General features: G+C 40.6%; 196 protein-coding genes, 18 tRNA genes and 8 pseudogenes (2 of these 222 running past the window's edge). 60 read left to right on the forward strand and 162 right to left on the reverse strand.

Annotated features, from left to right (window positions below):
* From HQQ94_RS15370 to HQQ94_RS15385, 4 genes are all read right to left on the reverse strand, one after another.
* Nucleotides 1-619 carry the 5' portion of a MoxR family ATPase gene (locus tag HQQ94_RS15370; RefSeq protein WP_173295240.1) on the reverse strand. Its footprint begins 359 nt before the window's first position, so 619 of the gene's 978 nt are visible here — the first part of the coding sequence; it begins with the start codon at nucleotides 617-619; its stop codon lies beyond the left edge, outside the window.
* A gap of 102 nt (nucleotides 620-721) precedes the next feature.
* On the reverse strand, nucleotides 722-2,266 hold the full coding sequence (locus tag HQQ94_RS15375) for an arylsulfatase (RefSeq protein ID WP_173295241.1): 1,545 nt from the start codon (nucleotides 2,264-2,266) through the stop codon (nucleotides 722-724).
* 498 nt (nucleotides 2,267-2,764) lie between these two features.
* Nucleotides 2,765-3,700, reverse strand: a complete 936-nt coding sequence (locus HQQ94_RS15380; protein ID WP_173295242.1) for a LysR family transcriptional regulator — start codon at nucleotides 3,698-3,700, stop codon at nucleotides 2,765-2,767.
* Nucleotides 3,701-3,810: 110 nt separating this feature from the next.
* A complete protein-coding gene (locus HQQ94_RS15385; protein ID WP_173295243.1) occupies nucleotides 3,811-4,758 on the reverse strand; it encodes an ABC transporter substrate-binding protein in 948 nt (315 codons plus the stop codon).
* Nucleotides 4,759-5,239: 481 nt separating this feature from the next.
* On the opposite strand from HQQ94_RS15385, the gene HQQ94_RS15390 reads away from it, so the two are divergent.
* The gene (locus HQQ94_RS15390) at nucleotides 5,240-6,499 is read left to right on the forward strand and encodes a valine--pyruvate transaminase (RefSeq protein ID WP_173295244.1); all 1,260 of its coding nucleotides are present in this window, start codon (nucleotides 5,240-5,242) and stop codon (nucleotides 6,497-6,499) included.
* A 187-nt stretch (nucleotides 6,500-6,686) separates the two neighbouring features.
* Here the strand turns inward: HQQ94_RS15390 and HQQ94_RS15395 are convergent, their stop codons facing one another.
* On the reverse strand, nucleotides 6,687-7,013 hold the full coding sequence (locus HQQ94_RS15395; RefSeq protein WP_173295245.1) for a hypothetical protein: 327 nt from the start codon (nucleotides 7,011-7,013) through the stop codon (nucleotides 6,687-6,689).
* A gap of 350 nt (nucleotides 7,014-7,363) precedes the next feature.
* Between HQQ94_RS15395 and HQQ94_RS15400 the strand changes: the two genes are divergently transcribed.
* On the forward strand, nucleotides 7,364-7,537 hold the full coding sequence (locus tag HQQ94_RS15400) for a hypothetical protein (protein WP_173295246.1): 174 nt from the start codon (nucleotides 7,364-7,366) through the stop codon (nucleotides 7,535-7,537).
* A 418-nt stretch (nucleotides 7,538-7,955) separates the two neighbouring features.
* A complete protein-coding gene (locus tag HQQ94_RS15405; protein WP_254304074.1) occupies nucleotides 7,956-8,396 on the forward strand; it encodes a phosphate ABC transporter substrate-binding protein in 441 nt (146 codons plus the stop codon).
* 209 nt (nucleotides 8,397-8,605) lie between these two features.
* Here the strand turns inward: HQQ94_RS15405 and HQQ94_RS15410 are convergent, their stop codons facing one another.
* On the reverse strand, nucleotides 8,606-9,382 hold the full coding sequence (locus tag HQQ94_RS15410; protein ID WP_173295247.1) for a TSUP family transporter: 777 nt from the start codon (nucleotides 9,380-9,382) through the stop codon (nucleotides 8,606-8,608).
* Nucleotides 9,383-9,513: 131 nt separating this feature from the next.
* On the opposite strand from HQQ94_RS15410, the gene HQQ94_RS15415 reads away from it, so the two are divergent.
* On the forward strand, nucleotides 9,514-10,401 hold the full coding sequence (locus HQQ94_RS15415) for a LysR substrate-binding domain-containing protein (RefSeq protein WP_173295248.1): 888 nt from the start codon (nucleotides 9,514-9,516) through the stop codon (nucleotides 10,399-10,401).
* A 147-nt stretch (nucleotides 10,402-10,548) separates the two neighbouring features.
* Here the strand turns inward: HQQ94_RS15415 and HQQ94_RS15420 are convergent, their stop codons facing one another.
* From HQQ94_RS15420 to HQQ94_RS15440, 5 genes and pseudogenes are all read right to left on the reverse strand, one after another.
* Nucleotides 10,549-10,935, reverse strand: a complete 387-nt coding sequence (locus HQQ94_RS15420) for a ribonuclease E inhibitor RraB (protein ID WP_173295249.1) — start codon at nucleotides 10,933-10,935, stop codon at nucleotides 10,549-10,551.
* A gap of 25 nt (nucleotides 10,936-10,960) precedes the next feature.
* Nucleotides 10,961-11,164, reverse strand: coding sequence for an RNA-binding S4 domain-containing protein (locus tag HQQ94_RS15425; protein ID WP_217274196.1), 204 nt, complete (start codon nucleotides 11,162-11,164; stop codon nucleotides 10,961-10,963).
* A gap of 86 nt (nucleotides 11,165-11,250) precedes the next feature.
* Nucleotides 11,251-11,788: pseudogene (locus HQQ94_RS15430) on the reverse strand (GNAT family N-acetyltransferase).
* Between the two features lie 38 nt (nucleotides 11,789-11,826).
* Complete coding sequence (locus tag HQQ94_RS15435) at nucleotides 11,827-12,105, reverse strand: peptidylprolyl isomerase (RefSeq protein ID WP_173295252.1); 279 nt, start codon at nucleotides 12,103-12,105, stop codon at nucleotides 11,827-11,829.
* A 149-nt stretch (nucleotides 12,106-12,254) separates the two neighbouring features.
* Complete coding sequence (locus HQQ94_RS15440; protein WP_173295254.1) at nucleotides 12,255-14,105, reverse strand: DUF885 family protein; 1,851 nt, start codon at nucleotides 14,103-14,105, stop codon at nucleotides 12,255-12,257.
* A 124-nt stretch (nucleotides 14,106-14,229) separates the two neighbouring features.
* Here HQQ94_RS15440 and HQQ94_RS15445 point away from each other — a divergent pair, with 124 nt between their 5' ends.
* The gene (locus HQQ94_RS15445; RefSeq protein ID WP_173295256.1) at nucleotides 14,230-14,736 is read left to right on the forward strand and encodes a diguanylate cyclase domain-containing protein; all 507 of its coding nucleotides are present in this window, start codon (nucleotides 14,230-14,232) and stop codon (nucleotides 14,734-14,736) included.
* A gap of 88 nt (nucleotides 14,737-14,824) precedes the next feature.
* Here HQQ94_RS15445 and HQQ94_RS15450 read toward each other — a convergent pair whose 3' ends face one another.
* The 9 genes from HQQ94_RS15450 to ltrA (HQQ94_RS15485) all read right to left on the reverse strand — a co-directional run bounded on the left by HQQ94_RS15450 (nucleotide 14,825) and on the right by ltrA (HQQ94_RS15485) (nucleotide 24,822).
* Entirely contained in the window at nucleotides 14,825-16,084 is a 1,260-nt protein-coding gene (locus HQQ94_RS15450; RefSeq protein ID WP_173295257.1) for a tetratricopeptide repeat protein, read from the reverse strand.
* A gap of 2 nt (nucleotides 16,085-16,086) precedes the next feature.
* Nucleotides 16,087-16,707 carry an energy transducer TonB gene (locus HQQ94_RS15455; protein WP_173295258.1) on the reverse strand — a complete coding sequence of 207 codons (621 nt, stop codon included), beginning with the start codon at nucleotides 16,705-16,707 and terminating at the stop codon, nucleotides 16,087-16,089.
* 1 nt (nucleotide 16,708) lies between these two features.
* Nucleotides 16,709-17,113 carry a biopolymer transporter ExbD gene (locus HQQ94_RS15460; RefSeq protein ID WP_173295259.1) on the reverse strand — a complete coding sequence of 135 codons (405 nt, stop codon included), beginning with the start codon at nucleotides 17,111-17,113 and terminating at the stop codon, nucleotides 16,709-16,711.
* Between the two features lie 13 nt (nucleotides 17,114-17,126).
* The gene (locus HQQ94_RS15465; protein ID WP_173295260.1) at nucleotides 17,127-17,651 is read right to left on the reverse strand and encodes a MotA/TolQ/ExbB proton channel family protein; all 525 of its coding nucleotides are present in this window, start codon (nucleotides 17,649-17,651) and stop codon (nucleotides 17,127-17,129) included.
* Nucleotides 17,651-19,006, reverse strand: a complete 1,356-nt coding sequence (locus HQQ94_RS15470) for a MotA/TolQ/ExbB proton channel family protein (RefSeq protein WP_173295261.1) — start codon at nucleotides 19,004-19,006, stop codon at nucleotides 17,651-17,653. Before HQQ94_RS15470 ends, HQQ94_RS15465 begins: the two co-directional genes overlap by 1 nt.
* The gene (locus tag HQQ94_RS15475) at nucleotides 19,006-19,788 is read right to left on the reverse strand and encodes a DUF3450 domain-containing protein (RefSeq protein WP_173295262.1); all 783 of its coding nucleotides are present in this window, start codon (nucleotides 19,786-19,788) and stop codon (nucleotides 19,006-19,008) included. The genes HQQ94_RS15470 and HQQ94_RS15475 overlap by 1 nt, the downstream gene beginning before the upstream one ends.
* A gap of 682 nt (nucleotides 19,789-20,470) precedes the next feature.
* Nucleotides 20,471-23,287, reverse strand: a complete 2,817-nt coding sequence (locus HQQ94_RS15480; protein ID WP_173295263.1) for a TonB-dependent receptor — start codon at nucleotides 23,285-23,287, stop codon at nucleotides 20,471-20,473.
* 262 nt (nucleotides 23,288-23,549) lie between these two features.
* Nucleotides 23,550-23,918 carry a group II intron maturase-specific domain-containing protein gene (locus tag HQQ94_RS22615; protein ID WP_254304075.1) on the reverse strand — a complete coding sequence of 123 codons (369 nt, stop codon included), beginning with the start codon at nucleotides 23,916-23,918 and terminating at the stop codon, nucleotides 23,550-23,552.
* A gap of 58 nt (nucleotides 23,919-23,976) precedes the next feature.
* Nucleotides 23,977-24,822, reverse strand: coding sequence for a group II intron reverse transcriptase/maturase (ltrA, locus tag HQQ94_RS15485; protein WP_254304076.1), 846 nt, complete (start codon nucleotides 24,820-24,822; stop codon nucleotides 23,977-23,979).
* Between the two features lie 592 nt (nucleotides 24,823-25,414).
* On the opposite strand from ltrA (HQQ94_RS15485), the gene HQQ94_RS15490 reads away from it, so the two are divergent.
* Nucleotides 25,415-25,612 carry a hypothetical protein gene (locus tag HQQ94_RS15490; protein ID WP_173295264.1) on the forward strand — a complete coding sequence of 66 codons (198 nt, stop codon included), beginning with the start codon at nucleotides 25,415-25,417 and terminating at the stop codon, nucleotides 25,610-25,612.
* 267 nt (nucleotides 25,613-25,879) lie between these two features.
* On the opposite strand, the gene HQQ94_RS15495 is transcribed toward HQQ94_RS15490, so the two are convergent.
* The 10 genes from HQQ94_RS15495 to trmJ form a co-directional block, all read right to left on the reverse strand.
* Nucleotides 25,880-28,750, reverse strand: coding sequence for a TonB-dependent receptor (locus HQQ94_RS15495; protein WP_173295265.1), 2,871 nt, complete (start codon nucleotides 28,748-28,750; stop codon nucleotides 25,880-25,882).
* A 497-nt stretch (nucleotides 28,751-29,247) separates the two neighbouring features.
* Nucleotides 29,248-29,586: an ISC system 2Fe-2S type ferredoxin gene (gene fdx / locus HQQ94_RS15500; protein WP_173295266.1), complete on the reverse strand. Its 339-nt coding sequence runs from the start codon at nucleotides 29,584-29,586 to the stop codon at nucleotides 29,248-29,250.
* 23 nt (nucleotides 29,587-29,609) lie between these two features.
* Entirely contained in the window at nucleotides 29,610-31,472 is a 1,863-nt protein-coding gene (hscA, locus tag HQQ94_RS15505; RefSeq protein ID WP_173295267.1) for a Fe-S protein assembly chaperone HscA, read from the reverse strand.
* 72 nt (nucleotides 31,473-31,544) lie between these two features.
* Nucleotides 31,545-32,069, reverse strand: a complete 525-nt coding sequence (hscB, locus tag HQQ94_RS15510; RefSeq protein WP_173295268.1) for a co-chaperone HscB — start codon at nucleotides 32,067-32,069, stop codon at nucleotides 31,545-31,547.
* Between the two features lie 19 nt (nucleotides 32,070-32,088).
* Nucleotides 32,089-32,412 carry an iron-sulfur cluster assembly protein IscA gene (gene iscA / locus HQQ94_RS15515; protein WP_173295269.1) on the reverse strand — a complete coding sequence of 108 codons (324 nt, stop codon included), beginning with the start codon at nucleotides 32,410-32,412 and terminating at the stop codon, nucleotides 32,089-32,091.
* A gap of 14 nt (nucleotides 32,413-32,426) precedes the next feature.
* Nucleotides 32,427-32,810, reverse strand: coding sequence for a Fe-S cluster assembly scaffold IscU (gene iscU / locus HQQ94_RS15520; protein ID WP_173295270.1), 384 nt, complete (start codon nucleotides 32,808-32,810; stop codon nucleotides 32,427-32,429).
* Between the two features lie 36 nt (nucleotides 32,811-32,846).
* Entirely contained in the window at nucleotides 32,847-34,061 is a 1,215-nt protein-coding gene (locus tag HQQ94_RS15525; RefSeq protein ID WP_173295271.1) for an IscS subfamily cysteine desulfurase, read from the reverse strand.
* Nucleotides 34,062-34,138: 77 nt separating this feature from the next.
* On the reverse strand, nucleotides 34,139-34,600 hold the full coding sequence (iscR, locus tag HQQ94_RS15530) for a Fe-S cluster assembly transcriptional regulator IscR (protein WP_173295272.1): 462 nt from the start codon (nucleotides 34,598-34,600) through the stop codon (nucleotides 34,139-34,141).
* A 116-nt stretch (nucleotides 34,601-34,716) separates the two neighbouring features.
* Nucleotides 34,717-35,538, reverse strand: a complete 822-nt coding sequence (gene cysE / locus HQQ94_RS15535; protein WP_173295273.1) for a serine O-acetyltransferase — start codon at nucleotides 35,536-35,538, stop codon at nucleotides 34,717-34,719.
* A gap of 13 nt (nucleotides 35,539-35,551) precedes the next feature.
* On the reverse strand, nucleotides 35,552-36,316 hold the full coding sequence (gene trmJ / locus HQQ94_RS15540; RefSeq protein ID WP_173295274.1) for a tRNA (cytosine(32)/uridine(32)-2'-O)-methyltransferase TrmJ: 765 nt from the start codon (nucleotides 36,314-36,316) through the stop codon (nucleotides 35,552-35,554).
* Between the two features lie 214 nt (nucleotides 36,317-36,530).
* On the opposite strand from trmJ, the gene suhB reads away from it, so the two are divergent.
* Nucleotides 36,531-37,334, forward strand: coding sequence for an inositol-1-monophosphatase (gene suhB, locus HQQ94_RS15545; RefSeq protein WP_173295275.1), 804 nt, complete (start codon nucleotides 36,531-36,533; stop codon nucleotides 37,332-37,334).
* A 163-nt stretch (nucleotides 37,335-37,497) separates the two neighbouring features.
* Nucleotides 37,498-37,794 (forward strand): PilZ domain-containing protein, encoded by a 297-nt coding sequence (locus HQQ94_RS15550; protein ID WP_173295276.1) that lies wholly within the window; start codon nucleotides 37,498-37,500, stop codon nucleotides 37,792-37,794.
* A gap of 65 nt (nucleotides 37,795-37,859) precedes the next feature.
* Here the strand turns inward: HQQ94_RS15550 and HQQ94_RS15555 are convergent, their stop codons facing one another.
* The 10 genes and pseudogenes from HQQ94_RS15555 to queA form a co-directional block, all read right to left on the reverse strand.
* Complete coding sequence (locus tag HQQ94_RS15555) at nucleotides 37,860-38,399, reverse strand: YaeQ family protein (RefSeq protein WP_173295277.1); 540 nt, start codon at nucleotides 38,397-38,399, stop codon at nucleotides 37,860-37,862.
* 177 nt (nucleotides 38,400-38,576) lie between these two features.
* Nucleotides 38,577-39,488, reverse strand: coding sequence for a bifunctional precorrin-2 dehydrogenase/sirohydrochlorin ferrochelatase (locus tag HQQ94_RS15560; RefSeq protein WP_173295278.1), 912 nt, complete (start codon nucleotides 39,486-39,488; stop codon nucleotides 38,577-38,579).
* Nucleotides 39,489-39,557: 69 nt separating this feature from the next.
* A pseudogene (locus HQQ94_RS15565) lies at nucleotides 39,558-39,868 on the reverse strand (putative signal transducing protein).
* A 594-nt stretch (nucleotides 39,869-40,462) separates the two neighbouring features.
* A complete protein-coding gene (locus tag HQQ94_RS15570) occupies nucleotides 40,463-40,768 on the reverse strand; it encodes a hypothetical protein (RefSeq protein ID WP_173295279.1) in 306 nt (101 codons plus the stop codon).
* Entirely contained in the window at nucleotides 40,758-41,969 is a 1,212-nt protein-coding gene (locus HQQ94_RS15575) for an HD domain-containing protein (RefSeq protein WP_173295280.1), read from the reverse strand. The genes HQQ94_RS15570 and HQQ94_RS15575 overlap by 11 nt, the downstream gene beginning before the upstream one ends.
* A gap of 485 nt (nucleotides 41,970-42,454) precedes the next feature.
* A complete protein-coding gene (gene secF, locus HQQ94_RS15580) occupies nucleotides 42,455-43,399 on the reverse strand; it encodes a protein translocase subunit SecF (RefSeq protein ID WP_173295281.1) in 945 nt (314 codons plus the stop codon).
* 12 nt (nucleotides 43,400-43,411) lie between these two features.
* The gene (gene secD / locus HQQ94_RS15585; RefSeq protein ID WP_173295282.1) at nucleotides 43,412-45,253 is read right to left on the reverse strand and encodes a protein translocase subunit SecD; all 1,842 of its coding nucleotides are present in this window, start codon (nucleotides 45,251-45,253) and stop codon (nucleotides 43,412-43,414) included.
* A gap of 17 nt (nucleotides 45,254-45,270) precedes the next feature.
* The gene (gene yajC, locus HQQ94_RS15590) at nucleotides 45,271-45,603 is read right to left on the reverse strand and encodes a preprotein translocase subunit YajC (RefSeq protein ID WP_173295283.1); all 333 of its coding nucleotides are present in this window, start codon (nucleotides 45,601-45,603) and stop codon (nucleotides 45,271-45,273) included.
* 38 nt (nucleotides 45,604-45,641) lie between these two features.
* Entirely contained in the window at nucleotides 45,642-46,766 is a 1,125-nt protein-coding gene (gene tgt / locus HQQ94_RS15595) for a tRNA guanosine(34) transglycosylase Tgt (protein WP_173295284.1), read from the reverse strand.
* 171 nt (nucleotides 46,767-46,937) lie between these two features.
* Nucleotides 46,938-47,975, reverse strand: coding sequence for a tRNA preQ1(34) S-adenosylmethionine ribosyltransferase-isomerase QueA (gene queA / locus HQQ94_RS15600; RefSeq protein WP_173295285.1), 1,038 nt, complete (start codon nucleotides 47,973-47,975; stop codon nucleotides 46,938-46,940).
* Between the two features lie 203 nt (nucleotides 47,976-48,178).
* Between queA and HQQ94_RS15605 the strand changes: the two genes are divergently transcribed.
* On the forward strand, nucleotides 48,179-48,793 hold the full coding sequence (locus HQQ94_RS15605) for an ACP phosphodiesterase (RefSeq protein WP_173296674.1): 615 nt from the start codon (nucleotides 48,179-48,181) through the stop codon (nucleotides 48,791-48,793).
* Nucleotides 48,794-48,889: 96 nt separating this feature from the next.
* Nucleotides 48,890-49,546, forward strand: coding sequence for an RluA family pseudouridine synthase (locus HQQ94_RS15610; RefSeq protein WP_173295286.1), 657 nt, complete (start codon nucleotides 48,890-48,892; stop codon nucleotides 49,544-49,546).
* A 230-nt stretch (nucleotides 49,547-49,776) separates the two neighbouring features.
* Here HQQ94_RS15610 and sstT read toward each other — a convergent pair whose 3' ends face one another.
* From sstT to HQQ94_RS15640, 6 genes are all read right to left on the reverse strand, one after another.
* Nucleotides 49,777-51,000 carry a serine/threonine transporter SstT gene (gene sstT, locus HQQ94_RS15615; RefSeq protein ID WP_173295287.1) on the reverse strand — a complete coding sequence of 408 codons (1,224 nt, stop codon included), beginning with the start codon at nucleotides 50,998-51,000 and terminating at the stop codon, nucleotides 49,777-49,779.
* Nucleotides 51,001-51,185: 185 nt separating this feature from the next.
* The gene (locus HQQ94_RS15620) at nucleotides 51,186-52,079 is read right to left on the reverse strand and encodes a chemotaxis protein (RefSeq protein ID WP_173295288.1); all 894 of its coding nucleotides are present in this window, start codon (nucleotides 52,077-52,079) and stop codon (nucleotides 51,186-51,188) included.
* 212 nt (nucleotides 52,080-52,291) lie between these two features.
* The gene (locus tag HQQ94_RS15625) at nucleotides 52,292-52,762 is read right to left on the reverse strand and encodes a dual specificity protein phosphatase family protein (RefSeq protein ID WP_173295289.1); all 471 of its coding nucleotides are present in this window, start codon (nucleotides 52,760-52,762) and stop codon (nucleotides 52,292-52,294) included.
* A gap of 157 nt (nucleotides 52,763-52,919) precedes the next feature.
* A complete protein-coding gene (locus HQQ94_RS15630; protein ID WP_173295290.1) occupies nucleotides 52,920-54,218 on the reverse strand; it encodes a DEAD/DEAH box helicase in 1,299 nt (432 codons plus the stop codon).
* A gap of 152 nt (nucleotides 54,219-54,370) precedes the next feature.
* Nucleotides 54,371-54,895: a methylated-DNA--[protein]-cysteine S-methyltransferase gene (locus HQQ94_RS15635; RefSeq protein WP_173296675.1), complete on the reverse strand. Its 525-nt coding sequence runs from the start codon at nucleotides 54,893-54,895 to the stop codon at nucleotides 54,371-54,373.
* Between the two features lie 53 nt (nucleotides 54,896-54,948).
* Nucleotides 54,949-56,460, reverse strand: coding sequence for a DNA-3-methyladenine glycosylase 2 family protein (locus HQQ94_RS15640; protein ID WP_173295291.1), 1,512 nt, complete (start codon nucleotides 56,458-56,460; stop codon nucleotides 54,949-54,951).
* A gap of 193 nt (nucleotides 56,461-56,653) precedes the next feature.
* On the opposite strand from HQQ94_RS15640, the gene HQQ94_RS15645 reads away from it, so the two are divergent.
* Entirely contained in the window at nucleotides 56,654-58,483 is a 1,830-nt protein-coding gene (locus HQQ94_RS15645; RefSeq protein WP_173295292.1) for an ABC transporter ATP-binding protein, read from the forward strand.
* A gap of 88 nt (nucleotides 58,484-58,571) precedes the next feature.
* Here the strand turns inward: HQQ94_RS15645 and HQQ94_RS15650 are convergent.
* The 10 genes from HQQ94_RS15650 to gltX all read right to left on the reverse strand — a co-directional run bounded on the left by HQQ94_RS15650 (nucleotide 58,572) and on the right by gltX (nucleotide 62,473).
* A tRNA-Ala gene (locus HQQ94_RS15650) sits at nucleotides 58,572-58,647 on the reverse strand.
* A 37-nt stretch (nucleotides 58,648-58,684) separates the two neighbouring features.
* Nucleotides 58,685-58,760 (reverse strand) — tRNA-Glu (locus HQQ94_RS15655).
* 251 nt (nucleotides 58,761-59,011) lie between these two features.
* Nucleotides 59,012-59,087 (reverse strand) — tRNA-Glu (locus HQQ94_RS15660).
* A gap of 251 nt (nucleotides 59,088-59,338) precedes the next feature.
* Nucleotides 59,339-59,414, reverse strand: a tRNA-Glu gene (locus HQQ94_RS15665).
* A 251-nt stretch (nucleotides 59,415-59,665) separates the two neighbouring features.
* Nucleotides 59,666-59,741 (reverse strand) — tRNA-Glu (locus HQQ94_RS15670).
* 251 nt (nucleotides 59,742-59,992) lie between these two features.
* Nucleotides 59,993-60,070, reverse strand: a tRNA-Glu gene (locus tag HQQ94_RS15675).
* A gap of 250 nt (nucleotides 60,071-60,320) precedes the next feature.
* Nucleotides 60,321-60,396: transfer RNA gene (locus HQQ94_RS15680), tRNA-Glu, on the reverse strand.
* Between the two features lie 251 nt (nucleotides 60,397-60,647).
* A tRNA-Glu gene (locus HQQ94_RS15685) sits at nucleotides 60,648-60,723 on the reverse strand.
* Nucleotides 60,724-60,883: 160 nt separating this feature from the next.
* A tRNA-Ala gene (locus HQQ94_RS15690) sits at nucleotides 60,884-60,959 on the reverse strand.
* 104 nt (nucleotides 60,960-61,063) lie between these two features.
* The gene (gene gltX / locus HQQ94_RS15695; RefSeq protein ID WP_173295293.1) at nucleotides 61,064-62,473 is read right to left on the reverse strand and encodes a glutamate--tRNA ligase; all 1,410 of its coding nucleotides are present in this window, start codon (nucleotides 62,471-62,473) and stop codon (nucleotides 61,064-61,066) included.
* Between the two features lie 369 nt (nucleotides 62,474-62,842).
* Between gltX and HQQ94_RS15700 the strand changes: the two genes are divergently transcribed.
* The 7 genes and pseudogenes from HQQ94_RS15700 to HQQ94_RS15730 all read left to right on the forward strand — a co-directional run.
* Nucleotides 62,843-62,918, forward strand: a tRNA-Val gene (locus HQQ94_RS15700).
* A gap of 52 nt (nucleotides 62,919-62,970) precedes the next feature.
* A tRNA-Val gene (locus HQQ94_RS15705) sits at nucleotides 62,971-63,046 on the forward strand.
* Between the two features lie 52 nt (nucleotides 63,047-63,098).
* A tRNA-Val gene (locus tag HQQ94_RS15710) sits at nucleotides 63,099-63,174 on the forward strand.
* Between the two features lie 52 nt (nucleotides 63,175-63,226).
* Nucleotides 63,227-63,302 (forward strand) — tRNA-Val (locus HQQ94_RS15715).
* 52 nt (nucleotides 63,303-63,354) lie between these two features.
* A tRNA-Val gene (locus HQQ94_RS15720) sits at nucleotides 63,355-63,430 on the forward strand.
* A 52-nt stretch (nucleotides 63,431-63,482) separates the two neighbouring features.
* Nucleotides 63,483-63,558 (forward strand) — tRNA-Val (locus tag HQQ94_RS15725).
* 369 nt (nucleotides 63,559-63,927) lie between these two features.
* A pseudogene (locus tag HQQ94_RS15730) lies at nucleotides 63,928-64,149 on the forward strand (LysR family transcriptional regulator substrate-binding protein); the annotation flags it as partial.
* An 11-nt stretch (nucleotides 64,150-64,160) separates the two neighbouring features.
* Here the strand turns inward: HQQ94_RS15730 and maiA are convergent.
* From maiA to phhA, 5 genes are all read right to left on the reverse strand, one after another.
* Nucleotides 64,161-64,814: a maleylacetoacetate isomerase gene (gene maiA, locus HQQ94_RS15735; RefSeq protein WP_173295294.1), complete on the reverse strand. Its 654-nt coding sequence runs from the start codon at nucleotides 64,812-64,814 to the stop codon at nucleotides 64,161-64,163.
* 119 nt (nucleotides 64,815-64,933) lie between these two features.
* On the reverse strand, nucleotides 64,934-65,920 hold the full coding sequence (locus HQQ94_RS15740) for a fumarylacetoacetate hydrolase family protein (protein WP_173295295.1): 987 nt from the start codon (nucleotides 65,918-65,920) through the stop codon (nucleotides 64,934-64,936).
* 304 nt (nucleotides 65,921-66,224) lie between these two features.
* Nucleotides 66,225-67,769, reverse strand: a complete 1,545-nt coding sequence (tyrR, locus tag HQQ94_RS15745) for a transcriptional regulator TyrR (protein WP_173295296.1) — start codon at nucleotides 67,767-67,769, stop codon at nucleotides 66,225-66,227.
* 370 nt (nucleotides 67,770-68,139) lie between these two features.
* Nucleotides 68,140-68,478, reverse strand: coding sequence for a 4a-hydroxytetrahydrobiopterin dehydratase (locus HQQ94_RS15750; RefSeq protein WP_173295297.1), 339 nt, complete (start codon nucleotides 68,476-68,478; stop codon nucleotides 68,140-68,142).
* Nucleotides 68,479-68,526: 48 nt separating this feature from the next.
* Nucleotides 68,527-69,324 (reverse strand): phenylalanine 4-monooxygenase, encoded by a 798-nt coding sequence (gene phhA, locus HQQ94_RS15755; RefSeq protein ID WP_173295298.1) that lies wholly within the window; start codon nucleotides 69,322-69,324, stop codon nucleotides 68,527-68,529.
* Between the two features lie 294 nt (nucleotides 69,325-69,618).
* Between phhA and galU (HQQ94_RS15760) the strand changes: the two genes are divergently transcribed.
* The 3 genes from galU (HQQ94_RS15760) (at nucleotide 69,619) to HQQ94_RS15770 (ending at nucleotide 72,284) form a co-directional block, all read left to right on the forward strand.
* Nucleotides 69,619-70,536, forward strand: a complete 918-nt coding sequence (gene galU, locus HQQ94_RS15760) for a UTP--glucose-1-phosphate uridylyltransferase GalU (RefSeq protein WP_173295299.1) — start codon at nucleotides 69,619-69,621, stop codon at nucleotides 70,534-70,536.
* Between the two features lie 2 nt (nucleotides 70,537-70,538).
* Nucleotides 70,539-71,555, forward strand: coding sequence for a UDP-glucose 4-epimerase GalE (gene galE / locus HQQ94_RS15765; RefSeq protein WP_173295300.1), 1,017 nt, complete (start codon nucleotides 70,539-70,541; stop codon nucleotides 71,553-71,555).
* Between the two features lie 330 nt (nucleotides 71,556-71,885).
* The gene (locus HQQ94_RS15770; protein ID WP_173295301.1) at nucleotides 71,886-72,284 is read left to right on the forward strand and encodes a polymer-forming cytoskeletal protein; all 399 of its coding nucleotides are present in this window, start codon (nucleotides 71,886-71,888) and stop codon (nucleotides 72,282-72,284) included.
* Between the two features lie 93 nt (nucleotides 72,285-72,377).
* Here the strand turns inward: HQQ94_RS15770 and HQQ94_RS15775 are convergent, their stop codons facing one another.
* From HQQ94_RS15775 to mak, 3 genes are all read right to left on the reverse strand, one after another.
* Nucleotides 72,378-73,070, reverse strand: coding sequence for a DUF2982 domain-containing protein (locus tag HQQ94_RS15775; protein WP_173295302.1), 693 nt, complete (start codon nucleotides 73,068-73,070; stop codon nucleotides 72,378-72,380).
* Between the two features lie 22 nt (nucleotides 73,071-73,092).
* Nucleotides 73,093-73,881: a YdcF family protein gene (locus HQQ94_RS15780; protein WP_254304077.1), complete on the reverse strand. Its 789-nt coding sequence runs from the start codon at nucleotides 73,879-73,881 to the stop codon at nucleotides 73,093-73,095.
* 67 nt (nucleotides 73,882-73,948) lie between these two features.
* Nucleotides 73,949-74,839 (reverse strand): fructokinase, encoded by an 891-nt coding sequence (gene mak, locus HQQ94_RS15785; RefSeq protein WP_173295303.1) that lies wholly within the window; start codon nucleotides 74,837-74,839, stop codon nucleotides 73,949-73,951.
* 337 nt (nucleotides 74,840-75,176) lie between these two features.
* Between mak and HQQ94_RS15790 the strand changes: the two genes are divergently transcribed.
* Nucleotides 75,177-76,643 carry a capsule assembly Wzi family protein gene (locus HQQ94_RS15790; protein ID WP_173295304.1) on the forward strand — a complete coding sequence of 489 codons (1,467 nt, stop codon included), beginning with the start codon at nucleotides 75,177-75,179 and terminating at the stop codon, nucleotides 76,641-76,643.
* A 107-nt stretch (nucleotides 76,644-76,750) separates the two neighbouring features.
* Here HQQ94_RS15790 and HQQ94_RS15795 read toward each other — a convergent pair whose 3' ends face one another.
* The 3 genes from HQQ94_RS15795 to HQQ94_RS15805 form a co-directional block, all read right to left on the reverse strand.
* Nucleotides 76,751-78,250, reverse strand: coding sequence for a sigma-54 dependent transcriptional regulator (locus tag HQQ94_RS15795; protein ID WP_173295305.1), 1,500 nt, complete (start codon nucleotides 78,248-78,250; stop codon nucleotides 76,751-76,753).
* Nucleotides 78,251-78,533: 283 nt separating this feature from the next.
* Nucleotides 78,534-82,001: a PAS domain S-box protein gene (locus HQQ94_RS15800; RefSeq protein ID WP_173295306.1), complete on the reverse strand. Its 3,468-nt coding sequence runs from the start codon at nucleotides 81,999-82,001 to the stop codon at nucleotides 78,534-78,536.
* A complete protein-coding gene (locus HQQ94_RS15805) occupies nucleotides 82,001-83,023 on the reverse strand; it encodes a phosphate/phosphite/phosphonate ABC transporter substrate-binding protein (RefSeq protein WP_254304078.1) in 1,023 nt (340 codons plus the stop codon). The genes HQQ94_RS15800 and HQQ94_RS15805 overlap by 1 nt, the downstream gene beginning before the upstream one ends.
* Before the next feature lie 234 nt (nucleotides 83,024-83,257).
* Here HQQ94_RS15805 and HQQ94_RS15810 point away from each other — a divergent pair, with 234 nt between their 5' ends.
* From HQQ94_RS15810 to HQQ94_RS15845, 8 genes are all read left to right on the forward strand, one after another.
* Entirely contained in the window at nucleotides 83,258-84,592 is a 1,335-nt protein-coding gene (locus HQQ94_RS15810; RefSeq protein ID WP_173295307.1) for a SpoIIE family protein phosphatase, read from the forward strand.
* Entirely contained in the window at nucleotides 84,589-84,981 is a 393-nt protein-coding gene (locus tag HQQ94_RS15815; RefSeq protein ID WP_173295308.1) for an ATP-binding protein, read from the forward strand. Before HQQ94_RS15810 ends, HQQ94_RS15815 begins: the two co-directional genes overlap by 4 nt.
* Before the next feature lie 339 nt (nucleotides 84,982-85,320).
* The gene (locus HQQ94_RS15820; RefSeq protein ID WP_173295309.1) at nucleotides 85,321-85,662 is read left to right on the forward strand and encodes an STAS domain-containing protein; all 342 of its coding nucleotides are present in this window, start codon (nucleotides 85,321-85,323) and stop codon (nucleotides 85,660-85,662) included.
* A 55-nt stretch (nucleotides 85,663-85,717) separates the two neighbouring features.
* Nucleotides 85,718-86,968, forward strand: a complete 1,251-nt coding sequence (locus HQQ94_RS15825; protein WP_173295310.1) for a polysaccharide biosynthesis/export family protein — start codon at nucleotides 85,718-85,720, stop codon at nucleotides 86,966-86,968.
* A 20-nt stretch (nucleotides 86,969-86,988) separates the two neighbouring features.
* Entirely contained in the window at nucleotides 86,989-88,398 is a 1,410-nt protein-coding gene (locus HQQ94_RS15830) for an exopolysaccharide biosynthesis protein (RefSeq protein WP_173295311.1), read from the forward strand.
* 16 nt (nucleotides 88,399-88,414) lie between these two features.
* On the forward strand, nucleotides 88,415-89,671 hold the full coding sequence (locus tag HQQ94_RS15835) for an O-antigen ligase domain-containing protein (RefSeq protein ID WP_173295312.1): 1,257 nt from the start codon (nucleotides 88,415-88,417) through the stop codon (nucleotides 89,669-89,671).
* A 241-nt stretch (nucleotides 89,672-89,912) separates the two neighbouring features.
* On the forward strand, nucleotides 89,913-91,268 hold the full coding sequence (locus HQQ94_RS15840; protein ID WP_173295313.1) for an oligosaccharide flippase family protein: 1,356 nt from the start codon (nucleotides 89,913-89,915) through the stop codon (nucleotides 91,266-91,268).
* The gene (locus HQQ94_RS15845) at nucleotides 91,258-92,301 is read left to right on the forward strand and encodes a glycosyltransferase family 2 protein (RefSeq protein ID WP_173295314.1); all 1,044 of its coding nucleotides are present in this window, start codon (nucleotides 91,258-91,260) and stop codon (nucleotides 92,299-92,301) included. Before HQQ94_RS15840 ends, HQQ94_RS15845 begins: the two co-directional genes overlap by 11 nt.
* Before the next feature lie 82 nt (nucleotides 92,302-92,383).
* On the opposite strand, the gene HQQ94_RS15850 is transcribed toward HQQ94_RS15845, so the two are convergent.
* Nucleotides 92,384-92,815, reverse strand: coding sequence for a globin domain-containing protein (locus HQQ94_RS15850; protein WP_173295315.1), 432 nt, complete (start codon nucleotides 92,813-92,815; stop codon nucleotides 92,384-92,386).
* 327 nt (nucleotides 92,816-93,142) lie between these two features.
* Here HQQ94_RS15850 and HQQ94_RS15855 point away from each other — a divergent pair, with 327 nt between their 5' ends.
* The 3 genes from HQQ94_RS15855 to HQQ94_RS15865 all read left to right on the forward strand — a co-directional run bounded on the left by HQQ94_RS15855 (nucleotide 93,143) and on the right by HQQ94_RS15865 (nucleotide 98,048).
* A complete protein-coding gene (locus HQQ94_RS15855; protein ID WP_173295316.1) occupies nucleotides 93,143-95,221 on the forward strand; it encodes a WecB/TagA/CpsF family glycosyltransferase in 2,079 nt (692 codons plus the stop codon).
* Between the two features lie 60 nt (nucleotides 95,222-95,281).
* Entirely contained in the window at nucleotides 95,282-96,706 is a 1,425-nt protein-coding gene (locus tag HQQ94_RS15860) for a sugar phosphate nucleotidyltransferase (RefSeq protein WP_173295317.1), read from the forward strand.
* 97 nt (nucleotides 96,707-96,803) lie between these two features.
* Nucleotides 96,804-98,048 (forward strand): CDP-glycerol glycerophosphotransferase family protein, encoded by a 1,245-nt coding sequence (locus HQQ94_RS15865; RefSeq protein WP_173295318.1) that lies wholly within the window; start codon nucleotides 96,804-96,806, stop codon nucleotides 98,046-98,048.
* Nucleotides 98,049-98,088: 40 nt separating this feature from the next.
* On the opposite strand, the gene HQQ94_RS15870 is transcribed toward HQQ94_RS15865, so the two are convergent.
* The 5 genes from HQQ94_RS15870 to cysD all read right to left on the reverse strand — a co-directional run bounded on the left by HQQ94_RS15870 (nucleotide 98,089) and on the right by cysD (nucleotide 104,274).
* Nucleotides 98,089-99,048, reverse strand: a complete 960-nt coding sequence (locus HQQ94_RS15870) for a DHH family phosphoesterase (protein ID WP_173295319.1) — start codon at nucleotides 99,046-99,048, stop codon at nucleotides 98,089-98,091.
* A gap of 64 nt (nucleotides 99,049-99,112) precedes the next feature.
* Nucleotides 99,113-99,757 (reverse strand): adenylyl-sulfate kinase, encoded by a 645-nt coding sequence (cysC, locus tag HQQ94_RS15875; protein WP_173295320.1) that lies wholly within the window; start codon nucleotides 99,755-99,757, stop codon nucleotides 99,113-99,115.
* A 59-nt stretch (nucleotides 99,758-99,816) separates the two neighbouring features.
* Entirely contained in the window at nucleotides 99,817-101,550 is a 1,734-nt protein-coding gene (locus tag HQQ94_RS15880) for an SLC13 family permease (protein ID WP_173295321.1), read from the reverse strand.
* 142 nt (nucleotides 101,551-101,692) lie between these two features.
* The gene (gene cysN, locus HQQ94_RS15885) at nucleotides 101,693-103,102 is read right to left on the reverse strand and encodes a sulfate adenylyltransferase subunit CysN (RefSeq protein WP_173295322.1); all 1,410 of its coding nucleotides are present in this window, start codon (nucleotides 103,100-103,102) and stop codon (nucleotides 101,693-101,695) included.
* 266 nt (nucleotides 103,103-103,368) lie between these two features.
* Nucleotides 103,369-104,274 (reverse strand): sulfate adenylyltransferase subunit CysD, encoded by a 906-nt coding sequence (gene cysD, locus HQQ94_RS15890; protein WP_173295323.1) that lies wholly within the window; start codon nucleotides 104,272-104,274, stop codon nucleotides 103,369-103,371.
* 443 nt (nucleotides 104,275-104,717) lie between these two features.
* Here cysD and HQQ94_RS15895 point away from each other — a divergent pair, with 443 nt between their 5' ends.
* Nucleotides 104,718-105,074 carry a nucleotidyltransferase domain-containing protein gene (locus HQQ94_RS15895; RefSeq protein WP_217274201.1) on the forward strand — a complete coding sequence of 119 codons (357 nt, stop codon included), beginning with the start codon at nucleotides 104,718-104,720 and terminating at the stop codon, nucleotides 105,072-105,074.
* 446 nt (nucleotides 105,075-105,520) lie between these two features.
* Entirely contained in the window at nucleotides 105,521-105,850 is a 330-nt protein-coding gene (locus HQQ94_RS15900) for a DUF86 domain-containing protein (protein ID WP_217274049.1), read from the forward strand.
* A gap of 139 nt (nucleotides 105,851-105,989) precedes the next feature.
* Here the strand turns inward: HQQ94_RS15900 and galU (HQQ94_RS15905) are convergent, their stop codons facing one another.
* From galU (HQQ94_RS15905) to HQQ94_RS23110, 19 genes and pseudogenes are all read right to left on the reverse strand, one after another.
* Nucleotides 105,990-106,877 carry a UTP--glucose-1-phosphate uridylyltransferase GalU gene (galU, locus tag HQQ94_RS15905; protein ID WP_173295324.1) on the reverse strand — a complete coding sequence of 296 codons (888 nt, stop codon included), beginning with the start codon at nucleotides 106,875-106,877 and terminating at the stop codon, nucleotides 105,990-105,992.
* A 78-nt stretch (nucleotides 106,878-106,955) separates the two neighbouring features.
* Nucleotides 106,956-108,125, reverse strand: coding sequence for a nucleotide sugar dehydrogenase (locus HQQ94_RS15910; protein ID WP_173295325.1), 1,170 nt, complete (start codon nucleotides 108,123-108,125; stop codon nucleotides 106,956-106,958).
* 329 nt (nucleotides 108,126-108,454) lie between these two features.
* The gene (locus tag HQQ94_RS15915; RefSeq protein WP_173295326.1) at nucleotides 108,455-109,597 is read right to left on the reverse strand and encodes a polysaccharide pyruvyl transferase family protein; all 1,143 of its coding nucleotides are present in this window, start codon (nucleotides 109,595-109,597) and stop codon (nucleotides 108,455-108,457) included.
* On the reverse strand, nucleotides 109,594-110,658 hold the full coding sequence (locus HQQ94_RS15920; protein ID WP_173295327.1) for a nitroreductase family protein: 1,065 nt from the start codon (nucleotides 110,656-110,658) through the stop codon (nucleotides 109,594-109,596). The genes HQQ94_RS15915 and HQQ94_RS15920 overlap by 4 nt, the downstream gene beginning before the upstream one ends.
* On the reverse strand, nucleotides 110,659-111,987 hold the full coding sequence (locus tag HQQ94_RS15925; RefSeq protein ID WP_173295328.1) for a flippase: 1,329 nt from the start codon (nucleotides 111,985-111,987) through the stop codon (nucleotides 110,659-110,661).
* A 350-nt stretch (nucleotides 111,988-112,337) separates the two neighbouring features.
* Nucleotides 112,338-113,747 (reverse strand): hypothetical protein, encoded by a 1,410-nt coding sequence (locus tag HQQ94_RS15930; RefSeq protein ID WP_173295329.1) that lies wholly within the window; start codon nucleotides 113,745-113,747, stop codon nucleotides 112,338-112,340.
* A 468-nt stretch (nucleotides 113,748-114,215) separates the two neighbouring features.
* A complete protein-coding gene (locus tag HQQ94_RS15935) occupies nucleotides 114,216-116,315 on the reverse strand; it encodes a type II secretion system protein GspD (RefSeq protein WP_173295330.1) in 2,100 nt (699 codons plus the stop codon).
* A 283-nt stretch (nucleotides 116,316-116,598) separates the two neighbouring features.
* The gene (locus HQQ94_RS15940; RefSeq protein ID WP_173295331.1) at nucleotides 116,599-117,321 is read right to left on the reverse strand and encodes a hypothetical protein; all 723 of its coding nucleotides are present in this window, start codon (nucleotides 117,319-117,321) and stop codon (nucleotides 116,599-116,601) included.
* Entirely contained in the window at nucleotides 117,321-117,887 is a 567-nt protein-coding gene (locus HQQ94_RS15945) for a hypothetical protein (protein WP_173295332.1), read from the reverse strand. The genes HQQ94_RS15940 and HQQ94_RS15945 overlap by 1 nt, the downstream gene beginning before the upstream one ends.
* Nucleotides 117,887-119,149 carry a hypothetical protein gene (locus HQQ94_RS15950; RefSeq protein ID WP_173295333.1) on the reverse strand — a complete coding sequence of 421 codons (1,263 nt, stop codon included), beginning with the start codon at nucleotides 119,147-119,149 and terminating at the stop codon, nucleotides 117,887-117,889. The genes HQQ94_RS15945 and HQQ94_RS15950 overlap by 1 nt, the downstream gene beginning before the upstream one ends.
* A gap of 317 nt (nucleotides 119,150-119,466) precedes the next feature.
* A complete protein-coding gene (locus HQQ94_RS15955; RefSeq protein WP_173295334.1) occupies nucleotides 119,467-120,330 on the reverse strand; it encodes a general secretion pathway protein GspK in 864 nt (287 codons plus the stop codon).
* Between the two features lie 41 nt (nucleotides 120,331-120,371).
* Nucleotides 120,372-121,061, reverse strand: a complete 690-nt coding sequence (locus HQQ94_RS15960; protein WP_173295335.1) for a prepilin-type N-terminal cleavage/methylation domain-containing protein — start codon at nucleotides 121,059-121,061, stop codon at nucleotides 120,372-120,374.
* Nucleotides 121,058-121,483, reverse strand: a complete 426-nt coding sequence (locus HQQ94_RS15965; protein ID WP_173295336.1) for a type II secretion system protein J — start codon at nucleotides 121,481-121,483, stop codon at nucleotides 121,058-121,060. Before HQQ94_RS15965 ends, HQQ94_RS15960 begins: the two co-directional genes overlap by 4 nt.
* Nucleotides 121,473-122,081 (reverse strand): type II secretion system protein, encoded by a 609-nt coding sequence (locus HQQ94_RS15970; RefSeq protein WP_173295337.1) that lies wholly within the window; start codon nucleotides 122,079-122,081, stop codon nucleotides 121,473-121,475. Before HQQ94_RS15970 ends, HQQ94_RS15965 begins: the two co-directional genes overlap by 11 nt.
* A complete protein-coding gene (locus HQQ94_RS15975) occupies nucleotides 122,082-123,278 on the reverse strand; it encodes a type II secretion system F family protein (protein ID WP_173295338.1) in 1,197 nt (398 codons plus the stop codon).
* A complete protein-coding gene (locus tag HQQ94_RS15980) occupies nucleotides 123,278-124,945 on the reverse strand; it encodes a GspE/PulE family protein (RefSeq protein ID WP_173295339.1) in 1,668 nt (555 codons plus the stop codon). The genes HQQ94_RS15975 and HQQ94_RS15980 overlap by 1 nt, the downstream gene beginning before the upstream one ends.
* Nucleotides 124,942-125,343 carry a type II secretion system major pseudopilin GspG gene (gene gspG / locus HQQ94_RS15985; protein WP_173295340.1) on the reverse strand — a complete coding sequence of 134 codons (402 nt, stop codon included), beginning with the start codon at nucleotides 125,341-125,343 and terminating at the stop codon, nucleotides 124,942-124,944. Before gspG ends, HQQ94_RS15980 begins: the two co-directional genes overlap by 4 nt.
* A 294-nt stretch (nucleotides 125,344-125,637) precedes the next feature.
* Complete coding sequence (locus HQQ94_RS15990; RefSeq protein WP_173295341.1) at nucleotides 125,638-126,492, reverse strand: glycosyltransferase; 855 nt, start codon at nucleotides 126,490-126,492, stop codon at nucleotides 125,638-125,640.
* A 355-nt stretch (nucleotides 126,493-126,847) separates the two neighbouring features.
* A pseudogene (locus HQQ94_RS23110) lies at nucleotides 126,848-127,061 on the reverse strand (IS66 family transposase); the annotation flags it as partial.
* A gap of 38 nt (nucleotides 127,062-127,099) precedes the next feature.
* On the opposite strand from HQQ94_RS23110, the pseudogene HQQ94_RS15995 reads away from it, so the two are divergent.
* Nucleotides 127,100-127,448, forward strand: a pseudogene (locus HQQ94_RS15995) (ISAs1 family transposase); the annotation flags it as partial.
* Nucleotides 127,449-127,676: 228 nt separating this feature from the next.
* Here HQQ94_RS15995 and HQQ94_RS16000 read toward each other — a convergent pair.
* From HQQ94_RS16000 to HQQ94_RS16125, 27 genes and pseudogenes are all read right to left on the reverse strand, one after another.
* A complete protein-coding gene (locus HQQ94_RS16000; RefSeq protein ID WP_254304079.1) occupies nucleotides 127,677-129,626 on the reverse strand; it encodes a nucleoside-diphosphate sugar epimerase/dehydratase in 1,950 nt (649 codons plus the stop codon).
* Nucleotides 129,627-130,263: 637 nt separating this feature from the next.
* The gene (locus HQQ94_RS16005) at nucleotides 130,264-131,445 is read right to left on the reverse strand and encodes a DegT/DnrJ/EryC1/StrS aminotransferase family protein (protein ID WP_173295342.1); all 1,182 of its coding nucleotides are present in this window, start codon (nucleotides 131,443-131,445) and stop codon (nucleotides 130,264-130,266) included.
* Nucleotides 131,446-131,467: 22 nt separating this feature from the next.
* The gene (locus HQQ94_RS16010) at nucleotides 131,468-132,097 is read right to left on the reverse strand and encodes an acetyltransferase (protein ID WP_173295343.1); all 630 of its coding nucleotides are present in this window, start codon (nucleotides 132,095-132,097) and stop codon (nucleotides 131,468-131,470) included.
* On the reverse strand, nucleotides 132,094-132,693 hold the full coding sequence (locus tag HQQ94_RS16015; RefSeq protein ID WP_173295344.1) for a sugar transferase: 600 nt from the start codon (nucleotides 132,691-132,693) through the stop codon (nucleotides 132,094-132,096). Before HQQ94_RS16015 ends, HQQ94_RS16010 begins: the two co-directional genes overlap by 4 nt.
* Nucleotides 132,686-133,912 (reverse strand): glycosyltransferase family 4 protein, encoded by a 1,227-nt coding sequence (locus HQQ94_RS16020; RefSeq protein WP_173295345.1) that lies wholly within the window; start codon nucleotides 133,910-133,912, stop codon nucleotides 132,686-132,688. The genes HQQ94_RS16015 and HQQ94_RS16020 overlap by 8 nt, the downstream gene beginning before the upstream one ends.
* Before the next feature lie 34 nt (nucleotides 133,913-133,946).
* Complete coding sequence (locus HQQ94_RS16025) at nucleotides 133,947-134,660, reverse strand: glycosyltransferase family A protein (protein ID WP_173295346.1); 714 nt, start codon at nucleotides 134,658-134,660, stop codon at nucleotides 133,947-133,949.
* A 174-nt stretch (nucleotides 134,661-134,834) separates the two neighbouring features.
* The gene (locus HQQ94_RS23115; RefSeq protein ID WP_375335721.1) at nucleotides 134,835-135,824 is read right to left on the reverse strand and encodes an EpsG family protein; all 990 of its coding nucleotides are present in this window, start codon (nucleotides 135,822-135,824) and stop codon (nucleotides 134,835-134,837) included.
* A 132-nt stretch (nucleotides 135,825-135,956) separates the two neighbouring features.
* A complete protein-coding gene (locus tag HQQ94_RS16035) occupies nucleotides 135,957-137,135 on the reverse strand; it encodes a glycosyltransferase family 2 protein (RefSeq protein ID WP_173295348.1) in 1,179 nt (392 codons plus the stop codon).
* A gap of 29 nt (nucleotides 137,136-137,164) precedes the next feature.
* Nucleotides 137,165-138,172 (reverse strand): polysaccharide biosynthesis protein, encoded by a 1,008-nt coding sequence (locus tag HQQ94_RS16040; protein ID WP_173295349.1) that lies wholly within the window; start codon nucleotides 138,170-138,172, stop codon nucleotides 137,165-137,167.
* A 7-nt stretch (nucleotides 138,173-138,179) separates the two neighbouring features.
* Nucleotides 138,180-138,341: pseudogene (locus tag HQQ94_RS23120) on the reverse strand (DapH/DapD/GlmU-related protein); the annotation flags it as partial.
* A gap of 340 nt (nucleotides 138,342-138,681) precedes the next feature.
* Nucleotides 138,682-140,016 carry a hypothetical protein gene (locus HQQ94_RS16050; protein WP_173295351.1) on the reverse strand — a complete coding sequence of 445 codons (1,335 nt, stop codon included), beginning with the start codon at nucleotides 140,014-140,016 and terminating at the stop codon, nucleotides 138,682-138,684.
* Nucleotides 140,006-141,154, reverse strand: a complete 1,149-nt coding sequence (locus tag HQQ94_RS16055; protein ID WP_173295352.1) for a DegT/DnrJ/EryC1/StrS aminotransferase family protein — start codon at nucleotides 141,152-141,154, stop codon at nucleotides 140,006-140,008. The genes HQQ94_RS16050 and HQQ94_RS16055 overlap by 11 nt, the downstream gene beginning before the upstream one ends.
* A gap of 7 nt (nucleotides 141,155-141,161) precedes the next feature.
* Nucleotides 141,162-142,247, reverse strand: a complete 1,086-nt coding sequence (locus HQQ94_RS16060) for a DegT/DnrJ/EryC1/StrS aminotransferase family protein (protein WP_173295353.1) — start codon at nucleotides 142,245-142,247, stop codon at nucleotides 141,162-141,164.
* Between the two features lies 1 nt (nucleotide 142,248).
* Nucleotides 142,249-143,058, reverse strand: a complete 810-nt coding sequence (locus tag HQQ94_RS16065; protein ID WP_173295354.1) for a GNAT family N-acetyltransferase — start codon at nucleotides 143,056-143,058, stop codon at nucleotides 142,249-142,251.
* Between the two features lie 88 nt (nucleotides 143,059-143,146).
* Complete coding sequence (locus tag HQQ94_RS16070; protein WP_173295355.1) at nucleotides 143,147-144,121, reverse strand: Wzz/FepE/Etk N-terminal domain-containing protein; 975 nt, start codon at nucleotides 144,119-144,121, stop codon at nucleotides 143,147-143,149.
* A 171-nt stretch (nucleotides 144,122-144,292) separates the two neighbouring features.
* Nucleotides 144,293-147,109, reverse strand: coding sequence for an SLBB domain-containing protein (locus HQQ94_RS16075; RefSeq protein WP_173295356.1), 2,817 nt, complete (start codon nucleotides 147,107-147,109; stop codon nucleotides 144,293-144,295).
* A gap of 217 nt (nucleotides 147,110-147,326) precedes the next feature.
* On the reverse strand, nucleotides 147,327-147,458 hold the full coding sequence (locus tag HQQ94_RS22885; protein WP_302051850.1) for a hypothetical protein: 132 nt from the start codon (nucleotides 147,456-147,458) through the stop codon (nucleotides 147,327-147,329).
* A gap of 614 nt (nucleotides 147,459-148,072) precedes the next feature.
* Complete coding sequence (gene rfaH, locus HQQ94_RS16080) at nucleotides 148,073-148,609, reverse strand: transcription/translation regulatory transformer protein RfaH (protein ID WP_173295357.1); 537 nt, start codon at nucleotides 148,607-148,609, stop codon at nucleotides 148,073-148,075.
* 726 nt (nucleotides 148,610-149,335) lie between these two features.
* Entirely contained in the window at nucleotides 149,336-151,195 is a 1,860-nt protein-coding gene (locus tag HQQ94_RS16085) for a SurA N-terminal domain-containing protein (RefSeq protein ID WP_173295358.1), read from the reverse strand.
* Between the two features lie 208 nt (nucleotides 151,196-151,403).
* Nucleotides 151,404-151,676, reverse strand: coding sequence for an HU family DNA-binding protein (locus HQQ94_RS16090; protein WP_173295359.1), 273 nt, complete (start codon nucleotides 151,674-151,676; stop codon nucleotides 151,404-151,406).
* A 260-nt stretch (nucleotides 151,677-151,936) separates the two neighbouring features.
* The gene (lon, locus tag HQQ94_RS16095; RefSeq protein ID WP_173295360.1) at nucleotides 151,937-154,294 is read right to left on the reverse strand and encodes an endopeptidase La; all 2,358 of its coding nucleotides are present in this window, start codon (nucleotides 154,292-154,294) and stop codon (nucleotides 151,937-151,939) included.
* Between the two features lie 146 nt (nucleotides 154,295-154,440).
* Entirely contained in the window at nucleotides 154,441-155,721 is a 1,281-nt protein-coding gene (clpX, locus tag HQQ94_RS16100) for an ATP-dependent protease ATP-binding subunit ClpX (protein ID WP_173295361.1), read from the reverse strand.
* Nucleotides 155,722-155,802: 81 nt separating this feature from the next.
* Nucleotides 155,803-156,414 carry an ATP-dependent Clp endopeptidase proteolytic subunit ClpP gene (clpP, locus tag HQQ94_RS16105; RefSeq protein WP_173295362.1) on the reverse strand — a complete coding sequence of 204 codons (612 nt, stop codon included), beginning with the start codon at nucleotides 156,412-156,414 and terminating at the stop codon, nucleotides 155,803-155,805.
* A 90-nt stretch (nucleotides 156,415-156,504) separates the two neighbouring features.
* Nucleotides 156,505-157,809 (reverse strand): trigger factor, encoded by a 1,305-nt coding sequence (tig, locus tag HQQ94_RS16110; RefSeq protein WP_173295363.1) that lies wholly within the window; start codon nucleotides 157,807-157,809, stop codon nucleotides 156,505-156,507.
* Nucleotides 157,810-158,063: 254 nt separating this feature from the next.
* Nucleotides 158,064-158,139 (reverse strand) — tRNA-His (locus HQQ94_RS16115).
* Nucleotides 158,140-158,147: 8 nt separating this feature from the next.
* Nucleotides 158,148-158,224: transfer RNA gene (locus HQQ94_RS16120), tRNA-Arg, on the reverse strand.
* 89 nt (nucleotides 158,225-158,313) lie between these two features.
* Nucleotides 158,314-158,390: transfer RNA gene (locus HQQ94_RS16125), tRNA-Pro, on the reverse strand.
* A gap of 352 nt (nucleotides 158,391-158,742) precedes the next feature.
* Between HQQ94_RS16125 and folD the strand changes: the two genes are divergently transcribed.
* The gene (gene folD / locus HQQ94_RS16130) at nucleotides 158,743-159,597 is read left to right on the forward strand and encodes a bifunctional methylenetetrahydrofolate dehydrogenase/methenyltetrahydrofolate cyclohydrolase FolD (protein WP_173295364.1); all 855 of its coding nucleotides are present in this window, start codon (nucleotides 158,743-158,745) and stop codon (nucleotides 159,595-159,597) included.
* Nucleotides 159,598-159,751: 154 nt separating this feature from the next.
* Here folD and cysS read toward each other — a convergent pair whose 3' ends face one another.
* Nucleotides 159,752-161,131, reverse strand: coding sequence for a cysteine--tRNA ligase (gene cysS / locus HQQ94_RS16135; RefSeq protein ID WP_173295365.1), 1,380 nt, complete (start codon nucleotides 161,129-161,131; stop codon nucleotides 159,752-159,754).
* A 180-nt stretch (nucleotides 161,132-161,311) separates the two neighbouring features.
* Between cysS and HQQ94_RS16140 the strand changes: the two genes are divergently transcribed.
* On the forward strand, nucleotides 161,312-161,812 hold the full coding sequence (locus HQQ94_RS16140) for a peptidylprolyl isomerase (protein WP_173295366.1): 501 nt from the start codon (nucleotides 161,312-161,314) through the stop codon (nucleotides 161,810-161,812).
* Nucleotides 161,813-161,821: 9 nt separating this feature from the next.
* Nucleotides 161,822-162,562, forward strand: coding sequence for a UDP-2,3-diacylglucosamine diphosphatase (locus tag HQQ94_RS16145; RefSeq protein WP_173295367.1), 741 nt, complete (start codon nucleotides 161,822-161,824; stop codon nucleotides 162,560-162,562).
* Here the strand turns inward: HQQ94_RS16145 and miaE are convergent.
* On the reverse strand, nucleotides 162,559-163,338 hold the full coding sequence (gene miaE, locus HQQ94_RS16150) for a tRNA isopentenyl-2-thiomethyl-A-37 hydroxylase MiaE (RefSeq protein WP_173295368.1): 780 nt from the start codon (nucleotides 163,336-163,338) through the stop codon (nucleotides 162,559-162,561). The genes HQQ94_RS16145 and miaE overlap by 4 nt on opposite strands.
* Nucleotides 163,339-163,802: 464 nt before the next feature.
* On the opposite strand from miaE, the gene HQQ94_RS16155 reads away from it, so the two are divergent.
* Nucleotides 163,803-164,402: a Yip1 family protein gene (locus HQQ94_RS16155; protein ID WP_173295369.1), complete on the forward strand. Its 600-nt coding sequence runs from the start codon at nucleotides 163,803-163,805 to the stop codon at nucleotides 164,400-164,402.
* 64 nt (nucleotides 164,403-164,466) lie between these two features.
* Here HQQ94_RS16155 and glnS read toward each other — a convergent pair whose 3' ends face one another.
* From glnS to HQQ94_RS16170, 3 genes are all read right to left on the reverse strand, one after another.
* Entirely contained in the window at nucleotides 164,467-166,137 is a 1,671-nt protein-coding gene (gene glnS / locus HQQ94_RS16160; protein ID WP_173295370.1) for a glutamine--tRNA ligase, read from the reverse strand.
* A gap of 165 nt (nucleotides 166,138-166,302) precedes the next feature.
* The gene (gene feoB / locus HQQ94_RS16165; protein ID WP_173295371.1) at nucleotides 166,303-168,597 is read right to left on the reverse strand and encodes a Fe(2+) transporter permease subunit FeoB; all 2,295 of its coding nucleotides are present in this window, start codon (nucleotides 168,595-168,597) and stop codon (nucleotides 166,303-166,305) included.
* Nucleotides 168,590-168,853: a FeoA family protein gene (locus HQQ94_RS16170; RefSeq protein ID WP_173295372.1), complete on the reverse strand. Its 264-nt coding sequence runs from the start codon at nucleotides 168,851-168,853 to the stop codon at nucleotides 168,590-168,592. Before HQQ94_RS16170 ends, feoB begins: the two co-directional genes overlap by 8 nt.
* Before the next feature lie 611 nt (nucleotides 168,854-169,464).
* On the opposite strand from HQQ94_RS16170, the gene HQQ94_RS16175 reads away from it, so the two are divergent.
* Both HQQ94_RS16175 and panP read left to right on the forward strand, forming a co-directional pair.
* Complete coding sequence (locus tag HQQ94_RS16175; RefSeq protein WP_173295373.1) at nucleotides 169,465-169,701, forward strand: glycerate kinase; 237 nt, start codon at nucleotides 169,465-169,467, stop codon at nucleotides 169,699-169,701.
* A gap of 180 nt (nucleotides 169,702-169,881) precedes the next feature.
* Entirely contained in the window at nucleotides 169,882-171,558 is a 1,677-nt protein-coding gene (gene panP / locus HQQ94_RS16180; RefSeq protein WP_173295374.1) for a pyridoxal-dependent aspartate 1-decarboxylase PanP, read from the forward strand.
* A gap of 57 nt (nucleotides 171,559-171,615) precedes the next feature.
* Here the strand turns inward: panP and HQQ94_RS16185 are convergent, their stop codons facing one another.
* The 3 genes from HQQ94_RS16185 to HQQ94_RS16195 form a co-directional block, all read right to left on the reverse strand.
* Complete coding sequence (locus HQQ94_RS16185; protein ID WP_173295375.1) at nucleotides 171,616-172,212, reverse strand: GNAT family N-acetyltransferase; 597 nt, start codon at nucleotides 172,210-172,212, stop codon at nucleotides 171,616-171,618.
* 44 nt (nucleotides 172,213-172,256) lie between these two features.
* Nucleotides 172,257-172,658, reverse strand: coding sequence for a thiol-disulfide oxidoreductase DCC family protein (locus tag HQQ94_RS16190; protein ID WP_173295376.1), 402 nt, complete (start codon nucleotides 172,656-172,658; stop codon nucleotides 172,257-172,259).
* A gap of 225 nt (nucleotides 172,659-172,883) precedes the next feature.
* On the reverse strand, nucleotides 172,884-174,146 hold the full coding sequence (locus tag HQQ94_RS16195; protein WP_173295377.1) for a transporter substrate-binding domain-containing protein: 1,263 nt from the start codon (nucleotides 174,144-174,146) through the stop codon (nucleotides 172,884-172,886).
* A gap of 199 nt (nucleotides 174,147-174,345) precedes the next feature.
* On the opposite strand from HQQ94_RS16195, the gene HQQ94_RS16200 reads away from it, so the two are divergent.
* The 5 genes from HQQ94_RS16200 to HQQ94_RS16220 all read left to right on the forward strand — a co-directional run bounded on the left by HQQ94_RS16200 (nucleotide 174,346) and on the right by HQQ94_RS16220 (nucleotide 178,415).
* On the forward strand, nucleotides 174,346-175,236 hold the full coding sequence (locus HQQ94_RS16200; RefSeq protein ID WP_173295378.1) for an AraC family transcriptional regulator: 891 nt from the start codon (nucleotides 174,346-174,348) through the stop codon (nucleotides 175,234-175,236).
* A 54-nt stretch (nucleotides 175,237-175,290) separates the two neighbouring features.
* Nucleotides 175,291-176,007 (forward strand): AzlC family ABC transporter permease, encoded by a 717-nt coding sequence (locus HQQ94_RS16205; protein WP_173295379.1) that lies wholly within the window; start codon nucleotides 175,291-175,293, stop codon nucleotides 176,005-176,007.
* A complete protein-coding gene (locus HQQ94_RS16210; protein ID WP_173295380.1) occupies nucleotides 176,004-176,306 on the forward strand; it encodes an AzlD domain-containing protein in 303 nt (100 codons plus the stop codon). Before HQQ94_RS16205 ends, HQQ94_RS16210 begins: the two co-directional genes overlap by 4 nt.
* Before the next feature lie 297 nt (nucleotides 176,307-176,603).
* On the forward strand, nucleotides 176,604-177,014 hold the full coding sequence (locus HQQ94_RS16215; protein WP_173295381.1) for a hypothetical protein: 411 nt from the start codon (nucleotides 176,604-176,606) through the stop codon (nucleotides 177,012-177,014).
* 183 nt (nucleotides 177,015-177,197) lie between these two features.
* Entirely contained in the window at nucleotides 177,198-178,415 is a 1,218-nt protein-coding gene (locus tag HQQ94_RS16220) for a hypothetical protein (RefSeq protein WP_173295382.1), read from the forward strand.
* Nucleotides 178,416-178,562: 147 nt separating this feature from the next.
* Here the strand turns inward: HQQ94_RS16220 and HQQ94_RS16225 are convergent, their stop codons facing one another.
* From HQQ94_RS16225 to HQQ94_RS16250, 6 genes are all read right to left on the reverse strand, one after another.
* Entirely contained in the window at nucleotides 178,563-179,567 is a 1,005-nt protein-coding gene (locus HQQ94_RS16225) for a patatin-like phospholipase family protein (protein ID WP_173295383.1), read from the reverse strand.
* 80 nt (nucleotides 179,568-179,647) lie between these two features.
* Nucleotides 179,648-182,305, reverse strand: a complete 2,658-nt coding sequence (locus HQQ94_RS16230; RefSeq protein ID WP_173295384.1) for a hypothetical protein — start codon at nucleotides 182,303-182,305, stop codon at nucleotides 179,648-179,650.
* A 339-nt stretch (nucleotides 182,306-182,644) separates the two neighbouring features.
* Nucleotides 182,645-183,325: a YafY family protein gene (locus HQQ94_RS16235; RefSeq protein WP_173296678.1), complete on the reverse strand. Its 681-nt coding sequence runs from the start codon at nucleotides 183,323-183,325 to the stop codon at nucleotides 182,645-182,647.
* Between the two features lie 108 nt (nucleotides 183,326-183,433).
* Nucleotides 183,434-183,883 (reverse strand): GyrI-like domain-containing protein, encoded by a 450-nt coding sequence (locus HQQ94_RS16240; RefSeq protein WP_173295385.1) that lies wholly within the window; start codon nucleotides 183,881-183,883, stop codon nucleotides 183,434-183,436.
* A 2-nt stretch (nucleotides 183,884-183,885) separates the two neighbouring features.
* Nucleotides 183,886-184,269 (reverse strand): VOC family protein, encoded by a 384-nt coding sequence (locus HQQ94_RS16245; RefSeq protein ID WP_173295387.1) that lies wholly within the window; start codon nucleotides 184,267-184,269, stop codon nucleotides 183,886-183,888.
* A gap of 619 nt (nucleotides 184,270-184,888) precedes the next feature.
* Nucleotides 184,889-185,458, reverse strand: coding sequence for an NAD(P)H-dependent oxidoreductase (locus tag HQQ94_RS16250; RefSeq protein WP_173295389.1), 570 nt, complete (start codon nucleotides 185,456-185,458; stop codon nucleotides 184,889-184,891).
* A 110-nt stretch (nucleotides 185,459-185,568) separates the two neighbouring features.
* On the opposite strand from HQQ94_RS16250, the gene HQQ94_RS16255 reads away from it, so the two are divergent.
* Nucleotides 185,569-185,901 (forward strand): helix-turn-helix domain-containing protein, encoded by a 333-nt coding sequence (locus HQQ94_RS16255; RefSeq protein ID WP_173295391.1) that lies wholly within the window; start codon nucleotides 185,569-185,571, stop codon nucleotides 185,899-185,901.
* 90 nt (nucleotides 185,902-185,991) lie between these two features.
* On the opposite strand, the gene HQQ94_RS16260 is transcribed toward HQQ94_RS16255, so the two are convergent.
* The 3 genes from HQQ94_RS16260 to HQQ94_RS16270 form a co-directional block, all read right to left on the reverse strand.
* Nucleotides 185,992-186,432 carry a GNAT family N-acetyltransferase gene (locus HQQ94_RS16260; protein WP_173295393.1) on the reverse strand — a complete coding sequence of 147 codons (441 nt, stop codon included), beginning with the start codon at nucleotides 186,430-186,432 and terminating at the stop codon, nucleotides 185,992-185,994.
* A 220-nt stretch (nucleotides 186,433-186,652) separates the two neighbouring features.
* On the reverse strand, nucleotides 186,653-190,828 hold the full coding sequence (locus HQQ94_RS16265) for a hypothetical protein (protein WP_173295395.1): 4,176 nt from the start codon (nucleotides 190,826-190,828) through the stop codon (nucleotides 186,653-186,655).
* A gap of 1 nt (nucleotide 190,829) precedes the next feature.
* Nucleotides 190,830-191,822 carry an OmpA family protein gene (locus HQQ94_RS16270; protein WP_173295397.1) on the reverse strand — a complete coding sequence of 331 codons (993 nt, stop codon included), beginning with the start codon at nucleotides 191,820-191,822 and terminating at the stop codon, nucleotides 190,830-190,832.
* Nucleotides 191,823-193,095: 1,273 nt separating this feature from the next.
* Here HQQ94_RS16270 and HQQ94_RS23125 point away from each other — a divergent pair.
* A pseudogene (locus HQQ94_RS23125) lies at nucleotides 193,096-193,335 on the forward strand (methyl-accepting chemotaxis protein); the annotation flags it as partial.
* 63 nt (nucleotides 193,336-193,398) lie between these two features.
* Nucleotides 193,399-193,788, forward strand: a complete 390-nt coding sequence (locus HQQ94_RS23130; protein WP_375335722.1) for a CZB domain-containing protein — start codon at nucleotides 193,399-193,401, stop codon at nucleotides 193,786-193,788.
* 567 nt (nucleotides 193,789-194,355) lie between these two features.
* Here HQQ94_RS23130 and HQQ94_RS16280 read toward each other — a convergent pair.
* The gene (locus tag HQQ94_RS16280; protein ID WP_173295399.1) at nucleotides 194,356-195,555 is read right to left on the reverse strand and encodes a GAF domain-containing sensor histidine kinase; all 1,200 of its coding nucleotides are present in this window, start codon (nucleotides 195,553-195,555) and stop codon (nucleotides 194,356-194,358) included.
* Between the two features lie 211 nt (nucleotides 195,556-195,766).
* Between HQQ94_RS16280 and HQQ94_RS16285 the strand changes: the two genes are divergently transcribed.
* Entirely contained in the window at nucleotides 195,767-196,525 is a 759-nt protein-coding gene (locus HQQ94_RS16285) for an ABC transporter substrate-binding protein (protein ID WP_173295400.1), read from the forward strand.
* 592 nt (nucleotides 196,526-197,117) lie between these two features.
* On the opposite strand, the gene HQQ94_RS16290 is transcribed toward HQQ94_RS16285, so the two are convergent.
* The gene (locus HQQ94_RS16290) at nucleotides 197,118-197,651 is read right to left on the reverse strand and encodes a hypothetical protein (RefSeq protein ID WP_173295401.1); all 534 of its coding nucleotides are present in this window, start codon (nucleotides 197,649-197,651) and stop codon (nucleotides 197,118-197,120) included.
* 741 nt (nucleotides 197,652-198,392) lie between these two features.
* A pseudogene (locus tag HQQ94_RS16295) lies at nucleotides 198,393-199,427 on the reverse strand (IS110 family transposase).
* A gap of 316 nt (nucleotides 199,428-199,743) precedes the next feature.
* Between HQQ94_RS16295 and HQQ94_RS16300 the strand changes: the two are divergent.
* Nucleotides 199,744-199,914 carry an acetyltransferase gene (locus HQQ94_RS16300; RefSeq protein WP_173295402.1) on the forward strand — a complete coding sequence of 57 codons (171 nt, stop codon included), beginning with the start codon at nucleotides 199,744-199,746 and terminating at the stop codon, nucleotides 199,912-199,914.
* A 42-nt stretch (nucleotides 199,915-199,956) separates the two neighbouring features.
* Here HQQ94_RS16300 and HQQ94_RS16305 read toward each other — a convergent pair whose 3' ends face one another.
* The 8 genes from HQQ94_RS16305 to HQQ94_RS16340 all read right to left on the reverse strand — a co-directional run bounded on the left by HQQ94_RS16305 (nucleotide 199,957) and on the right by HQQ94_RS16340 (nucleotide 209,786).
* Nucleotides 199,957-200,844 carry a hypothetical protein gene (locus tag HQQ94_RS16305; RefSeq protein ID WP_173295403.1) on the reverse strand — a complete coding sequence of 296 codons (888 nt, stop codon included), beginning with the start codon at nucleotides 200,842-200,844 and terminating at the stop codon, nucleotides 199,957-199,959.
* On the reverse strand, nucleotides 200,841-201,440 hold the full coding sequence (locus tag HQQ94_RS16310) for a hypothetical protein (RefSeq protein ID WP_173295404.1): 600 nt from the start codon (nucleotides 201,438-201,440) through the stop codon (nucleotides 200,841-200,843). Before HQQ94_RS16310 ends, HQQ94_RS16305 begins: the two co-directional genes overlap by 4 nt.
* Nucleotides 201,441-202,196: 756 nt before the next feature.
* Entirely contained in the window at nucleotides 202,197-203,282 is a 1,086-nt protein-coding gene (gene oleD / locus HQQ94_RS16315) for a 2-alkyl-3-oxoalkanoate reductase (RefSeq protein ID WP_173295405.1), read from the reverse strand.
* Nucleotides 203,283-203,288: 6 nt separating this feature from the next.
* Nucleotides 203,289-205,013 carry an olefin beta-lactone synthetase gene (oleC, locus tag HQQ94_RS16320; RefSeq protein ID WP_173295406.1) on the reverse strand — a complete coding sequence of 575 codons (1,725 nt, stop codon included), beginning with the start codon at nucleotides 205,011-205,013 and terminating at the stop codon, nucleotides 203,289-203,291.
* Between the two features lie 77 nt (nucleotides 205,014-205,090).
* The gene (locus tag HQQ94_RS16325) at nucleotides 205,091-205,984 is read right to left on the reverse strand and encodes an alpha/beta fold hydrolase (RefSeq protein WP_173295407.1); all 894 of its coding nucleotides are present in this window, start codon (nucleotides 205,982-205,984) and stop codon (nucleotides 205,091-205,093) included.
* Nucleotides 205,985-206,101: 117 nt separating this feature from the next.
* A complete protein-coding gene (locus HQQ94_RS16330) occupies nucleotides 206,102-207,151 on the reverse strand; it encodes a 3-oxoacyl-ACP synthase III (RefSeq protein WP_173295408.1) in 1,050 nt (349 codons plus the stop codon).
* Nucleotides 207,152-207,408: 257 nt separating this feature from the next.
* Nucleotides 207,409-208,629: a methyltransferase gene (locus tag HQQ94_RS16335; RefSeq protein WP_173295409.1), complete on the reverse strand. Its 1,221-nt coding sequence runs from the start codon at nucleotides 208,627-208,629 to the stop codon at nucleotides 207,409-207,411.
* Between the two features lie 5 nt (nucleotides 208,630-208,634).
* On the reverse strand, nucleotides 208,635-209,786 hold the full coding sequence (locus HQQ94_RS16340; protein ID WP_173295410.1) for a chemotaxis protein: 1,152 nt from the start codon (nucleotides 209,784-209,786) through the stop codon (nucleotides 208,635-208,637).
* A 390-nt stretch (nucleotides 209,787-210,176) separates the two neighbouring features.
* Between HQQ94_RS16340 and HQQ94_RS16345 the strand changes: the two genes are divergently transcribed.
* Nucleotides 210,177-210,437, forward strand: a complete 261-nt coding sequence (locus HQQ94_RS16345; protein WP_173295411.1) for a DUF1289 domain-containing protein — start codon at nucleotides 210,177-210,179, stop codon at nucleotides 210,435-210,437.
* A gap of 150 nt (nucleotides 210,438-210,587) precedes the next feature.
* On the opposite strand, the gene HQQ94_RS16350 is transcribed toward HQQ94_RS16345, so the two are convergent.
* The 3 genes from HQQ94_RS16350 to ltrA (HQQ94_RS22645) form a co-directional block, all read right to left on the reverse strand.
* A complete protein-coding gene (locus HQQ94_RS16350; protein WP_173295412.1) occupies nucleotides 210,588-210,950 on the reverse strand; it encodes a YajD family HNH nuclease in 363 nt (120 codons plus the stop codon).
* A gap of 142 nt (nucleotides 210,951-211,092) precedes the next feature.
* Nucleotides 211,093-211,548: a group II intron maturase-specific domain-containing protein gene (locus tag HQQ94_RS22640; RefSeq protein WP_309247252.1), complete on the reverse strand. Its 456-nt coding sequence runs from the start codon at nucleotides 211,546-211,548 to the stop codon at nucleotides 211,093-211,095.
* 50 nt (nucleotides 211,549-211,598) lie between these two features.
* Nucleotides 211,599-212,366, reverse strand: coding sequence for a group II intron reverse transcriptase/maturase (ltrA, locus tag HQQ94_RS22645; protein WP_254304081.1), 768 nt, complete (start codon nucleotides 212,364-212,366; stop codon nucleotides 211,599-211,601).
* A 592-nt stretch (nucleotides 212,367-212,958) separates the two neighbouring features.
* Between ltrA (HQQ94_RS22645) and HQQ94_RS16360 the strand changes: the two genes are divergently transcribed.
* A complete protein-coding gene (locus HQQ94_RS16360; protein ID WP_173295413.1) occupies nucleotides 212,959-213,135 on the forward strand; it encodes a hypothetical protein in 177 nt (58 codons plus the stop codon).
* A 30-nt stretch (nucleotides 213,136-213,165) separates the two neighbouring features.
* Here HQQ94_RS16360 and guaA read toward each other — a convergent pair whose 3' ends face one another.
* Entirely contained in the window at nucleotides 213,166-214,743 is a 1,578-nt protein-coding gene (gene guaA / locus HQQ94_RS16365; RefSeq protein ID WP_173295414.1) for a glutamine-hydrolyzing GMP synthase, read from the reverse strand.
* Nucleotides 214,744-214,871: 128 nt separating this feature from the next.
* Entirely contained in the window at nucleotides 214,872-216,344 is a 1,473-nt protein-coding gene (gene guaB, locus HQQ94_RS16370; protein ID WP_173295415.1) for an IMP dehydrogenase, read from the reverse strand.
* 121 nt (nucleotides 216,345-216,465) lie between these two features.
* Here guaB and xseA point away from each other — a divergent pair, with 121 nt between their 5' ends.
* The gene (xseA, locus tag HQQ94_RS16375) at nucleotides 216,466-217,794 is read left to right on the forward strand and encodes an exodeoxyribonuclease VII large subunit (protein ID WP_173296680.1); all 1,329 of its coding nucleotides are present in this window, start codon (nucleotides 216,466-216,468) and stop codon (nucleotides 217,792-217,794) included.
* 387 nt (nucleotides 217,795-218,181) lie between these two features.
* Here the strand turns inward: xseA and HQQ94_RS22650 are convergent, their stop codons facing one another.
* The 5 genes from HQQ94_RS22650 to HQQ94_RS16395 form a co-directional block, all read right to left on the reverse strand.
* Complete coding sequence (locus HQQ94_RS22650; protein ID WP_254304082.1) at nucleotides 218,182-218,466, reverse strand: 2TM domain-containing protein; 285 nt, start codon at nucleotides 218,464-218,466, stop codon at nucleotides 218,182-218,184.
* Between the two features lie 78 nt (nucleotides 218,467-218,544).
* A complete protein-coding gene (locus tag HQQ94_RS22655; RefSeq protein ID WP_309247253.1) occupies nucleotides 218,545-218,652 on the reverse strand; it encodes a helix-turn-helix transcriptional regulator in 108 nt (35 codons plus the stop codon).
* Between the two features lie 467 nt (nucleotides 218,653-219,119).
* A complete protein-coding gene (locus HQQ94_RS16385; RefSeq protein ID WP_173295416.1) occupies nucleotides 219,120-219,665 on the reverse strand; it encodes a hypothetical protein in 546 nt (181 codons plus the stop codon).
* Nucleotides 219,666-220,319: 654 nt separating this feature from the next.
* The gene (locus HQQ94_RS16390; RefSeq protein WP_173295417.1) at nucleotides 220,320-220,643 is read right to left on the reverse strand and encodes a hypothetical protein; all 324 of its coding nucleotides are present in this window, start codon (nucleotides 220,641-220,643) and stop codon (nucleotides 220,320-220,322) included.
* Nucleotides 220,633-221,034, reverse strand: coding sequence for a hypothetical protein (locus HQQ94_RS16395; protein ID WP_173295418.1), 402 nt, complete (start codon nucleotides 221,032-221,034; stop codon nucleotides 220,633-220,635). The genes HQQ94_RS16390 and HQQ94_RS16395 overlap by 11 nt, the downstream gene beginning before the upstream one ends.
* Before the next feature lie 583 nt (nucleotides 221,035-221,617).
* Here HQQ94_RS16395 and HQQ94_RS16400 point away from each other — a divergent pair.
* Nucleotides 221,618-222,094: an N-acetyltransferase gene (locus HQQ94_RS16400; RefSeq protein ID WP_173295419.1), complete on the forward strand. Its 477-nt coding sequence runs from the start codon at nucleotides 221,618-221,620 to the stop codon at nucleotides 222,092-222,094.
* Nucleotides 222,095-222,409: 315 nt separating this feature from the next.
* Entirely contained in the window at nucleotides 222,410-223,207 is a 798-nt protein-coding gene (locus HQQ94_RS16405; RefSeq protein WP_173295420.1) for a ribonuclease H family protein, read from the forward strand.
* On the opposite strand, the gene HQQ94_RS16410 is transcribed toward HQQ94_RS16405, so the two are convergent.
* Nucleotides 223,204-223,638 (reverse strand): GNAT family N-acetyltransferase, encoded by a 435-nt coding sequence (locus HQQ94_RS16410; protein ID WP_173295421.1) that lies wholly within the window; start codon nucleotides 223,636-223,638, stop codon nucleotides 223,204-223,206. The genes HQQ94_RS16405 and HQQ94_RS16410 overlap by 4 nt on opposite strands.
* A gap of 186 nt (nucleotides 223,639-223,824) precedes the next feature.
* Between HQQ94_RS16410 and HQQ94_RS16415 the strand changes: the two genes are divergently transcribed.
* Both HQQ94_RS16415 and HQQ94_RS16420 read left to right on the forward strand, forming a co-directional pair.
* Nucleotides 223,825-224,220 (forward strand): LETM1 domain-containing protein, encoded by a 396-nt coding sequence (locus HQQ94_RS16415; protein WP_173295422.1) that lies wholly within the window; start codon nucleotides 223,825-223,827, stop codon nucleotides 224,218-224,220.
* Nucleotides 224,221-224,369: 149 nt separating this feature from the next.
* Entirely contained in the window at nucleotides 224,370-225,728 is a 1,359-nt protein-coding gene (locus tag HQQ94_RS16420; protein ID WP_173295423.1) for a M17 family metallopeptidase, read from the forward strand.
* 199 nt (nucleotides 225,729-225,927) lie between these two features.
* Here HQQ94_RS16420 and HQQ94_RS16425 read toward each other — a convergent pair whose 3' ends face one another.
* From HQQ94_RS16425 to HQQ94_RS22665, 3 genes are all read right to left on the reverse strand, one after another.
* Nucleotides 225,928-227,523, reverse strand: a complete 1,596-nt coding sequence (locus HQQ94_RS16425; protein ID WP_173295424.1) for an ABC-F family ATPase — start codon at nucleotides 227,521-227,523, stop codon at nucleotides 225,928-225,930.
* A gap of 196 nt (nucleotides 227,524-227,719) precedes the next feature.
* Complete coding sequence (locus HQQ94_RS22660) at nucleotides 227,720-228,262, reverse strand: HAD-IC family P-type ATPase (protein ID WP_254304083.1); 543 nt, start codon at nucleotides 228,260-228,262, stop codon at nucleotides 227,720-227,722.
* Nucleotides 228,252-229,037: a hypothetical protein gene (locus HQQ94_RS22665; protein ID WP_254304084.1), complete on the reverse strand. Its 786-nt coding sequence runs from the start codon at nucleotides 229,035-229,037 to the stop codon at nucleotides 228,252-228,254. The genes HQQ94_RS22660 and HQQ94_RS22665 overlap by 11 nt, the downstream gene beginning before the upstream one ends.
* Here HQQ94_RS22665 and HQQ94_RS16435 point away from each other — a divergent pair.
* A complete protein-coding gene (locus HQQ94_RS16435; protein ID WP_173295425.1) occupies nucleotides 229,025-229,366 on the forward strand; it encodes a MerR family DNA-binding protein in 342 nt (113 codons plus the stop codon). The two genes, HQQ94_RS22665 and HQQ94_RS16435, sit on opposite strands and share 13 nt — an antisense overlap.
* Before the next feature lie 56 nt (nucleotides 229,367-229,422).
* Here HQQ94_RS16435 and HQQ94_RS16440 read toward each other — a convergent pair whose 3' ends face one another.
* Nucleotides 229,423-230,686, reverse strand: the 3' portion of a protein-coding gene (locus tag HQQ94_RS16440) for a prolyl oligopeptidase family serine peptidase (protein WP_173295426.1). The gene runs 767 nt beyond the window's last position; only the last 1,264 of its 2,031 coding nucleotides appear in the window; its start codon lies off the right edge, out of view — the gene reads right to left on this strand; the stop codon is at nucleotides 229,423-229,425.

The raw sequence follows: 230,686 nt of genomic DNA on the forward strand, positions 1-230,686 counted from the left end.
TATCTATGGATGTCAATGATAATGCTTTATTTTCTTCTTGCTTACGTACTAAACGGATAATTTCAAGCTCGGTGTCGTCATCTGGGTAATCCAGCGTCAGCTTAAACATAAAACGGTCCATTTGTGCTTCTGGTAGAGGATAAGTCCCTTCTTGTTCAACAGGGTTTTGTGTTGCCATGACCAAAAAGATATTTTCCATTGGATAACTGGTATTACCTACCGTGACTTGCCGTTCTTCCATAGACTCCAATAAAGCAGATTGCACTTTAGGAGGCGCTCGATTGATTTCATCCGCTAATAAAATATGGTTAAACACAGGTCCTGGATGAAAATCGATTTGTTGACTGTGATCTGTATTTGATAAAGCCTCATAACCGATCACATCTGAGGGTAAAAGGTCTGGCGTAAACTGTACACGTCCTTTAGATAACGACAGTAAATCCGCTAAGGCTTTCACCGAGCGAGTTTTAGCCGTGCCCGGTAACCCCTCAAGTAATACGTGGCCATCAGCAAGCAAGGCCAAAATCAATCCATCCATAATATGAGATTGACCTAATACCTGAGTACTGAGGGCTTGATTAAGGAGTGTTAATTGCTGATAAATATATTCATTTTCCATTGTAGACCTTAAATTTAACTGTTTGAGCCATGCTGTGGGAGGCCGTTATCCCTATCAAAACTAACACGCTTAAAAAAGGGCGCTGTGCGCCCTTAATCCAGTTTATTTACTTTGCGGAGTTTTTAGCTTTTCCATCACTTGATCTAAGCTAAAGCTGGCCGCTTTTTGACTAGGCGGATATTCTTTAAAGGTCTCTAAAAATGTCCCTACATAAACCTGTGCTGGCACCAGCATATAGGCATGGTCGATCATCCAATCCCAATAGGTATTAGAGGTGATATCTGCATTTTCATAAGGATCCATGCGTAAGTTATAGATTTTTGGCAAACGCAATGTGGTAAAAGGCTCAGCCCAAAGTTGCAAAGTTCCTGCCACTCTTTGCTCCATAAATACCAGCTTCCAGTTATTAAAGCGCAATGCAGCAAGATCGCCATCGTCCGTAAAGTAGAAAATCTCTTCACGACGGCCTTTCTTTTCTTTACCCGTTAAATAAGGCAGGAAGTTATAACCGTCAAGATGGTTTTTAAAACTTTTATCACCTGCTTTCATGCCTTTAAGCAGTTTGCTTTTAACTTCGCTATCCCCTGCAGCTGCGGCAAACGTTGGTAACCAATCCATGTGGTGCATGATCTCATTAGAAATCTCACCGGCTTTGATATGACTCGGCCACCTGACCATCGCAGGCACTCTGTACGCCCCTTCCCAGTTAGTATTTTTTTCTCCGCGAAATGGGGTTGTTCCCGCATCAGGCCAAGTATTCATATGTGGGCCATTATCGGTAGAATAGAAAACAATGGTATTGTCCTTAATACCCAGATCGTCGACTTTTTTCAGCAATTTACCTACATGATTATCATGTTCAATCATACCATCGGAATATTCACTGATCCCTGTTGTCCCTTGCAGCTCAGGTTTTACGTGAGTGCGAAAATGCATTCGAGTACCACTCCACCACACAAAAAAGGGTTTTTCGGCTTTAACACTGCGTTCCATAAAATCCATCGCAGCATCAGAGGTTTCATCGTCCACGGTTTCCATACGTTTTTTCGTTAATGGTCCAGTGTCTTCGATTTTTCCATCAGCATAAGAACGTATTACACCCCGAGGCCCAAATTTTTTGCGAAATTCTGGATCTTTAGGGTAATCAATATTTTCAGGTTCTTCTTCTGCGTTAAGGTGATACAAGTTACCAAAAAACTCATCGAAACCATGAGCCGTAGGTAAGAATTCATCCTTATCACCTAGGTGATTTTTACCAAACTGACCCGTCGCATAGCCCATCGGTTTTAACACTTCGGCGATAGTGATATCCGATGCCTGTAACCCCACATCGGCCCCCGGCATACCCACTTTACTCAAGCCAGTACGAAATACACTCTGGCCGGTGATAAAGGTTGAACGACCTGCTGTACAGGATTGTTCGCCGTAGTAATCAGTAAACATCATGCCTTCTTTGGCAATACTATCAATACTTGGCGTTTGGTACCCCATCAAGCCATGTGTGTAAGCACTAATGTTAGATTGACCTATATCATCGCCCCAAATCACCAGAATATTGGGTTTTTCTGCTGCATATAAGCTGGCTGACACCAAGCTGACTGCAATAGCAGAGAGAGGGATTAGTATTTTTTTTACTTGATATTTCATTTTGTTTTTGTCTCCATAACCACTTTAAAATAAGTCCTTCGCACCTGTAAATCTAGACTACTTATTTATACTCTGAGACTACAATCATAAAAAAATCCATTTTGTATTTAGGTCCCCTCAGTAAGCAGGCTTAACTAATGACAAAGAAAATGTATCGCCACATACATGACTTATTTATATTGATCATTAAGATCGCTCTATTCATCACCGAAAGGAATGATTTTTAACACACTACCAATACTTTTAAATACAAAAAGATGCAGCAGTATTAAATCTATACACCAAGGAGAAAGCAGTCACTGTCCCGCATTCGAGTGACTGACGTGAATTAACACATTCGTTAAGCTGCATATATAAGGTAGTTTGGGTTATATAACCATTTAGTGAGCTAACAAGAAAGGTATAGCGGATATACCAAATATGAACAGTCTCTATCAGAATGAGAGCTGATGGCATTTACCTGTAACGCTTTGATTGAAATATAGCTAAATTTCGATGCTATGACGGGAACTCGGTGTCACTTTGTGTTTCGATATACTGAATTGACTCTTTTATTACATCGGTTAGCCATATTAACAAAGGATCTCCCCTCCATTTATACCCCCACACCAAGCCTATTTTTTGGTCAAAAAAACCTAAGCTATTATCTATCTCAACATACTTAAATTGTTCGCCTAGTGTCGCGGCCAAATATTTTGAAGATGGCAAAAACATATCTGTTTTCATCAAGGCTTTAAGGATAATGTTTAAATGTGACGTCTTTAGCTGAATATTGGGTTCAATATTGTATTTTTTATATGCATCGGAAATAATGTACGATTTATCATTGAAACCAATAATTCGCAACAATGCCATTGAATAACGTGCTAAATCTTCTTTTGTAAAAGAACGATTATCACGAGGATGATCTTTTCGACAAATAAACACAAATGATTCAGTACCACACACGTGTTGAAGTAAATGTTTCGGTAACGCAAGTGGAAAATAGCTCAAGCCACATTGAATACTGCCATTTTCAATCTCTGCAGGAGTATTATCATGCCAGTCAACAAGCGTCACTGAAATATTAGGCGCTAATTCACCTAACCTTTCAAGTAGCGTCGGCGCTAGCCAGTTAACAATCGGTGAATTAATAGCAATAGTAATATCTGCATCACTTTTCTTAGGATTAAAAGCTTCACCTTCACTGACAACTTGCATTAATTCAAGTAATAGAGGCGCTATTTTTTGATTAAGATTAACCGCTTTTGGCGTTAGCTCTAAACTGCCTTTCTCTCTAATGAGCAATTGATCATCAAACAACTCGCGTAACTTGGCCAGCGAACGACTGACCGCTGGTTGACTGGTATGTAAATTCTGTGCTGCTAAACTAACACTTTTCAGTTCTAATAAAACGGACAGAGTATATAACAAGTTTAAATCAATTTTTTTCATAACAATCCACGTTAAATACCAAGAATCAGCAGAGCACTACGCTTTTTCAACTAAGGCGATACGCCTAAAGCACCTCAATGGCATTTTAAAGGCAGTTGCGTATCCACTCATTATCCCCCACATTCTTTTTGTATCCAAGACTGCCATATTTTAGTGTGTTTTTTTAACCAATAATCAGCAGCATGCTCTACAGTCATTTTATCTTTATCAACAAGGGCTGCAATACTTTCCATTTCAGCATTGTTAAAATCCATATTGCTTAACATTTCAAATGGGCACGGCCATACTTTAGGAAAACCAGCAGAAACAACTTTTTTTAACCAACCAGATTTAGGGTTACCACAATCAAATAAATACTTACTGTTCACGCCCCATTCAGGTTGGGTTTCACAATCTGAATGGTACTCAGGAAAATCAACAAAGCTACCTTCATAAACAGCACCGACCCAATTGGGAGTCCAGTTAAATAATAATATCGCTTGCTTTTTCTCGTAGGCTTCTTTTAATAAAACCCAAAGTTCATCACCAGAGCCTACATTAAGTATGGTAAATTGCAGATCCAGTGCACGCACTCTGGCCTTATCGGGTTTTTCCCAGGGGCCACCATAATAAATGCCACGTGAATTATCCCCCTTATCGGAAAAAATTCCATAGCATTTTTTTAATGCATGCCAATCGGGTAAACCGGGACATAATTTTTCAACATACTTTGGGTACCACCATTCTTCACGAGTGCTTATGTTATACGTCCCCGCGTCGACCAACCAACCATTTTCTTTTGTCTGCAGATATTTATCATTCATTGTACCTTGCCAAACTTCGACTTGCACATGACCTTTCTGTGATTTTAACATGAACCACTGACCATCTGTAGGCACGGTGATGTATTCAATCTGATAACCTTGGAAACGGAACAAGTTACCTATAATATGCGAGATAACAAGCTGACTGGTCCAATTATTAAGCATTATTTTAATGGGATCATTGACTGTGGGAAGTGTACGACTAAATGCACAAAAGTGTATTAACAACAAAATGACTACGGCAATCTTCTTCACTTTCTTCACTTTCTTCACTGCAAATAATAAAACAACTATAGTCGATTTTTACATTACCAGTAATACATTAAGGTGACCAAAAATAATTATATTATTTATTATCAATAGATTAACCTTGAATTATTTTGATGTAATGGTACATTAAAAAAATCGATGCCTTACCCTTAAATCAAACAGTTACCTTCCTGACGTAGATTAGGGCAAGTGATCGCTGAAATACGGTACCAAAAGCCATGTTTAATATTAAATAAATACCTTAATGGATCTCCAACTGCCTTTCTCCCATTAAATTATTACATTGATTTGGATTAATACGACTAATACCATTGCTCACATTCACTCTTTCGATGGCCTGCTAGCCAGCTATTTGGGTGTGTTACTCAATAAAAGTCATAAAAAAAGTCAAAAAAAGGTGCGTTTTTCGCTAAATATTGATATTAAAGGCATCCTAAGTAATTATGGCTTTCAGGTATTGGGTGTTATGCAATTTTCAAAGTTTGGTGAAAAATTTAATCGTTACTCTGGTATTACCCGTTTAATGGATGATCTCAATGAGGGCCTGCGTACTCCGGGTGCTATTATGTTAGGAGGGGGGAACCCAGCGGCTATTCCAGAAATGTTGAATTATTTTCACCAAGCGACAACGGAGATGCTCAACAATGGTGAATTAGTATCCGCCTTGGGTAACTATGACGGCCCACAAGGCAAAGATACATTTCTAACAGCCTTAGCTACCTTACTGCGGGAAACCTATGGTTGGGATATTAGCGAGAAAAACATCAGTCTAACCAATGGTAGCCAAAGTGCTTTTTTCTACCTGTTTAACTTACTGGCAGGCCAACAAAGTGATGGTAGCCACAAAAAAATATTACTGCCTCTCGCACCTGAATACATCGGCTACAGTGACGCAGGAATTGATGACGATATTTTTGTATCCTATCGGCCTGATATCGAGCTATTGGATAATCGCATGTTTAAATATCATGTGGATTTTGAACAATTACAAGTCGATGATGCCATCGCAGCCATTTGTGTTTCTCGGCCAACCAATCCCACTGGCAATGTGTTAACCGACACCGAAATCGTTAAACTGGATCAATTAGCACAAGATAAGGGGATCCCACTTATCATCGATAATGCTTATGGGACCCCCTTCCCTAATATCATTTTTGAAGAAGTGACTCCATTTTGGAACTCTAACACCATATTATGTATGAGTTTATCTAAATTAGGCCTGCCAGGTATACGCTGCGGTATCGTCATTGCCAATGAAGAAATAACTCAGGCACTGACCAACATTAATGGCATTATTAGTCTGGCTCCCGGAGGATTCGGCCCCGCGATTGCTAAGCATATGATTGACTCTGGCGATTTACTGCGTTTAAGCACCACGGTTATCAAACCCTTCTACCAAGAAAGAGCCGAGTTTGCAGTGGCCTTATTGCAAAGTGCTATCCATGATCCCAGATTTAAAATTCATAAACCTGAAGGCGCGATATTTCTCTGGCTATGGTTTGATCAATTACCTATATCCACCATGGAATTGTATAAGAGATTAAAAGCACGGGGTGTATTGATCGTACCTGGAGATCATTTCTTCTTTGGACAAAAAGAAGATTGGCAACATGCACACCAATGTCTACGCATGAACTATGTTCAAGATCAAACTCAAATGCGAGCCGGTATTGCCATTATTGCCGAAGAGGTCAACAAGGCTTATACACACGAGCTAACTAAATAACCAATTTCAAATCACGTTCGCTCATTGGGCTAACTTTTTGTTTGTTAGCTCGATGACAACCATAACATCAGTGCTGTTTAGTGCTGAGATCTAGCTTCTTTCAGCACGTTGTGAATATATTCCTCAACACACTACGGTTTATCCCTTGAAATTCAAGCCATCGATCTCACTGGCCCTTATTATAGGCTCAGACTACCCCTCGGTTTATAGCGACAATGTTTTTGTCGCATTGGATCTGTTTTAATATTAACAACTCATCGTAGACTTTACGGTCGATGAAATCAGAAGTAAAAAAATGACCATCGCTTCCTGTTAATTGATGTTTTTTAATATATTTATTGACCACTTGGTTCATCTCATTCGTTAACGTGTCCAGTAACTTAAGGGTTAACTTTTCACGTATCACTTTTTTTAACTTAGGTGAATCATTCTCCACCCTATCAAGCTGTCCTTTATCTGCAATAACTCTAGCGGCACTTTCTAAGGCACTCTTACCCGCACTTGATTTATTCATATCTAGCGCAGTAGCTATATTTAACAACACCAATTTATGATTTTTAGGCTCAGCTAGGTGACTACCATTAGCCACTAACCTATCAAGTTTAAGTGCGGCATAGCTAAGGATATGCTCGCTCCTGTATCCAAAAGTAGTTTGGGGATATACCGTATAGTCTTGTAAGAGATCTCCCAATATCGCATCAGATAAACACCACCAAAAAAACTTAAAGTACTGTTTATAATGAATAATGTTTAATTGTTAGTATAAACTAATAAAAAATAATTATTATGAGCATTATCAATATGACTAATGATGACTATAATGGGTTCAGATATCGAACCAATGATGATAAAAGGAAACTTGCAATGATCATGGATGAGCTATTAAATAACCTAGGGGCGCCTGAAGATAAAATAAAACGATATCAGGCATGTGTTAATGAGTTTGACCAACTCAATTTTGATGACGTATATATCAGAAAGATACGTAATGAGTTAATCTCACTAGAAAAAAATATGAAACGTACTGATACACGCTAGCGCAAAAAATAGAATATCTAGGGTTAACAGCATATGTTTTGTTGTAAGCCCTAGATATTTCATTTTACCAATACCCTATATGGATTTAAATATATCATCATTATCCCACCCCTATTCTTATGAGTAATAATCAGCATAATCTTCATACAGACCATTTCCTATTAAAAGTATCTAGCACATTAGCACCTAACGTTTGACTATCTAAATTACATCATTGGCTCTATATGATAGTTTTTTTTACACAGAAGCTGCCCAACCTATTAATATTTAGCGATGTGAACTCAGACAACAGTGACTTGGCTAACCATTAATGTAAGTTTACATCACCTTTCATATACTTTATGTGAATAAAAATTTGCATTTCCCAAAGTTATACCTACCCTTAAATTGATTTAAATAAGCTACCTAAGGATAAAACATGTCATATTTCTTTAAAAAAACAAATTTGTTAATGCTATTAATTTTATCGATGATTAGCTTACTCACTGTTAATCTGGCTATTGCGGAGGTGGCTGTGATAGTACACCCGAGTAATACATCTGATTTTGATCAATCTATTATTAAAAAAATGTTCCTCGGAAAGCAGAAATCATTTTCAAACGGCAGAACCGCCATCATGCTCAGTGTCAGTAATACTGATCCAGTGATGACCGAGTTCAATCAAAAAGTGATGGATAAGTCTAATTCACAAATCAAAGCGTACTGGTCTAAAATAATATTTACAGGCAAAGGAACGCCGCCACAAGAAATGCCTTCAGCGAGTGAAGTTATTTCATCGGTTTCAACAAATCCAGATTCTATTGGCTACATTGATGCGGCTGCAGCAACGGATGCTGTCAGAGTTGTTGCTACCTTTTAAAAAATAAAATGTTTTAGGTAAAAAATTTCAATTCGCTTTATATAGGAAAATGGCTGATAATCAGTCACTTTCCTATTTCTATCTACTAATATATGTTCTAAAGGGGTGAAATAACACCATGGATATACGATGTTCTAGGGCAACACATGGTGCATGACAATAGCAACAATTCAGGCATAAGAATAATCTGACTTCGGATCCATTTTTTATCACCAAGCAAAAAAATCATATTGAGTTGTTAATAACTTCACACTCATCATCACGGACATTGTCACCACTAATGGTTTAATTATTTTTGTGCCTTTTGTAAAAACAAGACGAGAGCCTAAGGTGGCACCTATCGCTTGCCCGACGAGCATGATACTCCCTAAAACCCAAAAAACTTTCCCCCCAATCGCGAAAAAAATAAGCGAAGCTATGTTAGTAGAAAAATTCAATATTTTTGCATGTGCGGTCGCTTTAGCTAGACCGAAACCAGCCAATGACACAAAGGCTAAAGCAAAAAAACTTCCTGTACCAGGACCAAAAAAACCATCATAAAGACCAACACCCAATGCTGCTGTTAATGCAAATAAAGTAGGTGCTAGTACTTGATGCTTATCATCTTCACTAATTTTTTTAGAAAACAAAAAATACCCGCCAATCGCCAACATAAGAAATGGCAATAATACTTCCAAAAAAGCGGTATCGACAAGCTGCACAGCAATAGTGCCTAGCGCTGCACCTAAGAAAGCACAAATGATGGCCAATTTCATATCAGCCAGCTTAACCATACCTTTACGTATAAAATAGACACTGGCAAAAAAGCTACCGCCACATGCTTGCAGCTTATTGGTCGCCAATGCGGCTGTAGGAGGCAGTCCTGCCCACATCAATGCAGGTATTGTCAATAATCCTCCACCTCCAGCCATAGCATCGATAAAGCCTGCTAATACCGCAACAGCAAACAATATCATGATTAATTCATAGGTAAGTTCAAAACTCATAGTATTTGTATCTCTAAATAGTGCACAAATTAAGTGCGACTATTAGACAAGGTTTGCACAACAATCGCAAAGGAGTTATCGTCTTATTAATATGAATAAAACTCACGCTAAAAATAGGATCCATACTCTCGATGCACACTAAATACCCCCCTCTAAATGCACTGCTAGCGTTCGAGTCGGCCAGTCGGCATTTAAGTTTCACCCATGCTGCAAACGAACTTTTTGTGACCCATGGTGCAATTAGTAAACAAGTAAAGGGATTAGAAACCTACCTTGGCGCCCCTCTGTTTCTTCGTCAACATAGGCAACTAATACTCACAGATGATGCAAAACGATATCTGCCACAAATTCAAGCCGCACTGCAAACCATAAAAACAGCAACAGATGAGATAAAGTCACATCAAATGCAGTCGCAAACCTTATCGATTAATGTATTACCAAGTTTGACCATCAACTGGCTCATTCCTCGTATGGAAGAGTTTAAACAACGTTACCCTTATCTGTACGTGGATCTTTCTATCGGAGACTTCACCGTAAATTTTGAACAAAACTGTTGTGACATCGCTATAAGAAGCACCACTCAACCCCCCAAAGAAGTCAATTACCTTACATTAATGGATGAGGATCTTTGCCTAGTCTGTGCCCCTTCGTTGGCCAAACACCTCAATTGTCTCAATGACATCAATAACATGACCTTACTACAACAAACCACACGTCCTGAACTCTGGGGCCATTGGGCTGATAAGGTTAATCTCGTTTTGACCACCAAACAAAAATTCGGTATGGAACACTTCTATATGTTGAGTCAGGCGGCAGTCAGTGGCATGGGCGTGGCTTTGATCCCTCGTTTTTTTATTGAGGATCAGCTTGCAGATGGTAGTCTAGTTATCCCTTTAAATACCCACTTCATTAGTCCTTATATCTATTATGTTATTACCCCAAAGTCGACGAATTTACCCTTAAAAGCACAGGCCTTTATCGATTGGTTATTAGAAATTTTCGCTCCCTATAGGCATTAATCACACAATTTTGGACCATAAAAAAGCCACCTAAAAGGTAGCTTAAATGGGTATTTTTATCATGCTCTTAGCTTAATCCTTGCAATAATCTCGACGGGCAATATTGACCATAGAAAAAGTCAGAACTAACACTATCGAGGCAAATAATTAATGCTCACAACGATCATTACACTCATGGTCATCATCGGTAAAATCATCATCACCGTCTTGATGCTGCATTACCCCCCATCCATCCGTAATACCACCAAACTCTACAGCAAATTGGTTTAACTCTAGCTCTTTATCAACAATGGCTTGATATTCAGGCACCATTTTGACACAAACAATCAGTTCCCATTTACCCACTTCATCATTGAGATGAAGTTCCATTTCCCCTTCCATATCTGAATTGGCGAGTTCTTCTGTGGCAGACTCTGCATCTCTTTGATCATCAAAGACAAGAAAAAAATCAACATCAAGCTGCTTAGACAGGTCAATACCCGCTTCGCTCATTGCGGCAAGCATTTTGCCATTATCATCATCTGGGAATTGCATTATTTACTCCACCTAACTTCAATGACTAAGGGGCAGTCACGATTTGAACAGACTCACCATTAAAAGCGACAACTTCGCCTTCTCTCACTTTTTTACGTTTACGCAGCTCAACCACACCGTCAACCGTCACCTTACCTTCGCTAATCACGAATTTAGCTTCGCCACCACCACCAATCATGGCTTGGACTTTTAACACTTTATATAACTCTATGTACTCTTCACCAGGCATTAATGCCAAGGTCTCAATTTGTGCTGTCACGCGTTACTACCTTATAATCAAATTTCTTAGGAGATTATAGCACTCATAAAAGAAGACTATTGTGATCTTTCTTCGCTGACTAAGCCATAGGTACTGTCATCTATCCAACGTTCCCCGATGTTAACGTTATCCCGCAACACACCTTCTAGCTTAATACCGACTTTTTCAAGCACGCGAACCGAAGCTAGATTCACACAAGCACACGTACCGACAAATTTATAAACATTAAATGTTAAACAAGCCCAATCTATGACAGCATTAAGGCTTTCTGTTGCATAACCTTGACCTTGTCCAGCTAAAGACAGCATATAACCAACTTTCGCATGAACTAGATTTAAGCTTGAACAATATAAGCCAGTAAAACCAATAAATCGATTCGACCCTATCTCTTCGATAGTAAGCGTTAGCCAAGCACCAGAATCAAAGGTCCAAGGAGAGAGCCTATGCTCAAACTTTTCTCGTAATACAGCCTCGCTATCAGGATCTCTGACAAACTGATTGATAATTGGATCTTGTTGTACTTGCAAAAAAATGCTGCCAGTCATCACTGCCTAGCGATCTTAATCTCAATCTAGCGGTATACAGTTCGAGCATATTTACGACCTACTCTCTACACCTAAATAAATAATAAACTAATCGCGGCTGGTAACTTCAAGCAAATGATAACCAAATTGCGTCTTCACCGGACCTTGTACTTCGTTCAATGGCGCACTAAATACAACCTCATCAAACTCTTTCACCATCATTCCTGGTCCAAAAGATCCCAAATCACCACCCTGTGCACCCGATGGGCATGATGAGTTAGCCTTTGCTATATCAGCAAAATCTGCTCCTCCCATTATTTCTTGTTTCAGTGCGTCACATTTTTCTTCACTGCTCACTAACAGATGTCTTGCGGTGGCTTGTGTCATGATAAAAACTCCTAGCGTTAAATATTTGCTCCAAGAACCATGGAGTAAATCTGTGGTATAAAAAATAAATCCAGACAGTATATTGATAAAAATCTGATTTAAACAGTGTTATATCATTGAGCACTGCTTATTTACAGTCCCAATAACCATTATTGTTGATTTTCAATCCAAAGATGAATTTTTGATTCCATGACTGACATAGGCAAAGATCCTGATGTGAGGATTTGATCATGAAAGTTTTTTAGATCAAATTTATCTCCCAGTGCATGTTCGGCTTCAGCCCTTAAAGAGAGTATCTTTAACTGCCCCACTTTATAAGACAAAGCTTGTCCCGGCATCGCCATATAGCGCTCAACTTCAGCAATAATATCAGATTTGGCCATGGGTGAATTATCCTCCATATATTGGATAGCTTGCTCACGGGTCCAGCCCTTGACATGTAATCCTGTATCAACAACTAAACGCATTGCCCTTAGCATTTCATCAGATAATTTACCGAAATATTGGTATGGGTCCTTCAATAATCCCATTTCAATGCCTAAGTATTCAGCATACAATGCCCAGCCTTCTTCGAATGCTGTGTACTCACCAAAACGTTGAAAATCTGGTACATTTGTTAGCTCTTGCTTAATCGAAATTTGAAAATGATGACCCGGCGCCGCTTCATGTAAAGAGAGCGTTGTCATTCCCCATTTAGGCTGGGCTTTCAAATTATAGGTATTAATATAAAATACCCCTGGGCGAGAGCCATCAACAGCAGGCCCTTCATAAGATGCACCTGCGGCTGATTGTTCACGAAAACTTTCCACAGGCTTAACCATATAATCAGCCTTTGGCATCACATTAAAATATTTAGGAAGCGCTGCATTAATTTTATCTTTAATGCCCATGTAACCATCAATTAACTCTTGGCCATGGGTAAAAAAATACTGTGGTTCTGAAGATAAAGATGCAAAAAATGCGTTTAAATCACCTTTAAATTTTACTTGTTCGCGCACCTTATCCATCTCTGTCAAGATACGCTTGACTTCACTTAACCCTATTTGGTGGATTTCATCAACAGATAAATCTGTCGTCGTATGCAAATTGGCAAGATGCTGATACCAGACCTTACCATTGGGTAGACCCCACCAACCGTCCGTTCCCCTAGCAACAGGTAAATAGGTCACAGTAAAGTAGTCTGTTAACGAAACAAGTGCAGGTAACAACTCATCCTTTATCAATTTTTTATATTGCGCGGTTAACTCATCTTTTTGTGCTTGAGTAAAGCTTTTAGGTAGGTGATTAATCGGTGCATAAAAAAGACTGTCTACTGGGTTTTTCACAAGTAAAACGGTTAACTGTGGGATTATTCGTTCAACCAGCACACGAGGTAATACCACTTTACTGCGAATGCCTTCATCCATTCTTGACTGAGCCCGCTGAGTCCAAAGTATGAAACCAGAAAGACGTGACATCCAGTTTTGATAGTCTTTTACGGTATTAAAAGGCTGAGCACTTTCTCCACTGCCAAGCTGGATCATACTAAATACAGTACTATTAAACTGATCCATCGGCATAAAACGAGCAGGAAAAGTCTCATCTACCAGTGCGATATTTCTGTCGTAAGTAAACATGTCATAGCTCAGTTGTAATGCTGAAGACAGATGACTACGATCGATATCCCTTACTCGCTTAAGATACCCCGTATTTAAATCATGACGTGCTTTTAGATACTCATCGGTTAAGTCTCCGCCAAATTGATCGTTATACTCATTAACCCCAACAAAAGTAGCGTAAATAGGATCAAGCCTTAAGTCATCTTTAAAAAACTGGTCAACCAAGGTCTGATAAGCTTGATTTTCTCTTTGAGTACCCAATTTATTCGACGTATTAAGATCTATTTTTTGTGCAGTATTCGCTGTCGTTATTATTGGCTTTTGTAGGTTTTTTTCACTATCAGAACAAGCTGTTAGGCTAACAGCTAGGCCTATTGATAGTGCCAGTAAAGTTTTCTTCATGGATCTCTTCTTCCTCTTATTCTGTGCAAATGCTTGATATTTTCTATACTTACTTAGCAAAGATACTATTTATCGTCCTATTGCCCCCCTAAAATAGGTGTCAGTATGGGAAAGGAGTTAACTCATGATCTATTCATTTCGTAACTCAGGATTCAGAGATCCTGAAACTGGCGTCTATAACCAAACTTACTTTATGGAAGTATTTAACCGTGAATGGCATCGTCATATACGAGATCATCAAAGTTTGGCATTATTGTATCTGTGTCCGCACATACACGAAACCGTTAAAGAGCCTCATTTACTTGAATTTTTCATGAAAGAAGTTCAAGAAGCCATTCTCAGAACCACGGATCTCGTAGCCAGACTTAATGGCGATAGCTTTGCTTTAGGGTTATTTAATATCGATGAAGATGGCACTAAATTAGTGCTACATCGTATCGAAGAAAAAATAGAACAATTTAATTTAAATTACGGTAAGCAGCATACCAGCCATGTAGATTATGAACTGGCAGGATGCTTGTGCGTACCAGAGCAAGATCTTAATATCGAGCTGCTATTTAAAGATGTAGAGCAGCTGACTCATGAATTAGAGCTTGAACAAAACAAACATATTGAACTAAGAAAATGGTAATAAGCACTCCCACTCATGGCTTTATGCGCTGCATTGATATTACAAAGTAAAAAGCCCCTTACGGGGCTTTTTACGTGGTCCCACTAGATTATAGTGTCACATTATGTACACGTGCTTTCTCTTTAATATAAGAAAGGTAGCTCTTAGCCGAACGGGCAGTCTTCTTATCATTCGCAGCCAATGTTGCTCGTGAATAAGCTGACTTATATTGTTTTAAACCAAGATAAGCTAACGCTAACTCAAACTGTGCCTCACCAGGATGATCAATCCCTGCATCAAGTGACTTTTTGAGTGCTACAATCGCTGGTTTATATTGACCATCAAGGGATAAGATACGTCCCTGTCTCAAGTAATATTTACCATTGCTGCTAACATCGGCAGCCTTACCATAATACAACGCAGCTTCTGTCAGCTCCTTAGCGTTATGATAAAAACCAGCTAAAATAGCAAACGCCTTTTCATCCTTTTTTATTAACCCTGACTTCATATGTTTTTCATAGATTTTTGCTGCACGGTAAGGTGACCCTTTTTGTGACAGCAGCTGAGCCAAACGCGTAATATTACCCGACGTCTCTAAAAATCCATTCTTATAGGCTAAATCGTAAGTGGCTAAAGATTTAGTGTATTTTTCAGTCATCAGATAAAACTGGGCTAACTGCACCCAAAGACGTTTATCATCTTGAAAAAGTGGCACCATGGTCTCTAACACTGCAATCGCTTCAGGATACTTCTTTTGATTGAAGTAAGCTGTTAGCTTCATCTGATACAAGCCTTTATCGGGCTTATCAGAAATCGCTAACCCTTTATTGGCAACTTCAAGGACTTTATTCCAATTTTTCTGTTCAGAATAAGCAATACCAATACGGCGATAAACTTGAGCGTCTTCTTTACAAGTAAACGCCATCCACCGATAATATTGAGGTATCGACTCTTTGAAGTTCTTCTCCTGAATCAACAGATCAGCATATAAACGCACAGTAGCAGCGTGATCAACGCCCCCTAAAATATCAGCGTCAACCGCTTTTTTTAGGTACTTAATCGCGGTATCCATTTGAGATTTTTCAGCGTAAAAGTTACCCAACATACGGTTAACATAGGCTTTATCAAAATCATGCTTAGCATTAGCTTCAAGTAAAATGGCGATAGCTTCATCGACATCACCATCTTGATAAGCCTTAAACGATTTACCCACTTTTTTTGCAACACTTTGGCCGACGGCTTTCGACTTACGCGCTTCAATAGGACACTTATCAGCCGCATTGACTATTGGTACGATGGCTAGATTTCCCGCAAGAGAGAAGAATAAAGCCGCTGCGATAGTCGTTGTCTTAACACTAATGTTCATCATTTTTATTTGCCTCCCTTATCTAAGGTAAACTCTAACTGGACCGTATTCCCTGGCACTCTAAGGGCTTTACCATCAATAATTTTTGGCTTGTATTTCCATTTTTTCAGCGCCCGTTTAGCTTCCCTATCAAAAATACGCTTAGGCTCAGCTTTAATAACTTTCACATCCTCAACACCGCCGAGTTCGTTAATCGTGAAGCTTAGCTGTACCCAACCTTCTTTACCGTCACGTGCTGCCGATATCGGATATTGAGGCTCAATACGTACGATAGGAGTCGCATCACCATCACGAGTCATCATATTACCGAGCTTAAATCCCGTATTTGCCCCACCAGCGGCCACACCTCCCATGTTAAATGACATATTAGTATCTATATCAGATGACATGTCTGGTGGCGTCGTATCTGGCTTAGGCGGCTGTTCTGGCGGTGTTGGTGGCTTAGGTTTAACCCTAGGCTTTTTCTGTGCTGATGCATCATCTTTGTTCATGGTAATTTCAATGACAGGACTTTCTGTCGAGGCATCATGGCGGGTTGGACCACCACCTACCAAAAAGGCCATGAAAACAAACAGAGCAAAAGTCACAGCAGCACCGACTATCAGTGATACTATTCCTCTTAGCATATTATTCGTTCCCCGCCGATACTGAAATTTTATCGATACCCGCTGCTTTCACGTTATCCAAAACTTTAACCACTAAACCATGCCTAGCATCTTGATCGGCTTGGATAAGTACTGCAGCTTCTGGTGCTTCTGCAAGCATACGCTCAACGTTTGCAGTGACCCGCTCAATATCTACTTGACGATTTTCCATCATGATAACGCCCGTTTTACTGACACCGATAAAAATGTTAGCTGAAGGCTTTTTCGTCGCTTGTGATGCTTCTGGTTTGTTATAGTCAAGGCCTGAAGGTTTAACAAACGATGTTGTTACAATAAAGAAAATCAGCATGATAAACACGATGTCTAGCATCGGTGTCATATCAATTTCTGCTTCCTCGTCTATGCTTGAATGCTTTCTACGTGCCATATTCAATCTCTCTCTAGTGGTTTGGCAAGCTGTCTTTTAGCTTAGCTAAACTGATTTTCATTTTAGCGTCCAAACGGGTGCTGAAAAATACCCCCGATAACGCAGCAACCATTCCTGCCATCGTCGGCATTGTTGCCATTGAAATACCAGCTGCCATCATGCGAGCATTACTCGTACCATGAACTGCCATCACATCAAATACTGATATCATACCGGTAACGGTTCCTAGCAGGCCTATCATTGGACAAATAGCCACTAAGGTTTTGATTATCAGCATATGTGCCGTTAAATCTTGCTTCGCTTGGGATACCCAAGCTTCACGGATGCGGTGTGCATACCAAGAGGTTGAATCCTCTCGCGCTTCCCATGCAGCTATGATTGCTTTATGCGCTTGTGGTGATATCCAATTAAGATACCAGTAGCGCTCAAGCATCAATACCCACATGACAAACAATACACCCGCGACTAACCAGAGAACGTCGCCTCCGGAGGCCATGAAGCCCCTGACGGAATCCCAGATATCCATCAGGAATAACATTAGGCTTTCCTCTTCTCTGCATGTGAAGCAATCATACCCGCACTTTGCTCTTCAAGCACTTGTACAATAGATTTACTGCGTGCAATCACTATCGCGTGCATCAGCATCAGAGGCAATGCCGCAACCAGCCCTTGAACCGTCGTCATCAGCGCCATAGAAATCCCACCCGCCATCAGCTTAGGATCTCCGGTACCAAATAGCTGAATACTTTGGAAGGTGGCAATCATACCGGTTACAGTACCGAGTAGCCCCATCATAGGTGCGATAGCAGCGAGTACCTTGATAATTGAAATACGCGTTTCTAACGCTGGCGTTTCTTTCAAAATAGCTTCATCAAGCTTCAGCTCAAGTGTTTCAACATCAGCCTCTTTATTGTCATGGTATGCTTGCAGAACACGACCTAATGCGTTGTTACCTGGATTATCAAGATTTTTACGTTGACTCTTCACTTTAGCGCCAACAAGGCCCAATGTAACCAGACGCTCAACTGAGATAATCGCACCGAGTATCAATAACGTAATAATGATATAACCAATGGTACCACCGGCTTCAATACGCTCTTCAATCGTCGCTTTTTGCGTAAAGATGTTCAACAGAACGCCTTTAACAGGATCAATATAAAGCTTAGAAACGCCTGAAGTGGCTGCCTCAAAAGGAGCAACTGTTTTTAGCTGGTAGCCATCAGGTTGCTGTGACAATTGCTGAATAAGACCTAAATCAGCATTATAAACAACATATTTCCCATCAGCTAACAGGTTAAACGGACCAACACGAGTAATGGTTGTATTCGCAACACTGCCGTCGATATCCGTTACAGCAGCATCAAATTTAACTACTTTGCCAGATTCAACCATTTCAAATAATTGTTCTTCCCAAAAACGCTCAAGCTCAGTAATTTTTGGTAACTGCTTACGCGCACCCAATTCAGCAATAAACACATCACGACCAGGATACTGGGCAGAGATATTAGACGCCGCGAGTTTACCAGCAAAATCACCAGCATCGCCTTTAACGACACCAAACATTTCACCCAAGTCACCTTGTGCTGTTTTGAGATCTTCTTCTAATTGAGCGATTTTGCGCTCGTTGTCAAGAAAAGATTGACTTAATTCTTTACCTCGTTTTCTTTCTGCGGCTAGCGCATTTTTTTCTTTTTTAAGGATTTTCGCTTTATCGCCACGCTCATTTCTAAATTCTTGTTCACGTTTTTTGTTGCTTTTAGACGCATTAGCACGATCGGTTTGAACTTGCTTAAGCAACTGATCTATTGACTTAGGCGCATCTGCAGCGCTGGCAATACCAGAAGACAAAGCTAACGTCGCAGCAACCATTACGGTGGTAATTAACTTCTTCATTATTGTGCAACCTCCGCAGCAGGAATGGGTAACGAGAATAGATCGGGGGCACCTTGTTTACGGGCAATACGAATACCTTTAGTAATTTCGCGCAAATAAGTATCTTCTAATGGATCCCATCCCTTAGTTTCATCGTTATACATCCAAGCAGATTTTCCATCTAAACTCTGTGCATAAAGGGCAACGCGACCTAAGTTAAAGAAATCAACCAAAGCCTCGTTACCGTCTAATTCAAGTTGGCCCGTTTTTACTGCAATAAAACCACCGTACTCACGCTCGATGCTGTAGGCATCAAGAATCAGTCGATATTTTTCAGCTAAGGTGACTTCTGCGCTGTTTAGCAGTGCTTTAAGGTTGTTAACACGTTCAATACGTGTTTCTGTATTAAATGGCAAATCAAGGGCAACAAACTGCTCTAAGGCATCTACCATTTTAAACATTAATGGCACAACACCTTGTCGTAGCGTATCAACACCATTGATATCACCCTGAATAGATTTCATCGTTGCTTCTTGATCCGCGACCAGACCTGCTACGTAATCATTATACGATTTAAGCGATTCACGTTCATCAGCAACAGATCCGTACTCAAATACCATGTCTTGAGCTTCGTCAAAGTATTTGTCAACTTTAGTTTGAGATGTAGCAGCTTCTGCATGAATCTTACTGTCTGCCTTCTGAACATCAGAAAGTGCATCTGCCATGACTAAATGGCTGCTGGCTAAGGCAAATACGCCTATGATCGCAGTCGCGATTTTTGTTTTATTTCTTACCTTGGACATAGTTCCCAACCAATTTGAAGTAATATTAAAGGTTTTAACTTATTCGCAACATAGGTTTCAGCTTATCGTTGCATGAATGCCTAATGTTTAAGTTTGTCTTTCACTTGTGATTGTTAATTATTATCTTATTTCCTACAACCTCTGAGGCGTAGCACCGCTGGCATCATTTCACAAAATGTTGACCTGTGTCAACATTTGAGACCGTCTATAACAAGCAAAAAAAAACCTTAATAAGGGTAAATATAACAAAAGAAAAAATTTTAGTTCATTGCATAAATAATCAATTAACATAAAAATCATGTGAAACAACAAAAACACAGATAAACACATGAAAATAAAAAGATTAAACCAAAAACAAATTCAGAAACAAAAATAACATACTAGTCACAACTCATGATTGAAAAAGCTAAGTATAAACGCCATAAAATGCACAAATACTAGAATATGACAACTCACATAATGGTTTTATCCCCAAATAATAAATAAAGTTAGACTGTTCAAAATACACTTAATGCCCACCACATTAAAGACTATCAACAAAGTAATACAACCCATGAAGCACATAAAAAAATCGATAACTAAGCTTTTATGGTTACATTTAACAACTCAACAGAAACTTCAAACAAGCATACAAAAAACCGCTAACAGTCATTAGCGGTTTTTTTGTCAATACCGATTTATTTTAGAAAGTATAATCACCTTGTAGGTAATATGTACGGCCATATGCATCAGCATAACGAGGATCGAAACCCACCTGATGACCCGCACCACCAGTACGTAATGATAAGCTTGGCTCCACATCAAATAAATTATTAATCCCAAAGGTAATAGACATATTATCTATCACAAAGTATTTTGACTGGTAATCGATTTTAGTGTAGGAGGGCACATTCAGTTGAACATCAACACAATCACCAAATGCATCGACTTTAGTTACCGCACAATCATCGGCTGATTGAAATTGATCTTGATAACCAGACTTATAATTTGCAGTGACAGTATGTGCAAAATCATCATGGGTCAGTGTTGCAGAAATCTTAGCAATAACTCTGAAAGTCACCCCATTATCATCACCAAAGCGTCCCATGCTATTTGTCATTTCATCAGGGCTACCCGGTACACTGCGATCACTTTCAATCATATATGTACCTGAAAAATTGGTATATAATTCTCCCCAACCTAAATCATTAATTAGAACCGTCGTCCAATCTATTCCACTGTTACTTGTTTTACCAACATTGACGGCAGCCTGAATGATCGCAAGCTCTTCTTCGTTGGTCGCTAAGTTTGTTTTAGTTGTAAATAAATCACGATATAGAACAGGATCGGCAAATATCTGACTTTCGGTTAAGCGGGTAACAACATCTTCCATCTCAACGTTCCAATAATCTAGCCCGAAAGAAAAGTCGCTACTAGGCGCGAACATAAAACCAACAGTATATTGCGTAGATGTCTCAGGCTTTAAATCAGCATCGCCTTCTCTAAATATACTATATTGAGACGCACCCGTTAAACAATATTGGGCTAAAGGATCACTACTCGGGAATGGGCAACTATATTTCCCCCCTGTGACACCGAATTCAGCCCTAGATTGTCCAATTTGCAGCATTGAAGGAGCCTTGAAACCAGTACCATAGGAAGCTCTTAATAATAAACTTTCCGTTGCTTGGTAACGGGCACTAATTTTATAAGTGGTGTCATTAAGATCGCCACTTAATTTTTCGCCAAAAAGATTATCATCAACTCCACTAATACCATCATAACGCAGTGAACCAGTGACCTCTAAATCGTCAATAATGGGTAAAGAAATCTCGGTAAACACACCATAATTATCACGTTCAAGATCATAAGGGCTCCCAGCACTTAGAAATAAGATAGCTGCATTTTGTTGAGCTTCTGATAATGTACTTGTGTACTGCGTCTGACGGTAATCAAAACCAGCAGCGATATATGCATCACCACCACTCATTGAAAAAACAGGCATAGAGCCTCTAAAATCAACACCAGTAACTTCAACTTTTGTCGACTCCCAATTACCGCTAAAAATTGTGCTTTCTAATGCAGCTTGCGAAGCGTCATCAAATTCTGAATTAGGAACAAAAACATTGATATTACCAGCGCTTACAGCTTCAACAAATGGCTCTCTAAGTAACCAACCTGAAGGATAATTTTCATCTGAATCATTCGATGAATAAGTCAAGGCACCTGAATATTCAAAATCACCAAACCCGCCTTCTAATCCGGCAACTAGCTGAGTCGACAGGGTATCCCATTCTGTGGTTCTGTTACCTGCTGGAAGTGCTCTCCATCGTGCCTGTACATCTAAATCACCGGTATCATAGGCGGCGCGTTCTGGAGCGGTCAAATAAGGAACAACATAATTATTGACCAAAGATGAACCTTGACTGGGTAAATTAAAATAACCCGTTGGATATGGAGCAATACGAGTAGTCATTTTAAATTTTGATACCGAAGCATCAGCAAACAGACGCAAGTCATCTGTTAATTCGACTTGTCCGCTTAAAAATACGCTGTCACGTACTGATTCAGGAACGATTTCAATTGTAGTCGTATAATCAAAAAAACATTCTTCACCAATCGCTGAGTTATTCACAGCACAATTTACGTTTTCAGCAGCATAGGGGTTAAACGTTCTGGAATTGATGACATTATCGCCCGTTACAGGATCGACAACACCAGTATCATACCTCACCCTCGCATTAGCCGGTATAGCATTAGGAGAGCCATTGAAAAAATACAGATCTCTATCATTATTATTAAAAGGAATAATTCCTGAGCTAGCATAATCTCTGTCAGTTGCTTTTAACTGCTCTCTATCATTGTGGCTATATGAAAGCATAACATTAAATCCGTCAGTATCTATATCACCAAAACCAGTAGTGAAACCAACGTCATAGCCTGAGCCACCATCCTCTTCAGGTTTGTCATACCTTGCATTAACACTAAACCCTTGGAAGTTTTCTTTCATAATGAAATTAACAACTCCCGCAATGGCATCTGAGCCATATAAAGCTGAGGCACCATCTGTTAATACTTCAACACGCTCAATTGCCGAAATAGGAATAGAGCTAACGTCAATACTGCTACCAGAGTCAGCTGGTGCTAATCGTCGACCGTTTATCAACACTAAAGTGTACTCTTCACCTAAATTATGTATCGATGCTGTTTGAGTACCACCACCATCGCCACCCACTGAATCAGAAGATGTCGTAAAGCCTTGCATAGAAGGAAGTTGTTGTACTAATTCGGCAGTATTTGTCACACCCGAACGATCGATATCAGCCCTAGAAATAACGGTAATAGGCAATGCACCTTCAAGATCGGTACGCTTAATCGCAGATCCTGTCACTGTTATTCGTTCAACTTCTGCAATTCCTGTCTCTGCCGCGACAACAACCGGTGCAGCAAAGGTAGCCGCGGTAACACCGCCAATCAGTGCGATACGTATTGATTTAGCGATCAAATGACTCTTATGCATAATGCTCTCCCTGAACTCTGTTTTAGTTTGCTTTATCTCAAAATCAACAATAAAGCCCTTAAAAATAGATACTCACGACCCATTAAAAACAGATAAGAACACAATAAAAATATTTTTACAACAAATTAATAACAAAAACTTAACACCCTTGTCGCTTTGCTATTATCATAAATAGACGAGCATATCGAGTAGGGTGAGGCGTTACCGCCTCATCCCTCTCACAGAACCGTACGTACGGACCTCGTATACGGCTCCTGCATACTTAACTCAGCTTTGCGCTGAACACATATCCCGTTTTTACATGTCCAAGATTCACTAACCCTGAGCTATCAAACCATTTATTGGGCAGCGCATAGTTTGCTAACGGACTCTGTGAGTTACGCCAACTGTTCATCTTGATTGATTTAAACGGGGGCTTATACCCCATCTGCTTCAACCGTCTGTGAAGTCGCTGTGGCGTTTTCCACAGCTTCAGTTGGACGCTCCTCAACCTACGCCTTAGCCAGCTTGCTATTTTCTCGAACTCCCTATTCGCATTCGCTATCCGAAAATACTGACTGAACCCTCTTAAAATAGGATTCACCGCTTTGATCACTTCGCTTAATGGTTTACCACCATTGCGCTTTGTCATCTGTTTTAGCTTCGATTTAAACCCTGCTAGTTTCTTCGGCTCGATACGTGTGTATCGACTACCTATCTCCACTCCTAAAAAACTTCACACCTTCATTGCTGTCTGCTATGTGGGTTTTACGCGAGTTTACCTCAAGCTTTAACTCGACTTCCAGTATCTTCTTCGCCTGCTTGAGTGCATTTTCTGCCCCTGCTCGGCTGCGACATAAAATCAAGATATCGTCTGCGTAGCGCACTATTCTGTGACCCCGTTTTTTCATCTCTTGATCAAACGCATCCAGATAGATATTCGCTATCAGTGGGCTTATTACACCACCTTGCGGACTCCCTACTTCTGTCGCTTGCTTGTGCCCATCTACCATCACACCACTTTTCAAAAACTGAACGAGCAGCTTTAGCACGCTACCATCACTAACTCGCTTTTCGATGCTTGATAAGATTAGCCCGTGGTCTAATTTATCGAAACACTTTGACAAGTCCATATCCACTACATGTTTAAGCTCGTACCGACGCATAAACAATGTCGCTTTGTTGATCGCATCGTGACAACTTCGCCTTGGCCTATAGCCGTAGCTTGACGGGTGAAATTGCTCTTCAAAGATGGGGCTAAGTAGATCGTTTAGGGGTTGTTGAACGACTCTATCCCTAATAGTTGGAATACCAAGCAATCTCACGCCGCCATCCTCTTTGGGGATCTCAACCCGCCTGACTGGCTGAGCTTGATATTGCTTAGTGCTGAGTTCATGAAGAAGTTGATCGAGGTTATCACTCAGATTTGAGGCGAAGTCGCTTAGGCTCTGCCTGTCTATGCCGGCCGCGCCTTTGGCTTTCCACACTCTTCTAAATCCTTTATACAGCTTCTCTTTACTCAGAAGTTGCCCGTATAAACTGTGATAAACTCGCATATTCCTCACATGTGTGCTGTATGGGGACGGATATGACTTCCTCAAAGTCGGTCTATTTCACTTTGTTGCTTAGCGTTCTAGCGCAATGGCAATCTACTAAACAGTGACAAAACTACTCCCTTGTACAGTTTCTTAAGCCAGAGCCTTACTCCTAAGGTGACCAGTTCAAAAAGACTTCGATAGCGAATCGACTTGTGTAACTCTGAAAAAAAACATCTGCTCATTACAGACTTAAAGCACGCTTTCTCCCTTCGCAATATTAAGCGCTTTTGGCAACTTAATACTCCACCAGACTTGATGCTGATGGTCAGCTTGGTTTTATCCTCCACACCATTACTGGGCTTCACAGGCCGAGCCTTACTCACTACTACGGATTCATCTGCCACCTCACACCAACATTTCCCTTGAGTCACCTCTTGGGATAATGCCTCCAGCCCTTATCACTGGAACTGATGCCAGGCTTCCCCAGTTACTGCACTGGCTCCCTATAAGGTATTCCACCCTCAAACACACTATTAGTCTGACTAAGTATTGGGCTTCGCGCTATTTTGCACGCTCACCCACCAATAGTGCCGAAACAGGTTACGGTTAGTTGTGTACACCTCACTTCCTATGGCTTCCTTCAGACCATGCCGTTAGCCAGCAACGCCCTTGCCATTCGGATTATCTTCCCCTTAGTCAGGGTGATACAGGTTTCTTTCAACCTGCTGGGTTTGCCAGCTTCGCTGGGCAAACAAAAAATGCCAGTAAGCATGGCTTACTGGCATTATCTTGCGTCAATGTTTTATAAATGACTTAACACAAACTTAGAACTTCATACTTGCCCTAACAAAGAAGTAGCGACCGACTAAATCATAAGTGTATGGATCGGTATTCGAGTCATGATTCCCCGAATAATAAGGTGCATCTTCGTCTAAAAAGTTATTCACACCACCTGATAAACGATAAGAAATTATAAAGCCATCGCTGCGGTATGCTGATTCAAGATAATATGCCTAATGAAAAACATAAAAATAAGACTTCTGCAGACATTCAAAAGTCTTATTAGCATAGTAAGTTAAAAGGTATAACTACCACTGAGATAGAATGTACGACCTTTAACATCAGTATAACGAGGATCGAAGCCAACTTGGTGTCCAGCTCCTGATGTACGTAATGATAATGGTGGTTGTTTATCAAATAAATTGGTAATACCAAAAACGACTTGTGCATTCTTATTGATGTCATAACTCGTTAGATAATCAACTTTCCAATACGACGGTACATACAGCTGTATATCTGGTGCAACTTCAGATATATCATTACCTAAACGAACCAATTTACTAGACGATTCTTTAAGCTGATCTTCATAACCGCTTCTATAAGTAACATTGAGCGAATGTGCAAAATCCCCCATGGTTAACGTATTATTAAACGCCGCTTGAACATCAAATATAACGTTATCATCGATACCAAATCGACCTAAGCTACTATCCCACTGATCTGTTGTCCCTGCACGTAAACTCTTACTTTCAGTAATGTAAGTTCCTGTAAATGAAGATTTTAAGTCACCAAAGCTAAATTCGGTGATCATGTTCAACGCCCAATCTATACCGCTATTTTCAGACTTTCCTACATTAACAGCAGCTTGAGTAATAGCTAAATCATTCTTACCTGTACCTCGATTGGGTTTCGTGGTGAAATATTGATCATATTTAACTGCATCACTAAAAATTTGAGCTTGAGTTAAACGGGTTACTTGATTTTCAAGATCCACACTCCAATAATCTAAGCCAAAACTAAAGTCATTAGTCGGTGCATAAACAAAACCTACTGACATTTGTTCTGATGTTTCAGGTTGTAAATCTGAATTACCTGCTTGCCATACTTGATATTGAGTGCTTCCAGATTTACATAAGGGAACCAATTCAGCCCTTAAACCGGTTGGACATACATAGTTACCCGATGTCACACCAAAGTCTTCACGTGGCGAACCTATTTGCTTCATTGTTGCCGCTTTAAAGCCCGTTCCCATTGAAGCCCTTAATAACCATGCATCATTTGGCCGGTACGAAGCACTTATTTTATATGTTGTATCATCAACATCATCATTAACTACAAGGCCATCACGATCATGATCGGTAACTGCACCAATACTGTCATAGCGTAGAGCAGCAGTTATTTCTAAAGTATCCCATACAGGAACAATAGCCTCTACAAACATGCCGTAGGTTTCACGAGATAAATCAAATTCATTAGTGGGGGCTTCAAACAGGATGATAGCATCCGAGTTAGCTTGCGAACGACGGCGTGTAAACTCTTGCTCACGATAATCCCCCCCCATAGCCATATACATATCTCCAGCAGGAAGTTCAGCAACCATTGTAGAGGCTGTACCTTCAAAAGAAAGTAGACTTGTGTCAGTACTCTCCCAGCCACCATTATACATGGTATCTTTTACCATTTGGTTTTGTTCATCTGTTAAACTAGCAAATTCATCAAATACATTGATATCACCAGATTTGATCAATGGTAAAAAGGTCGATTCAATCGGGTAACCAGTAATACGATTTTGATCACGTGCTGCACCCGCATAGGTGACTGCAACATCATAGTTGATTTCACTCAACTCACCACGTAAACCAGTAGTAAAATTGATCGTTTCAGTATCCCATTCGTCGGTACGATTACCGCCAGGTAGTACACGCCAAGCAGCTTCAACACTATGTAAATAATTAGGATCAACGGCTAATTGAGCCGCTTCATCTGCCGTTAAATAAGGTAAAATTTGATTAGCCACTAACTCAGTTGTAGGATCAAGTGAAAAATCCCCCGTTGGATAAGGCGCAACCCTTGTTGTCATTTGGAATGAAGACCAAGCTGCACTTGAATAAAGCTCAACTGAATCATTAATTTCAACAATCCCTTGTACAAAAACATTGTCACGGCTACTTTCAGGGTTTATTTCTAGTGTACTTGTGTAATCATATGTACACACTGAACCTTGAGGTGCACTATCTGTACCACATTGACCATTTTCTTCTCTAAATGGATTAAACTCACGAGGCGTGGTAACCGGCTTAAATTTTCCGGTCCCATTACCTTCCTCATCTTTTATTTCCACCTTTTTAACACTACCGTCTGTATTATATTGCAAGAAGTTCAAATAAGCGTTGGCAGGACCAGCGTTTGTTGAACCTTTAACAAAAGTATAATCAGTATCATTATGAGAAAAATCAAAAATACCTGTCTCAGCAAAGTCACGATCTGTAGATTTAAGAGCTTCTTGCTTATCATGACTCACTGCAAACATCAGGTTAAAGCCATCAGAGGCAATATCACCGAAACCACTGCTTAAGCTAAAACTGTAACTTTCTCCACCTTGTTCTTGTGGTTTATCACCGCGAAAATCAAATGTTGTTTCTTGAAGATCATCTTTCAAAATAAAGTTAACAACACCAGCAATAGCATCAGAACCATACAAAGCAGAAGCACCATCCATCAATACTTCCACTCGCTTTATCGCAGAAAGAGGTATTTGATTAAGATCAATAACCCCACCAGTATCTGCAGATGCCATTCTGCGGCCATTTAATAATACCAAAGTATATTGGTCACCTAAACCACGTAATGAAGCAGACTGAATGCCACCACCTCCGCCACCAACAGAGTCTGATGATGTAGTAAAGCCTTGCATAGATGGAAGTGTTGCAATTAAATCTGGAACAGAAGTAACACCAGATCTATCAATATCAGCCCTTGAGATCACTGTGATAGGCAGCGCACCTTCAAGATCTGTACGCTTAATCGCAGACCCTGTGACCGTAATTCTTTCGACTGCTACTGACTCTTCAGCAGCGAGCACGACTGGCGTGGCTAGCGCAGCAGCCCCTACCCCACTCATTAATGCGAAGCGCACCGATTTAGCGATGAGATTATTGTTATACATCTTGTTCTCCCTGAACCTTCATTGTTATTTTATATTGTTATTTTAATGGGGTAGCAGCTAAGTATTCATAAAACACTATCAAACTACTCACCAAGAACAGATAAGACCACAATAAAAACATTTAATCAACACTTGGTAGCATACTTTGCGTATTTGTAAACTTTAATTGTGTTTTTTTTATACGAGCTTTTTTATAATTGAAATCTGAGACTTACAAAGCAGCTGTTTATAATAAGCAGAACTCACGCACAGAGATGCTTCACTTAGCCACTAGAAAGTGTTACTGATCACACTAGGTCATTAATCATCCCGTTGGTAATGATAGGGGGAAACTGAATCCATCTGTCACACTATCGACGCTCGACGGATGTAAAAAAGGGTAATAACAATTAAGTTATTACCCTTTTTTAAAAGTAAATAGACGATGGGATTGGTAAATTATGAGAATATTATCTTATTTATCAATTATATAATTAATTACCTAAACAAACTATAAACTAATGCCCTTCACTCACCATATTGATGGTGTACTTAGGAATATCGACAACAAGATCAGTACTTGGTACCCGTGACTGACATGAAAGACGGCTCTCAGGCTCCAGGCCCCATGCTTTATCTAGCATGTCATCTTCTAATTCATCACTTTGTTCAAGTACATCAAACCCTTCTCTTATGATCACATGGCATGTTGTGCATGCACAAGATTTCTCACACGCATGTTCTATGTGAATACCATTGCGTAGAGCAACATTTAATACCGTTTCACCTTCTGCCGCTTCAACTACAGCGCCATCTGGACACAACTCTTCGTGAGGTAGGAATACTATTTGTGGCATCTTATTTACCTATTGATTACCCGTTAAATACTGTCAACGGATTGGCCTGTTAATGCCAATCGGATTGAATTATCCATGCGCTTGGCTGCAAAATCTTGTGTACTCGCATCAACAACTTCAATCGCTTTCGCTATTGCGTCAGCGTCATCTTGACGACTTATTGTTGCCAACCTTGCCATCGCTTGCTCAATCAAACTACGTTCATCTTCAGACAAGAGTGCTGAATCTTTTTGCAGTGCAGCATTTAAGGTTTCTAGCACTCTAGCCGCCTCTACTTTTTGCTCTGCAAGCATGCGTCTAATGATGTCTTCTTTGCCATGAGCCATAGAGTCTTTGAGCATAGCGCCAATCTCTTCATCGGTTAAACCGAAAGACGGTTTAACTTGAATACTTGATTGAACTCCCGTCGACTTTTCCATGGCAGTCACGCTTAACAAGCCATCAGCATCAACTTGAAAGGTCACACGAATATGTGCAGCACCCGCAGCCAAAGGCGGGATCCCTTTAAGGGTAAACCTCGCTAAAGAGCGGCAGTCATCAACCAGTTCACGTTCTCCTTGCACCACATGAAATGCCATTGCAGTTTGACCATCTTTAAAGGTGGTAAACTCCTGTGCTTTAGCGACAGGGATTGTCGTGTTTCGTGATACGACTTTCTCAACGAGCCCTCCCATTGTCTCAATACCTAATGACAAAGGAAGCACATCAAGCAGTAATAAATCAGATTCTGGTGTGTTACCCACAAGAATGTCGGCTTGGATCGCAGCGCCAATGGCCACGACTCTATCAGGATCGATTGACGTTAAAGGTTTCTTCTCAAAAAAATCTTCAACCTTCTCTCGTACTAGCGGCACACGTGTAGAGCCCCCGACCATCACAATGTCTAACACTTCTTCGATTTTTATGCCTGCATCGCGAAGTGCTCGTCGACAACTGCTCACGGTTTTTTTAACCAACGGCTGGATTAACGTCTCAAATGTTGATTTAGTGATTTTATGGCTTAACTGAGTACCATCGGCCAAATTCAATATCGCAATGGCATGATCATGGCTCGTTAGGGTTTCTTTTACCTTTCTAGACTCAATCAAAAGTTGCCGACTTAATGTTGCTGACACAGAATCAAGTTGCCATTGATTTGACAAATAATGATGCAACAAATGATCAAAATCATCTCCACCCAACGCAGAATCGCCACCAGTGGCTAATACTTCGAAAACCCCTTTGTGCAAGCGTAAAATAGATATATCAAATGTTCCGCCACCAAGATCATAGATTGCAATAATCCCTTCTTGAGCAGAATCTAAACCATAAGCGATGGCAGCTGCAGTTGGTTCGTTCAATAATCTAAGCACTTTAACGCCTAACAAGCCAGCGGCATCTTTCGTCCCTTGACGTTGAGCGTCGTCAAAATATGCAGGCACCGTGATCACTACGCCTTCTAACTCACCCGCTAAGGTTTTTTCTGCACGAGAAATTAATGGTTTCAAAATTTCAGCAGAAACCTGGATTGGATTAACCTTACCTTGTTTAGTCACAAACAACGGCAAACCATTCTCGCTACTCTCAAGTTGATAAGGTAAATCTTGAACACCAGATTGAATATCACTCAGACTTCGCCCCATGAAGCGTTTCACTGACATGATGGTATTTTGTGGGTCCTGAGCAGAATGTAATTCTGCATCAACACCAACGTCAATATTCGCTGCTGTGTACCTAACAACAGAAGGCAAAGAATGATGCCCTTTATCGTCGGGTAAGGTGTTAGCAACGCCACTGCGAACAGCGGCAACTAAAGAGTTAGTCGTGCCTAAATCAATACCAACGGCGAGTCGTCGTTGGTGTGGAGCAGCACTCTGTCCAGGCTCTGCGATCTGCAATAGGGCCATAAAATTCCAACCTAAAAATTAGCAAAAGGTAAAAGGCTAATCAAAAAATGATTAATACTATGACATGGTTAATTAGTCAAATAACGCATCTTCGATACGTTCAAGCTCAGTGCGTAGCTTCACCATAAATTTAAGCTTACGAACAAGATCGGTGGCTTTACATAAATCATCATCAGAAAGACTAGATAGTAAGTCACTCAACTCTGTTTCGATATGCTTAGCATAGGTACTAAATGATTCATTCAATTGCGAGATACACACATCCACATCCGTGCTGTCAGCAATATCTTCAAGCGCTTCGCGCCATTCTATCTGCTGCATCAAAAACTGAGTATCTTTAATCGTTGTCGACTCATGCCTCATTTCTATACCGTGTAAGCTAAGCATGTATTCCGCCCTTAATAATGGATCCTTTAATGTCGTGAATCCATCGTTAACATGCGCAGCCCGTTGGACTGCAATACGCTTATCTTGCTCACTCGCATTCGCAAACTTGTCGGGATGAACCGTCTTTTGCAGTTCGCGATAGCGTTCTGCAAGTAAGACAGTGTCGATATGATAGGTTGGCGTCAAACTAAACAACTCAAAATAGTTCATGGTTTAATTCTTTAGATTGTTAGACCGTGAAGCTTTCACCACAGCCACACTCCCCTTTTGCATTGGGGTTGTTAAACTGAAAACCTTCATTGAGTCCTTCTTTAACAAAATCTAGCTCAATACCCTGAAGATAAATAAAACTTTTCGCATCGATAATAATGTTCACACCATCAATGTTATAGACTTCATCATCAGCGTTCAAATCATCAACAAATTCTATGATGTAAGCCATCCCAGAACACCCTGATGTTTTGAGCGCTAATCGTAAGCCAATTCCCTTCCCACGGCTATCTAGAAAGCCTTTAACACGTTCAGCAGCAGCGGGGGTCATTGAAATAGCCATGTTAACTCCGAAAATTACTTAGCGTGCTTTGACTTATAATCGTCAATAGCGGCTTTAATTGCATCTTCGGCCAAAATAGAACAGTGAATTTTCACTGGTGGCAATGCAAGCTCTTCTGCAATATCCGTATTTTTAATCTCAGCAGCTTCTTCAATTGTCTTGCCTTTTACCCACTCAGTGACAAGCGAACTTGAGGCTATTGCACTGCCGCAACCGTATGTCTTAAACTTAGCATCTTGGATCACGCCATCTGAGCCAATCTTAAGTTGAAGTTTCATTACATCACCACAAGCTGGTGCACCGACCATACCCGTAACAACTGATGGATCATTTTTATCGAAAGAACCAACATTACGTGGGTTTTCATAGTGATCAAGTACTTTTTCGCTATATGCCATGATACTGCTCCAATATTCTAATGATTAATAAACGGATTAATGGTGCGCCCATTGAACCTGTTCAAGGTCGATACCATCTTTAAACATCTCCCAAAGAGGAGACATCTCGCGTAAACCATCAATCGATTTATTAATTGTTTCAATTGCGTGATCAATTTCTTCTTCGGTTGTAAAACGTCCAATAGAGAATCGAATTGAGCTATGTGCCATCTCATCATTTAAGCCTAGTGCTCGAAGTATGTAGCTAGGCTCCAAACTGGCAGATGTACACGCCGAACCTGATGAAACAGCAAGGTCTTTAAGTGCCATCATCAAAGACTCACCTTCAACAAAGTTGAAACTGACATTCAAATTGCCACAATAACGCTGATTAACATCACCGTTAATATAGGTTTCTTCAATATCTTTAACGCCATTCCATAAACGGTCACGTAAAGCACCAATACGCGTATTATCAGCGTCCATATCAGCTTTCGCTATCGCAGCAGCTTCACCCATACCAACAATCTGATGAGTCGCTAATGTCCCGCTACGCATACCGCGTTCATGTCCACCACCGTGCATTGTCGCTTCAAGGCGAATACGTGGCTTACGGCGAACATATAATGCACCAATGCCTTTCGGTCCATACATTTTGTGAGCTGATATAGAGATCAGATCCACTTTAGTCGATTCAACATCAATGGGGATCTTGCCTGCACTTTGTGCTGCATCAATATGAAAAATAACTTTTTTATTGCGACATAGCTCGCCAATAGCATCAATATCATGAATAACACCAATTTCATTATTCACGTGCATAATACTCACAAGCACAGTATCTTCGCGCATGGCAGCTTCTATCGCAGCTAACGGAACAATACCATTAGCTTCAGGTGCAAGATAAGTAACCTCAAAACCTTCACGCTCAAGCTGGCGACAAGTATCTAATACCGCTTTGTGTTCAGTCTTACTGGTAATAACGTGCTTTCCCTTCTTTTGATAGAAGTGAGCAACACCTTTAATCGCTAAATTATTGGATTCAGTTGCACCAGAAGTGAAGACTATTTCGCGAGGATCTGCGTTAATAAGATCGGCAACTTGATTACGAGCAATATCAACCGCTTCTTCAGCTTGCCAACCGTAACGATGAGAACGCGACGCTGGGTTACCAAAAATGCCGTCCATTGTCATACACTGCATCATTTTTTCTGCAACACGTGGATCAACCGGCGTTGTTGCAGCGTAATCTAAATAGATAGGAAGCTTCATTACACACTCCGTACAGCCTAACCTTCTGTAAAGGTAGAACAAAGTACAAAAAATATTATATAAATAACAAAGTTAACTTATAGTGTTACTCTTTGTTCCTGTTGTATTTCATCTTGTTTTATAGAAATGAACTGCACATCTCTTTTGGTCATCAAGCCCGCAAGACTAATACCATTTAAAAAATCTGAAATCTGTGTACTCAAGTCCCACCAAAGTGAATGAGTAAGACAACGAGACCCATTTTGACAATTTCCGTGCCCCTTACAACGTGTGGCATCAACAGATTCATCGACAGCACGCACAACCATACCTACCGATATCTCACCAGCATCAGCACCTAAACGGTAACCGCCACCAGGCCCTCTGACACTAGAAACCAATCCTTGTTTTCTGAGTTTTGCGAAAAGTTGTTCGAGATAAGAAAGTGAAATGCCTTGACGTTCAGAAATGTCTGCCAATGGGATAGGCCCTGAGCTTGAATGCATGGCAACATCTAACATTGCAGTAACTGCATATCGACCTTTCGATGTAAGTTTCATAGCGACCCAGAGTTCCCAAAAATGCTTAACTGAATTAAAACATACCCGAGTGTTTTAGTCAAGTATTTAACCTAGTGTTTTAGTCAGGTATTACACTCTCATTATTTATCCTGCGATTAGATAATGGGATCAAACTCATCAATGGCTTGCTTTCTTTTTTCGGCTGCGGCTAGTTCAGCATCACTGAAATCATCCACCTCCAATTCAGGAAGCTTATCAGTGCAAACATTTCCACCCATCGTTTGCACTGCTTGACAAACCTCTTGAACCTTAGAATCCATCAAATTCATATGGTCTAACATTTGCCCAATTGCGCTCGCAACAGGATCGGGGTTGTCAGGTGACACAGCATAGGCATCGAAACCATACTTTTTAGCCATTTCACTGCGTCTTTTCGATTGCTCTTTACTGGCATCGTTCGGCGTAGAAACAATGCGAGCAGGGATCCCTACAACCGTACTATTTGTGGGCACATCTTTAACCACCACAGAGTTAGAACCGACCCTAGCCCCATCATGCATGGTTATAGGACCCAAAATTTGTGCACCGGCACCGACAACAACATTGTTTCCTAATGTCGGATGACGTTTACCCGCTTGCCAAGTGGTGCCACCTAATGTCACTCCATGGTAGAGAGTACAATCATCGCCTATTTCTGCCGTTTCACCGATAACGACCCCCATACCATGATCAATAAAAAAACGATGTCCAATTGTGGCCCCAGGATGAATTTCAACCCCTGTTAGCCAACGAGAAAACGTCGATAAGCAACGAGAAAGTAACCACCATTTACGCAACCAAAGCTTATGGCTAACACGATGGATCCATATCGCGTGCATGCCTGGATAGTTCATTAATACTTCTAACGTCCCCCGAGCTGCAGGATCGCGATGATATATTGAGGCTAGATCATCTTTCAGCCTAACGATCACTCCCATTGTTATGCGCTCCTTATGTGTTACTTTTATCTTTTAACGTCATTTTTTTATCAATAGAAGTTAGCATACCACGAAGAATATTCATCTCTTGTTTCTCTAGCCTTGCTCGACTGAACAAACGACGTAATTTCGTCATCACTTGACCAGGGTGTTGCTTAACGATGAAACCAGTATTCAACAACGTCTCTTCGAGGTGACCAAAAAAATTTTCACGCTCTTGTGCAAACGGATACTCATCTACAGGTTCAACATAATCTGCAGGCTTTGCCTTTTCAAAATCCCGTTGAACCTGAGCAAGGTGAGCCACACGCGCTTCATAACAGATAATTTGCACAGCTTGAGCTAAATTCAATGAGGTGTACTCAGGATTAGCAGGGATCGCAACGTGATAATTACACCGCTGTAGTTCCTCATTGGTTAAGCCATTGTTTTCACGACCAAAAACAATAGCCACAGCACCCATTGAAGCTGCAGCGACCAGCTTTTCACCGGCTTCTCTTGGTTCAAGCATAGGCCAATCTAGCGTACGGCTTCTGGCACTGGTTGCTATCACGAGGCTGCAATCGGCAATGGCTTCAGCGACACTGTCTACTCTTACCGCGTGTTTAAGGATATCTGATGCACCCGCCGCCAATGCCACCGAATGGCCATCAGGCTCAACTCGAGGCTCTGCGAGATACAGCGTAGAAAGCCCCATGGTTTTCATTGCACGGGCCGTGGAACCTATGTTCCCAGGATGAGATGTACCAACGAGTACGACGCGAATATTGCTTAACATGAAACTACTTAATTTTGATAACGGAACACATAACAGAATATTATCACAGCCATGTGGGAAATTTTAATATTAATGTGAGTATTTCCCACGCCCTCTTATCAAATGTACACATATTCCCCAAGGAGCAGTGTTAAGTATCACTTGCTTTCAAGGGGTGATTAGGTACAATGCGCCCGATTATTTATATCTGTTCTTTAACATCCAGGGGATTGTAATGCATCCGATGCAGACTATTGCCGTGCGCGCAGCCCGCGCAGCCGGCCAAACGATTATACGTGCTTTCGCTGAACTCGATAAAGTCGAAGTGACAGCAAAAGGGATGAATGACTACGTGACTAACGTAGACATTGAGGCTGAAGCTGCCATTACTTATCAAATCCGTAAATCTTACCCAGATCACACCATAGTCGGTGAAGAAAATGGTGAGAATAAAGGCGCAAATAAAGATTACGTTTGGATTATTGACCCACTGGATGGCACTAACAATTTTGTTAGAGGCATTCCTCATTTTGCCGTTTCGATTGCACTGCAATATAAAGGTAAAACAGAAGTCGCTGTTGTATACGATCCTATCCGCGATGAATTGTTTTCAGCCATTCATGGTAAAGGCGCTAAATTCAACGATTATCGCATGCGTGTCTCTAAAAGAAACGAGCTTAACGAAACGATTATCGCCACCGGTTTTCCATTCAAAAATAAGCAACATTCTGACACTTATCTTAATATTTTTGGTGAACTGTTCACCCAATGTGCTGACTTACGCCGTGCAGGCTCTGCAGCGCTTGATCTTGCCTATGTCGCTGCAGGTCGCGTTGATGGTTTCTTCGAAATAGGCCTTAAGCCTTGGGATATTGCTGCTGGCGATCTTCTCGTGCGCGAAGCCGGTGGCACAGTGACTGATTTTACTGGTAACCACAATTATTTAAAATCTGGCAACATCATTGCCGGTACCCCTAAAGTCACCTCTGCAATCGTGAAAACAGCACGTCCATTGTTGAGTGAAGCACTAAAACGTTAATGAGTGTCAAACAGATATAATAAATAGTGTCATAGAAGCCATCTTGTACAAGATGGCTTTTTTATGGCTAAATGATGCCACCTAACATATCAAAATGAGTACACTAGCTGCAAAACATGCTATTTTTAAAAAGTTAATTGTAAAACTTTAAAAGGGAAGTGTCATGACAGAAAACGATGAACGACGTAGCTCCCTCAGAGTTGATATGCAAGCAAATAAAATTGAAATTGCTTGGCTCGATGAAAGTCAAAGTCATCAAAGCACTGAAGCTACCTGCATCGACCTCGCCAGACATGGCATTTTATTCGAACACACAGATAACTTTACAGTAAGCTCGCTTATTGACATTACATTTAACCCTGATAACGACAAAAGGCACACCGTTAAAGGGCAAATTTGTCGCAGTAACAACGTCGGTAACATGTTCCACATTGCCGTACAGCTCATCAATATCAATTAAATTTTACACCCATTTATCATGATGTTGTTAACCATGACTCTTGCTGTTTAACGGCAATAATGACTTTATTCTTTTAAACACTCAGGCTCAATGAGCACGCTGGCATCATCATTGGATAGCCACACTTGCCCTTCGCTAATATTGTATTGTAATTTCATGCTTCTGCTCACCAGTTCTCCCATCTCTTTAACCGCGCCTTCTGGGATATTCCACACCTTAAGATTTTGATAGCGATTAAAGTGTTGTTCATTCTGTTGCCACCAAATAGGGACACTACGGCCACCATAGGTAAATAACTGAACCTGCTTGGCACGGCCACACGCCTTTCTTATCCATTTTTCATCACTTTGGCCAAAATCTATCCAAAGATCTATATCACCAATGAGTGACTTTTCCCATAACTCAGGCTCATCTTCAACACACATCCCTTTACTGAATTCCAAGGTGTCACTGGCATTCATTGCAAATGCCAACAAACGAAGCATCATTCTCGAGTCGGTTTCCGACGGATGCTGAGCAAGAGTCACATGATGATCTTGGTAATAACCGCGATCAATATCTGCTATCTGTAAATTGACTTTATAAACCGTAGCTTTAGTTGCCATAACTGCTTTTATCTATACATTATTAGCGCCAGTGTACCCTAAAAAACCATCAAGTATACCTTTGATAAACACATCCCCCCCTCATCCCCCTCATTAATGTTCAATAATGAAGGAGATCACACGTACTTCACATTTTACTGTCACGATTTGTCACTATATGACGAGAAAAGTCGCCAATTAAAGTGAACCAGCCGTTAAGTATTTGGCCATAGGCAAGTCAGCTTTTAGCTGTAAAATAGTCTCTTTATCTGCATAAATAAGATTGCGCGCGCCTTTCTCAAGAAGGACAGTTAAATCACTCGTCGCTGTCAAAGCGGATCGAGTGGCATCTCGCCTAACCAGTTCATTGAGTGCTAAAGGTAATGTTTGATCAGCAAAAATGTGATCCAACTTCTGCAATAAAGGCATCGCCGCGATGGGTAATAAGGTGATCGGCGTCTTATCATCAATCAATAAAATGTCACCGTCACTGATAAGATTTAAAAATGAATCTTCGTAGCATTGCGCTGTGTTATCATCAAATTTATCGCCATTAGCCTTAAAAAAATGCTCCCAAAAAAGTTTTCGCTCCTTAAATGACACTAATCTCTGTTGCACTTCTTTGCGCCGCTCGGCCACAAAATCAAACAAACTCGTCAATGAATAAGGCAGCCAAGACTCTAAACGCGACCGTAACTCTCGGGCAAATATCGGCGCAGCACCGCCAGTACTGATCGCAATTTGCAATCGTCCTCGGTCGATAATCGAAGGGGTAATGAAACGACAAAGCTCAGGACTATCGACAACATTCACCCAGCGACCTTGAGCTGTGGCTAAATGCGCCAAACGTGCATTTAACGCCTCATTGGCCGTCGCTAAATAAATCAGATCGACATTTTCAATATCCTCATCAGCCACGGCCCGCTGAAGCAGCGTAATACGTTTACTGTCCGCATACGCTTGTATGTCTGGGGCAACATCAATAGCAATGACGCATATGTTCGCCTGCGTTCTGCTCAATAACTCTAGCTTTCGACTCGCGACGTCACCCGCACCAATCAAGAGTACGTTTAATTGTGTTGTATCCACGAATAAAGGAAAATATTGCACTACACATGCTCCGTAATTAACTCAATAGAAGCTCATTATATAATGACCTGCATAGCAATACACCCGCGACTAAAGACACTTTTCAGTACTGCATTGCCAGCAAACCTCAAAACTGCCTTCATTTATTTCATGACATTGAGGACATTGCCATTGGGGGCCTGCAGTATTGAGTGACTCAAGTTGTGCTTTCGCCTGCGCATATTGTGACGCTGGCACCCATAACTCAACATTGTGTAAGCTTGTCGGCAGCTCACCAATCCCACCTAATAGCACTTCACCTTTCAATTGTACCTTATACCCAAGCCACTTCAAGATGCTCGTTTCCAAGTGTGGGCCTCAAGCAGATCCCCACCCGCGACCATGCGATCACATTCTTGCATCTTGACTCCGTAATATTGCCAGCTTATTTATCACTTACCTCTCAGTAACGAGAGCCCAATCAATATCCTAATGCGAAATAGGCAAACCTGTCGAGCCCTAAAAACCACAATGCCAACGAATAAGACAATGGATAAGGCAATGAATAAGACAATAGAGTGGGGCTACCCCACTGCTGACACCGAGGAAATAGGCTCAGGCAGTAAACAGTGATGACACAGGAGGGAAATAGACTCAGGCAGTAAACAATGATGACACAGGGGGAAATAGACTCAGGCAGTAAACAGTGATGACACACAAGGGAAATAGGCTCAGGCAGTAAACAGTGATGACCGCAACGTTGCCAGCATAGCAAGGTCGGTGTTTTTCAAGGTATTTGTTGAGCATGTTAGCGCTTAAAGAGAGCTTAAACGGAAAGTGAACGCTTCACAGCGTATGATTATGACCTGTCACAAGGTGATTATTCTCTATAAAATAAGAGCTGAGACAAGGTTATACGCGCAGAGAAAAAGGGAGAGAAGCAGGCATAAAAACCGTACTCGTTAACGGGTACGGTTTGGGATTAATTTTATAGGTATTAACAATAAAAGCTGATTTTATTTAATCCACTTTGCAACAAATTTATTTTCCGCAAGTTTAATATCGTTAATGATACTTTCATTCAACTTAAACTTTTTTTCCTCACAAAGAAAAACTCTTATAATATACTTTATTGATTGATACCTATTAAATACTTCTCCACTTTCTGAAATAAACTTGGCGTCGCCTTTTTCATATTCATCTTTAGTAAATAACTTTATCTTTGTTTTCCCAATACCTTTAAATGGATTAATTGATATTATATCAACACCAAAATCATCTGTATTAAAGCCCGTTATTAAACTTGTCAGCTCATCCTTCAATTTTTTTTACGAAATCTTCATTTTCGGTGTCGTTTATTTCTGCCGAGTCATTATACCTTATAGATTCATAAACCTTTACCCACGGCTTTCTTTCAATCAATCTTTGTAATATTGGGTCAATTCTTTCCTTTGCACTTTCACTTGCCAAATTAGGCAGAGTTTCACGTAAAAAAAAGGCATCGGAGTTATCTATGTAAAACTTTTCAAATATTTCTAAATTATATTCTGGACTATTATTTTTAAATTCAAATAAATCCAAAGTTTTATTTGAATCATTCTTAGGCGGTTTAACTATATTACATGCTGTACTAAACATGGTTGAAAATATTCTATTAGTTTTATGATAATAAACTTGCATAAAAAGGCTCGCTCTTGAGTTTATAAAATCAACTAATGAATCAATACCACTTTCTTTATATGCCAGAAATACTTTATTATTTTCCATTATTGGAATAATAGACATAAATAATCTGTCATAGTCATATACTCCACACTTTACTCCAGCAAAGTAACTATCCCTTAACAAATAATCCATTCTATCAGCATCAAGTGGACAAGAAGATATAATAGATGTGAACAGTGGCAGCATGTCAAACACACTATCATTTACTGTTACATCAATTTTTTTATCTTTATATCCGCTTTCAATCATCTTTATTATGTTATCAATATTTACAAGGTTGGCTTTTTCTGTCGAAATAGTTTTAAATATTATCTTTATTAAAATAATTGAAACGTGCTCATGCGTTATTTTTGAGTCAGTCATATTAAAAACATCATCAAAATCATCTCCTAACGCATCCTTTAAGTATCCTTTTTTGCACATTATACTATCAAAGTCATGGGACATAGGCCCGTGACCAATATCATGTAAAAGTGCTGCCAATCTTAGTTCCTGAATATGTTTTTCGTCGATATCTGTGATACCCTTAAATATATTAACATCTGCAGACTTACATCTATGTGAATTGAGCATTAAGTTTTTAAATATCTCATATGACAAATGCATAACGCCTAGAGAATGTTCAAACCTGCTGTGCATTGCAGACGGAAAGACCTTATATACAAATGTATTTTGTTTTATATTTCTAAGCCTTTGAAATAAAGGGTGATCAATAACATCTACCTCTAATTCACTTAACCTAATAATTCCATGTATAGGATCTACGATTTTTCCAACTAAGCTACTATTAAATTCCATAAATAATCCTTATTAAATATTCATTGCTATCCATTAGTTAGCAAAGTGTAGAACATGAAAGGAACACCATTATAAAAACAAAGTCATAGCAGGTTTTTATTGTATTAATATTGATGTAAATCAATTTCTTAAATTCCCTCTTCTAACTTCCCCTGTAATATCATTTCTCTCGACGAAATCTAACGCTTTAAGCCTGTTATTTATTCACGGAAGCTCACTTAACCGTACCTCCAGCTCTTTGGCGACCATCTTCCTGTCTCTATCATCTATCATCTATCATCTAGGCGCGCTGTTTTTCAAGATAGTCGACCTGTGCTAAAGATAGTCTAGTTTCCGATGGCGGTCTTGTCCGATTCTTATCTGCTACTTATCTGCTCATGTGGGGTCTTGTGTAAGGCAAAGATGCTTAACGCAAGGCATGCAAAAAAATGGCAAAAAAAAAGCCACCCGGAGGTGGCTTTTCATTAGCATCTTCTATTCACGTGTTAAGTTAACGCTTCTTGATCTGCGCCCTCTTTTTCAATCTCAACTGGCATCATGTGCTCACGATTAATGCCGAGCTTAATCGCCAAAAAGCTTGCCACATAAATTGATGAGAAGGTACCGACAAATATCCCCATTAATAAGGCTGTCGCAAAACCATGGATCATGGTGCCGCCCTTAAGGAATAATGCGATGACAACGATTAACGTGGTGCCTGTGGTGATAATCGTGCGGCTCAAGGTTTGAGTAATTGAGGTGTTGACTATCTCTTCAGGCTCGCCCTTGCGCATCTTAAGGAAATTTTCTCGGATACGGTCAAATACTACTATCGTATCATTAAGGGAATAACCCACGACCGTCAATACACCCGCTAGCACGGTTAAATCAAAGTCTAATTGGAATAAAGAAAACACCCCTAATGTAATGATCACATCATGGGCCAATGCCGCAACAGAGCCAACCGCTAAACGCCATTCGAACCGGAACGAGACATAGATAAGAATACAGATAAGCGCGACTAATACAGCTAATCCCCCTTGCTCTGCCAATTCTTTGCCTATTTGTGGGCCAACCACTTCAACTCGTTTTTGAATCACTTGTGGGTCCAGTGCTGTGGCAGCCTCCATGACCTGAGCCACTTGAATGTCAGTCGCCACTGCGGCTTTAACAGGCAGACGCGTTAAAATATCGCGACTAGAACCAAAGTTCTGCACCACTGCCCCATCCGTTTCTTCACTGGTTAATTTCGCACGCAGCGTCTCTAAATCAATGGGGTTAGAAAATTCTAATTCAACAACCGTACCGCCGGTAAAATCCAGCCCCCAATTGATCCCTTTGGTGGCAAGCGAGATCAGAGAGCCACTGACCAATACCAAAGAGAGCATACTGATTGGCACAGCATGACGAAGGAAGTTGATCGTGCCTTTTATTGATAAAATCTGAAACATAATCGAGCCTCCTTATATGGACAGTTTATTAACGCGTTTACCACCCCAAATAGCGTTAACTATTGAGCGAGTCCCCACGATAGAGGTAAACATAGACGTCGCAATGCCTATCATCAGTGTGACAGCAAAACCTTTCACCGCACCCGTGCCCACAGCAAATAAGATAAGTGCGGTCATAAACGTGGTGATGTTGGCATCGGCAATCGTCGAAAACGCATTGCCATAACCTTCATGAATGGCTTGTTGGACACTGCGACCGTTACGTAGCTCTTCACGAATACGCTCGTAGATGAGTACGTTGCCATCAACAGCCATACCGACGGTCAATACCATACCTGCAATACCTGGTAGCGTCAGAACAGCGCCGGGGATCATTGACATCACGCCAACAACCATCACAAGGTTAGCCGTAAGGGCTAAATTGGCAATGAGACCAAAACCTCGGTAATACACCAGCATGAACAGCAATACTACCGCCATTCCCCAGATCATGGCTTGCACGCCATTTTGGATATTCTCAGCCCCTAAACTCGGACCAATTGTGCGTTCTTCTACTATCGTCACAGGGGCAATTAACGCACCGGCACGCAGTAATAAAGCTAAGTTCTGTGCTTCGGCATGTTCAAGGCCTGTGATCACAAAGTTACGACCAAGGCGTGCTTGGATGGTCGCCACCGAGATCACTTCTTCAATTTTTTTCATCTTGATGCTGCCATCAGGATTTTTATCGCCAACATCTTTATACTCAATGAATAAAGTCGCCATTGGGTTACCAATGTTATCCTTAGTCACATTTGAAAAGATAGAACCGCCTTTAGCATCTAAGTTAATGCTTACCTGAGGTCGACTGTATTCATCAAAACTGGGCTGTGCCCCTTGAATATGGTCACCGGTCAACATCACGGCTTTTTGCAATACAACTTGCCCGCCACTGCGTCGATTGTATATCTGCGAGCGAGAAGAAACCCTGCCACTTGATGCATCACCATTATCATCGACCATGTGAAACTCAATTGACGCAGTAGCCCCTAAAATATCTTTAGCGCGAGCCGTGTCTTGAACACCGGGTAACTCAACAATAATACGTTCTGCACCTTGGCGCTGAACCACAGGCTCTGCAACACCTAGCTCATTGACACGATTTCGCAGCGTGGTGATGTTTTGCTGCAATGCTTCTTCTTTGACTTGCTTAATGTAATCGTCACTGAGATTTGCTATAAGCAAGTGACGCTCGCCTGATGAGGCATCTTTAAATACCATATCATTGCCGCGTGTCTTTAAAAAACGTTCGGCTTTGGCTAAGTTGTCAGCATCGCGAAACTTGATCTCAATCCCTTTGTCGCTATTGGTTATTCCGGAATACCGAATTTTTTCAGCACGAAGATCTGTTCTAAAATCTGACATTTTCGCTTCTGTCATCTTATGAACGGCTTCACCCATGTCCACTTCCATTAAGAAATGCACACCACCACGAAGATCCAACCCTAACTTCATTGGACTGCCGCCCATTGACGCTAGCCAATCAGGTGTATCTGGCGCTAAATTTAACGCGACGATGTATTTATCACCTAGGGATTCGACAATCGCTTCTTTCGCTAACAGTTGTTCTTCACTATTAGCAACACGCACCAATAATTGACCATTTTCAAGTTCAGAACGGGTCACTGTGATATTTTTACTGGCTAAAATGTCGTTAACTGTCGACTGTGTCTTAGCTGTCACCTCAGCGCCTCGGCTAGCCACGACCTGAACAGCGTAGTCTTCCCCGAAGAGGTTTGGGATCGCATAGAAAAAACCCACAGCGATGATCATCACCACCATTAAGTTCTTCCACATTGGATATTTATTTAACACACCATCGCCCTCTTGGCTTAAAGTGACTTAATAGAGCCTTTTGGCAATACGGCCGCTATGTAATCCTTTTTGATTGTGATTTCAGTCGCTTCATTAAGCGATAACAACACGTAGTCGTTTTCTTCGTTAATTTTAGCTATTTTACCCAAAATACCACCAGTCGTGAGGACTTCATCGCCCTTGCCCAAAGAACCCATGAGGTTTTTATGCTCTTTCACACGCTTTGATTGTGGGCGAAATATCATGAAGTAAAAAATAAGCCCAAATATCGCCAGCATGAAAACAAGTTCCATGGTACCGCCGGCGCCGGTTGCAGAAGCGTCTGCTGCGTATGCATTTGAAATTAACATAGTGTTCTCTTCTTATTGTCAGTGTAAAATTAATTGATTTATTCTGGCACTTCAGGGACTTCTCGTCCTTGGCTAGTATAGAATTCCTTAACAAAGGCCTCTAATGTACCTGTCTCGATGGCGCCACGCAAACCTTCCATCAATCTTTGGTAGTACCTAAGATTGTGAATGGTGTTTAAACGAGCACCCAAAATTTCATTACAGCGATCTAAGTGGTAAAGGTATGCCCTTGAGTAATGCTTACAGGTATAACAATCACACTTTTCATCAAGTGTGGCGGTGTCATCACGGTGGCGAGCATTACGTATTTTAATCACCCCTTCACTGGTAAACAGATGACCATTACGGGCATTACGAGTGGGCATAACGCAGTCAAACATGTCGACACCACGTCGAACACCTTCAACTAAATCTTCAGGCTTACCAACTCCCATCAAATAGCGCGGTTTATCGGTTGGGATCTGCGGACATACATGCTCAAGAATGCGATGCATGTCTTCTTTAGGCTCACCGACAGCTAAACCGCCAACCGCATAACCGTCGAAACCGATACTGATGAGCCCTTTAAGGCTTTCGTCACGTAAATCTTCGTACACACCACCTTGAATAATACCAAACAAGGAATTAGGGTTCTCTAGTCTATTGAACTCATCACGTGAACGTTGCGCCCAACGCAATGACATCTGCATCGACTTACGCGCTTCATCTTCGGTGGCAGGGTAAGGTGTGCATTCATCAAAAATCATCACCACATCACTGCCTAATGAATTTTGGATCTGAATCGACTTTTCTGGGTCTAGGAAGATTTTCTCACCATTAATTGGCGAACGGAAATGCACACCAGCTTCGGTTATCTTACGAATATCCCCTAAGCTGAAAACTTGAAATCCACCAGAGTCGGTGAGAATTGGCCGCTGCCAATTCATAAAATCATGTAGATCGCCATGCTTACGCATCACTTCTTCACCTGGGCGAAGCCAAAGGTGAAAGGTGTTACCCAATAAAATGTCGGCGCCAGTTTCACGCACTTCTTCAGGCGTCATGCTTTTCACTGTGCCATACGTGCCAACAGGCATAAATGCGGGGGTTTCCACCGTGCCACGTTCGAACACTAAACGTCCACGTCGGGCACGTCCATCGGTTGTATCTAATTCAAATTGCATTGTATATCCTCGTCAGATAAACAGTCTGACATATATAAGCTCATCACCAACAATGAACCTAAGTAAATACGATAAATAAGGGCAAATAATGATAAATCAACCCTTAAGCTCAAATGGAAGCCAACAGCGACCGCATGAAGTCGCCGAGTATTTTAAACCAAATTGGGTTATTTAGTTGGCTTTTTTAGTCACAAACATGGCATCACCATAGCTAAAAAAGCGGTATTTTTGCTCAATCGCATGTTGATAGGCGTTTTTAACTTCATCAAAGCCTGCAAAAGCACTCAAGAGCATGATCAAGGTTGACTCTGGGAGGTGAAAATTTGTCACCATGGCGTCAACCACTTGGAACTCATAACCGGGGTAAATGAAGATATCTGTATCGCGACAAAATGCGCGAAGTTCACCTTCGCTTGCTTTGGCCGCACTTTCTAAGGAGCGTACCGATGTTGTGCCCACAGCGATAACTCGGCCACCTTGCGCTTTTGTCTGTGCAATTTTATCAACCACCTCTTGAGACACTTCGGCCCATTCAGAATGCATCTTATGATCAAGTATGTTGTCTACTTTAACAGGCTGAAATGTCCCTGCGCCCACATGTAAAGTTACAAAAGCGGTCTCTACACCTTTCTCTTTTAACTGACTTAACAACGCATTATCAAAGTGCAATCCCGCTGTCGGTGCAGCAACCGCCCCGGGGGTTTCATTATAAACGGTTTGATAGCGTTCTTTATCTGCATCTTCATCAGGACGATCGATATAAGGGGGTAAAGGCATATGCCCCACCTCTTCTAACACTTCAAGTATCGTCTTATCATCATTAAGCTCAAGTTCAAATAAGGCATCATGACGAGCCAGCATTGTCATCTGGTAGCCGCCGTCTAAAGACAATTTTGTCTCTACTTTAGGGGATTTTGAACTTCTAACGTGGGCTAATATGCGCTTATTGTCGAGCATGCGTTCAACTAAAATTTCAAGTTTACCGCCCGTTTCCTTTTGCCCAAACAGGCGTGCTGGGATCACTCGAGTGTTATTAAACACCATAAGATCACCTTTATTAACCCTGTCAAGAATATCGGTAAACTGATTATCACCAAGTTCACCACTATTACCATCTAAAGATAATAAGCGAGAGGCAGTACGTTCAGGTGTCGGGTAACGAGCGATCAGCTCATCAGGAAGTGCAAAAGAAAAATCGGTAACGCGCATGGTTAGTCTCTATTTTAACATAAATCGAGCGCTAGTTTATTGGTAGAGCAGCCTAAGATCAACAATCAGTTTATGCTTTACCATCGTCATGCCTATTAACAGCGCCGACTGTTCGTCAATTAATACCAGCAAAAACTCGCTTAGCATCGGGGTGCATGGTATTGTCAGTTGAGTATTTCAAAGATAACATGACCAACAATCCCATGAACTTTCTCGCTCACCTCCATCTCGCTGATAATAGTAAAACCTCGCTAGCTGCTAATTTAGCTGGAGATTTCGCTAAAGGAAATGTTGCCGACTTTCCTAAGCACCTACAACAAGGGATCTGGTTACATAGACAAATAGACCAATTAACGGATAGTCACGAAATAACAAAAGAGTTATTAACAACATTCCCCAGCTCACTCAGAAGGGCTGCACCCATTATCATTGATCTCGCGTTCGACCATATGTTAGCCAAATATTGGGATGAGTATCATAACATGAGTTTAGGGCTATTTTCAGAACGGGCTTATGATGACATTGACGCATGTGAACAACTGCCCAAACAGCTACAGTTAATAGCCCCTAAAATTCGCAGTGAAAATTGGTTAATGGCCTATCAAAACCGAACAGGATTAAATCAAGCCATTGAGTCTGTGGCTAAGCGCATCTCAACACCTGACATATTTAATGGGGCCACTAAAGCGGTTGCCGCCTTAGATACTGAAATAGAGATAGCGTTTAGAACCTTTTATCCTCAACTAATGGCATATAGCCGCATGTGGGCAAAACAAACGCCAACGCAATACCTCGATATCAAAAGTAGGCATAATTAGCACAGCTGGATCGACACAGTCATGCATAAACAGTCTCTATTTTCGATACTAATGAGCACTCAGATTTGCTAATATCACTGGGCAATAGGAGAACTCATGCAAATATTTACATATACCCCACCTTCAATACCTTGGTTAGACATTCGATATCAAGACCGCGACATCATTGTGATTAATAAGCCTTCTGGATTACTTTCAAATCCAGGTCGTGCTGACAATACGTTCGATTGCGCATTAACACGCTTATTGCAGCGCTACCCCGAAGCCATCTTGGTGCACAGGCTCGATTGCGCCACCTCTGGTATCATGGTATTTGCACTTAACAAAAAAGCGGAATCAAATATCAAAACACAATTTCAAAACCGTTTGAGTAAGAAAACCTATATCGCTGAAGTATCTGGACATGTAGAGAAAACACACGATGTGATTGAATTAGCCATAAAACCTAACCATCAATCCCCTCCTTTACAACAAATAGCGGATGATGGAAAACCTTCTAAGACCTATTATAACGTCATTGAACAACGCAAAAGTAGTACCTTAGTTGAGTTAAAACCAGTCACTGGCCGCACTCACCAACTTAGACTGCACATGTTGGCCATTGGTCACCCTATCTTAGGTGATGACTTTTACGGAGATAACGCGGTAATAGCCGCATCTAATAGGCTTTGTCTGCACGCGATGACACTGAGTATCGCTCACCCTTATTCACAAAAAGAATTAACATTTACTAGCTCACATCCTTTTAAGTAATCCTATTACCCGCACATGTTAACGTGTTAGTTCTGTCTATTTCATCTATGTAATGATAATGACTGCCCGTTACATACCCATGTGACTTCAAGAGAAACGTACGTGACGCTAGCAAACGACATAGACTGCCCATGTGTTCTTAATCAAGAGAACTCACTGTCATACAGGCATAAAAAATGCCTAGTACTTTCGGTACTAGGCACTGTTTAATACTGCAAATACTGTATACGTTATGCTTTCCTGCTCTTTTCTGCAGCTTCGCATGCTGCTGCAGTAAATATTACATCCGTTGAGCTATTCAAACCTGTTTCGGCTGAATCTTGAATAACACCGATGATAAACCCAACGGCAACCACTTGCATCGCAATATCATTGGAGATCCCGAACAAGCTACACGCTAATGGGATCAACAAAAGAGATCCGCCAGCGACACCAGATGCTCCACAAGCAGAGACTGCTGCAACAACACTCAGCAGTATCGCCGTAAAAATATCAATCTCTATCCCCATGGTATTCACAGCAGCAAGCGTCAATACAGTAATGGTGATCGCTGCCCCCGCCATATTAATGGTCGCACCCAGTGGAATGGATACTGAATAAGTATCTTCATGCAACTTAAGTTTTTCACACAATGCCATGTTTACTGGAATATTCGCTGCACTAGAACGAGTAAAGAAAGCTGTAATGCCGCTTTCACGGATACAAGTAAGCACTAAAGGATAAGGGTTACGTCTAATTTTAGCATAAACAATCAATGGGTTAACAACAAGAGCAATGATTAGCATGGCCCCGAGCAACACAGCCAAAAGTTGTCCATAACCCGCAATGGCCGCAAAACCCGTTTTCGCAAATGTCGATGCCACTAAGCCGAAAATACCAATAGGGGCTAAACGAATAATGAAACGCACTATCTGCGAAATCCCATGACTCACATCACTAAACACTTGTTTTGTTGTGTCACTGGCGTGATGCAGCGCTAAACCTAAGCCCACAGCCCACGCTAAAATACCAATATAATTCCCTGTCATTAAAGCATTAACGGGATTATCGACAAGTTTGAAAAGTAACGTATTAAGTACTTCTGCGATCCCCTCTGGAGGTGTAGCGCCTTCAGCTCCTGTCGCCAAAACTAAGGTAACCGGAAAAGCAAAGCTGAGCAGTACGGCTACAAGTGCCGCAGCGAATGTACCAAACAAATAAAGCACCACAATTGGACGCATATTGGTCTTAGCATTTTTTTTCTGATTCGCGATTGATGCTGCGACGAGAACAAAGACCAAAATAGGGGCTACTGCCTTTAAGGCGCTAACAAATAAATCACCTAAAAATGCGACGCTTTCGGCAGCACCTTCTGACAAACTGGCTACAACAATGCCAGAAATAATCCCAAATAGGATCTGTAGCACTAAGCTACCATTAGCCACTCTGGCTAACAAAGATTGGTTTTTTTTCATGGAATGACCTGTCACTTTTATATTTATGATTGCTAACAGTCACACTCTATGATTAGAGTGATTACGCTAACCTAGTAGATTAATTTCTTAACAATCACTTGTAACTAAACAGGCATCAAATGTCCAGTATTACGGTGAAAACAACGCTAATCTTTACCTAAATAAAACATTATTCAAACCTTTAACTAACTTTTTTCTTTGCTCTCAGCCCCTCGTAGCATTGCGCTAATCAGCTCATGAGCATCAAACTTCTCTAATGCTTCATTTGCACCAACCTGCTGAGCTTGACTCCCACTAATGGCACTCGATAAAGAAGTATGTAATATAATGTACGTTGAAGACAATGCTGGGGTGTCTTTTACCTCAAATGACAGTTCATAGCCATCTAAACCAGGCATCTCTACATCACTCACTAGGATATCAATCGGTTCATTATTTTCCGCTGCAGCTTTCATTATCGCCAATGCATCGTGACCATCAGAGGTCACTTGATAAGGAATACTGATACTATCAAGTGCATCTGATAGTTGTTTACGTGCCATTTTTGAATCATCGACTAAGAGTATCTTTAATGGCTTGAGCTTCTCGCGCTGCATATCGGTTAAAATTGCACGACTTGTTTCACGACTCGCTGGAAATATTTTTGACAGTAACAACTCAACATCAAGAAGTTGAACTAATTCATCTCCAAGACGTGTCACACCAGTCAGGTAGGCGTTCGAACCTAAGTTATTTGGCGGAGATTCAATGTCTCTCCAATTACACTCTACAATCTTATCAATAGCCCTTACTAGAAAACCTATCACCATGCGTTGGCAATCGGTGACCATAATAAAACTTCGAGCCAATTCTTCCTTATCAAGCTTCTGATAACCTACGGCTGCCGCCATATCAATGACAGGGATTATATTTCCCCGAACATTCGCTGTGCCTAAAATGGTTGGGTGAGAATGAGGGATCGCATTCAAAGGAATATAAGGGACAAGTTCACGAACTTTTAAGGTCCCCATTGCAAACAGCTGCTTTGGAGACAATCGAAAAAGTAACAACCCTTGAGACTGGGTAGCCTTATTCTTCATTAAAATACCAACATGTTATGCTAATCAATATTAGAAGTATAACCTTAAAATAATGAAAAAATATGTCGATATTAAAAAGAAGATTTAATATCGTTTATTATTGATTTAAAGAGAATTACAGCATGAAGTCCTCCTATTACATTTAACTGTAATAGGGGCACGCGATATGACCCCTAATTAGGCCTCAAATCATATTACAAAAGATAATAAACTTATCCCTGAAGTGCATAGAGCACATCAAAAGCAAACTGATCCCAACCTTCAGCGCTGAATGCAATATCTCTCACCGCTCTAACTTGACTCACCGCATGTAATGGTGCGGCGCCATTTTCCATTAAATAATAAGCCATCAAAAGAGCCGTCCTATCCTTGCCTGAACGACAATGGATCAACACAGGTAACGCTTTCGCTTCACAATCACGAATAAAGGCGAGTGCCTTTGGCAATTGTTCAACACATATAGCCAAATCATCTTCTTTTGGCGGAATATTACTGGAAAAAGGAATACATGCATAAACCAGCTGAGCAGCCTCGATTGCGGCTAAATCACAATCTTCACCGCCATTAACCGACAGTAAAGCCCCAATGCCTGAACGTTTAATTTCATTCAGATCCCACAGTTCCTTGTTTGGTCCACTACGACCGGCAATTTTGTTTTCCATTAACCAGAATAGATGCTGCATTATATCTACCTATTTGACACATTAATTAAAATAATTGAAACCTATACCTAAGCCACTTCAAGATGCTCGTTAACCCCCCTAAACTCTGTCACTTCTCGACAAGCTGAATCCTGCATCTTGTGGTCGTTTGGGTATATAAGTTAACAACAGCTGCTGATCACGGTTTTTTACCCCACAAATCTGCATTCGCTTTAGGCAATTTTTTACGTTTTTTCTTTCCCATGCCTTCAGGTGCCGCCATTGATTTACTCTCCCTTGATGGGCAATCCACAGGCGCCTCTGCGTCGGCTTCAAAACCGAGCACTTGTTCACGTTCGAGCGTGAACTTATTCTTTTTCTCAATCAGGTTAAAATGTTGATATTCGTCATGAGAAATCAAAGATAATGCTAAACCCGCTTCACCAGCCCGCCCACTACGGCCAATACGGTGCATATAATCTACTGGGCTTCTCGGTAACTCATAGTTAATGACCACTGGAAGCTTGTCGATATCAATACCGCGAGCTGCAATATCCGTCGCGATGAGCACGCTTATCTCACCATTTTTAAATCCATCGAGAACACGATTTCTAGCCCCCTGAGCTTTATCACCATGAAAAACCTGTGCACTCACTCCTGCTTTAGCTAATTTTTGTTCAAGACGGTTACACGTATTCTTAGCACTGGCAAACACCAATACTTGGCGCCAATGTTGCTCTTTTATCAAATGTGCTAATAACGCTGTTTTACGATTTTTATTAACCGTGTAAACTTGTTGATGTAGAGTACTCTGCTCTTGACTTTGCAGGAGAACCTCTACCGGAGTGGTTAACAGTGCGTCGGTAAGCGCCTTTACCTCTTCAGGAAATGTCGCTGAAAATAGCAAAGTTTGTTTAGATTTGGGTAATAACGCTAAGATTTCACCTAACTCATCAGTAAACCCTAGGCTTAACATGCGATCGGCTTCATCAAGAACCAAATGAGACACCTGCGACAGTGTTATCGCATTGCTCGACAACAGGTCCAATAAACGTCCTGGCGTCGCCACAAGCACGTCAGCACCACCTCGCAGTGCTAACATTTGTGTGTTCGCTGATACACCACCAAACACAGCTTCAACTTTCACTCTCGGCATTAACCCTTGAGCATAACGTTTAAAGCTAGCTGCGATCTGCTGTGCTAATTCTCGAGTCGGCACCAATACTAACGCCCGCACGACATTACCTTTTGAAGTCGACTGGGGATGCATATGTAAAGACTGTAAAAGCGGTAATGCAAACGCAGCCGTTTTACCCGAACCCGTATTTGCACCAGCGAGGAGATCGCCTCCTTTTAACACAAGAGGGATGCATTCAGACTGGATAGGCGTGGGGATTAAGTATTCAAGTTCAGTGACCCGCTTAAGGAGCTCTGGAATGAGTCCTAATGTATCAAAGCGTGCGCTGTTTATTGTTTCACAAGAAAGTGCGTGGGTCATAAATTCGAAAAATTACCGTTAAAAAAATATAGCCATATTCTACGCTAGTTGTATCGCCCTTGCGAGTTTTGCTCATATGATCAACATAAACCATAAGCTCATAAAAGTCAGACATCATCAATCACATGACAGATCACTCTCATGACACGAGTCTACGCAATAGCGCTATTTTCATATTCTAAGGTCAGTAAACGCTGTTTCATGCTTAAGCCATAAGCATAACCTGTTAGCTGTCCATTTTTGCCAATAACCCGATGACAAGGTACAATAATCGCTATTGGATTGGCACCATTCGCTGCACCGACGGCCCTCACCGCTTTAGGACGACCAATCTGCTGAGCAATATCCCCATAACTGCAAGTGCTTCCATAAGTTAACTCAATCAAAGCTTGCCACACTTGAATTTGAAATACGGTTCCTCTCGGAGCTAATGGTACTGTAAATGAATCGCGGCTCCCTGAGAAATACTCCGCTAATTCCTGTTCAAGCAGTGCTAAATGTAACTGAGCCGCTTCACACTCAACCCCGCTTGCATTCCCTAATAATTGCGCGCCTTCTTTGGCAACGCCAAGATGACTGATCCCATACTGGCTCGCTTTAACATGCAGCACACCAACGGGACTCTGGATCCATTTATCTGCTACCGGATTAAGTAAATTCTTATCGGAAACATCCATGAAATATCCCATTGACTTAGACGTTAATGTACCGTGAGGTTGAATTATCTTGTTCATGCTAAATTCCATAATTGAAACGTTAAATAACTTCCCCAGGGAGAAATGCTTTCCTGTAATTTTGCCGTTAGCTCCTGATAATCAATGTCTATTGGTATTGCTTGTGCAACATTGATATCCAAACCGCGTAGCTCTTCGCATCGCATCAGCAACTTCTTTTTAACGATTAAATCAGAACAGAGCAAAATATTAGGCTCACTGAGTCCTCGCATTTTTGCGTAAGCCACAGTCCATGCCCCAATCCCTTTTATATTAAGCCAATCATCAACCGAAGCATCTGGATGCTCGCTGACAAATAACCCAAACGCATTCAGCGCTGCCTTTCTCGCTCCAGGCATTTTTAGTTCAGCTAAACTTGCTGTCGCCACCCTTGCTGGAGTGGGAAATAATAATACAGTTTTATCGCAAATTGTCAGTTGCTCACCATTAGCCTTTACCATTTTATTCAATAACTTAGTTGCTTGGGTAACACTAACCTGCTGACCAAGAATAGCTCGACATCCGGCTTCAAATACTGACCATGTTCCGGGTAATCTCAATCCCTCCTCCATTTCATTATGAATAAGATCAATAGATAATAGACTTGTGTGGATCTGAGCCATATCTGCATCGACATCCAGCACTCGCTTAATCTCAATAACCACTTCCTTTAACACTGATAAAGCCTGGGGATCTGCTAGGTAAATGGTGATAGTAAACCTATGTTTATCTTCAATATGCTCCGCTTCAAAAAAACCTTTAACACGACCAAGTTGAAAACTACGGCAATAACTCTGATCACCCTGAGCCCATTCCATTCCTTCAACCATTCGTAAGCGATAAAAAGCCAATTGTTTACACCAATTTAAGGGAGGTCTGTAGGATAATTGTATCGATAAACGTATGCCACGGCTGTCATCTTTATCTTGACTGTTACTTGTCTTGTGACTCTTACGTAAAGCTGAAGGCGTTAAACCTAACGTTTGTTGAAAAACTTCATTAAAACGTCTAATACTATTAAAACCAGCAGCAAGTCCAACTTGAGTCATGGATAAATCAGTCTGATGCAATAGTTGCTTAGCAAACATAAGCTGATGAAACTGAGCATATTTTTTAGGTGATGTACCCACTTTATTTAAAAAAAGCTTTCTTAAATAACGACTCGTGATCCCCAACTTTTCGGCTAAAGACGCCAAAGAGCCCCCGTTCTCATCAAAAAGAAATCCCCCATCAATTAATGATACAGCGCGATCAACCGTGGTTTGTGTGCCATTCCAAGCACATGACCCTGGGGCACTCTCTGGTCGACAACGTAAACATGGCCTTAGTCCAGCATTGATTGCCGCGATGGCCGTTGAAAAGTAACGAACATTTTCCTCTTTGGGTGGAGTGGCCGGGCAAATTGAGCGACAAAAAATGCCCGTGGTGATCACCCCAATAAAAAATACACCATCAAAACGTGGATCTCTGGCCAATCTTGCCCTGCGGTAAGATTCATTTGATAACGCTATCACAGGTTTTGAACACATGAGTGCACCTTAATATTACATCGTGGTCATCACTTTACTCATGTTAACCCTATCGAACTAGCGGAAAACGGAACTTAATTTTAAATAACAACCTAAGATCATATTTTTATTTACGGTATGCTAGTTATTTCCCCTTATTTCATTAATATAGACTCAAGCCACTTGAATATAGCCATATAAATAGAGTACTTAAATGTTCAAAAAATTTGAATCATGGATTGATCCCCTGTCCTCACAAACACCTGAACAACCACCCACAGGGATATATGCCTTTTGCCGTTTTTATACTAGAGGATTTGAGCGCCCACTCATACTAATGTCGATCATTACTGCCCTCTTGGCTGTTTTAGAAGTGTCACTATTTGCCTTTATGGGTCAACTTGTCGATTTATTAATTGCTAGCAATCCTGATACTCTATTTGAAAAGGAAGGAGCAAGGCTCATTGGGATGACGATTCTAGTCTTGTTCATTATTCCAACACTGGTATTACTTCACGCACTCATTGTCTATCAAGGTTTGTTAGGTAATTACCCTATGTCTATTCGTTGGTTAGCTCATCGATACTTATTAAAACAAAGTGTCTCATTTTACCAAAATGATTTTGCTGGGCGTATCGCTACCAAGGTCATGCAAACATCCATTGCTGTACGTGAAGCAGTCACTAAAATACTCGATGTTCTTGTCTACATTTTAGTGTATTTCATCACAATGCTCGTCATGATTGCCAATGCAGATATCCGTTTAATGGTCCCGATGTTAATCTGGCTGGGTATTTACATCGGTCTACAATGTCTTTTTATCCCCAAATTAAAGGCTGCATCAATGGCACAAGCCGATGCTCGTTCTACCATGACCGGCAGAATTGTCGACAGTTATACCAATATAACTACCGTTAAGCTCTTTTCACATACACAACAAGAAGCTGAATATGCTCAAAGCAGTATGCACACCTTTCTACAAACTGTGTACCGACAAATGCGACTTGTAACAGGGATTAATGTGAGTGTCCAGCTCATAAACTACTTACTTGTATTTGCTATCGCTGCGATTTCTATCTATTTATGGAGCAGTAATGCCATCACTGTTGGTGCTATCACCATTGCTGTCAGCCTTTCTTTAAGACTCAATGGCATGTCTCAATGGATAATGTGGGAAATAAGCTCACTATTTGAAAATATTGGCACTGTTGCTGATGGGATCAATACATTGTCCAAACCCATCGAGATCCAAGATATTGATGATGCTTCAGAGCTGAATGTCTCTCACGGTGCCATTAGCTTTCATAACGTCTGCTTTCACTATGGTGAAAAAAAGGGCGTCATCGAAAACCTTGATCTTGATATTAAGCCTGGTGAAAAAGTGGGGGTAGTTGGCCGCTCTGGTGCAGGAAAATCGACGTTAGTGAATTTATTGATGCGTTTCCATGATGTCGAAAGCGGCATCATTGAAATAGATGGTCAAAATATTAACCATGTACAGCAGGATTCATTAAGAGCAAATATCGGTATGGTAACGCAAGATACTTCCCTACTGCATCGCTCTATTCGTGAAAACATTCTTTATGGTAACTCAGCAGCCAATGAGGATGAACTCCTCAATGCTATTAAACATTCTCAATCTTACGATTTTATCCAGACATTAACGGATTCTGATGGTCATAAAGGGTTAGATGCACAAGTCGGCGAACGTGGCGTTAAGCTATCAGGTGGGCAACGCCAACGGATCGCTATCGCAAGAGTGCTCTTAAAAAATGCCCCCATTCTCCTGCTCGATGAAGCGACATCTGCACTGGACTCAGAAGTAGAAGCCGCTATTCAAGAAAGCTTATATCAACTTATGGAAGGTAAAACTGTCATCGCCATAGCCCATCGACTTTCTACTATCGCTGCAATGGATAGATTAATTGTAATCGACAAAGGCTGTATTGTAGAACAAGGAACACATTTAGCATTAATTGCTTCACGGGGGATTTACGCTCAACTTTGGGCTCATCAAACCGGGGGGTTTTTAGGAGTAGACTAATATTTATAATGCTAAGAAGTGACATTTTAGACATAAAAAAACCACATTTAAGTGGTTTTTTTATTTATTATTAAGCTAAAAGCTAATATGGTGGAGCCTAGCGGGATCGAACCGCTGACCTCAACACTGCCAGTGTTGCGCTCTCCCAGCTGAGCTAAGGCCCCGTTTTACGCTTTTAAAACAGCATAAAATGTTAATAAGTGGTATCCCCAAGGGGATTCGAACCCCTGTTACCGCCGTGAAAGGGCGGTGTCCTAGGCCTCTAGACGATGGGGACCCGGACATTTATTCTTTAGACTCGATAAATAAAGAGTGGTCTATAAATTCAATTCCGAAGGCTGTTGAAATGAACCTGCTTTACCGCCATTTACCTCATCTCATTGAGATTCGATATCTGTCGTAGTCCTCGTTTACCTCCCACTAGACAATGGGAACGTAAGACTTACTTAAGCTCTAGTAAAAGAGCATGTCGACTCAAACTGAGTCTTTCATGTTTAACCGAATAAACATCAGTTAAATTTGAATTTTTGGTATCCCCAAGGGGATTCGAACCCCTGTTACCGCCGTGAAAGGGCGGTGTCCTAGGCCTCTAGACGATGGGGACCCGGACATTTATTCTTTAGACTCGATAAATAAAGAGTGGTCTATAAATTCAATTCCGAAGGCTGTGGAAATGAACCTGCTTTACCGCCATTTACCTCATCTCATTGAGATTCGATATCTGTCGTAGTCCTCGTTTACCTCCCACTAGACAATGGGAACGTAAGACTTACTTAAGCTCTAGTAAAAGAGCATGTCGACTCAAACTGAGTCTTTCATGTTTAACCGAATAAACATCAGTTAAACTTGAATTTTTGGTATCCCCAAGGGGATTCGAACCCCTGTTACCGCCGTGAAAGGGCGGTGTCCTAGGCCTCTAGACGATGGGGACCCGGACATTTATTCTTTAGACTCGATAAATAAAGAGTGGTCTATAAATTCAATTCCGAAGGCTGTGGAAATGAACCTGCTTTACCGCCATTTACCTCATCTCATTGAGATTCGATATCTGTCGTAGTCCTCGTTTACCTCCCACTAGACAATGGGAACGTAAGACTTACTTAAGCTCTAGTAAAAGAGCATGTCGACTCAAACTGAGTCTTTCATGTTTAACCGAATAAACATCAGTTAAATTTGAATTTTTGGTATCCCCAAGGGGATTCGAACCCCTGTTACCGCCGTGAAAGGGCGGTGTCCTAGGCCTCTAGACGATGGGGACCCGGACATTTATTCTTTAGACTCGATAAATAAAGAGTGGTCTATAAATTCAATTCCGAAGGCTGTGGAAATGAACCTGCTTTACCGCCATTTACCTCATCTCATTGAGATTCGATATCTGTCGTAGTCCTCGTTTACCTCCCACTAGACAATGGGAACGTAAGACTTACTTAAGCTCTAGTAAAAGAGCATGTCGACTCAAACTGAGTCTTTCATGTTTAACCGAATAAACATCAGTTAAACTTGAATTTTTGGTATCCCCAAGGGGATTCGAACCCCCTGTTACCGCCGTGAAAGGGCGGTGTCCTAGGCCTCTAGACGATGGGGGACCCGGACATTTATTCTTTAGACTCGATAAATAAAGAGTGGTCTATAAATTCAATTCCGAAGGCTGTGGAAATGAACCTGCTTTACCGCCATTTACCTCATCTCATTGAGATTCGATATCTGTCGTAGTCCTCGTTTACCTCCCACTAGACAATGGGAACGTAAGACTTACTTAAGCTCTAGTAAAGAGCATGTCGACTCAAACTGAGTCTTTCATGTTTAACCGAATAAACATCAGTTAAATTTGAATTTTTGGTATCCCCAAGGGGATTCGAACCCCTGTTACCGCCGTGAAAGGGCGGTGTCCTAGGCCTCTAGACGATGGGGACCCGGACATTTATTCTTTAGACTCGATAAATAAAGAGTGGTCTATAAATTCAATTCCGAAGGCTGTGGAAATGAACCTGCTTTACCGCCATTTACCTCATCTCATTGAGATTCGATATCTGTCGTAGTCCTCGTTTACCTCCCACTAGACAATGGGAACGTAAGACTTACTTAAGCTCTAGTAAAAGAGCATGTCGACTCAAACTGAGTCTTTCATGTTTAACCGAATAAACATCAGTTAAACTTGAATTTTTGGTATCCCCAAGGGGATTCGAACCCCTGTTACCGCCGTGAAAGGGCGGTGTCCTAGGCCTCTAGACGATGGGGACCCGGACATTTATTCTTTAGACTCGATAAATAAAGAGTGGTCTATAAATTCAATTCCGAAGGCTGTGGAAATGAATTTTTAATCATCTAGCTGATACCCATTAGACCTTGGTTCAGCTTCTTGTTTTTATACTCTATTAACAAGAATGAGTTGTGTTAGTTTGGTGGAGCCTAGCGGGATCGAACCGCTGACCTCAACACTGCCAGTGTTGCGCTCTCCCAGCTGAGCTAAGGCCCCTTTTCTAACCTAATCACATTTGAGCGTACTGCAATTATTCGTCGCTAGTGTCTCAACTGCGTGGCGCATTCTATGCAGCACACTCAAAAGTGTCAACTCGTTTTTTAGGAATTTATTCTATTTGCTACAAATTCAATCGCTTTGAGGATTCTTTGCTCACACCTAACCTTACCAACTAAAAATAAAGTAACATCAACACTAGGAGACATCCCAGCTCCCGTAACGGCGACACGCAAAGGCATCCCAACCTTCCCCATCCCAACGTCTAATTCTGCAGCGGTATCTTCAATCACTTGATGAATAACCTCTACAGTCCATTCATTTAACGCTATCAATTTCTGCTGTATTAGTTTTAGAGGTTCCATGGCGACACCTCTAAGATGCTTCTTAGCTGCCGTTTCGTCAAAGTCAGTAAAATCTTCATAAAAATAACGGCTAGAAGCGGCTAACTCTTTCAACGTTTTAGCCCGTTCTGATAATGCTGATACGACTTGAGCTAATGCAGGGCCATTTGTAATGTCGATATTTTGATCCACCATATGCCACTTCAGGTGCTCCGCAACATAATCAGGATCAAGTTCCTTTATATAATGCTGATTTAACCAAATCAATTTTTCTGTATTAAAAGCAGATGCCGCCTTATTAATATCATCAAGTTTAAACAACTGCTTCATTTCATCAATTGAGAAAACTTCTTGATCTCCATGTGACCAACCTAAACGCACTAGATAGTTAAGTAACGCTTCAGGTAGGTAACCATCATCACGATACTGCATGACACCAACAGCGCCATGTCGCTTTGAAAGCTTGGCTCCATCATCTCCTAAAATCATAGCCACATGCGCGTATTCAGGGATAGGTGCTCCAAGTGCTTTAAGAATATTAATTTGACGAGGGGTGTTATTAATGTGATCTTCGCCACGAACAACACACGTGATCCCCATATCCCAATCATCAACAACGACACAGAAGTTATAAGTAGGGGTGCCCTCAGTACGAGCAATAATGAGATCATCTAATCGTTCATTTGAGATTTCAATACGCCCACGAACGTGATCGTCAAATACGACACTGCCTTGCGTTGGGTTTTTAAAACGAATAACAAATGCCTCACTCGTTTCTTGTGGTGCTTTATCACGACAGCAGCCATCATATTTTTGCTGTAGGCCTTTTTCAGCCTGATCCTCACGCATAGCCTCTATGCGCTCACGTGAGCAGTAACATTTATAAGCACTGCCCTGCTCAAGCATTTGAGCAATAATTTCATTATAGCGATCAAAACGCTTAGTTTGGTAATAAGGGCCTTCATCCCAATTTAAACCTAACCACTGCATTCCCTCAAGAATGGCTTCACATGCTTCTGGAGTAGAACGCTCAATATCAGTGTCTTCAACTCTCAACACAAAGTCACCTTGATTGGCACGAGCATATAACCATGAATAAAGCGCTGTACGAGCGCCACCAACATGCAAAAAACCAGTAGGGCTGGGAGCAAAACGCGTCTTAATTGTCATAATGGAACACTAACCTATATAGAAAGCCTATATTTAATAGGCTCTACCAATGAATGTGCTACATATACTAACAGCCAAATAGGATTAGGGAAATTCCCCTCTCTCCTTAATCATAGGATAAAGCGCAATTCGTACTTTCATCATGCTTTTTTCACGTATTAAGCATACGCTCAATCACAATATGGTTAGGCTATTACCAAGAAGTTTTACCCAACATTATAAATTAGCACGGTATGAAGACGGGTAAAAACAACAAAGCGTCGAACAACAAATCAACAACTTGAGCAAAATTAAGACATGCTGTTGTTATTTTACTAAAAAACCGTTGACAGTAAATTCTTCATCCCTATAATACGGCCCACACAGCGAGGTCGATTAGCTCAGCTGGGAGAGCACCTCCCTTACAAGGAGGGGGTCACTGGTTCGAGCCCAGTATCGACCACCATTATCTTACAGAAAGTCTTAAATAAGATAAGTACAGCAACACAGTAAGCCCAGGTCGATTAGCTCAGCTGGGAGAGCACCTCCCTTACAAGGAGGGGGTCACTGGTTCGAGCCCAGTATCGACCACCATTATCTTACAGAAAGTCTTGAATAAGATAAGTACAGCAACACAGTAAGCCCAGGTCGATTAGCTCAGCTGGGAGAGCACCTCCCTTACAAGGAGGGGGTCACTGGTTCGAGCCCAGTATCGACCACCATTATCTTACAGAAAGTCTTGAATAAGATAAGTACAGCAACACAGTAAGCCCAGGTCGATTAGCTCAGCTGGGAGAGCACCTCCCTTACAAGGAGGGGGTCACTGGTTCGAGCCCAGTATCGACCACCATTATCTTACAGAAAGTCTTAAATAAGATAAGTACAGCAACACAGTAAGCCCAGGTCGATTAGCTCAGCTGGGAGAGCACCTCCCTTACAAGGAGGGGGTCACTGGTTCGAGCCCAGTATCGACCACCATTATCTTACAGAAAGTCTTAAATAAGATAAGTACAGCAACACAGTAAGCCCAGGTCGATTAGCTCAGCTGGGAGAGCACCTCCCTTACAAGGAGGGGGTCACTGGTTCGAGCCCAGTATCGACCACCATCATAAATAGCATTCCTTCTCAATTACACATCTGAAAAATCTAAATAACCTGAGCTCGGGTTAAGCAGCGCCGCTTAATATCGCTATTTTGGCCCCTATCTTTGTTGTGCTTTCTAGTCATAGCCAGCTATTACGTACGAAATCCCGCCTTGATATCGACAAAAATGTCGGCATTAAGCAAGTGGGTGAATAACAATTAAGTGGGATTTAACTTGTTGATTTTAAGTAAAAAGTTAAACGTATCTGACACTCGTTATCTCGAGTTCAGGTTAAATACACATCATAAAAATAAAGACTATCTGCTACTGCAAACAAAATATGTAATTCGCTGTACTGGATTACGAATTAAGGTTCGTCGTTCGAGTCAATATCAGAATTGCAGTTCCTGCCATGTTAGGCCCATTCTATCTCCCCAGCAGGTTAATGGTATTTCGCCATCAGTATCCTGATCTTAAGCTATCACTTTTTGAAGGAGGTACACGTGACTCGTTGAAAATGCTGATAAATGAAGAGGTAAATATCGCTATTATTACGGTCCACGATTTAACACCTGAGCTTGATAGCCACCTATTGTTAACTGAACAAATGCTAACTCGCGCCACTTAATCTGCATCAACCTGATTCTCAGGAGTCGCATCGATAAATGCATCCAATTGATTACAATTGTCGGTAATACGTAAAATATTGACATAGGAGGTCAAATCAACCTTAAACCGAATCGCATTGTAAACCTGAGGCACTAAACACACATCAACTAAGGTCACAGAATCACCAAAACAAAAACGACCAGAATACTTAACCAGTTGCTTTTCTAAAGCACGAAAACCTTCATGGATCCAATGGTGGTACCATGCAGATTTAGTATCATCATCCACATTGAGTTTTTTCACAAGATACTGCAAAACTTTCAAATTATTAAGAGGGTGTACTTCACATGCAATCGACATCGCCATTGAGCGTACTATGGCTTTGTCTTGTATATTTTGAGGTAATAATGCCAAGTGAGAATACTTTTCATCTAGGTATTCTATAATCGCAAGCGACTGAGATAACACAACCTCATCATCAGAGTCGGTATCAACAAACGTTGGCACTAACTCTTGAGGGTTTAATTTGGCATAATCGACTTTATGCTGCTCCCCACCACTTTTAACCAAATGAACAGAGACTTGTTCAAATGCTAGTTTTTTGTAATTTAATGCGATTCTGACTCGATAAGCAGCGCTTGAGCGCCAATAACCATAAAGTTTCAACATAAAATATTCCTCTTATCGACAAAAAAGCCCAATTCATTGAATTAGGCCTTATGCGTATATTTAGATAGCGTTAATTGATCATTTGTCTCATACGCAAGCTGCCAAATACAGGTTAATAGCTAAGCTTTATACTCCACAATCTGTTGATCAATTGAACCGAAAATAGTCATCTTATTATCGTCAAGCATTTCAATTTTCACCCGATCACCGAACTTCATAAATGAAGTCGATGGCTTTCCGTCTGCAATGGTCTCAAGCATACGAATTTCAGCCAAACAGCTTGAACCAGCACTGCGATCATAATTAGAAATAGTACCAGAACCAATAATTGCGCCAGCACCCAGAGGACGAGTTTTAGCCACGTGAGATACCAGTTGATTGAAATTAAATGTCATATCAACACCCGCATTAGGCTGGCCGAAAAGTGTATTGTTGAGATGAGTGATTAAAGGTAAATGCACTTTAGCGTCTTCCCAACGAGGACCCAATTCATCTGGGGTTACTGCAACCGGAGAAAAACTACTAGATGGCTTAGCCTGATAAAAACCAAAACCTTTAGCTAACTCTCCAGGGATGAGATTACGCAATGAAACATCATTAACTAACATCAACAGTTTAATGTGTTTCTCTGCATTCTCTGCTGATACTCCCATAGGCACATCATCAGTGATCACGGCAATTTCAGACTCAAAATCAATGCCCCACTCTTCACTTGCTAAAGGAATATCGGCTTTAGGTCCAATAAAACAATCTGAGCCTCCTTGATATACTAAGGGATCGGTCCAAAAAGTCTCCGGCATCTCTGCACCACGAGCTTTTCTAACTAATTCAACATGATTCACATAGGCGCTACCATCAGCCCATTGATAAGCACGAGGTAAAGGAGATAAACATTTAGATTCTTCAAAATCGATAGCGTTATCGATCAATCCATCATTCAATGCATCATATAACTCTCTCAATTGTGGCTCAAGTAACTGCCAAGCATCCAATAGCTCTTGCATAGTATGTGCGATTGCCGGCACCGCAACTGTTTTAGTAAGATTTTTACTGACTAACATCAATTGGCCATCACGACGACCATTGTTATAACTGGCTAACTTCATACCTGCTCCTCTCCTGAGACTTTCAATATCAACCAAATAAATTGCGCTTATACCCAAGTCACTTTTTGACATGCTCAATTCTGCATCTGGGCATCACTTTGAATAATAGGATGATATTTGACACAATAATGACAATAGAAATACAGTAAACGAAAGCCAATAGGAATAGCATCACACAAATCGCTTATTCATTATTTCTACCCTATTCTGTAAAGAAATGGTTACACTAAAAAAGCCCTATGTCACCTTGGGCTTTATACACTTACAATGGTGAAAAACTCCACAATAAAATGGCAATATACAGTTACATCAACTTTTGTTTATTTATTTTATATTCTCTAAGTTTGTTCGCGATTGCGGTATGCGAAACGCCTAACTTCTTAGCAAGCTGTCGCGTACTTGGGTATGCTGGGTAAAGTCTTCTGAGTAAACTGGCTTCAAATTGCTTCATTGCATGATCTAAACTTCCCTCAAACTGATGATCAAAATAACCGAAACCTTCTGCATAGGAGGGTAAATTTAATTGCTCAACCGTTAATTCTGCAGAGCCATTCCACATAGAAACCGCCCTAAAAATCGCATTTTTAAGCTGTCTCACATTACCGGGCCAAGCATAGTTCAATAAATGTTCACGGCATTGAGCCGAAATTCTACGAATAGGAATAGACAATTGTTGACTGTAATGCTCTAGGAACATTTCAGTAAGAGGGATCACATCAACTTTACGTTCGCGCAGCGAAGGAAGATGAAAACTCAGTACATGTATCCGATAATATAAATCTTCTCTGAAGTCCCCTGTTTGGCAAAGTTCAGCTAAGTTTTTCTGAGTGGAGCAAATTATTCGCACATCCGCCCTCACTTCTTGATCTTCGCCCAAGCGTCTAAACGTGCCATCTTGCAATAATCGTAATAACTTTACCTGTACGGTTTTTGACATTTCAGCGATCTCATCAAGAAACACGGTACCGCCCTTTCCTTCTTCAAAAAAACCTCTTTTTCCCACCTCTCCATGACTAACATAACCAAACAACTCTTCCTCAGCGGCACTGTCAGGTAAGGCTGCGCAGTTAATCGTAATAAACGGATATTCTCTACGCATACTGGCATCATGACACGCTCTTGCCATCAGCTCCTTACCTGTCCCAGTTTCACCTGTAATTAACAACGGAGCATCAAGCTGAGCCATTCTACGTGCTTGTACAAGCACCTCTTTCATCTTACTACTACTTGCTAATACATTTTCAAAACCAACAGTTTGGTTTTGCAGCGCATTAAATTGCTTACCAAGTCTTGCTGGAGATTTTAGCGACACCACAGCACCGGCTAGAATGGATTTATCACTCTCATCGGGGAGATAAATAGGCAACATTTCTGCCAAGTATTCATGTTGGCCAATATTGACTCGCGTTGCTTGGGCTAGCACCATACTTTCACTTAGCCATCGATTAAAATTAAAACCTTGCACCCAATGACTTAAAGGTTCATCGACTATGTCATGCTCATTGATCCCTATCGTCATTACCGCAGACTCATTAACAATCCGAACTCTCCCCTTCACATCTATGGAGAAAACTGAATCAGGTAATGTTTTCAACAGGGTTTTTAACGCATAGTGTTCTTGCTCTGATGGCATAAATGAAACAGTTCGCACATCAGTAACCCCTTCTATTTTACGAATTAAAGGTAAAAGTTCACTCAGAGTATTAAAACTAACCTCCGCAAATTGCAAGTAGAGAAAACCCTGATTACTGGCATCGATGGCCAACAGGTTTATCCCGTAACCCTCTAAAATCATTAAAATATCTTTCGCTAGACCCACGCGATCCAAACAACATACTTCCAACCGCATACAGATACACTTCCCTTTTTTAAGAATATTATTAGTGGGATTAATGCTAAATTACAGAGTCAACCTTTTAAAGGGTGATTGTACGTAACAAAAGATAACCACAGTACTTTAAACGCCTACCCCACGCTACTTCAACGTGCTAAATATTAATATCGAAATAATCTTGGGGTATGAGTGATATAGACAAGAGCGCCACCTTACTTCAATCATGGCCTCATTCAACTGCCAACAGACACTCTCAATGAGCACCTTGAGGCAGTGTAGATACACGTTAGAAGGTTATGATTATTGTGGCAAGTCTTGTTTACAGACAGAAGTGTAACAAAAATACAACAAGGTAAATACCTAGATATTATTTATCTATGATAATTTAATCCATTAATTGATCAGTCTTGGATGCCATAATGAAATCATTATGGTGCAGACCCTTAACCGAATGAGACCACCAAGTCACCGTCACTTTACCCCATTCTGTGAGTATACCTGGATGATGAAATTCCTCTTCTGCTAGCTCAGCAAGTTTATTAGTAAACACCATTGCTAACTTAAAATTCTTAAATTTATATACCCGCTCTAACTGCATAATGCTATCACGTACGTTAACATCCCAGTCCGGAATGAGTGGAAGCAACTGTGCCAGTTCACTCTCAGTCACCTTAGGGGCATCCAATTGGCAAGCTTCGCACTTCATCTCAGCTAACTTAGTCATCTATCAATCCTTCCATTATTACGATTATATTTATGCGCGTTATTGATATTAACTCGCTTTGAATTTTGTCTTAAAAAGAGGCGGGAATAGCCCCAATTCTTTTGCTTTTTTCACTGCTCCCATAATATCCATTTTCACTATTTCATCAAGGTATTCAATTTTATCAATAACATAGTAAATAGGTTGCATAATATCGATACGATAAGGGGTTCTCAATATATCAATGAGATCAAACGACTTAATCTGCGGCCTCTCCCCCATTGCATAAAGCGTTTCACCTGGCGAGCTTAAAATGCCACCACCATAAATTTGTAATGATTTATCTTTTGCTCGTACAAGTCCAAATTCCACGGTAAACCAATATAGTCTCGCTAGAAACACACGATCTTCTTTACTTGCAGCCAAACCTAACTTGCCATACATATGCGAAAAATGAGCAAACGATGGGTTGGTCAATAATGGGCAATGTCCAAATACTTCATGAAAAATATCAGGCTCACGCAAATAATCAAACTCGTCAGCGCTGCGAATAAAAGTCGCAACAGGGAACTCTTTATTTGCCAATAATCCAAAAAATTTCTCGAACGAAATCAGTGCAGGAACCGCTGCAGTCTTCCAGCCTGTCGTATCCAGTAGCACTTTGTCTATATTCGTCAATTGGGGGATCGTATCATGAGATAACGCGAGCGCTTTCAACCCTGATTGATATTCTGTACAAGCATATAGGGATAAATTACTTAACTGTCTATTGTAAAGAGCTTGCCAAATATCATGCTCTTCTTTAGGAAAATGTAATAAACCATTTGCATCAGGCAAACGGGCCATATACTCAGTTTTTTTACTCATTTTTATCTGCATATGTGATGGAACACATCCCCATAGTTGACTAAAGTAACTTTATTGTTAACCACTTGGCGTTTTTTATTGCGTAACATCTGAAAATATTATCGTAAAAAAAAGATGACAAAAACAAGAAAACAACAACTAAACCTCTAATAAAAAACACTTTAATTCGTACTTTTTATTTTACACAAAAAATCACACCTAAAAATAATGAGTAACACGCTATTAAGATAGCTTTTCAGTGTCAGTTTATTAGAATATGTCTATTACGTGATTAAGTATCATTAAAGGGAAAGCATGAAACAGCATAATATTACTAAAGCCGTTATCCCAGTCGCAGGACTCGGAACAAGGATGCTTCCAGCAACGAAAGCTATTCCAAAAGAAATGTTACCTATTGTTGATAAGCCACTAATACAATATGTTGTTAATGAAGCAATTAGTGCTGGGATCAACGAAATAGTCTTAGTGACCCACGCAAGTAAGAACCCCATAGAGAATCATTTTGACACCAGTTTTGAACTTGAAGCCCAATTGGAGCGAAGAGTAAAACGTCAATTACTGTCAGAAGTCCAATCTATCTGTCCTAAAGGTGTCACTGTGATCAGCGTACGACAATCACAAGCCAAAGGCTTAGGTCATGCCATTTTATGTGCGAAATCTGTCATAGGTCATGCGCCTTTTGCTGTGCTCTTACCCGATGTATTGGTCGATGAAGCCAGCTGCGATCTGCGTAAAGATAATCTTGCCGAAATGGTCAAGCTATACCATCAAACTAAAACAGGCCAAATCATGGTTGAAGGAGTACCAGAAAATCAAGTGGACCAATATGGTATTGCCGATATCAATGGATACGATCTTCAACCCGGCGAGTCAACTCCTTTAAGCCAACTGATAGAAAAGCCACCTAAGTATAAAGCTCCCTCAAACTTAGCCGTTGTGGGTCGCTATATTTTACCCGCTGATATTTGGCCATTATTAGCAAAAACCCCCGCAGGTGCAGGTGATGAAATACAGTTAACTGATGCCATTGCTATGTTAATGGAGCAGCAGACGGTAAATGCTTACTATATGCAAGGTAAAAGTCATGATTGTGGTAATAAGCAAGGTTATATGCAAGCCAATGTTGAACATGGTCTTCGCCATAAAGAGATCGGAAAAGACTTTAAACAATATCTTAAACAATTAGTTAACGAATTCGACAAGGAACAATAGCGATGACAATTTTAATTACCGGCGGTGCCGGCTATATTGGTAGCCATACTGCAGTAGAACTCTTAAATGCTAATCAGAGTATTATTGTCATCGATAACTTAGTCAATTCAAGTATCGAAGCCCTGTACAGAGTTGAGACTATCACGGGTAAATCGGTCACTTTTTATCAAGGCGATGTATTAAACAAAGCTTTTCTTCAAAAAGTGTTTACCGATCATCCCATTGAATCGGTCATTCACTTTGCAGGTTTGAAAGCGGTTGGTGAATCTGTCGCCCAACCACTGCGTTATTATGAAAACAATGTCTCTGGCACCTTGGTCTTATGCGAAGTCATGGCGGAAAACAATGTCAAAAATTTAGTGTTTAGCTCATCGGCAACCGTTTATGGTGATCCTGTTAGTTTGCCCATTACTGAAGACTTCCCTACAGGGGCCACAAACCCTTATGGCCAGTCTAAGTTAATGGTAGAAAACATTCTTGATGATCTTCATCGCTCAGATCCAAGTTGGAATATCGCCAGACTGCGTTACTTTAATCCAGTAGGAGCACACGCTAGCGGGTCTATCGGTGAAGATCCTAACGACATTCCAAACAATTTAATGCCTTTTATTGCACAAGTCGCAATAGGAAAAAGGGATGCACTCAACATTTTTGGTGATGATTATGACACCCATGATGGCACTGGCGTACGCGACTATATCCATGTTGTCGATCTTGCCGTAGGCCATCTAAAAGCACTAGATAAGCTCAGTAAAAAACCTGGCTTAGTGACCTACAACTTAGGCACTGGCATAGGTTATAGCGTGATTGATATGGTTAATGCTTTTGAAAAAGCTAGCGGTAAAAGCATTGACTATCAAATTGTGGCACGCCGTCCAGGTGATATTGCAGCGTGTTACGCCGATCCCTTAAAAGCAAAAAATGAGTTAGGTTGGCAAGCAAATCACACCCTTGAGGATATGGCTCAGAGCAGTTGGCATTGGCAATCGAAGAATCCAAATGGATATGCTAGCCGTTAAATTAAAAAAACTGTGTCTACAGCCGCCCTATTCTGAAGACACTAAAGAGCGTTTTGGAACAATAAAATGAGTATCGTCGCGACCTTTTAATCGTAGTCGTAGTCATACTAATGCCATACATCTGCCTTGGAGCCATCATGAGACTGCGTTTGCCTGCATCGGCAAAAGATGTGATGAATGTGTCCAAACCTGTGAAACACCAGTTGTAATGCTCAAAGGTGACGGTTATATAAAGCCAAAAAAATGACAAGGTAACGCCAAATATTAGTGCTTCTTTTACTATTAAATTAAGGTTAATATCTTTTCATCTAGAAGTGATATTAAGAATTTATGTTTGCTAAAAAAAGCGCCAGTACTGGACTGACTTTTGTTGCTCAAGGCACAATATTGTCAGGAGAAAGCCACTTTGCAGGGGAAGCCCTTATTGGAGGAGAGCTTTACGGTAAAATAAGCTCCACAGGAAAAATAACCATTGAAATCGATGGCTATATAGAGGGAGAACTTAGCTGTAATGAGTTAAAAGTCTCTGGGAATTTCAAAGGCAAACTCAAATGCGACAAGCTACACATTACCCATACAGGCACTGTCGAAGGAGAGGTTGCCTGTGAATCGATGGAGATTCTTGAAGGCGGACAATTTATTGGTATGAGAGTCAGAGAAGAGATCAGCTTGCTCAATACACAAGAGAAAAATAATACCAACATCGAAGCTGAGCTACAAATCAATTAATCAAATAGGACTGAGGATAAACACGGACGTTTAGGTCTATTTAACATATTTTATAGTGATTAACCGGACTTCTTTATAACCAACAGCACAGTATTAATCTACTTTATCACACCAAGCTGCCTCCCTGATTTGTTGTTGATAACGCTTCAATAACGCTAAAAACTCTCGTGGTTCTGTACCTAAGCAATCGAAGGGGAGGTAAAGATGATAACCTAAGTTTCGATTGAGCATCTCACTCCGGTGACCAAACATGGCAAGCACACCTCTATATCGCTCATCATGAACGAGCAAGGGAGTAAATTCAGCGTTAAGGTGATCCTCCAGTACTACTAGGTTTTCATCTAATGCCACCGCTGACATCAATAAAGGACGTTGCTCAGTCAATAACCCAATAGCAAGCCGAGCAGGAATGATATCCAACACAGGATTAATTTTTTTTAACCGTATTCCAATAAAAAGTAATTCAATATTACCAACATTTCCTAGGCTTTGTGGGATGTCGATACGCTGAACATTATCCCAGTCGATCAACAAATTACCTCGTCGATGGTGGTAACATAGCCCCGCTGCAGACAAGGTAATCGTCACTTCTGGTTCAAGCTGTTTTGACACCCCTATAACGGTAGCAATAATGCCTAAAGAAAAAGCACATAAACCTGGAGCAAAAAATGCGGCAGAACTAAGAAATAAAGCTAACCCTAACATCATCCCAACAAAGCCTACGCAAGTCAGTGTTATTGCATTTCGCTTCACATCTGAACGAATTTTTACGACTTCAATACTCAAAAATTAATCCTAAATGCTCATATTACTTCGTTTGTCTGTCAAGAGCTTGGCTCATAACGTCATTATTATTATGGTTAAGTCTAAACCAAAGCTGACCAACGTATTCATGAATAGCCCGTTGTGATGACAATAAATTACTGGCATCTAATTGCCACCACCACCCCTGCCGAGTAATAAAATCTGTGGGTGCGGCTTCAGGATTCAAATCACTGTGGTTAAAAATAGCCATCGCACGAGGCATATGGCTAGCCGAGGTCACTAGTCTAAAGGCTGTATGACCAAACTTCTCTTTGAAAAAGACCGCTTCTTCTATCGTATCTTTCGCCAACGGCAAGGTCATAATACGTTCTCTAGCAACACCCAGTTCAACTGCAGCGTCAGCCATTATATCAGCATGTGAACGCGTGCCCTCTTTTCCACTCCAACCACTGACCACCAATGTACAATCATGGCATAAATGCAATTGACGAACACCTTCATTTAGTCTGGCCAATGCCGTCGAAGACAGTTGCTGTATGGCGATAGTAGACACCGAGTCATCATGCCCACTGCCTAATACCATCACGACCCCCCCCTTAGAAATGGCATGACTGTTGACCGCATATTGCCTTTCAAGTGGGAAGCTCAGTAAATTGCTGCCCGGTGTTGAGCTTAAAAATACCAACAAGACAATAACAAGGGATAATACGCTACGAATAAACCTTTTATCCCAAACCGCGATTAACACCAACAATAAAAGGAGTACAAGTAAGGGAACTGGCATGAACAATTGAGAGAGTATTTTCTTTAGCCAAAACATAATATCTAGCATCAATATAATGAATCCTCGCCTATTCTAGCAATTCCTCAGCCCGACTCAAAGCGATTGTTACTAGCGTTCACCACAACCAAGCTGCGCCTCGCACTCCTGAAGAGCCTCCATGTAAATTTTGCACAACGACTGTACGGCACTCGCCACCAAGTACATATTTAGAGAGAACGTCAGGTAACAAGGGATAAATTGATTGAATATTAGAGACTCCCCCCCCTAACACAATCACATCAGGATCGAGGATATTAATCACATGTGCCAATGATCGCGCGAGTCGATCAATATACCGTTCAAATGCAGATTTAGCTAAATGATCGCCCTGTTCAACTAAAGCAGCAATTTCTATTGCGCTGTCAGCTTTCCCGCCAGCAGCATTAAAGTCTCTCACCAATCCGGTACCTGAAATAAAGGTTTCAATGCAATTACTATTGCCACAAAAACACGACGTGCTATTGAACTCATCAAGGCTCATCCAAGGTAAAGGATTGTGCCCCCATTCACCTCCAATCCCATTACCACCAGCATGCACCTTACCATTGATAGCAATACCCGCTCCACATCCAGTGCCTATAATCACTCCGAATACAACACCTTGACTTGCTGCAGCACCATCCACAGCCTCCGAAACAGTAAAGCAATTAGCATCATTAGCCACCCTCACTTCTCGGCTGAGTCGTTCGCCTAAATCGACATCTAATGGATGACCGTTAATCCACGTAGAATTAGCATTTTTAACCAAACCTGAATAAGGGGAAATAACACCAGGGATCCCAACACCCACAGTACCGGTTAGGCCTAATGACGCCTCAACTTCATTCACAAGAGATTCTATCGCATTTACTGTTGCCAAATACTCTCGTGGAGTCGGGATACGTTTACGAAAAAGCTCATCTCCTTTACTGTTTAACGCCACTATTTCAATTTTGGTTCCACCAAGATCAACACCCATTCGCAACATTTATTCTGCTCCACAACGATTTTATTTTCAAGATAATGAATATAAGCTCTATCTACCCAAGTAGCGAGTATTTGGCTCCACTCATTGATACCAATGACATTCAGCACCACACTCACTGGACCACTGCGTAGATTAACACCGTAAACACAATTTTAACCCACAAAGGAAACCAAATAAGTACACCCAAGCACCAAACAAAAAACAAATATGAATCAAAAATAGGTTGATCATCATTAACATTGCTTTTATTATTCATTTGTTACTACACGTCACACACCTAGTCTTCTCCCATTATATTAATTGCTTTAGAATGCGCTTAATATCAAAAGGGGTCCCAATGAAAATTAAATTATTGTCCAGCCTATTACTATTCGGCTGCAGTTCAATACAGGCGGCTTGGTGGGTTGAACCTAACAGTTTGGCACTACGAGCAGATATCCAATTGCTAGCTGATACCGGTATCATTCTCCAACCTGTTACCACTTATCCTCTTATGTGGGATGGATTAAAACAAGACATGGACAAGACCAATAAGTCCAAGTTGAACGATCATCAATTATCGGCCTTCGAGCGTATCATTACCGCTTACAACAAAGATCATCGAAAAGTTAGCACAAAAGTAGGCTTGGCCGTCGCATCCGACACCACTCGTTTTAATGGCTTTGGCCAAGATTATCGCGATAAAGCAGAAACTTTTATCAGTGCCGAAGTCACTCAAGACTGGTTTAGTGGTCGTTTATCAGCAAGTTATCATGATGATCCTATAGACGGTAACAGTACACGTTTAGACAATAGTTTTGCCGCTGTCATGCTTGGAAATTGGATAGTAAGTGCTGGAGCACAACAGAAATACTGGGGTCCGGGATGGGACACAGGACTTATTCAAACAACCAATGCACGCCCTATGCCAGGGATCACCTTTAGCCGAAATAACAGCCAATCATTCGAAACACCGATGCTTAATTGGATTGGCCCTTGGACATTTACCACCAGCTTTAGTGAAATGGAAAGCGGCCGAGCAGTACCAAATGCTAAACATTGGGGCGCTCGCGGCACACTCCGACCAATTTCTAAACTAGAAGTCGGCTTTTCATGGACCATGCAGTGGGGAGGTGAGGGCTACGGGAACAGTTTAGATGATTGGTGGGATGGTTTGTTTAATGGTGGAGAAGATGAATCAACGCTAGAAAATGGACAAGAGAACATGCTCGCAGGCTATGATTTTCGCTGGTCTGATACCGCTTTTGGGATCCCGTATGGCATTTATTATGAGCGTATTCATGAAGATTACCATAATGGTAAACACAAGCTTATTAACGCCTCAAACATGGGAGGGATTGATTTTGTCTTAAGTAAACTGAATACTCGCATTTTTATCGAATATGCCGACACCAAAGCAGCTTGCGGCGCAAGTAGTCAAGTTTATAACTGCATGTATGAACATGGATTCTATCGAAGTGGCTACCGATACTACGGTAAGAGCTTAGGCAGCACTTATGATAACGATTCTGAAACCTTAGTCATAGGTGGTATCACTCAACTCGGTGGTGAACAACATATTACCAATAAATTCCGTTGGTTGAGACTCAATACTGATGCTTCAGATACTGCAAGCACAGAAGGAGGCAACCCTCTATCACGGGGTGAATACGAACGCGTCTATCAATTCGATACCAGTTACCATCGCCCTTTTTATGAGGGAACGTTAAAAGTCGGTGGTACCTTAGGCTACAGCCAATATATCTACAATGGTGGTAATGATTGGGATACTACGGTTTACGCAGGTTGGGAAAGAAGCTTCTAGCTAATATAGGAATAAAGCCTTAGCTGATAAAAACTAAGGCTTTATATTAATTCGAAAAATGGCTTGTCCGAACTCCCTAATGGAAACATCAAAATCTTTAAATAGAGCTAATTTTCAGAAATAACATTCTGTAATTCTTCCCAACTTTGACGTTTGCGATAGATAGTTGACGCGCTAATGTCCAATAGTGCCGCAGCTTTAGGCACATTGCCATCACATTGTTTTATCGCAGCTTCTATTGTTTGCTTCTCCGAGAGCCATAAAGGAATAATTTGTTCGTTGTCTAGACTCTGATTACCTGAAGATTCAGCGGTACAACGTTTAACATCAGTACCTTCAGCAGCAGAAGATGAGATAGGAGGCATTAAACAAGCCTTATTCTCAGTTTGAACACCAATCAACGGCTGCACTAAAGTCGTACTACTTGTAGAAGTAAGTTGTGGCGGTAACATTGATACTTCAACAACATCCGATGAATTAAGGACAACAACTTGCCTAATGACATTTTGCAACTGGCGAACATTACCCGGCCAACCATAGTTTTGTAAGATTTTTTTCGTATCAGCACTGAATGTTTTAAACCCTTTTCCTTCTTCTGCATTATATTCTTTCAACAACTTTGTCGCCAACAATAAAATATCCTTCCCTCTCATTCGCAAAGCAGGTAATTCTATCGGGATAACATGCAGCCGATAAAAAAGGTCTTCTCGAAAGCGCCCTTTTTTAACTTCATTCCAAGGATCTTTATTCGTTGCACTGACAAACCGTACATCAACCTTTTCCTCTTTGACTCCTCCCACCTTTTGAAAAATACCGGTTTGAATAAAACGCAGTAATTTACTTTGAAGTTCAAGATCCATTTCACAAATTTCATCGAGAAAAAGCGTGCCATTATCGGCACGATTAGCCGCGCCTTCTCTATTGGCTATGGCCCCAGTAAACGCCCCTTTGGTATGACCAAATATTTCACTTTCAATTAAATCTTTGGGAATAGAAGCACAATTAAGTGCTACAAAAGCATTATTTCGTCTATTTCCTGCATGATGGATGGCGTGAGCACAAACCTCTTTACCCGTGCCACTTTCACCAACAATAAAAACCGATGCTTTGCTACTGGTAACACAATCGATGGTTTTATACACCGTTTGCATCGACAAAGACTCACCGATAAATCCCATATAATTGGCTTTAGGCAGGCTTTGTTCATATTTTGCGACTAAATTGACCAATTGACGCTGCTTTAATGCATTTCTAACCGTAATCGATAAACGTTTTGCATCAAAAGGTTTCAGTAAAAAATCAAACGCACCTGATTTCATCGACTCTACGGCCAAATCTATCGTGCCATGGGCAGTGATCATTATCACAGTGATCTCGGGGTAAGATGTTTGAACTTTTAGCAAAATATCCATGCCAGACATATCGGGCAATTTAATATCAAGTACTAAAAGATCGGGTTGCCATTGACTCAATTCTGTTAACGCATCTTCCCCATGATTGACATGAGTCACACAGGCTCCCTCTACGCGTAAGTATTCCGTATATAGCGCACCGAGTGACATGCTATCCTCCACCAACAATGCAGTAAACGATTGATTATAAGACATATATACCTTAATCTCGCGTAAAAATTCTCAGTCCTGTATTTGAAAGAAGACAAGGACGCTCATAACACATTTTTCACCATAATATTTTACCGTAATAAATCACTACACGGCCTCAAGATACTACATACTGCACGTCGATAAATTCAGCATCAGAACTGTCCCTAACTGCTAGCATGTCAGATGTGACTTACAATCATGATTCAAATCCCTTAGATAACCAGTCACCTCCAACAAAGTAAACCATTGAACCGTGATTTTCTATTTCATCACACAGAGCAATTATTCACACTGTAAACCTATCTTTAAAGGCCTTAATCGTTAATGCTCCGATCTGCTGCACCGCAGTAAAATGCAGTTCAAGGGTTTTTTCATCCTTTTCTCTGGCACTCTTTTCAAGGCTTTTTGCCACTTCATATAAAGCTTGAGCACCAAAACTACCAGAGCTGCTTTTCAACGTATGCGCTTGATTATCTATCTCGCTATAATTACAGGTTTCCATTAATCGCTTTAATGTATTGAGTCGCTCGGTTGTCTCTTCAAGATAGACACAATACATCTCCTCGATAGACTCTTGCCCAAGCATATCAAATAATTCAGAGATCACCGTTTCATCAAACAAATCTTGATTATCCATCATCAATGATTGCCCGCTACCACCTTGAATCACAATGAGACTGTTATCTAAATGTGTATCTTTACAGCTTAAGTCTACATCTAACAGTTCACAACTTTTCACTTCATTTTCACACGGTTCATCCTCAATAACATCGCCTTGTTTATCATCTACTGGTAGCCATAAATTAACGGCTTTCACTAAATCAGTCTTATTAACTGGTTTTGGCACAAAGTCTTTCATTCCAACCAACAAACAACTATCGATATCCTCCTGCTGAACATTAGCTGTCATCGCCAAAATAATCGTATCCGGTGCCTGTGACAGTATCAGTCTTGTTGCTTCAACACCGTCCATTTCAGGCATTCGCATATCCATTAAAATAAGGCCATACTTCTTCTTTGCTGCCATATCAACGGCTTCGACACCGTTATGAGCAAATTCAACCTCAAACCCTGACTTGGTTAGCATAGTTCCTGCAACCAACTGATTAGAAAGACTATCTTCAGCTAAAAGAAGTCGTTTGTTTTTAACACCAGCATCAGGAAATAAAATATCGTCCGTACTCGCCTCTACAGACTTAATCGGTTCTTTACTCAATAAACCAAGCAACATCTCTCGACTTAAAGGCTTATTGATCACTTGTTCAATTCCTATTTCAGACACATTGACCGACATATCAGGACTTAGCCCCGACACCAACAAAGCAAGTAATCCCTCTTCAAATAAGACATCACGTTTTATGGTTTCTGTTAATTTTAAGGTTAAATTTGGCAAGCAAGAATCATCAATCAAAATTAAATTAAACCTGCCTTTGGCACTGTCACTATTTAAAATATCAGTAACATGGTTGAGGCTTGCACTTTGCACCCCGTATTGGCTATATTGCTTTCTCACTAGGGAAACAAAGGTATTATCAGGATGAACCAGTAACACGCGTGAATGAGAAGGAAGTTGATGAAAGTGCGTTAACTCACGCTCCTCTAGCTGTAGCAGCACATCAAACCTAAAGCAGCAGCCATGACCTAATCGACTGCTTAATTCAATCTTGCCTCCCATCATGGTGATCAACTCCGCACAAATAGCCAATCCGAGTCCAGTGCCTTTATAATGGGTGTTATGCTGATCATGAACCTGACTAAATTCCTGAAAAAGCTTCTCCTGAGAAGAAAGACTGACGCCTATTCCTTCATCTTTAACAGTACAATATAATTGCACCTCTTGATGATGACTATCTGGGATCCACATTTCTACTGAGACACAGCCAGAATCTGAAAATTTAATTGCATTATCGATTAAATTTTGCAGTACTTGCCGTAGTCGCTGCTTATCCCCTTTGACCATTTCAGGCACATTACGATTAATGAAGGTGGCTAAGTTAACCCCTTTATCCGTCGCCTTGGGCGCAAGAATTTGCATCACTTGGGAGACCAATTTAGCAGGCGAAAAACTCACATTTTCTAATACCATCTGCCCAGCTTCAATTTTTGAGAAATCTAAAACATCATTGAGGGTACTGAGCAGTGTCGTTCCAGCTTCTTTGGCTGTGTGGGCATAAATTCTTTGCTCTTTGTTAAGATTAGAATCTAACATCAACTCAACACTGCCTAACACAGCATTTAATGGGGAACGGATCTCATGACTCATGGTCGCGAGAAACCTCGATTTGGCTTTACTGCCTGATTCAGCCTCCTCTTTAGATTGCTTTAACTGAGATTCATATTCTATACGCCGCGAAATATCGTGAATAAAGGCAGTTAATAATGTCTCATCGCCAAGTTGAACAGGAATGACCTTCATCTCAATCGGTAACGTATTTCCATCACTTTTCACTGCCATCAATTGAATACGTTCCTTTATCGCTGGCGCTATCCCTGTAAGGCGGAACTCCTCTAGCCCTTGATTAAACGCGACTCTCTCTTTTCCATCAAAAATAAGATCTCCCAACAAGGTGCCTAGCACGGCATGACTTTCATGCTTAAACAACTGACTCGCTGCATGATTAAACTCTTGGATCCTACCCATGGTATCGATCGTAATTAACGCATCCTGACTCGCTTCTAATGTGGCTAATAAAATCGATTCAGTCCGCTGAGCTGCGATTTCTTTACGTTTAATATCACTAAAATCCTTCACTAACCCTAATAATATCACCTCATCATCAATCACCATCTTTGACACTGAAAGTTCGATAGGAAATAAAGAGCCGTCTTGATGCTGTGCCATCAATTCTTTACGTTGAAAAGGCTCATGTTTTCCCTCAATAAAATGTTTAAGAAAAGCATTATCCATATGATGCTGATCACTTGGCATAAAAATAGACACATTTTCACCAATAATGTCTTGGGTTACATATCCAAAAAGTCGGCTAATAGCAGGGTTAACTTGTTTAATTTCACCGTCAATATCAATGATAATGTACCCATCAATGGCAGCAGAAAGAATGGTATTTAAACGAGTATTAACCCCCTCCAAATCCTGAGTATTCCTTTCAACTTTCTCTATCATGCGATTAAATGCGCGAGTCGTTTGACCGATCTCATCAGTCCCAGTCACTGGGATTTGTATTCCTGTTTCACCTTGTAAAATTCGATTAGAAGCCATTTCTAATTCACTAAGGTTTCTTGTTAAATAATGACCTAGTAACCACGAAAATAGTGCGACTAACACCATCTCTAATCCTGCAATCGAAAGAAAACGAGTGGTTGCACTTACTAAAAACTCATCGAATTCATGTTCCCCGATGCCCATCTCGATGTGGCCTAGGTGATATCCAGATTCCACAATATCGGCCTCAACGTCTAACACTCCATCATCCAGTATCGACATATCATCAGTTTCAATATTTTTGTCTATCCCTAACCCAACTAATAAATTATTGTTATCGTAAATGTTCACATACAGCACTTGAGTTTGTACTAATAATTCATTAGCAAGAACTCGCAGCGTTGATAAATCCGTGCTAATAACTGCGTCCTTTGTCGCCGCAGCAAACAACGTCACGATTGCATTTGCATGCTTTGAGATTTCAGTTTCATTGGAACGTTTCAAATAATCGACACAGGTATACACTAATAACAGGAGTAGCACTCCTTCAATGAAAGCAATCCCTAATACAGTTTTTAGCCGGAAAGACATTAGTGTACCTCAATCGATTTATCATCCATCTTTTCTTGCACTGTATTACCCCGTGATTTAGACAACTCACCTAACCTTAATGCCCTGACATCATCCCAATCACTATTCTGTGCAGGTTCAAAGCGATTTAATTTTAATTGACTGAGTACCTCAGCACCTGCTGCTAAAGAGGCTAACCCAACAAAACGTAGCCTTAATTCGTTGACGATTTCCAATGGTATTCTGGGGTGAATAGCCACCGCATGCGGGGGATAACCAGGTGTCTCCCACAATATACGTAATTGCTCCGTCGTCTCTTTATCCATGGTATTAAATGTGCGTTTTACGCCACCTCCTGCATCAACAAGATGTTGAGCAACCGCTAAATACACAGAATCATGAGATCCTACATATTTAATCTGTGCAGTAATTCCTTCACGTTTCAGGCTCGCCCTAGGAAGGACACTGGCAGCAAAAGCGGCGGGAGCTGGTAAGGCAATACGTTTACCCTCTAATCCTTGTAATGATTGGATCTGTGAATCCTTCCTAACAACAATCATCCCTTTTAGTTGTTTATCTTTTTGCTTCACCAGCGCTTGATAACCCACTGAATCATGAAAAAATGTGTAATGATATGGATTCATATAGGCAACATCATACTCCCCCAAAGCCAACCTTTGCTCAAAAGTAGGGATATCGGGCGCGGTAGCAAACCGCAATTGAAAAGATGCATTTTGCGACAGTTGTTCAATAATGGGAGACCATAAACGAGCGAGAGTGCTTGCCGCTTGTTGAGGAACAATACCAAAAATCAGCACAAACGGTGCATTAACATTGTTTATATTTTCTTTTTTGTCAGTTGCTTGGGAGTTAAGTGTGTAAATAAAAGTCGATAAAAAGACTGTAATACCTATTTTACTGCCACCTATCTTCATTTTGCACTCCTTAGCAATGATGATCTCCAATATACGGATAACGTTTATCTCATAGAAAAATACCGCCAACGCCTCCAATACCGTATATTTAGCACTATTTTTAAGCATATACTGTTCAACTCAATGATAGCTAAAATAAAATCATCTACCACAACATAAGCCTAGTTATCCACTCTGCGATTATCAAGATCCCCCACTCATTGCATTTTGCAAAACATGACAACGTTAACAAACATACACAATAAAAATCTGGTAGCTAACATTATCAAAGTAAACAGATTAAATTGTATGGCATGGTAATTGCTCTTAAATTACAACCAATACGCCTTCAAGGAAGCATCAATGCTTGAGACTTTATTTCAACAGCTGACACAAAATTTAACTATCTTGATAGTAGAGGATACTAAAAGTGAACGTTGCTTTATTGCCAGTCTATTAACAAGCATGGGACTTAACGTGATCTGTTGCGACAGTGCAGAACAAGCCATTGAGCAGTATCCAAAACAAATTATCGACATCGTAATAAGTGACTGGAGAATGCCTGGATTAACCGGCCCAGAGCTTTGCCAGCATTTTAAAGCATTAACTTCTCCCCCCTATATTATTTTATTAACAGCGAATAATTTGGCTGAGCATATGATCACAGGCATAGAATCCGGTGCAGATGACTTCCTGTCGAAACCATTTGTCCCAAGCGTGCTGAAGGTTAGAATATTGGCGGCTGCGAGAATTTTAAATCTTCAGCAGAAATTGACAGATAAAAATCATAAGCTCAATACCGCACTAAATAATGAGCAGGATTACCTGAAACAAATCCAAAATGACCTAAAGAGTGCAGCTCAATTGCAAGGGTCACACCTTCCTTCTTCAGGTGAACTGGTTAACAAATGGCACCTCGCCACTCGATTTAACCCTGCACAAGAACTGGCGGGTGATATCTTTCAATGTATTGATATCGACAATGAACATATTGGTTTTTACTTACTCGATGTCACAGGGCATGGCATCGCAGCTTCTATGCAAAGTTTTACCCTAGCTCAGCAACTGAGCTGCAGCAGCTGTAACTGGGCAAGTTTAGATCCTGCAGCCATCGTCAATCAACTTAATGCAGATTTTGAAGATCCGGAAAATACAGGAAGATTTGCCACCTTAGTTCTTGGCATTGCCAATACATTAAATGGTCAAGTTAAACTCACTTTAGCAGGTCACCCCCAACCTATTTTGCTGGATGAAAATGAAGCGTCATTAATGGATTTAAATGCCGGATTACCTCTAGGCATAGACAATCAATATCAATATGCAAATAACTTTTTCACCTTAAATAGTCATCAACACTTAATGCTCTATTCTGATGGCTTATATGAATGTCGCCACCCTAAATTTGGTGAATTTGGTTTGCCTAGGTTAATCAAAACCTGTGATCAAGCTCACCAGCTTGTGCCTGAGTCCTTATTGCACCATCTCTGCCATTGTGTAGAGCTCTGGCAACAGAAAAAACCCCAAGATGATATTTCTATGATGATAATTTCAACATCTAAATTAAAAGATCAATCCATTCCCCACAACAAGGATGACCAGTACTTCAATAAGATCAAAATAAGTAACAAAAATGCACTCTCAAATCTAGGCATATCAGAGCGTGTTAAATTCACACAATATATCTCGGAGGATATATGAATAGTATTAAATTAACCATGTCACACTCCTTCTGGGACAACAACTTACTTTGCATAGAAATCGAACAGTTTCTAGAACAAAATAGGGTTCATTCGCAACAAAAATTTAAAATCATTACTTGCGTACTTGAAGCATTATCCAATGTGTTAGAACACACAGACAGTCAACTGGAAGAGATCATCATTATTTTAAATTGTAACAGCGATCGAGTCACCATTGATTTATTGGACAATTCGCCATACACCCCACTAGAGGGGCAAGTCGTCTGCCCTTCTCCTCTTTCTTTGTCAGGACGAGGACTATGGATTATGCAAAGCTGGATGGATCAAGTCAGATGTCAAACCTCAGTAGCAGGAACACACCTTAGGTTAAGTTTATTAAGACATTAACTCTGTCTATGGGCGACCCTCGCCCTGCTGAGCTCTTTGTCAGTCTCAACATCATCATACCCTGCTTACGATGCCAAAATAACGTCAAGACAATCAATCAGCCAAGACTAATAGTCAATCAAAAGGCTTTAAGTCTTAGAGCGCTTGCCTTTCTTATATTCTCCTCGCATTTTGCATCATCATGGTCGCATTCTGAATAACACATCACAAAAAATAGAAGTGAAACACAAATAATCCTTTAAATTCAAATAAATAAAACTTGGCCTGATTTATGCTCTCTATTAATCATGAATAACAAAGTCATGCTTAATACAGCAATTATTTTCTAAGGAGCTTAATATGAAATTCTCTCCATTAGCACTCAAAAATGCATGTTTAGTCACACTGCCAAAAGAGATGGTGATCACTCAAACGCCAACACTCAGGGCTGCAATCACTCACCAGATTGAAACTGGGAGTAATAAGTTAGTACTGGATCTTCATCAAGTCGAGTATATCGATTCTAGTGGTTTATCCGTTTTAGTTTCAGCATTGAAACTCACCCAGAAAAAAGCAGGAGAAATTATTTTACTCTCTCCAAGTGCTGGTGTGAGAGCATTAATCGAATTAACTCGACTACACCATGTGTTCACCATTTATGAAGACAAAGACACAGCCATTGAACATATCTGTGAACAATAAACCTAGCTTAATATTCAAATTTTTCAATCTTATTCATCATCTAGGAGTCGCTAACATGAAATCGACTACAACTATTTTATTGGCACTGTTTATGCTGCTCAGTTTACAAGCGTGCATCACTCCACGCCTATCTCAGCATAACAACATGTGTAAAGATGATGAGAAAATGCTGCAGAATCAGCAAAGCAGCAAAAAAACTCAAGAAAACTGCCACTTCTATGGCCGTAATACGCCTTACGATAGAAAGAAGCAAATCAGTATACAAAGTCAAAAATTAACTGATGAGAGCTCAACCATTCAACCGTCATCGCACGCCGACTTTATCGAGTCATTTGACACCCCCTTACTCTCAATTGGCGATAGGCTTAGTATTAATGTGCTTAATGGTGATGAATTTAGTGGTAATGTTGAAATCAACGCAGATGGGTTTATCTATCTCCCCTACCTTCCACCACTTAAAGCACAAGGTGTCTCAATAGCATTACTTAAAACGAACATAAAACAACTTTTAATTGATGAACAACTGATGATTAACAACGCTATCAGACTCAGTATCGTGCCTTTAAAATGGGCGCCGATCCAAGTCAGTGTATCTGGTGCAGTATTTGAACCTGGTTTACATAAAATTAATCATAAATCCGATACAGAAATAACCGATGACAGCGGGGGCCACAGTGGCGATCAAGCCGCAGGAAGAAGTGTTTATATGGCACTAAAAGCTTCTGGGGGGATAAGTCCGAATGCTAATATTCGTAACATCACCATTACTCGAGGTCAGCGTGTTATAGACATTGATCTCAGCGGGGTGATCAATGGCAATCCCGTTCCTCACCTGACTTTGATAGCCGAAGATCATATTCATGTGCCACACAATACTCACTTCGATGACTCACTCGCAAGGCCATCACAAATCACAGTCCCTGGGATCAGAGTCTTTATTTCTAACTTAACTCAACCAGCCACCAGCAACTCACAATCTGCAGTAGATACCGAAGCAACCCGATTTCCCTATGGCAGCAGACTGCTAACAGGCGTTATTGGTGGTAACTGTGTCGGTGGGGCACAAAGTACCAGTGCAGGCCGCCATGTTCTACTGATCACAAAAAACCCATTGACTCAAAAAATTGACGTGATTGAACGGTCTATCGATAATCTAATTGCTCAATCATGGCAGTCAGATATGAACCCTATTTTACTGCCCGGTGATGGAATAGCCTGCTATGATTCTGGTATAACAAACTTACGAGAGATCGCACGCACCCTACGTGAAATCATTGTTCCCGTAACGCTACTCGGCATACTGTAAAAATAAGCCAAGGAGGGAAAGTGAAAAAACAACACCACCCGAGCCAATTTATTTGGTTAAAGCGAGCAGCAGTGAAAGGCAGCAGTCTGCCAATGAATGCACGCCGCTGGGTATACATTAAAACAGCACTCGCAGCACTTGCCTTAATTTGGACACTGGTCATTTTAGTACTGGTATTTTCTCCCACTAAATACGAAAGTAAGTGGACACTGATTTTACCAGGTGCAGGTGCGGGAGCTTTGATAAGCTTAGACAGTATAGGCCAAGCGACTAGCACCAACACCTCCCCTTATTCAAGTTCAGCCATCGACCCTCGTGAAAATTATAAAGCACTCTCAATGAGTAACTCCTTACTTAATACTGCTGCTAAAACAGCAGAAATACCATCAAATTTGATGGGAAAGCCCAAATTAACATTACCAAACCAAACCGGTTTAATGCAATTTAGTATCAGCAGTACAACTGCTCAAGCGGCTCAAAATAAAGCTTGGGCTCATTACCGTAGTTTACAATCACTGCTATCTCAATTAAGAGCCGATGAGACTCAACAAAGAGAAAATGGGGTCAAAATAGGCCTGGACAGCTTCGCCAATAAAGTCAGTAGTAGTCAGCATAAAATTCTCAGTTTTCAATCTCAAACCGGCTTAGTCTCCCTTGATCAATTTAAAGAGCTCGCCTTAACGATTGAAAGACTAAGACACAGCAAAGTCAACATGGTATCGAAACGACAAGGACTACTCGCAAGTCAAAAAATGTTAGAAACACATTTGTCGTTAACTCCTAAACAAGCGGCAGATCTACTTAAACTTAAAAACGATCAAATTTATCAACAATTACTGGTGATCTACACTCAAGCCACCACCAGCTTAGCTGAATATTCTGGCCGCTACGGTAAAAAGCACCCACAGGTCATGACTCAAGCTCACCAACAAGATGCACTTTTTCAAGCACTCAGAAAACGATGTAACATACTCTTAGGTTACCAAGATGATGTCTTAATGCTAAAACTGTCAGCTGATGATATCGATGGCCGTGCTCAACTCATGAGACAACTGCTTTCAACCACCACTGAAGCTGAAGGATTAAATCAAGAAATTAACAGCTTATCAGCACAAATAGCAGAATGGAATATTCGACTGGAAAACAGTAATGATGATGCAGCTAAGCTCGGAGATCTCAATAGAGAACATCAATTAGCCACCGCCGTGTTTACCTCTGCTTTGGCAAAATTGGACATAGGTAAAGCGGATATTTATTCCGCCTATCCATTAATCCAACTGCTCTCGCCACCATCACTGCCAGCAAAACCCAATAAACTATCCACCATATTAGCACTTTTAGGCGGCATAGTAGCCTCTATTTTCAGCTTGGCAGGATTAAGTATGCTGTGGATCAGGAAACCTATTCTGCAGAAAATTTTAATGACATAAAGCCCAAAGGAAAGCGATGGGAAGCAAGGGATTTACAGCAGATGTAACGACGATGAACACGGATGAAAAACTCATCTGGTATAGCATCACTTACACGTATCTCTTTTGGATTTTAGGGGCCATGTACATCGTTGCTCCCGTTATCGGCTGGATCCTATTACTGAGAATGGTAAAACGCTTTGTATTAGATAAACAAAACTTTATCACCACTCCTGCACAACTAACTTGGATATTAGGCATGAGTGTTATGTTAATGGCACTCGTCATTGCACATTTCGATTATGAACTCGGGATCCCTAAGTTAATAAAATCCAGCATCGGTTGGGCAAAAGGCTGGGCTTTGCTGGCCATATTTCCTTTAATTGGCTCATTAAATATCCGTCCAGAGCTTATCTATCGGGCATCATGTATTGTCTGTAAGCACACTCTCATGATCCTTCCTTTTTGTATTTTGGCTTGGCTTGTTGGCTTACCCAGCACTTTATATGTTTCTCCTCTGAGTATCATAGGTGGACCTGGCCCTGAATTTTTTAGTGTCAGCTTGTATGAAATAGATCCTGGTAGCGGCAGCCCAAGGTGGCGACTTTTCACCCCTTGGGCACCTGCATTAGGCCTGATGGGAAACCTGTTTCTTAACTTCGCAATTCAGGAAAAGCAGACCCGCTATAAAGTCTATGGGATCTTAGGCAGCCTAGTCATGATATTAATATCCCAATCTCGATTAGGCTTAATCTGTTACTTTTTATTACTCGGCTACTTTGCCTTTATTCGGTGGCATAAATCGCCATGGCTATATTTTATTGGCTCACCGGCAACCCTTTTACTAGGCCTGATGGGGGTTCATGTGATCGAAAAGTTCGAAATGAGCATTGCTGCAATTAAATCAGCCAGAGCTGGATCGACACGAGTCAGAGCACATCTTGCCCAGATAGCACTTGAGCGCTGGTATAACGAAGCCCTCGTGTGGGGACATGGCATTGTGGAACGAGGGCCGCATTTAGTTGAATACATGCCCATCGGATCTCACCATACTTGGTACGGGCTACTCTTTGTTAAAGGTTTAGTCGGAGCCATTGCGCTCGCACTCCCTTTGATCTGTAGTCTACTTAGCCTTATTAGCACGATATTCAAATCCGCCGTTGCAGCCTCTGCAATCGCAATATTGCTACAGATATTTTTGTACACCTTCGGTGAAAACCTCGAAATCCTTGCCTACCTGTTTTGGCCTGGACTTATCATCGTTGGTATCGCCCATAAGCAAAAAAACCAATAGGAAGAGCAAGCCAACAAATCCATCACGTCTCTTTTTCATCATCACTTATGAGTCACGTTGCAATTTGCGATCGCCTAAGCCATATCAATAGCAAGATGCAACAGTACTGAATATCAAGATTACCCAACCAAAACAGAAGTAAAATATTAACTTTTAAAATCAATATATTAACAATAAATTAATTATTGGCATGAAACCTGTATTAACGTTATACATACCAGCATAATCTAAGGTGTCGTTTATGACCCAAGTGATAGAAGCATCCACAACACAACACGCCAAAAGTGCTTTTTCTAAAAGCCTTTTTTGGTTAGGTTCCGCTCAAGTGATGGGACGTATTGTGCGATTAGCTTCTAGCATTATTTTAGCTCGCCTATTTACCCCAGAAGTCTTCGGACAAGTCGCGATTATTCTCACCTGTTTCGAACTCATCTGTACACCGACAAGAAGAATAACTTCTGCCTCACTAATTAAGATGAATGACGCCGAACTCGCAGCATCACTGCCCAATGCCAACAAACTTAATTGGCTGGCTGCAATCACCGCATTTGTTGCCATGAGCTTACTCAGCTGGCCTCTCGCACTCTATCACCAAGACACGATCATTATCGCGCCTATGATACTCATGGCAACAAGCTACCTCCTACTTCCTTTCGGTATGCTGTATGCAGCTATCAATCTCAGGGCAAATAGAATGCGAGTGGTAGGACGAGCCATTTTATGGCAGACCGTTGCCGATGGTGTACTAACTGCCACTTTTGCATTGCTTGGATTTGGGATTTGGGCAATCATCTTGCCCAAGGTACTGGTCATCTTCATTTGGATGGCCGTACATAGATATAACAACCCACTCCCAAAGACGCAAAAAACACCTCATGCGCATCCATCTATCCCTAAAATGCTTTATTTTGGCTCTATGGTTGGCTTGAGTGATTTAAGCATCTCACTGAGACAGAATATCGACTATCTACTTATTGGCTATTTTCTAGGACTTGAAGCACTAGGCATTTACTTCTTCGCGTTCAATACCAGTTTAGGGATCAGCCTTGGCATTATCCAAAGCTATGGTACCGCCCTTTATTCCCACCTTTGTGGCGCTAAAAAAGGCAAACCAGAGGTTATTATATCCAATGAACTTAACACTCGATATAATCACTCTTTATCGCTGATTTTAAAAATTGCAATCCCAGTGATCGCAATACAATCATTACTCTCTCCTTTGTATCTTCCACTGGTCTACGGCAATAAATGGATCGAGGCTGGTGCGCTACCTATCTTTATTCTGCTTTGTTTAAGTGGCCTGGTTAGGCCAATAGGAGAAGCAGCAAGCCAATTACTCATTAGCATCAATAAAAGCAGGTTAAACCTTACTGTTAATCTAGGGTTCACTTGCCTACTGGCCATTACAATTACCGTGTGCAGTCAATGGGGCTTAACAGCTGCCGCACTGGGTATTTTGCTTATTCATATTATCTGTATGCCTGCTCTACATCTTTATATTCAACTCTTTGTGCTTAACACGACTGCAATCAGCACTGAGCACAAAGTACTCACCTCATCAAAATATGTTAATCAGGAGATTCATCATGACGCCTAAAGTAACCGTAGTAATGCCTATCTATAATGTGCAGCATTTTGTAAAAAGTGCCATTGAATCAGTGCTTAGCCAATCTTTCAATGACTTCGAGCTTGTTTTGATTAATGATTGTTCTACCGATCAAAGCCTTGAGATATGTAAAACCATACTCGACCATCGGATCCGTATCATCAATCATAATGTGAATAAAGGACTTGCTGCCGCTCGTAATACAGGGATAAGACACGCTATTGGTACATATATCGCCTTTATCGACTCTGATGATATGTGGCATAAAGATAAATTAAAAATGCACGTTAATCATCTCAATAAATCGCCTAAAGTAGGCATAAGCTTCTCTCGTTCAAGTTTTATGGATCATCAAGGTAAAAAAATTCACTTTTATCAAATGCCACAATTAACAGGGATCAAAGCGGCCGATTTACTCTGTCGTAATCCAGTAGGCAATGGTTCTGCACCTGTGATCCGCCGTGAAACGTTAAACGACATACGCTTTCAGCCATTGAATCACCCTGAGCATTACACATGTTATTTCGATGAAAATTTTCGTCAATCTGAAGATATCGAATGTTGGCTAAGGATCGTCGCCACAACCACGTGGAAAATGGAAGGGATCCCAGCACCACTGACCTACTATCGTCTTAATCAACAAGGTTTATCTTCCAATATTATCAAACAGCTGGCATCTTGGGAGTCTATGATAGACAAAGCTAAACTCTATGCCCCAAAATTACTCGCCAAACATGAACACAATGCTAGAGCCTATCAACTCAGGTATCTCGCACGACAATCCATCAGAAACGGCAGAGGAAAAGCGGCGATTAATCTGGTTAATCGAGCCATAGGAGAGTCGCCTTCCATCATAATCAAAGAAACGGCAAGAACCTGTGTCACTGTCATCGCAGCCTATTTACTCTGGCTCTTACCTGCATCGGCTTATAAAATCTGCGAAAACATTGGGCAATATTTTATGGGGCGTATACAAAAGAACCGGATAAGTAAAGATGGAGTTAACTCTTCTATGCTGTCTTAAACAAAAAGACAGGCCGCTGTAAGGCTAGCACCACTGACCTACAGCGGCACCGAACGACTACACATCTCGTAATATCAATCGCTTATTTGGTATTATTGGAATATTGTAATAATCCATCAATCATAACCTTTGAAATATTGTCGATGTATTTTGACCAAGCGTGAATAACCGTATCATGACACGATAACTTTAATTCGTACTCTATTGTGAGTAACAGAGCTGAACGTACCACCTCAAAGTGGGCGGGCTTTATACCATAATCTTGATGTGTTGCTCCTAATGCAAATAACTTAGGCTTTAAGTCTTCAAATGCTTCCATCTCCCTTACTGCTAGATGAATAATTTCATTGAAATGCATTTCAATGACTTCAGCATCACTAATAAACATAGGTTTAATTAATGGAGCCATCTCAAATAAATTATTATAAAAACATTGAGCTAAATTTATTTTTAACCCTTGTATATTTGAAAAAGATGACTTAATCATACTTATCTCTTCTTGCGTCAAGTTCATTTTTCCCCTTAAAAGCACCTCTTAAGTCTTGAATACACTATAGCCTTACAAAAATCATTGATCAAACGCTCCCTCTATGGATAAAAAACAAACAGGAGTAAACTAAGAATAATCGAATCAATAAGCCACAGAATATTGACCACTTAATCATCTTTCACTTCAACATTTTTGCATTGCAAACTGCAATTAGGCATATTAAAAATAGATGGATTCAATCAAAAAAACTGTAACCACATGAAATAAAAGACTAATTACTAATGGCATAAAACCTGCTTATCATATAGTCATAAAACACCACACACGGCTAAAAGGCTTAAGGTAGGCAGGATGAGCACTCAAACACCACTCAAAAAAAACACTAGGATCCCAAGCTTAATTCGCAGCGTCGACTTTTGCTTCGCCCTGGTATTGATAGTCGCTGCCAGCCCAGTACTTATTCTCAAATACCTATACAGAAAATGCCGATACGGCACTGCCATAGAACATATCTTTATTTACGGTATGGATAATCAACCAATCGCACTTTATCAATTTACCGGTGAAGGTAAATATTATCAGTGGCCGCAATTAGTGAATCTACTGAAAGGAGATGTCTCTCTATTAGGAACAGAGAAACGATACATTCTCTCTCCCGACAACAAAATAGAACTTCAAGCTACTGAGCAAGCATCCTCTCACAAGCTGACAACTATCAGACCAGGACTGCTTTCCTTTGCACTCATGCATCAGCAGATTGGTCTCAGTTTTGAAGATCAAGATCTCGCCATTATCAATGCACACAAAAATGCATTTTCTTACCTATTGGCTCTGGGCCGTACAGGATTAATAGGGGCATTATCAAGTAAGCATTCTAGCCAAAATGTCAGCAGTATCAAACTATTCGATATCGAGCTTTGTAACATCACCATGACTGAAATGATCGACATGATATTGAGTAACGCTAAACATTCTGCTGTACAACAGCCGATGCCATATCATCCAAATACGTCAACCCAAGAAGAACAAATGAAACAGTTTGCGTTCGTCAATGCTGACTGTATGAATATCAGTATCCAAAACAGTCAATATCGTCATTGTTTACAAAATAGCTGTGATCGAGTGTTCCCCGATGGCTCAGGTGTTCGCATCGCAAGTATCAGTAAGGGCATTTCACCTAAAGACAATTTAAACGGTACTGATATGTTTCCAAGATTATGTGAGCAGGCTGCACATGCTGGTTTATCAATTTTTTTACTCGGTGCAGATAAAGGTATTGCAGCGACCGCCGCTAACAATATGCAACGTCGATACCCCAAACTTATCATTGCGGGTACTCATCATGGCTTTATCAGTCATCCCGAGACCGAACATCAGGTGATTGAACAAATCAATCATTCAGGCGCATCGATACTGCTGGTGGCCATGGGTGCACCAAAACAAGAATTGTGGTTAGCAAAACACAAACATCAACTCAAGGTCGGGGTTGGCATTGGTGTGGGTGGATTATTCGACTTCTATGCAGAAAAAGTAAAACGTGCACCATTATGGGTAAGGCAAATAGGAATGGAATGGGTTTGTCGCCTGAATGAAGAACCACAAAGAATGTGGAAACGTTATATCTTAGGTAACCCTTTATTTATCTATCGTGTATTGAAAGAAATTCAAGCTGAAAAACGTCAAGGGATCATACATTCACAACACAATAAAATACCAAGTCAGGTCGTATCACACAACCTAGACACTAAAAAAGCCAGATTAACGAACATTAAATCAGGTAATGTAGCCGCCATACATCGTTGTAGCCGCCAACGATTACAACGAAAACTTGGGAGCATAATCAAACGCGGATTTGACATCTTTGCCGGTTCAATATTGTTGATCCTGCTGCTTCCATGGTTATTGCTTGTGGCATTCATTATCCGTTTAGAGTCGCCCGGTGCTATCCTTTTTAGTCAGCAAAGAGCGGGCAAAAATAATACCCCTTTTACAATGTGGAAGTTTAGATCCATGTACCAAGATGCAGAACAAAGACTAGCAAACCTTCAAGCTGGTAATGAAATGCAAGGTGGCGTGTTATTTAAAATGAAGCAAGATCCCAGAATAACGCGTACCGGAAAGTTGATCCGCAAAGCCTCTATTGATGAATTACCCCAGTTATGGAATGTGATCTTAGGTGACATGTCATTAGTTGGACCACGCCCTGCGCTGCCATCTGAAGTCACACAATATTCAATGCACGATAGAAAAAGACTTGAGGTAAAGCCCGGTATCACTTGTATTTGGCAAGTCAGTGGCCGCTCAGATATTCCATTCGACCAACAAGTTGAACTGGATGTAGATTATATTTATCAACAATCGCTTTTTACCGACATTTGGATCTTAGTCAAAACCATTCCAGCCGTTCTACTCGCCAAAGGTGCTTATTAAAATAAGATCCGCATAGTCACCATAAATAACATACTGTTAGAAATAGCAAGGAGAATACCAATGCAAGCAATTATCTTCGCAAATAGAACAGGTGATGAACTCGCTCCCTTAGATCAATACTACTGCCCAGCTCTACTTCCCATTGGCAATAAGTCTGCCATTGAGTATACCTTAGAGGATATTGCCAGCTCAGGTATCACTAAGGTCAAGTTAATTATTTCATCTCAAGCACAAGAAATTGAACAACGCCTAGGTGATGGAAAACGATGGGGACTCGATATTGAATATTTTTTAAGTAAACCCCAAGAAAAAACAACATCTGTATTAGGCAGATTATCAATATCATCTGATGATCAAATACTCATTGTACGAGGGGATATTTTCCGCTCTCCTTGCATTACTGATTTTATCAACTTTTCAAAACAATTTTCAAATGGGTTTGTACAAGCAAAAATGGCGAATCAAAATGCGGCCATGATGCTGCTCCCCGCAGCACTTCCTTACCTTGATGGGATAGATTGGCCCCTAACACAACCCAGTGATAATACCAGTGTGGTGACACTTGTTTTACACGGCCTATGCAATAGGCTCGATAGCTTTCAAGCGTATATGCAGGTAAACGTGGATTTAGCCAACAACCGTATTCCATTTTTATCCCCAATCGAACGCCCTGTCATGTCGGCAAATCCAGAGCAAGACTTCTATGTCGGTGCAAAAGCCAACACTGGAGATTTAACCCTACAAAATGCATGGGGTATCATTGGAGAAAACAGTTGGGTAAGCCCAAATGTTAAGATGAAAAATACCATCATTATTGGTAACAATAGCTTAATTGACAATAATTCGACACTAGAGAACTGCCTTATTCTCCCACACACTTATGTTGGCGAAGGATTGGAAGTTAACAACAGTATACTTTGCCAAAAGCTGCTCATCAGTCTCGATAATGGCGGGGTAATAGAAATAGATGATCAAGCATTAATAGGTCCAAGCGAACATCAAGTCCCCATAAAATCAACTAAAACTCATTTAAGCACTCGATTTATCGTCTTCATGCTATTGATAGCGAGTCTGCCACTCTGGCCACTTTCAGCCTGCTATACGCTGATCTATTCCTTATTATCACGTGTGCCAACCAAGCTGCTCAATCACGAGGTCATAAACGATAATTTAGGTAAAGAATTGACCACATACTCATTGAATGTTCCAAGTCGTATCTTGTCATTACTGCCACATCTTTTTCTGGTGTTGACAGGTCAGTTAGATCTTTTCGGTGCTCCAGCACAAGTTCGTTTTGCAGCCGAGCAAGATAAGCAACGACGTGGAGTATTTGGGCCCATTCAGCTACTGTTAGGTAACGATGCTCCTGAAGAAGAACGTCTGCTATTAACTCTTGAATTCGATAATAATCATCATCGAACTAAATACATCACGCTTTTGTGGGATGCATTCAACATGCCAGTGCGATCATTCATACAAACGTAATAAGGTAAGCAAGCAAAACCGATTTGACGACATACACCCAGAGAAATGAATAACACAGTTAATTCACCGGTAACGGCACAAAGAGTGAGTAGATATCATGACATTGATCATCGCCATACTAAGAAAGCTAATCTATCACGCATCAGGCTGTTGCCCCAGAGTCCACAAAGCTGTCATGGGCAGTTATAAAAATCAATTTTCAGATAATGCCAAATATTTATATCTCCATTGGCAACAGACAGGCTTAATACGTTCAATTTGGATCACTGGCGATAATACCGTCATTAAACAACTCCGAACAGACGGTTTTGAGGCCTATCACCGCAGAAGCTTACGTGGGATATTTCACTGCTTAACCGCTAAGTTCTATTTCTATAATAGCTATATCGGTGATATCAATCAGTATGTGGCTAAAGGTGCTGTTAAAGTAAATTTATGGCATGGCTCACCACTTAAAAAAATTGAATTCGACATCAAATCGGGTCCTTTAGCACAATCCTATCAAGCGGATACTCTGATGAGTCAATGGTCAAACACACTGAATTTTCATCAACAACATGTCAAACCCGATCTGATGCTCAGCCCAAGCCCCACAATAGATAACCTATTTACGTCAGCTTTTAGGCTTAATCCACAACAATTAATTCGTAGCGGTAACCCTAGAACCGATTATTACAAACGCTACCCCGAGCAAACCACCTCAATCGCAAGTTTATTAAATAATCAATATGATAAGGTGATTTTATATGTCCCCACTTGGCGAGACAGTGGTCTACAATCTACGGGCGCTGAAGTAAATGCATATAACCCTTATGATAATGCGTTTGATTGGGCAATATTATCCAAACAATTAGTGAAAAAAAATCAGCTATTTTTAACCCGTTTTCATCCAAATGAAGCTCATCTTGGTAAGCAGTTAACTCAATATCCAAATATCATTGACCTTTCTCACTGGCAAGATGTTTACAGTATTTTACAAGAGGTTAATCTATTAATCACCGATCAATCCTCATTATTTGTTGATCTCTTATTACATCAGATCCCTATTCTTTTTTACTGCTTTACTCAAGATGATCAGAATGAACAAATACGAGAAGTTTATGACTATGCTGAATATCTTCCGCTAGTGGGTGAGCCATCGGGAGAGAAGGCACAAGACTCAAAACACAGAGTTCACACTTTTCAAGCATTACTCGATACCCTTAGTAAGGATGAGAGTTTTCACATTCCTCTTGCAACTAAAAATGAATACCAGTTGCTGCAAAATATTTTCTGGCAAGCACATGATCAAGATGCATTTGAAAATATTGAGCACTATTTATTTTCTAGCAGATCCACTTAGGCACTAAAGATCTGAGACTCACCCAGTCAAAAACCAATTTTCATCTCAGATAATGGCGTTCTACGGCTGCAATAAACCGCGCTATGTCAGCGCGAGGTAATGCATTAACGCCCGCAGCGGCAGCACGTCCGCCACCAGTACTAAACTGGCTGCAAATATCACCAGCACCTTGTTTATTAGATAAAGGGGCACGTAAAGAGACCTTCAAGGTGCCATCAAGGTTTTCACTGAAAACACCATGTGCACGGTCTCGATGTTGATTGGCAAGATGATTACCGTAAGCACCGCTGATCCGCCTCGACCAAGGTGCATCTTCAAGTTCATATAGCGCTAAAATTTGACTCTGATACCAAGGATCAATGGCTAATGCGTTGGCCATGTCTTGTTGATATGCGGTTCGTAATACGTAAAAAGGCGAGTTTACATCAGTAATGACATCAAATGGATTAGCATATTTGAGCAGCGCTTGATACAAAGTCGCAGGATGAAAGTGTAAATCCTCAAGCCGGACACCGTAACCGTTGTAATTAATTAACGTGCCAAGTTCGTTAAGTTGTTCACTTTGTGCCTCAGATAACCCTGCCTCTTGCGACAACAATCTGGCTTTATGGACTAAATTATCCCCATAAGCTGCCGTAATGGCCCAATAATGGCATTGCCCCTCTAACAATTTATCGATAATTAAACTCGTACAAGTATTAGCATCGAGATCAATGTGCGCTGATAAGTTAGCACATTGAGGGATCTCACCACTTCGGTGATGATCAGCATAAAAAACACTGGCCCCTAACTGCAGAGCCCGTAATAAGCCAGCTCGATTGGCCTCCATCGAGATATCCAATACCGTCAGACTATCTCCTTGTTTCACTTCAAGCTTATCAAGTAGTTCAATATCTCGCTTAACCCCGGTGACAAGTTCACTGTCTGTAGGGGATACGAGTCTAAGTTGCAGTAAAGCAATAATGCCATCAGCATCACCATTAAAAATATCGTAATTCATGAATATCCTGTCTGAGATAAAATACCTTACACGGGCAAGTCTTTATCACATTAACAGATCCAGCTCACTGATCCGCCGTAGCTTCAATATAACCCTTAGTTTTAAGGTAGTTGACAATTTTCTCAGCGCACGCATTAACTGACATCTTATCCGTCTCCACATGGATCTCTGGGGTTAACGGGACTTCATATGACGAATCAATACCTGTAAAATTGCGAATTTCGCCAGCTCTCGCCTTCTGATATAAACCTTTAGGATCACGCTGTTCACACACCTCTATTGGCGTATCAATAAAGACTTCAATAAACTGCCCAAAACCTAACTGGTTTCTCACCATCTCTCTGTCTGCCAAAAATGGCGAAATAAATGCCGTCGACACCAGCAAACCGGCATCCACAAAAAGCTTAGCAACCTCACCAATACGGCGAATATTCTCAACCCTATCTGCATCAGAAAAACCAAGATCGCCATTAAGTCCATGGCGCACGTTATCGCCATCAAGCAGATAAGTCGTGCACCCCAAATCATATAACATGTTATCGACGGCATTGGCGATGGTCGATTTGCCAGAGCCACTTAACCCCGTGAACCAGATAACCGCAGGTAAATGCCCCTGAGCCATCACTCTTTGCTCATGGGTGACACTCGCTAAATGCCACACCACATCAGTGGATTTAGCTTCATTTATAACTGTTTTATACGGTGACATGTTTTTCCTTTAACCCCGCTGGAGTAATACCATTATTTTTAAAGCCAACTGGCTATTTTTCAGTGCTGAAATGGAAAAAATATCGGCACTGCCGTTAATACAATCACCGCATATACTAAGCTGACAGGTAACCCCACTTTAACAAAATCCATGAGTTTGTATTGACCTGCGTTATACACCATTAAGTTAGTTTGATACCCATAAGGGCTGATAAAACTGCCACTGGCAGCAAAAGCGACGGTCATAATAAAGGGCAAAATATCGACGCTAAACCCTAAAGCAATACTGTAACTGATAGGAAACATCAAGGCGGCTGCGGCGTTATTAGTCACCAGCTCTGTCACCAACCAGGTCATCAAATAAACTAAAATCAACGCCCAAATCGCGTGTTCCTTATCAGCAACCTGGCTGATCCATAAAGAAAATATATCAACCACTCCCGCATTCACTAAAGCATGGGATAACAAGATAGCAGTGGACACAATTAACCAAATATCAAGAGGAAAGCGTCTGACCACTTCATTCACACTAATGCATTGGCTGAATATCAATCCCCCCAAAAGTAACATCAGCCCTTGCAACATGTCGATAACGCCCGTAGCCGCTAATGCTATGGTTAAAACGAACCCCCCAATTGACAACCAAGCTTTTAAACCATTAATCCTCATCTCGGGTTCAACACCGCTGATCACAATAAAGTTTTTACTGATATTACGTCGTGATTTAAAATCATCACCGACGGCCAAGACTAAAAAGTCTCCCGCCTTTATCACCACTTCCCCAAGCTTGCCCGATATCTCTTCACCATCACGCCTAATTGCGACCACAGCGGCATCAAATAACGCCCTAAAACCTACCTCTTTTAAGGTTTTAGCAAGCAGCATACTCTCCTGCTTAACCACGACTTCGGTCAGATTCGAATCTAATAAGCCATTCTTCTCAGCAAACATCTCTAACCCCGAGAATTGACTAAGCTGCATCATTTTAGTGATATCACCACTAAAAATAAGTCGATCATCCACTTGCAGCACCTCTGCTGGCGTCACTGGGCTAATTAAGCTTTTATTACGTACCACTTCAACCAAGAATAACGACTCTAAATGCCTTAAACCATTATTCTCCACCGAACGGTCAATCAACTCAGAGTCTGGTACGATTTTAGCATCGATAAAATACCCTTTTGAACAGGACTGTTTATGTTCAATGTCAGGCAACCAGCGAGAAACCATCTTCAAAACCAATCCACAGCCAAGCACTAATAGCACGCCGACGGCAGTAAATGAAAAAAAACTCAATGATTGACCGCTAGCATCAATATAAAGGCTATTAACGATTAGATTGGTCGAAGTACCTATTAGCGTCAGCGTCCCCCCTAAAATGGCGGCATAAGAAAGAGGAAGTAATAACTTACTGGCAAAATGATGGGGATTATTGCGGATCGGAGAGAGCAAGGTTGCCACCACCGCCGTATTGTTTAATAGAGCTGAGCTGAATGCTGTAACACCAAATAGGCGTAACCAAGTTGAATCATAATTACTCACAATCACTTTAGAGGCTATCACACGCAACAAACGTGTTTTCTCCAGTGCAAAGGAACACAAAATCAACAAAACTAATGTAACCAGTCCTGGATTGGACATACTCGATAACAGTTGTTCACGACTGACTAAATTCAAGGCTACCAATGCCAGTAAAGTCGCACCAAATACCAAGGATGGTCGACTCTGAAAGCGCACTAATCCCGCAATAGTGGCGAGAAATATACCTATGGTAAGGTACCCATTTAACGACATAAGTGTATGATATCCTAATACGACAAGTTACCAGTGTCAGCAAAAGCCACTGAGAAAGTACCTAAAAAAGTACCTGAAGCCACCCGTTATGATATTAAGTGCTATTGAGGCTCACTTAACACTGGCGGCTTACCACGACCCATTACGCCTTTGTAATATCCTTCGCACCCCAGTGTGGGAAGTGTTTACGCACTAACGCATTCATTTCTAATTCAAATGTTGAGTAAGGGTGCACTTCTACCGCCTTACCTTCAAGAGCATGGCGGATCATCCCCGCACCCACGGTGACATTTGTTAACCTATCAATAATGATAAAAGATCCCGTGGTTCGATTCACATCATAGGCATCGAACTGCACAGGCTCAGTCACCCTAAAGTGACAATGACCGATTTCATTTAGCCCTAACTGCTGCACCGGCTGCTGCGTCAATGTATTCACATCAACTTTGTAATTGATGGCATCGGCATAACCATAGACCGCTTTACTGCCCATTTTAATGGCGTACTCTCGATCAACACATAACGGCTCTTCCGTCATCCAAACCACATCAGCGGCAAAATATGTGCTCGAATTCGGTTTATCGTGAGGGCGCACTAACATGTCACCACGACCCACATCAATTTCATCAGTTAATGTCAATGTGACCGACTGCCCTGCAACCGCTTTTTCAAGTTCACCATCGAACGTGACAATGGATTTAATTTGGCTTTCTTTACCCGATGGCAAAGTCACTATCGTGTCACCCACGCGGATCTCTCCTGAAGCCAACGTGCCGCAAAACCCTCTAAAATCCAGATTTGGACGATTAACATATTGCACTTGAAAACGAAAAGACTCGCTATGTTCATGCACTACCGAAACGGTATTGAGTAACTTAAGTAAGGTCGACCCCGGGTACCACTTCATGTGCTCACTTTCATTGACCACATTATCCCCTTTCAGTGCCGAGATAGGCACAAAGCGCACATCGGTAAAGGACAGATCTTTAGCAAACTCACGGTACTCTTTTTTAATGTTTTGATAAACAGTTTGATCGTAATCAACCGCATCCATTTTATTGATGGCGATCACCACATGCTTGATACCCAGCAATGAACAAATAAAACTGTGACGACGGGTTTGAACCTGTACACCATGGCGCGCATCGATGAGAATAATAGCAAGATCGCTGGTAGATGCGCCGGTCGCCATATTGCGCGTATATTGTTCATGACCTGGCGTATCAGCAATGATAAATTTTCGCAGCTCTGTGGTGAAATAACGATAAGCCACATCAATGGTGATCCCCTGCTCACGCTCAGATTGAAGTCCGTCCACCAGCAGGGCTAAATCAAATGATTCATCCGTGGTATTAAAACGTGTAGAGTCTTTTTCAATGGCCGCCATCTGATCGTCAAAAATCATTTTGCTGTCGAATAACAAGCGGCCAATTAACGTAGACTTACCATCATCGACACTGCCACAGGTCAGTACCCTTAGCATATCTTTATTTTCGTGAAGCTTTAGGTACTCTTCAATGTCTGCTGCAATCAAATTAGAATCGGTGGTCATACATACTCCGTAAATTTTGTTTTTCAAACTATGAATCATGGCCGATAGCTCCCTTGTCTCATCAAGCCAAAGTTAACCTTGTGGTTTGGAGAGGTAACCAATATCGATGCCAATGTCAATTTGAGTTCGAGCTTCAGCCAAAGAAGATCTAGCGAATGTCCAATTAACTGCTCAACTGATAGCTCAAAACTTACCGTTTATAGCTTTTATTAAAAAAGCTTGCTCACGGCGAGAGCCGAACTGACTTCTAAAATCGCTTTCCAATTTTAGAAGTAGCCTTCCATTTTCTTCTTCTCCATCGAACCCGCAGAGTCATTGTCGATAACCCGGCCTTGACGTTCAGAGGTGGTACAAAGCAACATTTCTTGAATAATTTCAGGCAAGGTGGTGGCGACTGATTCAACCGCCCCCGTTAACGGATAACAACCCAAGGTTCTAAAGCGCACCATCTTAGTTTGCACCTCTTCATCACCTTCTATCGGCATACGGGCATCATCAACCATGATCAAAGTGCCATCGCGCTCAACAACGGGGCGAGGCTTTGCCAGATAAAGCGAAGGGATCTCAATGCCTTCTAGATAGATATACTGCCAAATATCCAGCTCAGTCCAATTGGATAACGGGAACACTCGTATGCTCTCTCCTTTATCAACCTTGCCGTTGTATATATTCCAAAGTTCTGGGCGTTGATTTTTCGGATCCCATCGATGCTGACTGTCGCGAAATGAGTACACTCGCTCTTTAGCACGAGATTTTTCTTCATCACGGCGCGCTCCACCAAAAGCGGCATCAAAACCGTGTTTATCTAACGCTTGCTTAAGCCCTTGGGTTTTCATGATATCGGTATGCTTAGCACTGCCATGAGTAAACGGACTGATGTTCATCTCGACACCGCGAGGATTCTTATGCACAATAAGATCAAAACCATGTTTGTTAGCCATTTGATCTCGAAACTCAATCATTTCCTTGAATTTCCAATTGGTATCCACATGCATTAATGGAAAAGGGATTTTTCCCGGATAGAAGGCTTTACGCGCCAGATGTAAGAGAACCGACGAATCTTTACCGACCGAATAAAGCATCACAGGATTATCAAATTCGGCGGCAACCTCACGCATAATTTGAATGGATTCAGCTTCAAGCTGTTTGAGATGGGTTTGGTATGTCGACATATCGATTTCCGTATAGGCCCTACCTATTCAATATTGAACAGGAACGCACTTAAGTTAACTAATTATCATGAGTTGATAATAACAGTCACCAACAAGATTAAAAGTTATTAAAGAGTGAAAACCTATACCGAAAATGAATATGAAGTACTGATAAGGAATAGCGAGGGCTGAGCTTTACCATTTCCTAAGTCAAGATCCCCCTTTTATACCAGTAGAACCATTGGCAAGAAGAACTCGCTGATTTTTTGAAAGAGATGGGAGAAAAAGATAATGGATAGTGGATAGTGGATAGTGGCATAGTGGTATCAATTTATAGGTAAAACTAGGTTCGTTTTAGCTTTATCTAGCTCGAATCACCCCATACATATATACTATTTTCTAACGAGACATTACCCTAAGCATCATGAATGACATTCGAAACAACACTGCAAAAAATAATCTAACTGGCAGAAAGTGATCCCAACATTGATGCCCTTTGGCTTTATGGCTCTAAAGCTAATGCTAGTGCAAACAGCGACATTGATTTAGCAGTGATATTCAATTTTCATCTAGATAACATCTTAGAGCGTCGTTTACGACCAGAACTCCTCGCGCTAGAATGGCAAAACCAATTACAGCTCCCCGAAAATGGTTTGTCTGTTTTAGACATGGAGCATGCGGCAATACCTATCTCAATGGGGGTGCTACAAACGGGTAAGCTACTCATAAACAAAAACCCAACACACGAATTTACCTGTTCTCGTCGGATCATGTCGATGTGGGAGTTGGACTATCAATACCATTATAAGGTTTATGGATAAAACAGCATGGATAATACTTATACCCAAACTACCTCAAGATGCAGAATTCAGCACGTCGAGAAGTGACAGAGTTCAAGGGCGTTAATTGCTCCTGCATTAACGACATTCCCACCATCCATGGCGGTCTTCATGAAATTGATGGACTCGTTATTCTCGGCTCGGGCATCCTGCTTCGCCCTAGCTCCTGAATCCGTTCAGTCGTAATTCAATATTTCATAACGAAGAAATAGGTTGCTTCTCGCCATGCCCTGCGGGAGTTTCCATAGAATACCCGCATTGCGTTAGTGTTATCCATTGTCTCAATCACTGCCTTATTCAGCCATACTATGGGACTCTGAAACGAGCACCTTGAAGTGGCTTGGGTATATATAGATTCAATGTGAACTCATTTAGCACAATTAGAAAGTGAGCTAAATGGTCTGAGCACTATCGTAAAAACACGCTCCATGGGACAATACGAATACCGCGCGGCAGAACGTAGTTTACAGATCACCATCGAAGCTTGTATCGGAATAGCAAAGCATTGGTGCAAGCACTTAGACCAAGTGGCCCCAACCAGTGCATACCAAGCTTTTGAACGCTTAGTGGAACATGGTGTTATTCAAGACAATAAGACCCAATGGAAGCACATTATCGGTATGCGAAATGCCCTAGTGCATGACTATTTAAATATCGACCACAAGGTTATTGAATACCTCTTATCATCGGAGCACCACCACTCACTGTTTGTTTTTGCCCGCTTAGGGCTAACAGCACTTACACAACAACAAAGTTAAGCAGAAACAAGCAGGCATAGCTGAAATGAACACTGTGCTTACGGATAACGGAACACTGACGGTTAAAGAAAGTGTATAGAATAAGTCTGTTTCGAAGGCTGTCATAGGCTCTTTGGGAGCCGGGCCTTCTTAGCTTAGCCTAACTTTCACCCACTAAATCCTTCACGTTTTTAAGAAACTCAGTACCAAGCTTCTCATTTCTCAGCCCATATTCGACAAATGCTGTCATATATCCAAGTTTATCTCCACAATCATGGGATTTACCCGCCATATGAAATGCCTCAACCGTATCTGATTTAATCAGCATATCAATAGCATCGGTTAATTGAATTTCATCCCCTGCACCTGTTGGTGTTTTAGCAAGTAAGTCCCAAATTTTATCTGAAAGAACATAACGACCAACAACCGCCAAGTTTGAAGGCGCATCATTCATTGCTGGTTTCTCCACCACAGCAGTGATTTTAGCTGAATCACCAGGTCCAATATCAACGCCAGCACAATCTGCAATGCCGTATTTATTCACCTCTTCGATTGCCACTGGCGCAACCATTATCTGGCTAGATTCAGTCAAATTGTAACGCTTTATCATCGCCGCTAAATTTTCACTGGTTTGATCAGCGCTATATTCATCCAAAATAACGTCAGGTAACACGACTGCAAACGGATGATTGCCAATACAAGGTTTTGCACATAGCACTGCATGACCTAAGCCTTTAGCTTCACCTTGACGGACATGCATAATCGTCACTCCTTTAGGGCAAATTGCCTGTACTTCTTCAAGTAGCTGACGCTTCACGCGCTTCTCCAGTGTCGATTCTAATTCATATGAGGTATCAAAATGATTTTCTATTGCATTTTTGCTCGCATGAGTAACCAATACAATTTCTTTGACACTTGCTTTAACACATTCATCAACAATATATTGAATCAAGGGTTTATCAACTAAAGGCAACATCTCTTTTGGAATCGCTTTGGTCGCTGGTAGCATACGTGTACCAAGTCCAGCAACGGGAATAACAACTTTCATGTTGCTCCTTAACGCAAAGAGCTTAACTAAGTTAAGCTCTGGAATTATTTATGGTAAAATCGGTTAAAAAGTCACTATTTACGTATCATGGCCAAACAAATCACGTGTATAAATTTTCTCGGCTACATCTTCAAGCTCTTCAACCATGCGATTTGATACAATAACATCGGACATCTGTTTAAACTCAGTGAGGTCTTTGACCACTCGGGAGTGAAAAAATTCTTTATCCTCAAGCACAGGTTCATAAACAACGACTTCAACACCTTTCGCTTTAATCCGTTTCATAATACCTTGAATCGACGAGGCTCTAAAGTTATCTGAACCGCTTTTCATGATTAACCGATAAATACCGACTACGGTAGGATTTGTCTTAAGAATCGCACTGGCAACAAAGTCTTTTCGGGTAGTATTGGCATCAACAATGGCCCCAATTAAGCTGTTAGGCACATCGCTGTAATTTGCACGCAGCTGCTTAGTATCCTTTGGTAAGCAATAACCACCATAACCGAACGACGGATTGTTATAATGAGAGCCAATACGAGGGTCTAAACCTACCCCTTCAATAATCTGTCGCGTATGTAGACCGTGAGTTTCAGCGTAAGTATCTAGCTCATTGAAATAAGCGACGCGCATCGCTAAATAAGTATTGGAAAACAATTTAACCGCTTCAGCCTCTGTAGAGTCAGTAAACAATAGAGGAATATCTTCTTTTAGTGCCGCGTTTGATAATAAATTTGCAAACACTGCCGCACGCTCAGATCGCTCACCTATGATGATGCGTGACGGATGAAGATTATCGTATAATGCCGTCCCTTCACGTAAAAACTCAGGCGAGAAAATGATATTATCACAGCCAAACTTCTTGCGAACAGACTCAGTAAAGCCAACAGGCACCGTTGACTTAATGACAATAACCGCTGCTGGATTAATCGCCAACACGTCTTGAATAACCATTTCTACTGAAGTGGTATTAAAATAGTTAGTTTCAGGATCATAGTCTGTCGGCGTAGCCACAATCACATAATCAGCAGCGGTATAAGCTAATGTTTTATCACAGGTGGCAGTCAGCTTTAATGGCTTATTTAGCAGATAATCTTCAATTTCTTTATCTGCAATAGGAGATTTTTTATCATTGATTAATGCGACTCTTTCTTCAATGATATCTACAGCAATCACCTCATTATATTGCGATAGTAATACGGCATTTGACAAGCCTACATAACCGGTACCGGCGATAGCAATCTTCATTTTTAACCTTATTTTGTTCTGTATGAGCTCATTCTAGGTGACATTATTCACGGAAAGTCCTAGTTTCTTATTGATCTAAAGTACTTTAATCTCAGCAATAGCATCATTAAAACCAGTTTGACACTATTAACCTTGAGTGATCACAACTTGATATTTCGATCTGATAACCACTGAATAACATGACTGGAATATGGGCCTTTATTTACCAACAAAGTCACTGCATTAATGACTCAATATGGGGGCATCACAATCAAAGAATAATAACCTAGTCTCAATTCAAATACCAGAAACACCATGTGAGCAGAGAAGGTCAATCTCACGAACAACATTTAACAGATCAGTTGATTGACTTTTGCCCACATAGCTTGACTTTGAAGCTTAAAATGTTCTCTTGCTTGAGACTTTTCAGGCTCATCAACCGTTGCAATTGCTGTAGCTAACACCTGTTTTATTTCAGCTGCAGTGATATGTGGATAAATTAAACAATCTGGCTGCAGATACTCTTCATATAAACGCTCATACTTATGACTCCAGCTGGTGCCAAGACATGGAACACCTTGTGATAATGCACTGACGCATCCATGAAAACGTGAACACACCACGGCCTTACTCATGCCAATAATCCCTTTGACTTTTAATGGGTCAATTTCGTTTATCAACACAATATCTTCACCCGCGGTTTGCTGAACTTTGTGACAAATATTCGCATCTTTTTTTCCTTCATGATTGAGCAGTACTGGCTCAAACCCAAGTTCTCTAATCACTGATACCACACTAATGAGTACCTCAACATAACTTTTTTTCCACTCACTATGTACATTTCGAATACCTATCATATTGTGATTAGGGATGATTAAAATCCGCTTTTCACCATTGATATAATAATCAGGCACAACACCTTCCAACAAATTAGTAAAATCAGGATATTGCACTAAATTATTGCGACGACCAATCACATTAGCGACATGTTCAAAACTGCTATTTTCACGAGCACAAATCAATGTCGCCTTAGGCAAAGCAGATTTCAAGTACTCAATATCTTGCTTGCGGGTAAAGTCACCTAACGCCTGAGGTAAAAATACATACTTTTTACCGTTAGCAGTCAAGCGCCCTATCTCATTGGCCAATAGCTTTATCGATAGCGCGCTCCACTGATCACCGTAAGCAAAACCTGATGCATCTAAAACAACATCGATATCGGCTTCAGTAACCAAACCAAATTTTGCTTTCAACGCTCCACGAATAGCGTCAGGAATAACATAACTGAGTCGGTTAACATCCAATTTTCCTTTTTTTATCGACAGCTTTTGATAAGCCCCAACGTTAGCACGATCAAGATAAGAGGAATTAGAATTCGGAGCCAATACTAATTCAGAGTCAGGCCAATAGTTTTTCATTTGCTGCAATACAGCATGTAACATCAACTCAGCACCTTTATTGATAAACTGAATCCCTTTAATTTCAATCATCATAACGTGACTTCCTTGACTAATAATCGATCACTTTTCTTTTGCGAGAATGGAATTCCGCCATCGGGATCGGCATAACCCACCGCCAATAACATGACCGGTCTCTGGTGATATTTCAAGCACAACTTATCCGCTAATACACGTTCATTAGTTTCAATATCAGGCCAATTAATAGGGCATGTCGATAGCCCTAATGTTTCACATGCAAGCATCAACTGCATCGTTGCCAGCGCGCTATCAATATAGATAACATGACGATCACGCTCTGCTGGATAAGCATCTAAATTAGCAACCACCACAATAATGCAGGGCAAATTATCAGCAAAACCAACCGTACCCATGGCGCACTTAGCAACCTCAGCCACCTTTGTTGAATCGCTCACCACATGAAACTCATAAGGTTGACGATTACAAGCTGAAGGAGCTAAAGTCGCCGCCTGAACCGCTTTGCGTATTAGTGCCATATCAACTGCTTTATCTTGGTACCAACGCACCGAACGACGACGGGTAAAAAGCGTCATAATGGCTTCATAATCGAGCGGACAATCCGGTAAGGTTTTATGAATATAAGGTAAGCAACCTTTGGCTTGCACTTTATTCTCAACCGCTAAAAACAATTCGTTAGCCATATTGATCCTCGGCCCATAACCAACCACAGAAAAATACTCTGTTAACACGTCGGTAGCCCAACTTAATTCATCAATACACGCATCTGGCGCTACATTAACCTTAATAAAACTGTCTAGGGTTTCCAAAATATAATTTTCGGCAAACACCTTACGCCTTGGGCGCATGATCAACCCCTTCTCGAGCCGATGAATATTTCTTCTTAATAAAGCACTACTTTGCCCGCACTCAACTAAAGAGCGGTGATAAGCTAAACGCCCCTGTAACACGGCTTTATGCTCCCGATAAAACTGTCGACTAAAAAAACAATAAAACAAAGAGGCCAAGAAACCATTCAAAGCAAATAAGGTCAAAAAAGCCATGTTCACACACGTCAGCCATTGCTTTATTCTGTGCTTAACACTGGCAGGGATCTGTCTCAATATAAACGTCTTCATTTATGATTTATTCTCTAAGGAATGTCTTGGCCAATAACGGTAGCCAAAGGTAAAAGGCAATAAAATGGAATAAGACATCACTTTGGCTATTGGCCGCGTTTTAGGACTAATCCAAAAAGCTAAATAAGAGGCGATAAAATAAGATAATAAAGTGGCCACCGCCGCGCCCTGACCTCCCCAAATAGGAATAAGCAACCAGTTAACCCCTACATTGATAATGGCGCCAATGCCATGACTCAGTAAAGAAAATGGCAGCAAATTTGCCACCAATAGCCACTTACTGACTAACGCCCTCATAAAGACAAACACACCTGCCCAGATATGGATCTGTAAAATGGTCACCGAAGGCAAATAGTCAACACCAAACAATAAGATGATTAAAGGTTTCGCCAATAAACTAACCACAATAGCAATACCAGCCGCCATCACAAATAAACCGTCCGACACTGACTGTAACCGGTACCAATACCGCCCCGTGTCCAATTTCTTGCTTAACTTTATCATGGCGGGGAATAGGCTTATCACAATAGCATCGGCAAAAAAATACCATACTTCAGATAACTTAGCCGCAACGGCGTAGGTTCCCACTTGTTCAGATGATGTCAAATGCTGCAGCATCAATTGATCGACTTTTAAATAAATGACCGCCGCAATACCGGATAATACCAGCCAAAATGACTGCTTTAATAACCCAACACCGTAACTAAAATCACATTCGCGCCAATATACACTGGCAGAATAATAGTAATAAATAACAATATAACCGCCCCCTAAGCAGACGGTTTCCAGTGCAAACAAAGAGACCAGCACCATAAAACTGGCCTGACACCAAACAGCCAGCAATTTTGCAAAGGCAAAAAACATGGCAATCAACAAGCGCATTCGCACCACAGGTTTGGCTTGTAGCTGGGCTTGGAACCAAAATTCAACAACAGCAAACGCGTTAAACACATTAGCCAAAGCTAATAACGCCAAGCCTTGATGAACTTGCAAAGTGACGCCGCCGCCATAGACAAAACACAAACAAATAACGCTGCCGATAAACGCGCCCATTAACCTAAAGCACATCACAGTGGCAATAATTTTATGCTCAGAGTTAGGCGCATTAATCAGCTCGCGCGTCACGATGGCATTCAGGCCTAAACTGGCCAAAGGCATCACCATGGCGATAAACGCCAGCAGATAACTGAGCTCACCAAACCCAACAGGTCCCAAACTGCAAGCTAAGACTACACTCACCAGTAACTGGATGAGCATAGTGATAACCCGATCAGTTAACAACCAGGATATATTGGCCAATATGGGGTTAAAAAATGGGCTTAATATCATTAACTCTACTGTCTTAATACCACTATTATGCGTGATGAGATCGCGTACATGCCATCAGCAAAGCGCTGATACACGCCCATCACATCAGCGAATGAAACCACAGCTCAGCAGTGACGAGCCAGTATAACAGCAAACAAAATGTTAATTAAATGATTTATTTCAGTTATTTAAAAGTGTTCAAGTTCCTTGACTGTAATGACATGCCAAAAAGAAGGGATGATTAAAAAAGGAATGATTAAAGATAAATTAACTGCAAAGATGAATTAACACAGCAAACATAAAAACGAGCCCGCAGGCTCGTTTGATGTCTAGCAAATGTTCAGTATCAACACTAACAATTTAACTGTTCGTTAAATTCCTTTGTACTGATCAGACAGTACGTTGATACGGCTTTCGTTTTGACGATAATATGGTGCCACCGAAATCTTGTCAGCGTCAGCATCGATAACAAAAGTAACACTAAGCTTAGTCTTAGAGTCCGCCGCCAGGCCAAATGCAGTCTCGATATCAGCTTCTGATACTTTAGTCACTGTATTAGCGTTCGCTTGGAACGGTAACATTGTCAGCGGGTATACCACGCCATTTTGGTCAAAACCACGAATTTGAATGTCAGAATTCGTCGCCATTTCGTTGGCAATTTCAACATTTGGCGTCAAACCAAAACCAACCGGCAAATAAGGCACATTGACAATTGACGAGTCTAAAGCCCACTCACCAGCAGCAATATTAGAGGCAACCGTAAACTCTGCCGCACCGCCGTTAGAAGGCGTCAGCAATAAAGACGCCGTGATTGCTCCCGTCTCAGGAATATCAGTTGCCGCAGTCACTAAAGCAAAATCAATATCCTCAGTGACATCTGCACCAACAGCTCCGATCTCAGCAACGATAAGCGCCATAGTTAGCTCATCAAATCCAGCGCTAACCACTGGGTTACCCGGATCCGCAAAGCTACCAGTAGCAAAATCATTAGTACCAGCAGCATTGGCGACAGAAACTAAACCTGTAAACGTACCATCCAGCACAACAAAGCCTGAAACAATACTCAACGATGCCTCTAGAGCTTCATTGTTATTAATAGTATATTGCAGTTGATCAGCAACCGTTGTGTCGGCAAACTGAGTTAAAACAGTTCGGTCAATAAGCTGATCAAATTTAGTCGGGACAGAAAATGCAAACTGAGACACTTCTTCAGCAACTACCCCTGTGCCAGCTTCGATAGCAACGGCACCAGCGGTTTCAGATGCATAAGTCACTGACGTTGCGCCTGATAAATCAACGACATCATTACCATCACCAAGAGGGTCGCCAGTAAGAGTACCGTAACCATGAGCACCTATCGTTACACGAAACGCCGAATTAGCTGTCAGTGGGTTACCCAAATTCACGTCAAACATAATAGTACCTGCCACAGTATCAACCACAACGTTATCAAAGGTAAAAGAGCCGGTACCGTAATCAAAGCCTAAATCTCCTGCAGCACCTTTACCACCAGCAGGGCTCTGAGTAACAACCCCACCAGCTACGGCTATAGCACCTAGATCAACCTTATCATCAAAGGTCAATGTGATGGTTGAACCAGCAGGATGCTCAGCCTGTACTGTAACATCGAATTCAAGAGGGATTACACCAGTAGTCACTCCCTGAGCCACACCTTCTTGCGATAGCTGAGTTATTGTAGTGCTACCAATAGTTACTGCACTCGCGCTAAAAGACATTGCTACCGCAGCAGCAAGAAGTGAAGCCGTGAATATTTTTTTCATATGTCCAAATCTCCAATTTCATGAAATTGGAACAAGCAGCCAAGCTCATTGTTGATATTGGCCACGGTTGTTCCGTACTATGACAACTTTTCTAGAAAGTTAAATTTCATCTACTCACTCACCTTAAGATGCGTCTTAAGCCAATCCTTCGAGCAAACATATAAAGCTAAGCTGGGAGCACTAGAAACCCCTAGCACGTCTACTTTAACTTCTCGCACACAGTTTATAATCTACAACCAATAAGTCAACATCTTATACGCATATTGACACAGAATATTAACAAAAACACAACTCAACACCAGAAAAAGATATTTCGCAGCTCGTTTTTCAACCTACTTTGAGCAAGTGTAAACTGACATAAGTCGTATATAACAATGATAAATAAGTGATAACAGGCTTTGCCGCACCGCACCAACAACACCCTCTTGATGAGTTCAACATAACGATATAGGGCACAATGTGCATCGCTTAATTGAAATCTAAAAACTGCAAGCCTTGTTTTAAATTGCTCTTGATGTCATCCCATTCATCACTGCGGGTTATCACTTTCGGGGTGACCATGATCACCAGCTCTGTTCTGGTGGTGCTCTGGACCGTGGTGCCAAATAAGGCACCAATTAATGGCAGCTGGCTCAGCCAAGGCAGCCCCACTTGATTATCGGTACTGTTTTCACTGATGAGTCCGCCTAAAATCACCGTTTGGCCACTTTCTGCCACCACTTCGGTCTCAATACTGCGCTCAAATATTTGCGGATTGCCTTCCACCTCAGTGCCGCCATCGACCTGATTAGAATTACTCTGAGAAATGGTCATGATCACCACGCCTTGTGCATTGATCGTTGGAGTCACGGTGACATCGATGCCAGTTTTACGGTACTCGACCGATCTGGTGACCCCATTAGTAGAATCTGTGGTTGTCTTGCCCACTACTGGAATATCGGTTCCCACCTGAATATTGGCCGCCACCCCGTCACGCACCAATAAGCTGGGTTTGGAGAGCACATTGACCCATTTGTTGCTCTCAAACGCCTGTACATCTATCTTATTGCCGTCACTGGCCCAACTTAATATGCTGCCACCAATTTTGTCTGCACCATGTGTGTTGCTAAAATTAAAATTGCCAGAGCTAAACGCCATATCGACGCCGAATTTAAACTCATCGGTTAAGGTCACCTCGGCAATAGACACCTCAAGGATCACCTGTTTTGGCATCACATCCAGCCGAGCCACCAAGGGTTGAATGGCCTGATAGTCAGGGCCTGATGAATAAAAAATCAATGCATTGGAGCGCTCATCCACCACCATATTCATGTTGTCGTTACTGGCGCTGTTACTGCCCCCACCAGTGGGGGTGCGATTTTCTATCGCTGCCGCCTTGTCACTGGAGGCTTGCTGCGCTTTTTGCATTGAGGCGCTGCGACCCGAAATCAATGCCGCCACACTGTCACCTAAATCTGAGGCGCGAGCAAACTTAGGCGTATAAATAAAATACTGCTTTTCGTTACCTTTGCTGGGCTTGTCTAACTGTCTCGCCCAAAACTCGATGCGCTCGATAAAATCAACTTCGCTGGCAAACACCGCCACGGCACCTAGTTGCGCCAGTGGCACTAAAGACACCCGATTATCCTGACTGTTTGCCCCGGTCATGATCCCTTCATTAGACAAGATTTCAGTGATTGAGCTAATAAAGGTCTCGGTGTCGATATAGGTCAGCGTTAAAAAACCAATATTGCTACTGCGGCTACCTGGGGTGTCTAAAATACTGAGTAAATCCAGCGCGCGGATCACCTGCTCACGACGACCAGACAAAAATAACACTCCTTTACGTATATCCCCGGTGGCTTTTACCCCGGCAATATCCCGTAAAGTGTTAATGGTTTTATTATTAGTGGTATAACGCAGCGGAACAATTTGCTGCACATTAATGGCATTGGGGACTTGATTAGCATAACGGCCATAGCCAATGGCGGTGGTATCTGCGCTATCTTTTGACAACATGCTGATGTATAGGACATCGTGTTTACGCATAATGCCGACCCCTCGCTCCAATAACAATTGCTCGGTCAGGGTATAAAACTTTCTCGCACTAATGGGCGCTTGAATATTTAACGTGACGGTACTCGGTTGCTCCGCCAACTCTTGAGCCAACACATAGCTAATGTGTAGCAGCTCACCAAAACTGTAATGTAAAAAATCCACCAAAGGCATGTTATCGGCACTAATAGTTAAACTTTTTTTGTCAGAAAAACTGTCAGCGATACCAGCATCATTACTAAACCCTAGCTGAGATTTTGACAAGGACGGCACCCGAGTCAGTGACATTTCATTGTTAGCTTGGTGCCCTGCGCTATTGTTTGATTCGATGACTGACTGCTGTTGGCCCTCGCCAGCATGGGTATTTATCAGGTATGAATTGGCTATTTTTTTATGATTTCTTTCATCCTGAGTTTCTAAGTTGGCACAAGCATTGAGAAGCAAGATACCTGTAACCACCATCGCGGCTTTAAACTGACCAGAAAATCGCTTTATAAATAACGTAATAAAGCCGCCTTGCTTGGGTAACATCATGAAATTATCTATCCCTTAATTATTATTATCGGTTGACGACTTAGCAGCCTATCATTAGCGTTCACCAAGATAATCAAACACCTAGAATGCCGAACATCGAGCCATGTTAAGCAGAAAATCACAAGAAATTAAACAGAATCGATTAAAAACAAGACTAAACTACTAGTCTGTTAACTTAAGGTTAACACCATTGATTGACTGAAAATGGCGCCGTTTAACGCCATAAGCCCAGTATCGATATTGCAGTACAAGGGGATGATTCAAAACTTGTTGACTACCAAACCTAATGGGACTCGATATGCTCAGGGGTATCATCGAGTCGATAGTTTGTCGGGACAAACAGCTCAAGCCACAAACGGCGATGATTATCGGTTAATACCAGACGTCTATTATCAACTAATTCAACTTGATAGGGACTCAGTTCATCACCTTTAATCAAACTCATGTATGTGTTGTCACTTAACGCTGATGAGCCAGTATTGGTTAACGATACCCCTGCCACTTCCACTTCACTTGCTGTCTGTTCTTTTTGCGGCAATGCTTGGCTATAAGAGACACTTAACGCCGCCTTATATTCACCTGATTGAACATTATCCGCTCTGACGATGCCACTGAGGCGATATATTCTGTTACCAATATAAAGCTTACTGAGTAAACCTGATTGTTTGTTTTGCTCAGCCAGTGGCATACTGTCTACAAGATCTTCTGTCAGTAGACTCGCTTCATCAACTTCAGCCACCTCAGATTGATCAAATCGATGGTAAAGAGCCAACACCTCGGTTGCGTCATTAAGCGGATCAGTTAAATAAGTGATGCTTGGCAACTCAGGTAACAAAGTTGACTCAACCCATTGCCCATCTGATTGATTAATACTGTAATCAATCATCAGCAGTGTTAACAACAACAATAAGCCCAAACCTAGCCATTTGAGCTTGTCATTAACGGCTTGTGTATTGCGTTGTTGCCCCAAAAAATGGGATAAAGGGGATGTAAAAACCATCGTCATCAGGAGCCCTCCTCTGCAATCAATTTAACGGCCAACTTTAACGATACTCGCCCATTGACAGTGCCAAGTTTTGCTGGTGTCTGACCGCGAATATTCAATTGATTAGAATCTAAACTCACGTTTGCAAAATCTTGGTTTTGTTTAAGCTCATGCAATAAATGCAGGTATTGTTTTAATGATCCTGAAAAACGAATATCCAATAACAAACTTTGTATATCATCACTTATCAGACCCTCTCGCCAAGATGAATTACTCAATTCTATTTCATGACGTTTGAACAGACTCTCTAAGCCCGATTGAGTGTCCAGCTTATAGCGAGTAATATTTTGAGTTTGGGCAAAATGAGATTCCGCTTGCTGTAGGCGAGTCGACATGATTTCTTGCTTTTGTTGCATCTCGTCTGCCAACGCTAATAGCCCATGAGTTTTGTTTAAATTAACTTGATTTTTCTGTTGTTGTTGCCAATTATCCTGTTTAGTTTGCCACAGTGGCACCCAAACAAATTTCATTAACATTAACACCCCGACCAAGATAAGATAACGCTTATACTTCAGTATTTCTTGCATTATTTAGGCCCCAAAGAGGGATTGTTTTGTTGATAACCGATAATAGTTTCGCTCTCGCCATTGAGAGGAATAACTGACTTAAGTTCAAATTGAATACTAGCAGCATCCATATTGCGCTGCCGGCGCACTGAGCCTACAAACTTGGCATTGGTCACCCCACCTTGTTTTATCAATAACTGCAATGCCTGAGAGGCTGAATCGGCCCTTAAACGCAAGGTAACAGTTTGCCCTTGTTGCTGCACATTATCAATCATCACCCCCGACTCAAACATAGGCGCAAGCACGTGCCACACATCAAGAAGTTGAATGTTTTCAGGCGTATTATCGGCCAATTGAAGATAGCGGCCAATCATCTCATTGATATCCTGATACTGATTTAATACAAAGTTAGCATTTTTTGTTGCTGCACGTAATTTTTTATTTACACTATCAGCTTTAAATTCAGAGACTTGTACAGCTAAAACAAGATATAGCGTGATCACCGCAACCATTGGCAGTGCAAAATGGGACAAGGTGGTAATCCCTGTATTCAAAGAGAACGCCAACTTGTTAACAAAACCCGTTAACGGAAGTTGATAAAGATATTGCAACTGTTCTTGGAGGGTTTGTATGTGCTCTTCAGCCGAAAAATGGGCTTTACTTTGTGTATTGACACCTTGTGACAGAGCAAACTGATCAAGATTTTGAATCATGCCTCCCTGCAATGCCGAAACGGTACCCGCGAGACGACTCGTTGAAACAAACACGGTATTACAAGGGTTAATCGTCTGGTAACTTAGCAAGCTGTCAGCTGGCTGTGCCAATCCCAATAAACTTGTTTCAGGGACGAGCAACCACGCCCTTAAACCACAGGTAAACTCATTAAGATAATAGTAAATAACAGGTGTATTACCATTCACCGCTTTGCCAACAATAAATAAAACCTGAGATGACGCAGCATTGATTTGTAATTTCACGAGCTTAACCACATCAGATTTTTTGCTGATCGGATACCATTGCAATTGCTCTTTGTAACAATTTCGACTTAATACGGCAATTTTGGCGGAGACTCGTCTACCAGACTCTACCAAGTTAGCCGACTCGCTGCCTTTAACATTCGGCGACGTATTGGTACTCATCATTTCAAATGAAAACACAGCATCATTTTTAACATCAAACTTTGTTCGATTAAAACGATAAATATGACCATCAACATAGATCACTTGATCCATGGCCATTTTTTTTATTTTATCCATTATTTTTGAGCTAGCGCTTGGCATCATTTATTCTTCATTTCGGCTGTAATATAAGGCAATAAGAAATACCCTTTATACAAAGGTCATATTTGGCTTCAATCACGTTTAACACTTATTTCAATAACGATAATTGAGACTGGTTACTTTTAATCAAAATAAAACACAATAATCATTACTACTAGTAGTGATAATCACCATAACAGCAACGAGCGAGACATTAAAACAAAATACAATAAAGCAAAACTTACGTACTACTGATATTGTATTTATTGCCAGCTTTATCATTATTTTGTAGCAGCCCCCCCTACTCACTGTGTATTCATACTCACTTATGCGGCTATAAACTATTGAAACCACACAACAGGAAATTGATTTTCAGGACGAAGATAGCTGATAAAACGTCGCTTAGCTATCGAAGCCCCGACGATGACAACGAGCTCTATTTGTAGCCGTCTGCCTGGAACAAAAGTAATACTGTCCCCCTCTTCTATCTCTGTCAGCTCAGAAAACCGCTGACGAGTGAGCTTACCCTCTCGACGTAAATTAGCGATCTCGGTATAAATGTCAGCTGATAATTGAGCCTGTAACAAGGGTAAAGGTGCAGTCAAAGGATTGAATAAGTGATTCTGTAATGTGGTCACAACTGGAAAGAGTTGTTGATATAATTCATCATCAATTCCCTCTATAATCCTTAATTCAGTCACACTCAGTAAATAATTTCCCCGTACTTGAGGTTTATTCATGGTCGTAAATTGATCTCGACTATAACCTTGCCAATAGTTAAGATTGGATATGATTGATTTGGCTTCTAAAGGGTCAGTACCTAAAAAAGTTAACAAACCTTCTAGCGCTTTTGACTGCCCCCCTCCGTACACAGACAACAGACCGTTAATATCCTGAATTGAGGCTGTCGCACCTTTAAATACACTGAAAGGTTCACCATAAAAATTCCACTGTCGACCGATTTCGTTTTCTTGCTGTGAAGTATGGTCTGCATTATTTTTCGAGAGAGTAAGCAAAGTAAACAGTAATCGACTTTCCAACGTACGTAATTTAATCTCCGCCTGCATCTTATTCTGCAAATCAATTGCCATTGTCACCTGTTGCCGGCTAGACAGGGTAAATTGTAATGCCATCATAGATAAAATAGCGGTAAGTAAAAGAACCTGAACCAGGGCCACTCCTTGCTGATAAATATTTAATTTCAAGGATCTCATGTTAATAAACGATCGCCTTTGAAATGAATAAATCAGGCATCGGTACTCTTCTCATGGGTATAGAGTAATTGATAGGCGTTATCATTTGCTACAGGAAAAATCACTGGCTCATTCGTGCCCCAACTAATATTGACTGCATAAGGCAACATTCCGATCTTTTCGCTAAAATACTCCTGAATCCATTTAAGTTTCACCGGTTCTCCTTCGTAAAAATCAGCGCGATCTTTTTGCTTTTCCCACCCATAGTAATTAAAGCGAATATTATTATCGACCAGTAAAATTTGGCTGTAATTAGCTTTAGGCAGTGAAGTTAACCTAAGCAGCGGAGCACCTTCAAATGGTGACTCCTCGTAATTGAGTCTTTCTTTACCATCAGCACTCATACTCACACTTAATCTGATTAATGCCTGACCTTCGGTATTAAAAATCGGATTATTGGTGACAAACATAAGGTACTTTTCATTACCCTTAAAAAAATATACTGGCTCATCTTCACTGTCTTTTACAATATAATTCGACATACCATTCAAAGATTTTTGCAAAAGAATTAAGTTTTTTGCGTTCGCCACTTCTTGTGTAAATCTACCCATGTCTTTTTGCCAGCGTTGGCTAAATGTCGAAAAACTCAAACTGCCAATAAACATCACCATGCTTAACACAAGCATTGCGATAAGCACCTCAATAAGAGTAAATCCCCTGTAGCCAATACGGCGACTTATCATAGCGTCCCCCACGTCAGCTCTTCAAACTCAAAAGACCGATCATAACCTTGCTTTTTCACTGTCAAATACACTTGCCACAGATAAAACTTATCATCGAAAGACACCTGTACACCGTCTTCAGGACTCAACCGAGGCGGTGGACTCCCCTTCTTAATCACATGTGCTTGCCACTGAAATTCAAATCCGTTAAGCACGCCTTTATCCTCTATCTGCTGAGCCGTCATTTCCATCTTAAGTCTAAAACGAATGGTATCGAGTAATAATGGTGTAATACCAAGTAATTCAGCAGTTTTAGTTGCTTTACTGCTCGCTATCGTTGCACCACGGTACGTTTGAGCAACGACGCTAATAACAGCAAATAAGATGGTCGCAGCAATCAATACCTCGATTAAGGTAAAGCCCTTTTGAACGTTATTTAACATGTGTCCTAGCTAATAAGTTTGAGATATTGAGGGAAGTCTCTACCCCCTTATAATGGTAACTAAATGCCTCAACATTGATATAACCATGATTGTTTATCTTTAATAATTTAGGCTCAAAGAATAAATGATTAAAAAGGATATCAGGCTCAGGATCATTTATTATTTTCGAGTGCAGCCGCTGATCATCAGCAAGATAAACATTTAAATCAATTCGGCGCATAGTCATGCCACTCCCATCAATATGTCCATCGTTCACACCATAGCCAGTGCCATAATCTACACCATTGATCTCGTTAGCCTCCCCATTATAAGAAAGAGTATCTGGTAATAAATTACTATAAACTGCTTTACCATCAAACCTTAGTAATATCGCACTATCGCGGGTGAACGCATTAAGCGCCTGCTTTTGCACCCATCGCTGTAGCAATAACTGTTCGTTACGAGCCTGTGAACTTTCGATAAGCTTCATGGTAAAAGGCCCTACAAGTGCAATCGCTATCCCAAGTAAAACAATCACCACTAACAGCTCAATTAACGTCACTCCAGATTGTGTTTTTATCCTCAATAAAAGAGCATTGCCTACTTGACCAAATATCATTTATAACCCGTCATTAACCGACATGATACTGAGTAACATCACCACAACGACAGAACCCACGATACCTCCCATCACCAAAATCATCAGCGGTTCTAGTAAACTGGTGACACGGCTGGTCCAACTTCCGAAATCATTACGGCTTCGATTAGCGATCTCTTCAAAAACCGGTGTCAATTGACCACTTTCCTCTCCGACTTCTAATAGAGAGATAAAAAAATCAGGATAGATTGGACTGGCGCTTAATGCTTCGCTGAGGCTAACACCACGTTTAATTTTTAATTTTGCAGAAAGCAACCCATCACGCAGATATCTATTTTTAACAGTACCAGATGCAAATTCGATGGCTTTATCAAGTTGTACTTCTGCATCTAACATTAATGCCATACTAGTATTGAAACGAATACGTTCAATCTGATGTACAGCAGATTTAAACAAAGGTAATTTAATTAAAAGCTCATCCAACTGATCAGTGATCAGCCCTTTTTGTAAGGCGACTTTAATTCCAATTCCTGCCATTAGTATGCCGCCAAATAGAAACCACTGGTATCGCTGCATCCATTGACTCGACTCTAACAGGAGTTGAGTGTAAACAGGTAAGTTATCGTTCCCATCGAACAACCCTCCCATCTGTGGCACAATAAAATTAAACACAAACACGATTGCCAAAATACACACCATAAGAATAACGGTAGGGTAAGTAAGCGCCTGCACAATTTTACTTTTCAGCTCTTTGCGAAACATTAAATCTTGTGCTAAACCAGCAAAAACCTTACTAAGCTCGCCACTAGCCTCTCCCATTTTCACCAAGTTAACATATAAGTTATCGAAATCTGGATGGTGAGAGAGTGCATCAGCAAGGGATTCACCACGCTTCACTGATTGGGACAGTTCACTAAGTAATTTACCTGAAGGGCTAGTGGCTTTACCTTTACTGAGAATGTGTAAACTTTTATCAATTCTCACACCACTTCTTAGCAGCAGTGATAATTCTGACGTGATGAATTCAAGTTCATTCAAACTCAGCTTGTCTGAGCGAAACAATGCTAGCGATACCGAAGTACTTTTCTCTTTTATCGAAACAAGGTGTAACCCCTCATCAGCAAGGAGTTTTTTTGCATTTTCCAGTGTGTTACTCGTCAGTATGCTATTAACAGCGGCACCAGCATTATCGTATGCCTTATATTCAAACAACGCCATTATCCAGCAACCCGAATGACTTCTTCAATTGTCGTTTGGCTATTAATCGCCTTAATAAACCCATCTTGCATTAGGGTTCGTCCACCACGTTCTTGATTTAAACGAATGGCGTGACTTGGAAAATTTTCATCTTTAGGTAAGGCCTTAATCGCATCATCACATCTAAGATATTCAATAATTCCTATACGGCCACGATAACCCGTATTCGAACAATGTTCACACCCCTTAGCCTTATGCAACTTAATATCAACACCATAAGCATTCGCTAAAGGCTGTAGACAGTATTTGGAAATATTCTGCTGCTGGTCGTCGTCAGGTTCACTGCAATGAGAACATAATTTTCTAACTAACCGTTGAGCAATAATTGACACAATAGCTGCATTTAATAAATATTCTTCAGCACCGAGGTCCAGTAATCGAGTATACGCACTAGATGCATCATTAGTATGAACAGTTGAAAAGACTAAGTGGCCAGTCAAAGCTGATTGCATGGCAATTTGAGCCGTCTCTTGATCTCTAATTTCACCCAACATGATAACATCTGGATCTTGACGAACAACACTGCGTAACCCTGCTGAAAAATCAAAGCCTATACTAGATTGAATTTGTACCTGATTAATGCCTTCTAACTGATATTCAACCGGATCTTCAAGAGTAATAATCTTCACTGTTTCATTATTAATCGCATTCAAAAAGGTATATAGACTCGTCGTTTTACCTGAGCCTGTAGGGCCAGTTAGAAGAATAACCCCGGCTGTTTTTTCGATATCTTCACGAATATACTTTTCAATGTCTGTAGAAAGTCCTAACATCTCCATACTGTAGTTGATTGCATCCTGCCTAAGGAAACGCATCACGATACTTTCGCCATCATGCAAGGGTAATACCGATACCCGAATATCAAGATCTTCATTCGAAATTTTCATGGCAATCTTACCATCTTGAGGGCGACGCTTTTCAGCAATATCCATCCCTGAAAGTATTTTTAATCGAGATGCGACTGGAAGACGCATTCTAGGAGGGATCCAATCCGCTTCTTTTAACACGCCATCAATTCTAAACCTTACTCTGTATCGATTACCTATAGGTTCTAGATGCATATCAGAAGCACGCGCCTTTAACCCCCTTGAAATTAAAGAATTAAGGAGGTTCACAGTAGGTGCTTCACCTGCGAGTTCTCTAAGTCTATCTTCTTCAAAATCAGATAACTCTTCACTGGCTGGAATAGAGTTAGCGTTCGTTTGCTGGTATAGGATTTTTAATGCTTGTATTTGTTCATCAGAAGCAACCAATAATTCTATCGTTAATTGCTGTTGACTAATAAATTGGTTAGCATCAGCAGAAAATGGATCACTTGCTATAATCATAAACTCGTGATCATTATCTCCTTTATCTACTGCGATCCAATTAAAAAAAATAAGCTGTTGATTAATAGAAAGTTCTTTAACAACATTAATATTAAGCGCTTGATATTTATCACTACTAAGAATGTTTAACCCTAAAATTTCAGCATAATATTGAGGTAAAATATCTTCAGATAAAGATCCCATATTAATTAAAATATGTTCAAGGCGACCAGCATATTTTTTTTGAAATATGGCAGCTTTATCTAAATCAGACTGAGATACTAGGAACTTATCCAGTAATAAGGTGTTAGCGTCAATCATTGGTAAACAACATCTGCATTTTCACCTTCACCAGCAGCAATTCCATCTTTACCATATGACAACATTGAATAAGGCTGTCCATTTTCACCTGGTACTGTATAGATGTATGGATTATTCCAAGGATCTAATGGCACATCTTTGGGTAAATATGGCCCATCCCAAGAAGGCTTAGCAGAGCTTCTGAGTTCATTCAACTTTATTGGGTAATCGCCAAGATCTAAACGGTAAGTATCCAACGCCGTTGCTATCATTTCCATCTGAACGGCAGCTGTTTTTGTTTTTGTTGATCCTACTTTTGAAAACATCGTTGGAGCAACCAAAGACATCAATAGGCCTAAGATAACAATAACAATTAACAATTCTATTAAAGTAAATCCACTTTCTTTAATTTGATTCATACATACACAACCAAAAATAAATTACAAAAAAACACGCAAACAGTAACAAGATAAAAACAAAACAGCAACCAATAACTGTGATTATTTACTCAAAGTCCACGACTTTTATTACAATAATGAAAAACAGTGAATGTAAACTGATAGAGGTGTCACTATTAATAAATTCTCTGGTCTAATATCAACTTTATTTATTTTACCATTACTGTATGAGTACTGGAGAAACTCCAGAGACAATAACAAATAAAGTTAAGCCTTTAAAAAACGCTCTTTATTGATAAACCATTAGCTTTATAACTATCGATATTCAGCTCTAATCCAAGGCATATTCCGAACCAAATACAGATTAATAACAGATTTATAGTTATTCTTATGGATATAAGCAAAAAAATCCAATAATCCAAACCTTTTTCCGGATATTTTACACTTCATTACCTGCATAGACTTTAACTGCTGTTTAGATAATATATCTAAATTTTTATCTATAAACATATTATACCCTTTAAGCTTTTTTTTATTGCTTGAGGATATTCTCACACCACCATGATCAGTATCTAATACATAATTTCTCGCCGAAATTTTTAATGCTAATGGGTGATAGCGTAATAAACGAATCCAAGTGTCATAATCTTGAAAGGCTGGCATATTGACATCAAAGCCACCAATTTCCTCAAACTTTGCTTTGGTCGTGAGTACTTGATTGCCCACCAAATTATAATTTAGCATTTTATCTAAGCCAAATTCACCCGACTGATACCCAAAATTACGATCAATAAGTTCACCGCTATTCATCAACTCTTGTACATTAGCACACACAAAAGCATATTTTTCATCGTATGCGGAGACTAATTGCGAAACACGGTTACTATAAAAATAATCATCATCGTCTAACCCTGTAATATAATAGCCACTAGCTGTGGTTATCGCTCTATTACGAGAAAAGCATGCACCAGATATAGTCTCATTTTTTAAATAAATGAAACTATATTGCTGCTGTAATGCTTCCACTATCTCTGATGTATCATCAGTCGATGCATCATCTACAACAATCAGCTCAATTGCCAAGTAATCCTGTTTAAATACAGACTCTATAGCCCGTTTAAGAAGTCTACTTCTATTCTGTGTTATCAAATAGACACTTACTAATGTCATCGGAGAACTCCTAAGGATAACCGACATAATTTGGTATAAATAGAGAGGTTGTTACTCATAAGCTCCAGGTAAAAACCACATAAAAAAACAATAAAAGTAACTCGCCAAAGAGGAAGTTAACATCAAGGAAACACAATGACAACAAGTGAGAACTAAAATACAACTAAGTGATTACAACGAGATCGTTCACCAAAGGGAGATTGACTAGGCTGAGTTAACTCAAAGACATCCAAGTAGTCACATTTGCCAACGACGGCTTTCATGATCTTGCTGACCACGGTGACTGGCGAGAGCTTGCGTTTTTGCACCTTCTAACCACCGACAATAGCAGGGAGCGGAGTTTCCCCCCTTATCCAAACTGATGCCGCTCAGACTGCTATCCAGTGATAGCTAGTACATTGGTCACTGACAGCAACAGCTAGAATCTGCTCGCCTAGCACAGATTTAGCGGCATCCTTTTTGCGAAAGTATTTCACCTGTTGAAACACGGCATCATTAGCCGACATAAACCATATCCAGCCGGTATGCTCTTCGCTATGTCGGCTATTCGTAGCATCATAGATGTGAACTCATGGTGCTCTTGATATGTTGTAAGTTCAAGTGAACTGAAGGTGATTTTTCACGCTGGGAAGCACTTAAAGCCTCGTTTTGATTGAAAGCTTTAGGGCTGTTAAAGGTAAATCAATGAGCCTTGAATATCGTTATTATACCAGTTCGAAAGAGTTATCAGCAGAGCAAGCCCTAAATGCGACTCTGGAACATTGGGGTATCGAATCAATGTACTGGGTATTGGATGTCAGCATGAACGAAGATGCGTGCCTGATATACAAAAATAACGGCGCTGCAAAAAGAACAAACAAAGCTCAGCATAGTAGATAAAACGAAAGCGTTGTTTGATGAATCCTGAATTTCTAGAGAAGATTTTAATAGCCGGATTATGTGCGTCGATTGAATAATAGACACTGATGCGATCACCCTGCTTAATATGCCAGTAAATTGGGATGCATAAATGAAATGGTGAAATGATTAAAAATGGAAAAAAAGTAATGAGTTGAATTAGGGAGCGTCCATCTCATCGCCATAGTAATTTAAACAACGACATCATAGAGATCTAACAACTAAACAAATTTTATAAAAAAAAAGCCAATTCATTTGAATTGGCTTTTAAAAAATTAATAAGAGGTTTAAGACACTAAAGGAACAACTTTATTACCAGATGGAATGACACAATCATCATTAACGATAGTATGTTGCTGCCATACTAAGTCACAAATTCCATCAGTTGGATTAAAACCAGTAGGTGTTTTTAGCAAGATGTCACGTATTAACTCATGATTAAATTCATGACATGCCATATCTAATTTACTAAGAATCACTTCTAATTCATCCCATGAAAGATAAGCTTCATTGGCCGTCATTATCCGCTCATGCTCCGTACCAGTGACATCATCACCAATTAACAGCTCTTCATACAGCTTTTCACCTGGACGTAAGCCACTGAACTCAATTGTAATATCACCATCTGGGTTTACCGTATCCCTAACTTCAAAACCACTCAAACGAATCATTTTAGCTGCAAGGTCTATGATTTTAACTGACTCCCCCATATCCAAGACAAACACATCACCACCTTTCCCCATAGCCCCTGCTTGTATCACAAGCTGAGAAGCTTCAGGTATGGTCATAAAATAACGAGTGATTTCAGGATGAGTCACTGTGACGGGACCGCCCGATGCGATCTGCTTTCTAAATAATGGGACAACAGAGCCTGATGATCCAAGAACATTACCAAAGCGAACCATACAAAAACGTGTCGAGTGAGATTCCTTTGCCAAAGCCTGCAATGTAAGTTCAGCGATACGCTTTGTTGTCCCCATCACATTCGTCGGACGCACCGCTTTATCGGTAGAAATTAATACAAAAGTTTCAACTTTAGCAGTAATAGCCGCTCTTGCTGTATACAGGGTACCAAATACATTATTCCGTACCCCTTCTACCACATTATGTTCAACTAAAGGCACATGCTTATAGGCGGCAGCATGATAAACAGTTTGAACTTCAAATGCTTGCATCACAGCTTGAATTCGGTTTTCTTTTTGCACTGAGCCTAAAATAGGGCAAATTTGAATATTTAACCCTATTTCTTGTGTCATTACAGATAATTCTTTTTCAATTGAATATAAAGCGAACTCAGATAAATCAAATAATATCAGCTTTTTAGGAGACTGCTTTAAAATTTGGCGGCATAATTCAGATCCGATGGAACCACCAGCCCCTGTCACCATGACCACTTTATCAGTGATATTATCTTTAAGGAGGTCTTCCCTAGGAGACACGGCATCACGCCCTAAAAGATCGTCAATATCAACTTCCTTAATATCACTATACAACTTATTACCACTAACTAAATCTGCCATAGCAGGTAATGTTAGTACTTGAACCGCTAACGGCTCCAGTGAAAGTAAGATTTCTTTTCTGCGTGAGCGTGAGGCACTGGGTATTGCAAGTAGTACTTTAGTTGCTTGTTTTTGCTTAATCAGTTTACGCATAATTGAAGGAGAGTGAACATAAACACCTTGAATAACACTACCATGTGTTCTTATATCATCATCAACAAACGCAAAAGGATAATATTCATGACTTTGAGCTAAGGCAGTGACCAATTGACGACCACTAACCCCGGCCCCATAGATAATAACAGGCTCCCCCTCACGTTTCATTCCAGAACCAACAGCCGCACGAATCACACCTCTGGAACCACCAATTAGCACTAAAGCAAAAGCGGCATAAATAATCGGCACCGTACGAGGTAAGCCTAAATGAGCAAAATAAGAAATAAACACCAAACTAACGGTTGATACCAGCACACCAAAAAGAATAGCCGTTAAAGCTTGTAAACTTAAATACCTCAACACAGCCCGGTATAAACCGAACTTAACAAATGCCAAAATGCTGATAGGCCAAACCAAAGTAATCAATACCCAGTACCCGTGATCAGCCAATGGACTAACCGAATCGGTGCGTACCATTATTGCTAGCCAAAATGATACCAGTAGACATACCGTATCGATCCCTACACTAACGAGTCGTTTATTGGTTCGATTTAAAGAAAATAACACCTGAAAAAAATCCATTCGACGCCTCTAATGTCACAAGCTAAACATAAAATACACTCAAGATATTACACCTAAAATGATGAAGCAGATTTTACCACAAAATAGATAATACTTATCTGTAGATATTGAAATTCAAGCATAAAAGAACAAAAAACAAACAATAGATAACAAAGCAACTTACTAAATCAAAAAATCACACCTTTAAATTCAACAAGATTACGATAGATCTACTTGCTCATGCTTTGTTTTAAAGGCTCACATTTGAAACAAAACTTAGAAAAACTAGTCTTCGACAAGCCACTTTATTCTACATCATTCGTTCAAAAATTTTAATCTGTATATGCTTAAGGAAATTTGCGGCAGTATGAATACTGGATATGAAGTCTGCGAAAAGGATGTGTGGAGGGGGGCTGAGCCACAAACTGGTAAGAGGAATATATTTCAAAAAAGTATATTCATCAGCAATTCGTTTTGTACTCTGATAATGACGTATAAATAAAATACTTGACCATAAAAGCAGAGCTTTAAGAATAAAACCCACAGCTACTATGGACTGACCAAGTGTAACTATGATTACTGTGGGTTATTTTAATGATGAAAGGGTCACATCAAATCTGAAGCAGTAAACACTAAAGGTAATGACTGCCAGACAAGCTTAATGATTAATCGAAGCCTCTTGCAATACCTGACGAATAACTCGACAAGTTAACGCAATTTCAGTTGCTGTTAAGGTGGGATGAACAAGAAACATTAGGCTCGTTTCACCTAATTCTTTCGCGTTACATAATCGAATTTTAGGACGCCAACCTGTATCATCAAATGCTTTTTCTAAATACACCTCAGAACAACTTCCTTGATATACAGGTACGTTGTTCGCGTTAATGGCTGCTACTATGTTATCTCTTGTCCACCCCTCTTTAAGAAGATGAGGCTTAATAAACATGTAATGCTTGTACTGTGCATGCTCTATGTAATCAGGTACTTTTATACACTGGATAATAGGTAAATCAGACACAGCTAGATCCAATTGTTTAGCATTGGCTTGACGCTTTGCAGTCCAATCACTCATTCGAGTTAATTGTATTCTTCCCACTGCAGCCTGCATTTCAGTCATGCGCCAATTGGTACCAAAGCTTTCATGCAACCATCGAAAACCTGCTGGGTGTTCCCTATTGTAAACAGCATCGAAGCTTTTACCGTGATCTTTATATGACCACATTGTCGACCATAGTGACTTATCATTTGTCGTCACCATACCGCCTTCCCCACCTGTAGTCATGATCTTATCTTGGCAAAATGACCAAGCGCCAATATGTCCAATACTGCCCACTGAGCGCCCTTTATACTTGGCTCCATGAGCTTGAGCACAATCTTCAATCACATAGAAACCATGCTTCTTGCTAAGAGCCATAATGGCATCCATCTCTGCAGGCATACCCGCTAAATGAACGACGATCACAGCTTTAGTATTTGGAGTCAATACAGTTTCAATAGTATCAGCAGTAATATTTTGACTATTTAAATCAACATCTGCAAAAACAGGAATAGCACCACTGGTCACGATTGAAGAGGCTGAAGCTAAAAAAGTACGAGGAGTGGTGACCACTTCGTCTCCGATGCCGATATCTAAAGCTTTTAAGGCGATATCTAAAGCTAATGTGCCATTGCTCAAGGTAATTGCATAATCAGTACCAGCAAAAGTAGCAAATTCTTTTTCAAATTCACGACATTCAGTGCCAGTCCAATAGTTCACTTTATTTGATAATATAACGCGGCTAACCGCATTAGCCTCATCTTGTGTAAAAGACGGCCAAGGTGAAAATGAGGAATTGAGCACAACGAACTCCTAAATTACAAAATTAAAGTAATGAGGTGGATTGTTTCGCAGGCGAACCAACCACCATAATATTATCTATCGTTGAATGAATAACAGTTGAACCAGCTCCAACGATAACATTCGCACCTATTTTTAAACACTGAATAACGCAAGCACCCAATCCAACCCAAGTGCAAGTACCCACGCTAACCGCACCCGCTAAATTAGCACCTGGACTAATATGTACTCCATCAGCCAATTTGCAATCGTGATCAACGGTAGCAGCCGTATTAATAATATTCGCTCGCCCTAGAGTAGCAAAAGCGCTTAACACCGCACCAGCCATAACCACGCTGCCCGGTTTTATCGAAGCAAACTGGCTCACAATCGCCTTAGGATGAATTAACGTCGCCATAATTGCACCAGCATTTTCCAACGTGGTTTGTTTTGCTAAACGGGTTTGATTATGCCCGATACCGACGATGACAGCGCTAAAGCTTTGCACACTTGCCAATAAGGTATCTGTATTACCGGATATAGGCCAAGTTTCAAGTTGTTGTAACTCAGGGTAACAGTCATCAAAGAATTGAATTGATTCAAAGCCATTAACTAATGCAATATCGGCCAATACTTTACCATGACCACTCGCACCAAGAATGGCTAAAGACTTCATAATGGTTTATTTCCTTTAAAAGGTTCTATAGTTGCGTGCCCTTCAGCTGAGATCCCTTCTTTAACAAATACCTTTTTAACTGTCAGCAACAGTATTTTGATATCTAACCAAAAAGATTGATTCTCGACATACCAAACATCCAATTTAAATTTTTGATCCCAGCTAATCGCATTGCGGCCATTTACCTGTGCCCAACCCGTGATTCCAGGGCGAACATTGTGACGCTTAGCTTGCGCTTTATTGTATAAAGGTAAATATTCGATCAACAGAGGCCTAGGCCCAACTAAACTCATATCACCTTTAAGCACGTTCCACAGTCCTGGCAGCTCATCAAGACTCGATGACCTTAACTTCTTACCGAACAGTGTTAATCGTTCTGTATCTGGTAAAGTGTTCCCTCGACAATCGACAGCATCTTTCATGCTTCTAAACTTTAGCATTTTAAAAGTCTGGCCATGTAAGCCCGGTCTATGTTGTTTAAATAGAACAGGCTTGCCTAAATGAGACTCCACTTTTCGATAAATAATAAAGAGAATGGGAGAAAAAAATATTAATGCTGTGAATGAAATTACAATATCAAACAAACGTTTAATCATCAGTTGCATCCTGTAATGTCTTCTCTAACTTAGCAGCCATTATATTCCTAGAAAAATGATTGTATGCGAGTTCCACGCATTGCTTTTTAGCATAAGAATAAGCAATATCCTCATTTAAAAATTTTGATATTTGATGTGCAGACTTGGTATAGTCATCAGAATCAAGAACAATACCACAATTATATTTATCAATAAATTCTTTTTGCCAACCGCCATAGTTTATCGCTATTGGTGTAACAGAAGCTAATGCATCAAACAATTTATTGGCAGAATTGTGCCACATTTCAGGTATAGGACCAAATAACGATAACGCTAAATCTGCTGCTGAAAGTAACTTGATTATTTCAGTCTTCGGTACTGGAGGTAAAATGTACAAATTTATTTGATACACTCCCAATTCCTTAGCTTTAGCGATTACCTGCTCTTTCATCATTCCATCGCCAATAGCAACGAAGCACACGTCTGACATCTCGTTCTGCATTTCATTTGCTAAAAAGACCAAATATTCAACATTATTAATCAAACCAAATGTGCCGGTATACACCACTAATTTACGATCACCTACAAATGAAAGATGCTCATCTTTATAACGAATACCAATTGACGCATCAACGTCAAACAAATCAGTATCACAACTATTAGTAGCTAAAGTAACACGGCTTTCATCTACACCATGCCGAACGATACCAGCACACATTCCAGGAGATAAGCCTACAACACGAGAGGAGTTTTTATAAGTATATGCTTCAAACCATTCAGCAAGTTTAATCACAACAGGGTTTTTAATCGCACCAACAGCAACCGGAAGTTCAGGCCACAAATCTCTAACTTCGAATACCAGCGGTTTATTTTTTATTTTAGAATAGACCAAACCTGGCACAGCAATTGTTAAAGGTGTACTTGTAGCAAGAACAACATCGACCTTCAAGGATAAGGATTTTAATGTAGAAAAAATAGCAAATTTTACAAACTTAAATATTCGTTTAATAAAGGAGTCTTTATTCGAATATGCTAAATGCAAAACATGAAGTTTAATCCCTTCTATATGAATAACGTTCCAGCCTTTACTAAAACTATATTCTGATGATAAAAGAGCTGAAGTCGTGACAAAAGTCACAGAATGCCCATGTTCAACAAAACGTTTGGCCATTTCATAAGAACGAGTACCCGCATTTGAATTCGGTGTCGCAAAATATTGATGTAGATATAAAATATTCATAACCCAACACATTTAGATAATTAACAAAAATAAATTATAATTTAGTAAAACCAGAAATAAAGGTCAAAAATGCTTTAGTTCTCCCACCATATGAGTAAAATAATTTTGGTCTTTTAATGAAAAAAGGCAATAGAATAAACCAGCCCCAGCGACCAAAGACTCTTCTAAATACAACTCCTCTTGCGAACATGCTGTTTTCTGTCACAGTACCGCCTGAAGACTCCAACGGGTGTTTACATATAACTATAGGGATAAATTGTATTTTCAAGCCATTCTTAATACAATCCGATAGAAATACGGCCTCATCACCAATAGGTATATTGGCTCCCGCACCCATATCTTCAGCAAAACGGATAGTGTTATAGCACTCACGTTTAAGACTAATTTCAATAGTACCTACTGACAATATATTAAAATAATTCCTATTTATCTTTGACTGAGGGAAGCTCCCTCTAGGATTCCCTTCTAAATCATTAACGATAAAGGTAACAACTTCATTAGCTGTTTCGCTATGAGATTTTAAAATAGAGGAAAAAATATTTTTTTCTAAAATAATATCGTCATCACAAAAGTAAACAATATCAGAGGAAGCCTTGTCTAATAAAAAGTTTCTGCTTTTAGTTACACCTTTAGAACTTAAGGCATAGTAAACAACATCATTTCGGTTTAAAAAATTCAAATCTGACAATTCAATATCTAAGGAGGATTGATGACCAATTAAATATCTGACACCATGCTCTTTTTTCAATAACACGTTCTGTAAATTTTTAATTCTGTTCCCATACGTTGATATTAAAACATCTATTTTTTTTCATAATTAACCCTTGATATTATTACTTACTTCTATCTACAACATACTAAAAACATCTTGCTTAGTAATTAAAAAGAAGAAAACAAGTAATTAGCATAAGCATACTCACCCTTAGATAATATGGTTACTTTTATCACGTAAGGAAATATTATATATGTAGATAACAACAACAATACCAAATAATTCTTTTTTATCTATAAGATATTGAAATAAGTAATAAATTGGGAATATATAAAAAACAATAAAAGCAGACTGCAATCTAAAAAAGAAACCGTATTTCGAAGACAATATAATAAACCAATAAGATACAATCCAAATGACTATTGATAAATCAAAATAACTCCTAAACAGAACAGAATTAATATAAGTAGTAATTGGCTTTCTTTTTATATAAACAAACCAAAACAACATATATATTGGTAAATAATACAACTTGGAAAACGTATTAACCAACGATACTCCTGTTGCATATTCACTATTAAGGTAATGAGCATATCTTGAAAATAATAGTTCAACAACAAAAGGGATGAATTTAATTAATGAAGCGTAAACAAATGGTATTACACAAAATAATGCCAACAATTTCCTTTTTGATAAACCCAACATTAATTTCATTGGTATCATTAATAAACAAACTACTGATGAAAAATGAGATAATATAGCCAAAATACCAAAAGAGGCTGATTTAATATATTTAGATTCCGCTAAATATATGAAAACCAAAGGAAAGCACATTATACCCATATATGCTCTCAACCCATTCATTTGATTATGGTATATACCTGTAACAGTAAAAAACAAAAAAAACACTATTGATATTTTAAAACCAGCCTTTCTTAATTTAAACAGCATCAATGAAAATAAAATTGTGTTAAACAATGTGGAAAAATAAAATATCGATTGTTCTCCGAGTTGATTATTGATTATTGCTTTATACATATAGTAAAAAACCAACTCTCCTTTTCTGTAATATAAATCAATTGATTCTGGACTTGAATAATAATTCCTATATGAAAAATAATCAGTTCCTACATTATATTGAGTAGCAGGAAACAAAAAGTAAAAAAACAAAACAGGAGACCATATGACCAACAAAACCATAATGCTAGTCGATTTGTAAAATCGTTCTTCAATAATAAAATACAATGTAATTCCGAATAATAAAAGCAAATAAATCAAAAAGACACCTATATAATATATATTAAAAAACGAAAATTCTGGCAATACAAATATTTATTTTACCATATTAGGATAGTTGATTATCTTTTTATTTTTAGATATGTCAGCTTCGCACTTTACTTTGGCTTCAACAACATCATTGACATCATTTAAAATACGAACATTACTTGAAGACAGTTTATTAACTACTCGCTTTAGAAGCACTGAAAAAACCCAACTCATTTCTTTAAACAGTGATTTTATAACATTAAATAACAATGGGAGATAACCATTGTTTTTCGATAAAAACTTAACACTATCGAAGGTTAATTTTCTATATTGAGGATAATAAATAAAACAACGTAAATACAGGATTGAATAATTAATATCATTCTGTTTCACATCAATCTGCTCTAAAGCCTTAAGGAATGAATAAGACCAGACAGTTGGGACACTATAGAATTCAGGAATACGTTCATCCCAAACTAAATTTTTAAACGCACCTATGTGAGGATTATCTCTTAGCTTTCCAGTGTGCTTTCCTTTTGCGCTCAAGCCAGACGTACTTACACCAGAAGCACCAGGAACCACAATAGGGTAATCAATTAAATATGAACTTAATGATTCATAAGATATTAATGTTGAACTATAAATATCTGGACTAACACCTCCAAATAATTTCCCATATTTAGTTATTATCCGCTCTGCTAATTTTCTAGAAATCATACCTGAATATGCTCGAGGCATATTTAACACCCCACGACCAAAATCATTTAATGCCTCATCCAGAGCTTTTTTAGTATCATGTTTAACTACAAGTCCAGTATACTCAGCAATGTTTAAGGTACCAGAAAAAACATTTCCTTTATGTCGATGTTTAAAATCGGGCCAGAAATAAGTAACTGGAAATGAAAATCTGACAGATTCGACGCAATTATCATTAGCCCAATTAGCAACATCTATGACATTGTCAGTAACAAAGTCATCATCTCCTAAAAAAACAAGGAATTCGCCCGACGCATTTTTCAAACCGTAATTAAAATTATCAACAACAGATAGTCCTTCACCTGGTTTAACAAGCTTAATTTGATTTTTATCTTTATGCGTATGACAGTAGTTATCAAGTAAATTGTTATTACTGGTATCAGATATTACAATCTCAATATCTTTCGATATTGATAATAGTGATGCAATTGTTTTTACAGCATATTTAAATCTATTATGAGTTGGTACTATAAATGAAATGAGTGGCATTGTTTTCTACAGTATAGTTATTAAAATTATTAATCAAGCTCTTTTTGAACATAATTAAGCGTAAGTAAGAGCTCTTTAATACCTTCTACATCTAAACGATTTGTACTATGAGATGTGTAATCTTCGACTTTATTTAAATCGACTTCACCTTCTAAGATATATTTATCATAATTTAAATCTCTATTATCTGCTGGAATACGGTAATACTTCCCCATATCCTCAGCTTTTACCATTTCTTCTCTTGAAACTAATGATTCGAATAGTTTCTCACCATGCCGAGTACCAATAATTTTTGTGCTAATTTCTTTTCCACACAATCCCATAATAGCTTTAGCTAAATCTTCAATTGTTGAAGCTGGAGCTTTTTGAACAAATATATCCCCTTGCTTTCCATTTTCAAAAGCATGCAATACTAGATCAACAGAATCCTCAAGTGACATTAAAAACCGGGTCATCTTAGGATCGGTAATTGTCAAAGGTAACCCAGCTTTTATTTTTTCAAAAAAAAGTGGAATGACAGACCCTCTTGATGCCATAACATTACCGTATCGTGTAGAACATAAAACAGGTCCGCCTTCTGGTATCAGCCTAGATTTAGCTACAATAACTTTTTCAGCCATTGCTTTAGAAATTCCCATCGCATTAATTGGATATACAGCCTTATCAGTACTAAGTAGAATGACACGTTTAACTTTGTTGGCAATAGCAGCATTTATCGTGTTTTCTGTTCCAATAACATTCGTTTTAACTGCTTCCATCGGATAAAATTCACATGATGGAACTTGCTTTAATGCTGCAGCATGAAAAACATAATCAACACCAATCATTGCCTGTGCAATACTGTTATAATCGCGCGTATCGCCAATAACAAATTTCAATTTGTCATTTGAAAGACTAATTCTCATGTCTTCTTGTTTTTTTTCATCACGACTAAATACTATAATTTGCTTTACATCTGTTTTAAGAAATCTTTTTAATACAGTATTCCCAAATGACCCTGTACCACCAGTTATTAATAACGTCTTATTTTTGAACATATTATTCTCTATTCTTAATGAATTTTGCAGGAACACCACCTACGATAGTATTTCCTTTAACATTTTTTGTAACAATAGAATTTGCGGCAATAATTGCCCCATCTTCAATGCAAACTCCTGCAATAACTGTACAGTTAGCTCCAATCCAGACATTGTTCCCTATAACAATTTTTGCATCAATTAATTTTTGTTCTCGCATTGGTTTATGCATTGATACTCCATGTGTGAATGCAACAATGCAACAACCAGGAGCAATCATTACATCTTCACCAATAACAATACCTAACTCAGATCCATTTAATGAGCAATTATTCGATACCGAAGAGTTTTTACCTATTTTTATGTTTCCAAGTAATAGAACATTTCTGAAGATTCTAACTTTATAATCAAAATTAAATCCTAAATAATTATAAGTAAACCTTCTTAATTCACATGTAAAACGATCATTCGGTAGCGTTGCTAGTAAAGCGGTAAGACATTCTATAAAAAATAACTTTATACTTCTTAATTTATTCATTAATAATTCCTACAATAACAAAAAAACTACAAATAATAACTAAAGCTATTATTGTATTTTTTAACGCTGACAATGCAATTAGACCAATTTTTTTATTTAGTAACATTCTCCACCAACAAGCGATTGAAATAACAAGAAAATAGATACTATATGACCAGCATATTAGATCAATACGTTCATACATTGAAAATACACCAACAAAAAATAAAACAGTTAGAGCTGTTATAACTGACAAACAAGCTTGAAACTTAAAATCTTCAACAACCAGCATTAATACAACTGGAATGTATCCAATTGCTCCAATTAGCATTCCTGGCATTAATATTTTTACGAATGATGATATTAGTAATAAATCAGCATGTTCACCTAACCAATATGTTAAAAAATCAAGCCTAAACATCCATAATATTAATGAAGGCACTACAGTTACGATCATCATTACGATTACAAAATAATCAACTTGTTTGAAGTGAATAATTTTCGAATTAAGTTCAACAATTATTTTTGGTTGGAAAAATTGTTTTACAGGTCCGGCCAGTGCTAATATCGGTGTCATACAAAATGAAAAAGCCAAAAAATAAGGGACTAGATGTGATGGTGATAAAAATGATGTCACTATAACCTTATCTAATTGCATCACACCCGCCGCAGCAAGACTCGTTACGATGAGTGGTTTGCCTCTGCTGACTAAACTAAGACAGCCTTCTAAAGTAACTTTATTAATGTGATTGAAAAGCGTTCTTATTTTATAGCTAACCATTAATCTTATAAATATAAAGTTTATAATTGATACTACAAGTTGAACTTCAATAAATGTAGAAATGCTTTTATCAACATGCTGCAAATAAAATAAAGTAATATATGCTCGAGAAACAACACTAATAAATTGTAGTGAGCTACTTGTTTTATATTTTTGCTTGGCCATTAAAGCTGAAAATGAAATGTTTTGTACCGTCAACACAAAAAATAAGACAAGTAATAAAAAAACATCAAAAACTGAAACAACATTACCAGCTAAAAAAAAACAAAATGGAATAACAATAGGGATGAGTATAATGTAAAAAAGAAATATTATTAATTCAGCATTTTTTATCTTTATTATTGGATTTTCATCTTTAAGAGCTAAATCTCTACCGACTAATGTTGCCATACCTAAATCAAGAGTTAAGAGTAAAGACTGTAAGGATAATATTAATGCAACAATACCAAATAAATGCTGACCTAATACTTCATTAAATAATGGTAAAAAATAAACACCGACTAAAATCCCACCAGTCTTACTTGTAAAAATAAAAAATAAATTGATGATATTTGTTTTAGATTTCATTATTAAATGAACTTATCGTCTTTGATGTAATCAAATTTAGAATATTTGCTATGTACTCTATATCTTTTCTAGATAACCACCAGCCACAAGGAAGTGCCAATATCGTTTTTTGTAAATCAGCTATATTATCTAAAGAATTATTATCACTACTACTAAAGCAAGAATAAATATCATTTCGTTGGTGTAAACTTGAAACACTAATTTCATGTTCTTTCATTAATTCAATAACTTTATCTCGATCATCAACTTGCACTAAATAAACCCAAAAGACTGCTTTAGCACCTTCCAAGATCGACATTATGCGGACTGAAGGATTATCTAAAAATAGTTCATTATATAACTGTGCATTATTCTGAGCGATAATCGCGTTGTCTTTTACATCATCAATTTGACTATAACCTAATGCAGCACATAAGTTATTCATATTCATTGAATAACTAGCTATAGGAATATCAGATTGTGAATTTATTTCTCCAAGAGAGTTTCTAAATGAAGATGAATCAATGCCAAAGCGCCTAAGTTTTTTTCCAAGCTCATAATCCTTAAGATTTTTACAAATAAGCATCCCGCCTTCGGTGGTATTTATTTGGCGATTAGGATAAAAAGAAAAAACGGAAAAATCTCCAAAACCTCCAACATATTTACCATTAACCATGGATAATAATGAATTGTTACAATCCTCTATTAGTTTAACTCCATGTTTTTTACATATAGATTCAATTTCATCAATCGGTGTTGGATAACCAGCTACATGATAAACAATCGCAGCCTTAGTTTTTTCAGATATACTCAATTCGAATAATTCAAGATCAATTTCTACACTATTTGGCTTGAAATCAACCCAGACTGCTGTTGCACCACATAAAGCTATCGGTGAATTACTTGCCATACAACTAAAAGCAGTAGCTATAACTTCATCACCTTGAGTTACACCGGATAAACGCAGAGCAAGATGAATTGCGTTAGTCATATCATTTGTAGAGATTACATACTGTTGCTCTATTAAATTTGCAAATTTTGATTCGAATAATTCAACATATTTGCCAGATGCTATTCGTCCAGATTCTAACACTTCACATGCTATATCTTGCATTTCTGTTGTTGATACAACACCAAAAAGTGACAATTTTTTAGACATTTTCTAACTACCCTTTTTTTAACACTTCTACTATCTTTTCTCGAATAGCTAAATCAACCCACCATCCACATGGTATATGGATCATTTTTCTGTAATATTCATCTAACTGGGGTAAGTCGCCAGCGTACTCTTTAAAAATTGAATGAAAATGATTTGGACGATGTAACTTTGAAGCTTGTACACCTATCTCACTTAAGCTTTTTTCAATATTTTCTGAATCCTCAGAAAATATTGTATATAACCAATAGCTAGGTTCGGCTACTTGATCAAATGTAGGAACACTTAACCCTGAAATAGCTCCAATGTTTTTATCAAAAAACCTACCATTATCAACATGTTTAGCGATCCTATTATCGATCTCATTTAACTGAGCCAAACCGATAGTCGCTGCTATGTTATGCATATTATATTTATAGCCTACAGATGTTATATCAATTTCTGTTCTAGGAACTCCTTTTTCTAAACCAAACCATCTGAATTTTTTTGCGTCACGTAACCTCCTCTCATCTTTGAATGATAAAACTCCGCCATCAACTGTCGTCATATGCTTAATAGCCTGAAAGGAAAATATACCAAAATCGCCAAAATTACCTACCCCTTTACCCTGATATTTAGAACCTAAGGCATGAGCACAATCTTCAATGAGTGATATATTAAACTGCTTCGCGATGTCAGTAATTTCATTTAATCTCACTGGAATACCAGCATAATGAACAACAACAATAGCTCTAGTTTTATGACTAATTTTATCTTGAATAGAAGTTGGATCTAAATTTCCTGAGTTAACGTCTACATCAGCAAAAACAGGAGTTGCACCAACTTGTAAAATTGCAATATTAGTGGGTTCCGCAGTCATACTTGTCGTAATAACCTCATCACCTCGCTTCACTCCAGCTAAAACCAAAGCAGAATGCAATGCTCCAGTTCCACTACTCATTGCTATGCTATTATTAACTTCAAATTTTTTTTGAAATTGTCTTTCGAATTCATAAACAGCTTCGCCTTCACCGATCATTCCGCTGTACAGTATTTCTTCTAATCGCGGCATTAAAATTTCTTTCGATGGCAATCCAACTTTTACTAGTGGAATCATTTCAAATCCTATTTAATATTTTAAAATCACCGGCGGCTTCTATTTTTGAAATGTCAATACAATTTTTAAGTTTAAGCCACATTTGGAGATTTACAGGCTTAACTTCAATAGAAAAACCATCTACATACATCTGTTCTATTAATGAACAACCATGATGAGCATTAATCCTAAATGTATTGGGAAGTATATTCGTGATCAAACAACACACCTCTTTATCAGAGCCGCTCCAGTCTACAACTATCCCACCTTTATTATCCCAAATAATTGAAACACTAGACTCATTTGAAGAATAATTATTCCCAGAAGTGGCGAATGGAGGCAGACCAACATGACTTGGAAGAGCTTCACATATGTATTCATTTATTTGTGAGTTATAAACCTGCTCAGGACTTGTTGCAGTGCCATATACTGATTGATCATAAACAATAAACCCTTTTTTTTCATATAAATAATGTTGGTTAGTCCAAAGGGTTAACGCTGCATACTTTTTTTTATTAGCTAATTCTATCACTTTTTTGAATAGTCGATTAACGATTCCTTTTCCTCTATAAAGAGGGAGTACACACACAAGGGAAATGCAGCCAACCAATTCAATTTCATCACCATTAAAAATTTCTATTTCTCTTACTATAAGTCCACCTAGTATGCACTCAGCTTCAACAGCTTCAACAGTCCAATATGTAGACTCTAATTGGACCCATGGAAAATGACGTTCAAAATTAATCCCTCTTCCCTTACTCTCAAAAAAAATATTCCATGTGAGATTTTTTAATTTTTCACTAAGAAAGTCCCTAGTAATAACTTCCACCATAAAACAACCCTAAATTAAGTAACAATTAAGCTTCTAATTATGTTTAGCTATTGATACTGATAAAAATCGTCTATTTTTAAAATATATTTTAATTTGGACTTTTAGATTTCATTGCATATCGAATTAATACAATACTAAATCCAAGCATAAAGCCAATTAATGTACCTAGAATGCTAATTATGCCACGCTTAGGACTTGATTTAACTTCAGGTATAATCGCTGGATCTATTGTCTTGAAAGCATACTCATCACGCACCTCTGCAAACATAATCGTCTTAGCTTGCTCTTCTATCAATTTATAAAGCACCGAACGAATATCAGCAACATTTGTTAGCCCAATTTGAGTAGTTAAAAATTCTGTACTTCGATTAGCCTCATTAACATCACGTTCCTTCATCACTTTATTGATGTCTTTTACCAGCCAAGTTACCCATTGATATGCTACTGTCGGAGAAAGGTGTTTAACTGCCACAGTGATCATACTGTTCTCTTTATCTATATGGACGTCCATTATTTGTCTAAACTCATTAAATGCTTCTTGCATCGAAGGCTTGGCTTTATACGGTGGATTGACTTTACGAAGCCATTTATTTTTTGATACATCATATATTTCGTTATCGTAGCTTATGCTATCGTCAGACATATTCCACTTCTTAGCAGCCATTAAATCTGGAAGAATATTGTGATTTTGAATAAAATCATTAGTAAATTGACGTGACTTCATCACTTCAATCGCCATTTTCACCTTATCAACTCCCCCACTAGCACCAAAATTAATACCAGCCAAACTAGCCAATCCACCAAATTGACCAGCCAAACCATTCATACTACCATTTTGTTCTTCACTCGCTGGCGCTAGTAAAGCTTCTGATTTATAAATATCAGGTAACATAACAGCAAAAGTGACCGAAACGATTGCAAACACAGCAGTAATAGCAGCAATTATCCATTTACCTTGAAAAATGGCTCTAAAAAGTTCACGAAAATCAATTTCCTCAGTCTGATATTCCTGTTTAGCTGGAAAATTAGCATCAATGTAGTTTGGTTGTATTTGTTTAGTCATAACTCATTTATCGTTTGGAAAAATAGAATGCTGCACTTCTAGGCTACTAGAGTGCTTTGCGGCTATGTAAGCAAAGCAATTATCCTTTCATGCACCTAGGACAAACGGAGTCATTATTAAACTCGCCACTGTTCTAGGTGTAATCAAAGTACTCTACACATTTCAAATACTTTATAAACCAGCAACTGTACCGAATGCGATAGCAGCATTGGCGATGATTTGCGTGATTTTAGTCCAAAGGGTTAGGTTGTCAGTATATTCAGTATCAAGCGGGACTATTATTGTATCCCCCGGCTCTAAAGTGTCTTCATTACTGAACCAGATTGAATGGCTCGGTAACATCACAGCGCCATTGGCCTTGATAACATAAGTTCTATCACCATCAGCTCGTTCTCTCTCCCCCCCTGACATCGCTAAATACTGTTCTAACGTTAAACCCTTTTTATATCGATGAGTCGCCGCATGCTGCACTTCACCCATCACAGCAATTGTTTGTTTCGTCGATGGCACATAAAGAATATCTGAGTCTTCTAATCGTAAATCAGCTTGTTCTATACCTACTGAAATCGCAGATAAATCAACTACTAGACGCCCTACCGCTTGAATTGTTTCAAGATCTGTTAGCATCTTTTGTGCATCGGCGTAATTGGCCACACCACCATCTTTCGATACACCACGAGTGGCGATATCTCGACGTAGTTGATTGGCAAGCTTTTTAATTTCTAATTGTTCTTGCTGGCGAATAGACTCACGCACAAAAACTGCAGAGGGAAGGGATGCATACTCGGTAAACCCGCCTGCACGATTAATCACATCTTTAAGTGTTTCTCCACGGCGTATATTGTATTGCCCCGGAAATTTGACTTCCCCGTGAATTTCAATCGACTTGCTTTCTTGCCAATCAGGAGTGGTCATCACTGTTAAAATATCACGTTCCTTTAACACAACATTTTGTTGTTCATCACCTTGTAAAGCTACATCTAGAGCAACATTTTTGTGACTGATTTTAGAACCATTTATCGTTGTTGATGTACTTGTGATCTCTGCTCGAGCGGTATAAGCCCCCTCTTCTAAACCACCAGCAGCGACAATTAAATCCTTTACTCTAGCATTGATGCTTAGAGGATAAAGACCAGGATGATTAACAGTCCCGTTTATTCTAACTGTTTGTACCCCCATCCCCGCTCGACCTTGGAATGACAGTTTTTTGATCACAGGGTAGAGCAATTCTTCCCGGTTCATCACACCACTTAATTTAATTAAGTCAATGTCCTCAAAAAGATTAATCAACATCTTGTTTACTTCAGCTTCAACTGCTTTGGCCGCGACTACTACCTCGTCTTCTTCCTCTTTAGGCTTCAGGGCTACACCACCTAATTCAGTACGAGCAGAGAATTTCTTCTTATTGAGTTGAGAGAAACCTTCACTGAACAAGTCGCTACTGACTAAAGAATCACCTGTTAATGATTGAACCTTTTCAACTCGCTCTTTAACTAACTTATTTAACTCGTAGCGATTTTGAATCTCGTCACTGAAATTAAAGAAAATAATTTTATCACGCGCATTAAGGAGTAAATCTTGAGACAACTCTTTACCGTTAATTGCTTTAACTGGAGAAAATTGATAAATCTGAATATCACCCTGTTTATTTATTTCACGAATAATAATGGCGTATTCTAAATCGGCAGAAACAGACAAATCCCCCCAAATGGAAGGTATTAAGTTACTTATTTTCTGGCCTTGATACCACTGATATTTACCCGGTCTAACTACAGCGCCCACGACTGTAATGGCATCTTCATATTGTGTTGTGGCACTTTTTACTCGAATAACATCGCCTGCTACCGCTGGGGTTGCTTTACCTGCATTGGAGGTTAAATCGACATTTAAGATAGTTTTTAAACTATTAGCATTGAAACGCTCAACGCTGCTCCGCTTTGGGTATGCGCCAGGTTTAACACCTGCAGCCATGTCGATAACTTGCGCCATGGTCTCATTTTTTTTAAGCTCATAAATAGCAGGGCGGCGTACTTCACCAGTGACACTGACTAACCCTCCCACCGATGGAATAAATACCACATCACCGGAACGTAGCCGAACATCACCCGATGCATCTCCACGCAGCAATAGATCATACAAATCCATTCTAGCCACAAGTTTACCATTACGCTTGACTTGAATATTACGCAAAGAGCCTATCTCATTCACACCACCAGCAACAAACAAAGCTTGAGTAACAGTAGAAAGGCTTGACACTGTATATGAACCAGGCTTGTAAGCATCACCTGCAATAAAAATACGGATAGAACGTAATTTACCCATTGTAATATTGGATTCAATACCAATCATTTGCTGGTTAATACGTAAGGTTAAATTTTTCCGTAATTCAGAAAAAGTTAACCCATTAGCAGAAATTGTTCCAAGTTTTGGAAATTGAATTTCCCCTTCACGATTAATAACAAGGTCGTATTCTTCATTATCTTTACCATAAAGTTGAACTTTAACATTGTCCCCTGGACCAACTAAATACTCACTGGGAACTGGTACATCAGAAACTGGTGCAAACGTTGTCGGTTCACCTCTAAACAGCTCATAACCAAAACGTTTCAACTCACCTTTATCTTCATCAAAGTTAAGCTTTTCTTTTTCATTTCTGCCATATCCATCATTATCATTATTATTATCATAATAATTAACATTATGATCATTGTTGCGCTTGTTGTTATAAATAGGTTGGCCACTTTTATCAAACTGCTGTCGTTCATCAACTAGGTTGGGATTCTCTAGCTGATTTGGTGCACCATTCTCCCCTGAGAGCATAGACGGGTCAATACCGTATTGCTGAGCCAACCTTTCCTGTTCAGCTTTAGGTAAGGTCATAAATTGTTCTATCATTTGCGGAGAAGGCGTAATAGCCTGTACTTGCGAGCTTAACAACACGAGTGCGCTGACACCTGCTATAAGTATTTTTTTGGTTTTGAATAACACAGATTATCTCCGTTGATAGAACTAAACATCTAGCACAGTGCAGTAAATCACAAGCTAGAAAAATGAATAAAAAGGTTAAGATTAAGGCTGAGAAAGAGAAAAAAACACTCAATTTGCAGGTTGAAGCTAATTAAAGTAATAACAGATTGTCTGACTGCGCTAAATAAAGCTGCAAACCTGTGGTGTCCGCGGATTCAGTCATAATACTTATTCTCGATCACTTGGTGTTCAAACTGGCTGTATATTCTCTTCTCTTCTCTTCTCGAACATATAACCAAATTGCAGCAATATCATCATTCACTCTAGCCAGAGCTTGCACCCTTTCAATGACCTTTGATTGCTTTGCCATAATGAGAAACCTTTAGTTAAATCGACAAAAGACTCAAAAACAGGACGTTTACAGGCTAAAACTCACTGTATTCAGACACGCTACCGCCCATGGATTACGGCTTCCAGATTGCCCGACGCACTTAGCGACACTCACATTTTTTTACTACTATTTTATTCTCTTGACTCTAATATATTAGGTAGGGTCAAAATGCTACTCATTTATTGGCCTGATTGGTACTATAAATTGGGTACTAAGTTTTGATAAGCGACGCATTATACGCTATTGTATTTAAAATTGCTGCTCATTAAAAATCCAACCTCAAACATCAAGGGGGTACTTTTACCCTACTAGTCCCATCAATACTCAGACCAAATCTCGATAGGTATCATTCTAGATAATTTAATTGTCATTAAGTTTCGTGGGGTATTTTGATGTTTATTCAAAAAAACAGCAAGCTGGCATGGTACATATCACCCATCGACTCACAAATGGCTACCTCAGCAAAAAAAAACCTTAACAAGCCAGCTATTGTGCTTAACATAAAAACGAGGCATGGCTAATTACAGCACAAAATAAATCCCTTAAGATAGGGTATCAACTCCACACTTATTCGATTGTCAATACCATCTTACTCAAACGGGTTTAATGCTATTTCTTGGCACTGATACTCTTTTTTTCTGCCCCATAATCTCAAATAATACATGGCAACGTTTATCACCATTTGCCTCATCAAAAATCCCTTCAAGTTTTGCAAATGGTCCGTCTGTGAACATAATTGGATCGCCAAAACTCAGTTCTACCGTATCCAAACTTTCTAGGCATCCCTTTGAGAGTTCACTTGCTGGTAGCAATTCAGATAGCAGCTTATGCTCACGCATGCGAATGCTATGGATAATAGTGTCATCGATAGGCGTCATTGACTCATTGCAACCAATAATACGCCCTACACCGCGAGTCGAATGGATGCGGGCAACACTGGTAACTTGAGGGTCAAAATGAATAAATAAATAACTAGGAAAAAGAGGGATCCGCTTGATGCTAATTTGCCCCTTAACCTTCTTTTCTTCACATATAGTCGGCAGATATGACTCAATATTTTGCAGGGTTAAGTGATGTACAGCCCTCGCCTCACCGCGAGGCTTGCAATATAGTAGATACCAAGCTTTCATGATTAGTTAACTCTTTACGTTTAGCTTTACTGATCTTAACTTTATAACAAAAAAATTATAAAAAAATTGACGATTCAGTGAGGGATAAATAATTTATTTTACAGTCAAGAATTCGTTGAACATTACCTAGGACCTTAAATCCTTCATTGGCAATCTAAATTGTATCAAACTCCTAGTTTCATAGGAAGTACACCACATTAGAGAAGTAAAAAATATTTTCTTAGGGCCTGTTATCTTTCATGGTTGTTTTTGAAAAAATGGTTGATTTTTTTATACGAAGCAGAATTTTTGTGACAGTGTTTTTCAAGGTAGTTCACACTCTTAGTTTAAATTTTACGCTAGATTTATCGTTTCTTCATCGGGTACATTAATCAGGTTCAACATGACCGAACCGATAGCTTATTCTGTTAGGCCAACGCATTGAATTTCTCTCTTGCACAGCTTCAAGTACGGTTTTTCTATTTGATAAAAGCATCGCATGCCTCTTGCCTGACTACAATAGTGCTTGGCGCTTTCAAGATTACAGTCTTTTTCTCAGTTTCACTCTAAGTGATAAGTGTCGCCAGCTTATTACACTTTCATGGGCTACAGGATAAATACTCCAGACATAACGTCAATTTATATCTATCCCTGGCGCTTTTATTCTAAACAAGAGTGACATAAATGTTCCAAACATAAAAAAGTCAGCGAATGCTGACTTTTTTGTTCCTAGTGCTTACTCCAGTCTTATTGTACAGAGGAGTAAACCACATCGCCTCTGGCTTTTAATGTGGCGATAAGTGCACGATAACTGCCTTCGCTGTATTGAGCACCTAACCTTTGCTTAAGTGCACCTAGCATATTCTCATCAGCCTTTTCAGCCGCATTGACTTTATCGAGTACGATAACGGCATAACCTGAAGCAAGTGCAACCGTATCGACCGTAGCAGTGTCAGCAGGCTGTGCCATTTGAAATGCCTTATTGATAATGGCTCCATCGATATCTTTGTCAAAACGACCCGCTGCTAACTTAGTGCTAAAGCTAACGTCAGTGTCTGGAAAAGAAGCCATGAGTGTCTGAGCTTTTTCTCTGACGATTTCATTGGCTTTTTCTTGCTGTAAGCGTGCAACAATATTCGATTTCACTTTAGCAAACTCTAATGTGCCTGCTGGAGTATGCGATTTCATACGTATAACCATCGCATGGTTAGCTCCCACTTCAATCACATCACTGTTCATGCCATCGAACAACACATTATTAGAAAATGCCGCTTTGAGTACCTTTGGACTATCAAAAGGGGCTGGCGCTTGATCACGAGTAAACACAGCAGTGGTGTTAACGCTCACGCCTAACTCTTTGGCTGCATCATTGAGAGTATCTGGCACTTCGTAACTGACATCTGCCAAGATTTGCTGTAAATCAAGATAAGTATCAATCGCCTGATCTTCTTTAAGCTGCGTAATGATTTTTGCTTTAACTTCGTCAAAAGGAGATTCTATACTGGGTTGAACATCAAGTAACTTAATGATGTGGTAACCAAAGCTTGTTTTAACCACCTCAGAATACTCGCCATTAGATAATGAGTACAATACCTCATCAAATGCAGGCTCCATCACCCCTTGTTCAAACCAATCTAGCTGTCCGCCTTGCTCACCACTAAAGGTATCTTCAGATTCTGCTTTGGCCAATTCTGCAAAGTCTTCACCCGCTTGTAATTGCTTATAGATGGCATCAGCTTTCGCTTTTGCCGCAGAGTCATCATCACCGATGTTCACCAGTATGTGGCCGGCAAGACGTTTCTCAGCTTTGAGGTATTGTGACTTATTCTCTACATAGAAAGTCTGGGCTTCTTCGTCGGTGACAACCACATCCTTCGCCATATTTTTTGCATTAAGTTCAATATACTCAAGGCTCAAGGTTTCAGGGCTCATGAACTGGGCTAAGTTAGTATCGTAAAACGCCTTAGCTTGCTCATCCGTTACCTCAACTTTAGCAATATAAGGTGTTGCATCGACGATATGGTAACGAAGATCACGCGTTTGCCCCTGAATAGCCGCAAGGTTATCCGTCTCGCCCGGTAAAACAAACTCAGAACCCACTAATGAAGCCACAAGCTGACGACGAGTCATGTCGGTACGCATCATGTTTCTAAACGTATTCGCTTGATAACCTAACTGACGTAAAATGGACTGATAGCGATCATTATCAAACTGGCCATCAGTTTGAAATGCCGGCTCTGTCATAATAGCCGTTTTAATTTGTTCATCAGACACTCGTAAACCCAGATCAGCGGCACTTTGATCAAGTAGTTTTTCAGACACTAGACGTTCTAAAACACTTTGTTTAACACTGGCTAAATAACTGTCATCAGCAGCAAGGGCGCCGTACATTTCACCGAGTTGTTGCTCTAAACGAGCACGCTCACTTTGATAAGCCTGTTCCAAAGCCGATTCACTGATATCTTCACCATTAACCGTCGCTGCAGCAACCTCTGTTGATGAACCTAAATAACTACTCACACCAGTAAATGCAAAGGACAGTATGACAAGAACCAGAATGCTTTTTGCAATCACGCCTTGTGAACCTTCGCGAATCTTCTCTAACATTAGATATCTCGCTCGTTGCGATAAAAAAATAAAAAGGCGCATCACGGTGTTCGAGATGCGCCTTTTCGTAAACATTAAGGCTAAGCCAAGCTAAGGCTCAACTCATCCTTACCATACTTACTGTCGATAAACACCGCCAATGAGCAGTGCTTTATCTCTATAAGAAGCTCATTAAGAGAGTATAAAGCCTGATAAGGCCAACACTGTCTTAGTTGACAGCGTCTTTTAGCGCTTTTCCTGCTTTAAATGCAGGAATATTAGCCGCAGCAATCTTTATTTCTGCACCCGTCTGTGGATTACGACCAGTACGTTCTGCGCGTTGACGCACTTCAAAAGTACCAAAACCAACAAGAGAAATCTTATCGCCATCTTTTAAGCCGTCGGTAACAGCCCCAATGAAAGAGTTCAATGCGCGTTCAGCGGCAGCTTTAGTAATGTCCGCACCAGAAGCGATTTTCTCGATTAATTCAGATTTGTTCATGTCATCCCCTTGAATGTAGTTTTCTGTATCGCAACCAACTCCTTCACTGGAATGGTCTACGAAGCTTTTATAACAAGCTTGAAATTAAATTTCAAGCTCTACAGGAAAAGCAAATATATATTATTAAAAAATAGCTCAAAAGCAGTTGCCGCAAGGGCTTGAGAACAGTGAGCTAACTGCTAACCTAGGCTACCACAGCTCACGACTTTAAAAAGCCCCTTTTTGCATTTTTTTTACTGCTATTGGTAAGTATTTTTGCATTAACCCAAATTTTTCACGATTTCAAAGCCTTCAACTGGACGTTCTAACGCCAATTTCAAGACTTCGTCCACCCAACGCACTGAATGAATTGTCAGATCAGCAACGACATTAGCGGGAATCTCTTCCAAATCACGCTCATTCTCTTTCGGAATCAACACCACTTTTATGCCACCACGGTGCGCTGCAAGCAGTTTCTCTTTCAATCCACCAATGGGAAGCACTTCACCGCGCAGGGTAATTTCTCCTGTCATGGCAACATCGGCTCGTACAGGATTACCGGTTAAACTTGACACTAATGCGGTGCACATCGCAGCGCCGGCAGATGGACCATCTTTGGGCGTTGCCCCTTCTGGTACATGCACATGGATGTCTCGTTTTTCGTAAAAATCAGGATTGATGCCTAATTGATCAACACGAGCTCTGACCACAGTCATGGCAGCTTGAATCGATTCTTGCATTACATCACCCAGCGAACCTGTATAACTAAGCTTACCTTTGCCTGGCACTGATGTCGCTTCAATGGTCAGTAAATCACCCCCAACTTCAGTCCATGCAAGTCCCGTCACTTGGCCAATTTGGTTATTCGATTCCGCTTTACCATAATCACAACGCTGCACGCCTAAGAATGACTTAAGGTTGTCTTGGGTCACATCAATATGTTTAACACTCTTATCGAGCAAAATTTGCTTAACCACTTTACGGCAAATTTTCGACAACTCACGCTCAAGTGAACGTACTCCCGCTTCACGGGTGTAGTAACGAATAATGCCTATAATGGCACAATCGTGAACGGTCACCTCTTTAGGCTTAAGTCCATTGCGTTCGATCTGTTTTTGCAACAAGTGCTGCTTAGCAATGTTAAGTTTTTCATCTTCGGTGTAACCAGAAAGACGGATCACTTCCATACGGTCCAATAATGGACCTGGGATATTCATCGAGTTAGATGTGGCAACAAACATCACATCAGACAGATCATAATCGACTTCTAAGTAATGGTCACTAAAACTAGAATTCTGTTCAGGATCCAGTACCTCTAACAAAGCCGATGCGGGGTCGCCGCGCATATCTGAACTCATTTTATCGATTTCATCGAGTAAGAAAAGTGGATTTTTAACCCCAACTTTAGCCATTTTTTGAATGACTTTACCCGGCATGGAACCAATATAAGTTCGGCGATGACCACGGATCTCAGCCTCATCACGCACCCCACCTAACGCAACACGTACATATTGACGTCCGGTGGCTTTAGCAATTGACTGACCTAACGATGTTTTCCCAACCCCTGGTGGCCCAACTAAACACAAAATAGGACCTTTGAGCTGCCTAACTCGACTTTGAACCGCAAGGTATTCTAAAATGCGTTCTTTGACTTTTTCAAGTCCAAAATGATCTGCATCAAGTAAATCTTGCGCTTTGGCTAGATCACGTTTAATTTTTGAACGCTTATGCCAAGGCACTGATATCATCCAATCAACATAGCTGCGAACCACCGTCGCTTCTGCCGACATAGGTGACATCATTTTTAATTTGTTCAGCTCAGCAGTGGCTTTATCTTTGGCCTCTTCAGGCATTTTAGCGTCTTCAATCTTACGTGCTAAGGATTCAAATTCATCATGGGATTCGTCAATGTCCCCAAGCTCTTTTTGAATCGCCTTCATCTGCTCGTTAAGATAATACTCTCGCTGGCTCTTTTCCATCTGCTTTTTAACGCGAGAACGGATCCGCTTTTCAACTTGAAGTAAGTCAATTTCTGACTCCATCATCGCCATCAAATATTCAAGGCGCTCAGAAACATCAACCATCTCCAAGACAGATTGCTTATCTTCAAGCTTAAGCGGCATGTGCGCAGCCATGGTATCGGCTAAACGCGGCGCTTCATCGATGCCCGATAATGAAGTAAGTACTTCAGGAGGGATTTTCTTATTAAGCTTGATGTAACCTTCAAATTGCCCTACAGCAGAACGTACCAGTACTTCTTCTTCTTTCTCAGCCATTGGCTCAGACTCGAGGTACAGGGCTGTCGCAACGAAAAATGACTCTTCATCTGTGTATTTTTCAATACGTGCGCGCTTGACGCCTTCGACCAACACTTTAACCGTGCCATCAGGCAGTTTTAATAACTGTAAAATTGATGCGACTGTGCCTACCTCAAAAATGTCATCGGTACTTGGCTCGTCCTGCTCAGCATCTCGCTGAGCAACTAAAATAATTTGTTTGTCTTGCTCCATCGCTGTTTCCAGACAACGAATAGACTTTTCCCGTCCTACGAATAACGGAATGACCATATGGGGATACACCACAACATCTCTTAGTGGCAGTACGGGTAGTTCGATTCGCGCTTCACTCTCTTGTGTCATAGCTCGATTCCGTTTGCTGATAATACTCATCAGTATATTGGGATGAATTGATTGGTTTCAATAGCTAATAGCCATTTAATAAGCCGAGAGTATAAAAAAGGAGCCATATAGGCTCCAGTTTTTCAACTTATGAGGGGTTCGCTGAATTATTGTTCAGCGCCTGCCGCTTTAGATTCACTATTTTCGTAAATGAGGATCGGCGTCGACTCCCCATTAACGACTGATTCATCTATAACCACTTTGGCCACATTATCAATAGAAGGAAGATCATACATAACATCAAGTAAGATCCCCTCAACGATAGAACGGAGACCACGCGCACCAGTTTTACGTGTCTTGGCTTTGACCGCTATCGCTTTAAGCGCATCTTCACGGAACTCAAGTTCTACCTCTTCCATTTCGAACAACGCTGAGAATTGCTTAGTCAAGGCATTCTTAGGCTCAGATAATATCTGTACTAACGCCTCATCGTCAAGCTCAGCCAGTGTAGCAAGCACAGGAAGGCGTCCAATAAACTCTGGAATTAACCCGTATTTAACCAAATCTTCAGGCTCGACTTGCATTAAGGTTTCAGAGATTGTCGCCTTATCGTCTTCACCTTTAACTTGTGCACTAAAACCAATACCGGTTCCCGTGTGAGCACGTTGTTGAATCACTTTCTCTAACCCAGAGAATGCACCACCACAGATAAAGAGGATCTTAGAAGTATCTACTTGTAAGAACTCTTGCTGTGGGTGTTTACGCCCACCTTGAGGAGGCACAGCTGCAACAGTCCCTTCAATCAGCTTAAGCAAAGCTTGCTGTACACCTTCACCAGAGACATCACGGGTAATTGACGGGTTGTCCGACTTACGACTGATTTTGTCAATCTCATCGATATAAACGATGCCTCGTTGTGCCTTGTCAACATCATAATCACACTTTTGCAGTAATTTCTGAATGATATTTTCAACATCTTCACCCACATAACCCGCTTCAGTCAGCGTAGTTGCATCGGCCATGGTGAAAGGAACATTCAATAAACGCGCAAGTGTTTCTGCTAATAAGGTTTTACCACTACCTGTAGGACCAATTAGCAATATGTTACTCTTACCAAGCTCTACATCCTGTTTAGGATCCGCATTCTTTAAACGCTTATAGTGATTATATACCGCAACCGACAACACTTTTTTGGCCTTGTCTTGTCCTATGACATAATCGTCTAAATGCGCTCTTAACTCATGTGGAGTTGGTAACTTATCTTGATCTTGCTTAGGTGAGATTTCTTTAATCTCTTCCCTGATGATGTCGTTGCAAAGCTCTACACACTCATCGCAAACGTACACTGAAGGGCCTGCAATGAGTTTTCTCACCTCATGTTGGCTCTTACCACAAAAAGAGCAGTAGAGTAGTTTCCCACTATCACCTGTACTTTTGTTATCACTCATTACTCTACCTCTTGAACAGTCTGCACTACCGTCTAAATCACCTACAGCCTACACTTATCATAGCTCAGCCAAAGATAAAAATCAGCCCCGTTGCTCAAACACTGAGTCAACTAAGCCATATTCAGCAGCTTGTGCTGCGCTCATAAAGTTATCACGGTCTGTGTCACCCTCAATAACCTCCAAAGGCTGACCGGTATGATCGGCCAAAATTTGGTTTAATTTGTTTTTAATGCCAAGGATCTCTTGCGCATGTATCGCAATGTCAGAAGCCTGACCTTGAAAACCACCCAGTGGTTGATGGATCATAACACGTGAATTAGGTAAACAATGACGCTTACCCTTCGCCCCACCGGCGAGTAAAAAAGCCCCCATACTTGCCGCTTGCCCAATACACACAGTACTGACATTAGGCTTAATGAACTGCATGGTGTCATAAATAGCCATACCTGCAGTGACCGAGCCTCCTGGAGAGTTAATATAAAGAGAAATGTCTTGATCTGGATTCTCTGATTCTAAAAACAATAGCTGAGCCACAATAAGGTTAGCCATATGCTCTTCAACCTGACCCACTAAGAAGATGACACGCTCTTTAAGTAAACGAGAATAGATATCGTATGAACGCTCACCTTTAGCGGTTTGTTCAACCACCATAGGAACGAGTGCATTTAGTACTGATTCTGGTGCATTTTGCATTATTTATTATCCCTAAATAAAAACGGCTCGAATGAGGAACCTCATACGAGCCATTATAAATGGTGAACTGCCATTTAAGTCAAGTAAAGCTTAACCTTGTTGGGTCGCCTTGTTCATAAATTCTTCAAACTTGACAACTTTCTCGGTCACTTGGGCCGTTTTTAGCAATGCTTCAACCGCTTGTTCTTCAAGCGCAACATTACGCATGTTTTGCATCATCTCTTGATTACCATTGTAATAGGTAACCACTTCACTTGGATCTTCATATGCAGAAGCCATAGAAGCAATAAGCGCATTAACACGTTCGTCTTCGGCTTTGAGTTCATTAGTCTTAATGACTTCACCCAATAATAAACCAACTTTAACACGACGTTCAGCTTGTTCGGTAAATAAATCAGCTGGTAGTTCAGGCATGTTAGCCGCTTGTTCGCCGAAACGTTGCATGGCTTGCTTACGCAACACTTCTACTTCGCTTTCTACTAATGCCGTTGGTAATTCAAGTTCATTTTGCTCAAGTAAACCATTAAGCACCTGTTCTTTTACATTGGCTTTAAGTGCTTGTTCAAGTTCACGAGCCATATTTTTACTAATTTCAGCTTTAAGTGCTACTAAGCCACCTTCAGCGATACCGAAAAGTGTGGCAAATTCATCATTCACTTCAGGTAAGTTAGCCGCTTGAACTTGGTTCAAAGTAATGGTGAACTTAGCCAGTTTACCTTTCAAGTTTTCAGCATGGTAATCTTCAGGGAAAGTCACATCAATATCAAACTCTTCACCTGCTTTATGACCTTCAACCCCGGATTCAAAACCTGGGATCATGCGGCCAGAACCTAATTGAAGTTCGAAATCGTCAGCTTTACCACCTTCGAACTCTTCACCGTCAATAGAACCAACGAAGTTAACTTTCGCTTTGTCACCATCTGCAGCAGCACGTTCAACGGCTTCATACGTTGCATGTTGCTTACGCAATGTTTCAATCATGGTATCGACGTCAGACTCAGTCACATCAGAAGTGGGTTTTTCAACCACTATCGCATCAAGACCTTGCAACTCAACTTGTGGGTAGATTTCAAAAACAGCAACAAACTGAAAGCTATCTGTGTCTGATTCACCTGGCACAAATGTAGGTGCACCTGCTGGGTTTAATTTTTCAGCAATGATCGCTTCGACGAAATTACGCTGCATCACTTCGCCAGTAATATCTTGACGAATCGCAGTACCATAACGCTTATTGATGACACTGACAGGTACTTTTCCTGGGCGGAAACCTGGAAGACGAGCGCGCTTAGCTTCGTTTTTTAAACTATCGTTTACAGCTTTTTCAATCTGCTCAGCAGGAACAGAAATGGTCAGACGGCGCTCTAGGCCTTGTGTTGTTTCAACTGAAACTTGCATTTTCTTACCTCAAAATAAGTCTAACGTCCTGTGTAATAGTCGAATTTTCAACTATTAAAGTATTCGTTTCTTGATATTAGAAATTAACCAGTCAATTCATTTTTTCTGAATTTAGGTCCTAGTCACTCAATCATTAATCATTATCAAGACGAGACATTATAACGACGCTTTACTGCAGAGTCGACCACAAAACGTGAATTTAAGATGTAAAAAAAGCGACCTTAGGTCGCTTTTTTTACTTTCTTACGAAGAAATGGGGTGACTGATGGGGTTCGAACCCACGACAACCGGAATCACAATCCGGGACTCTACCAACTGAGCTACAATCACCACTGATTTGGTGCGCCCGGCAGGATTCGAACCTGCGGCCACCCGCTTAGAAGGCGGGTGCTCTATCCAACTGAGCTACGGGCGCTAAAAAATTAGTTTTTACTCAAATTTTATGCTTTATCATAAAATTTGTATCTTTCATTTTATTCACTACATACAGCAAATAAACAATATTGGTCGGTGATAGAGGATTCGAACCTCTGACCCTCTGGTCCCAAACCAGATGCGCTACCGGGCTGCGCTAATCACCGATGTCAGATAGAAGTAATCATTACTTTATCAATCGATTTCTTTCTTAAGCAAGTTTAATAAGGCTTATGCTTGAGAACGGAGCGCATCTTATCTTTTCACCCTAGATGCGTCAACGATTTTTTTATAAAGCAATAACACTTGCTCACTTTACCGACTAAAGAGTATAAAACGAGCGAAAAACCAATCACAAAGCGATTAATTTACGCTAGGTAACCCCATCACCTATTCGTTCGAAATTATCCGCATATAAGAACTGATTGTTACCTAGGTTATTAAATGACACCACCGCCTTGGCCTGTTAACATGTTATCGATTTTCATTATCGCGCCTTATAAAGGATATCCACCCTAGATGACAGCTCAAAGAATCGATGGTAAAGCCATTGCTCAATCCATTCGAATACAGCTCAAAGATAAAGTAACTGCCCGCAAAGAAGCAGGCAAAAGAGTACCAGGTTTAGCAGTGATCTTAGTCGGTGCAGATCCAGCCTCTCAAATCTATGTCGGCAGTAAGCGACGTGCCTGTGAAGAAGTGGGGTTTTTATCACGCTCATACGATTTAGAGTCAAGTACCTCTGAAGCCCAATTACTTTCACTCATCGATGAATGCAATCAAGATCCTGCAATCGATGGAATATTAATTCAGCTGCCCCTTCCTGCTCATATTGAAGAATCCAAGGTTATCGAACGCATTCGACCAGATAAAGATGTCGATGGCTTTCACCCTTATAATGTCGGTCGGCTCGCGCAACGCATACCGGTTTTACGCTCATGTACCCCAATGGGGATAATGACCCTGATTAAATCAACTGGGATTGATACTTATGGCTTAGATGCCACCATTGTAGGTGCATCAAATATTGTCGGTCGCCCAATGAGTCTGGAGCTTTTACTTGCAGGCTGTACCACAACAACGTGCCATCGATTTACCCGCAATCTCGAACAAAAAGTCAAACAAGCCGATATTGTGGTGGTCGCAGTCGGTAAACCAGGGTTTATTCCTGGGCATTGGATTAAACCGGGCGCTTTAGTGATCGATGTGGGCATTAACCGTCTCGAAGATGGTACACTTGTTGGTGATGTTCAATATGATGTTGCTGCTCAACATGCCCGTTTTATCACGCCAGTGCCTGGCGGTGTAGGTCCCATGACCATTGCAAGCCTGTTAGAAAATACACTGTCAGCTGCAGAGAAGTATCACGATTAGGCACAGTGCTAACAAACTACATGTTGCTCAACGTATGACCGGACCACACATCGGCATTTAAACACCACACCTTTCCATCCATGGAGTGTGAAGTGGCATCAATGTTCCTGACATAAAAAGCCTGCAACAGCAGGCTTTTTATGTATTAACCCATTTACTTTTTACGCCATGTGGTGCCATTAGGACCATCTTCTAAGATCACACCTAACGCAGCTAACCCATCACGGGCAACATCAGCAGCAGGCCAATCTTTTTCAACTCTCGCTCTATTACGCTCAACGATAAGTGCTTCAACCTGAGCCACTTCATCATCATTATGTTCACCTTTAAAAAAAGTGCTCACATCCTGCTCTAATAAACCAAGCACCCCAGCTAACTCTTTTAAGCGCACAGCAAGGGCTGATGCTTGAGCAAGATCGGTGATTTTCAAGCTATTTATCTCACGCACCATATCAAATAAAACAGAATACGCTTCCGGTGTATTAAAATCATCGTCCATCGCCAACGTAAACGTAGACACGTAACCCTCAGCAGCTGCGGGCGCCACCGTTAAATCCAAATCTTTAAGTGCTGTGTATAAACGCGCTAATGCCGACTTCGCTTGTTTAAGATTATCTTCACAATAATTTAATTGGCTACGATAATGACCAGACAGCAGAAAGTAACGAATAGTTTCAGGATCATAATGCGCCAATACATCCCTAATAGTAAAAAAATTATTAAGAGATTTAGACATTTTCTCTTTATCAACCATCACCATGCCTGTGTGCATCCAATAATTGACATAGGGAGTATTATGAGTACAGCAAGATTGTGCAATTTCATTTTCATGATGAGGAAACTGAAGATCTGAGCCACCGCCATGAATATCGAAATGTTGACCAAGATGCTTACTGTTCATGGCAGAGCATTCGATATGCCAACCTGGACGTCCAGGCCCCCATGGCGACTCCCATGTAGGCTCACCGGGCTTAGACATTTTCCATAACACAAAATCCATAGGATCGCGTTTGGTGTCTTCAACTTCAACACGCGCTCCTGCTTGAAGCTGGGTTAAATCTTGCCCTGACAAACGCCCATATTGTGGATATGACGTAACACTAAACAAGACATCACCATTCGCTGACACATAAGCATGATCCTTGTCGATAAGTGTTGTCACCATCTCGATGATGTCAGCAATATGTAAGGTCGCTCTTGGTTCTATATCAGGGCGGTGCATATTTAACGAATCAAAATCTCGGTGCATTTCACCAATCAAACGTGCCGTCAGTGAGTCACAGCTTTCATTATTTTCAGCAGCGCGCTTAATGATTTTATCGTCAACATCGGTGATGTTACGTACAAAATTGACGTCAAAACCTGAATAACGTAAATACCTTACAATCATGTCGAAAGCAACAAAAGTACGCCCGTGACCAATATGACATAGGTCATAGATGGTGATCCCACACACATACATACCCACTTTACCGGGCTGTAATGGTTTGAATTCCTCTTTTTGGCGGGTCAGGCTGTTGTATAGCTTCAACATCGATATTCTCTTCTACGAAAAACAAATAAAATGGTCAACTAGTCTATCATTGGCAAACAGGTGCTTCCATTAGTTTTAAGCCTTAGCGGTGTGATTATTCATGCTTAGCACTTTAAGCCCCTGTGTATTTACGTTAGAATCCTGTCACTATTTATATTTTCCCCATATGAGAATCTAATCATGATCACGCTTCATACCAATCACGGTGATATCGTCCTCACTCTCGAAACAGAAAAAGCCCCAAACACAGCAGCTAATTTCACTAAATATGTTAAAGAAGGCTTCTTTGATAGCACTATTTTTCACCGAGTTATTGACGGTTTCATGATCCAAGGTGGCGGATTTACTGAAGATATGACCCAAAAAGAAAATGGTGAAACCATCAAAAATGAAGCCAATAATGGTTTATCTAATGTGATTGGTACTGTGGCAATGGCAAGAACCTCTGATCCACATTCAGCAACTGCTCAGTTCTTTATCAACATTAACGATAATACTTTCCTTGATTTTACATCTGAGACTGCTCAAGGTTGGGGTTACTGTGTATTTGGTAAAGTCACTGCTGGTATGGATGTTGTCAATAAAATCAAAACGGTTAACACTGGTAATAATGGCATGCATCAAGATGTGCCTCTTGAAGCCGTGATTATCGAAAAAGTCACCATGACTGACGCTGAATAAGTCTGTTTAATGCGTACACTTTTTATTGGCGATCTGCACTTAGCGGCTGATCGCCCTGATATCACTACCGCATTCACTCACTTCCTTGATACAGAACTCAATGATGTCGACGCCCTGTATATTTTAGGGGATCTCTTTGAAGTGTGGATTGGTGATGACATTGCTGAGCCTTTTGCACTTGAACTGGCAGCAAAGCTAAAAGTTATCTCTACTCGCCTGCCTATTTACTATCTCCATGGCAACAGAGATTTTCTTATCGGCAATGCATACGCAAAACAATCTGGAATGATATTATTACCCGAAATTCACTCACTGAATTTGTATGGCGTACCAACCATTATTCTTCATGGTGACAGTTTATGTACGCTAGATAAGGCCTATCAGAGATTCAGGTGCTTTAGAAACCTAACATTGGCAAAATGGCTCTATTGTAAGCTGCCTCAGCAAACTCGCAGGAACATTGCTCGTAATATCCGCGATAAGAGTACGCAAAGCAACCAGCGTAAAAGTGTACACATCATGGATGTAGAAACTGAGGCCGTCAATGCATTGCTGGAGCAAACAAACAGTGTACAAATGATCCATGGCCATACTCATCGACCTAATGTACATATTATTGAAACCCACTCTGGCATTGCAAAAAAGCGAATTGTCGTTGGCGACTGGTATGAACAAACCAGTGTGCTTAGTGTCAGTGCTAATAACATCAATCTATCAAGCAGGCCACTGGTAACTGAGTCGGCTCTCTAGTCTTTCTCGACCCCTTGGGCACCGCTGTGGAAATTAAACTCATGATCAATTGCAGTGATAAGCTCTGCCTCTCGTGCTCCAATAATAGCCACCCGCTCACTGATATCGACAGTGGCTATTGCTTCAGCTAATACTAAATAATCTTGGTAATGCCTCGCCTCAGAACGTAATAAAGAAACATAGAATTTATTAAGCACTTCATCCAAATGCGGCGCAAGTTTAGCAAAGCGTTCACACGATCTCGCTTCAATAAAAGCCCCAATAATCAATTTGTCTATCATGCTGGCAGGCTCATGAGTACGCACCAATTTCATCATTCCTTTTGCATATCGTCCCGCCCTGCGATTTTCATAAGGAATATTCCTTGCATGCATAATCGCTAATACTTGCTCAAAATGATGAAACTCTTCTTTGATAAGTCTGACCATTTTACTGATTAGCACACTCCCCTGCTCAAAGCCTTGCTTAGCAACAAATTCAATGGCGACATCATTTTTTTTACTGTTGTTGACTAAAAAATCGGCGACGTTACTATCTTTGCCATACACAAAGTCTTCATACGGTTTGGCCCATTGCAACAAAAGTGTGCCACTGTCCTTATCAAGAGCATACTTTCTCATCAAAAACATCGCGGTTTGCGCTGCTTTTAACTCACAATTACAGTGATCGATTAATAAAGTAGCTAAATTTTCAGGCTTGATTGCAGCTGCAATCCAGCTATCGGGTGTGTCACATTTAAGAAAGGCGTGTATTGGAGCTAATAATTCTGAGTACATACTTCTGCTTAAGATGATGAAGAGTTAATCCGCTAGGGCTATTTTATCAGGATATCGTTTCGCGAAATAGAGCGCTATCGTGATCTTTAACATCTTCAGGGAAAAATTATCTCACTCGAACATGTACTGGTTACTCAAGCTGAAATAATGGCATATTTATCCCTTTTTTATTTTATCTACTTGTCTATAAAAATAAAGTTTACCTGATTAACGTTATCAAATAGATTGAATTTAACAAGTAAACAACAAAGTTGCTTGACTCGCCCCCTTTTTTGTTCAATAAATAAGCTTGTAGCATCCCTATATGTTCACTGAACATTGATAGGTGAGGTGTCGTGAGCCGTACGGTCTTTGGCAATGACCAAAGGCCAATACTCAAAAAACAATAATCATCGTATTTGAGTGTCAAGGGTTCGTCTGCAGTTTGGCGAGCAAAAAAGTTAAGCTAAACAAGGATAATTATAATGATATTGAATCACTTAATGGGGTTATACACACACCCAAAAGAAGAGTGGCACGCAATTGAGCAAAATCATGAGGCACTAAAAAGCAGTCTGAGTCATGTGTTATTAGTTGCACTCATTCCTGTGATCTGCACTTTTATTGCCTCCACAGAAATAGGCTGGAATTTAGGGGTTGGTGAGCCACTATTCTTAACACAACAAAGCGCTATATTAATGTCTGTAGGCATGTACTTTGGATTGATTGCAGGCGTATTAGCCTTAGCCTACCTGTCATTTTGGATGGCAAAGACCTTTGATGCCGATCCCAGTTTTACGCAAGCGTTAGAGCTCGCCTCCTATACCGCAACACCACTGTTTATGGTTGGCTTAGCCGCATTTTATCCTGCGATATGGTTTGTCATGCTCGTGGGCCTACTTGGGTTAACTTATTCAGTTTATCTGCTTTATACTGGTGTCCCTATTATTATGAATATCCCGGAAGAAAAAGGATTTATTTACGCAAGTTCGGTTGTGACAGCAGGCTTAGTGTTACTCGTTGCTCTGATGGCTTCAAGCGTCATATTATGGAGCATGGGGCTAGGTCCAATACATCAGTCATAAACAGATGTAAAAAAGGCTTTAGCAAACGCTAAAGCCTTTTTACGGTAATATCATCAAATGATAATTACTGTGATGAATCTCTTAAGGCAACCGTCAAATTGAAGACTAAACTGTCTGCCGTTGAATCTTTACTGTCGGCGCAGAAGTAACCTTCACGCTCAAACTGATAAGCATGTTCAGCTTCTGCATTAACAAGATTGGCTTCCACCAAACCATGAGCGATCACCAAGGAATTAGGATTAATAACCTCATCAACCGTCTCCGCAGCAGCTGGGTTGGGATCGGTAAATAAACGCTCATAAAGACGAAATTCTGCCGGTTTAGCCGTTGTCGCTTCAACCCAATGAATCACCCCTTTGACTTTACGACCATCTGAGGGGTTTTTCCCTAATGTTTCGTCATCATAGTGACAGTAAATCGTGGTAATATTACCGTCAGCATCTTTATCACAACGCTCAGCTTTGATCACATAGGCGTTACGTAAACGCACCTCTTTACCTTGCACTAAACGCTTGTACTTTTTATTGGCCTCTTCACGAAAATCATCAGCATCAATATAAATCTCGCGACCAAATGCTAACTCACGCGTTCCCATCACGTCGTGACTCGGGTGCACCGGAGCATTCAAAGTCTCGATTTGACCTTCAGGGTAATTTTCAATGATCACTTTAACCGGATGGATCACAGCCATAGCACGCGGTGCTTTATCATTAAGCTCCTCACGGATACATGCATCTAGCATCGCCACTTCTATCATGTTTTCTTGCTTAGTGACGCCGATGCGTAAGCAAAATTCACGAATAGAGGCCGCTGTATAACCACGGCGACGAAGACCTGCTATCGTTGGCATACGTGGGTCATCCCAACCTTGAACAAGGTTACGCACCACAAGATCATTTAGTTTACGTTTAGACATTAAGGTGTATTCAAGGTTTAACCGAGAGAATTCATATTGCCGTGTGCGGTCTGGTGTCTGAAAATCATGTAAGTTGTCCAATACCCAATCATACAAACGGCGGTTATCTTGAAACTCTAATGAACACAAAGAATGGCTAATATGCTCAATCGCATCTGAAATACAATGCGTAAAGTCATACATAGGATAAATGCACCACTTATCACCCGTTTGATGGTGGTGGGCAAAACGGACACGATAAATAATCGGATCTCGCATACACATAAAAGATGACGCCATATCGATTTTAGCGCGAAGTGAACATTCACCTTCTTTGTAGTCGCCTTTACGCATTTTTTCGAACAGCTCAAGGTTCTCTTCGACAGACACATCCCGATAAGGACTGTCCTTACCAGGCTCTGTTAATGTACCACGATATTCACGAGTCTCATCAGCATTGAGAAAACAGACATAGGCTAACCCTTTAGTGATCAACTCTATCGCGTATTGATGCAGCTTATCAAAATAGTTAGATGAATAACGAATATCACCATCCCATTGAAAACCTAACCATGTCACGTCTTCCTGAATGGAATGAACATAATTAATATCTTCTTTCTCAGGATTGGTATCATCGAAACGTAAATTACACTGACCGTTATAATCTTTTGCTATGCCAAAATTCAAGCAGATAGATTTAGCGTGACCAATATGAAGAAAACCATTTGGCTCAGGTGGAAAACGAGTATGCACACTAGTATGCTTACCGCTTTCAAGATCTTCATTTACAATACTACGAATGAAGTTACTAGGACGAACTTCGCTGTCCACATGGCTCATGTGATCCCTCTTAAAGAACAATATATTTTGATGTGATTAAAAATATCATCCTATATCTCACACCGAGATACAACGCTTGATACAGAAATAATTAACACTAAGCTTAATAAAACAAAAAAGCAGCGATAAACGCTGCTTTTTAATCCGATTAGAGGCAGTAAAATGCTATTCCATAATGATCTTAACCCCTGGAATTATGGTTTGCGCCCGTTTCGCTTTGCGCTTCAACCACAGATAGAAAATAACTAACGCAGAAACAAAGAAACCAATCCATAAACCTGACTGCAACGGATGCGATGTGAATGTTGCTGCCTGATAAAAAACCGTCGCTGTTCCGTAGGCTAATGCAAATGTCCACACGCCTGCAAAAGCAGCCCAACGACCACCAAACTCACCGACTAACGCTCCCATTGCTGCCACACAAGGTGTGTAAAGTAAAATGAAAAGTAAGTAAGAAAATGCCGCCGTGACGCCAGAAAATCCAGCTTGAAGTGCGGTAAATGTTGATGTATCAACCTCAAGTTCAGCCGATGCCGTCTCTACTGAAGAAAGATCGCCTACAGACAAAGAAAGCGGATCATCAAGTTGGATCCCAAACAGGTTGTCAGGAATGGTTGCGATTGCGTCATTGAGTGTTTCAATGAAAGGCGTCAACGCCTCTTCTCCATCGACGGGGGTGCTATACAAACTGTTTAATGTGCCCACCACTGCTTCTTTAGCAAAAATACCCGTGATAATTCCGACTGTCGCAGGCCAATTCTTCTGCTCTACGCCCATAGGTGCAAAGAAAGGGGTTATTTTTTGGCTTACCACACTCAATACTGACTCAGCACTGTCTTCATGGCCAAAGGTGCCATCAATCCCGATAGCATTAACAAAATTCAATAAGGTCACTACGATCACGATGGTTTTACCTGCGCCACGAATGAAGCTTTTAGTGCGCTTGGCGGTACGATTTAACACCGTTTTAAATTTAGGTTTCTCATAACTCGGTAATTCCATCACCACTGCACTACTGGTACCAGGGAGCAGCGTTGAGCGCAATAACAAACCTGTGCCAACCGCGGCGAGTACACCAATAATATAAAGCAAGAAAACTAAATTTTGCCCTGATTCAGGAAAAAATGCGGCCGCAAATAATGCGTAAACTGGTAGACGTGCCCCACATGACATAAACGGTGCCATCATGCCGGTAACAATTCGCTCACGTTCACTGCCCAACGTGCGGGTCGCCATAATGGCAGGTACTGAACAACCAAAGCCAACGATCATAGGCACAAATGCCTTTCCAGGTAGACCGATCCTGCGCATGAGGCCATCGACAACAAACGCCGCCCGAGCCATGTAACCTGAACCTTCTAACACCGAAAGCGCTAAAAACAAAGCAGCAATAACGGGAATAAAAGTGGCAACAGTTTGGATGCCTTGCCCCACACCACCAGCAATAATCGTCACTAACCAAGTAGGCGAACCTAGACTAGACATCAACGCACCAAGATGATCGACAAAAAGTGCCCCAGCGGTCATATCAAAAAAGTCAATAAACGCACTCCCCACATTGATACTAAACATGAACATCAAATACATAATGAAGAGAAAAACAGGGACACCCGCCACAGGGTGCAAGATCAACTTATCAAGCTTATCACTGACGGTTTCGGCTCCATGGGCAGCAACCGAAGAATGATACACATGTTGAACAAAATCAAAACGCGTTGTAGCAACCATTATTTCAATATCTTGGCCTTGACGCGCTAATGAATCGGAACATACGTTAACCTCATTTTGTATCGGATTTTCTGCAGCAGATCCGCAACCAGAGCCATTTGCCAAGATGGCTAACGCACGACCACGACTGAGCTTCTCATCATGAGATAAAAGTGAGCTAACGCCCGTTTCAATTTGAGCATCGTATCCTAACATTAACGGCGTACCGGAAACTTTGCCTTCAAGTAAAGCGATCACTTGATTTTTAACTTTCTCAATATCTCCTACATCGCGAGAACAAACACTGACCACAGGACACCCTAAGGTGTCACTCATCTTGGCCGTATCGATTTCTATTCCCTGTTTTTTAGCTGCATCAATTTTATTGAGTACCACAACGATGGGCACCCCCAACTCACGCAGTTGAACCGTCAGGTAAAGATGCCTTTCGATATTCGTTGCATCAACTAAATTGATAATCCCATCAATACGTTGCTCAACAAGGTATTGTTGTGCAATTTGCTCATCAAGAGAACAATCACAACTGCTGCCAGCAGGGAGTAAGTCGTAAATGCCAGGAAGGTCGGTAAGATAAACATCGGTATCATTAAGTGTAAACTGACCTGTTTTCTTCTCTACCGTCACCCCTGACCAGTTACCAACCTGTTGATTTGCGCCGGTTAGCGCATTAAAAAGCGTCGATTTACCTGCATTCGGATTACCCACGGTAACACAATGAAACTGCTTAACCATTCGCCTTTCCCACCTCTAATTCTACCACTTTCACAACCTCGATAATGTCAGCCAAATCACGACGCATACATAGTCGACTACCACGAATATCAAGCTCTAAACCCGAACCTAATGGCGCTTTTCTCAGCATACGGAAACGAGTATTTGGTGTGATCCCCATCGAAAGTAGCTTGCGTTTAACCACTGAAGGCAGATCCAATTGACCTACCAAAGCAATGGTGGCATATTCTCCTGGATGTAAATCACTTAATTTCATTATACTTTTACCTAGGGCCTGTTGACCTTTTGTCATTGTTTTTCAAAGAATTCATTACCATTTATACCAGACTTAGCTTGTGCAGTGCCGCTATTGTCTACCGATAAAATCACATGCAATAGAGCGACCATCACTGCGTATTATAAACGATAATAGTTTTCAATTGTATTATCTATTATGTGATAAAAGCCCAAACTAATAAATGACACAATCACATTAATCATTGTTCAACTTTATTTTTGAGAACGATTCTCACTACTATAGCGAGTATGGCTAACCTTAAAAAATCATTAAGTGATGTAAATCACACTTCTACTTTCCCTTTGTTATATTTTCCTTTTTACCTATGAATAACATACAGTTATTAACTTAAAGACAGCAAACTATTAACGTTAAGGGTATCAAATAAGCGAGTAAAGGACAGAAATGATAAACCCAACTAATACCAACACCACTTCAAAATGCAGGAGCAGATGTTCAGCATATCGAGCAGTGGCAGACTTCAAGCACATTCATTGCTTCCTGGCATTGTCATGATCAAAGAAAATATAAGTCAATGTCATTAAATATAACGCAACGCTCTACCATAGGAACACCAATGAAAATAGTTATTGCTCCCGATTCATTTAAAGAAAGCCTCAGCGCAAATTCCTGTTATCGCCATTGCAGGCAGTGTCAGTGTCAATGTGTTACTTGATCATGGCATTCATAATCTATTCTCTATTACCCCTAGAGCTATGCCACTGGAAGAGGCACTTGCCAATGTCAAACATAACTTGCAGGCCTGTTCAAGGAACATTGCCGCACTCTATGCCATGAACCTAAAACAATGCACCAAGGAAAAATAGGAAAACAACCCTATTTCTCGTTCAATCAAATCTGTTGGCCTACACAAACACATTAGCAATTTAACTTTGTCACTTGATGCACTAAAGCGCATCAAGTAAAGTAGCTCTCCATTTTGGGGATACTGCTTTTGATGAGTGATCTCATTAAGTCAGCAATCCTATAACAGGCGGGTATTTCCGATGACATTAAGAAAAGCAACGGCTTCTGAAGAGGCGCTACTGCGAATTTTTACCGTACCCGAAGCCCCTGATTCGACCTTAAGTGTCATTGAGAAAAATATCTCACAAAATCTAATGGGCTTCTTGCAAGCAAGTCTCGTTGCAGTCGAAAAACCACTATTAGAAATTGAACTTGATTTTCAACAACATCGAATACCTACAGCGCCTCAGTTTATCTCAGATTATGCCGATGAGATGATGAAAACCTTAGTGGCTCACTCGGTGCATACCTCATCGCCCAGTTTTATCGGCCACATGACCTCTGCGCTGCCTTACTTTGTGTTACCACTTTCTAAGATGATGGTCGGCCTAAATCAAAACCTCGTCAAAATTGAAACCTCCAAGGCCTTTACCCCACTTGAACGTCAAGTTCTCGGTATGATGCATCACCTTATTTATGATCAAAATGATGATTTCTATCAAAGTTGGATGCATAGTGCAGACGTGTCTTTAGGGGCCTTTTGCTCAGGGGGAACCGTGGCGAATATCACCGCATTATGGACGGCTCGCAATCAAGTACTAAAAGCTGATGGTGACTTTAAAGGCATTGCCGCACAAGGCTTAATCAAAGGGTTACGTCATTACGGTTATGACGATCTAGCCATTTTAGTATCAGAACGTGGTCATTATTCATTGGCTAAAACAGCCGACTTATTGGGCATAGGCCGAGATAATATTATTCCAATTCCCACTTCATCTAATAATAAGGTTGATGTGGTAAAAATGCGGCTCACAGCGGAAGAACTCACCAACCAAAACATAAAGGTGCTTGCCATTGTTGGTGTTGCTGGGACCACTGAAACAGGCAATATCGATCCATTAGATGAATTAGCCGATTTGGCCACAATGCTCGATTGTCATTTTCATATTGATGCCGCTTGGGGAGGCGCTTCTTTGTTATCCAACAAGTATCGCCACCTTCTCAAAGGTATTGAGAGAGCAGATTCTGTCACTATCGATGCGCACAAACAGATGTATGTGCCAATGGGGGCAGGCATGGTGATCTTCAAAGATCCCACATTTGCTAACGCCATTAAACACCACGCTGAATATATTTTACGCAAGGGGTCCAAAGACTTAGGCAGCCAGACATTGGAAGGATCACGGCCCGGTATGGCCATGTTAGTTCATGCTTGTTTGCAAATCATTGGTCGTGATGGTTATGAAATATTGATCAATAATAGCCTAGAAAAAGCCCGTCGATTTGCTCAATTAATCCATAAACACGATGCATTCGAACTTGTCTCAGAGCCTGAGCTCTGCTTATTAACCTATCGTTACGTCCCTAAAAAAGTGCAAATAGCCATGCAAGATGCTCGACACTCAGGGGACACACTACGCCTTATCGAATATAATCGTCTCTTAGATGGGCTCACTAAATTTATACAAAAACGTCAACGAGAACAAGGATCTTCATTTGTCTCACGTACTCGAATAAACCCTGAACCTAACATACTCAATATTAAAGCGGTGGTATTTAGGGTCGTCCTAGCGAACCCACTGACAACAGATAATATTTTAGAACAAATATTATTAGAGCAAATTGACATTGCGAGTCAAGAGATACGTTTTCTGCCACAATTGTTAACGTTAGCGAGCAGTGATTCACAGAGACAAGTCATTAAAAGAAGTAAGTAGATTTTGTCCAAATCACCTGAACTCTGTAAGCAGAGTTCAGGTTAGCTAGAAAACTTATTAATTGAATTTACTTCTACTCATAGTTGGCTTATCGAGTTCTAACTGCATAAATAGAGTATTGGTTATTCCTTCAGACTGATGAAAAGTAAAACCATTTTTTTCCATCACCATAATTGAAGCCATATTGTCAATATTGACCCCCCCTATAAATGATTTTATCTCCCCAGATGCTTTTGCCCATTCAACTAGTCCTGCAATCAATTCACTAGCAAAGCCTTTTCCCCAATAATCCTCTGCTAAAAGATAACCTAAATGCAGCTCACTTTTCATCTTATCTGACACTACTGAATTTTGCGGTAACTCCTGTGCCAATTCATGCAGAAAAACGAAACCGATAACCTGATCATGAAGGCGCTCTTTTACCACCAAAAAACAACTTTCATTAGCTCTGTCATTCATCCAGATAAGTGCATCTTCGATATGGTTTATTTTTTGCCAGCTCTCAGGCAAAGAAGCGGTGACTTTGGGGGTTAACGTGTCTAACACCGTTTGCGCCAATGTTAATTCGGAATCGCTACAACGCACTAAATCCCACCAACTCGATATGGTCAATCTAGCGGTTGTGAAACGACATAACTCTTCAAATTCATTCATATTCGGCCTCTTTATTCTACTGATAAAGTATTACTCAAATAGCATTAATCGATAAAACGGCTCAACACATCACTGGTTGGCAAGACACACGTATCGCGGCGACCAAATAGTGCATAGCGGTTTCGCCCTAACAATCGATAGAAAAAATCTCTGAACCTCCGAGGTAAAAATGTCAATATTGCTAATGCAGGCCAACCACCTGAAAGATGCTTAGTGATCACTAAAGCGGCATCACTTCTCATATAACATGTGTCATTTTTGATCAGAAAAAAAGTATCAGAATACTCCCCCTCTACACCATAACGTGCAATCAACGACTTAGCGGTATCGCTCTGCATCGGCGTAAATACAAAGCGATGATGAGGATCCCGATTAATAATAAAATTGACCGCCCAATGACACAAGTTACATTCGCCATCGAAAATGATAATGTTTTGATGTTCCATATCACTCCTCTTTTGCAAACTTACTCACCACAGCTACAGATGCTACCCTACAAATGATAGACATCCAAAGCTTAGTATGTTGTAAAAAAAATACAATAAATTCAAAGATAAAGAATCCAATATAGATGAATAACCCAATCCTTTTTTTAACCCAACGTCTTACTTGACTACATAATCAATGATGGCAGTAAACCCACTGCCATGCAGGTTGAAACATAGCAAACACTATAGATAATCGGCAAACGTATCGGCCATACTGCCATTTTTTATTGTGATTTCAAGCCATGAATCGACGTACTCTTTCCAAATAAAATCTCTATTCATAAAAAAGGCCTTGGCTGAATAAGTCAAATTATGCTCTGGCATAGAAGCACATAATTGCGGGTGTTTTTTGGATTGAAGCTGTACCTCAATACGATCCGTTATCATCACATCTGCACGCCCAGCAAGGAGTTCTTGAAATATCGTCACATTACTGTCATGAACAGTCACCTTAGCTTGCTTAATTTTATCATCAACAAAACGCTGATTGGTCCCACCTTTATTCACAATGACTCGCGTGTTTGACGAATCTATTTTAGCTAATGAATTAAAACGTTCTGCGCTGCTACAAAGCGTGATTGGCGTTTTTCCTCCTTCAAGATAGACGTCAGACATCAATCCTATCTGCTGCCTAAATAATGTCTTAGATATACCGCTCATCATAATGTCATATCGCTGGCTCATTAAATCTTGGCTTAAGCTGGCCCAAGTTGAAGGCAAAAATACCGCCTTAGCACCCAACGTTCCTGCTAACAGTTCTGCTAAATCGATATCAATCCCTCGACGCTTACTTCCATCAAAATATGAAAATGGTTCATAATCACCGGTAGTGCCAACATAAAGTATTTTTTGAGCCAACACTCTATCTAATCTCGATGGATATACATTAGGGTTAATCGCTGTGAGCGCTTGAAACAGCCTCCCTTTATCCTCAAGGTTAACAAAAGGAATATTGATTTGTTGATTAAATAAGGAGAAGTCATGTTTATCATGATGACTTGCTACTCCTTGTATTATTTTTTGGCCTAAGACGATCAATTGAGGACGGATCTCTGACAAGCTGGCTGCGGTACTATTTTCTGCTTGCAATTCGCTGGGTAAACCATGTTCACGCCATTGCTGATGATATTGCCTCTGTATTTTTTTCGCTAACTCAATTTGAGCGCGAAAAAAATGCACTATATCTTGTGATACAAGGCCTTGTTCCTTCGCCAAAGCGATGCTCTTATTGATCACTAACGTCTCTCTAGCCACATCCTCTATCGGCAATTGATGTTGCCATTTGTGTAAAGCCACGGCTTTCATGTAGCTTAAACGCGTATTCATGTTGCTATAAAGTTCTCTATTTTCATCAACTTCACCGTAAGCAGACACGGAAAAAATAGAACATAAACTTATCCATGCGATGATGTATAGGCGCACGGTGTAAAAACGAGGAGAGGACATGATACGTATGTACTAGTTAGAAAGTTTTATCCAAAGGTATCAGTTAACGTTAATATTGCAAGCGTAGACAAGCGTTAACAATAACCTTAATCGTCCCAAGAGGCATTCATTCTCACAAAAGCAACAAAGATAAGCACAATTTTGTACAAAACTCCTGCCTATTTATCGGTTACAATACTCCAGCATTACGAGGAATATCATGACACAAACAATCCCCCACCCTACATTCCCTCAAACTGCTCCTAGCAAGAATCGTGAGAAAGCTGAATTTACTCACGCTAAAGAACTCGGAGGAATCGAATTATTAAATGCCAACTACCAGAAACAAAATCTCTCCCGTCATAGCCATGAGGGTTATACCGTCGGGATCATAGAAAGCGGATCGCAACGTTTTTACCGCTCTGGCGGTCATCATATCGCACCGCAAAACAACATTATTTTGATTAATGCCGATGAGGTGCATCATTGCTGCTCTGCTACCGACAATAGCTGGTCTTATCGCGCGATGTATCCGCTACCAGAACAATTTTCCTCACTCAATGAAGAATTAGGCTTACCCAATAAAGGGGCACCTTATTTTCCAGAGCCTGTGGTCAATGACAAACCTATGGCTGACTTACTACGGATGATGTTTCACACATTAAACACCTCACAAAACCGCCTACTGCGCGAAAGTGTCGTGTACACCAGCATGATTAAACTCATGTCACGTCATAGTAAAAATAAAATCGACGCCCCAAGACTCGTCGTCACTCAAACACCACTTAGACTAGTTAAACAATTTATCGATGACATGCCTTGCACTGATGTTTCATTAGAAGAACTTGCAACGCTCGCTGGATTAAGCCCTTTTTACTTGATCAAGCAATTTCAACTTTCTTTTGGTCTCCCACCTCACGCCTATCAAATTCAAGCTCGGGTTCGTTTAGCAAAACAAAAAATCAAGGAAGGTCATAAATTATTAGATGTCGCACTAGAATGTGGTTTTCACGATCAGAGCCATCTCAATCGCCATTTCAAGCGCACCATGGGAGTCACACCCGGACAATATGCCAAAGAATTCAATCACAATGTTGTACAAGTCAGTTAGGTTAAAATAGGTTACTATCACCTTCTTATGTGTAATAAATATGGAAGTATATTCATGAGTTCCCAAGCGCAAGTATTAGCAGGAAATAACAAATGTGACGGTTTTTTAAAAGGGGGGCTCGCTGTGATGCCCTTGACTATCGCGGTGATCCCTTGGGGAATTTTAGCCGGTTCTTTTGCATTAGATGCTGGTTTGTCACCTTTTCAAAGCCAAGCCATGTCGGCCATTATTTTTGCGGGCTCTGCCCAACTGGTGGCATTAGGCATGATGAAAGCAGGCATTGGCTTAACCAGCATATTAATCACTACGTTACTCATTACATCACGACATTTTCTTTATGGAATGGCAATGAGGCCTCAGATAAGCCCCATGCCACTAAAATGGCGACTAACCTTAGGCTTTTTACTCACCGATGAGCTATTCGCTATCGCCAACCAAGGCAAACAACACAAACTCGACCCTTGGTACGCCTTTGGCGGTGGATTGAGTTTTTACTTAGGCTGGAACATTGCCACGGCAGCAGGCATTATTGCAGGACAAAGCATACCGGATTTGGCATCTTGGGGACTCGATTTCGCCATTGCAGCCACCTTTATCGCCCTTGTTGTCCCCTCGGTCAAAAAGCCTTCGGTATTATTTTGTGTATTAGTCTCCCTTGTGACTGCCGTGGTGTGTGAAGTCTTTTCCATCCAAGCAGGACTGCTTATCGCCGCATTACTTGGTATGAGTAGCGGTATTGCATACGCCAAACTGACAGGAGAGAAAGCATGATCTGGCTAACGATTATGGCAATGGCAGCCTTAGTATTTGGCAGCCGCTATTTGTTTCTTGAACCTAAGCTTCCAGTACGGTTAAGTAAAAATACCTTAGCCTTTTTAAGTTATTCTGCCCCTGCTGTGCTTACCGCCATTTTTGCACCGATTGTATTTGTACGCGAAGGGCAACTTGACCTCAGTGTAGATAACAGCTATTTAATCTGTGCAGTGGTTGCAGCCTTGCTAGCTTACACCACTCGTAATGTCTTGTTGACGACAGTGGTAAGCATGGGGTTATTTTTTACCATTCATTAAATTTACAGACTTATTAACCCACAAAATATAAGAGCACTATCACAGTGCTCTTAACAATAATGATTTAATTGACTTGATTAAACCAGAATAACAGCAGTGAACGGCTTTAAACTTAATATTGATAAATAGTCTCGGTTAAATGGTAATGAAATTACTGTAAATAGTTCACATTTGTTACTTAACCGTGTGGTTTAGCATAGTTGAATGCCCTTGGAACAAGTATGTCATCCAGATAAAGGGGCTCTATGGTATATTTTGCGCCTTAATTTTTTGCTGTATGCTCTTCAAGGGACAAAAATGAGAACGTTAATTATGAGTTTATTATGTGCATCAGGCTTATTTTCAATAGCAGTGAATGCCAACGCGACCAAAGTGGGCTTTGGTTTTGATCAAGGTTTAGGGGTGACTGGCCAGTTTAATAACATCAATGCTTTTGTTGGCAATGATGGTGTCAGTGCAGACTATTTATTTGCTCAAGGAAACTTTAATAGCGACATACCATTTAAATGGTATGTCGGTGCGGGAGGATTCTATAACTGGAATGATAATGAAGAATTTGGGGTTAGAGTACCTTTTGGCGTCACGTTACCATTTGCAAAAAAATGGGATTTAATGGCTCAGGTGTCACCTGACTTAGCCCATAGAGACCATCAAGATGACTTTGAATTTGGAGTCGGGGCTGCACTCGCTATTCGCTATTCATTTTAATTTTAATTTTAATTTTAATTTTAGTTTTAGTTATAAGAACCTCAGATAGTAACAATTTGAGGTTTTTATTCACATGACCACTTCAACATGACAACGAAGCAAAAGGAACATACATTGCTAGCAACTGAACCTCTATACGCTTATCCTGTCAGAGTGAGTATAGCCAATTTAAGGAGTGGGTTTATGCCTGCACTGAAGCACCTTTTCTTATCCTTGCTTGCACTTGTTCCATTCACCTCTATTGGGCAAACATCACTGAAATATCACATCACTGTCGATCCAGATAACCTTGATCAGCTCAATGTTAGCGTGGATACCCGTGCACTGACAAATGCCTCTGTGCTCCCCGCCAGAACAATGCGTAGCAGCACACAACCCAAACTCAGTTGCATCAATGCAAACGGCACACGAACAGCCATTGATTACCAACAAGCCATTCAGTGCAGTAGCGTTGTATGGGTATTACCTCTTCATTTAGTAGATAAAAATGGCTTTGATCCCGCAACACAAATCGACTCTAGGGATGCTAACAAAGGCTGGTACTTTGTCAGTGAAATGAATTCACTGCCAAGATTTAACGATCTTTCAAAAAGTGAAGAAATTCAATCTAGTCTTATCTGTATTCCAGACAACACTTGTTATAAGCTGCCTAGCCAATCGTTACCCCCATTATTACTGGTGTGGGGGCAAGAGACTACCCAGCTCAATATTAACAATAAACTCGTCACAATACACAGCGATTCCCCATTGGTTATCGAGCATCTACAAAGCTGGAAACCGAGTCTAGTTAAACAGCTCAACTACCTCAATCAAGTATTTCCTAATCACAATCTTAAACAATGGCAAATAGCATTCTTCAGTCGAGATAAATCAGCTAGCAGTGTGGGGGGAGCTGCAGGTAATAATCTCATTTTGATCAACGCACTTCTTGATCAAGGCAAGTTGAGCCATGATTCAATACAAATGATGCTAAAAATTGCCGCCCATGAATCTGTCCACATTCTAAATTCGCACGATATGCCTACATGGGCAGGTGAAAGCTTAGCCGAATACTATGCGCTAAAATCATTACAGGGAACAGAGTTTGCAGTGGAAGATGCAACCACACGCTGGCATCAATTCGCAACGACATTCCCATATGCAAAAACAGGCCTATTAGCCGCTGATCAAGCCGTCAATGAACGACAGGAATACCAATATTATCCATTGTTTTATTTAAAAGGCCCTGCATTTTGGCATGAAATCGATAATGCGCTCATCCACACCGACTCTAGTCTAGAGACATGGCTGGCAAGATTAACGTTTAATGACGATAACCAGTTTACAAAAAAATGGATAAATGAGCTAACAAAACAGATAGGAAAAGACAGTTGGAAACATATTGAAAAGCGTTATTTATAACGATTATCTATATATTTTATTTAGACAAACTATTGATAAAATACGAAGGCCCCAATCAAAGGGGCCTTGTCAACGCTTAGTAATGTCCTTAACCATTAACATCAGCGATACTAAATATTGTCGAATGCTATGTTGACCATATTATGATCATTCACTCATAGCCTCAGGTTTGGATTGATGCTTAACTGCAGCATTATCTTTTATATCAAAATAGGTTTCAACCGCTTGACGACCACTGCTGATTAATTCATCTACCCGTTGTTTAGAAAGGTCGAAATTTGTACCACTAACACCAAGATCGTCAATAAAAATAGTGCGTTTTTTATCTTCTGCCTGCAGGTGTTGTGCATTGGCCGTTTCGTATAAATATGAGCCCAACGCCAACCCATAACTTTTTAAAGAATTAATCGGATAGTGTGATGTTTTAAATTGTTTACCCTGTGCCACCAAAACCTTAGGCTCTAAGAAAAAGCCTAAGGTTGCAGGGTTATAATCACGAACAAGTTCATCGGCGTCATTTCCTGATACCATGGGATCATAAAGATCAATGGGATAATTCCACGCAAGTCCACCATCAACATGGTAATCTCCATCGATCAATACGGGTTCAAACAACATAGGAATACTCATTGATGCTCGCACTGCAAGCCAAATAGGCAACGTAGGATGATTCTCTACATTAAAGACTTGCGCCTGCTGCCGAGTCAAGTTTGAAGCAATAATGCTTAAATTCTTAAATTTATCCGGATTTTGTTGTCTTAATTCTGCCAGATCTGAAAATGTCAATTCAGGATCTCCTGAAAAACGGCCTATATATGCTTTCAATATGGTGACAAAATCATCACCTGAGTGCATGCCATAATTAAAGATTATACGTTTAGCATCGCCGACTATTCCCCATGGATCATTGAGAAATTGTGCAAAATTAGTATTTTCGACGGACTCGAGTAATCCATCACTCCCCCCCCCAACAGCCAACATGACAGCGGTTATGGATCCAGCCGAAGTCCCACCTATATTCTCAACTTGTTCAAATAAGCCTAATTCTTGAAATACTTGCATCGCCCCCGCATAAGCAGATCCCTTTACACCGCCACCTTCGAATACTAAATTTTCAATTTTATTCGGTTTAATTCGGTCGTCTTTAGTCATCAGTTCATCCTTTACTATCTGTCAAGTTTACTGTCGTACTAGAGGAGTAAAATCTCAATGACTCTCCTCTAGTTCATCATTTAATAACCAGGACCTGTGTGTAAATCAGATGGCACTGCTCTGAAGTAATTCTCGTTAAAACCCTTTTCCACTTCTCCCGCAGTCCAGAGTTCATCTAACGCTTGCAAATTTGTTTGCAATTGATGAAAAGCGCTTGCCATTGGCTGTTGATATTCTTCGCTTATCCCGTCAAGTAAATAAGTAAAGTCTTGACCCTTTATTCCGGTTAATAAGGTAAATCTGGCTTCACCTGTTGCCAAAGCAACAAAGGCCAAAGAGCGCCATTCATCAATCCCTGGAGTACCTGTATCACGAGGAACTTGTGTCGCACTAATTCGTGGATCTAATGCGGCCTTAATGCCTGTCGTACCATAAACTTGATGACGGATAACACAATGATGAATAGTATCGATAACAAATCGTGCAACGCCTTCCTTTGTTTGAAAAGCAGCATAACGAGCAGGTAAACCTTGTAGCATCACTTGTTGTAAACCACGATAAAAATCTTGCAGATAACGATCCCCTTTCACCGCCTCATCATCGCAATAAATAATATCAATCAATTCATTAGCGTAAACTTGCCAGATATTGAAATACTCAAGCTCCCACTTTATGCATGCTTGAGGAAGTATTTCTCCATTGGGCATCGTCATTGTTGCTGCCCGCCCCTCAAAATCTTCATCTTCACCATAATAGAAGTTTGAATAGGTATCGTTTAAGTGATTGATCATTTCATTGTGAGTCGTAGAGAAAATTTGACTAAATACCGCCCTTTCCTGAATCAAGTGCTCAGTGGTTATTTCCTCCGCTAATTCATGAGAAAAGAAATGTAGGTACATAAAGGTTCGAAATGGATGAGTCCACTGCTCCTGAGCATCAAATGCATTATGCATCGATACTTCAACCAAATTGTAAGTCATATGGATCTCAGCGAGATGCTTACCGCTTATCACCTGAAAGTACAATGACGCTAACACTAAACGTTCTGCTCGACGAAATTCTGGATCATGGGGGTTAGCAATAATTTCAACGTTACCGTAGGGTGCAACAACCGAAACTAATTCCAGTCTTTGTGTTTGCCCATTAACATAAAAATACGCCATGCCTCCGTAAGGTTCATAATCAGGCTTAGTGTCATATTTCTCTAAAAATCTAAAATCAATCATGACAGCACCAACACCTCGATGTTCAGCTTGTTTTGCGAAGGGATTACCAACGCCAGATTCTGTTAGATAAGCTAAAAGTTGACCAGCTTTAAACGCCGCGATGGCAGCTTGAGGTGCTGCAGCTAATTCACCGCCGTTAGGGAGATCACTACCAAAAATATGTTTTTGAAATAATGTCGGCCAATATTCACTGCCATTACTCCATATTGCCATGCGTGGCTTATCACTTAAAGGCGACTTTAGATCTGTCTGAGGAAAATTATAATCTAGAAAAGTGATCAGCTTAAACGCACCTAATGCCTGGTGCATCAGTGTGTGAAATACAGTAACATTGGCTTCTATATCTTCATCTGCCACCGCAGGGATACTTAAACTTTGCACTAAATGTTCTGGATGTGCTTGGTAATAAGGCTTTAAGGGGGTTTTCTTCGGCTTAACCTTATCATAAACCTGACTTAAATTAACAGGATTTGGAAAACGCGTTGCACTGACCAATTTAAAATAGATAGGCGCCCAAATCGTATTACTCAATATGACACGAAAATTGTTATAGGCGTCCGGCAAAGCTTTAGCTGTCAGGATCACCGCAGCGAGGCAGCTGATAACCAATCCCCACATCAGTAAAGAGCCACTACCAATCTCAGGCATCACATTGGCAGAAAAAGCGGGGGCGATACCGGATATTTGCAAAATTGCCGTAAATAATAAAACAGCAGCAATGGTATTAGTTACATGAAAAATAGTACTTTTGATAGGAGTTGCTATCCCCATCAACAAAGTAGCAAGCTGTAATACTGACTGACCAATCAAGAGTGCAATAACACTTGAGTCAAGATGAGCACTCGCGCCCCATACCACCAGCATTTGAACCACTTGTATACCGAGCAGACTCAATTGAACACTGGCGGCTTTACTGGCAAAAAACAATGCAAACCCTAAGCTAAACATGGCCACAGCACTGGCGAAATAAAGCGCCATACGCAGATCTGTATTTTGCACCGATATCGCACAAATAAAGAAAAATATCGTGGTGGTTACCGGGGCTAAATTTAATAATCTCACTTGGGTGATAAATCGAGCAAACGCGTTATTTCTAACTTGAAAAGGCTTTCCCACCAGCAATAAGCCAAGCTCAAAAACCCAACCTAATACACTACCAAAAATAGTAAATGCAAAAGGTAACCACACCCAAGCTTCAAATGACAAACTATTAGCCTGCTTAAGCTGGTCAATAAACGTGCCTCCGACATTGATTTGAGCAATGAAATTCATATCAGGAAATGCTAACGCCATAAACATCAATGTTGACATTGCTGACATAAACATCAAACTTGCAATTGACAAGATTGAACCAAAAATATTAAAAGTCGGCAATTCAGGTTTAGTAAACCGAATCGACTCTGGATAAGTAATATGGGTTAATGGAGTAGAAATGTGACTGACTTTGTGCCTCATTTCTTCATCAGATGTCACTTTATCACCTGTTGGTGTCGTTTTAATGGCAGTTCCCATATTAATTAATCCTTTATTTCAAATATAAATAAAAGCAATCATCGCACTGATAAAGTCAAGGTGTACAAAATACCTATTAGTATTTAATTCCCTTGTGCCAGCTTGCTCAATATCCTTTTATGACAGAACATCAATGAACATGTCTCATCACCATCAAGGCAGAATTAAATATAGACTACACATAATAAATACACCTATTATTTAAATAATATTAAATGAGTTAAGAAGTTGAATAGCAAGAGAATGCTAAGCGCTAACAGTGAGCTGGTGAATGTTATAATATGAAACAGAAGTGGGACGGTGAGCAATAACCTTCCTAATAGCCAACACAATATTCACCTAAACATGTTCAGTTTCCATGCGTTTTATATAATCATGCATTTCCTCACCTGCTACAATCGCAAAGTAACGCCCTTGAGGCAGGATCTGAATAATCCTATCCACTCTGAAATTACGAAAATCATGTCTTAACTCACACCACGCTAATAAGGTCCAAGTCCCCTTCCAAAAATAAATAGCTAAAGGCCTAATTTCTCTTTGACTGCTCGCTTGTTTAGCATCTTGATACTCTATAGAAAGGTATTCACGTTCTCTGGAGGTTTTACGTAATATGTCGAGAAATTTAAATTCATTACTGTCGATGTAAAAATCAGGCGCAAACATCAAAGATTGATATTCTTGTAAGCGCACTGGCAACACAGCTTCCACTTTTATCATCGCCTGCCGACTCGCACTCGCCAGCTCTTTGCCACCCCACGCTTGCACCATACGCATGCCCACCTGAATAGCTTCAAGTTCCTCTTCATTGAACATTAAAGGCGGCACATTAACCTCTTGACGCAGCAAATACCCCACCCCAGCTTCACCTTCAATGGGGATACCATTAAGGCAAAGATCTTGTACATCACGATATACAGTACGAGTTGAAACCTCCAACCTTTCGGCCAACTCTTTGGCTGTCGTTAAACGGCGATATCGCAGGATCTGAACCAGTTGAAATAATCTATCGGCGCGGCGCATACCCATCCTTATAGGAGACATCTTTTGTGTTCATGCTGGCAAACAAATGGGCCAAATTCAATCTAAGATTAAACATGACCTTCATTATCAAGCTAGGTTAAAGGTAACTCAAGGATTAATGCCGATGTAGATCTCGACTCGATTAGCATCCAAATAGACCTCATAATCTGTCAAGTAACAACGTTGATACTCACAACTAGCTGAAGTGAAATATTGCCATACGCTTTCCCACAGCCCTATCACGCATTGGGGCATTTCACCACTGGCGCTAAATTTAACATAATCACCCGCAGCCAAACTGACATCCACCTCGTTTGCAGCACGACTTCCGACTAATACAGAAAACTCACCATCCATATCCGATTGATAATCATAATAGACGCCATACATCAGCTCCCCCTCCGCAAGTCTCGGGACTCGTTCGGCAAAAAACTGCTGCCACAGAGGACCTATTTTTTGAGTATTTATGTCTTGCTCGGCAAGATTATTTGTTCTTGTTGTTAAGCCAGTCAGTTCAAGGGCAATTTGCTTTAACAGCGTAGGGGAGATTGAATTCATTTTTACTTCTCCATAGACCAGAGACCCACTGTATTGCCTTCACTGTCCTGAAATAGGCAGCTAAATCCGCATTCACCCTCTTTTATCGGCATGACAGGGAGCAAAATTTTCACCCCTGCTTGAGCTATCTTGTCCACCAGCACTGAGAGTTGATCACTTAAGTGCAAATAAACCACACTGCCATGAGGTGAAGGCTGCATCATCTCATGCTTAACTAAGCCGATGCTGGCCGCTCCCTTATCCTCTGTTTCCAGAATGGCCATCTCCATGTCATTCATCACTTCACGTTTAAACGTTAAGCCGAAATGTACGCCATAAAACGCAACTGCTCTATCCATATCAATCACAGGGATTTCACCCCACACTAAAGGTGCATTATCTAACATAGTAAATTCCTTTAAAAACTGAATAACATTCGATATGAATGTCTATACCTCAGCGACCTAATAAGGATAAAACAAGTCTACTGACAGCATGGTGTCAGTAGACTTCAAATAAAAGAATGACCAAGATACAGACTCACCGCACATCAAAAAACTAATAGCCGAGCAAAGGATACCCCACTGTCGTATTACCTTATCTGCATTCGCTAATGTACCATCAGTTGACCATTTCTGCAGTACAGGAGCTAAGATACGTTTCCCCCTTCTCTTCACTCATCCTTGAAACGACTTTTGTATGGTAAAGCATCTTCAACAGTATGAAATCGGTCTCTGCAGCAGAGCCAGCGGCGTCTTATCATTAAAATAGACGGGGGAATCATTAGGTAATCCCCTACTTTGTGTCAATTCTTCCACCTCTACACCGTGACCATTAATAATATTAAGTATTATTTTGTTAATTTTCATTTACAACAAGACTTCTAATAAGGTTATCTTCCACATTCCTTAGCGTCAGTATTATTAATCATCTTCTTATCTATACCAAAGTGTGTCGGTTATCCTTGGAATCTAAGGATTCATCTGGTATTGGTATCTGACTAGTATAAAATCCAAATTACGCTCTTTATATCGGGCTATAGATCAGAGTCTGTTCTTTAATAAAATTTAATAATCTGGTTGCGTGCTCTCTTGCCTTTCTAATTATTTCTAATTTATTTATCTCTCCACCAGGAATAAAAGCCATATTATAAGATATAATTGGTTTATTAAATTTCATTCCTGTAAAACTTGCTGTTTGTTCCAATGGTGTTAACAGTTCATCCAACGTAAAATTATTATGGCCTCCTCTCTTATAACTATCTCTAGGTCCTCCAATCGTTGTGGAAACAAGAAAGCTTTTTCCATTTAACTTATTCCCACAACCATAAGCAAATCCACGTAAAAACACTCGATCAATCCATTCCTTAAGCAGGCCTGGCATATTGTACCAATGCAACGGGTATTGAAATATGATAAGATCAGCATCAAGTATGGCCTGCTGCTCAGCATCGACATCAATCTTAAAATCAGGATACATCTGATAAAGTTCTCTCACCTCAATGCTACTCACTTCTTTTATCTGTTCAATAATCACACGGTTTGCTATTGAAGAATTGTTAACATCTGAATGTGCAAAAATAACTAAAATATTCATAATTCACCTTGTTCGTTAAAGTTAAACCAAGAATAAACCATATATAAATTTGACATAAGTACGCACATTGATGGTATATAAGTATCCTTTTGTATACTAATAAAGAACTGATGAATCATACTGACTACGATTGCAATCTTGGGTGTCCTGTTGAGGCTACATTAGAAATTATTGGAGGAAAGTGGAAAGGCGCTATACTCTATCATCTACTTTCTAAAACTCACCGTTTCAACGAATTACGTCGTTTGATGCCGAATATCACCCAAAGAATGCTAACAAAACAACTTCGTGAGTTAGAAGCACATGACTTGATATTAAGAACAATATACCCAGAAGTTCCACCAAAAGTTGAGTATTCAATGACAACATATGGAAAAACATTACTACCCGTGATCAATGCTCTACATACTTGGGGGACTCTGCATTTAAAACAACTGAGCTAACTAAATTGGCAAAATAGTAAAATAAGGAGCGATTTCACTTATCATCCGAATATTCAGCATTTTGCCTATTATGACACTGGTTTAATTTATCTAATCAATATTAATGACAGCCAGCATATCCTCATCCTCTTCATCCATACCGACTTCAATAAAACCAAAATCAGAATAAAAATCTTTTGCTACGGGGTTTTTAGGATTGTAACAAATTTCGATTTTTTTAAGATCTGAAACAAGCCTTATCTCAGCTAAAGACAGATTTAATGCTTTTCTGCCGATGCCTTTTTTTTGATGTTTTTGATCAACCATGAATCGCCAAATTGATATTTTCTCTGTCGTTTCACGCACCCACATTAAAAAACCAATCGGCTCATCATTAGCATAAATGGCTCTGCTCTCATGACCTTCGTTGAACATAGATTCAACTAACGACCACATATTACATGCAACATAATCTTCTTGCGTTTTTTCAACATCAAGCTCACACACTGCTTCATAATTCTCTTTCGTAACGTGACGAAGTGATACTTCCATGATGACTCCTAAAAAAACTTAATAATTGACAGTAAGTACTAATATTTTTTAACGTTAAGAACGTCTTAATCTACCCGTTATACTTGTTTACATTTATATTACTCTACTTTGAACTAGAGAGCTTTAGCTATCTGCCATTCATTTAACCCTGATATTTCATCCTTACCGACCCGAACGAAATACTCAATAACTTACTATGGCCTCGCTGCTATTTATTAACTTAATTGTATATAATCTCACATACGTTTGACGAAGATGATGACGAACTTTGACCACCAGCACCATCACAATAAGTAGCACTCTGGGTCTCATGACATGTTAGTACCTGCGTAACCGTATTAAACCTAATATAACCTGAAATTCTAGTTATAACATTTTGTCCCAATATTGGGCCATTAGCACAACTATCGCTGGTCGGATCGGAAACGGCAGAAGATGTAACATTAGTCAAATTATCAATCTGATCTGAAGTTAGCGTTATAGAGCTTTTACCACCATATGGATCATTTATTACACCGTTCCCAAAACCTTCTGTTGCGTAAGATAAACTAAACTGATTATTATAATAAGTATCATTTCCACCGTATCTAGATGCGCTTATTGTCCCAGCACAATTGACCGAAGTTGACCCATCACCAGCCCCCCAAGGAGGTGTAGCGCCAGCCCTTACCCTTATAGATTTTATATTCGCTTCTGCAGAACACATCCCCTTACCAGGTTCTCTATTAATAGTTAACGTAGCATTTGCTTCTTCATCTTGCACTATTGTACTTGTTTTACCTCTACCAGTAATCGTAACGATATTCGTCCCCGCTGGAACGGCACTCGTATTAATCAATCCATCTGCATCAATCACAACTCCAGCCCCAGCAGGGGCCTCCCATTCTACATACTGATGATCATGGGTAGTGTATGCATTGACACCACCATTAAAGAAGAAAGTCATGTCGGCTTGAACCCATGTGCCAGCATCTACCTCAGCTTGTTCAAGACTGACTATTGAGTCTCCTTCATCGAGAATAGTCGTGGTTGCAATCAAAATAATGGTGTCTGTAATTGTTGGATAATCACTCACCGTAGCAGTCACTGTCACCGTCTCCCCTGCTATAAAACCATTTTCAAAAGTAACAGCGCCCGTTGTTACATCAATAGTCACATTATCTGTTGGCAGTACTGACCATCGCATAGACGCTGAATCATTACCAATCTCATCAGTGTCATGGAAAGAACCATCGGTATATTCCACCGTATAAAGAAGTTCAATAGGGATCCCTATTGGGAATGTCTGCCCATCAATCGCGCTATTAGACGATTTAACCGTAATATCATTTCCCTGAGCTGCCCCCGTATCAGGCACTGATTCAGACGCAACCAAAATAATCGTATCAGTAATTTCGATATTACTTTTAACCCGTGCTGTAACAGTCACTTTATCTCCTGCAGTAAACGCGCTATTAAATGTTAATGTCCCAGCACGTACATCTAGAGTCACATTCTCAGTTGGCAGCACAGACCATGCCATATACTCAGCATCATTGCCTATCTCATCAGTTGCATGCGAACTGCCATCAGTAAAATCAACAGTATAAAGAAGTTCAACAACGAGTCCCTTAGGAAATATCTGATTATCATCAGACTTACCATCAATACTTATATCATTGTCGGTATATGCGGTGACATCTGGTATAGCTGCACTTGCAACGACGATAATCGTATCGGTGATCGCACTATCATCTTTCGCTGTTGCCGTCACTGTCACTGATTGCCCGATGGGGAACCCCACATGAAAGGTTAATATCCCCGTATCGGGCTCAAGAGTCACATTTTCTGTAGGAAAAACAGACCACACCATATAGTCAGCGTCATTACTTATCTCATCTGTAGAATGGGAACGACCATCGGTATACTTGACAGTATAAAGAAGTTCAATAGCTAACCCAATTGGAAAAGCCTGATTATCTTTTGAATTATTATCAATACTGATGTCATCTGTCATGTCTGTATTTAAGTCGGGGATAGCGTCACTAGCAACGACCACTATCGTATCACTAATCGCACTGTTATTCTTCGCGGTTGCCGTCACCTTGACTGACTGCCCTACAGAAAAATTAGCGTTAAAAATAAGAGTGCCTGTTTGCACATCAAAAGTCACCTTATCTGCTGGGAAAACAGTCCAACGGATATAGTCTGCATCATTGCCGATATCATCAGTAGAATATGAGCTGCCATCCTCAAAATCAATCGTATAAACAAGGTCTATAGGCAAGCCTATTGGGAATGATTGATTATCAGCGGGGTTATCATTAATCGTGATGTCATCGCCCATGTCAGCATTAATATCCGGGATAGCTGCCTTAGCGATGACGATTATTGTATCGGTAATTGCACGATTGCTATTCACTGTTGCTGTAACGATCACAGACTCTCCAATCGGAAAGTTTACACCAAAGGTTAATATTCCCGTCTTGGGCTCAAGAGTCACGTTTTCTGCTGGTAACACTGTCCACGCCATGTAACCTGAATCATCACTGATATCGTCTGTAGAATGAGGTCTTCCATCTGTATAATCAACGCTGTAAACGAGCTGAATAGGAAAAGGCTTAGGAAATTCCTGATTATCTGCAGGGTTATGATTAATCGTGATGTCATCGGCCATGTTCGCGTTAACATCAGGTATCCCAGCCTTCGCAACGACCACTATCGTATCTGTAATTGCACTGTCACTGTTCACTGTCGCTGTCACGGTAACTGACTCTCCGACGGGAAAACCGGCATTAAACGTTAATATGCCTGTCTTTATATCCAGAGTGACATTGTCTGTTGGAGACACAACCCACGTCATATAGTCAGAGTCATCACCTATTTCATCAGTAGAATGTGAGCTCTTGTCGGTAAAATCCACCGTATAAACAAGATGAATAGGAAAACCCTCAGTGAACCTTTGATTATCTGCAGGGTTATCATTAATCGTGATGTCATCCACCATGTTTGCGTTAACATCCGGTATCCCTGCTTTAGCGACCACTACTATAGTATCGGTAATTGCACTATCACTGTTCATTGTCGCGGTCACTGTGACGGACTCTCCAACCGGAAAGCCTGTATTAAACGTTAATATGCCTGTTTTTATATCGAGGGTCACATTGTCTGTTGGCTGCACAGTCCATGTCATATAGTCAGAGTCATCGCCAATTTCATCAGTAGAATGCGAGCTTCCATCGATAAAATCAATGGTATAAATGAGATGAATGGGAAAGCCCAAAGAGAATATTTGATTATCCGCAGGATTATCATTAATAGTTATATCATCCGCCATATTCGCGTTGACATCCGGTATAGCTGCCTTAGCGACAACCATTATCGTGTCGGTGATGGCACTATCACTATTTGCTGTTGCCATCACGGTGACAGATCCTCCGACGGGAAAACCAGCATTGAATGTTAATATGCCTGTTTTTATATCAAGAGTCACATTATCTGTTGGAAACACAGTCCAGGTAATATAGTCAGAATCATTACCTATCTCATCGGTGGCATGGGAGCTTCCATCCGTAAAATCTATCGTGTAAATGAGGTGAATAGGAAAGCCCTCAGGAAAAGCTTGGTTATCCGCAGGGTTACCATTAATCGTAATATCATCCGCCATATTCGCGTTGACATCCGGTATGTTAGTCTTTGCAACGACCACTATAGTGTCGGTGATCCTATTATCATCATTGGCTGTCACCGTCACAGTCACGGACTCTCCGATGGGAAACTCTTCATCAAAGGTTAATATGCCACTCTTTGGATCAAGACTGACGTTCTGTGATGGGAAAACGGTCCAAGTTATATAATCAGAATCGTCGTCAACCTCATCAGAAGAATACAATTCACCATCTGTATACTTAAGAGTGTAAAGTAGATGAACCGGAAAAAGCGTCGGGAATAGTTGATTATCGGCAGGGTTACCATTAATCGTAATGTCATCAGTCATATTAGCGCTTATATCAGGATTATCATTGATAACAGTAACACTGACGTTTTTTTGAGTTATTTTACCATTGGATAAAATTGAGGCAAATACCTTCGCTTGGCCCGGATTAATTCCCGTTAACAGCCCTTTTTTATCGGTATTATTTATATTCACGTTCACTGAATCGACAGACCAATTCAAAGAAGCTGCATTGGTGACATCAATTATCTGATCCCCCTCAGCTCCTGCAATAATGGCTGTAGCTTGGTAAGCTATATCAAAACCTGAAGGGATAGAGGCATTAACAGGAGAGATGAGAAGTGCCTTTATATCAGCGTCAAAGTCAGCAGCATGATACTGAGAAGGCAAACCTTTATCTTCATTACACGCAATTAAAGTTAACGCTAAAAAAAACAATATTATTAATGGCTTAATATTCATTTTATTTCCCTAGTACTTCAGACCTAGTGTTAATCATCACTTTCGGTGATATTATAACTACGCGACGATTTTCAGCTCTGCCTTCCTTAGTATCATTAGAAGACACTGGCTCCATTTCGCCAAACCCTTTCACTGTGATCCGATTTAACTCAATGCCCGTCTGCATCATGATGACACTCGCTACCATTTCGGCACGTTTTTCTGATAGCATTTGGTTATCTTCAGCGCGGCCAACATTATCGGTATAACCTGAAATAATGACCTTGCTTTGCGGGTGATCTTGCAAGCGTTCGATAACTGCATGTAAGCTTTCTTGAAAGTCTATTGATAACTCATCACTGTTGGTCACAAACCTTACAACCACAGTCAATGGGCTCACAACTTTTGTCTCATTTTTAGCTTCAATAGCCTCAGGCTCGGATACAACGGCCAGTGGTATGAGCCCTGTTACTGTGGTCTCTTCGCTCCAACTAAATCGATAATCAATGCCTAAGCCGACGAAGTGAACATCGGTTCCACCAGTGTTAATATCACCGACATTATCAAAGAATTGATATTCAAGGCGCACACTCCAATGCTCTCCAAGACGATAATCAATACCAGTACCTAACATTAAAGATTGACCATTATCCCTTTCATCTATAGAGCCAAAAAATGGTTCATTGGCTTTTTTTTCTGTTTCCCAAAAAAAAGCGCCCCCCTTACCAAATAATATTAAATTTTCCGTTAACGCTAGATCTGCTTTTAAGCCAAGCTCAAAACCTTGAATTTCACTTTCATAATGAACCAATTGAGTACTGTCACCAATAGCAAAATAATCAGCAGAAGGGCCAGAAAAATTATCGTAACCACCTTCAATGGCAAGCCAGTCTAGAAGTTGATAACCAGAATATATCCCCCCACCGACATCGCTATGCTCACAAAGGAGATAATTGTCAGTACAAGGGTCTGCATATCCCACCCACCCCACTTTCCCCCCCGATATACCATTCATTTACCTGATTAGTTGCCTGAGCCATAGAAAAACTGTTTATTAAGATCATCACTATACAGACAGGAATAATTCTACACTTCATAAAAACTCCGTTACATTCGATGTCACATTTATGTATAGAGCAGCAAGCATTAAACGTCCACGTTATAATAAATTAAAAAAAACAACACTCTATAATGACCGAATATATAAGTAAGCGTTAATAATTGATTAAGATCTTCTCTAATCATCATTAGAGACCTGAATATGGACAGACATGAAAAAATAAGATTGTTATTGATTATGGCGAATACACAGCATTTACTAATCAAGGTTTAGATGGTGGTTTTTTCAAATCAGATGCTGCAGTCAAACATCAACTAGAGCAGCACTACTCATTTTTTATAGTGAAAACATCGAAATCACTTCGAAGAAAATATTGGCTAATAATGGCTCAATTATTCGTCCAATTTACGATTTTCACCGGAGGCTACCGTTTTCACCTCCTTGAATCGAGCGGCAATGAATTTACGTATGGTATGAGGCTAGTACAAGATAACCCGTTTAAATAATAGTCTTATGAAATATCGTATTGAGTTGAAAAAATAAGATACACAAGTAAGATCATTGGCGCATATAAAACTTTGTGCCTTGGAGCACATGTGAGTACTGAAATCATCAGTGGTTACTTATCTTGGCGTTGTTGACGTAGCGGCGAATGGTTAACACCTAATTAATGATGAGCAATGTCAAACCTGACTACGGACAGCCTTGACCAAAATCAAACTCTTTACTATTTTAAAGACATAGAGAAATGTACATGTCCTTTGACATTAGGATATTTTACTTTTCACATCCATATCATTAAGGAAGCACTTTGATCTTTGGTAATAAAAATAAAATTATTGAACTGAAACAAAAGATCAATATATTAGAACAAAAAAACTTAGATTTAAAACAGAAATCTGAATCATTATCGCAAGAAAATCAAAATCTTGCTGAAGATGCAGCCAACAATTTATCTCGATACAAAAACCAAGAAGATTTAAATAAATTATGGGTAGGCTCTGCTGATTTAGTCAATCAAATTCGTGAAGAACTGGCTTTGTCTTCGACTGAATTAGTGAGTCAAAGAGATCATTTTTTATCTTCAGACTCCTTATTCGCACAAATAACAGAAATGCTTGCAGCGACAGTCATATCAACATCAAAAATAAGTGAAGATACAAAAAAATCTGCAGATTCTATCGATAGTTTAAAAATTGCAACCTCTGGCATAAGTGATTTTGTTGCTATAATCAAAGGTATTTCCGATCAAACCAACTTATTAGCTTTAAACGCAGCAATTGAAGCCGCTCGAGCTGGCGAACAAGGACGTGGTTTTGCCGTCGTTGCTGACGAAGTTAGATCTTTAGCACAACGATCCTCGGATGCATCAAACGAAATTTCCACTTTAATAACACAGGTTAGCCAGCAAATGGAAGATGTTATTGCTGGTATTGGCCATGTCGGCATAAAGAGTAAAGAAATAAATACCAGTACAGCTTCTATTGAAAGCACTGCAAATCAAATTGTTGAGTTATCAAAACAAATGTTTATGGTTATTACTAGCTCAACATCGAATTCATTTCTACAGACTGTAAAATTAGACCATGTTGTGTGGAAATTTGATGTTTATCAGGTCATGTTAGGCATGTCGGATAAAGATATAGAAAGTTTTTCTGATCATACCATGTGTCGATTAGGTAAATGGTTTTACCAAGGAGAAGGAGTAGAAAAATATGCTCATTATAATTCATTTAAAGCAATGGAAACACCACATATAGAAGTACATAAAAATGGCATTGCAGCATTAGCTGCTTTCAATAACGGGGATACAGATAAAGCTGTACGCTTTTTAGGAGAAATGGAAAATGCCAGTATACATGTCATTAATTTACTTACAGCGCTCTCTAAAGAAATCTCTTATGAATTACCTCAAAATTAATCATTTGAACACCTTCTTCCTACCCGTTAACTAACATGATACTTGTAGAGCTGTATTATTATTTTTACCTGTTTTAGCTCTATTCGTATTGCCACCGTTTCTTTTGCAAATATTGGTACATTTTAAATGAGTGCTTTCGACACACATCTCCCTCTAAAATGGCTAGATACACAGTAAGGTCATTAGTCGTTGTAAGGCTAGAGAAGAATAACTAGGGTATAAATTCACGAAACCCATAACACTGTCTGTTTCTGCATCGATCGACAATTTATCATCTACCATTTCGATTAACCACAGTATTAAACTGGCCAAAAATCTAGCAATGACAACATGATTTTACTTATTATATAGTGGTCAAAGTATTAACTCGCGAAGAAAAAAGAGGCACTCTCAATCTTCACTTTCGTTAACCAATAATCCTGACACTGTGTGTGGGGGTAAAGTGTAGGAAGAGATCCCAACCTCAGGTTACTTTGATCAACAAGCGTACATTTTCCATGTAGATCTCCAAGAGAAATGCGACTGCGCGTGGCTTAATTTTATTTATTATAATCCGTTTATCAGGTTTTATGATTTCAGAGCGCTAGGCAAAGTGAGTATTAATTTGGCACCATCGACATAATCTTTGTCTAAGGCTAAGTTACCTTGCTGTTTACGTGCAAAATCGCCACATAAACTTAACCCTAAACCATGCCCTGATTCACCTTGAGTACCACACATACTCGCAACACAGTCACAAAAAAGCTCGTCTTTAATTTCTAACGGTATACCTTGTCCTGTATCTGTGATGATAAACTGAACCTTACCATCAATGGATACTGTTTCAATATAGATATGGCCCTGCTCTGGCGTGTATTTAACGGCGTTTGCCAATAAATTACGAATAATGGTTTTAGTTAAGTTAGCATCAGCCATAGCAACGATATCTTCATTGATACTGTGTTTAATATTGAGTTTTTTTAATGCAAAGCTTTCTTCCATTAAGTCCAAAGTTTCGATAATAAGTGGGTGCAGACTCATGGCTTTTACCTCCACCTGAACAGCCCCTAATTGATTACGGGACCATTGTAAAATTTCGTCTAATAATTGATACACTTTTAATGATGCCTCTAAAATACCATCCGCCATTTGAGCTAAACGTTCAGGATTAAGTGTGTCTGCTTTTTTATATAGCATTTTTGATAAACCCAAAATGCCGTTAAAAGGGGAACGTAAATCATGAGACATAACGGCAAATATCTGTTGTTGATCTTTTTGCATCCGCTGTAAGTGACGATTATGCAGCCTCAATTCTAATTGACTGATCACTTGCTTTGCTAGAATATTTAATGCCAATTGTTGTTTTTCATCCAATTTTTTAGGCACGGTATCAATCACACATAGTGTGCCAATGGGCATGCCGCTTGTACTCACTAGAGGGGCTCCAGCATAAAAGCGAATATCAGGCCCTCCTAAAACGAGAGGATTATCAGCAAAGCGTTCATCTTCTAATGCGTCAGGTACTTCAAATACCTGATCTTGCAAAATAGCATGGGAACAAAAAGCGATTTCCCTTGGCGTTTCGGGAGCATCGATACCGACACGGGATTTAAACCACTGACGATCTTTATCAACAAGGGAGATAAGAGAAATAGATGTACCGCAAATAGCACTGGCAAGCTGAGTCAATTCATCTAAGGCTTTTTCGTCTTCAGTATCTAATACTTCATAACGCAGTAACTCTTCTATACGTTGTGTTTCTTGAGGATGTAGATCTGCACTTATCATAATGCTCAAATTCTTAAGATTAATTAACTAAGCTTAGACGAAATCAACTATCAATACAGGCGAGTAACAAATTTAAGCCGTTAAAGCGCATTGATACCCCATATTGCTTGAATCCAACATAAAGTAAGACATTAAATAAAGTGAATAACCTTTCCGGTCTCCTCTTTTGCACTAAACTAATATTACTTTACAAAAAAAATTGAGTGTTTGCATGAGAATTACATTATTGATCAAAACCTTATTTTTAGCTGGTGTCGGTGTCTTAGCGACTCCATTAACAACGGCTGCTGAACTTGATCAACTCAATTTCATCACAGAATCTTACCCTCCTTATAATTTCGAAAGCAACGGAGAGATAAAAGGCATTGCGGTTGATTTACTTCTGGCTGCAGCTAAACAGTCTTCATCCTCACTTAGCGCAAAAAAAATCAGCCTTCTACCATGGCCCAAAGCTTATAAAATGGCAAGAATGGGACCAGAGATCGTCTTGTTTTCAATCACTAGAACTGACGAGAGAGAAGATAAATTTAGCTGGGTCGGCCCCATCATGCCTACGCGCATAATTTTGCTCGCTAAAAAAAGTGATTCAATTGTCATCAATTCACCCGATGATATGAATAAGTACACCATTGGCGCTATACCTAATGACATTGGTGAACTACTGGTTAAAGAAAGCGGCGTTAAAAGCTCAGATATCACACATATTGCCACCGCAGAGTCACTAGCAAAAATGCTCGCCACAGACGGAATAAAACTATGGGCATATGAAGAGAACGTCGCACGCTGGATCATAAAACAAGCAGGTCTAGACAATAATGATTTCGAGTCCGTTTACACCTTAAAAGACAGTGAACTTTATTATGCCTTCAGCAAAGATGTCGATAAAAGTATTCAAGAAGTCCTGCAGAAATCCATCGACGATGTTAAAGCATCAGGTCTGTTCGATAAAATAAAAGCGGACTATCTATAAACCTGATCACCTAGCATTTAACTTACGCCAAGCGTGCCTCCGACCTTGAAAAATACCGCCACTAATGGTGGTGGTTGTAAGAGATGCACTAAGGGAGATGAATTATCAGGAAATGATTCCATTCTTAGTAATGAGAATACCCAAAGTTAATTAACAATGACCGTCTGATTGATGACGGCATTCAGGCTTTTCTCGATACCATTAATGTCGCGTTTCAGGCAATAACGTCGAATGTTACACGGCACATACCGATACGCAAGAATGCGCCTGATTCAACTCAAAGCCGATTATCATATAATCGGCTTAATCCTGAGTCGATTCGGCATCGATAAGAATTCTTCGAGATGAAGTCATCATCGCTGCAAGCTAAAACTTGTAAGCCCGCCTCTTACTTTAACAAGAAAATCAGCACTATCGCTTAAAGCGAAAAGAGTCCGTCAATAAACACGTGACGATAGGCAATAGCTAACAGCAGCAATTATTGTGGGTGGCACTGTTATTATGTTCTAGAACACGGCATGTACGACTTTTTCCTAACCAGTTAACTAAAACGGTAAACTATTGCCGTTAAGATCAATTGCTACTTTGAAACCTATTGCTCAAGTTTTTTCCGTTGTTGCTCATTTATTTCTATAAAATCTTTTAACATTTGTTCTTTTTGTTGCTGTAATAGCTCTATTTGTTCCGCTTTTTGTTCCTGACTCAAATTTTTATCATTTGCTATTTCTGCAATTTTTGCTTCAATCTCTTCTAGTTTTTTTCTGTCGATACCAGTGTGTTTATCTAAAATCGCTTGCATCGCATCTTGTAGAGAATAACGCTCTTTTGATCCAGACTTGCTCTCATCGGTTGATGAAGTCGCCTCCTTATTAACAGTTTCATGCTGGTCATACTGACGAATTTTATCTGAAGCCAACTGTCCATAAGTATTAGCGGTCTGCAATGTCACAGTCTCTTGGCTACGCTTTGCCGCAGAAGACAGTGTCACGGTATCCTGATGACAATTATCAAGTTCATTCATTGTCACTCGAGATGGATTGGGTTGCTGAGCTGCTGATGCACCCACATTATTCTCTGTTTTAACTACTACCCCTAAATATCTAATATCGTTATTAAGTAGTATCATTTTACAAAGTCTTCCTTGATTATATAATTTTCTGCCACCTTCTTATTGCAGAGCAATTATTGAGCCAAAAACAAACATTTACAAGGCCACTCATTCTTATTTCTCTTTATTAAGGAGCAACAGATCTTTCAGATTCTATATCCTGCAACTCTACATCATTTACGCCTTATTGACTTCATATTGATGAGTGGTGCCTAGATATGGCTATTAAGACCTAAAATATGTACTCTACAGCTCAGAATTAAACAGCTGAAATACCGAACTTAAGCTCTGTTACCATTTGAATCTAAAGATTATTGTTTTACGTAATAGAGCTGAAAGGGTTAACCAAGCCATATATGGACGCTCCCGGTTAGTCAAGCTAATACCTGCCTAACCAAGGTATTTTTAACCTCAGTTATCTACTTTCCTGCTACTAATCTCGTTGTCATTTGATGTGACTCTTTTCCGCTAAAAGCGGTTGTACTGCCATATATACGGGCTTAACAAGTCTTTTTTAAAAGGAAATGCGCCCCAAATGAAATCCGTACCCTTGCGCCTGTTAAAATTTAAACACCCATACGGATTATGTTTACTGCATATCCTTGGCCTGTTCTGGCTGACATTGGTTGGACTGAGCCATTACTTCATCGTTTACCACAACCTTGATTAGTTTTTAATGTGCTACCTTGCCGCTCTTATCACCCAGACGGGCTAAAAACCCTTGGCCTGACCGAGCTTGGCAAGATAGCTACAACACTTTTAACATGTGCCATGATAGCCACCATATTGAGCCTCATATGGGCTCTGTTTTTGAAGTAAAATCCATATCAGTCTTGCCAAACGATGTGCTGTTGCCACAACGGTACAGCATATGCTTTTTCGACCCCTCAGCTGATTTATCCACATGTTTAAATCATCTTGTTTTTTACTCGCATGACTGACGACTGTCCTTGCTCCATGGATCAATTGTTTACGTAAATAGCAATTACCTCTCTTGCTGATCTTACCGTTGACACTCTTATTACCTGAAGCAAATTGTTTCAGGGGTTAACCCTAGCCACACTGCGAGCTCTTTTTGGGCTGTTAAAGGCTTGGCCACCACCAATTGAGGCTGCAAATGCCGAAGCGATGATTGGCCCAACACCAGGGATTGTTAATAAAATTCTCCCATTAGGATCTCGCTTAACAATTTGCTTTATCAATGAGTTAATTCGATCAAGGCGCTGGTTGAGCGTTTGATATTCATCCCAAAAGTCATTGGCCATTAATTTTATCATTGGTCGCTGATGCTCATCACTCATAATTTCCCACATGGCTCTTTCAAATGCGCTGTAGCCTTGAGGAAAACTGAGGCCAAAATCAACAAATACACCTCGAACTTGGTTAGTACAGGCCGTTTTTTTGTTTAACAAGGCGCTCTCTGATCCGGTGAAGCATTAATACTTCTTGCTGTTCCTCCGTTTTCACAGGTACAAAACGGATGTGAGGTCTGAAACTCGCTTCAAAAATAGCTAATACATCGTTTTTATCGTTCTTATTACCTCGAACAAATGGGGTCACATGTTGTGCTGGTATTAATTTAACGTTGTGCCCCATGGCAAGGAATTTCCGCCCCCAATAATGAGCTGAATAGCACGCTTCAAATATGACATCGCAAGCGGGTTGCTGCAGCATGAACTCAGCCAGTTGGGCTCGATTAAGCCGTTTATTGAAGACTGACTTTGCATGCTCATCCATACCAAGTACTTGGAAGACATTCTTTGCAAGATCGATAGCAATAGTGGTAACTTTCATAGTGGACGCTCCTTAATGTAACTGAATGGTGAAACATCAGTTTGGCGCATTGACGCCGAATTAGGGAGCGTCCATCTAATCACCCATAGTTAAAATAAGATAGATCCCTCCTTTATCACCTACAAAAAAAGATATGTCCCGACTTTCTCTACAACAAAGGCTCACTTCCTCATTTAGGAAATAACAACGACGTCAACGTTATTGGCCGGGCAAGTTTTCTGCTGCAATCCAAATTTTCCGCAAAACGCGGTGTATATTTTATTCTCGTATTTCGTAGTATACTCATCTTTAAAATTAGTTTTATGGGATATTTGATATGAATGCAAAAATAGAATCTTATGGAGTGGAGGCCGTTAACAGACCTAAAGTTAAAGCCACAAAGAAACTTGATCTTTCAGGGGTTCATGGCCAACAAATAATCAAGTCTGAAACCAAGTTAGCTTTAAGAACCCATCGAAAGACATTCGAAAAACTGGCTGATATGTAATTGAAGAGGTATAGTTAATTTGGCCACTACGCTGCAGAATTATCATTTAATTGAAATGCTTTCTAGTGTTTTAAATTGCTCATTGGATAATTTACCTTTTTCGAAGGACTTTCTCAGAAACTTTAACTCCTCTTTATATACTAACACCGACTCGTTATCGCTATTTTCTTCTAGTATTTTTTTTATGTTCATATTTAGGGTAACCATAAGATCAAGATCATTGGTCTCCACACCAGATACCCCGTTTTGTTGCGCCCATTCGTTTAATCTGACGTTAGCGAGTGTAATCGTGAGACCACTATACTTATTAGCTTTAGAAGATTCATTTGAGTTGACAGCTTCAAACGAATAATCTTGGAAAATTTTTCTCATCTTGATGGCACTAAAAGAACCCGCGGGCTTTTTAAGTAATGAAGTCATCTTGTCTGTATATTGATCAATCGTAATCGATGCTTGACCATTGAGTATAGAAGCTGCACTCTCCCCGAAAACATAATTAACGTCTGAGTTGAATTTTAAAGCAATCAAGGTTTTTTCTATAAAAGTTGCCGAAGCAGGTTTCGGTGTCACTTCACAGTGGAAAATCCTCACCTTCGCTGGCGTCATCCTTCCAAATTCGTTAGGTGCTTGTATGGCAATCTCATAATGGCTGGATAAAGGACTGTTTCTTTCACAGTTATTTACTATGCAAGTCATTTCGCCATTATCATCGGATATTCCTTCACACTCTAAATCCGAAGAGTGACCTCTTCCTATCGGCTTTATTTCCAAAAGCTTGGCACCCGGTAACGGCGTAGTTGAATCATTTTCCACGTACAGTCTTAAGGTATTAACCTTGAATATGGTTGGGTCTACAGTGCCCTCATTGGCATTAACACAATTTATTAAACCTGTACAACAAACAAGTATCAATAAAACTGAAACTCTCATAATTTAGCCCTTATTAGTACAATTGAGATATATAGAACAACGACTAAAATAAGGACAAACACAAATCGCCTAGTAGAACTTGCGCCTACTAAAATGTTAAACCAGGTACTCTCTTCTACACGACAGGTTTGAGTGACAGTATCTGTTGGAAACTTCACAAAAGCACTGACCAATGTATTATCAACAATACTATTTTTTTCTACATATGCGCGAAACGAATAGAGTAAATTCTTTCTAAATGGCTTCAAAGAAACACTGATATTCTTTGTAGCATCGCCTACGGGGGTTTGTGGGGTGTTGGGATGCAATGAGCGGTTATTACTAGACAATTCATGTATATATTTTAACTGAGTGAAAACGGCTCTATCTGATGAAATTACTAGGTCGGCCGATTCTGGTGGATTGCCCTGCACAAAAAGGTTAATAGTGTAAAACTCTTTATTCTTGTCAGTGGTCAAACTTCCCATGTCAACAATGATAGAGCAGGTTTCAAACCAATCGTCAATGATGCTTTTAACCGACTTTTCGCTAGCAGTTAAAAATGGAAATAATATCGCTAACAAACCGATACCGATAATTCTGCAAAAGGTTTTCATGCAAGAAATTCCACTTAATCAACTGTTAATCCAGTATAGAAAGTTTTTCAGCTACAAAGCAAATGCAAGACAACAAACTAATTAGCCCTCAATTTATATGCTACAGACCTCAGTTCCTAGCATGTAACGGTACTGTCAACTTATCTGAACTCGGCAAAAAAGAGTGACGAAAGACAGGACAGGCATATTTTTTATCTTTTCTGCAATCCCGTCACATTCAGCCTAGAAATGCACCTACCGCCTTTGATTCTTACATATACAAAAACCTTGGATCAATATCAACATATGCTTGTAGTTAGAATATGTCCATAAGCCTTATGGACTGTCTTGGACTTCTTGTGTCAGGATGGTTAGAGGGTTTGCTAGATAAATAACCAATAAAGCCAAATCGAAGAGACACGTTTACTTGAAACCATCAGGTGTAAGTGAAATCGAGGACTTCTATTTCAGGGCGAAGTTTTACAAAATAAAACTCTCTGAGCGAGAGATTATGGATATCGAACTGGCACTTTAACAGGGAAGTTGTTTGAAATAGTAGAGCGCCCATGGATGGATTTACAGCGTGCCGAGAGAGCACTTGCACATCAGCACGCTGCAAGCGATAGCTCCCTATGAAGGTACGGCTTTCACATTCCACCCAACACTCAATAAATCTAACCAACAAACATAAAATGTACTATTTTGAAAGATATGGACTTCATTCAAAAGCAATAATCCCCTTGGCAAAAAGTTAGCATTGCTAAGATCTAACCTGAACTATTTGTGATTATTAAGATACTTTTTAAGCTCAACCATACCTTGATCAATACTCATGATAGGTGAATAACCGAAATCTTTTTTCGCCGCTGATATATCAAAGTAATGGCTGGTTGATAGCTGTCTGGCAACAAACCGAGTCATCATCGGCTCCTGCTTTATGTTCAACTGACCATACAGTGTTTCAAGCACAACGCCAACGGCATAGGCAAGGCCAACAGGCACACGTTTAGTCACTTTAGGCATATCCACACAGGCTAAGATTTTATTGAGCATTTCGGCCATCGTGATCGGCTCATCATTACTGAGATAATAGGCCTTACCAGCAGCCAATGAGACTGGCTTAAACAACTCCACTGCCGCCAGAATATGAGCATATGCTGCATTGCCGACGTAGATGGTATCAACCAGTTTATCCTGTTTTCCCACCAACTTGAGTCTGCCCGCTTTAGCACGCTCTATCACTCGTGGAACCAAGTGAGGATCTTCTGGCCCCCAAATAAGGTGCGGCCTTAGCGCAACCGTTTTTAACACACTCGTGTTGGCCTCGATCACTAGACGTTCAGCTATCGCTTTGGATTCACCATAAAAATTGAGATACTTATCCGCATAAGGGGCACTTTCATCGATACCGGACTCGTCCGTTCCAGCAAAGGTCACACTGGGCGTACTGGTGTACACAAGATTGGTGATCGTTAACTGCTGACATGCCCAGATAATATTTGCCGCTCCCTCAACATTTGGGGCAAAGTAACTGTGTTTACTGCCCCAAACTCCGGCTTTAGAGGCCACGTGAAATACCAGATCACAGTCCGTCATCGCCACTAACACTGATGCTTTATTGGCGATATCACCCTGAACCATATTGACGCCCATGGCCCTAAGCTCTGGATAATCGCCACGAGCAAAGCCGGTCACTTCAATCCCCACTGCCAATAAACGCTGACAAATAGCCTTACCCAGAAAACCGCCTGCTCCGGTGACAAAAGCACGATTAGCTTTGGTTTTTAGCCGCCTTAACGCCGCTTGCTCTAAGGGAGCAAAAGCCAATATATCTGAAGCAGATGACTTAGATGTTGCCGACATGAGCGGTTATTCCTTATGCTTATCTTGTGCCCACACCGCCAGTTTTTCACGGAATATTTTGGCATTATGACGAATATCGACAGGGAAACTAGGATGGATCAAAAAACGGCTAATGCCTTTTGTTTGGGCATACTTTTCAGCGAGTTGATTCAACTCAGCATACAAGCTGGCACCTGTGGAACACGCCAATGATTGAGCCAGTTCAATGCACAAAAGCGGCACCGTCGCACCGTTAACTCTTATTCCGACAAGGGCTGAGCGCTTTACTTGAGGATGGGTATTAAAAATACGTTCACAAGGGATAGAAAAATAGCGTTCAGGGCAATTCAGTGCCCCAGCACTCGCATCAACTCGATGCGCTTTGCGTCCGCACATCCATAACTGTCCCTCATGGTCGAGATAACCGACATCCCCCATACGATGACGCACCTCATCACCATCAGCTATTTTAGCTTGCTCGGTGGCACTGTCTCTTTGATAATAACGGCGACTCACCATCGACCCCTTAACCACGATTTCACCAATCTCACCCATGGGTAATCTTAATGACTCATCCCAGCATGTAATAGGCGCTTCATTGATCTCAATGATGGCAATATCAACCCCTGCGATGGCTTGCCCAACACAAATACCTCCGCCATTATCGGTAATATTGGTGGTGTCAAACAGTGCCTGACTAGCAACCTTACTTAATGGTAAAGACTCGGTCGCGCCATAGGAATTGAGCACCTCAACTCCCTCAGTTAGCATCTGGCTAAAATGTTTAATCGAGGCGATAGTTGCAGGCGCCCCAGCTGAAATCACCCGTCTAATACTGGGTAATCGATGGCAATGACTCTCTGTCACTCCACATTGACCTAGCCTCTCAATCAAGGCTGGATTAACAAACATATTAGTACATTGATACTTATCGATAGCGGCAAATAAATGCTCAGGATTAGCCGTGATCGGCTTACTGGCATCCATATCAGGAATAATAGAAGCCATGGCTAACGCTGGGCCAAACAGAGAAAACAACGGAAACGTCGCTAAATCACGTTCACCGGGCTCAATACCATAATCATGTTTAAGTGCGGCTATCTGAGCTTCAAACATTTGATGTGAATAAACCACCCCTTTAGGCGTTCCGGTGCTACCACTGGTAAATAAGATGGCAGACATCTCATCTTTGTCTAACCAAGCCATATCATATGGCTCATTTGAAGTATGTTGTTGCAAAGCCTCTAGGGTCACCCCACCCCATAAGCTCTTATTGTTTATGCTTCCCCCCCCAACCGTTACCAGAAAATTCACGCTATCTTGGCCCCAGCCAAACAGTTTTCTGGCTAAATGTGCCTTAGGGATCCCGATAAAAGCATCCGGTTGAGACTCTATAAAGCACTGCTTTAAATTACGTACACCCATACCTGGATCGACCAATATTGGTATGACACCAGCTTTAAACAAGGCAAAGGTTAGGGTAAAAAAATCCACACTCGGTGTGACCATCAATACCGCTTTCATGCCTTTTTTGATCCCATAAGCATTTAACCCATGGGCAAGTTGGTCACTTTTACGATGTAACTCAGTAAAATTGAGTTCTTGATAGGTAAATTTTTTAGCCGAAAAAAATGAACGAGAGACGTGTTGTACAGCAACGGCGAGTTGCTCAGGAAAAGCATCAGATGCTGTGATTAAGTGACGACAAAGGTTGAAGCCAGTCAGAGGATTGAGTGCTGTAGAGTGGAGCATAATGAGTGACCTTACAGGTTTTTTACAATGAAAAAGCGGATCTTGTTGATCCGCAAAACCCTGTTCAAACGACTAGGCTAACAATCAGTGCCAAGCATTTCGTTAACCATAAAGTCACGAATGTGACCTACCACCTCATGACTTGCATCTTCCAGAATATAATGACCACAGTCGGTAAATTCATGGACGCTTGCATGTGGCATCTCGACTTTCCACTGGGCTAAGAAGTGCTTGTCAAAAACAAAATCTTTGAGGCCCCAACAAATAAGGGTCGGTACATGCGCAAATTTAGGCAAGCTTGAGGCTATTTCAGACACTAAAGCATAATTTCTATCTGTAGGTTTAAGCGGAATATCTTGCACAAATCTCAAGGTAGAAATGCGGTTTGCCCAAGAGTTAAATGGTGCAACATAAGCTTTTCTAATCTCAGGAGACATAGGCTGGCGCTTTACCCCAACATAAGAAGCAATTGATGAAAAAGCGTTAAAACCACGAACAAGCGCTGTTCCTAGCAAAGTATTACGGCAAATCCACAGCGGCCAAGGGAAAGGTTTTGACTCTGGTAGATGAAATGCTCCGGTATTCAACACCACCAAGCGTTTAATTCTATCAGGGTAACGGGCTGCGTATCCCATGCCAATCATTCCCCCCCAATCATGGATAACTAAGGTGATATTTTCTTTTACATTGAGGTGATCGAGTAAGGCTTCAAGATCGTCAATACGATTCTTTAAGGTGTAATCATAATCACAGTCATCTGGCTTATCTGACAAGCCACAGCCGATATGATCAGGCACAATACACTGATGGTCGCCGCTCAGTGCTGTCACTACATTACGGTAGTAAAAAGACCAGCTTGGATTACCATGAACCATGACGACAGGCTCACCTAGCCCTTCATTGACATATTGTAGTTTATGACCATTTCTATCAAGATAATTTCGTTTGAAGGGAAATAGAGTGTCTAACATGACGCTTCCTAAATATTCTTATCATAATGCCTCCATATTGAGGCACCATTTTATCGATCGATGAGGTTAAAAAGCGCTAATACTCTTTAACCTGAAATGAGGTAACTTGGGGATAGCTTACCACTTTATCCCAAGCATCATGCAGTTTAAGCCACTGCCAATACCGAGAAAGCTCACTTGATCACCTTTGTTAAGAAAACCTTGATCGTGTGCCATGGCGGCCGTGACAGGCAAAGACGCAGTCCCCATATTACCGAGTAACTGATAAGTGGGAAATTCTTTCTCTTGAGGGATATTCAAGGCGCTAAGCACCTGACGACGATTCGACGCCCCCACTTGATGACAGATAACCTTGTCGACTTGCTCAACGACCCAATCACGTTGCTCCAGGAAGTGACTCCAAGTATGGCGCGCAAGTTCAACCCCCTCTTTAAGTAAGGTCACACCGTCAGTACGCATAAACTCACGATAAAAATTGAGGCCAGCTTCCTGTAACCCCCACTGACAAAGATTATGATGCTCTGGCGCAGAAAGGTGACTTGCCCCTAAGAGCTGATGTTGACGCTCACTTTTCAAAGGTAAGCTGCCATCGGTTATCAACACGGCAACCGCACCTGACCCTCCTGTTAAGGTCGCCAGCGACTGAGCATAATTCTGCATCGTTTGATCGGCCAACATGTTATCGATAGTAATATCAACAATATGACGAGCCGATTCACATGACACAACCAAGCCCGCTTTAATTTGCCCCAATTCGATACGATTCGCGATATCTAAAATACCTGATAACACCCCTAAACAGGCGTTACTAATGTCGTAAATAGCCGTATCTTTAGACACACCAAGTTCAGCAGCAATACGGCATGCAGTAGCAGGTTCATGTTGATCTCGACAGACACCAGTATACACCACAGCACCAAGATCGCTGACTTCAATACCGGTTTCATCAATGACCTTATAGGCCGCAGCCAATGCCCCATCAGACAGCCTGTGACCTTTAGGCCACCAGCGACGCTCATGGATCCCTGTTAATGCAGCCAATTGACCCATTGGGATACGAAATTTTTTATATAGCGGTGCCAATCGAGATTCTAAATCGGAGGTAGACACGACTTCAGGTGCCAGTTCATACGCCAGGCTGTTTATAAAGACTCGGGAATATTTCATGAAACAGTAATATTTCGCTCACTATGTTGGTGTAAAAACAAACAACATTTATTGTTTTGAGTGTTAACATGACATTTGAGCAAGAAAAAGCGAATCATTCAATAGAAAATCGCTTTGAGTTTGCTATATTTCCTCAATTAACCTTAACCTAATCCCAATCATCAAGACGTTTATTGCATCGCCACACAAAAATCAGCATGATTAACCTTTAAAAACAAATGCTTAAATACAAACGTTTGTATCAACCATAATTTAGCTCACTTTTTAGCCTGGATCAGTGAATTTCTGGGTGTTATCCCACTTTCACAAAACTGCACTAGATTTACCTGATAGTCTTGCTCTTCTAAAAAACACACTCTGTCGAGCAACAACCAATATTCCAATACACCACGAAACAGATGAGCGACAAGATCTATCCTCTGAGTTAATCTTTGCCGTTCGATACCCAAATTAAGAAAATAATTGAAATCTATATTTGAAGGTAAATTAACGCCCTTCTGTCCGGCTGCCCATAAGCAAAAAGTGGCAAAGTCATCATTCAATTGGCTAAGTTTCATAGAAGGAATAGGCAAGTAATCACTTATTCCTCTGACTTTACGCTGCAAACAATCAAACCCTAAACGCCAGGCTACCTGTTTATGCCTTAGCGCCAATTGTTTACTATTGACTATCGCGCTTTGCTGTAAAGGTAATTGCAGATCATGGCGCGTTAATCTCAATTGGCTTCTCATGCCTTCAAGTGACATAGCTTGGTACTCTTGAGCTTGGATCAAATGGTAGCAACAAGGAGATATCGCAATATCTCGCGTCCCAGCGTTAGCGGCCAAACGCAATAAACACACGTGTAAATCACCGCATGCATGTAAGGCAACCGCTTGTTGTTCCACTTTAAGCTCATTGTGTTGTGCATCGAAAGCATTTACACAAATAAACCTCTGTGGAAGTTGCCACTGTTGTGCAAGTTTTTCGCCCGCTTCACACAAAGATTGCTGCCACTCAACACTCACGACTGGCCTCGCTTGTGCTTTGGCAATTAATCGTCCTAGATGCCCTTTACCCGCACACCATTCTAGGACTTCATTATCACTCACATTCATTTGCTGCGTAAAAGCGGTGATCTGTGCCCATTTTCGCCCCTTGATCCCCGCACTAAAATGCGCGGTATCTTTTGCCTCCATCAAAAAAACGGACTCATTAGAAGGTTTAGGAAGTTCAATATCAAGCAAGGCTAATGGCCAATTCTCACCCATACCAGCTAAATCTGCTTTCAGTGCTGGCAGCAAACAGGTGAGTAAATTGCCTTGCAATCTGTCCAGCTCATCAAGCGAACTGTCGGCAAGTGACCACACAAGCTCAGCCAAATGAGGAAAGTTTTTAGCCCAAGGCAATGCGTCACAACCGAATGCCTTCACTTGCCACAGCTCACGGCTTTGTACTAATAAGGTATCTAACTGCAAAAATAACGCACTGTGAGACATAATATTTACCTTGACATTCGCTTGCCCAAGAAAAGCCCTAATCCCAATGGTGCAAAAAAGACGACCAGTAAAAAGAGCACAAAGTATAAGGTTAAACTCTTAACCGTTTGCGTTAGCTCTTGAAATACCACTTCAACCGTATGCTGAGAAATGTCATCTAAATTGGCGGCAGCAGCAAGACGTTCACGGGCCACCATATCCTCTAATGCAAGTCGCTCATTCTTTACCATTAATTCTAACGCCTGACGTTCACGTGATAATTGGGCTAACTTATCATCGCTTGAATCACTCAATTGTTGCAGTAATGGACTTAATTCACGGCGCATATCAACAGCTAAACTTTGCATCATTTCAGGACTTTGGGCCATCAGCTCACGAAACCTTGAAGAAGTATCACTGATGCTCATTAACGTCTTCTGAATTTCTTCAGCATTAATATTAGAATGAAGTGCATATAGCTCGGTCTTCCACCCTAATATTTTAGGAAGCTGTTCGGCTATCATTGCCATACGATCAGAAATATCACTCATCACTTCAGGCACTGAACCAAAAGTTGTGACGGCTTCAAACTCATTAATGCCGCTGAAGGTTAACCAATCATTAAATGCCGAATGACGACTGAAGGTCATTTCAGTAAGCGGATTGAGCTGCACATATTCCTCGATAAATTCTCGATTTTTGGTTAAGTCATCCGCTTTAATAAAACCTTCAATGGTATGCTCAAATTGCAGCTGTAAATCTTTGCTGGCCTCAATCACTAATGCTTGCTGAGTACCGAATAAATCTTTACCCGCACCAGAACCATAAAACTCTACCATCTGCGCAGTCAATGCCCACGTGTCAATCATAGCTGCTACTGGAGAAGCTTGAAAAATAGTGCGTTGCAGTGCTTGTTCTGAGTAAATTTTCCACATGATGGCATTTGATTGAAGAAAAACAGAGTCTTCTTTACTCTGACTCAATAACATCACTTGATCAGCGGTTTTCTCAACGATACTGTAAAAAGAACGACTAAAATTGCGACTAAAAACACGCATGTTTAATTGTTCTTGGGGAAGAGGTTCTATCCCACTCTCTAACTTCACTTCTAACAAAGAACATGATGTGCCCAACAAGCACAACAATGCCGCAACACTTAATCGTGTCAATACTTTCATACTGTCTCCAATGACACTTCATAATCCATTGAAAAGTGTGTCTGTACATAATAAAACCCTCGTTAAGTTTACCACTATTTACCGATACCAAAGCGATTTTTAATGTGCTAGCTTTTTTTTATTTTAGATTGAATGCTCAACTATCTAAAAAAACACTCTTGGGGCAAGGCATGACAAACTGTGACCTATTTTGTTCGTGATAAAATAGTCAATGGTGGTTGCATGGTCTATTTTGTGCAAAGTCATTATCGAGAGTCGTACTGGGGCCTTGAACTACTGTCACTTCTCGACACTCTTAACCCAGCATCTTAGGGGAGTTTAGCTATATACTTGAACACTGAAAGAAAGAAGATTAACATCGCCACATAAAAAATGAATGATAGGCATAAAATGATTCAATCTCCTTGTATTGCTAAATGTGGTCTCAATGATGATGACATGTGTATGGGTTGCTATCGTAATCTCGATGAAATCGTCGCTTGGAGTCGCGCAGATGATGTGTTTAAAACTAATGTTTGGCAGTTAATTCCACAACGAAAACACGCCTTAGGTTACGGTGAGAATAAGCACATCATTAGTCGAAAAAAATGGCTAATAGTCAGTGATAAGATAGATCAAAATCTCAACCAACATGTCAAAGAAACTAAATAATCAGACATTCATTACCCGGCGTTTAAGTTAAATAATCACTAGACTCATAACATCATGTGATGACTTTACTTTAGCCTCCTGGCTTGACATTAATCCTCACTGCCTTATCAAGGTATTATTTAGCTTCAAAATCTGACGAGCCACATTCAATTACTTTTTCATCATACCTTTAAGATCAGCAAACGGATTATACGTCGCAGCCTTCATCGTGACTTCTTTGGTTGCACCGTATTGAATCAACTCTTCAAATTTAGAGTGCTCATTATCATGACAATATAAACAAAGCAGTTCCCAGTTAGTGCCGTCTGATGGGTTATTATCGTGATTATGATCTCTATGGTGCACAGTAAGCTCACGTAAATTAGCGTGAGTAAACTCACGGGTACAGCGGCCACAAACCCACGGATAGAGCTTTAATGCTTGTTCACGGTATCCTGTTTCACGCTTAGCTTTATATTCTCTGGCTTCTGCCAACACTTTGTCTAATTTACTTTGTCCTTGGCTTGCTGACATAAGGTTCATCTCTACTTATTATATGGAATCTGTTCATTTTACCGCAACATAGCAATAATTGATATCGAGTAGGGTGAGGCGTTACCGCCTCATCCCTCTCACAGAACCGTACGTACGGACCTCGTATACGGCTCCTGCATACTTAACTCAGCTTTGCGCTGAACACATATCCCGTTTTTACATGTCCAAGATTCACTAACCCTGAGCTATCAAACCATTTATTGGGCAGCGCATAGTTTGCTAACGGAATCAGTGAGTTACGCCAACTGTTCATCTTGATTGATTTAAACGGGGGCTTATACCCCATCTGCTTCAACCGTCTGTGAAGTCGCTGTGGCGTTTTCCACAGCTTCAGTTGGACGCTCCTCAACCTACGCCTTAGCCAGCTTGCTATTTTCTCGAACTCCCTATTCGCATTCGCTATCCGAAAATACTGACTGAACCCTCTTAAAATAGGATTCACCGCTTTGATCACTTCGCTTAATCGCTTACCACCATTGCGCTTTGTCATCTGTTTTAGCTTCGATTTAAACCCTGCTAGTTTCTTCGGCTCGATACGTGTGTATCGACTACCTATCTCCACTCCTAAAAACTTCACACCTTCATTGCTGTCTGCTATGTGGGTTTTACGCGAGTTTACCTCAAGCTTTAACTCGACTTCCAGTATCTTCTTCGCCTGCTTGAGTGCATTTTCTGCCCCCTGCTCGGCTGCGACATAAAAATCAAGATATCGTCTGCGTAGCGCACTATTCTGTGACCCCGTTTTTTCATCTCTTGATCAAACGCATCCAGATAGATATTCGCTATCAGTGGGCTTATTACACCACCTTGCGGACTCCCTACTTCTGTCGCTTGCTTGTGCCCATCTACCATCACACCACTTTTCAAAAACTGAACGAGCAGCTTTAGCACGCTACCATCACTAACTTGCTTTTCGATGCTTGATAAGATTAGCCCGTGGTCTAATTTATCGAAACACTTTGACAAGTCCATATCCACTACATGTTTAAGCTCGTACCGACGCATAAACAATGTCGCTTTGTTGATCGCATCGTGACAACTTCGCCTTGGCCTATAGCCGTAGCTTGACGGGTGAAATTGCTCTTCAAAGATGGGGCTAAGTAGATCGTTTAGGGGTTGTTGAACGACTCTATCCCTAATAGTTGGAATACCAAGCAATCTCACGCCGCCATCCTCTTTGGGGATCTCAACCCGCCTGACTGGCTGAGCTTGATATTGCTTAGTGCTGAGTTCATGAAGAAGTTGATCGAGGTTATCACTCAGATTTGAGGCGAAGTCGCTTAGGCTCTGCCTGTCTATGCCGGCCGCGCCTTTGGCTTTCCACACTCTTCTAAATCCTTTATACAGCTTCTCTTTACTCAGAAGTTGCCCGTATAAACTGTGATAAACTCGCATATTCCTCACATGTGTGCTGTATGGGGACGGATATGACTTCCTCAAAGTCGGTCTATTTCACTTTGTTGCTTAGCGTTCTAGCGCAATGGCAATCTACTAAACAGTGACAAAACTACTCCCTTGTACAGTTTCTTAAGCCAGAGCCTTACTCCTAAGGTGACCAGTTCAAAAAGACTTCGATAGCGAATCGACTTGTGTAACTCTGAAAAAAAACATCTGCTCATTACAGACTTAAAGCACGCTTTCTCCCTTCGCAATATTAAGCGCTTTTGGCAACTTAATACTCCACCAGACTTGATGCTGATGGTCAGCTTGGTTTTATCCTCCACACCATTACTGGGCTTCACAGGCCGAGCCTTACTCACTACTACGGATTCATCTGCCACCTCACACCAACATTTCCCTTGAGTCACCTCTTGGGATAATGCCTCCAGCCCTTATCACTGGAACTGATGCCAGGCTTCCCCAGTTACTGCACTGGCTCCCTATAAGGTATTCCACCCTCAAACACACTATTAGTCTGACTAAGTATTGGGCTTCGCGCTATTTTGCACGCTCACCCACCAATAGTGCCGAAACAGGTTACGGTTAGTTGTGTACACCTCACTTCCTATGGCTTCCTTCAGACCCTGCCGTTAGCCAGCAACGCCCTTGCCATTCGGATTATCTTCCCCTTAGTCAGGGTGATACAGGTTTCTTTCAACCTGCTGGGTTTGCCAGCTTCGCTGGGCAAACAAAAAAGGCTAACGTATTAAATACGTTAGCCTGAATACATCACTGATTAATTACTTAAAAGTGATTATTCCCATTCAATTGTTGCAGGTGGCTTACCTGATATGTCATAAACCACACGCGAAATCCCATCAATTTCATTAATAATACGGTTCGATACACGCCCCAGAAACTCATAAGGAAGGTGTGCCCAATGTGCAGTCATAAAATCAATGGTCTCAACCGCACGTAGCGATACCACCCAATCATATTTACGTCCATCACCCATCACACCCACAGATCGTACCGGTAAGAAAACGGTAAATGCTTGGCTGACTTTATTATAAAGATCTGCTTTGTGCAGCTCTTCAATAAAAATAGCATCAGCAAGACGAAGTAGATCGCAATACTCTTTTTTCACTTCACCTAATACGCGCACACCTAAACCCGGTCCTGGGAATGGATGGCGATAAAGCATATTATAAGGCAGCCCTAACTCTAGGCCAATTTTACGCACTTCATCTTTAAACAATTCACGTAACGGCTCAACAAGGCCCATTTCCATATCATCTGGCAGACCACCAACATTGTGATGTGATTTAATCACATGGGCTTTACCCGTTGCGCTACCTGCTGATTCGATAACATCAGGATAAATAGTCCCTTGAGCTAGCCATTTCGCATTAGCACATTTCTTAGATTCTTCATCGAAAATATCAACAAAAACATGACCGATAATTTTACGTTTAGCTTCAGGATCAGCTTCACCCTCCATCGCGTCAAGAAAACGGTTTTCTGCATCAACATGGACAATCTTAAGTCCAAAGTGATCGCCAAACATCTCCATGACTTGCTCAGCTTCATTCAAACGAAGTAAGCCATTATCAACAAACACACAGGTTAATTTGTCGCCAATAGCACGATGAAGCAACATGGCAACGACAGAAGAGTCGACCCCGCCTGATAAGCCTAAGATAACTTCATCGTCACCAATCTGCAGTTTTAACTTTTCAATGGCATCTTCAATGATCGATGCAGGTTTCCAGTTCGCTTCACACTGACAGATATCCAACGTGAAATGCTCAAGCATACGCTTACCTTGGCGAGTGTGGGTCACTTCTGGATGAAACTGCACTCCATAGAATTTTTTATCTTCGTTGGCCATCGCAGCGAATGGGCATGTTTCAGTGCTCGCAAGAGTCACGAATCCCTCAGGTATTGCTGAGACTTTATCACCGTGGCTCATCCATACATCTAGCAGAGGTTTACCTGAATCACTGATCGCATCTTCAATACTTTTGAATAATTCAGACGATCTCTGAATTTCAACCTGTGCGTAACCAAACTCCCCTTCACCAACCCCTTGAATAACCTTGCCACCGAGCTGCTCAGACATGGTCTGCATACCGTAACAGATCCCAAGAACAGGGATCCCAGCGTTAAATACATACTCTGGCGCACGAGGTGAATCTTCAGCAGTCACACTTTCAGGACCGCCAGCTAAGATGATGCCATTAGGCGCGAACGCTTTAATTTGCGCTTCGGAAACATCCCACGCCCATAACTCACAATAAACCCCGATTTCACGAATACGGCGGGCGATGAGTTGAGTGTACTGCGAACCAAAATCTAAGATCAGGATCTTATGCTCATGAATATTGCTCATGGGGAAACCTTTATTTTATCTAAATACTCGTATCAGTTTTATCGATATTAGGACTAAAACTGACCAGAAAATGGATTAACAAAGGAGCGGAAAACTCCGCTCCTTTTAATCATTTTTTATCCATCAAATTATGAACCAAAACTGTAGTTTGGCGCTTCTTTACTCATGGTCACATCATGAACATGAGATTCCCCCATACCAGCGGAGGTAATTTTGACAAATTCCGCTTTTTCATTCAGCTCTTTAATGGTCGCACACCCGGTGAGGCCCATGCATGAACGTAAACCGCCCATGTGCTGATGGATGATTTCTTTGAGCTTACCTTTGTAAGCAACACGGCCTTCAATCCCTTCTGGCACAAGCTTATCAGCCGCGTTATCACTTTGAAAATAACGATCAGAAGAACCTTGAGTTTGCGTCATCGCACCCAGTGACCCCATACCACGGTATGATTTATAAGCGCGGCCATTATGAAGTTCGGTTTCACCGGGGGCTTCATCAGTGCCAGCAAACATAGATCCTGCCATGATGCATGATGCACCTGCAGCTAATGCTTTCGCTAAATCACCAGAAAAACGAATGCCACCATCGGCAATAACAGGAATATTGAGGTGTTTAACCGCTGCTGCCGCATCTGAAACAGCCGTGATCTGCGGCACACCTACACCAGTAACAATACGAGTGGTACAGATAGAACCAGGACCAATACCCACTTTGACAGCATTAACACCTGCATCAACCAAAGCAAGGGCACCTTCAGCCGTAGCTACGTTACCACCCACAATCTGCAGATCTGGATATTTAGCACGAGTGTCACGAATACGTTGTAATACTCCCTCTGAATGACCGTGTGAAGAGTCAATGAGCAAAATATCAACACCAGCCGCCACGAGCGCATCAACACGCGCTTCGTTACCAGGCCCTGCACCTACTGCAGCACCAACGCGAAGACGACCTAACTCGTCTTTACACGCATTAGGTTTACGTTCAGCCTTTTGGAAATCTTTGACTGTGATGAGGCCCTTTAGCTTAAAGTTAACATCAACCACTAGCACCTTTTCAACACGATGAGAATGCATCAGTGTTTGTACTTCATCTAACTTAGTGCCTTCAAGGACGGTGACGAGACGATCTTTTGGTGTCATAACTTTATCAACAGTACGACTCCAATCGGTGATGAAGCGCACGTCGCGGCCGGTAATAATCCCCACCAGTTCATGAGCATCATTAACAACGGGATAGCCGGCAAAACCATTTTTCTCGGTCAACACTTTAAGTTCATCAAGGGTGGTCGCAGGCGTTACCGTGACAGGCTGTTGCACAATACCCGCTTCGTAAATTTTAACCTTACGAACTTCTTGGGCTTGTTGCTCAATCGTCATATTCTTATGAATGAAGCCAAGCCCCCCTTCTTGCGCTATCGCAATAGCTAAGCGAGCTTCAGTTACAGTATCCATAGCAGCAGACACTATGGGAGTATTCAGTTCTATTGTATTCGTCAGACGGGTCTTAAGCACCGCAGTATTAGGGAGAACGGTAGAGTGCGCTGGAACCAGCAATACGTCATCAAAAGTTAACGCTTCTTTTTTTAATCTTAACATGCAACATCTCCCCAAGAGATTAGATAATAAAGGTGAAAATATTGCGGCGAGATTATACCTTGCATATCTTGCTCGGTAAATGGAAAATAGGAAAAAAAGAGCCATGAAGCGTGAAAAATCGATGCAAATGCCAAAAAATAATGTTTATACCGTCTCACGTCTCAATGGCGAAGTCCGTCAGTTACTCGAAGGCGAGCTAGGTAAAGTGTGGCTTAATGCTGAAATATCAAATTTTTCCGCTCCTAGCTCAGGGCACTGGTATTTAACCCTCAAAGACCATTTCGCTCAAATTCGCTGCGCGATGTTTAAAGGCAAAAACCGCTCTGTTACCTTTAAACCCATTAATGGCCAACAGGTACTGGTGAAAGGTTCGATCAGTGTCTACGAACCTAGAGGTGACTACCAACTTATTATTGAGTCTATGTTACCTGCAGGTGACGGCATGCTAGCGCAGCAATATGAAGCATTGAAAATCAAACTCGCAGCTGAGGGGCTCTTTGCTACCAACACCAAACGTCCGCTTCCTAGCAATATTAATAAAATTGGTGTTATCACGTCAGCTACAGGCGCTGCCCTTAGAGATGTACTTCATGTTTTAGCCAGACGCGATCCCTCTATTGAGGTGGTGGTCTATCCCACTCAAGTACAGGGCGAGAGTGCAGTCAAGCTTATTTGCCGCGCCATCACACTGGCCAATACCAGACAAGAGGTCGATGTATTGTTACTCACCCGTGGTGGTGGCTCGCTGGAAGACCTGTGGTGCTTTAACAGTGAAGAACTCGCGCACACCATTTACAACAGCGCTATCCCCCTTGTTTCTGCCGTTGGCCATGAAGTGGACACCAGTATCAGTGATTATGTCGCCGATGTCAGAGCCCCGACTCCATCAGCTGGCGCCGAACTGCTATCCAAAGATGCCGATGATAAAGCCAACAAACTGATGGTAAACCTGGCTCGACTCAAGCAAAGTTGGCAGCATTATCAACTAAAAATAACTCAAAAAGCCAACACATTAGAACACCGCTTACACCGACAAGATCCTAAACGCAGGCTAGAGCAATTTGAACAACGCTTCGATGAAATGCAATTACGCCTTAATGCCGCCCTTAGCACAAGATTACACCAACTGGCATCAAAGCAGCAGAACTTAAGCCACAGACTCAACCAGCAATCACCGGAGCACCGATTAACACTTGAATCAACACGACTCGACTACCTGACAACACGTTTAAATGAAACCATGAAAGGCAAGCTACATGATGCCAAAATGAGCCTTAAAAACAGTGCCCATCAACTGCAAACTGTCAGCCCTTTGGCCACCTTAAGTCGGGGTTACAGCATCACCCAAAACGAATCTGGCAAGGTGTTATTAAGCTCAAAAGAAGTTCAGACAGGTGAAATACTCACGACATGTTTACTCGATGGCAAGCTTCGCTCAACAGTGCTTTAACACCTTGCCGAAACACAAGTTTCGAGTCTCTTGCGGGTTGGGTTCATTGGGCTTTATTGCTTGAAGCTGGCTTAATGTCTAGATACTTCTGGCGAGACGCTGTAAAGCCATCTAACCCCAAGGATGGAGGAAATGCCATATCTTATACGGAATAAAATATGGCATGGACACTTTACGGTTTCAAATAACATTCCCTGTTACAATGCCAGTTCGACATCAATGTCTCTCCCTCAGAGAGTCTCACTGCGTGAAACTTCGCCTTGAAACCGAAACTCGCAGCTGTATATCCCCCCTTATCAAAGCCAAAGCATCATTGCTTCGATTTAGCTTTAGTCATTGCTGACCTCGTTTGTGGACAAACAATTGACTAACTTATCGGATAACAAATTATAATTTTCTACCCAAACGTTTTTCTACCTGCTTTTTTTCCCAATCAGGGCCAAAAAAGTTTAGTATTTCAAAGGCACTTAATCCATGACATACAATACCAACACCCCAACCCATTGCTGGCCACCATGCCCATATATAACTAGGATTTGTTATCAAATTAATGACAAAGAGTAGTGCCATTACGGACACATAAGAGATCACATTAGAATAAAAACTCTTTATTTCTCTAACTTGTTCTAATACTATTTTTTCATCAGTGGTAACTTTTATTTCATCGTTCATTTGTGGCTCCATTTGAAGGTCAGCTACTTGGATTTCAAATACAGCAGCTAAAAATTTCAAAGACTCAAGGCCCGCATTTTATCCACGCTCAATTCTTTGGATTGTTCTTACACTTAAACCACTGAGTTGAGACAAATGCTCTTGCGACCAACCGCGTTGCAATCTTAACTTCCTAACGATCATCATTTAATCCTTTCTGCTGTTTCGATAAATACTAGCTACCACAAACAATCATTGTAACGTCATAAAGCTGACACGAACATGACAGCCTTTAATTTTCAACAAGTTATGACTAATGTATTTTATACATAACGCCCCTAGTGTCGGCGAGATAATTGAGTCCCAAAGGCGAACATACCTAAAGTTGGTGATTTGCTTTCAGACTTAGGCGGCTGGTACCAAAAAATAACAGGTGAGCAAGGTCATCTGTTATTTTTTATTGCTTCATCAAAGCAGACTTGATGATAACGACACCAATAACTCCTAATAAGACATCGGTAACTTTATCAATTGAGCTAAAAGACGTTTTAATGATTTTTTAGGTTTTGTTATGGGCTTTTTCCTTACCGTTTCACACACAATTTTGTCGTTTTACTTTTATTCTTATTTATATCAGACTTTATTTATCACCCCACAAAAAACATGTATTTTAATTATAATTGTATAATATCATCGCTTATCACCTTTCTTTCGCCCCGCAATTTAATTTTAGTTTTATCTAACGCTCGTGCTGTTGTTCTAGACGCTTTTAATTCTCTAGTCCTCTGTAAATGTCCCGCATCAACTCCATTTCTGTATGTACGCCACACCTGATCATTATGAAACCTTTCCTTAAGCTCATTCATATTACCACCGTGGCTTTGTGGTTTTAGTACATTAGCATTGACGGCACCTTCTATCTGACTCTGTATTATGTCAATCTCGTTACCAGCCGTATCTAAATCCACTTGATTCGGGGTATCGACCATATTGGGCATGCGTATTTGTCCCAACTCTATACGTCTCTCTTGAATACGAGCTTGCTGGTTTCCTTGAGCCATCAATTGGATGCTCGATTTTGAAAAAAGGTTGACCCCAGAAACTTTCTGTCGATTATCCACAAACCCAACACCTTGCTTACCGTTACTTTTCTTCTGAGCAACTGAATTAGCAACCGCTCTACTTTTATTCTCTTTAGGTTTTTCTATTTGCTCATACATATTTCAAACCTTTTGAATTGGCTTTAACATGGCTGCATGAAGCACCATGGAGGTTATTTTGGCTATCTTTGTATCATTTTATGGTCTTTTAACTGCCCGATTAAGTGTTGAAAGCGCCATTCAGATGCAAACTAGGGTTAGAGTGTTGAGCTAAATCTCAACAATAATAAAGCTAAAGTTTACTTGCTTATCGGTATTGCTGAGATCTAACTGCCACCCTTGTAAAGATTAGACGTCGTCAAGACGTTGTGACACTTTTTTATTAAAATGTTGAAATAGTGCATTACTATACTGCTACTACAAAAAGTGTGCACACAATAACCATAATGTTAAATACGAGCTGTTTTACGACATTTATCTCTGCTTTGGCTGATCTGAAAAATGATTGAGTGAAGAGCTATCACCCACCACTAATGTCGTATACACAATAGTAATGTGACATCTGATTGCATGTATTATGAACCGACGCCTACAGGGGTAATGTGGACCAACCTATGAAATGGTCGCAAAAACCCTATGACATATTTATGCACCATTTGAATGCTGGATAAGGTATAAAGTGTTGCGCTTCATGTGGCGGAGGGGGTTAAATCCGATCGAAGAGTGGCCTGAACTAGCAAGTATTTAGGCCACAGGCTCAACCATCTTACAGCTTTATATTTTGGGAGCTTTCTTCATAAATTGATTAACCATGTTTTCGGCCATCCAGCCATGCGCACCAACAAACGCAAGTAATATGCAATCTTTCAAAGCAAAAGGTTTAGATGCTAATATATCTGCGTATGTCCCAATAACAAGAAGGCTACCTATGAACACAGTTGCCCACATACGGAAGCTAGATATATCACTAGCTCCCCTGTCCTTAACAAAGAGAAAATAGGCTACGTTAAATGCAAGAAGAACAGTTAATGCCCAGAAAATAGAAAGCTTCTGAGTGTCTGATACCTGAATAATAAATTCACCTAAATTAATTTCCATTCTGATTACCTTCTGTTTCTACTGTTTCTTTTGTTTCATTAATTATTACTTTCTGAGACTCCCCCTCAATACCGCCATATATCCAGAGAGGACGATCATCACTGGCCTTTAAGTCATTTACAGATTCGACTTGATACCATACATTTGCACCTGAAAAGCCCCCATAAGTCTTTTTACCTATGATTCTCACCTGACTGTTCTGTACCGTACTCTCAACTTCCCCCCCTACAAATAGGTTAAACAGTCCATGTGGTGGGGCATCTCTGACTGGTGAAGTTGATACAATAGTCCCATTTGCATTCAAAGGCTTAGCCCCCCTATCCAACTCCACTTTAACGTTTGCGCTGACGCCACAAGATACAATCATTAACATAAGTATTGTCTTTTTCATGAGCCATCCTATTAGGTCAAAATATAACTCGTATCTATGGTATAAAAGCTGATATTTTTTTAGCTAAACCATAAGTGCTAGCACTAAGCTGCTTTATGTTATCAATCAACGCAGCTTGCTTAAGGTTAGAGTTCTTAGCATTTTCGACTTCTATAATTATTTCTTCCAACTGTGAAGTAGTCCCCCCGAACTGTGTTATCTGTTCATCAGAAAGGTCTCCAATGCGTTTAACTCACTTTTATATTCCGCCTTAATTTTTTCGTCGGAAATTATGATGTAGTCTTCCAATATATCTTAGAACGAAATGGGGTTATGACACCTTTCCTGCCAGGCAAGTATAGTCTTTATGCGCACAATAAAATAAATGTCAACACAACAAAGCGCTTCATATCGAACACTAAACCTAAGGCACACGACCTTGCTAAGTCATTGCTCATTTAGCAAAAAATTAAAAACCTGAAGGAAAGGACTGTATTTTATAGGAGACTTTTGCATATCCCAAACAGGCCATTTCTGCTTTGCATTGAAAGATTAAGTTGATAAAATGTTGTTGATATATATCAAGATTAAGGCTGAACCTCCTATGATAAAAAAACTTGACCATGCCAATGCCGAAGTGGCAAATCAAATTTTCACTGTTTTTCAACATTCGTATAAAATTGAAGCTCAACTGATCGGCACGCTTGATTTCCCACCACTTAAGCGCAGCGCTACACATATCGAGCATTCAACAAGCGTATTTTATGGCTTTAGTGACAATGAAACGCTTGCTGCCGTGATAGAAATAGTCATAAAAGATGGGCATCTCAACATTGATAGTTTAACGGTTGAACCATCGTATTTTAGGCAAGGCATCGCCAATAAATTAATCCGTTATGCTTTAGAAAATATTGATTTTTCAAACGCAACGGTTGAAACTGCGGTGGTCAATATACCTGCCATCGATTTGTACAAGAAACATGGTTTTGTTGAATATAAACGATGGGTGCCCTCTCATGGCATTGAAAAAGTCGCCATGTCGATTCAAGACTCGGCGAACCTAACTCCACAACGCCAATGAACTAAACCAAAAGAAACCTGCTTCTGGGATAATTCATCGTGATTAACGACTGACCTAACATAGACATGAGCTACAACTTTTCGGTAAGGGCTTTAATGTGCTTCAATTCTTGGACAGCATCGCCATAGACCTCTATGTTATCTTCACTGTTAAAATGATCGATATTGTGTAGCATATAATAGTTCATATCAATGTGTCCCTTTATGGTTAACGACTCGGAGCTAAATCACAGTAATAAACGACAAACTATTTGTGCAATGGCCATCATTGAGTGACTATAGATCATTGACAAAAAAGTAGTGAGTAACAAATATCATGGCGAGTAAATATTATGTCGTTTGGGCGGGAAGAAAACCCGGTATTTATACCACTTGGGATGAAGCCAAGCAGCAGGTTGATAAATACCCCAAAGCAAAGTACAAATCATTTAAGACGCAAGCTGAAGCCAAAGCGGCTTTCACCAAAGGCATCAATGCCACTTCATCGGCGAACAAACCCACCAGCACAGCTAACACTCGGTCAACTAACATCAGAACAGTTGCTAAAGGCCCTGTTGCTGATAACGGGGTTACTGATAGCTATGTTGCTGCTAGCTACGACGTGGAAATATACACTGATGGCGGCTGTGAGCCAAATCCTGGTAAAGCAGGATCCGGTGTCGCCATTTACAAGAAAGGCAAACTAACGGAGCTCTGGTACGGTCTTTACAATAGTGATGGTACCAATAATTCAGCCGAATTAAATGCCCTGCACCAAGCATTATTAATCGCTAAGCAAGCCTTAGCTGCCCAGCAAACTGTGCATATTCTCAGTGACTCACAATATTCAATCAATTGCATCACCCTGTGGGCTTATAGTTGGAAGCAAAAAGGGTGGAAGCGAAAAACAGCCGGTGATATTAAAAACTTAGATATTATTCAAGCATCACATGCCTTGTATGAAGAAATTAAAGCTGAACTCACGATCTCTCATGTATCTGCACACGTTGGCATTGAGGGTAATGAACTTGCCGACAGAATGTCTATCTATGCCATAGACAAACAAGACACCGAATTTTGTCGTTACCCTGAGCCGATTGAATTAGCTGCAATACTGAGCTTAAGAACAGGTTAACCTAATCTCATATGCAAAATAGGAAAGGGTTTCCCCATGTCATCGACCGGCGATCGAGACACACATTCAAACCCCATTGATTGGTAAAAGCTAACGGCCTGTGGGTTTTGTTCGTTAACATCAACACTCACAGCGCCTAACGTATCAATGGCGTCGTTAAGTAACAATGTACCAATGCCTTTTCTTCTTGCTTGAGCAAGAAGAAATAACATCTCCACCTTAGTGTCATGCACACCAATAAACCCTAAAATAGCACCAGTGTTATCTTTAACGCATCTCATGATCACGGCGGGGAAGGCTTGTTCTATAATAATAGGCTTAAAAAAATCAATATCTTCGTCACTAAGAAAGTCATGGGTCGCTCTAACTGAGTTTTCCCATACTTCCAACATTTCTGGATAATATTCAGCCAATACATTTTCTACCATCATATTCTCTCATTATCTTTAGCTCTGATAGCTCACACTGCACACAATAACAACTAAACAACGTGTTAACACCAAATAAATACATAATAAAACATAAAAAATAGCATCACTGAACAACAGCTTAAAAAGACAGCTGAAAAAGTAAAGCATATCTATGCCAATGAAACTGCCTATGAGACAATCCATGGTATGAAAGTATACATTTATATTCACAAAGCTCCCATTCGCGTCTTCCGCATCAGTAAGCGTCGTCTATGGTTACGTTTAAAACGTGATCTACTTCTCTTAAAGGAAGCGTTAGCTCAAGAAAAACAAGAGACCAAAGATATGTTGGTCACTTACAAGCGTTACACAAAAAAACAAGCAAGCCATGAAGAATTACGTGAAGCCAATAAACAGTTCGGTGATCTATTAAAAGGCCTCGGCCTGAGTATGTTCGTTGTACTTCCTTTTGCACCGCTTACTATCCCGCTTGTTGTTAAACTAGGAAAAATAGTCGGTGTCGATGTACTTCCCAGCTCATTTAATAATATGAGTGAAAAGAAAAAAAAGAAAATAGCCAATTTATCAAAAAATAAAGAGTAAAAGTCCCCCCTTCTTCACGTAGACATTTTTTGGCCCTACTTTTTGCTACTTTCCCCTTGCTGCAAACCTTGTTACCCTAATAACATGCCCTTGGGTTGGGTATTTTTCCCTCTCTCATTACAACCACTAACAGCGAGATTAAGCCCCATATGAGCGAATTACTGATTTTTGGTGCTTCAGGCACCCCACTTTCTATTCTCCACACCGATGCTTTCGATACATGGTTAGCGGATCAAACATCACAAACAAAAAACTGGTTAGCCACAACTGGCTATAACGGTAAAGGCCTAAGCCTTATCCCAAATGCTAATGGGGAACTGGATCAAGTCATTTTTGTCAGCAGCGATCCTGAGTCATACTGGCTGTGTGGCGATCTTGTCAACCAGCTCCCTAAAGGACTCTATGCCATAAAGGCCACTGATGAACAGATCAAAGTCGCGGCCTTTAGTTGGGGGCTGGGGGCTTACAAGTTTGATCGCTACAAAAAAAATGACCATGCATACCCTACTCTTGTTATTGATAATCAAGAGATTGTTGAGCAAGCAAGTAAAATGGTTCGTTCAATCACTCTGGTGCGTGATCTCGTTAACACCCCCGCTGCCGACATGATGCCACAGCACTTAGCGCAAACGATGCAAGCACTCGCTGCAGAATTTGGGGCTAACGTGACCCAAATTGTCGGTGATGAACTACTCGAAAAAAACTACCCCACAATCCACATGGTCGGTCGAGCCAGTGAAAACGTGCCACGGCTCATTGATCTCACTTGGGGCGATAAGTCTGCACCTAAAGTCACCTTAGTCGGTAAAGGCGTCTGTTTTGATTCCGGCGGCCTAGATTTAAAACCTGGCGCTGGAATGCGCTTCATGAAAAAAGACATGGGGGGAGCTGCTCATGTTATCGGTCTCGCTCATCAGATCATGGCAACCAATTTACCGATCTGTTTGCGGGTACTGGTCCCTGCGGTAGAAAATGCCGTCTCTGCCAATGCATTTCGTCCAGGAGATGTGATTAAAACCCGCAAAGGGATCACAGTTGAAATCGACAATACCGATGCTGAAGGCCGTTTAGTACTGTGTGATGCCCTTGCTGAAGCAAACAATGACCGACCTGAATTGGTCATCGATTTTGCCACCCTCACAGGGGCCATGCGTATTGCTTTAGGCACTGAGCTACCCGGCTTTTTCAGTAACGATGACCAAGTGGCCGCAGAGATGACAGTCTCTGGACTCAAGGTTGAAGATCCGATTTGGCGTATGCCACTGCATAAACCTTATATGGAACTCACTGGCAGTGATATCGCAGATCTGGCTAACTGTGGCAAAGTGCCTTTCGGTGGTGCGATAACGGCTGCACTCTACTTGGAAGCTTTTGTCGATGACGGCATAAGCTGGGCTCATTTCGATGTCATGGCATGGAACAATCGTAAACTGCCAGGGCGTCCAATCGGTGGCGAGGCTTTTGGGGTTCGTGCAGTGTTTGAATACCTACAAACACGCTTTGGCTAGATAGAAGGAAATAACGACATTTAGCAGCATTTAGCAGCATTTAGCAGCATTTAGCAGCATTTAGCGACAAAGCTTAACTTGATTGATAGTTATCATGAATTGATAGTATCATTAAAAAAGGTGTACCATTGGGTACACCTTTTTCAGTCAACAGCAATGAATATCACACTTAATCATACCAATAAGCGTATTAGAATGATTAAGCTTCTACGCCTTTACTGGCAAGAAACTCATCATAGGTTCCTTTGAAATCATTAATGCCATCGGTGCTTATCTCTATGATACGCGTAGCCAATGACGACACAAATGCCCGGTCATGACTGACAAACAGTAACGTACCTTCATACATTTCAAGGGCATTATTCAATGACTCGATAGACTCCATATCCATGTGGTTGGTCGGCTCATCAAGCAACAAAATGTTCGGTTTTTGCATAATCAGCTTACCGAAAAGCATGCGACCTTTCTCACCACCAGATAATACTTTAACCGACTTTTTGATGTCATCTGAGCCAAATAGCATACGGCCTAAATAACCACGCACTGTTTGATCATCATCTTCTGGCTTACGCCATTGACTCATCCACTCGAACAAGTTCATGTCATTTTCAAAATCTGACTCATGATCCTGAGCATAATACCCAATCGCCGAGTTTTCAGACCATTGGATCGTGCCACTATCTTGCGGAATATCGTGAACTAACGTGCGCAATAACGTGGTTTTACCAACACCGTTTTGACCAAGAATAGCAATACGCTCACCCACTTCAGCCATGATATTTAAGTTGCTAAATAATGGGGTATCATCAAAACCTTTAGTCAATTCTTCAACAACAAGCGCATTACGGAACAATTTCTTTTCTTGCTCGAAGCGAATAAACGGGTTCACACGGCTTGAGGCTTTAATATCATCAAGTTTAATCTTATCGATTAACTTGGCACGTGACGTTGCTTGTTTTGCTTTAGATGCGTTAGCAGAGAAGCGGGCCACGAAACCCTGAAGCTCAGCGATTTGGGCTTTCTTCTTCGCATTGTCCGACATCAAACGCTCGCGAGCTTGAGATGAAGCCATCATGTATTCGTCATAGTTACCTGGGAATACGCGTAACTCACCGTAATCCAAGTCAGCCATATGCGTACACACTGAGTTAAGGAAATATCTATCATGAGAAATGATGATCATGGTGCTGTTACGTTGATTGAGCATCTCTTGTAACCAACGAATGGTGTCAATATCCAAGTTGTTGGTCGGCTCATCGAGTAGCAACACATCGGGATCAGAAAACAACGCCTGAGCCAACAAAACACGCAATTTGAAACCCGGTGCTATTTCGCCCATTAGGCCAAAATGTTGCTCAACCGCAATACCAACACCCATTAACAGCTCACCTGCACGAGATTCGGCGGTATAACCGTCCATTTCGGCAAATTCCATCTCAAGGTTAGCGACGGCAATACCGTCTTCTTCTGTCATCTCAGGTAGAGAGTAAATGCGGTCACGTTCCTGTTTCACTTTCCACAGTTCTGCATGGCCCATGATCACAGTATCGACGACGTTAAATTCTTCGTAGCCAAACTGATTCTGGCTCAATTTACCCAAACGCTCATTCACATCAAGAGAAACGTTACCTCCACTAGGATCTAGATCGCCGGCAAGGATCTTCATAAACGTTGACTTACCACAGCCGTTGGCGCCGATAAGACCGTAACGGTTACCACCGCCAAATTTAACTGAGATGTTTTCAAACAGTGGCTTAGCGCCAAACTGCATGGTGATATTAGCTGTAGTGATCAAGTATAAAATTCCGAATTTAGTTATGCGATGCGCGGCTATTTCAAAGGCCGAACCTTAGTCAGACTTGAGTATAAAACAAGCCGATGACACGAGTATGAATAGCCCACGCTAGATTAGGCGAAATCAAGCGCAAAATTATAGAGGAACAGGCCTAAATTATCAACTAACCTAGTCCTCCTTATCAGACAAGATTTATTTAGCAACGGCCCATCGCCACGATTTCACCTTCAGCCTTAAGAGCTGTAATAAAGGTTTGCTTCTGCTCAGGCAATACGCCTGCAATAACCTCATCAATACCAAGCTGCTTTGCCACCGCATTGGCTGTTTTACGATTGTCCCCACTGAGCAATATAACGCGCTTACCCAATTTAACTAACGCTGACATCCCCGCCTTGGCATCTGTTTTGATAGGATCGCTTATCGCGACAATCATGCTTAACTGACCACCTTGAGCAACATACACAGGGGTTTTTGCTTGCTCAGCAAACTGGTTAATTTCGGCTTTTAACTCATCTAAACCTAAAACATTCAGACTCTCCATCAAGTCTAGGTTCCCCACCGCCATTGAAGTGCCTTGAATCATTCCATGTATTCCTCTTCCCAGCACGTTAGTGAACATCTTTGCCTCAAGCAGTGTCAATCCTCGTATTTTTGCCTCTTCCAATACTGCATTGGCCAATGGATGTTCAGAATGAAGCTCTAAACTCGCCGCCCTTATCAGTAACATCTCAAGTGTCAAACCAGTATTTGCCCCCTCGCTCTCGACAAAAGAAGTAAGCAATATATCTGTCACCTAACGTTATCTCAGCGATTTCAACCTCTCGATCCCCATATCCTGTGATCTTCGTCGCTGTACTCGACTGTAATCCCAATAACCTTTGCACCGCTTCACTGGTTTTTCCTTTCGCCCTAAGCTCCAATGCATGACCTAAATTGATTAACCCTAAAATCATCACGCTTGCCTCAAAATAGACATGACGCGCTTCAGCAGGAAAAGCCTCTGGCATAATAACCACCAGCATAGAATAGAGCCAAGCTGAGGTCGTACCCAGTACAATTAAGGTATCCATATTGGCACTGCCCACCCTTAATGCTCGCCACATTCCTTGATAAAAATGCCCACCAGCGGTCACCAGTAGTAACAGTGTCGTCGCCCCAACCACTCCCCAGCCAAGTTGCTGCTCAGGACTGTTGACCGCCATTTCCCCCCCTAACAATCCCCAGATCATCATAGGAATACCTAAACCCAAACCCTGTACAGATTGCATGATACGAGTCCGGTATTCTTTGCTCTCATCTGCAACTTTTGTTTGTGCAGCTCGTTTCGCGTCCAAAATATGTTCACTTGCAAAGCCTACACTGGCAAGCGTTGCAACGGCTAAATCAATTGAAATGTTGCCTTCTACCTGTACCTGCTTATCTGCTAAATTAACTCTGGCTACAACATCATTGCGTTGATTAGGTTCTGTCGCAAAAGCCGCTTCTATTTTAGCGACACAACTTGCACAGTTCATTGTGTTATCATGATATCGGTCTGGTTAGTGCTGTACGTGGGGATAATGGTTACCGAGAATACGACACACCACAAGTCTCATCATTGACGTTTATTCATCACTGCCGTGATCTGGGCTTTTCACTGCTTGATTGTCGCTCACTACTAAACCTTAAGCTGAACCAACATCGGGATGCTGAAGATGTTAAAGCATTAGCAAAAGAACACCTGAAACAGGTCAGCGATAAAGTGATCAAACTACAGATATTAGAAACTCAACTGGCTGAATTAGTAAAAAGCTGTCAGGGAGGGCATCAACCAGACTGTGCGATTTTAAATGGACTATCTTAAAAAGTACCATTAAAAGATAGCCTTAATAAAATAACCATACCGAGTAAACTGCTCAGTTACTGCTTTTTAAAATGTTGAGCATTAATCAATTTCAGTTTAGGGATATCATCTGCCGGAGTAAACCCGAAAATAGTGCCGTAAAAAGAGAGTTCAGCTTCCATTGCCGTCGCTTTATTTTTCGGATCTCTTAGCCGATAGTTTTCCCCATCAAAAGATAAGTAAGCAATCGGCACCCCTTTATTTTTAAGTGCCGTAAAAATACGTTTCGATTGTTTATTCTCTTTATGTGGCTCGTCACTTCCTTGGATCAATAATAACGGCTCTGTGAGCCCTGATAAATTATACATAGGCGAACGTTTGATTAATTCATTCTCATTTTTGCCCATCAACAGCTCAACATAATGTGATTCAAATTTATTCAGATCTTCATTAAGTACATCGATATCACTAATACCTGAGTAACTCACACCCGCTTTAAAAGTGTTATAAAAAGCCAAGACAGACAATACCGTAAGCCCACCGGCATTACGTCCCCTCATCGCCAACTTAGTGCCATCTACCCAACCTTTATTCACCAGATAGCCTGCAGATCGAACCGCATCTTCTACATCAGCTTGTCCCCAGCGCCCATAAATACTACGCCGATACTCTCGACCGAATCCTGAGCTACCACGGTAATTAAGATCCATCACCGCAAAGCCTCGGCTGGTCCAATACTGAATATCACGTCTAAACGCCAAGCTTGCCTTAGATGTTGGCCCTCTGTGCAACATAACCAATAATGGCGGGCGAGTGCCAGTGGGGGCAATAAAAGCCGGATTTTTAGGGCCATAAAAATACCCATATACTGGTTCTTTATTACCTGAATCAAAAATGATGCTCTTTGGCTGAGAGATGAAGTTGGGATTAAAAACCGGTAATTCTGGGGCGTAAACAAGCTCTGTGCCTCTGCCATTAATTTTATATATCCCCTTCTCAGGAGTGATCTTATCACCGATAAAATAGATCCCATTATCGCCTGCTATTAATTGAGATATTTCACCAAAATCGACGGCAATAGATTCAACCGCACCAGTATCGACATAAATTCGGATCAAAGAAACATCACCATTTCGTTGATAACTGGCAATAATAGTATTGTCTGATTCGAAGGCGTAATTATGATTTCCAAGCTTCCAGTCCGGCACAGCAAACTCAGCATCGATATCTAATACATGCTCTATTTTACCATTGTCGCTGAGGCGATATATATTCCACCAGTTATTAAAATCAGCGACAAAATAAAGTTGCCCACTGGGACTGAATAAAGGCTGTGTTATG

The organism is Shewanella sp. VB17, from assembly GCF_013248905.1.
Classification (GTDB): domain Bacteria; phylum Pseudomonadota; class Gammaproteobacteria; order Enterobacterales; family Shewanellaceae; genus Shewanella.

Bases quoted from the DNA above. Each gene is read 5' to 3' on its own strand.
- HQQ94_RS15375 (WP_173295241.1), bottom strand. From the start codon at position 2,266: ATGAAATATCAAGTAAAAAAAATACTAATCCCTCTCTCTGCTATTGCA.
- HQQ94_RS15380 (WP_173295242.1), bottom strand. From the start codon at position 3,700: ATGAAAAAAATTGATTTAAACTTGTTATATACTCTGTCCGTTTTATTA.
- HQQ94_RS15390 (WP_173295244.1), top strand. From the start codon at position 5,240: ATGCAATTTTCAAAGTTTGGTGAAAAATTTAATCGTTACTCTGGTATT.
- HQQ94_RS15395 (WP_173295245.1), bottom strand. From the start codon at position 7,013: ATGAATAAATCAAGTGCGGGTAAGAGTGCCTTAGAAAGTGCCGCTAGA.
- HQQ94_RS15400 (WP_173295246.1), top strand. From the start codon at position 7,364: ATGATCATGGATGAGCTATTAAATAACCTAGGGGCGCCTGAAGATAAA.
- HQQ94_RS15405 (WP_254304074.1), top strand. From the start codon at position 7,956: ATGTCATATTTCTTTAAAAAAACAAATTTGTTAATGCTATTAATTTTA.
- HQQ94_RS15410 (WP_173295247.1), bottom strand. From the start codon at position 9,382: ATGAGTTTTGAACTTACCTATGAATTAATCATGATATTGTTTGCTGTT.
- HQQ94_RS15415 (WP_173295248.1), top strand. From the start codon at position 9,514: ATGCACACTAAATACCCCCCTCTAAATGCACTGCTAGCGTTCGAGTCG.
- HQQ94_RS15420 (WP_173295249.1), bottom strand. From the start codon at position 10,935: ATGCAATTCCCAGATGATGATAATGGCAAAATGCTTGCCGCAATGAGC.
- HQQ94_RS15425 (WP_217274196.1), bottom strand. From the start codon at position 11,164: ATGCCTGGTGAAGAGTACATAGAGTTATATAAAGTGTTAAAAGTCCAA.
- HQQ94_RS15435 (WP_173295252.1), bottom strand. From the start codon at position 12,105: ATGACACAAGCCACCGCAAGACATCTGTTAGTGAGCAGTGAAGAAAAA.
- HQQ94_RS15440 (WP_173295254.1), bottom strand. From the start codon at position 14,105: ATGAAGAAAACTTTACTGGCACTATCAATAGGCCTAGCTGTTAGCCTA.
- HQQ94_RS15445 (WP_173295256.1), top strand. From the start codon at position 14,230: ATGATCTATTCATTTCGTAACTCAGGATTCAGAGATCCTGAAACTGGC.
- HQQ94_RS15450 (WP_173295257.1), bottom strand. From the start codon at position 16,084: ATGATGAACATTAGTGTTAAGACAACGACTATCGCAGCGGCTTTATTC.
- HQQ94_RS15455 (WP_173295258.1), bottom strand. From the start codon at position 16,707: ATGCTAAGAGGAATAGTATCACTGATAGTCGGTGCTGCTGTGACTTTT.
- HQQ94_RS15460 (WP_173295259.1), bottom strand. From the start codon at position 17,113: ATGGCACGTAGAAAGCATTCAAGCATAGACGAGGAAGCAGAAATTGAT.
- HQQ94_RS15465 (WP_173295260.1), bottom strand. From the start codon at position 17,651: ATGTTATTCCTGATGGATATCTGGGATTCCGTCAGGGGCTTCATGGCC.
- HQQ94_RS15470 (WP_173295261.1), bottom strand. From the start codon at position 19,006: ATGAAGAAGTTAATTACCACCGTAATGGTTGCTGCGACGTTAGCTTTG.
- HQQ94_RS15475 (WP_173295262.1), bottom strand. From the start codon at position 19,788: ATGTCCAAGGTAAGAAATAAAACAAAAATCGCGACTGCGATCATAGGC.
- HQQ94_RS15480 (WP_173295263.1), bottom strand. From the start codon at position 23,287: ATGCATAAGAGTCATTTGATCGCTAAATCAATACGTATCGCACTGATT.
- HQQ94_RS22615 (WP_254304075.1), bottom strand. From the start codon at position 23,918: ATGACAAAGCGCAATGGTGGTAAACCATTAAGCGAAGTGATCAAAGCG.
- ltrA (WP_254304076.1), bottom strand. From the start codon at position 24,822: ATGCGAGTTTATCACAGTTTATACGGGCAACTTCTGAGTAAAGAGAAG.
- HQQ94_RS15495 (WP_173295265.1), bottom strand. From the start codon at position 28,750: ATGTATAACAATAATCTCATCGCTAAATCGGTGCGCTTCGCATTAATG.
- fdx (WP_173295266.1), bottom strand. From the start codon at position 29,586: ATGCCACAAATAGTATTCCTACCTCACGAAGAGTTGTGTCCAGATGGC.
- hscA (WP_173295267.1), bottom strand. From the start codon at position 31,472: ATGGCCCTATTGCAGATCGCAGAGCCTGGACAGAGTGCTGCTCCACAC.
- hscB (WP_173295268.1), bottom strand. From the start codon at position 32,069: ATGAACTATTTTGAGTTGTTTAGTTTGACGCCAACCTATCATATCGAC.
- iscA (WP_173295269.1), bottom strand. From the start codon at position 32,412: ATGGCTATTTCAATGACCCCCGCTGCTGCTGAACGTGTTAAAGGCTTT.
- iscU (WP_173295270.1), bottom strand. From the start codon at position 32,810: ATGGCATATAGCGAAAAAGTACTTGATCACTATGAAAACCCACGTAAT.
- HQQ94_RS15525 (WP_173295271.1), bottom strand. From the start codon at position 34,061: ATGAAGCTTCCTATCTATTTAGATTACGCTGCAACAACGCCGGTTGAT.
- iscR (WP_173295272.1), bottom strand. From the start codon at position 34,600: ATGAAACTTACATCGAAAGGTCGATATGCAGTTACTGCAATGTTAGAT.
- cysE (WP_173295273.1), bottom strand. From the start codon at position 35,538: ATGGGAGTGATCGTTAGGCTGAAAGATGATCTAGCCTCAATATATCAT.
- trmJ (WP_173295274.1), bottom strand. From the start codon at position 36,316: ATGTTAAGCAATATTCGCGTCGTACTCGTTGGTACATCTCATCCTGGG.
- suhB (WP_173295275.1), top strand. From the start codon at position 36,531: ATGCATCCGATGCAGACTATTGCCGTGCGCGCAGCCCGCGCAGCCGGC.
- HQQ94_RS15550 (WP_173295276.1), top strand. From the start codon at position 37,498: ATGACAGAAAACGATGAACGACGTAGCTCCCTCAGAGTTGATATGCAA.
- HQQ94_RS15555 (WP_173295277.1), bottom strand. From the start codon at position 38,399: ATGGCAACTAAAGCTACGGTTTATAAAGTCAATTTACAGATAGCAGAT.
- HQQ94_RS15575 (WP_173295280.1), bottom strand. From the start codon at position 41,969: ATGGAATTTAATAGTAGCTTAGTTGGAAAAATCGTAGATCCTATACAT.
- secF (WP_173295281.1), bottom strand. From the start codon at position 43,399: ATGTTTCAGATTTTATCAATAAAAGGCACGATCAACTTCCTTCGTCAT.
- yajC (WP_173295283.1), bottom strand. From the start codon at position 45,603: ATGTTAATTTCAAATGCATACGCAGCAGACGCTTCTGCAACCGGCGCC.
- tgt (WP_173295284.1), bottom strand. From the start codon at position 46,766: ATGCAATTTGAATTAGATACAACCGATGGACGTGCCCGACGTGGACGT.
- queA (WP_173295285.1), bottom strand. From the start codon at position 47,975: ATGCGCGTTACCGATTTTTCTTTTGCACTTCCTGATGAGCTGATCGCT.
- HQQ94_RS15605 (WP_173296674.1), top strand. From the start codon at position 48,179: ATGAACTTTCTCGCTCACCTCCATCTCGCTGATAATAGTAAAACCTCG.
- HQQ94_RS15610 (WP_173295286.1), top strand. From the start codon at position 48,890: ATGCAAATATTTACATATACCCCACCTTCAATACCTTGGTTAGACATT.
- sstT (WP_173295287.1), bottom strand. From the start codon at position 51,000: ATGAAAAAAAACCAATCTTTGTTAGCCAGAGTGGCTAATGGTAGCTTA.
- HQQ94_RS15620 (WP_173295288.1), bottom strand. From the start codon at position 52,079: ATGAAGAATAAGGCTACCCAGTCTCAAGGGTTGTTACTTTTTCGATTG.
- HQQ94_RS15625 (WP_173295289.1), bottom strand. From the start codon at position 52,762: ATGCAGCATCTATTCTGGTTAATGGAAAACAAAATTGCCGGTCGTAGT.
- HQQ94_RS15630 (WP_173295290.1), bottom strand. From the start codon at position 54,218: ATGACCCACGCACTTTCTTGTGAAACAATAAACAGCGCACGCTTTGAT.
- HQQ94_RS15635 (WP_173296675.1), bottom strand. From the start codon at position 54,895: ATGGATGTTTCCGATAAGAATTTACTTAATCCGGTAGCAGATAAATGG.
- HQQ94_RS15640 (WP_173295291.1), bottom strand. From the start codon at position 56,460: ATGTGTTCAAAACCTGTGATAGCGTTATCAAATGAATCTTACCGCAGG.
- HQQ94_RS15645 (WP_173295292.1), top strand. From the start codon at position 56,654: ATGTTCAAAAAATTTGAATCATGGATTGATCCCCTGTCCTCACAAACA.
- gltX (WP_173295293.1), bottom strand. From the start codon at position 62,473: ATGACAATTAAGACGCGTTTTGCTCCCAGCCCTACTGGTTTTTTGCAT.
- maiA (WP_173295294.1), bottom strand. From the start codon at position 64,814: ATGTTGAAACTTTATGGTTATTGGCGCTCAAGCGCTGCTTATCGAGTC.
- HQQ94_RS15740 (WP_173295295.1), bottom strand. From the start codon at position 65,920: ATGAAGTTAGCCAGTTATAACAATGGTCGTCGTGATGGCCAATTGATG.
- tyrR (WP_173295296.1), bottom strand. From the start codon at position 67,769: ATGCGGTTGGAAGTATGTTGTTTGGATCGCGTGGGTCTAGCGAAAGAT.
- HQQ94_RS15750 (WP_173295297.1), bottom strand. From the start codon at position 68,478: ATGACTAAGTTAGCTGAGATGAAGTGCGAAGCTTGCCAATTGGATGCC.
- phhA (WP_173295298.1), bottom strand. From the start codon at position 69,324: ATGAGTAAAAAAACTGAGTATATGGCCCGTTTGCCTGATGCAAATGGT.
- galU (WP_173295299.1), top strand. From the start codon at position 69,619: ATGAAACAGCATAATATTACTAAAGCCGTTATCCCAGTCGCAGGACTC.
- galE (WP_173295300.1), top strand. From the start codon at position 70,539: ATGACAATTTTAATTACCGGCGGTGCCGGCTATATTGGTAGCCATACT.
- HQQ94_RS15770 (WP_173295301.1), top strand. From the start codon at position 71,886: ATGTTTGCTAAAAAAAGCGCCAGTACTGGACTGACTTTTGTTGCTCAA.
- HQQ94_RS15780 (WP_254304077.1), bottom strand. From the start codon at position 73,881: ATGCTAGATATTATGTTTTGGCTAAAGAAAATACTCTCTCAATTGTTC.
- mak (WP_173295303.1), bottom strand. From the start codon at position 74,839: ATGTTGCGAATGGGTGTTGATCTTGGTGGAACCAAAATTGAAATAGTG.
- HQQ94_RS15790 (WP_173295304.1), top strand. From the start codon at position 75,177: ATGAAAATTAAATTATTGTCCAGCCTATTACTATTCGGCTGCAGTTCA.
- HQQ94_RS15795 (WP_173295305.1), bottom strand. From the start codon at position 78,250: ATGTCTTATAATCAATCGTTTACTGCATTGTTGGTGGAGGATAGCATG.
- HQQ94_RS15800 (WP_173295306.1), bottom strand. From the start codon at position 82,001: ATGTCTTTCCGGCTAAAAACTGTATTAGGGATTGCTTTCATTGAAGGA.
- HQQ94_RS15805 (WP_254304078.1), bottom strand. From the start codon at position 83,023: ATGCTTAAAAATAGTGCTAAATATACGGTATTGGAGGCGTTGGCGGTA.
- HQQ94_RS15810 (WP_173295307.1), top strand. From the start codon at position 83,258: ATGCTTGAGACTTTATTTCAACAGCTGACACAAAATTTAACTATCTTG.
- HQQ94_RS15815 (WP_173295308.1), top strand. From the start codon at position 84,589: ATGAATAGTATTAAATTAACCATGTCACACTCCTTCTGGGACAACAAC.
- HQQ94_RS15820 (WP_173295309.1), top strand. From the start codon at position 85,321: ATGAAATTCTCTCCATTAGCACTCAAAAATGCATGTTTAGTCACACTG.
- HQQ94_RS15825 (WP_173295310.1), top strand. From the start codon at position 85,718: ATGAAATCGACTACAACTATTTTATTGGCACTGTTTATGCTGCTCAGT.
- HQQ94_RS15835 (WP_173295312.1), top strand. From the start codon at position 88,415: ATGGGAAGCAAGGGATTTACAGCAGATGTAACGACGATGAACACGGAT.
- HQQ94_RS15840 (WP_173295313.1), top strand. From the start codon at position 89,913: ATGACCCAAGTGATAGAAGCATCCACAACACAACACGCCAAAAGTGCT.
- HQQ94_RS15845 (WP_173295314.1), top strand. From the start codon at position 91,258: ATGACGCCTAAAGTAACCGTAGTAATGCCTATCTATAATGTGCAGCAT.
- HQQ94_RS15850 (WP_173295315.1), bottom strand. From the start codon at position 92,815: ATGAACTTGACGCAAGAAGAGATAAGTATGATTAAGTCATCTTTTTCA.
- HQQ94_RS15855 (WP_173295316.1), top strand. From the start codon at position 93,143: ATGAGCACTCAAACACCACTCAAAAAAAACACTAGGATCCCAAGCTTA.
- HQQ94_RS15860 (WP_173295317.1), top strand. From the start codon at position 95,282: ATGCAAGCAATTATCTTCGCAAATAGAACAGGTGATGAACTCGCTCCC.
- HQQ94_RS15865 (WP_173295318.1), top strand. From the start codon at position 96,804: ATGACATTGATCATCGCCATACTAAGAAAGCTAATCTATCACGCATCA.
- HQQ94_RS15870 (WP_173295319.1), bottom strand. From the start codon at position 99,048: ATGAATTACGATATTTTTAATGGTGATGCTGATGGCATTATTGCTTTA.
- cysC (WP_173295320.1), bottom strand. From the start codon at position 99,757: ATGTCACCGTATAAAACAGTTATAAATGAAGCTAAATCCACTGATGTG.
- HQQ94_RS15880 (WP_173295321.1), bottom strand. From the start codon at position 101,550: ATGTCGTTAAATGGGTACCTTACCATAGGTATATTTCTCGCCACTATT.
- cysN (WP_173295322.1), bottom strand. From the start codon at position 103,102: ATGACCACCGATTCTAATTTGATTGCAGCAGACATTGAAGAGTACCTA.
- cysD (WP_173295323.1), bottom strand. From the start codon at position 104,274: ATGTCGACATACCAAACCCATCTCAAACAGCTTGAAGCTGAATCCATT.
- HQQ94_RS15900 (WP_217274049.1), top strand. From the start codon at position 105,521: ATGGGACAATACGAATACCGCGCGGCAGAACGTAGTTTACAGATCACC.
- galU (WP_173295324.1), bottom strand. From the start codon at position 106,877: ATGAAAGTTGTTATTCCCGTTGCTGGACTTGGTACACGTATGCTACCA.
- HQQ94_RS15910 (WP_173295325.1), bottom strand. From the start codon at position 108,125: ATGAAGATTGCTATCGCCGGTACCGGTTATGTAGGCTTGTCAAATGCC.
- HQQ94_RS15915 (WP_173295326.1), bottom strand. From the start codon at position 109,597: ATGATGATTGAAATTAAAGGGATTCAGTTTATCAATAAAGGTGCTGAG.
- HQQ94_RS15920 (WP_173295327.1), bottom strand. From the start codon at position 110,658: ATGAAGACGTTTATATTGAGACAGATCCCTGCCAGTGTTAAGCACAGA.
- HQQ94_RS15925 (WP_173295328.1), bottom strand. From the start codon at position 111,987: ATGATATTAAGCCCATTTTTTAACCCCATATTGGCCAATATATCCTGG.
- HQQ94_RS15930 (WP_173295329.1), bottom strand. From the start codon at position 113,747: ATGAAAAAAATATTCACGGCTTCACTTCTTGCTGCTGCGGTAGCAATG.
- HQQ94_RS15935 (WP_173295330.1), bottom strand. From the start codon at position 116,315: ATGATGTTACCCAAGCAAGGCGGCTTTATTACGTTATTTATAAAGCGA.
- HQQ94_RS15940 (WP_173295331.1), bottom strand. From the start codon at position 117,321: ATGACGATGGTTTTTACATCCCCTTTATCCCATTTTTTGGGGCAACAA.
- HQQ94_RS15945 (WP_173295332.1), bottom strand. From the start codon at position 117,887: ATGCAAGAAATACTGAAGTATAAGCGTTATCTTATCTTGGTCGGGGTG.
- HQQ94_RS15950 (WP_173295333.1), bottom strand. From the start codon at position 119,149: ATGATGCCAAGCGCTAGCTCAAAAATAATGGATAAAATAAAAAAAATG.
- HQQ94_RS15960 (WP_173295335.1), bottom strand. From the start codon at position 121,061: ATGATAAGTCGCCGTATTGGCTACAGGGGATTTACTCTTATTGAGGTG.
- HQQ94_RS15965 (WP_173295336.1), bottom strand. From the start codon at position 121,483: ATGTTAAATAACGTTCAAAAGGGCTTTACCTTAATCGAGGTATTGATT.
- HQQ94_RS15970 (WP_173295337.1), bottom strand. From the start codon at position 122,081: ATGATATTTGGTCAAGTAGGCAATGCTCTTTTATTGAGGATAAAAACA.
- HQQ94_RS15975 (WP_173295338.1), bottom strand. From the start codon at position 123,278: ATGGCGTTGTTTGAATATAAGGCATACGATAATGCTGGTGCCGCTGTT.
- HQQ94_RS15980 (WP_173295339.1), bottom strand. From the start codon at position 124,945: ATGATTGACGCTAACACCTTATTACTGGATAAGTTCCTAGTATCTCAG.
- gspG (WP_173295340.1), bottom strand. From the start codon at position 125,343: ATGAATCAAATTAAAGAAAGTGGATTTACTTTAATAGAATTGTTAATT.
- HQQ94_RS15990 (WP_173295341.1), bottom strand. From the start codon at position 126,492: ATGACATTAGTAAGTGTCTATTTGATAACACAGAATAGAAGTAGACTT.
- HQQ94_RS16000 (WP_254304079.1), bottom strand. From the start codon at position 129,626: ATGGATTTTTTTCAGGTGTTATTTTCTTTAAATCGAACCAATAAACGA.
- HQQ94_RS16010 (WP_173295343.1), bottom strand. From the start codon at position 132,097: ATGAAGTCTTTAGCCATTCTTGGTGCGAGTGGTCATGGTAAAGTATTG.
- HQQ94_RS16015 (WP_173295344.1), bottom strand. From the start codon at position 132,693: ATGATTAAACGTTTGTTTGATATTGTAATTTCATTCACAGCATTAATA.
- HQQ94_RS16020 (WP_173295345.1), bottom strand. From the start codon at position 133,912: ATGAATATTTTATATCTACATCAATATTTTGCGACACCGAATTCAAAT.
- HQQ94_RS23115 (WP_375335721.1), bottom strand. From the start codon at position 135,824: ATGGTTTTGTTGGTCATATGGTCTCCTGTTTTGTTTTTTTACTTTTTG.
- HQQ94_RS16035 (WP_173295348.1), bottom strand. From the start codon at position 137,135: ATGCCACTCATTTCATTTATAGTACCAACTCATAATAGATTTAAATAT.
- HQQ94_RS16040 (WP_173295349.1), bottom strand. From the start codon at position 138,172: ATGTTCAAAAATAAGACGTTATTAATAACTGGTGGTACAGGGTCATTT.
- HQQ94_RS16050 (WP_173295351.1), bottom strand. From the start codon at position 140,016: ATGAAATCTAAAACAAATATCATCAATTTATTTTTTATTTTTACAAGT.
- HQQ94_RS16055 (WP_173295352.1), bottom strand. From the start codon at position 141,154: ATGTCTAAAAAATTGTCACTTTTTGGTGTTGTATCAACAACAGAAATG.
- HQQ94_RS16060 (WP_173295353.1), bottom strand. From the start codon at position 142,247: ATGATTCCACTAGTAAAAGTTGGATTGCCATCGAAAGAAATTTTAATG.
- HQQ94_RS16065 (WP_173295354.1), bottom strand. From the start codon at position 143,058: ATGGTGGAAGTTATTACTAGGGACTTTCTTAGTGAAAAATTAAAAAAT.
- HQQ94_RS16070 (WP_173295355.1), bottom strand. From the start codon at position 144,121: ATGACTAAACAAATACAACCAAACTACATTGATGCTAATTTTCCAGCT.
- HQQ94_RS22885 (WP_302051850.1), bottom strand. From the start codon at position 147,458: ATGGCAAAGCAATCAAAGGTCATTGAAAGGGTGCAAGCTCTGGCTAGA.
- rfaH (WP_173295357.1), bottom strand. From the start codon at position 148,609: ATGAAAGCTTGGTATCTACTATATTGCAAGCCTCGCGGTGAGGCGAGG.
- HQQ94_RS16085 (WP_173295358.1), bottom strand. From the start codon at position 151,195: ATGTTAGAGAAGATTCGCGAAGGTTCACAAGGCGTGATTGCAAAAAGC.
- HQQ94_RS16090 (WP_173295359.1), bottom strand. From the start codon at position 151,676: ATGAACAAATCTGAATTAATCGAGAAAATCGCTTCTGGTGCGGACATT.
- lon (WP_173295360.1), bottom strand. From the start codon at position 154,294: ATGACACAAGAGAGTGAAGCGCGAATCGAACTACCCGTACTGCCACTA.
- clpX (WP_173295361.1), bottom strand. From the start codon at position 155,721: ATGAGTGATAACAAAAGTACAGGTGATAGTGGGAAACTACTCTACTGC.
- clpP (WP_173295362.1), bottom strand. From the start codon at position 156,414: ATGCAAAATGCACCAGAATCAGTACTAAATGCACTCGTTCCTATGGTG.
- tig (WP_173295363.1), bottom strand. From the start codon at position 157,809: ATGCAAGTTTCAGTTGAAACAACACAAGGCCTAGAGCGCCGTCTGACC.
- folD (WP_173295364.1), top strand. From the start codon at position 158,743: ATGACAGCTCAAAGAATCGATGGTAAAGCCATTGCTCAATCCATTCGA.
- cysS (WP_173295365.1), bottom strand. From the start codon at position 161,131: ATGTTGAAGCTATACAACAGCCTGACCCGCCAAAAAGAGGAATTCAAA.
- HQQ94_RS16140 (WP_173295366.1), top strand. From the start codon at position 161,312: ATGATCACGCTTCATACCAATCACGGTGATATCGTCCTCACTCTCGAA.
- HQQ94_RS16145 (WP_173295367.1), top strand. From the start codon at position 161,822: ATGCGTACACTTTTTATTGGCGATCTGCACTTAGCGGCTGATCGCCCT.
- miaE (WP_173295368.1), bottom strand. From the start codon at position 163,338: ATGTACTCAGAATTATTAGCTCCAATACACGCCTTTCTTAAATGTGAC.
- HQQ94_RS16155 (WP_173295369.1), top strand. From the start codon at position 163,803: ATGATATTGAATCACTTAATGGGGTTATACACACACCCAAAAGAAGAG.
- glnS (WP_173295370.1), bottom strand. From the start codon at position 166,137: ATGAGCCATGTGGACAGCGAAGTTCGTCCTAGTAACTTCATTCGTAGT.
- feoB (WP_173295371.1), bottom strand. From the start codon at position 168,597: ATGGTTAAGCAGTTTCATTGTGTTACCGTGGGTAATCCGAATGCAGGT.
- HQQ94_RS16170 (WP_173295372.1), bottom strand. From the start codon at position 168,853: ATGAAATTAAGTGATTTACATCCAGGAGAATATGCCACCATTGCTTTG.
- panP (WP_173295374.1), top strand. From the start codon at position 169,882: ATGACATTAAGAAAAGCAACGGCTTCTGAAGAGGCGCTACTGCGAATT.
- HQQ94_RS16185 (WP_173295375.1), bottom strand. From the start codon at position 172,212: ATGAATGAATTTGAAGAGTTATGTCGTTTCACAACCGCTAGATTGACC.
- HQQ94_RS16190 (WP_173295376.1), bottom strand. From the start codon at position 172,658: ATGGAACATCAAAACATTATCATTTTCGATGGCGAATGTAACTTGTGT.
- HQQ94_RS16195 (WP_173295377.1), bottom strand. From the start codon at position 174,146: ATGTCCTCTCCTCGTTTTTACACCGTGCGCCTATACATCATCGCATGG.
- HQQ94_RS16200 (WP_173295378.1), top strand. From the start codon at position 174,346: ATGACACAAACAATCCCCCACCCTACATTCCCTCAAACTGCTCCTAGC.
- HQQ94_RS16205 (WP_173295379.1), top strand. From the start codon at position 175,291: ATGAGTTCCCAAGCGCAAGTATTAGCAGGAAATAACAAATGTGACGGT.
- HQQ94_RS16210 (WP_173295380.1), top strand. From the start codon at position 176,004: ATGATCTGGCTAACGATTATGGCAATGGCAGCCTTAGTATTTGGCAGC.
- HQQ94_RS16215 (WP_173295381.1), top strand. From the start codon at position 176,604: ATGAGAACGTTAATTATGAGTTTATTATGTGCATCAGGCTTATTTTCA.
- HQQ94_RS16220 (WP_173295382.1), top strand. From the start codon at position 177,198: ATGCCTGCACTGAAGCACCTTTTCTTATCCTTGCTTGCACTTGTTCCA.
- HQQ94_RS16225 (WP_173295383.1), bottom strand. From the start codon at position 179,567: ATGACTAAAGACGACCGAATTAAACCGAATAAAATTGAAAATTTAGTA.
- HQQ94_RS16230 (WP_173295384.1), bottom strand. From the start codon at position 182,305: ATGGGAACTGCCATTAAAACGACACCAACAGGTGATAAAGTGACATCT.
- HQQ94_RS16235 (WP_173296678.1), bottom strand. From the start codon at position 183,325: ATGCGCCGCGCCGATAGATTATTTCAACTGGTTCAGATCCTGCGATAT.
- HQQ94_RS16240 (WP_173295385.1), bottom strand. From the start codon at position 183,883: ATGAATTCAATCTCCCCTACGCTGTTAAAGCAAATTGCCCTTGAACTG.
- HQQ94_RS16245 (WP_173295387.1), bottom strand. From the start codon at position 184,269: ATGTTAGATAATGCACCTTTAGTGTGGGGTGAAATCCCTGTGATTGAT.
- HQQ94_RS16250 (WP_173295389.1), bottom strand. From the start codon at position 185,458: ATGAATATTTTAGTTATTTTTGCACATTCAGATGTTAACAATTCTTCA.
- HQQ94_RS16255 (WP_173295391.1), top strand. From the start codon at position 185,569: ATGAATCATACTGACTACGATTGCAATCTTGGGTGTCCTGTTGAGGCT.
- HQQ94_RS16260 (WP_173295393.1), bottom strand. From the start codon at position 186,432: ATGGAAGTATCACTTCGTCACGTTACGAAAGAGAATTATGAAGCAGTG.
- HQQ94_RS16265 (WP_173295395.1), bottom strand. From the start codon at position 190,828: ATGAATATTAAGCCATTAATAATATTGTTTTTTTTAGCGTTAACTTTA.
- HQQ94_RS16270 (WP_173295397.1), bottom strand. From the start codon at position 191,822: ATGAATGGTATATCGGGGGGGAAAGTGGGGTGGGTGGGATATGCAGAC.
- HQQ94_RS23130 (WP_375335722.1), top strand. From the start codon at position 193,399: ATGGTTATTACTAGCTCAACATCGAATTCATTTCTACAGACTGTAAAA.
- HQQ94_RS16280 (WP_173295399.1), bottom strand. From the start codon at position 195,555: ATGATAAGTGCAGATCTACATCCTCAAGAAACACAACGTATAGAAGAG.
- HQQ94_RS16285 (WP_173295400.1), top strand. From the start codon at position 195,767: ATGAGAATTACATTATTGATCAAAACCTTATTTTTAGCTGGTGTCGGT.
- HQQ94_RS16290 (WP_173295401.1), bottom strand. From the start codon at position 197,651: ATGATACTACTTAATAACGATATTAGATATTTAGGGGTAGTAGTTAAA.
- HQQ94_RS16300 (WP_173295402.1), top strand. From the start codon at position 199,744: ATGAATGCAAAAATAGAATCTTATGGAGTGGAGGCCGTTAACAGACCT.
- HQQ94_RS16305 (WP_173295403.1), bottom strand. From the start codon at position 200,844: ATGAGAGTTTCAGTTTTATTGATACTTGTTTGTTGTACAGGTTTAATA.
- HQQ94_RS16310 (WP_173295404.1), bottom strand. From the start codon at position 201,440: ATGAAAACCTTTTGCAGAATTATCGGTATCGGTTTGTTAGCGATATTA.
- oleD (WP_173295405.1), bottom strand. From the start codon at position 203,282: ATGTCGGCAACATCTAAGTCATCTGCTTCAGATATATTGGCTTTTGCT.
- oleC (WP_173295406.1), bottom strand. From the start codon at position 205,013: ATGCTCCACTCTACAGCACTCAATCCTCTGACTGGCTTCAACCTTTGT.
- HQQ94_RS16325 (WP_173295407.1), bottom strand. From the start codon at position 205,984: ATGTTAGACACTCTATTTCCCTTCAAACGAAATTATCTTGATAGAAAT.
- HQQ94_RS16330 (WP_173295408.1), bottom strand. From the start codon at position 207,151: ATGAAATATTCCCGAGTCTTTATAAACAGCCTGGCGTATGAACTGGCA.
- HQQ94_RS16335 (WP_173295409.1), bottom strand. From the start codon at position 208,629: ATGTCTCACAGTGCGTTATTTTTGCAGTTAGATACCTTATTAGTACAA.
- HQQ94_RS16340 (WP_173295410.1), bottom strand. From the start codon at position 209,786: ATGAAAGTATTGACACGATTAAGTGTTGCGGCATTGTTGTGCTTGTTG.
- HQQ94_RS16345 (WP_173295411.1), top strand. From the start codon at position 210,177: ATGATTCAATCTCCTTGTATTGCTAAATGTGGTCTCAATGATGATGAC.
- HQQ94_RS16350 (WP_173295412.1), bottom strand. From the start codon at position 210,950: ATGTCAGCAAGCCAAGGACAAAGTAAATTAGACAAAGTGTTGGCAGAA.
- ltrA (WP_254304081.1), bottom strand. From the start codon at position 212,366: ATGCGAGTTTATCACAGTTTATACGGGCAACTTCTGAGTAAAGAGAAG.
- guaA (WP_173295414.1), bottom strand. From the start codon at position 214,743: ATGAGCAATATTCATGAGCATAAGATCCTGATCTTAGATTTTGGTTCG.
- guaB (WP_173295415.1), bottom strand. From the start codon at position 216,344: ATGTTAAGATTAAAAAAAGAAGCGTTAACTTTTGATGACGTATTGCTG.
- xseA (WP_173296680.1), top strand. From the start codon at position 216,466: ATGCAAATGCCAAAAAATAATGTTTATACCGTCTCACGTCTCAATGGC.
- HQQ94_RS22650 (WP_254304082.1), bottom strand. From the start codon at position 218,466: ATGAACGATGAAATAAAAGTTACCACTGATGAAAAAATAGTATTAGAA.
- HQQ94_RS22655 (WP_309247253.1), bottom strand. From the start codon at position 218,652: ATGATGATCGTTAGGAAGTTAAGATTGCAACGCGGTTGGTCGCAAGAG.
- HQQ94_RS16385 (WP_173295416.1), bottom strand. From the start codon at position 219,665: ATGTATGAGCAAATAGAAAAACCTAAAGAGAATAAAAGTAGAGCGGTT.
- HQQ94_RS16390 (WP_173295417.1), bottom strand. From the start codon at position 220,643: ATGGAAATTAATTTAGGTGAATTTATTATTCAGGTATCAGACACTCAG.
- HQQ94_RS16395 (WP_173295418.1), bottom strand. From the start codon at position 221,034: ATGAAAAAGACAATACTTATGTTAATGATTGTATCTTGTGGCGTCAGC.
- HQQ94_RS16400 (WP_173295419.1), top strand. From the start codon at position 221,618: ATGATAAAAAAACTTGACCATGCCAATGCCGAAGTGGCAAATCAAATT.
- HQQ94_RS16405 (WP_173295420.1), top strand. From the start codon at position 222,410: ATGGCGAGTAAATATTATGTCGTTTGGGCGGGAAGAAAACCCGGTATT.
- HQQ94_RS16410 (WP_173295421.1), bottom strand. From the start codon at position 223,638: ATGATGGTAGAAAATGTATTGGCTGAATATTATCCAGAAATGTTGGAA.
- HQQ94_RS16415 (WP_173295422.1), top strand. From the start codon at position 223,825: ATGAAAGTATACATTTATATTCACAAAGCTCCCATTCGCGTCTTCCGC.
- HQQ94_RS16420 (WP_173295423.1), top strand. From the start codon at position 224,370: ATGAGCGAATTACTGATTTTTGGTGCTTCAGGCACCCCACTTTCTATT.
- HQQ94_RS22665 (WP_254304084.1), bottom strand. From the start codon at position 229,037: ATGAACTGTGCAAGTTGTGTCGCTAAAATAGAAGCGGCTTTTGCGACA.